206 protein-coding genes, 1 tRNA gene and 3 pseudogenes (2 of these 210 running past the window's edge) are annotated in these 229,789 nt (G+C 70.3%); 124 read left to right on the top strand and 86 right to left on the bottom strand.

Going from position 1 to position 229,789, the window contains the following annotated elements:
* The 10 genes from P3T35_RS02135 to P3T35_RS02180 all read left to right on the top strand — a co-directional run.
* Positions 1 to 311 carry the final stretch of a hypothetical protein gene (locus P3T35_RS02135; RefSeq protein WP_101381106.1) on the top strand. It extends 1,504 nt beyond the left edge of the window, so 311 of the gene's 1,815 nt are visible here — the last part of the coding sequence; its start codon lies off the left edge, out of view; the stop codon is at positions 309 to 311.
* A complete protein-coding gene (locus P3T35_RS02140) occupies positions 308 to 1,849 on the top strand; it encodes an SCO6880 family protein (RefSeq protein ID WP_101381107.1) in 1,542 nt (513 codons plus the stop codon). Before P3T35_RS02135 ends, P3T35_RS02140 begins: the two co-directional genes overlap by 4 nt.
* A gap of 167 nt (positions 1,850 to 2,016) precedes the next feature.
* The gene (locus P3T35_RS02145) at positions 2,017 to 3,336 is read left to right on the top strand and encodes a type VI secretion protein (protein ID WP_280703979.1); all 1,320 of its coding nucleotides are present in this window, start codon (positions 2,017 to 2,019) and stop codon (positions 3,334 to 3,336) included.
* 1 nt (position 3,337) lies between these two features.
* Positions 3,338 to 5,149, top strand: coding sequence for a TraM recognition domain-containing protein (locus tag P3T35_RS02150; protein ID WP_101381109.1), 1,812 nt, complete (start codon positions 3,338 to 3,340; stop codon positions 5,147 to 5,149).
* Between the two features lie 149 nt (positions 5,150 to 5,298).
* Positions 5,299 to 5,931, top strand: a complete 633-nt coding sequence (locus P3T35_RS02155) for a DnaB-like helicase N-terminal domain-containing protein (RefSeq protein WP_180356505.1) — start codon at positions 5,299 to 5,301, stop codon at positions 5,929 to 5,931.
* Entirely contained in the window at positions 5,928 to 6,761 is an 834-nt protein-coding gene (locus tag P3T35_RS02160; protein WP_101381111.1) for a hypothetical protein, read from the top strand. Before P3T35_RS02155 ends, P3T35_RS02160 begins: the two co-directional genes overlap by 4 nt.
* Entirely contained in the window at positions 6,758 to 7,792 is a 1,035-nt protein-coding gene (locus P3T35_RS02165) for a DnaB-like helicase N-terminal domain-containing protein (RefSeq protein WP_101381112.1), read from the top strand. Before P3T35_RS02160 ends, P3T35_RS02165 begins: the two co-directional genes overlap by 4 nt.
* 11 nt (positions 7,793 to 7,803) lie before the next feature.
* Positions 7,804 to 8,055 carry a hypothetical protein gene (locus tag P3T35_RS02170; protein ID WP_101381113.1) on the top strand — a complete coding sequence of 84 codons (252 nt, stop codon included), beginning with the start codon at positions 7,804 to 7,806 and terminating at the stop codon, positions 8,053 to 8,055.
* 73 nt (positions 8,056 to 8,128) lie between these two features.
* Complete coding sequence (locus tag P3T35_RS02175; protein ID WP_280703980.1) at positions 8,129 to 9,622, top strand: gamma-glutamyltransferase; 1,494 nt, start codon at positions 8,129 to 8,131, stop codon at positions 9,620 to 9,622.
* Between the two features lie 184 nt (positions 9,623 to 9,806).
* The gene (locus P3T35_RS02180) at positions 9,807 to 12,125 is read left to right on the top strand and encodes a DUF262 domain-containing HNH endonuclease family protein (RefSeq protein ID WP_101381115.1); all 2,319 of its coding nucleotides are present in this window, start codon (positions 9,807 to 9,809) and stop codon (positions 12,123 to 12,125) included.
* Positions 12,126 to 12,201: 76 nt separating this feature from the next.
* On the opposite strand, the gene P3T35_RS02185 is transcribed toward P3T35_RS02180, so the two are convergent.
* The 4 genes from P3T35_RS02185 to P3T35_RS02200 all read right to left on the bottom strand — a co-directional run bounded on the left by P3T35_RS02185 (position 12,202) and on the right by P3T35_RS02200 (position 18,869).
* Entirely contained in the window at positions 12,202 to 13,038 is an 837-nt protein-coding gene (locus tag P3T35_RS02185) for a phosphoadenosine phosphosulfate reductase family protein (RefSeq protein ID WP_101381116.1), read from the bottom strand.
* A 2-nt stretch (positions 13,039 to 13,040) separates the two neighbouring features.
* Positions 13,041 to 16,610 (bottom strand): hypothetical protein, encoded by a 3,570-nt coding sequence (locus tag P3T35_RS02190; RefSeq protein WP_101381117.1) that lies wholly within the window; start codon positions 16,608 to 16,610, stop codon positions 13,041 to 13,043.
* A complete protein-coding gene (locus tag P3T35_RS02195; protein WP_101381118.1) occupies positions 16,607 to 17,713 on the bottom strand; it encodes a DUF4007 family protein in 1,107 nt (368 codons plus the stop codon). The genes P3T35_RS02190 and P3T35_RS02195 overlap by 4 nt, the downstream gene beginning before the upstream one ends.
* A 61-nt stretch (positions 17,714 to 17,774) precedes the next feature.
* Positions 17,775 to 18,869 carry a cysteine desulfurase family protein gene (locus P3T35_RS02200; protein ID WP_280703981.1) on the bottom strand — a complete coding sequence of 365 codons (1,095 nt, stop codon included), beginning with the start codon at positions 18,867 to 18,869 and terminating at the stop codon, positions 17,775 to 17,777.
* Positions 18,870 to 19,468: 599 nt separating this feature from the next.
* Here P3T35_RS02200 and P3T35_RS02205 point away from each other — a divergent pair.
* The 5 genes from P3T35_RS02205 (at position 19,469) to P3T35_RS02225 (ending at position 26,116) form a co-directional block, all read left to right on the top strand.
* The gene (locus tag P3T35_RS02205; RefSeq protein ID WP_280703982.1) at positions 19,469 to 21,031 is read left to right on the top strand and encodes a DEAD/DEAH box helicase family protein; all 1,563 of its coding nucleotides are present in this window, start codon (positions 19,469 to 19,471) and stop codon (positions 21,029 to 21,031) included.
* Positions 21,028 to 22,887 (top strand): ATP-binding protein, encoded by a 1,860-nt coding sequence (locus P3T35_RS02210; RefSeq protein WP_101385110.1) that lies wholly within the window; start codon positions 21,028 to 21,030, stop codon positions 22,885 to 22,887. The genes P3T35_RS02205 and P3T35_RS02210 overlap by 4 nt, the downstream gene beginning before the upstream one ends.
* The gene (locus P3T35_RS02215; RefSeq protein WP_101381121.1) at positions 22,884 to 23,795 is read left to right on the top strand and encodes a phospholipase D family protein; all 912 of its coding nucleotides are present in this window, start codon (positions 22,884 to 22,886) and stop codon (positions 23,793 to 23,795) included. Before P3T35_RS02210 ends, P3T35_RS02215 begins: the two co-directional genes overlap by 4 nt.
* Before the next feature lie 1,186 nt (positions 23,796 to 24,981).
* Positions 24,982 to 25,782, top strand: coding sequence for a phosphoadenosine phosphosulfate reductase (locus P3T35_RS02220; protein ID WP_101381122.1), 801 nt, complete (start codon positions 24,982 to 24,984; stop codon positions 25,780 to 25,782).
* A gap of 205 nt (positions 25,783 to 25,987) precedes the next feature.
* Positions 25,988 to 26,116, top strand: a complete 129-nt coding sequence (locus tag P3T35_RS02225) for a hypothetical protein (protein WP_280703983.1) — start codon at positions 25,988 to 25,990, stop codon at positions 26,114 to 26,116.
* 101 nt (positions 26,117 to 26,217) lie between these two features.
* Here the strand turns inward: P3T35_RS02225 and P3T35_RS02230 are convergent.
* Positions 26,218 to 26,349 (bottom strand): annotated as a pseudogene (locus tag P3T35_RS02230) (haloacid dehalogenase); the annotation flags it as partial.
* A 165-nt stretch (positions 26,350 to 26,514) separates the two neighbouring features.
* Between P3T35_RS02230 and P3T35_RS02235 the strand changes: the two are divergent.
* The gene (locus P3T35_RS02235; protein WP_101381123.1) at positions 26,515 to 26,988 is read left to right on the top strand and encodes an NUDIX domain-containing protein; all 474 of its coding nucleotides are present in this window, start codon (positions 26,515 to 26,517) and stop codon (positions 26,986 to 26,988) included.
* On the opposite strand, the gene P3T35_RS02240 is transcribed toward P3T35_RS02235, so the two are convergent.
* Positions 26,976 to 27,371 (bottom strand): metal-dependent phosphohydrolase, encoded by a 396-nt coding sequence (locus tag P3T35_RS02240; protein WP_348533391.1) that lies wholly within the window; start codon positions 27,369 to 27,371, stop codon positions 26,976 to 26,978. The two genes, P3T35_RS02235 and P3T35_RS02240, sit on opposite strands and share 13 nt — an antisense overlap.
* A gap of 10 nt (positions 27,372 to 27,381) precedes the next feature.
* Here P3T35_RS02240 and P3T35_RS02245 point away from each other — a divergent pair, with 10 nt between their 5' ends.
* Entirely contained in the window at positions 27,382 to 28,146 is a 765-nt protein-coding gene (locus P3T35_RS02245; RefSeq protein WP_101381125.1) for a class I SAM-dependent methyltransferase, read from the top strand.
* Between the two features lie 79 nt (positions 28,147 to 28,225).
* Here P3T35_RS02245 and alaS read toward each other — a convergent pair whose 3' ends face one another.
* Positions 28,226 to 30,892: an alanine--tRNA ligase gene (gene alaS / locus P3T35_RS02250; RefSeq protein ID WP_101381126.1), complete on the bottom strand. Its 2,667-nt coding sequence runs from the start codon at positions 30,890 to 30,892 to the stop codon at positions 28,226 to 28,228.
* Between the two features lie 740 nt (positions 30,893 to 31,632).
* On the opposite strand from alaS, the gene P3T35_RS02255 reads away from it, so the two are divergent.
* Complete coding sequence (locus P3T35_RS02255; protein ID WP_101381127.1) at positions 31,633 to 33,027, top strand: condensation domain-containing protein; 1,395 nt, start codon at positions 31,633 to 31,635, stop codon at positions 33,025 to 33,027.
* Here P3T35_RS02255 and P3T35_RS02260 read toward each other — a convergent pair whose 3' ends face one another.
* A complete protein-coding gene (locus P3T35_RS02260) occupies positions 33,028 to 34,026 on the bottom strand; it encodes a hypothetical protein (protein WP_143676846.1) in 999 nt (332 codons plus the stop codon).
* 184 nt (positions 34,027 to 34,210) lie between these two features.
* Complete coding sequence (locus P3T35_RS02265; RefSeq protein ID WP_101381129.1) at positions 34,211 to 35,002, bottom strand: protein kinase; 792 nt, start codon at positions 35,000 to 35,002, stop codon at positions 34,211 to 34,213.
* Between the two features lie 39 nt (positions 35,003 to 35,041).
* Between P3T35_RS02265 and P3T35_RS02270 the strand changes: the two genes are divergently transcribed.
* Positions 35,042 to 36,265 (top strand): glycosyltransferase family 4 protein, encoded by a 1,224-nt coding sequence (locus P3T35_RS02270; RefSeq protein ID WP_101381130.1) that lies wholly within the window; start codon positions 35,042 to 35,044, stop codon positions 36,263 to 36,265.
* Between the two features lie 14 nt (positions 36,266 to 36,279).
* Here the strand turns inward: P3T35_RS02270 and P3T35_RS02275 are convergent, their stop codons facing one another.
* From P3T35_RS02275 to P3T35_RS02310, 8 genes are all read right to left on the bottom strand, one after another.
* Positions 36,280 to 37,536 carry a DegT/DnrJ/EryC1/StrS family aminotransferase gene (locus tag P3T35_RS02275; protein ID WP_101381131.1) on the bottom strand — a complete coding sequence of 419 codons (1,257 nt, stop codon included), beginning with the start codon at positions 37,534 to 37,536 and terminating at the stop codon, positions 36,280 to 36,282.
* 32 nt (positions 37,537 to 37,568) lie between these two features.
* Positions 37,569 to 38,720 (bottom strand): Gfo/Idh/MocA family oxidoreductase, encoded by a 1,152-nt coding sequence (locus P3T35_RS02280; protein ID WP_348533392.1) that lies wholly within the window; start codon positions 38,718 to 38,720, stop codon positions 37,569 to 37,571.
* Entirely contained in the window at positions 38,669 to 39,514 is an 846-nt protein-coding gene (locus P3T35_RS02285; protein WP_180356506.1) for a Stf0 family sulfotransferase, read from the bottom strand. Before P3T35_RS02285 ends, P3T35_RS02280 begins: the two co-directional genes overlap by 52 nt.
* 53 nt (positions 39,515 to 39,567) lie before the next feature.
* Entirely contained in the window at positions 39,568 to 41,391 is a 1,824-nt protein-coding gene (locus P3T35_RS02290) for a non-ribosomal peptide synthetase (RefSeq protein WP_180356507.1), read from the bottom strand.
* Between the two features lie 81 nt (positions 41,392 to 41,472).
* Positions 41,473 to 42,510, bottom strand: coding sequence for a MupA/Atu3671 family FMN-dependent luciferase-like monooxygenase (locus P3T35_RS02295; protein ID WP_101381135.1), 1,038 nt, complete (start codon positions 42,508 to 42,510; stop codon positions 41,473 to 41,475).
* Positions 42,510 to 43,343 (bottom strand): TauD/TfdA family dioxygenase, encoded by an 834-nt coding sequence (locus P3T35_RS02300; RefSeq protein WP_101381136.1) that lies wholly within the window; start codon positions 43,341 to 43,343, stop codon positions 42,510 to 42,512. The genes P3T35_RS02295 and P3T35_RS02300 overlap by 1 nt, the downstream gene beginning before the upstream one ends.
* Before the next feature lie 134 nt (positions 43,344 to 43,477).
* Complete coding sequence (locus P3T35_RS02305; protein ID WP_101381137.1) at positions 43,478 to 44,077, bottom strand: histidine phosphatase family protein; 600 nt, start codon at positions 44,075 to 44,077, stop codon at positions 43,478 to 43,480.
* A 79-nt stretch (positions 44,078 to 44,156) separates the two neighbouring features.
* Complete coding sequence (locus tag P3T35_RS02310; protein WP_101381138.1) at positions 44,157 to 45,329, bottom strand: methionine adenosyltransferase; 1,173 nt, start codon at positions 45,327 to 45,329, stop codon at positions 44,157 to 44,159.
* Between the two features lie 1,177 nt (positions 45,330 to 46,506).
* On the opposite strand from P3T35_RS02310, the gene P3T35_RS02315 reads away from it, so the two are divergent.
* The 3 genes from P3T35_RS02315 to P3T35_RS02325 all read left to right on the top strand — a co-directional run bounded on the left by P3T35_RS02315 (position 46,507) and on the right by P3T35_RS02325 (position 50,713).
* Entirely contained in the window at positions 46,507 to 47,892 is a 1,386-nt protein-coding gene (locus P3T35_RS02315; RefSeq protein ID WP_101381139.1) for a helix-turn-helix transcriptional regulator, read from the top strand.
* On the top strand, positions 47,889 to 48,773 hold the full coding sequence (locus P3T35_RS02320) for an aminoglycoside phosphotransferase family protein (RefSeq protein WP_101381140.1): 885 nt from the start codon (positions 47,889 to 47,891) through the stop codon (positions 48,771 to 48,773). The genes P3T35_RS02315 and P3T35_RS02320 overlap by 4 nt, the downstream gene beginning before the upstream one ends.
* A 140-nt stretch (positions 48,774 to 48,913) precedes the next feature.
* Positions 48,914 to 50,713, top strand: coding sequence for a prolyl oligopeptidase family serine peptidase (locus P3T35_RS02325; RefSeq protein WP_101381141.1), 1,800 nt, complete (start codon positions 48,914 to 48,916; stop codon positions 50,711 to 50,713).
* Here the strand turns inward: P3T35_RS02325 and P3T35_RS02330 are convergent.
* Positions 50,688 to 52,037 carry a helix-turn-helix transcriptional regulator gene (locus P3T35_RS02330; RefSeq protein WP_101381142.1) on the bottom strand — a complete coding sequence of 450 codons (1,350 nt, stop codon included), beginning with the start codon at positions 52,035 to 52,037 and terminating at the stop codon, positions 50,688 to 50,690. The two genes, P3T35_RS02325 and P3T35_RS02330, sit on opposite strands and share 26 nt — an antisense overlap.
* Positions 52,038 to 52,413: 376 nt before the next feature.
* Here P3T35_RS02330 and P3T35_RS02335 point away from each other — a divergent pair, with 376 nt between their 5' ends.
* On the top strand, positions 52,414 to 53,325 hold the full coding sequence (locus P3T35_RS02335) for an SAM-dependent methyltransferase (RefSeq protein ID WP_280703984.1): 912 nt from the start codon (positions 52,414 to 52,416) through the stop codon (positions 53,323 to 53,325).
* Between the two features lie 115 nt (positions 53,326 to 53,440).
* Here P3T35_RS02335 and P3T35_RS02340 read toward each other — a convergent pair whose 3' ends face one another.
* Positions 53,441 to 53,662 (bottom strand): hypothetical protein, encoded by a 222-nt coding sequence (locus P3T35_RS02340; protein ID WP_143676847.1) that lies wholly within the window; start codon positions 53,660 to 53,662, stop codon positions 53,441 to 53,443.
* A 169-nt stretch (positions 53,663 to 53,831) separates the two neighbouring features.
* On the opposite strand from P3T35_RS02340, the gene P3T35_RS02345 reads away from it, so the two are divergent.
* The 16 genes from P3T35_RS02345 to P3T35_RS02420 all read left to right on the top strand — a co-directional run bounded on the left by P3T35_RS02345 (position 53,832) and on the right by P3T35_RS02420 (position 70,892).
* A complete protein-coding gene (locus P3T35_RS02345; protein ID WP_101381144.1) occupies positions 53,832 to 54,824 on the top strand; it encodes a hypothetical protein in 993 nt (330 codons plus the stop codon).
* 69 nt (positions 54,825 to 54,893) lie between these two features.
* Complete coding sequence (locus P3T35_RS02350) at positions 54,894 to 56,396, top strand: amino acid permease (RefSeq protein ID WP_101381145.1); 1,503 nt, start codon at positions 54,894 to 54,896, stop codon at positions 56,394 to 56,396.
* Positions 56,396 to 57,793: a glutamine synthetase family protein gene (locus P3T35_RS02355; protein WP_101381146.1), complete on the top strand. Its 1,398-nt coding sequence runs from the start codon at positions 56,396 to 56,398 to the stop codon at positions 57,791 to 57,793. Before P3T35_RS02350 ends, P3T35_RS02355 begins: the two co-directional genes overlap by 1 nt.
* A 113-nt stretch (positions 57,794 to 57,906) precedes the next feature.
* Positions 57,907 to 58,530 (top strand): hypothetical protein, encoded by a 624-nt coding sequence (locus P3T35_RS02360; protein ID WP_180356508.1) that lies wholly within the window; start codon positions 57,907 to 57,909, stop codon positions 58,528 to 58,530.
* A gap of 5 nt (positions 58,531 to 58,535) precedes the next feature.
* Positions 58,536 to 59,987: a Mur ligase domain-containing protein gene (locus P3T35_RS02365; RefSeq protein WP_180356509.1), complete on the top strand. Its 1,452-nt coding sequence runs from the start codon at positions 58,536 to 58,538 to the stop codon at positions 59,985 to 59,987.
* A gap of 26 nt (positions 59,988 to 60,013) precedes the next feature.
* On the top strand, positions 60,014 to 60,541 hold the full coding sequence (locus P3T35_RS02370; RefSeq protein WP_101381149.1) for a LuxR C-terminal-related transcriptional regulator: 528 nt from the start codon (positions 60,014 to 60,016) through the stop codon (positions 60,539 to 60,541).
* A gap of 17 nt (positions 60,542 to 60,558) precedes the next feature.
* The gene (locus P3T35_RS02375; RefSeq protein WP_101381150.1) at positions 60,559 to 61,167 is read left to right on the top strand and encodes a DUF5753 domain-containing protein; all 609 of its coding nucleotides are present in this window, start codon (positions 60,559 to 60,561) and stop codon (positions 61,165 to 61,167) included.
* A 172-nt stretch (positions 61,168 to 61,339) separates the two neighbouring features.
* Positions 61,340 to 63,289, top strand: a complete 1,950-nt coding sequence (locus P3T35_RS02380) for an ABC transporter ATP-binding protein (RefSeq protein ID WP_280703985.1) — start codon at positions 61,340 to 61,342, stop codon at positions 63,287 to 63,289.
* Positions 63,290 to 63,323: 34 nt separating this feature from the next.
* Entirely contained in the window at positions 63,324 to 63,800 is a 477-nt protein-coding gene (locus tag P3T35_RS02385) for an NUDIX domain-containing protein (protein ID WP_280704103.1), read from the top strand.
* The gene (locus P3T35_RS02390; RefSeq protein WP_180356510.1) at positions 63,797 to 64,864 is read left to right on the top strand and encodes a phosphotransferase; all 1,068 of its coding nucleotides are present in this window, start codon (positions 63,797 to 63,799) and stop codon (positions 64,862 to 64,864) included. Before P3T35_RS02385 ends, P3T35_RS02390 begins: the two co-directional genes overlap by 4 nt.
* Positions 64,864 to 65,475: a 2'-5' RNA ligase family protein gene (locus P3T35_RS02395; RefSeq protein ID WP_101381154.1), complete on the top strand. Its 612-nt coding sequence runs from the start codon at positions 64,864 to 64,866 to the stop codon at positions 65,473 to 65,475. The genes P3T35_RS02390 and P3T35_RS02395 overlap by 1 nt, the downstream gene beginning before the upstream one ends.
* Before the next feature lie 160 nt (positions 65,476 to 65,635).
* A complete protein-coding gene (locus P3T35_RS02400; protein ID WP_180356511.1) occupies positions 65,636 to 66,517 on the top strand; it encodes an NUDIX hydrolase in 882 nt (293 codons plus the stop codon).
* 228 nt (positions 66,518 to 66,745) lie between these two features.
* Positions 66,746 to 67,591: a protein phosphatase 2C domain-containing protein gene (locus P3T35_RS02405; protein WP_101381156.1), complete on the top strand. Its 846-nt coding sequence runs from the start codon at positions 66,746 to 66,748 to the stop codon at positions 67,589 to 67,591.
* 87 nt (positions 67,592 to 67,678) lie between these two features.
* Entirely contained in the window at positions 67,679 to 68,593 is a 915-nt protein-coding gene (locus tag P3T35_RS02410; protein WP_101381157.1) for a hypothetical protein, read from the top strand.
* Positions 68,590 to 69,741, top strand: coding sequence for an NUDIX hydrolase (locus tag P3T35_RS02415; RefSeq protein WP_101381158.1), 1,152 nt, complete (start codon positions 68,590 to 68,592; stop codon positions 69,739 to 69,741). The genes P3T35_RS02410 and P3T35_RS02415 overlap by 4 nt, the downstream gene beginning before the upstream one ends.
* A gap of 248 nt (positions 69,742 to 69,989) precedes the next feature.
* Entirely contained in the window at positions 69,990 to 70,892 is a 903-nt protein-coding gene (locus P3T35_RS02420; protein ID WP_280703990.1) for an FkbM family methyltransferase, read from the top strand.
* A gap of 346 nt (positions 70,893 to 71,238) precedes the next feature.
* Here the strand turns inward: P3T35_RS02420 and P3T35_RS02425 are convergent, their stop codons facing one another.
* A complete protein-coding gene (locus P3T35_RS02425; protein ID WP_101381160.1) occupies positions 71,239 to 72,192 on the bottom strand; it encodes a hypothetical protein in 954 nt (317 codons plus the stop codon).
* Positions 72,193 to 72,371: 179 nt separating this feature from the next.
* The gene (locus P3T35_RS02430; RefSeq protein WP_101381161.1) at positions 72,372 to 72,758 is read right to left on the bottom strand and encodes a hypothetical protein; all 387 of its coding nucleotides are present in this window, start codon (positions 72,756 to 72,758) and stop codon (positions 72,372 to 72,374) included.
* Positions 72,759 to 73,156: 398 nt separating this feature from the next.
* Between P3T35_RS02430 and P3T35_RS02435 the strand changes: the two genes are divergently transcribed.
* On the top strand, positions 73,157 to 74,113 hold the full coding sequence (locus P3T35_RS02435; RefSeq protein ID WP_101381162.1) for a hypothetical protein: 957 nt from the start codon (positions 73,157 to 73,159) through the stop codon (positions 74,111 to 74,113).
* A 79-nt stretch (positions 74,114 to 74,192) separates the two neighbouring features.
* On the top strand, positions 74,193 to 74,978 hold the full coding sequence (locus P3T35_RS02440) for a hypothetical protein (protein WP_101381163.1): 786 nt from the start codon (positions 74,193 to 74,195) through the stop codon (positions 74,976 to 74,978).
* On the opposite strand, the gene P3T35_RS02445 is transcribed toward P3T35_RS02440, so the two are convergent.
* Entirely contained in the window at positions 74,972 to 76,060 is a 1,089-nt protein-coding gene (locus P3T35_RS02445; RefSeq protein ID WP_101381164.1) for a hypothetical protein, read from the bottom strand. The two genes, P3T35_RS02440 and P3T35_RS02445, sit on opposite strands and share 7 nt — an antisense overlap.
* 35 nt (positions 76,061 to 76,095) lie before the next feature.
* Positions 76,096 to 78,276, bottom strand: coding sequence for a hypothetical protein (locus tag P3T35_RS02450; RefSeq protein WP_101381165.1), 2,181 nt, complete (start codon positions 78,274 to 78,276; stop codon positions 76,096 to 76,098).
* Between the two features lie 351 nt (positions 78,277 to 78,627).
* Between P3T35_RS02450 and P3T35_RS02455 the strand changes: the two genes are divergently transcribed.
* Together P3T35_RS02455 and P3T35_RS02460 are read left to right on the top strand one after the other, a co-directional pair.
* Positions 78,628 to 78,900, top strand: a complete 273-nt coding sequence (locus P3T35_RS02455; RefSeq protein WP_101381166.1) for a hypothetical protein — start codon at positions 78,628 to 78,630, stop codon at positions 78,898 to 78,900.
* 200 nt (positions 78,901 to 79,100) lie between these two features.
* Positions 79,101 to 80,834: a hypothetical protein gene (locus tag P3T35_RS02460; RefSeq protein WP_101381167.1), complete on the top strand. Its 1,734-nt coding sequence runs from the start codon at positions 79,101 to 79,103 to the stop codon at positions 80,832 to 80,834.
* Between the two features lie 107 nt (positions 80,835 to 80,941).
* On the opposite strand, the gene P3T35_RS02465 is transcribed toward P3T35_RS02460, so the two are convergent.
* Positions 80,942 to 81,082, bottom strand: coding sequence for a hypothetical protein (locus P3T35_RS02465; RefSeq protein WP_180356512.1), 141 nt, complete (start codon positions 81,080 to 81,082; stop codon positions 80,942 to 80,944).
* A gap of 681 nt (positions 81,083 to 81,763) precedes the next feature.
* On the opposite strand from P3T35_RS02465, the gene P3T35_RS02470 reads away from it, so the two are divergent.
* The 5 genes from P3T35_RS02470 to P3T35_RS02490 all read left to right on the top strand — a co-directional run bounded on the left by P3T35_RS02470 (position 81,764) and on the right by P3T35_RS02490 (position 85,875).
* On the top strand, positions 81,764 to 83,437 hold the full coding sequence (locus P3T35_RS02470; protein WP_180356513.1) for a ParB/RepB/Spo0J family partition protein: 1,674 nt from the start codon (positions 81,764 to 81,766) through the stop codon (positions 83,435 to 83,437).
* 106 nt (positions 83,438 to 83,543) lie between these two features.
* A complete protein-coding gene (locus P3T35_RS02475; protein ID WP_101381169.1) occupies positions 83,544 to 84,095 on the top strand; it encodes a hypothetical protein in 552 nt (183 codons plus the stop codon).
* A complete protein-coding gene (locus tag P3T35_RS02480; RefSeq protein ID WP_101381170.1) occupies positions 84,092 to 84,769 on the top strand; it encodes a hypothetical protein in 678 nt (225 codons plus the stop codon). Before P3T35_RS02475 ends, P3T35_RS02480 begins: the two co-directional genes overlap by 4 nt.
* 213 nt (positions 84,770 to 84,982) lie before the next feature.
* A complete protein-coding gene (locus P3T35_RS02485) occupies positions 84,983 to 85,186 on the top strand; it encodes an antitoxin VbhA family protein (protein ID WP_101381171.1) in 204 nt (67 codons plus the stop codon).
* Between the two features lie 2 nt (positions 85,187 to 85,188).
* Positions 85,189 to 85,875: a Fic family protein gene (locus tag P3T35_RS02490; RefSeq protein WP_101381172.1), complete on the top strand. Its 687-nt coding sequence runs from the start codon at positions 85,189 to 85,191 to the stop codon at positions 85,873 to 85,875.
* A gap of 152 nt (positions 85,876 to 86,027) precedes the next feature.
* Here P3T35_RS02490 and P3T35_RS02495 read toward each other — a convergent pair whose 3' ends face one another.
* On the bottom strand, positions 86,028 to 86,192 hold the full coding sequence (locus P3T35_RS02495) for a hypothetical protein (RefSeq protein ID WP_180356514.1): 165 nt from the start codon (positions 86,190 to 86,192) through the stop codon (positions 86,028 to 86,030).
* A 585-nt stretch (positions 86,193 to 86,777) separates the two neighbouring features.
* Between P3T35_RS02495 and P3T35_RS02500 the strand changes: the two genes are divergently transcribed.
* The 17 genes from P3T35_RS02500 (at position 86,778) to P3T35_RS02580 (ending at position 99,310) form a co-directional block, all read left to right on the top strand.
* Positions 86,778 to 87,062 (top strand): hypothetical protein, encoded by a 285-nt coding sequence (locus tag P3T35_RS02500; protein ID WP_180356515.1) that lies wholly within the window; start codon positions 86,778 to 86,780, stop codon positions 87,060 to 87,062.
* Positions 87,063 to 87,075: 13 nt separating this feature from the next.
* Complete coding sequence (gene ssb, locus P3T35_RS02505; RefSeq protein WP_180356516.1) at positions 87,076 to 87,585, top strand: single-stranded DNA-binding protein; 510 nt, start codon at positions 87,076 to 87,078, stop codon at positions 87,583 to 87,585.
* Between the two features lie 70 nt (positions 87,586 to 87,655).
* Positions 87,656 to 87,931, top strand: a complete 276-nt coding sequence (locus P3T35_RS02510) for a hypothetical protein (protein WP_101381174.1) — start codon at positions 87,656 to 87,658, stop codon at positions 87,929 to 87,931.
* Positions 87,932 to 87,986: 55 nt separating this feature from the next.
* A complete protein-coding gene (locus tag P3T35_RS02515; RefSeq protein WP_101381175.1) occupies positions 87,987 to 88,901 on the top strand; it encodes a hypothetical protein in 915 nt (304 codons plus the stop codon).
* Between the two features lie 433 nt (positions 88,902 to 89,334).
* Positions 89,335 to 89,757 (top strand): DUF2958 domain-containing protein, encoded by a 423-nt coding sequence (locus P3T35_RS02520; protein ID WP_101381177.1) that lies wholly within the window; start codon positions 89,335 to 89,337, stop codon positions 89,755 to 89,757.
* Between the two features lie 49 nt (positions 89,758 to 89,806).
* Positions 89,807 to 90,085, top strand: a complete 279-nt coding sequence (locus tag P3T35_RS02525) for a hypothetical protein (RefSeq protein ID WP_101381178.1) — start codon at positions 89,807 to 89,809, stop codon at positions 90,083 to 90,085.
* A 419-nt stretch (positions 90,086 to 90,504) separates the two neighbouring features.
* A complete protein-coding gene (locus P3T35_RS02530; protein ID WP_143676848.1) occupies positions 90,505 to 90,813 on the top strand; it encodes a hypothetical protein in 309 nt (102 codons plus the stop codon).
* Between the two features lie 92 nt (positions 90,814 to 90,905).
* Positions 90,906 to 91,361: a hypothetical protein gene (locus P3T35_RS02535; protein WP_143676849.1), complete on the top strand. Its 456-nt coding sequence runs from the start codon at positions 90,906 to 90,908 to the stop codon at positions 91,359 to 91,361.
* Positions 91,362 to 91,430: 69 nt separating this feature from the next.
* Entirely contained in the window at positions 91,431 to 91,955 is a 525-nt protein-coding gene (locus P3T35_RS02540; protein WP_101381181.1) for a hypothetical protein, read from the top strand.
* A 130-nt stretch (positions 91,956 to 92,085) separates the two neighbouring features.
* Complete coding sequence (locus P3T35_RS02545) at positions 92,086 to 93,225, top strand: DUF932 domain-containing protein (protein WP_101381182.1); 1,140 nt, start codon at positions 92,086 to 92,088, stop codon at positions 93,223 to 93,225.
* A gap of 87 nt (positions 93,226 to 93,312) precedes the next feature.
* Complete coding sequence (locus P3T35_RS02550; RefSeq protein WP_101381183.1) at positions 93,313 to 93,567, top strand: hypothetical protein; 255 nt, start codon at positions 93,313 to 93,315, stop codon at positions 93,565 to 93,567.
* Positions 93,568 to 93,860: 293 nt separating this feature from the next.
* The gene (locus tag P3T35_RS02555) at positions 93,861 to 94,376 is read left to right on the top strand and encodes a hypothetical protein (RefSeq protein WP_101381184.1); all 516 of its coding nucleotides are present in this window, start codon (positions 93,861 to 93,863) and stop codon (positions 94,374 to 94,376) included.
* A gap of 93 nt (positions 94,377 to 94,469) precedes the next feature.
* Positions 94,470 to 94,949: a hypothetical protein gene (locus P3T35_RS02560; protein WP_280704005.1), complete on the top strand. Its 480-nt coding sequence runs from the start codon at positions 94,470 to 94,472 to the stop codon at positions 94,947 to 94,949.
* Positions 94,906 to 96,078 (top strand): DUF2637 domain-containing protein, encoded by a 1,173-nt coding sequence (locus P3T35_RS02565; protein ID WP_143676850.1) that lies wholly within the window; start codon positions 94,906 to 94,908, stop codon positions 96,076 to 96,078. Before P3T35_RS02560 ends, P3T35_RS02565 begins: the two co-directional genes overlap by 44 nt.
* A complete protein-coding gene (locus P3T35_RS02570) occupies positions 96,041 to 96,889 on the top strand; it encodes a phosphoadenosine phosphosulfate reductase family protein (RefSeq protein ID WP_180356518.1) in 849 nt (282 codons plus the stop codon). Before P3T35_RS02565 ends, P3T35_RS02570 begins: the two co-directional genes overlap by 38 nt.
* Positions 96,886 to 98,091 carry a hypothetical protein gene (locus P3T35_RS02575; protein ID WP_101381186.1) on the top strand — a complete coding sequence of 402 codons (1,206 nt, stop codon included), beginning with the start codon at positions 96,886 to 96,888 and terminating at the stop codon, positions 98,089 to 98,091. The genes P3T35_RS02570 and P3T35_RS02575 overlap by 4 nt, the downstream gene beginning before the upstream one ends.
* A 190-nt stretch (positions 98,092 to 98,281) precedes the next feature.
* Positions 98,282 to 99,310 (top strand): hypothetical protein, encoded by a 1,029-nt coding sequence (locus P3T35_RS02580; protein WP_101381187.1) that lies wholly within the window; start codon positions 98,282 to 98,284, stop codon positions 99,308 to 99,310.
* Positions 99,311 to 99,419: 109 nt separating this feature from the next.
* Here the strand turns inward: P3T35_RS02580 and P3T35_RS02585 are convergent, their stop codons facing one another.
* Positions 99,420 to 99,974 (bottom strand): hypothetical protein, encoded by a 555-nt coding sequence (locus tag P3T35_RS02585; RefSeq protein WP_101381188.1) that lies wholly within the window; start codon positions 99,972 to 99,974, stop codon positions 99,420 to 99,422.
* 334 nt (positions 99,975 to 100,308) lie between these two features.
* Here P3T35_RS02585 and mobF point away from each other — a divergent pair, with 334 nt between their 5' ends.
* The gene (gene mobF / locus P3T35_RS02590; protein ID WP_143676851.1) at positions 100,309 to 105,336 is read left to right on the top strand and encodes a MobF family relaxase; all 5,028 of its coding nucleotides are present in this window, start codon (positions 100,309 to 100,311) and stop codon (positions 105,334 to 105,336) included.
* A gap of 21 nt (positions 105,337 to 105,357) precedes the next feature.
* On the opposite strand, the gene P3T35_RS02595 is transcribed toward mobF, so the two are convergent.
* Both P3T35_RS02595 and P3T35_RS02600 read right to left on the bottom strand, forming a co-directional pair.
* Complete coding sequence (locus tag P3T35_RS02595; protein ID WP_101381190.1) at positions 105,358 to 105,786, bottom strand: hypothetical protein; 429 nt, start codon at positions 105,784 to 105,786, stop codon at positions 105,358 to 105,360.
* 141 nt (positions 105,787 to 105,927) lie between these two features.
* The gene (locus tag P3T35_RS02600; protein ID WP_101381191.1) at positions 105,928 to 106,185 is read right to left on the bottom strand and encodes a hypothetical protein; all 258 of its coding nucleotides are present in this window, start codon (positions 106,183 to 106,185) and stop codon (positions 105,928 to 105,930) included.
* 87 nt (positions 106,186 to 106,272) lie between these two features.
* On the opposite strand from P3T35_RS02600, the gene P3T35_RS02605 reads away from it, so the two are divergent.
* Complete coding sequence (locus P3T35_RS02605; protein ID WP_101381192.1) at positions 106,273 to 107,160, top strand: hypothetical protein; 888 nt, start codon at positions 106,273 to 106,275, stop codon at positions 107,158 to 107,160.
* Between the two features lie 115 nt (positions 107,161 to 107,275).
* On the opposite strand, the gene P3T35_RS02610 is transcribed toward P3T35_RS02605, so the two are convergent.
* The 5 genes from P3T35_RS02610 to P3T35_RS02630 form a co-directional block, all read right to left on the bottom strand.
* A complete protein-coding gene (locus P3T35_RS02610; RefSeq protein WP_143676852.1) occupies positions 107,276 to 108,316 on the bottom strand; it encodes a restriction endonuclease in 1,041 nt (346 codons plus the stop codon).
* A gap of 139 nt (positions 108,317 to 108,455) precedes the next feature.
* Positions 108,456 to 108,529: transfer RNA gene (locus P3T35_RS02615), tRNA-Thr, on the bottom strand.
* A gap of 139 nt (positions 108,530 to 108,668) precedes the next feature.
* Entirely contained in the window at positions 108,669 to 109,553 is an 885-nt protein-coding gene (locus tag P3T35_RS02620; protein ID WP_143676853.1) for a hypothetical protein, read from the bottom strand.
* A gap of 141 nt (positions 109,554 to 109,694) precedes the next feature.
* Positions 109,695 to 110,474 carry a restriction endonuclease gene (locus P3T35_RS02625; RefSeq protein WP_180356519.1) on the bottom strand — a complete coding sequence of 260 codons (780 nt, stop codon included), beginning with the start codon at positions 110,472 to 110,474 and terminating at the stop codon, positions 109,695 to 109,697.
* Positions 110,475 to 111,436: 962 nt separating this feature from the next.
* Positions 111,437 to 112,159 (bottom strand): TetR/AcrR family transcriptional regulator, encoded by a 723-nt coding sequence (locus P3T35_RS02630; protein ID WP_280704012.1) that lies wholly within the window; start codon positions 112,157 to 112,159, stop codon positions 111,437 to 111,439.
* Between the two features lie 186 nt (positions 112,160 to 112,345).
* On the opposite strand from P3T35_RS02630, the gene P3T35_RS02635 reads away from it, so the two are divergent.
* Positions 112,346 to 113,908 (top strand): MFS transporter, encoded by a 1,563-nt coding sequence (locus tag P3T35_RS02635; protein WP_180356521.1) that lies wholly within the window; start codon positions 112,346 to 112,348, stop codon positions 113,906 to 113,908.
* An 89-nt stretch (positions 113,909 to 113,997) separates the two neighbouring features.
* On the opposite strand, the gene P3T35_RS02640 is transcribed toward P3T35_RS02635, so the two are convergent.
* Entirely contained in the window at positions 113,998 to 114,738 is a 741-nt protein-coding gene (locus P3T35_RS02640; protein ID WP_101381196.1) for an aquaporin, read from the bottom strand.
* Between the two features lie 250 nt (positions 114,739 to 114,988).
* The gene (locus P3T35_RS02645) at positions 114,989 to 115,762 is read right to left on the bottom strand and encodes a hypothetical protein (protein WP_143676854.1); all 774 of its coding nucleotides are present in this window, start codon (positions 115,760 to 115,762) and stop codon (positions 114,989 to 114,991) included.
* A gap of 150 nt (positions 115,763 to 115,912) precedes the next feature.
* On the opposite strand from P3T35_RS02645, the gene P3T35_RS02650 reads away from it, so the two are divergent.
* The 3 genes from P3T35_RS02650 (at position 115,913) to P3T35_RS02660 (ending at position 120,164) form a co-directional block, all read left to right on the top strand.
* Complete coding sequence (locus P3T35_RS02650) at positions 115,913 to 117,931, top strand: N-6 DNA methylase (RefSeq protein ID WP_101381199.1); 2,019 nt, start codon at positions 115,913 to 115,915, stop codon at positions 117,929 to 117,931.
* A gap of 83 nt (positions 117,932 to 118,014) precedes the next feature.
* The gene (locus tag P3T35_RS02655; RefSeq protein WP_101381200.1) at positions 118,015 to 118,575 is read left to right on the top strand and encodes a hypothetical protein; all 561 of its coding nucleotides are present in this window, start codon (positions 118,015 to 118,017) and stop codon (positions 118,573 to 118,575) included.
* Positions 118,572 to 120,164: a serine/threonine-protein kinase gene (locus P3T35_RS02660; RefSeq protein WP_101381201.1), complete on the top strand. Its 1,593-nt coding sequence runs from the start codon at positions 118,572 to 118,574 to the stop codon at positions 120,162 to 120,164. The genes P3T35_RS02655 and P3T35_RS02660 overlap by 4 nt, the downstream gene beginning before the upstream one ends.
* A gap of 101 nt (positions 120,165 to 120,265) precedes the next feature.
* Here P3T35_RS02660 and P3T35_RS02665 read toward each other — a convergent pair whose 3' ends face one another.
* Entirely contained in the window at positions 120,266 to 120,799 is a 534-nt protein-coding gene (locus P3T35_RS02665) for a nuclear transport factor 2 family protein (protein ID WP_101381202.1), read from the bottom strand.
* Positions 120,800 to 121,072: 273 nt separating this feature from the next.
* Between P3T35_RS02665 and P3T35_RS02670 the strand changes: the two genes are divergently transcribed.
* Positions 121,073 to 121,669 carry a TIGR03086 family metal-binding protein gene (locus tag P3T35_RS02670; protein ID WP_101381203.1) on the top strand — a complete coding sequence of 199 codons (597 nt, stop codon included), beginning with the start codon at positions 121,073 to 121,075 and terminating at the stop codon, positions 121,667 to 121,669.
* Between the two features lie 60 nt (positions 121,670 to 121,729).
* On the opposite strand, the gene P3T35_RS02675 is transcribed toward P3T35_RS02670, so the two are convergent.
* Complete coding sequence (locus P3T35_RS02675; protein WP_180356522.1) at positions 121,730 to 122,881, bottom strand: low temperature requirement protein A; 1,152 nt, start codon at positions 122,879 to 122,881, stop codon at positions 121,730 to 121,732.
* A 79-nt stretch (positions 122,882 to 122,960) separates the two neighbouring features.
* Entirely contained in the window at positions 122,961 to 123,290 is a 330-nt protein-coding gene (locus P3T35_RS02680) for an AraC family ligand binding domain-containing protein (RefSeq protein ID WP_280704017.1), read from the bottom strand.
* Between the two features lie 207 nt (positions 123,291 to 123,497).
* On the opposite strand from P3T35_RS02680, the gene P3T35_RS02685 reads away from it, so the two are divergent.
* Positions 123,498 to 125,264 carry a beta-galactosidase family protein gene (locus P3T35_RS02685; protein ID WP_101381206.1) on the top strand — a complete coding sequence of 589 codons (1,767 nt, stop codon included), beginning with the start codon at positions 123,498 to 123,500 and terminating at the stop codon, positions 125,262 to 125,264.
* Between the two features lie 7 nt (positions 125,265 to 125,271).
* On the opposite strand, the gene P3T35_RS02690 is transcribed toward P3T35_RS02685, so the two are convergent.
* A complete protein-coding gene (locus P3T35_RS02690; protein WP_101381207.1) occupies positions 125,272 to 126,051 on the bottom strand; it encodes an SDR family oxidoreductase in 780 nt (259 codons plus the stop codon).
* Between the two features lie 180 nt (positions 126,052 to 126,231).
* Between P3T35_RS02690 and P3T35_RS02695 the strand changes: the two genes are divergently transcribed.
* The 5 genes from P3T35_RS02695 to P3T35_RS02715 all read left to right on the top strand — a co-directional run bounded on the left by P3T35_RS02695 (position 126,232) and on the right by P3T35_RS02715 (position 131,475).
* The gene (locus tag P3T35_RS02695) at positions 126,232 to 127,089 is read left to right on the top strand and encodes a helix-turn-helix transcriptional regulator (RefSeq protein ID WP_101381208.1); all 858 of its coding nucleotides are present in this window, start codon (positions 126,232 to 126,234) and stop codon (positions 127,087 to 127,089) included.
* On the top strand, positions 127,086 to 127,649 hold the full coding sequence (locus P3T35_RS02700; RefSeq protein WP_101381209.1) for a methylated-DNA--[protein]-cysteine S-methyltransferase: 564 nt from the start codon (positions 127,086 to 127,088) through the stop codon (positions 127,647 to 127,649). Before P3T35_RS02695 ends, P3T35_RS02700 begins: the two co-directional genes overlap by 4 nt.
* 186 nt (positions 127,650 to 127,835) lie before the next feature.
* Entirely contained in the window at positions 127,836 to 129,263 is a 1,428-nt protein-coding gene (locus P3T35_RS02705) for a family 2B encapsulin nanocompartment shell protein (RefSeq protein ID WP_101381210.1), read from the top strand.
* Between the two features lie 97 nt (positions 129,264 to 129,360).
* Positions 129,361 to 130,470, top strand: coding sequence for a family 2 encapsulin nanocompartment cargo protein polyprenyl transferase (locus P3T35_RS02710; RefSeq protein ID WP_101381211.1), 1,110 nt, complete (start codon positions 129,361 to 129,363; stop codon positions 130,468 to 130,470).
* Positions 130,471 to 130,713: 243 nt separating this feature from the next.
* Positions 130,714 to 131,475 carry a DUF4239 domain-containing protein gene (locus P3T35_RS02715; RefSeq protein ID WP_101381212.1) on the top strand — a complete coding sequence of 254 codons (762 nt, stop codon included), beginning with the start codon at positions 130,714 to 130,716 and terminating at the stop codon, positions 131,473 to 131,475.
* Between the two features lie 51 nt (positions 131,476 to 131,526).
* On the opposite strand, the gene P3T35_RS02720 is transcribed toward P3T35_RS02715, so the two are convergent.
* Positions 131,527 to 132,540, bottom strand: coding sequence for an NAD-dependent epimerase/dehydratase family protein (locus P3T35_RS02720; protein ID WP_101385115.1), 1,014 nt, complete (start codon positions 132,538 to 132,540; stop codon positions 131,527 to 131,529).
* Between the two features lie 192 nt (positions 132,541 to 132,732).
* Positions 132,733 to 134,460, bottom strand: a complete 1,728-nt coding sequence (locus tag P3T35_RS02725) for a hypothetical protein (protein WP_101381213.1) — start codon at positions 134,458 to 134,460, stop codon at positions 132,733 to 132,735.
* Between the two features lie 198 nt (positions 134,461 to 134,658).
* Here P3T35_RS02725 and radA point away from each other — a divergent pair, with 198 nt between their 5' ends.
* Positions 134,659 to 136,164, top strand: coding sequence for a DNA repair protein RadA (gene radA / locus P3T35_RS02730; protein ID WP_101381214.1), 1,506 nt, complete (start codon positions 134,659 to 134,661; stop codon positions 136,162 to 136,164).
* 167 nt (positions 136,165 to 136,331) lie between these two features.
* A complete protein-coding gene (disA, locus tag P3T35_RS02735) occupies positions 136,332 to 137,390 on the top strand; it encodes a DNA integrity scanning diadenylate cyclase DisA (protein ID WP_180356879.1) in 1,059 nt (352 codons plus the stop codon).
* 156 nt (positions 137,391 to 137,546) lie between these two features.
* Here disA and P3T35_RS02740 read toward each other — a convergent pair whose 3' ends face one another.
* Positions 137,547 to 138,329 carry a hypothetical protein gene (locus tag P3T35_RS02740; protein WP_101381216.1) on the bottom strand — a complete coding sequence of 261 codons (783 nt, stop codon included), beginning with the start codon at positions 138,327 to 138,329 and terminating at the stop codon, positions 137,547 to 137,549.
* 200 nt (positions 138,330 to 138,529) lie between these two features.
* Here P3T35_RS02740 and P3T35_RS02745 point away from each other — a divergent pair, with 200 nt between their 5' ends.
* Positions 138,530 to 139,453: an A/G-specific adenine glycosylase gene (locus P3T35_RS02745; protein WP_101381217.1), complete on the top strand. Its 924-nt coding sequence runs from the start codon at positions 138,530 to 138,532 to the stop codon at positions 139,451 to 139,453.
* Positions 139,454 to 139,537: 84 nt separating this feature from the next.
* Here P3T35_RS02745 and P3T35_RS02750 read toward each other — a convergent pair whose 3' ends face one another.
* A complete protein-coding gene (locus P3T35_RS02750) occupies positions 139,538 to 141,010 on the bottom strand; it encodes an MDR family MFS transporter (protein WP_280704106.1) in 1,473 nt (490 codons plus the stop codon).
* Between the two features lie 274 nt (positions 141,011 to 141,284).
* Between P3T35_RS02750 and P3T35_RS02755 the strand changes: the two genes are divergently transcribed.
* Positions 141,285 to 141,902 (top strand): TetR/AcrR family transcriptional regulator, encoded by a 618-nt coding sequence (locus P3T35_RS02755; protein WP_101381219.1) that lies wholly within the window; start codon positions 141,285 to 141,287, stop codon positions 141,900 to 141,902.
* Between the two features lie 6 nt (positions 141,903 to 141,908).
* Here P3T35_RS02755 and P3T35_RS02760 read toward each other — a convergent pair whose 3' ends face one another.
* Positions 141,909 to 142,724, bottom strand: coding sequence for a M23 family metallopeptidase (locus P3T35_RS02760; RefSeq protein ID WP_280704026.1), 816 nt, complete (start codon positions 142,722 to 142,724; stop codon positions 141,909 to 141,911).
* A gap of 679 nt (positions 142,725 to 143,403) precedes the next feature.
* On the opposite strand from P3T35_RS02760, the gene P3T35_RS02765 reads away from it, so the two are divergent.
* From P3T35_RS02765 to P3T35_RS02775, 3 genes are all read left to right on the top strand, one after another.
* Complete coding sequence (locus P3T35_RS02765) at positions 143,404 to 144,654, top strand: beta-eliminating lyase-related protein (protein ID WP_101381220.1); 1,251 nt, start codon at positions 143,404 to 143,406, stop codon at positions 144,652 to 144,654.
* A gap of 108 nt (positions 144,655 to 144,762) precedes the next feature.
* Positions 144,763 to 145,089: a trypco2 family protein gene (locus P3T35_RS02770; RefSeq protein ID WP_101381221.1), complete on the top strand. Its 327-nt coding sequence runs from the start codon at positions 144,763 to 144,765 to the stop codon at positions 145,087 to 145,089.
* Between the two features lie 5 nt (positions 145,090 to 145,094).
* Positions 145,095 to 148,754, top strand: coding sequence for a tetratricopeptide repeat protein (locus tag P3T35_RS02775; protein ID WP_180356523.1), 3,660 nt, complete (start codon positions 145,095 to 145,097; stop codon positions 148,752 to 148,754).
* Here the strand turns inward: P3T35_RS02775 and P3T35_RS02780 are convergent.
* Complete coding sequence (locus tag P3T35_RS02780) at positions 148,730 to 149,134, bottom strand: helix-turn-helix domain-containing protein (protein ID WP_101381223.1); 405 nt, start codon at positions 149,132 to 149,134, stop codon at positions 148,730 to 148,732. The genes P3T35_RS02775 and P3T35_RS02780 overlap by 25 nt on opposite strands.
* 111 nt (positions 149,135 to 149,245) lie before the next feature.
* Between P3T35_RS02780 and P3T35_RS02785 the strand changes: the two genes are divergently transcribed.
* Positions 149,246 to 150,190 (top strand): NADP-dependent oxidoreductase, encoded by a 945-nt coding sequence (locus P3T35_RS02785; RefSeq protein WP_101381224.1) that lies wholly within the window; start codon positions 149,246 to 149,248, stop codon positions 150,188 to 150,190.
* 116 nt (positions 150,191 to 150,306) lie between these two features.
* A complete protein-coding gene (locus P3T35_RS02790) occupies positions 150,307 to 151,680 on the top strand; it encodes a solute carrier family 23 protein (RefSeq protein WP_101381225.1) in 1,374 nt (457 codons plus the stop codon).
* Positions 151,681 to 151,770: 90 nt separating this feature from the next.
* On the opposite strand, the gene P3T35_RS02795 is transcribed toward P3T35_RS02790, so the two are convergent.
* The 3 genes from P3T35_RS02795 to P3T35_RS02805 form a co-directional block, all read right to left on the bottom strand.
* Positions 151,771 to 152,631: an NAD(P)H-binding protein gene (locus P3T35_RS02795; protein ID WP_180356524.1), complete on the bottom strand. Its 861-nt coding sequence runs from the start codon at positions 152,629 to 152,631 to the stop codon at positions 151,771 to 151,773.
* Positions 152,632 to 152,842: 211 nt separating this feature from the next.
* The gene (locus P3T35_RS02800) at positions 152,843 to 154,066 is read right to left on the bottom strand and encodes an Ig-like domain-containing protein (protein ID WP_101381227.1); all 1,224 of its coding nucleotides are present in this window, start codon (positions 154,064 to 154,066) and stop codon (positions 152,843 to 152,845) included.
* A 102-nt stretch (positions 154,067 to 154,168) separates the two neighbouring features.
* Positions 154,169 to 155,623: a hypothetical protein gene (locus tag P3T35_RS02805; RefSeq protein WP_101381228.1), complete on the bottom strand. Its 1,455-nt coding sequence runs from the start codon at positions 155,621 to 155,623 to the stop codon at positions 154,169 to 154,171.
* A 313-nt stretch (positions 155,624 to 155,936) separates the two neighbouring features.
* Between P3T35_RS02805 and P3T35_RS02810 the strand changes: the two genes are divergently transcribed.
* A complete protein-coding gene (locus P3T35_RS02810; protein ID WP_101381229.1) occupies positions 155,937 to 156,176 on the top strand; it encodes a DUF6087 family protein in 240 nt (79 codons plus the stop codon).
* A gap of 54 nt (positions 156,177 to 156,230) precedes the next feature.
* A complete protein-coding gene (locus P3T35_RS02815; protein ID WP_101385117.1) occupies positions 156,231 to 157,205 on the top strand; it encodes a sigma-70 family RNA polymerase sigma factor in 975 nt (324 codons plus the stop codon).
* Here the strand turns inward: P3T35_RS02815 and P3T35_RS02820 are convergent.
* Positions 157,164 to 157,481: an STAS domain-containing protein gene (locus P3T35_RS02820; RefSeq protein ID WP_101381230.1), complete on the bottom strand. Its 318-nt coding sequence runs from the start codon at positions 157,479 to 157,481 to the stop codon at positions 157,164 to 157,166. The genes P3T35_RS02815 and P3T35_RS02820 overlap by 42 nt on opposite strands.
* A 339-nt stretch (positions 157,482 to 157,820) precedes the next feature.
* On the opposite strand from P3T35_RS02820, the gene P3T35_RS02825 reads away from it, so the two are divergent.
* On the top strand, positions 157,821 to 158,030 hold the full coding sequence (locus P3T35_RS02825; RefSeq protein ID WP_101381232.1) for a DUF4287 domain-containing protein: 210 nt from the start codon (positions 157,821 to 157,823) through the stop codon (positions 158,028 to 158,030).
* 17 nt (positions 158,031 to 158,047) lie between these two features.
* Here the strand turns inward: P3T35_RS02825 and P3T35_RS02830 are convergent, their stop codons facing one another.
* The 3 genes from P3T35_RS02830 to P3T35_RS02840 are packed head-to-tail and all read right to left on the bottom strand — an operon-like array spanning position 158,048 to position 159,950.
* Positions 158,048 to 158,341: a hypothetical protein gene (locus P3T35_RS02830; protein WP_143676855.1), complete on the bottom strand. Its 294-nt coding sequence runs from the start codon at positions 158,339 to 158,341 to the stop codon at positions 158,048 to 158,050.
* A gap of 47 nt (positions 158,342 to 158,388) precedes the next feature.
* The gene (locus P3T35_RS02835; protein ID WP_101381234.1) at positions 158,389 to 159,534 is read right to left on the bottom strand and encodes a DUF6596 domain-containing protein; all 1,146 of its coding nucleotides are present in this window, start codon (positions 159,532 to 159,534) and stop codon (positions 158,389 to 158,391) included.
* A gap of 8 nt (positions 159,535 to 159,542) precedes the next feature.
* Complete coding sequence (locus P3T35_RS02840; RefSeq protein WP_101381235.1) at positions 159,543 to 159,950, bottom strand: YciI family protein; 408 nt, start codon at positions 159,948 to 159,950, stop codon at positions 159,543 to 159,545.
* A gap of 197 nt (positions 159,951 to 160,147) precedes the next feature.
* Here P3T35_RS02840 and P3T35_RS02845 point away from each other — a divergent pair, with 197 nt between their 5' ends.
* The gene (locus P3T35_RS02845) at positions 160,148 to 160,783 is read left to right on the top strand and encodes a GNAT family N-acetyltransferase (RefSeq protein ID WP_101381236.1); all 636 of its coding nucleotides are present in this window, start codon (positions 160,148 to 160,150) and stop codon (positions 160,781 to 160,783) included.
* 62 nt (positions 160,784 to 160,845) lie between these two features.
* Here P3T35_RS02845 and P3T35_RS02850 read toward each other — a convergent pair whose 3' ends face one another.
* On the bottom strand, positions 160,846 to 161,826 hold the full coding sequence (locus P3T35_RS02850; protein ID WP_101381237.1) for a hypothetical protein: 981 nt from the start codon (positions 161,824 to 161,826) through the stop codon (positions 160,846 to 160,848).
* A 331-nt stretch (positions 161,827 to 162,157) separates the two neighbouring features.
* Between P3T35_RS02850 and P3T35_RS02855 the strand changes: the two genes are divergently transcribed.
* From P3T35_RS02855 to P3T35_RS02860, 3 genes and pseudogenes are all read left to right on the top strand, one after another.
* Entirely contained in the window at positions 162,158 to 163,201 is a 1,044-nt protein-coding gene (locus tag P3T35_RS02855; RefSeq protein WP_143676856.1) for a hypothetical protein, read from the top strand.
* Between the two features lie 102 nt (positions 163,202 to 163,303).
* A pseudogene (locus tag P3T35_RS40355) lies at positions 163,304 to 163,484 on the top strand (transposase); the annotation flags it as partial.
* Positions 163,485 to 163,726: 242 nt separating this feature from the next.
* On the top strand, positions 163,727 to 164,698 hold the full coding sequence (locus P3T35_RS02860; protein WP_101385118.1) for a zinc-binding dehydrogenase: 972 nt from the start codon (positions 163,727 to 163,729) through the stop codon (positions 164,696 to 164,698).
* Between the two features lie 84 nt (positions 164,699 to 164,782).
* Here the strand turns inward: P3T35_RS02860 and P3T35_RS02865 are convergent, their stop codons facing one another.
* The 5 genes and pseudogenes from P3T35_RS02865 to P3T35_RS02885 form a co-directional block, all read right to left on the bottom strand.
* The gene (locus P3T35_RS02865) at positions 164,783 to 165,355 is read right to left on the bottom strand and encodes a GNAT family protein (RefSeq protein WP_180356880.1); all 573 of its coding nucleotides are present in this window, start codon (positions 165,353 to 165,355) and stop codon (positions 164,783 to 164,785) included.
* Between the two features lie 105 nt (positions 165,356 to 165,460).
* Positions 165,461 to 165,577, bottom strand: a pseudogene (locus tag P3T35_RS40360) (IS5/IS1182 family transposase); the annotation flags it as partial.
* Between the two features lie 128 nt (positions 165,578 to 165,705).
* A complete protein-coding gene (locus tag P3T35_RS02875) occupies positions 165,706 to 165,918 on the bottom strand; it encodes a DUF397 domain-containing protein (RefSeq protein WP_101381240.1) in 213 nt (70 codons plus the stop codon).
* Between the two features lie 20 nt (positions 165,919 to 165,938).
* Positions 165,939 to 166,157 (bottom strand): DUF397 domain-containing protein, encoded by a 219-nt coding sequence (locus P3T35_RS02880; protein WP_101381241.1) that lies wholly within the window; start codon positions 166,155 to 166,157, stop codon positions 165,939 to 165,941.
* Positions 166,147 to 167,037 carry a helix-turn-helix transcriptional regulator gene (locus P3T35_RS02885; protein ID WP_101381242.1) on the bottom strand — a complete coding sequence of 297 codons (891 nt, stop codon included), beginning with the start codon at positions 167,035 to 167,037 and terminating at the stop codon, positions 166,147 to 166,149. Before P3T35_RS02885 ends, P3T35_RS02880 begins: the two co-directional genes overlap by 11 nt.
* A gap of 118 nt (positions 167,038 to 167,155) precedes the next feature.
* Between P3T35_RS02885 and P3T35_RS02890 the strand changes: the two genes are divergently transcribed.
* Positions 167,156 to 167,533: an ATP-binding protein gene (locus P3T35_RS02890; RefSeq protein WP_280704038.1), complete on the top strand. Its 378-nt coding sequence runs from the start codon at positions 167,156 to 167,158 to the stop codon at positions 167,531 to 167,533.
* 61 nt (positions 167,534 to 167,594) lie between these two features.
* Here the strand turns inward: P3T35_RS02890 and P3T35_RS02895 are convergent, their stop codons facing one another.
* The 15 genes from P3T35_RS02895 to P3T35_RS02965 form a co-directional block, all read right to left on the bottom strand.
* The gene (locus P3T35_RS02895) at positions 167,595 to 170,117 is read right to left on the bottom strand and encodes an ATP-dependent Clp protease ATP-binding subunit (RefSeq protein WP_101381244.1); all 2,523 of its coding nucleotides are present in this window, start codon (positions 170,115 to 170,117) and stop codon (positions 167,595 to 167,597) included.
* A 627-nt stretch (positions 170,118 to 170,744) separates the two neighbouring features.
* The gene (locus P3T35_RS02900) at positions 170,745 to 171,101 is read right to left on the bottom strand and encodes an Lsr2 family protein (protein ID WP_101381245.1); all 357 of its coding nucleotides are present in this window, start codon (positions 171,099 to 171,101) and stop codon (positions 170,745 to 170,747) included.
* Between the two features lie 127 nt (positions 171,102 to 171,228).
* The gene (locus tag P3T35_RS02905; protein ID WP_101381246.1) at positions 171,229 to 171,756 is read right to left on the bottom strand and encodes an amino-acid N-acetyltransferase; all 528 of its coding nucleotides are present in this window, start codon (positions 171,754 to 171,756) and stop codon (positions 171,229 to 171,231) included.
* A 9-nt stretch (positions 171,757 to 171,765) separates the two neighbouring features.
* Entirely contained in the window at positions 171,766 to 172,146 is a 381-nt protein-coding gene (locus P3T35_RS02910; protein ID WP_101381247.1) for a BlaI/MecI/CopY family transcriptional regulator, read from the bottom strand.
* A 112-nt stretch (positions 172,147 to 172,258) separates the two neighbouring features.
* Positions 172,259 to 172,420, bottom strand: coding sequence for a hypothetical protein (locus P3T35_RS02915; protein ID WP_180356525.1), 162 nt, complete (start codon positions 172,418 to 172,420; stop codon positions 172,259 to 172,261).
* Between the two features lie 4 nt (positions 172,421 to 172,424).
* A complete protein-coding gene (lysX, locus tag P3T35_RS02920; protein WP_101381248.1) occupies positions 172,425 to 173,990 on the bottom strand; it encodes a bifunctional lysylphosphatidylglycerol synthetase/lysine--tRNA ligase LysX in 1,566 nt (521 codons plus the stop codon).
* A 98-nt stretch (positions 173,991 to 174,088) separates the two neighbouring features.
* Complete coding sequence (locus P3T35_RS02925) at positions 174,089 to 174,787, bottom strand: hypothetical protein (RefSeq protein ID WP_101381249.1); 699 nt, start codon at positions 174,785 to 174,787, stop codon at positions 174,089 to 174,091.
* Between the two features lie 75 nt (positions 174,788 to 174,862).
* Positions 174,863 to 175,642, bottom strand: a complete 780-nt coding sequence (locus P3T35_RS02930; RefSeq protein WP_101381250.1) for a type III pantothenate kinase — start codon at positions 175,640 to 175,642, stop codon at positions 174,863 to 174,865.
* A gap of 50 nt (positions 175,643 to 175,692) precedes the next feature.
* Complete coding sequence (gene nadC, locus P3T35_RS02935; RefSeq protein WP_101381251.1) at positions 175,693 to 176,658, bottom strand: carboxylating nicotinate-nucleotide diphosphorylase; 966 nt, start codon at positions 176,656 to 176,658, stop codon at positions 175,693 to 175,695.
* Positions 176,659 to 176,661: 3 nt separating this feature from the next.
* On the bottom strand, positions 176,662 to 178,347 hold the full coding sequence (locus P3T35_RS02940) for an L-aspartate oxidase (RefSeq protein ID WP_101381252.1): 1,686 nt from the start codon (positions 178,345 to 178,347) through the stop codon (positions 176,662 to 176,664).
* Positions 178,348 to 178,357: 10 nt separating this feature from the next.
* The gene (panD, locus tag P3T35_RS02945) at positions 178,358 to 178,777 is read right to left on the bottom strand and encodes an aspartate 1-decarboxylase (protein WP_101381253.1); all 420 of its coding nucleotides are present in this window, start codon (positions 178,775 to 178,777) and stop codon (positions 178,358 to 178,360) included.
* A 71-nt stretch (positions 178,778 to 178,848) separates the two neighbouring features.
* Positions 178,849 to 179,736 carry a pantoate--beta-alanine ligase gene (gene panC, locus P3T35_RS02950; RefSeq protein WP_101381254.1) on the bottom strand — a complete coding sequence of 296 codons (888 nt, stop codon included), beginning with the start codon at positions 179,734 to 179,736 and terminating at the stop codon, positions 178,849 to 178,851.
* On the bottom strand, positions 179,736 to 180,686 hold the full coding sequence (locus tag P3T35_RS02955) for a DUF2520 domain-containing protein (RefSeq protein WP_280704048.1): 951 nt from the start codon (positions 180,684 to 180,686) through the stop codon (positions 179,736 to 179,738). The genes panC and P3T35_RS02955 overlap by 1 nt, the downstream gene beginning before the upstream one ends.
* Before the next feature lie 65 nt (positions 180,687 to 180,751).
* Positions 180,752 to 181,447 carry a response regulator transcription factor gene (locus P3T35_RS02960; RefSeq protein WP_101381255.1) on the bottom strand — a complete coding sequence of 232 codons (696 nt, stop codon included), beginning with the start codon at positions 181,445 to 181,447 and terminating at the stop codon, positions 180,752 to 180,754.
* Positions 181,448 to 181,467: 20 nt separating this feature from the next.
* Positions 181,468 to 182,673: a sensor histidine kinase gene (locus P3T35_RS02965; RefSeq protein WP_101381256.1), complete on the bottom strand. Its 1,206-nt coding sequence runs from the start codon at positions 182,671 to 182,673 to the stop codon at positions 181,468 to 181,470.
* Positions 182,674 to 182,768: 95 nt separating this feature from the next.
* Between P3T35_RS02965 and P3T35_RS02970 the strand changes: the two genes are divergently transcribed.
* Complete coding sequence (locus P3T35_RS02970) at positions 182,769 to 183,761, top strand: SAM-dependent methyltransferase (RefSeq protein ID WP_101381257.1); 993 nt, start codon at positions 182,769 to 182,771, stop codon at positions 183,759 to 183,761.
* Positions 183,758 to 184,915 carry an NADH-quinone oxidoreductase subunit D gene (locus P3T35_RS02975; RefSeq protein ID WP_101381258.1) on the top strand — a complete coding sequence of 386 codons (1,158 nt, stop codon included), beginning with the start codon at positions 183,758 to 183,760 and terminating at the stop codon, positions 184,913 to 184,915. Before P3T35_RS02970 ends, P3T35_RS02975 begins: the two co-directional genes overlap by 4 nt.
* Before the next feature lie 38 nt (positions 184,916 to 184,953).
* Here P3T35_RS02975 and P3T35_RS02980 read toward each other — a convergent pair whose 3' ends face one another.
* Complete coding sequence (locus P3T35_RS02980) at positions 184,954 to 185,799, bottom strand: hypothetical protein (RefSeq protein ID WP_101381259.1); 846 nt, start codon at positions 185,797 to 185,799, stop codon at positions 184,954 to 184,956.
* Positions 185,800 to 185,848: 49 nt separating this feature from the next.
* A complete protein-coding gene (locus tag P3T35_RS02985; protein WP_101381260.1) occupies positions 185,849 to 186,604 on the bottom strand; it encodes an alpha/beta hydrolase in 756 nt (251 codons plus the stop codon).
* Positions 186,605 to 186,722: 118 nt separating this feature from the next.
* Between P3T35_RS02985 and P3T35_RS02990 the strand changes: the two genes are divergently transcribed.
* The 5 genes from P3T35_RS02990 (at position 186,723) to P3T35_RS03010 (ending at position 191,869) form a co-directional block, all read left to right on the top strand.
* Positions 186,723 to 187,664 carry a Ppx/GppA phosphatase family protein gene (locus tag P3T35_RS02990; protein ID WP_101381261.1) on the top strand — a complete coding sequence of 314 codons (942 nt, stop codon included), beginning with the start codon at positions 186,723 to 186,725 and terminating at the stop codon, positions 187,662 to 187,664.
* A gap of 119 nt (positions 187,665 to 187,783) precedes the next feature.
* A complete protein-coding gene (locus P3T35_RS02995) occupies positions 187,784 to 188,611 on the top strand; it encodes a sugar phosphate isomerase/epimerase (RefSeq protein ID WP_280704109.1) in 828 nt (275 codons plus the stop codon).
* A gap of 32 nt (positions 188,612 to 188,643) precedes the next feature.
* Entirely contained in the window at positions 188,644 to 189,408 is a 765-nt protein-coding gene (locus tag P3T35_RS03000; RefSeq protein WP_101381263.1) for a class I SAM-dependent methyltransferase, read from the top strand.
* A 94-nt stretch (positions 189,409 to 189,502) separates the two neighbouring features.
* On the top strand, positions 189,503 to 191,347 hold the full coding sequence (gene ilvD / locus P3T35_RS03005) for a dihydroxy-acid dehydratase (RefSeq protein WP_101381264.1): 1,845 nt from the start codon (positions 189,503 to 189,505) through the stop codon (positions 191,345 to 191,347).
* Between the two features lie 36 nt (positions 191,348 to 191,383).
* A complete protein-coding gene (locus tag P3T35_RS03010) occupies positions 191,384 to 191,869 on the top strand; it encodes a hypothetical protein (RefSeq protein WP_101381265.1) in 486 nt (161 codons plus the stop codon).
* Positions 191,870 to 191,872: 3 nt separating this feature from the next.
* Here P3T35_RS03010 and P3T35_RS03015 read toward each other — a convergent pair whose 3' ends face one another.
* The 3 genes from P3T35_RS03015 to P3T35_RS03025 all read right to left on the bottom strand — a co-directional run bounded on the left by P3T35_RS03015 (position 191,873) and on the right by P3T35_RS03025 (position 194,238).
* Positions 191,873 to 193,141: a hypothetical protein gene (locus tag P3T35_RS03015; protein WP_143676857.1), complete on the bottom strand. Its 1,269-nt coding sequence runs from the start codon at positions 193,139 to 193,141 to the stop codon at positions 191,873 to 191,875.
* A 104-nt stretch (positions 193,142 to 193,245) separates the two neighbouring features.
* A complete protein-coding gene (locus P3T35_RS03020) occupies positions 193,246 to 193,692 on the bottom strand; it encodes a hypothetical protein (RefSeq protein WP_101381267.1) in 447 nt (148 codons plus the stop codon).
* A 75-nt stretch (positions 193,693 to 193,767) separates the two neighbouring features.
* A complete protein-coding gene (locus tag P3T35_RS03025; RefSeq protein WP_101381268.1) occupies positions 193,768 to 194,238 on the bottom strand; it encodes a hypothetical protein in 471 nt (156 codons plus the stop codon).
* A 443-nt stretch (positions 194,239 to 194,681) separates the two neighbouring features.
* On the opposite strand from P3T35_RS03025, the gene P3T35_RS03030 reads away from it, so the two are divergent.
* The 5 genes from P3T35_RS03030 to P3T35_RS03050 all read left to right on the top strand — a co-directional run bounded on the left by P3T35_RS03030 (position 194,682) and on the right by P3T35_RS03050 (position 202,700).
* Positions 194,682 to 196,010: an NDP-sugar synthase gene (locus P3T35_RS03030; RefSeq protein WP_101381269.1), complete on the top strand. Its 1,329-nt coding sequence runs from the start codon at positions 194,682 to 194,684 to the stop codon at positions 196,008 to 196,010.
* Positions 196,011 to 196,048: 38 nt separating this feature from the next.
* Entirely contained in the window at positions 196,049 to 196,747 is a 699-nt protein-coding gene (locus P3T35_RS03035; RefSeq protein ID WP_101381270.1) for an NAD(P)H-binding protein, read from the top strand.
* 157 nt (positions 196,748 to 196,904) lie between these two features.
* Complete coding sequence (glgX, locus tag P3T35_RS03040) at positions 196,905 to 199,052, top strand: glycogen debranching protein GlgX (protein ID WP_101381271.1); 2,148 nt, start codon at positions 196,905 to 196,907, stop codon at positions 199,050 to 199,052.
* Complete coding sequence (locus P3T35_RS03045) at positions 199,049 to 201,211, top strand: AGE family epimerase/isomerase (RefSeq protein ID WP_101381272.1); 2,163 nt, start codon at positions 199,049 to 199,051, stop codon at positions 201,209 to 201,211. Before glgX ends, P3T35_RS03045 begins: the two co-directional genes overlap by 4 nt.
* Positions 201,212 to 201,320: 109 nt before the next feature.
* A complete protein-coding gene (locus tag P3T35_RS03050; protein ID WP_280704061.1) occupies positions 201,321 to 202,700 on the top strand; it encodes an IS701 family transposase in 1,380 nt (459 codons plus the stop codon).
* Between the two features lie 112 nt (positions 202,701 to 202,812).
* Here P3T35_RS03050 and P3T35_RS03055 read toward each other — a convergent pair whose 3' ends face one another.
* From P3T35_RS03055 to P3T35_RS03080, 6 genes are all read right to left on the bottom strand, one after another.
* Entirely contained in the window at positions 202,813 to 203,802 is a 990-nt protein-coding gene (locus P3T35_RS03055) for a TMEM175 family protein (RefSeq protein ID WP_101381273.1), read from the bottom strand.
* Positions 203,803 to 203,893: 91 nt separating this feature from the next.
* A complete protein-coding gene (locus P3T35_RS03060; RefSeq protein WP_101381274.1) occupies positions 203,894 to 204,580 on the bottom strand; it encodes an EthD family reductase in 687 nt (228 codons plus the stop codon).
* A 32-nt stretch (positions 204,581 to 204,612) separates the two neighbouring features.
* On the bottom strand, positions 204,613 to 204,921 hold the full coding sequence (locus P3T35_RS03065; protein ID WP_101381275.1) for a muconolactone Delta-isomerase family protein: 309 nt from the start codon (positions 204,919 to 204,921) through the stop codon (positions 204,613 to 204,615).
* 26 nt (positions 204,922 to 204,947) lie between these two features.
* The gene (locus tag P3T35_RS03070; protein ID WP_101381276.1) at positions 204,948 to 206,429 is read right to left on the bottom strand and encodes an ankyrin repeat domain-containing protein; all 1,482 of its coding nucleotides are present in this window, start codon (positions 206,427 to 206,429) and stop codon (positions 204,948 to 204,950) included.
* Between the two features lie 47 nt (positions 206,430 to 206,476).
* Complete coding sequence (locus P3T35_RS03075; RefSeq protein ID WP_101381277.1) at positions 206,477 to 206,908, bottom strand: VOC family protein; 432 nt, start codon at positions 206,906 to 206,908, stop codon at positions 206,477 to 206,479.
* On the bottom strand, positions 206,905 to 207,594 hold the full coding sequence (locus tag P3T35_RS03080) for an NAD(P)H-binding protein (protein ID WP_101381278.1): 690 nt from the start codon (positions 207,592 to 207,594) through the stop codon (positions 206,905 to 206,907). The genes P3T35_RS03075 and P3T35_RS03080 overlap by 4 nt, the downstream gene beginning before the upstream one ends.
* A 341-nt stretch (positions 207,595 to 207,935) precedes the next feature.
* On the opposite strand from P3T35_RS03080, the gene P3T35_RS03085 reads away from it, so the two are divergent.
* The 8 genes from P3T35_RS03085 to glgB all read left to right on the top strand — a co-directional run bounded on the left by P3T35_RS03085 (position 207,936) and on the right by glgB (position 219,184).
* A complete protein-coding gene (locus P3T35_RS03085) occupies positions 207,936 to 209,426 on the top strand; it encodes an MFS transporter (protein WP_180356526.1) in 1,491 nt (496 codons plus the stop codon).
* A gap of 73 nt (positions 209,427 to 209,499) precedes the next feature.
* On the top strand, positions 209,500 to 209,967 hold the full coding sequence (locus P3T35_RS03090; protein WP_101381280.1) for a nuclear transport factor 2 family protein: 468 nt from the start codon (positions 209,500 to 209,502) through the stop codon (positions 209,965 to 209,967).
* 159 nt (positions 209,968 to 210,126) lie between these two features.
* A complete protein-coding gene (locus tag P3T35_RS03095) occupies positions 210,127 to 210,966 on the top strand; it encodes a type 1 glutamine amidotransferase domain-containing protein (RefSeq protein ID WP_101381281.1) in 840 nt (279 codons plus the stop codon).
* A 121-nt stretch (positions 210,967 to 211,087) separates the two neighbouring features.
* The gene (locus tag P3T35_RS03100; protein ID WP_101381282.1) at positions 211,088 to 212,764 is read left to right on the top strand and encodes a thiamine pyrophosphate-binding protein; all 1,677 of its coding nucleotides are present in this window, start codon (positions 211,088 to 211,090) and stop codon (positions 212,762 to 212,764) included.
* A gap of 47 nt (positions 212,765 to 212,811) precedes the next feature.
* Complete coding sequence (locus tag P3T35_RS03105) at positions 212,812 to 213,408, top strand: DJ-1/PfpI family protein (protein ID WP_101381283.1); 597 nt, start codon at positions 212,812 to 212,814, stop codon at positions 213,406 to 213,408.
* On the top strand, positions 213,405 to 215,381 hold the full coding sequence (locus P3T35_RS03110; RefSeq protein WP_101381284.1) for an alpha-1,4-glucan--maltose-1-phosphate maltosyltransferase: 1,977 nt from the start codon (positions 213,405 to 213,407) through the stop codon (positions 215,379 to 215,381). Before P3T35_RS03105 ends, P3T35_RS03110 begins: the two co-directional genes overlap by 4 nt.
* Before the next feature lies 1 nt (position 215,382).
* Entirely contained in the window at positions 215,383 to 216,891 is a 1,509-nt protein-coding gene (locus tag P3T35_RS03115) for a phosphotransferase (protein ID WP_101381285.1), read from the top strand.
* A 43-nt stretch (positions 216,892 to 216,934) separates the two neighbouring features.
* Positions 216,935 to 219,184, top strand: coding sequence for a 1,4-alpha-glucan branching protein GlgB (gene glgB / locus P3T35_RS03120; RefSeq protein ID WP_280704111.1), 2,250 nt, complete (start codon positions 216,935 to 216,937; stop codon positions 219,182 to 219,184).
* Positions 219,185 to 219,311: 127 nt separating this feature from the next.
* Here the strand turns inward: glgB and P3T35_RS03125 are convergent, their stop codons facing one another.
* Positions 219,312 to 220,658: a helix-turn-helix domain-containing protein gene (locus P3T35_RS03125; RefSeq protein ID WP_101381287.1), complete on the bottom strand. Its 1,347-nt coding sequence runs from the start codon at positions 220,656 to 220,658 to the stop codon at positions 219,312 to 219,314.
* Between the two features lie 194 nt (positions 220,659 to 220,852).
* Here P3T35_RS03125 and P3T35_RS03130 point away from each other — a divergent pair, with 194 nt between their 5' ends.
* The 9 genes from P3T35_RS03130 to P3T35_RS03170 all read left to right on the top strand — a co-directional run bounded on the left by P3T35_RS03130 (position 220,853) and on the right by P3T35_RS03170 (position 228,742).
* A complete protein-coding gene (locus P3T35_RS03130) occupies positions 220,853 to 221,116 on the top strand; it encodes a hypothetical protein (RefSeq protein ID WP_143676858.1) in 264 nt (87 codons plus the stop codon).
* 38 nt (positions 221,117 to 221,154) lie between these two features.
* Positions 221,155 to 222,339, top strand: coding sequence for a glycogen synthase (glgA, locus tag P3T35_RS03135; RefSeq protein WP_101381289.1), 1,185 nt, complete (start codon positions 221,155 to 221,157; stop codon positions 222,337 to 222,339).
* A 164-nt stretch (positions 222,340 to 222,503) separates the two neighbouring features.
* Positions 222,504 to 223,331: a pyrroline-5-carboxylate reductase gene (gene proC, locus P3T35_RS03140; protein ID WP_101381290.1), complete on the top strand. Its 828-nt coding sequence runs from the start codon at positions 222,504 to 222,506 to the stop codon at positions 223,329 to 223,331.
* Between the two features lie 130 nt (positions 223,332 to 223,461).
* Positions 223,462 to 224,655, top strand: a complete 1,194-nt coding sequence (locus P3T35_RS03145) for an MFS transporter (protein ID WP_348533393.1) — start codon at positions 223,462 to 223,464, stop codon at positions 224,653 to 224,655.
* Entirely contained in the window at positions 224,636 to 225,835 is a 1,200-nt protein-coding gene (locus tag P3T35_RS03150; RefSeq protein ID WP_101381291.1) for an acetoin utilization protein AcuC, read from the top strand. Before P3T35_RS03145 ends, P3T35_RS03150 begins: the two co-directional genes overlap by 20 nt.
* A gap of 212 nt (positions 225,836 to 226,047) precedes the next feature.
* On the top strand, positions 226,048 to 226,257 hold the full coding sequence (locus P3T35_RS03155) for a helix-turn-helix domain-containing protein (protein WP_101381292.1): 210 nt from the start codon (positions 226,048 to 226,050) through the stop codon (positions 226,255 to 226,257).
* Positions 226,258 to 226,379: 122 nt separating this feature from the next.
* A complete protein-coding gene (locus P3T35_RS03160; RefSeq protein ID WP_003948845.1) occupies positions 226,380 to 226,478 on the top strand; it encodes an AURKAIP1/COX24 domain-containing protein in 99 nt (32 codons plus the stop codon).
* A 133-nt stretch (positions 226,479 to 226,611) separates the two neighbouring features.
* Entirely contained in the window at positions 226,612 to 227,706 is a 1,095-nt protein-coding gene (locus tag P3T35_RS03165; RefSeq protein WP_101381293.1) for an NAD-dependent epimerase/dehydratase family protein, read from the top strand.
* Positions 227,707 to 227,713: 7 nt separating this feature from the next.
* Positions 227,714 to 228,742 (top strand): lysophospholipid acyltransferase family protein, encoded by a 1,029-nt coding sequence (locus tag P3T35_RS03170; RefSeq protein ID WP_180356527.1) that lies wholly within the window; start codon positions 227,714 to 227,716, stop codon positions 228,740 to 228,742.
* A gap of 108 nt (positions 228,743 to 228,850) precedes the next feature.
* Here the strand turns inward: P3T35_RS03170 and P3T35_RS03175 are convergent, their stop codons facing one another.
* A protein-coding gene (locus P3T35_RS03175; RefSeq protein ID WP_143676859.1) for a DUF5667 domain-containing protein crosses the window boundary here: on the bottom strand, positions 228,851 to 229,789 show its 3' portion. It continues 303 nt past the right edge of the window; the window shows 939 of its 1,242 coding nt (coding positions 304-1,242); the start codon falls outside the window, past its right edge; it ends in the stop codon at positions 228,851 to 228,853.

Below are 229,789 nucleotides of genomic sequence, written 5' to 3' on the forward strand. Positions count from 1 at the left end.
GGACACCCCAGCCAGCCACCGCGGGTACCGCACCCGGCGGGTCCGGTCCGGTGACGTCCGCACCGGCGCAGCCACCAGCCCCCACGGCCAGGCCGACCTCCGGTGCAGCTCCGCTCAACGCGACGCGGCCAGCGCCCAGTTCGCGACCCGTAGCCGCCCAGGAACAGGTGGCACCCACCCCAGCAACCGCCCCGGTCGACCGCGCCCGTCCGGCACAGCCCGACGCGGCTCCGGCCGAGCGCCCCACCGCGCCGCCCGCCCCGCCCGCCATCACCAACCCTGACCAGCCCGAAGGAGGCGACAAGTCGTGACTAGCCAGACAGCCCCCGCTCGCACGTACTTCGGGTGGCAACCGGAGAAGGTCGCCTTCCTCTTCGGCCTCAGCGTCCAGCGAGCCGCCATGCTCGGCGGCGCCGTCCTCGCGGCAATCTGGCCGTTCGCCATCTCGTACGTCCGGGCCGGCATCGTGACCTGGCCCCTGTCCCTTCTCCTCTTCCTACTCGCGTACGTCCGGATCGCCGGCCGCACAGTTGATGAATGGGCGGTCGCCTTCGTGTCGTTCGAAATCCTCCGCTTCCGCGGGCAGAATCGTTTCCTCTCCGGCGCCTTCGCACCACGCAACGCCGCTACGGACGAGCCGAAGATGGACCTGCCCGGCATCCTCGCCCCGCTGGCGATTCTCGAAGCAGACAGCGGTAACGGCGACCCGGTCGCCGTGATCCACCACCAGCTCGACCGCACGTTCACGGCGGTTGCCAAGGTGCGCTTCCCCGGCATCGGCCTGGTCGACTCCCACCGGCGCGACCAGCGAGTGGCCAACTGGGGCGAGCTGCTCAACAGCCAGTGCACCGAAGGAAATCCGATCATCCGGATCCAGGCACTCCAGCGCCTCGTCCCGGAGTCCGGCGCCGCGCTCCAGCGCTGGCACACCGACCACGTCACCACCGACGCGCCCAACGTCGCGGTGGACATCACCAAGTCGCTGCTCTCCACAGCCACCTTGGCCACCAGCCAGCGCGAGGCATACCTCGCGATCACGATGGACGCCACCCGCGCAGCCGGCCCCATCAAGGCGGCCGGTGGCGGCAACGCAGGAGCCGCCGCTGTTCTGATCCGCCACCTGCGGGCCCTGACGTCCTCGATAGCCTCCGCGGACCTTCAGGTCGAGAGCTGGCTCAACCCCCGCGAACTCGCCGAGGTCCTGCGCACCGCCTTCGACCCCCACAGCAGCCGGATGCTCGCAGAGCGGAAGGCGGCGGCCACCGCCGCGGAGTTCCGCGGACACGAGGTTCCCTTCGAAGCAGGGGTCGACCCGGCAGCGGCGGGCCCGTCCGCCGCTGAGAGCTGGCGCGGCCGTTACGAGCACGACGGTGCCGTGTCCGTCACCTACAGCGTCCTCAACTGGCCCAAGAACAAGGTGTATTCGACCGCGCTCGCCCCGCTGCTGGGCGAAGGCAAGTACCGTCGCTGCCTCAACATGCACATCGAGCCTCGCGGTCCCCGCGCTGCCGAACGCGAGGTGATGCAGGAACGCACCGCCCGCGAGGTCGCAGTCAGCATGCGCCACAAGACCGGTCAGATCATCCCGGAGGCCGAGAAGCAGGCCCTGCGCCACGCTGAGGCCCAGGACCAGGAACGTGCTGCCGGCCACGGCCTGGTGCGCTACACCGCCTACTGCACCGTCACCGTCACCGACCGCGCCGACCTCGAAGACGCCTGCGCGGCCCTGGAAGCCGACGCCAACCAAGGCCGGATCGAACTCCAGCGGATGTGGCTCGCCCAGGACGTGGGCTTCGCCGTCGGCGCGCTGCCGGTCGGCATGGGCCTGCCCAAGAAGCGGGTGGCCTGATGTTCCGCCGACGCAACACCGACCTCCCCGTTCTCGACCTGACCGACGTGCTCGGCCGCCCAGCCCCTACCCACAAGCCCGCGGCGACGCAGAGGCCAAAGCAGCGCCGGGAACCGGTCGCACCCCGACGCGGTTACGCCCGCCCGTACGCCGGGCGTGCGCCCCGGATGCCGAACGCCCCCGTGTTCCGAGGCAGCACCGGCCAGGTCCAGGGGCTGTATCCCTGGCTGTACGGGGCCTCCATGCCTCCGGCCGGCGCCTACATCGGCGTGGACTGCCTGGCGGGCGGCGCCTTCTCCTGCCATCCGATCGAGTGGCTGCACCGTGGGCTGATCACCAACCCGAACCTGCTGATCACCGGCGTTCCGGGCACGGGCAAGAGCGCGACCACAAAGGCCCTGGTGACCCGCCTGGCCGCCTACGGCGTTCGGGCGTTCATCCTCGGAGACATCAAGAACGAGTACGCCGGGCTGGCCAGAGCGTTCGGCGTCGAGCCCGTCGAGCTCGGACCCGGGCTCCGCAATCGGCTCAACCCGCTGGACGCCGGACCGCTCGGCAGTAACCTGCCCACCGACCCCGAGGAACTGCGCGAGCGCCTGGACGAAGTCCACCGTCGCCGGATCACCTTGCTCTCCTCCTTGCTGGTCATGCGTCTGGGCAGGAACCTGACGCCCACGGAGGAAGCTGCTCTCTCCCTGGCCATCAAGCACGCCTCCGGCCAGGCGACCGGCGCCAGCTACCTCACTGACCCGACGATCCCCCAGGTCTGGGCCCTACTGCGGGACCCCCTGCCCGAGATGGCTGAGGATCTGCGTGTCCGCCACGCCGACGTCACCGAACTTCGGGAGATGATCCGTCCGGCCGCCGACGCGCTCGGCAACATGGTTCGCGGCTCCCTCAGCGGGCTGTTCGACGGAAGCACCACCGTCCGACCCGACTTCGCGGCGCCCATTCAGACCGTCGACCTGTCCCGGATCGACGGCCGCGGCGACGAGACCGTGGCCATGACCCTTGCCTGCGTGTCGAGTTGGGGTCAGGCCGCGATCGACGAGCCCGGCGGCCCCGTGCGGCTGGTGGTACGCGACGAGCTGTGGCGAGCGATGCGAGTGCCGGCCATGATTCGCAAGCTCGACTCGGACCTCCGACTCTCCCGCGCCCAGGGCACCATCCAGGTGCTCAGCACCCACAGGTTGTCGGACTTCGAAGCCGTCGGCGCTCAGGGCAGCGAAGAGGTCAGCATCGCCCGGAACTTGATCGCCAGCTGCGACGTGCGGATCTGCCTGCGCCAGGACACTGCACCGCTCGCGATGACCCGCGATGCGATCGGCCTGACCGACACGGAGTGCGCGCACATCGCCAGCTGGTCGGGTGAGCAGATCGGTCGGGCGATCTGGAAGATCGGCAGGTCCTCCAGCCACGTGGTCCAGACCATCCTCAGCCCGATCGAGCGCCAGCTGTACTACACCAACGAGCGGATGGCTGTGTGAGATGGCCTCCGCCTCTAACGCAACCGTCGCCCGGCGGCCGGTGCTGGACGGCCCAGCGGACTACCTCATTGTCCTGCTGGTCCTCCTGTTCGTCACCATCACCGCGGGCACCTGGGCCACCGGCCAGATCGCTGGCCTGATCACCCACGCTGCTTGGCCGGGCGTCCCGTTCGGCGAAGCCTTCGCCGTCGCCAAGCAGATCCCCCACCACCTGGACGACCCCAAGCAGGCTTGGCCCAAGGAAGTCCGCACCAACCTCCCCGGCCCGGTCGGCTTCGCGGTCGCCGCGACCATCGTGGTCTGCGCGATGTGCGCCGCCGCCGGCGTCGCGATCCGCCGCCTACGCCGCAACCGGTCGGTGAGGGGGTTCGCGTCCCCGGCACAGCTCGCGAAGACGCTGTCGACCAAGGCGGTGACCAAGCGCGGGACCATCGTGCGGCCCTCCCTGAAGGGCCACCGGTTCACCGCCGACGACGTCGCGGTGCGGCTCGGCTGGACCATGGCGGGAATGCTGCTGTGGGTCTGCGTCGAGAACTCGGTGCTGATGTTGGCGGCCCCCCGACAGGGCAAGACATCCCAGGTGATCATCCCGTGGATCAAGGCGTGGGGCGGGCCGATGCTGGTCACCAGCGTCCGCGGCGACGTGCTCGACGCGACCGCGCTGATCCGGCGGGGGCTCGGCCCGACCTTGGCGATGGCGCCGACCGGCATGGTCGACTGGCCGGACCAGGTGCAGTGGTCACCGGCGTCCGGCTGCGAGGACTTCGGCAAGGCGATGCAGCGGGCCGACCTCATGGTCAAGATCGGCAAGAGCGAGACCACCGACAGCTCCGGCGCTGGCTTTTTTGGCGCGACTGCTACTTCGTTGTTGGCCGGTTGGCTGCACGCAGCGGCGATCACCGGCCGCAGCATGGAGGACGTCCTCCGCTGGGGCTTCAACGCCCACATCGAGGAACCGATCAAGCTGCTCGCCGAGTCACGCCGCGCGGAGCCCGGCGTCGCCGAAATGCTCGACGGCCTCTACCGGAACCCGGGTGACACGCGCGCGAACCTGTTTGCCACCGTCCAGACCGCTCTCACCCCGCTGTTCTCGCCGCTGGCCCGAGCGACCTTCGTCCCCAAGACGGGCAACGGCATCGACATCGAGGACTGGCTGCGGAGCAACGGCACCATCTACCTGCTGGTGGACAAGGAGGAGGCCACCGCTCTCTCCCCGCTGATCGCCGCCTTCGTCTCCGAAGTCACGGCCACCGCCAAGCGCCTCGCCGATCGCTCGCCCGGAGGCCGGCTCGACCCGCCGCTGGGGATGCTGTTGGACGAGGTAGCCAACGTCACCCCGCTGCCCACGCTGCCCGATTTGATGTCCTTCGCCGGTGGGTCAGGCATCTATGTTCTCGCAGTGCTCCAGAACATGGCTCAGGCCAGGAAGACGTGGGGGAGAGAAGGGGCGGAGATGCTCTGGGGCAGCTCCACCGTCAAGGTCGCACTCGGCGGCCTGGGCGGCGACGAGCTCGAAGAGTTCTCCAAGCTGGCTGGCATCTATCGCGAATCCCTGACGACCTACCAGAGTGGTAGCCACGGCACCACGATGCAGACAACCCTCCAGGACCGCAAGACCGTTACCCCGGACGAGATCCGCACCCTGGACGAGGAGCGCCGCGAGGCCCTGGTGATCCACGCCACGACACCCATCACCAAGCTCCGCATGCAGCGTCACTACGAAGGCCCGGACCGTAAGGCGTACGAGGAGAGCATCGAGTGGTCGCGGCGCTACCGCGCAGGCGAACTCGATCCCCACGAGGCCGCCGCGTGACCCCCCGACCCGCATGGAGTGGGCGCCACCCCGAGTCGCTCACCGACGCCGACCGCCGATGGGAATCCCGGTTCGACCGGCGCCACCACCAGGGCCTGCTCCGTCGACCCGAGCCCCCGATCGACTGCACCCTGCGATGGAGCGGTCCGGTGCGCGGAATCGACGGTGCGCTCTACCACGCAGGCGAGGACCACGCCGGCGCCCCGGTTGTCGTCGTGTTCAGCCCCGGCTACCAGGAGACCATCCCGGCGCTGTGGCCGACGGACGACTGGGCGCACCACCGCACCCTCACCGAGGGCCGGTTCCTCGCGGTGAGCACCTGGCGGCCTTCGCGGGCTGACCACGAGGACCTGGTGCTGGCCTACCTCCTTCAGCGCCCGCGTGAACTGGCGGACCTTGGCGGGTGGGTGCCGGTGGACACGTTCACCACCCACGTGCGCTACGGCATCTACGAGGCGATGCTGGCGCTGCATACCGAAGGGGAACCCGTAATCCCCTCTGCCATCAAGGACCGCGTCCGCCACAGCACCGACGAACTGTCTCCTCACCTCGCGAAGCTGGTCGCCAGCACCACGGACACCGCCGCCTACCTACGACGGCTCATGCTCACACCGAGCACCTCGATCGAAGCACTCGAAGCCGCCGTGAGCCTCGTGATGGCCGATTGGCGAGCCGCGTCCGACGCCAGCCAGACGGACCTCCGACACCAGCCACCCGCGCGGGCGGACAACCTCACCGAGGCCATCCCGATCCCACCCGCCCTGCTCCAGGACCAGATATGACCGAGTCCGCGATCACACCGATCGGCCGAGTCAAGCACCGCCCGCACGCTCGGATCCGACGCCTACGCGGACGCGGCGACAGCACCGCCCCAGCCGCCGGCACCCCCTCGGCCGCCACCGAAGCGAACCCTCGCACCCGGCTGGTCGAGTGGCACACCATGACCGGTCCGGAGCGGATCGCAGCGTGGGGTGGCCTCTGCGACTGGGTGACCTGGCTCCACGACCGCTACGAGCTCGCCGTGGAGTCGAGGCTGCCACAGTGCTGGGCGGAGCACCCCGGGCTGATCGAGGAACTTTGGGCGCTCAAGGTCTGGCGTGAGGAGATCTACGGAGCTGCCCCCGAGCAGCAGGTCGGCCAGGCCGCCCGCTACTGGCACGCCGAGCTGCGCACGGTGGTCGCCAACGCGACCGCCGTCTACGCGACCGCCTGCCGCACCGGGCACCGCGCGCCCGAGTTCCGGGCCGCTGAGTCCCCTGAACTTCTACGGCGATGGACCGACGCCGACCCCTGGACCGGGATTCCCAGCCGACTGCTGGCCGCCCACGCGGACACCGCCGAAGCTGGCAGCCCGGACCGCCTCACCGCTGCCCAGATGGACGACGCCCGGGCCCGCGGCCTCGCCACGCCGATCAGCCCCGGCATCCCCGAGTACGTGAGGTTCGCCGACACCTGGTGGGCCATCGAGATCGGCGGTGACTGGCTGCGCATCGTCAACGAGGAGCTGCTGGAGCGGCTCGAAGACGCGGCTACCCGGATGGCCGCCGCTGATGACGCCGCCCGCCGCTACAGGGAAGCCACCACCGGATCGAAGTCGAGGACGAACCGATGACCCACCCCGATCTCGTGCTCCGCGCCGAGCAGGCCGTCATCGGCGAGGCACTACGCGACCGCCAGCGCCTGGACGACATCGCCTACCTCACCCCGGACCGCCTGGCTCACCCCACCCACCGTGCTCTCCTCACCGCCCTGATCGAGTCACGCACGAGCGAGCCGGCCATCGCTGCTGACCGCGTACCCGAGCTGATCGCCGAGCGAGCGGCCATCCGTGGCGTCGATGCCGACTACCTGCGCCAGCTCGCAGACGCGTCGCCCCGATCGGGGAACATCGCGACCTACGCCCGCATGGTCCAGGAGGCCGCCGTCCGTAGGGACCTCAGCCTCCACGTCGACCGCGCGCGGGCGGTCGGCGCCGGAGTGCGCGGCCCGGACCCGTTGCTGGACCGCGTCGCAGCGGTCATGCGCCGCAACGAGCTGGCGACTCCTGTGGCCCGGCTCGATGAGCCGGCCCCCGCGCCGTTCGAGCCCCGTGCGGCCCAGACCACTGAGCACGCGGTCCGGGTCGAGGTCCGCCTTGAGAAGCAGGACGCAGTGCTGGCCGACCTTCTCCAACACCCGGAGCAGATCCGGGAGGTCAGCAGCTGGCTGTACCCCGAGGTGTTCGATGAGGGCCCGCGGCGGGAGGTCTATGAGGCCATCGTGGTTGTCGAAGAACGTGGTGAACCCGTTGAGCAGTTGACGGTCGAGTGGGAGATCTACCGGCAGGACCCGCAGACCTACACGGTGGAGGTCGAGGTGAGCGTCGAGGAACGTCCCGACTACCTCGCTCGACTCGCCGCTACGGCTGTGGTTGTCGGCGCCGCGGTGGAGATCTCGGGCGAGCTGCTGGCCGAGGACATCCGAGCTTCGCTCACGGCAGACTTCAGCAAGATCGACGTCGCCACCCGCCCTGCCGGCGTCGAGTCGAAGGTGGACGTGGATATCAGGGCGGGTGCCCCGGCTCCCCGGGTGGAGCCGGCACCACTCCTGCAACCCCCGCCGGTCCAGCAGATCCCCACGATCCAGCCGACCATCCGGCCGTGAGGGGAAGCACCATGACCAACTCCACGGAAGCGGGTGTGCTGGCTGACCTCAGCCACGCCACGATGGACGCTGCGCTGGCTGACGGCACCGCCAGGTACCTCAGCGAGACGATCCGTGACTTCGTTCGCCTCCGGTCGAGCTGGTGGATGCTCGACCGGTCCGGATGGTTCGAGGTCACGAGACCTGATGTTGCTGCTGGCCTGGACCTGATGGCAGAGAACATGCGACTTGCCGATCAAGCCGTGCAGCGAAGTGGCAGATGAGCACACTGACCGCTGAATGGCCGGAGCGCCCCAGCGTAGTTGGCCAGCAGGCTGCCCTGGCAGAGTGACGTCCATGATCCCCGAGAATGCAGCCGACGCTTCACCGATCTCGTACGCCGACGCCGTGGATATCCCTGTCCTCTTCCGTGATGAACCGGCACGTCGGCCGTGGAGGCAGTGGAGCAAAGCGCAGGAGCCATGGCCAACCCTTGCCGCATTCCCGAAGAACAACGGCTGGTACCTGGCCAGCACGACCTGGAGGGAGATCCTCAAGGCGGCGACCGAAGTCGGGCGGGACGTAACCCCGTGGCTGGTCCAGACCCCACAGCTAGCCCGCGCCGAACTCGTGGCTCGCGTAGCCCCGCTGTACGCCTACCTGACGCTGGAGAACTTCCCGGGCCCGCACCCTCACAACTCCGGCCGTCGCCTGGCGACCAACCTGGTCTACGAGCACGGCACCGAGAAGAGCGCACGAGCCGCCTTCGGGTACCGCTTCGGAATGACCATGGCCGAATGGGTCTGCCGCGCCATGATGGGCCTGAGTCCCACCCAGCACATCGAGGATGGAGGCCCCGAGAACCTCAAGGGGTTCACCGACGAGAACGAGCCGCGCCCTGATCTCTGGGGCGTGCACGCCACCGGGCCGCGATACTGGCTCATCGAGGCCAAAGGCGGGGAGGTTCCACTCAAGGCGCTACGTCGAGGAGCGGCACAGCTTCGTGAGGCGAGCAAGCTCATGAAGGGTCTCGAACACCGGCTGGTGCTGTGTGGCGCATCGTACAAGGACGGCGATCACGTCTTCCTGACCGTTGATCACGAACACATCCCTGGTCTTCCGCCAATCTCCCCACCCGACCTCATAGCCGGTGGGCCAGCTGGTGCACCCGGCGTCGGAGACGGTCACCTCGGCGACGACGACGAGGCTCTTGTCGGAGCGGCCCGCGCGCAGATGCTCACCTACCTGGCCCTGCGCTTCGGTGACCCGGCCAGCCTGCGGATCGTGCCTATGGGAGCAGGCCGCTCTCGTGCACACACGGGGCTTGTGAAACCCTTGGAAGACGACCCCAGCACGGTGGAAGCCCGACGCTGGGTGCGTAGCCATGGGCCTGCCGACTACTGGGAGACCCAGCAGCTCCTTCGGGCCGCTGGCATGGATGACTTCATCACCGGGCGAGTCGCTGGGACCGACGTGCGCCTGGGCATGTCCCGACGGCTTTTCGCGGCCTGCGACACGTTGTACCGGGAGGACGCTCGCGTCGCTGAACGAACGCCGGGCCTTCGAGCTGAGGACCAGCGCGAGGCGACACTCGATGACGCGGAGCAACAACAGCGCAGGCACCGGCAGCGCCTCGAGTTCCGCGAGCGCCAATATGACGCGCGAACCGAGACTCGCCGGGTGGTCGGCGAGGCCTTCCGGCGCGGGGCCGACATCGACTGGAGCGACCTGCTGGGTGGGGGATCGCCCGGGACCGAGCTGGGCGATGGCCAGCTGTTGGAGGGAGCAACCGCCGAGACGTACGTCGCGATCCGGGTGACGGACCCCGTCCTTTCCTCCGCTTCTCGCTGAATCCAAGGCAGGTCACCGGCCGATCGCTGCCATAGGGCGGAGCGTAGCGCTCCGGTAGGGGCGCTGAGCCTCCCTCAGCTGAGGTGATGTGAGTGGATCTCCTCTCACGGCCAGTCAGATTGTGGGAGGATGATAGCCCGTCAGGATGGGTGAGAACGCGCAAGTGAGTAGATGAGCGGAGAATATGGAAACTCGCGAGATCTTTGATGCCGCACCTCTCTCGATTTCTCAGTTCTTGAGCGAGACCGGCCAGGGCCTCTATATTCCGCCTTACCAGAGGGCCTATAGTTGGGAATCCTCAAAGATCAAGAGACTGCTGAGCGACGTCGCGCACGGTCTCGATCAGCTTGACGAGTTCCAAGATTCGATCTGCTTCCTCGGGACGGTTATCGCTCTCCGGGATATGAACTATACGACGGTTGAGCCCATGTTTAGGGCTCAGGTCCCCTCGAAGGTTATGACCATCATTGATGGTCAGCAGAGGATGACCACGCTTCTCCTTCTCACGACCGTCCTCCATGAAGAGATCCGAGTAAGGGCTGAGAAGCTCGATCGTGACGACGCGGAATCCGTATGGTGCTACAACCAGGCTCTGGACTCAACGGGACGCCTTGCGGACTGTTTTGAAGAGGACATGCGTTACGGCGAGCACCGCTACTACCCGCGCCTGATTCGCTCATACTATGACGTATGGTCCAGGAACAAGGGCGAAGCACGATATCGCTCACCTATCGGGTACTACCTGAACTCGTATGGAACATACGGTCGGAGTGAGGATGCCGGTAAGCCGTACAAGCACGAGTCCATCCATGCCGAAAAGGCGGATGGCGTAGACATCGAGGCGTATCGACACCTCGACCGTATGCGCGATCAGATGAGGCTCATGCTGCGGAAGGCCGTGAGCGGTGCCGCCATTAAGGAGGACGACATCATCCTCCCGAGCGGGGCCGAGATAGGAGAGTCCCCCAATCTTCAGCTGGCCTTGTTTAACAGTGAATTCCCGCCAGCGGTCGTCGCGAGACTCGCTGAAGACCTTAAGGTCGCGGCACTTACACGACTCATCGTGTTCGCAAATTACCTCCTGCACCGTGTTACCGTAGCCGTCGTTACTGCCAAGCGCGAAGACTACGGCTTCGATATGTTCGAGGCTCTGAATACCACCGGTCAGCCTCTGACTGCCATCGAGACCTTCAAGCCGCGCGCGATCCAGGCCGAAGGCCTCAACTCCTGGGAGAAGTCGGAGTCGAAGCAGCATTTCGATGTAGTCGAGGCGTACCTGGATCGCGAGGGTAGCTCGTCGGCTGATAAGAGGCAGACGGTCACCAGCAGCATCCTTCTGCCGTTTGCGCTGTTCCAGGATGGAACGAAGCTGACAAAGCGACTCAACGATCAACGCCGCTACCTGCGTGGCGTGTACGACAAGGACGGCGATCTTGCCGCCCAGCGCAAGGTGCTGGCTGGGCTCGCTCAGATTGTCCGCTTCTATGAGGGGCCCTGGGCGAACCCGCCAAAGTTGCCGGCGCTGCATGATGAGGAACTAGCCAAGCAGGCTGGCCTGTCCCTCTCGGCGTTGCGTGATGGCGGGCACGATATCGTAGTGGCTCTCCTGGCGCGGTATTTCGCTGCGCACCGGCTGGCTGCTCCCGAGCACGTTGAGTCAACTGGCCGGGACTTCCTGCTCGCTGCGCGATCCTGTGGCGCCTTCTATGCGCTCTGGCGGGGAGCATTTGGGAGTACGTCCGGTATCGATGCGGTATATCGATCTCTGATGAAGGACTATAAATCCGAGAGCACTGACGTGCGCTTTGGCCGATTCGCGGCCGAGTTGACGGACGTGCCCTCGATCGACGTGCTCCAGGAATATCTGCAGGAGAGGCTTCGCGAACAGGGCATCGTAGTCAAGGAGCAGTGGGTCGCACGTGCGTCCAACACTCCGGTGTACACCGCTTCCAAGCCGCTCACCAGGCTCCTTCTGCTTGCTGCGTCGAGGAACTCGGCGCCGGACAGTTCCGCTCCTGGCCTTGTGGTGCGCGGGAAGAGTGGGCTCCTGGAGACGCTCGACCTTGACCGTTGGGACGATACGGCATACGCGACTATCGAGCATGTCGCGCCGCAGACCCCTCAGGGAAACGGCTCTTGGAGTTCCTCGCTGTATGAAGACCCGGAGACGATCAACAGGCTCGGGAACCTCACCCTCCTGCCGACGGTTGAGAATTCGTCTGTGAGCAACCGATCTTGGAGCCTCAAGAAGATCATGTTCTCTGCCCTCTCGGCCGCTACGGTTGAGGAGGCAGAGAAGCTGCTCGCTGACGCCGAGTCGCAGGGGCTGAGGCTGGGGCGTGGGGCCGAGGACATTGTCCTCAAGGCGCGGCATCTTCCGATGGTTGCGGCGTTGGCGGAGCGGCAGGAGGAGTGGACTGCGGACTTCGTCCAGATCCGCTCGCAGCGACTGAGCACGTTGGCCTGGGGCTCACTCGCGCCTTGGCTGGGTCTCGAGGCATAAGTATCGGAGGGTTCATGCGAGCGGGCTCGGCGCTTTGGCCGCCGAGCCCGCTGGGTGCAGCTAGAGGTAGATCCGGCTACAGGTGACAGACGGAGCAGCCGGCCTCGTCGTCATCTGCGTCGAGCGCGTCCGACAGGACCTCGAGCAGCGGCCGGTTGGGCTTGATTCGCTTGGCGGCTCGCTCGAGGTTGACCTCGTGTTTGGCCTGGATCTCTTCCCGACGTGCTATCAGCTGATGCAGGGACTCACCCTGGGACCAGGTGTAGTCGCGGCCCTGCATGGCGGTGTCCTGGTGTCGGACCTTCTCTTCGTAGGCCACAGCCTTGTCGAAGAGTTCGGGGTGGCGGTCCTTGAGCCCGACCCACTCGTGCTTGCGCTGGAAGAAGCAGAAGTAGCAGCCGGATCGGGTGCGCCACTCGTAGTAGCCGGGCAGACCGGTGCCGGCCTCGTCGAGGATGCGGCCGACGCCCTCGCGGTCGATGCCGTCCTCACGGAACGGGAAGACCGCGGTGATGTTGGGCTTGGTGCTCACGTATCCGAGCCGGTTCTCGTCGGCGCGGATAGCCACGTAGGAGATGACCTCGTCGTCGCCGACCCACTCCTCAAGCGGCTTGATCTTCAAGTTCTTGGTGCACCAGCGCATCTGGGGGCTTGGCAGCGTGCCCTGGTAGACCTCGAGCCAGTGGTCGAAGTCCCGGTCAGTATTCAACCGCGTGATGGGCTTGCCAACGGCGGCTTCGAGCTTGTTGAGGTACTCGTACGTCTCCGGCAGCTCGGCGCCGGTGTCGCAGAAGAAGTACTCCATCTCCGGCACGCGGTCGCGCATGTAGATGGCGAGGGCGGAGGAGTCCTTCCCGCCGGACAGGCCCAGGACGTGCCGGACCCTCTTTACTGGGGCGGTTGTCTCGCTCATGGTCACTCCGTCCTCTCGAGTGCAGTAGTGGCAGCAGGCTCGGTCACGCGCTGGGCGAGGGCCGCAAGCAAGATCCGCGCGCCGTCAGGGCCGAGCATCTTCTCAGCTTGCTCCAGGACACTGACAGCGAGGCTCTCGGCCTCCTGGCGCGACTGTTCTGGGACGTAGATGAGGGTCCGCTGTTCGACGCCGTCCTTGTCAGTCAGGGTGAGCAGTCGAGCTTCAAGGTCTTCATCCTGGGCTGGCGCTTGTTCGCGCTGCTGATAGAGATGGCTGACCCGGTCAAGAGCGGCGGCCATCTCGCGGACCTTGCGCGGGAAAACAGCCGCGTCCTTGTCAGACCAGTCGCCGATGGCTGAGTTCGACAGCCGGACGATCAGCGGGTCAAGCCAGTCCTCATCGGCCAGCATCTCGTTGAGAGCTATGGCGACGAAGCCGCGGAGCTCCAAGCTCAGCGCGACGTCCGCGAAGCCGCGAAGTCGCGCAGCGAGAGCGCGGCGGAGCTCCGGCAGCGAAGCCGGCAGACGGAACTCCCGGCTGACGGTCTCGATCACCTCGGCACGCAGCGCCTTGTCAGCGCCAGAGATCTCATCGGCGGCGTCGGCCAACCGCTGGGCGTAGCCCTTGTTGCTACTGCTGCTGTTCCGGGCGTCAGGACTGATCGGGGACAGCCCGAGCGCTCGCGGAAGGGCGTGGAACAGCAGGTCGTCGGGGTCTTGAGCGATGAGCAGCGCGGATCGCACAGCGATCGCATCGTCACCGATCCGCCGCGTCCGACGGGCATAGGGGGTGAGGACCATCACCCGCTCCAGCAATGCCCGGGTCACTGCGAGCAGAGCCGGGTTGCGCAGCGCCTGCGAGCGAGGCGTCTCAACCTTCAGAGCCACCGAGAGATTCTTCACGATGGTTTGGCGAAGACCATCCCCGAGGGGAGTGGACTTCACTGAGAACCTCTTGGGTGCCTTCAGCATGCGCTCGACGATGTCGGGTGTGAGCCGAGGAAGGTAGGAGCCCTCCTCGAAGAGCGCGACATCCTGGCTGCGCACGATGAGTGCCGTAACGACCAGCAGCGGCACGACACCAGACTTCACGCCGTAGGGCGGCAGCATCAGCGTGCGCCAGATCTCGTCCAGATCCGTGCGGTTCGAAGCCCCTGTCAGGGCCGTCTCCAGCGCCTCCCAGACGGCATGAGTGTACGGACTATCTGCACCCGGACGGGAGAAGCCGTAGGGGAGCAGTGAGTCAGAGTCAGCGTCGGTGTGGCTCGCGGTGTTCTCCCGGTGCAGCCCCATGTACTCCAGCGCACCGCTGTACATGGCACGTTCAGCGGGGTAACCCTTGATGCCCAGGTGGCGGTTTCCGGACTGGAGCAGCATGGCGGTCAGCAGCTCGCGACGGGCCTTCGCACCTTGGCTAGTCAGTTCATGCCGGCCGAGCATCTCGTTGCGAATGCGCGGGGATGCCGAGAACACCCGATCACAGGCGATCGAGGCCAGCGCGCTGAGGCTACGGCCCTCGATAACTTCGCCATCGCCGTCCCCGGTCGAGATCCCCGAGCACCACAGCCGCCAGGTGACCTGCGGGGTCGGGGGGTAGAACGCCGCGTTGAGCAGCTCCAGCAGTTCCCCCTTGGCTTCGGTGGCGCGCTCCTTGACCTCGCGCTGAGCCACGGAGTCGAGGCTCTTGTCCAAGAGCAGCTCCTGGAGGGCCACGAAGTAGGTCGCAGCGCGCAGAACCTCAGCCGGGTCCTCCGTCACGCCGAGGACAACGGGTACGGAGGAGTCCACCACCGGGCGGTCCGCGAGGGTGCCCAGATGGAAGACAATCAGACCGTTCGCATGGTCTGTCAGCGCATCAGGGCCCTTGATGTGCCCGGTCTCAGGGCCTGTGACGCTGGTGGAGAAGAGGCGAAGCATTCCGGTGACCTGGCTGTGTCGACCAGCAGCCACGGCATTGGGAAGATGCTCACCGAGTTTGTGGACGACGGAGTGCCGGTCCAGGTGATCTGTGATCTCCTTGACGCGCCCATCGATGTCGACGTCTGTCCCGCGCCATACTCGGTACTCGCCGTTGAAGTGGCGGTGAACGAGGAAGCCCCGGGTCACCAGATCCTGCAGTTGACCTTCGAGGGCTGCAAATGCCTTCGCGTCGGCTGCGTCGGACGGCTCGTGCAGCGCGAAGTAGACCATAGCGGCGGAGGCGCGCAGGGCGCCGTCCGAGTCGATCAGGTTCAACATACCGACGGTGCGCAGCACCGTCTGGTCCGAGGTGGAGAGGCCGTTGGCTTCGCTGACCCGTGATTCGATCTCGATCCAGCGGCTCGCATTACTAGAGGCAAGCAGCGAGGTGCGCCCGGACTCGAGGAAGAAGTCATAGAGCTGCGGAAGTTGGATCGTGCTGGCCCGCCGAGGCTTCTCGGAGGAGTGCAACTCGAGCGAGCGTCGTACCGTGTTCGGCTCGTCGTTGTTGAGGAAGCCCGACAGACTCCGATCGTGTTGCCCGATCTGTGCTGCGAGGAACGGGGCGGCGATCGCGGTAAGCGGGTGCAGCGGGTAGAGGTCAGTGAAGTCCTGCGCCTTGAGGTCCACCACGACGTTCAGCCCGTGCTCGTTCCAGGCGACCTCAGCAGCCTGAGCCTGCGCCTCGACCAGCTTCAGGCCCGAGCTGGAGACACCCGAGTGCTCCAGCTGGCGACGCATCAGCTGGACGGCATCGCTGAGGTTCGGAGCGAAGGTGACGTCTTCGAATCGGCCCTGGATCTTGGCCCACTCGCGGGTCTGCAGATCGGTCGAGCGCGCGGCGTAGTCCATGAACGACATGTGCTGAAGGGTCATCATGAACAGCGGGAAGCCCTGCTGGCCGGCGCTGCGCTCGGCAAGCTCCTGCAGTAGGAATAGGTCGTCCCGGGCGCTGGCAAACTCGCTGTTGCGGACCAGATGTTCGAGCGTCTTGCCGAACTCGTCGATGACTAGCAGGATCGGCTGCTGCGCACAGAGCGCAGCCACGCTGTCCAGGATGTCCTTGGGTGTGGCGGTGGCCGGATCGGCACACGCGGCCAGGACTGTCGCGACTGCCTTCGGCGGCCGGCTCTTCCAACGACGCTTAACCGCGGTGGTCAGGGCCCGCGAGAGGGTGGCCACTAGCGGTTCACGGCGTGCGGTAGCGACCGCTCCAAGGAACCCGTTTGGCGCGAGCTCATCACGGTGCGACGAGAGGCGCTGTACGAGGCTGGTGCTCGTCTCGCCCAGGACCGACTCTGCCTCGGCCCGGCGCTCGGCATCGTGCCCGAGGAGAGCATCGATCAAGTTGGCAAGAGTGGACTTGCCCGAGCCATACGGGCCGGTGAAGGACCACGAACGCGTGCGCTGGAGGTCACCAAGAGCACTGGTGACCCGGTCGAGTACGTCAACAGCCCGCGCCCCGACATAGGGCGCGTGCAACGCGCCCTGGACGTCGCGCTCCAGATGGGTAGAGCGCATCTGCGAGCCGACCAGGGCGATGCCCTTCGGGAACTGGGGCGTGGCAGGGCTCTTGCGGTCGCCGCGCGGCCGCGTGGGGGTCGCGGTGGTCACTCGTTCTCCTCGGTCAGGGCGAGCTGCGGCTCGACGAAGTCCTGCTGCTTGAGCTCGCGCTTCTCAGCCTCGGCGAGCTTCGGGTACTTCTGTGACCACTCGTCCCTGGTAGGGAAGCCTGGCCGGTTGCGGACACCGTCGTACTGCTCGTCGAGGACATCCCAAGCCAGCTCGAAGGGGTCGGTGGCGAACGCCAGGCTGCGCTGGCCAACCGCCTCCACGATCTGAAGGCCAGGGCGCGAACCGACAACCTTCTCCAGAGCCGCGGCGATGTCTGGTTCACGGACGCGGAACGCGCGCCCGGGGGAGCCGGGCTCGTTCGCAAGGCGCGCCAGGGAGATAGAGCCTGTGGTGCGCGTGGACCGAGCCGCATAGTCAAGGCAGGCGTAAGCCAGAATCCGGGGGGGCAAGGAAGTGCGCGCGCCGCTGGTGAATTCCCACTCGGCCTTGCGCTGCTGGCCTCCACTCTGGACCTGGTCGAGGAGGCCCAGCTCCCGGAACGGCCCGGCGAGCAGGTCCTCGAATGATCCCGGCGAGTTACCGCTGGATCGCTTGGCGGGGCCGTACATCTGGGTAATGCAGGTGACATCCTTCGCGATCGACGCTTCGACCGGTCCCTCAGGGAAGGAGAGGTTCACATACCGCACGATCAGCTGCGTCAGATCCTGGGCAGTAAAGCGGGCGAAGGGTGTGAGATGAAAGGCGACGTACCACGCGGGCGCCCAGCTCTTGGCACCCGGCCGCGAGCACAACAGCCACCAATGCAGCAGCCAGAGACTGCCGGTCTCTTCGAGGTAGGGGTCCGCGCCGTCTTCATCCAGCAGCCACCGCGCCTCCCACGTCGGGTAGGACAGCATGGCCCGAGAGCTGGCCTCCTCGCCGTAGGTCTCTCGGGTCAGCTTGAAGGCCCGCGACCAGTAGCGCATGGAGTACACCATGTTCTTGCCGACACCGAGAAGCACCGGGGCATCTTCGGCAAGGAACGTCTCCGGGTTCTCCTTCACCTGCATGTACGCCTTATGCAGCCACCCGAAGCGCGGCGCAAAGGTCTCATGGCGCGCGAAGGACGAGTGGGCGGCTTCCGCGAGCCGGCTGTCTGACATGCGAGGTTCTCTCCGAGTCGGTGCTGGGCTTCGATGATCTACGGATGTTGTTTCTTGTGGTTCAGCTCGGTGCTGCCATGGCGGACCGCACATGCCGTACGGCCTGGATGGTGCGGGCAGCCGCCCGCTCGATGTCGGCCGTGGTGGTGGCGTACCCAAGGGAGAACCGCACCGTGGCGTCGGCCTCTTCCCTGCTGCGTCCCATCGCAAGGAGCACGTGGCTGGGCGTGGGGGCGCCGGACGAGCACGCGCTGCCCTCAGAGGCAGCGACATCCGGCATCGCGGCGAGCACCGCATCCGCTGGCGCACCGCGGAAGGTGATGCTGGTCACGCCCGGAAGCCGCTGCCCGATCGCACCGTTGACCCGACAATCGACTACCTGCTCAACGAGCGTGGCCTCGAGCGCGTTACGTAGCTGCTCGATGCGCCCAATCTCGTTGGCAAGACCTAGGCGGGCAGCTTCCGCAGCTGCGCCTGCAGCGGAGATGCCAGGAACGTTAAGTGTGCCGGCCCGCCAACCGCGCTCCTGACCGCCACCGAAGATCAGTGGACGGTACGGAAACGGCGCACCTCGTCGTACGAACAGGGCCCCCACGCCTTGAGGCCCGCCGAACTTGTGCGCTGATAGTGACAGCAGGTCAATGTCAGTTGCCTCAAGGTCAATCGGCAGCCGCCCGACCATTTGCGTCGCGTCGGTGTGGACAAGGGCTCCAGCCTCGTGCGCCGCCTTCGCGATAGGGCCCAGATCGGTCAGCACACCGGTCTCATTGTTCGCGGCCATCAGCGAGACGATCGAAACCGACCCGGTCGCCAGAGCCAGATGCAGCCCGTCCAGATCCACCAGGCCGTCCTCGTCCACCGAAAGTAGGACCAGAGAGGCAGGCGAGCCGGCGGTCAATGCCTTGGCTGTTTCCAGCACCGCGGGATGCTCAAGCGGGCTAGTCACCAGCGTTCCACCATCACTGAATGCTGCGCGCAGTGCGAGGTTGTTGGCCTCGGTCGCGCCAGAGGTGAAGACGATCTCGCCAGGGGAGCAGTTCAGCAGGTCAGATATCTGACGGCGCGCCAGATCAACGCGGTGAGCGGCGTCACGTCCGGGGCCATGCGTGCTCGAGGCGTTACCGACCGTGCGCATCGCATCGAGGGCGGCCTCCAATGCCTCGGGGCGTGTCGGGGTCGTGGCGTTGTAGTCGAGGTATGCCAGACCGGGGTCGGGTGACCGCCCTGCCATAGTTCGCCCCACTCTGCTCGGTTATGGACGTCAATCTTCGGCTGGTGGAAGCTCGCGTCGGCCTCGACAGCTTCCACCAGTAGTACACCGAGATCCTAGCCGCGCGGCGGGGCTCGCGTGACGATGGCGCGGGGTCCTGCAGTCTCGAGCGGTAGACCTAGCTCGACCATGGGAACAGATGTTCCCATGGTCGTTGGCTGATTTCCACTGGGCAACCGCGTTGCAAAACATGGGAGTTCAGGTCTTTTGAGTGGCTTCGTCACATGCGAGCTTTATGTTGATCGTCAATATCCGAGAGTGCCCTTCGCGTGTCAGTGCGGAGGGCTAGGGTTTGATCACACGTTGCGCACAGTCCACGCAACGTGACTCAGGCGTGAGCGCACGTGGTCAGGGTCGAGGGGTTCCAGGTTGCCAGTCGCGGGGATGCACACTGCTCATGTGGTCGCAGCGCTGCGAGGCCAGCGGTGATCGGATCCCCAGGTATCTCCTTTCAGTCCGTCCTCGGCACGGCCCCTCTGCCCTACGTGCGCAGGCTCCTGGGTGAGCATGCATGCGAGCTGCTGGACCTGCTGCATGACGGATCCGGGGCCGAGGAGACGCTGCGAACGGTCGCAGCAACAGCTGTGTCGCCAGAACGCTTGATCGCAGACCCCACGGAGCGACAGGACTTCCTTCAGCTGCTTCCGGACGAGAAGCAAGAGGAACTTGCAGTCCGACTGGGGCGTGGGGAGAACGTCACGGCGGGTGGCTACCTCGGTGCCGTCGAGTGGACGGCGGAGCAGCGGCGAACACTCCTCGGATTCCTCGGACTGGTCGTCGACCGCGCTCCGGAGGTCCCGGTCGCGTTCCGCAGTTCCACCGCGCCGGCATACGGAATGTTTCAGCACCAGCGTCTCGCGGCCAGCAAAGTGCGCCGCCTCCTCTACTCCGGCGAGCGCAAGGCAGTACTGCACCTTCCTACCGGCGTTGGCAAGACCCGGACCGGCATGAACCTCATCTGTGATCACCTTCGCCAGAACGAACCGTCCGTCGTGGTGTGGCTTGCCCGGGGCCGCGAGCTGTTGGAGCAGGCAGCAGGGGAGTTCGAGCGCGCATGGGAGAGCCTTGGGAACCGCAAGGTCGACGTAGTCCGTATGTGGGGAGATGCCCCGACCGATCTGGACGGGCTCACTGACGGCATCGTGGTACTGGGCCTCGATAAGGCCACGGCCGCGAACAAGGCCGACCCGACCTTTCTCGACCGTCTCGCGATCCGCGCAACCCTCACTGTGTTCGACGAGGCACATCAGGCAATCGCGCCGACCTACCGTCGCGTCGTGGACGCGCTCACCCTGAGAAACGACGCAAGCCTGCTGGGCCTGACTGCCACCCCCGGGCGGACCTGGGCGAACGTCTCCGAAGACGAGAAGCTCTCCGACTTCTTCGCCCGGCAGAAGGTCATGCTGGAACTCGAAGGCTATGACAATCCGGTCACGGCGCTCATCGACCAAGGCTATCTGGCTCGTCCGGCCTTCCGGACTGTTGCCGCGGACTCGGGGCTGAAGCTCAGCGCCCGTGACAAGCAGGCGCTGGCGGCCTCGTTCGATATCCCCGACAGCCTGCTGGCGCGATTCGGCGACAACGTGCAGTGGAACCTGCAAGTCGTCCGTACCGTCCTCGATTTGGGCAAGCAGCACAGAAGGATCCTGCTGTTCGCCGGCTCGGTTCAACACAGCCGGCTCCTTACCGCCATCCTGAGCGTCTTCGGCCTCGATGCTGACCAGGTGACCGCGGAGTCCTCAACCCGCCACCGTGACCGGGCGATTGCCCGCTTCAAGAGCCCAGCCTCCCGGCCGATGGTCTTGTCCAACTACGGAGTGCTCACCACCGGCTTCGACGCTCCTGCGGCGAGCGCGGCCGTCATCGCCCGACCCACCCGCTCCCTGGTCCTCTACAGCCAGATGGTCGGGCGAGTTATCCGCGGCCCCAAGGCTGGCGGCACCCCAACCTGCGACATTGTCACGGTTACCGACCCTGCCCTTCCCGGCTTCGGAGATGTGGCGGAAGCATTCACCAACTGGGAAGACGTATGGAAGGCCGCCCCATGAGTTCCAAGTACTCGATCGTGACGCCCGACCTCACCGTCACGGCGCTTCAAGCCAGCGGCTACAAGTCCACGGCGCACGCCATCGCCGAGCTAATCGACAACTCCATTGAGGAGGACGCAGAACTCGTCGAGCTGTTCGCCCTGGAGGCCCTCGACAGGCCTGGTCAGAAGGCCCGACACCGCGTCGAGAAAATCGCAGTGCTGGACAACGGAAACGGCATGGACCCCGAAACGCTCCGGCACTCGCTACGTATCGGTGCCGGCACCCGCCAAAGCCGTAAGGGGATCGGACGCTTCGGCGTAGGCCTGCCCAATTCCAGCATCTCTCAGTGCAACCGGGTCGATGTCTGGTCCTGGACCAACGGGCCGGACAACGCCCTGCACACCTACCTTGACCTCAACGAGATTGCTCAGGGGCTCGACGAGGTTCCCGAACCCAAGCACGACCCGATCCCGGACGAGTGGCATCTGCTCTCCGAGGGTCTTGGCCACACCGGAACGCTTGTCCAGTGGAGTGACCTTGAGCGTGTGCAGTGGCGCGGCGCCGAGACCACGCTCGCCAACACGGAAGCCTTGATCGGGCGCATCTACCGACGCATGATCGCCCAAGGACGGCGCATCAAGCTCGTCCCCGCCCGCGGCTTTGCCCCGCTCTCTGGAGCCCGCGACGCCAGGGCCAACGACCCGCTCTACCTGATGACTCCGAGCTCCACCCCAGCCCCCTTCGACAAGAAGCCCATGTTCCGCCCGGCCGGCGGAGGGAGCACTGGAGAGATAGGCGTCGAACGGTTCATGGTGCGAGCCAGGGACGGCAAGGAGTACCCCGTCTTCGTCCGTTCCTCCGTTGCCGTGGATGCCGCACGCCGCCCCGACATCGAGGGTTCCGCGTGGCCCACCAACGTCTCGTCGAGCGCCAACCCTGGCGACACGCCCTGGGGCAGGCACGCGGGCAAGAACCTGGGTATCTCGCTGATCCGCGCGGACCGCGAGCTCGACCTCGATACCGGTTGGGTGAACTCCTACGACCCCACTGAGCGCTGGTGGGGAATCGAGATCGACTTCCCTCCGGCCCTCGACGAGGTGTTCGGGGTCACCAACAACAAGCAGGCCGCCGACAATTTCTCCAACCTGGCGAACTTCAGGTGGAAAGAAGAGGCTGCCGGGCTTTCATGGGAGGAGTTCCGCGAGCAACTCCGCGAAGAGGGCAATCCGCGCCTCCCGCTGATTGAGATCGTCTATCACATCCGTGAGAAGCTCATCGGTAAGCTCCGAGCGGACCTAGAGGTCCAGACACAGGGCACAAGGACGAGTCGTAAGCGACACGAGGACGTGGAAACGAAGGTAGAGGAAGCCGTCAAACGTCGCAGCCAGGAGACACAACCGACTCTCACAGCCAAGCTGTTCGAGGAGACCACGCCGGAAGAGAGCGAGCAGATCCAGCTCGAGAGCCTGGTCCAAACGCACCGCTACACACCGGTCGACGCCCAGCGCATCATCGAAGAGACGATGTCGCAGGGCAAGCACGTGCGCCTCCTGACGAGCCGCAGCCCGGAATCGCCGTCGTTTTTCAACGTTGAGTACATCCCCGGTGTCCTCCAGGTGGCCCTGAACATGGACCATGCGGTCTACGACCACCTGATCGCTGTGCTCGACGGGGACATCGAAGGCGCAACCCGCGAGCAACTCGCCGAGCGACTCGCCAGCGCGGCCAGCGCCTTCAAGCTGCTGCTCTTCTCGTGGGCACGCTTCGAGGACGAGCAGCCCGAAGTCCCCCGCAAGCGCGCGAAGCAGATGCGGCAGGACTGGGGACGGATCGCCAGCGAGTTCCTCGGCGCCAGTGATGAGGACGAGGAGTGACCCAGGACCATGTCTGGCGCCAGATCGAGCAACTGCTTTCCAGCGCCGGGGAGAAGGTCGTTCTGGTTGCACCGTTCATCAAGAAGGAGGTATTCCAGGCGGCTCTTGCTGCCATCCCTGCTTGTGTTCGGGACATCACGTGCGTCACACGCTGGTCGGTGGCCGAGGTAGCAGCTGGCGTTTCCGATCCCGAGATTGCGGAGCTTGCCGCAGCCGACGGACGCGTCACCATCTCGCTGTGCCACAACCTGCATGCGAAGCTGTACTCGGCTGATGACCGATGCATGGTCGGATCCGCCAACCTCACGGGGAAGGCCACCGGTCGTGTTCCCGCCCCGAACATCGAGCTTCTCCTGGAGATCCCGATGGATCACCCAGAGGTACAGCGGATGTTCACCGCGATCGATGCCACTGCGGTACCCGGGACGGTAGACCTCGCGCGAAAGATCCGCGAGCAAGCGGACTTGCTGCAGGCAGACGAAGACCGCCCCCGTGTGTTGGTTGCAGGGCAGGACGAGCAGCTCGAAGACTGGGTGCCAGAGACGAGGAACCCTGAGCGGCTCTACCGCGTGTACAACGGGCGGCATCGCAATGTAGGCAGTGACGTCCTGGCTGGCGTACTCCGTGACCTGGCTTGCCTGGATATCGCGCCGGGGCTTGAGGAGCGAGCTTTTGGCGCGGCAGTTCTGATCCGTCTTCGGGCAATGCCTGAAGTCCGTCGGCTGGTTGAGGCCGGCCGACTGAACATGGATGACTTGCAACGCGAGCTCTTGGTCGGCGGGGAGCGCTCGACAGAGCAGGCTAAGAGAGCAGCCGAGACCGTCGCGGAGTGGCTTCGGTACTTCGACGAGGTCCACCTGGTCCCCGTCGGGCCTTGGGAGATCAGGCAGGGCAGAGAGCTCAGCTGACTGCCGCACTGGCCGGTAGCTCCCAGCAGCAGGGGGTTGCGCGTAGACCTGTTGATGCGACCTCCCGATGCTGACGGCCCGCCAGCGCGAGCTGGCCTCGGAGCGCTATCTTTGGGGAGCCTCCACCTGGTGAGGCTCTTTAGCGATCGGCACTGACGCTGGGCAGGTAGAGGGAATGGCAGCAGGACGGATCCCGTATCTGCTTGGCCACGGCGAGATCGCCATGCTCTACGAGGTGAAGAATCAGACCTCTCAGGCGTGGAAGACCCGCGGGGTGCTCGGGGAGCCCGATGTGCTTGCGTCTGGGAATCCGTATTGGTTGCTGGGCACCGTTCTTGATCGCCTGGGCGCTGCTGGGCGGGCGGTCTCTGCGGAGAGACTCGCAGAATACGAGGCGAGTATCCCTGATGGCTACCAAGCCGATGAGCCTTCTCAACTGCCAATTATCGTAGGTATCAAGGAGGTGGCTCGACTCCTTGATGTGACACCCCTGACGGTGGGCCGGTGGCGAGACCGCGGACGTATTGCTGACGAGGATCTGAACCTGTCCAAGTCTCCGTTGTGGCTGCTTGACACGATCCTGGCTGACGCCACGCGACGTGAGCGAGACGTCGTAGCCGGCGAAGTTGAACGTCTCCGCGAGGGGGAGCGGGAGCCCCAGAGGCCGCGCGGGCGACGGGGTGCCCCGCCGTCAGATCAGCCGGAGACATAGGGCGTATCCGCCTGAGTCTCACTACGGCGAGGCGACGAGCTTGCTTGCCCCGACACGGCGAGGGCCACCCGCCAGTGTGAACCGTGCGACGGGGCCGCCGTGCCTGTGCAGGTGGACAAGCGCCTGCTGGGCGCGGTTGATTTTACGGGAGTGTGGCGCCCCCCGTTCAGCTGGCCGCAGATGCGCAGCAATCACATCAAGTCAGGTCATATGTAGAGCTTTTGATGCTACGTGAGTTAATCCTATGACCCCAGCGCAGTACTTGCTTTGGGTGCTCGAGGTGGATGTCTGCCGGGGTGTTCGCATGCCACGGGTGAGATAAACACTTGACGGCCAGGTGGGTCATCAATAGATTATCTCAGGCTTGGTTCGCCTGACTCAGGGAGCTTCAATGCCTCATGGCCGAAACGAATCCATCTTGTCCGCGTGCGTCGGCACGTGGTCGCCTCGCGACTGCGGAGCAGGAGGCTCCGCATGAAGGTCATCTCATACGGTGGTGGTGTCCAGTCCACCGCCTTGCTCGTCCTTGCGGCGCAGGGGCACATTGACTTCCGGACGTTCCTGTTCGCGAACGTCGGTGATGACAGTGAGCACCCTGCAACCCTCGCCTACATCGCCGAACATGCAGCGGCGTATGCCGCTCGCGCAGGCATCGACCTTGTCCAGCTCCACCGCACGCGGCGAGATGGCTCAACGGAGACCCTCTGGCAGCGACTGACCAAGCCGGACGTGAGGTCGATACCGATCCCCGTGCGCATGGCCAACGGGGCGCCTGGGCGCCGTTCCTGCACCGCTGACTTCAAGATTAAGGTAGTCGGTCGGTGGCTTCGTAATCACGGAGCCACTGCCCTCGAGCCGGCCACCGTAGGCATAGGCATCTCGCTTGACGAGATACATCGTGCGAACAAGCGCCGTCGTGAGGATCACGAGGTGATCGAGTATCCCCTACTTGACCTGGGGCTCCGTCGGACCGACTGCATCCAGATCATCGAGGATGCAGGACTTCCCGTGCCACCCAAGAGCTCGTGCTTCTTCTGCCCATTCCGCACCGTCGGGGCGTGGAGGGAGCAGCGGCGAGAAGAACCTCAACTCTTCGCCAAGTCCGTCTACCTGGAGAGGGTCATCAACGACCGGCGGGCGGCGATTGGTCGTGATGCCGCGTACCTCACGAGATATGGACGTCCGCTTGAGGAAGCCATCACTGGTGCCGCCAGCGCGGGACCATCATCCGGTGAGGGGGATGGCAGCTGCGACTCGGGGTGGTGCATGACCTGACCAACCGAGTGCCCGCCTCAGGCCGAGTATGGCTGTGTCGGCAACGGGTGAATTTCAGCCGTTGCCGACAGGCTGCGGGCCAATCGATGCCCGATTCTGCCGGAGCGACTCGAACGCGGCGGGTTCCGCCGCTGGAGCCATGCTGTGCGGGACTTGGGGTGCGGCTACGAGGAGAGAACCCGCTCATGACCACTGGAGCGGCCGAGTGCCTCGGCGACAGCGCTTCACCTACCCAGGCAGCCGCCGCACCGTCACCCAGCTGCTCCACACGCCGGCCAACGGAGCACCCCGCCCGGATTTCGACGCCCTGCGCCAGGCGCTCGACAGGGAGTAGGACGGTACCGAACCCCAGCCACAACGCGGCCCGCTCAGTGACCCCTGCGATCCTGAAGCGGGCCGCTGTGCTGCGCGGACCCGAAATAAGCGGACTGTGCGTCAGCCACGGTCGGTTGCGAGGCGCTTGAAGTGCATCATCAGAGCGGCGGTGTTGGTCAGATCCGGCAGTACCACGTCGGCGCCAGCGCCGCGAAGTTCTGCGGCGGAGTTGACCCCGGTGGCGACCGCGACGATCTGAGCCATGCACGGCCTGGGCCATCCGGCGTCCGCCAAAGCCCTGCCGCACCTCCAGAAGGACGCGGGGGCTGGACTGGTGCGACAGCTACGCTACGAGCTTCGACGCGGTCTGGAACGCCGCTCGCGCGTGGACAGACGAAGCAGAGGGGGCCCACTCTCATGCCTGCCAGGACTGAGTACTACGACGATCCGGCCGCTCCGGAAGCCAACTCGCTCGTGCCCGCCAGCAACCTCCTCGTCGAGGACGACACCGGCGCCATCCTCCTGCAACGCAGGCGTGACACCGGCCAGTGGGCACTGCCAGGCGGCAAGCAGGACATCGGAGAGTCGGCCGCCGCCTGCGCCATCCGCGAGTGCCTGGAGGAGACCGGCATCGTCGCCGAGATTACTGGCCTCCTCGGGGTCTACTCCAACCCGGCGCACATCGTGGCGTACAGCAGCAACGGTGAGATCCGCCAGCAGTTCGAGGTCGCCTACATCGGCCGGCCCACCGGCGGTACCCCCACGATCAACGACGAGGCCGACGGCGTGCGCTGGGTCCACCCCCGCGACCTGGACGACTACGACATCCACCCGAGCATGCGCCAGCAGATCGGCGACTACCTCAGCGGCAAGTACCCCTACCTGGGCTGAACCCCCGCTGCGGCGACGCGCTCTTCTGTGCGAGCCCCCGCGACGTGTATCCCAGCCGCGGCACGCCGGATGAACCGCCCTACGAGGCTGTTGTCGTTGCCGTACCGGCCGACGATTTCCGCGACCCGCTGCCGCGAGCTGGTCGGCTCCCCGTCGGGCGTCGTGGCCATGTCGCAGTAGACCAACGCGTCCGTCAGCACCTGGTCCTCCGGCAGCGGGAACTCCATCTCCAGGAGGGGCCGGAGCCCGCGCTCCTCAGCCTCCAGCAGTGCGAACGAGTGGTTGCCGACCAGACGGATCAGGCGCCAGCCCGCGCCGTGGGAGTCGCGAAGGAATCGGGCACGGTTTCGTGTGGCTGTTGAGGTGCCGTGGTCTGCTGACATCCTTGCGTCCATGGACACAGATCTGGACCCGAACCTGGACGCGCGACAACCTCATATCGGTGACGCGTGGGGCCGTGTCCTGGCCCGCTGTTGGGATGCTGGCGCCGCTCCGTGGTCGGGGGTGGAGGTGATCGAGCGCGACGACGGCATGATCGAAGCCCATGACGCGTCGCGGTACTTCGCCGAGCCGCAGGATTGGTCGGAGCTGGAGCGCTGGGGCTGGGAACAGGCTGCCGGCCGGATCCTGGACGTGGGGTGCGGCGGTGGGCGACACGCTGTCCCGTGGTTGGCTCTGGGCCGTGAGGTAGTGGGGTTGGAGCCGTCGCCCGAGGCGGTGCGCGTCTCGCGTGAGCGAGGGGTTGAGGCGGTGATCGGCTCGGTGCCGACCCTGCCTGAGGGGCTCGGGGTGTTCGACACGATCGCCCTGTTCGGCAACAACCTCGGCCTCCTGGGCGGCCCGGCACAGGCGCCCGAGGTCCTGGCGGCGCTCGCCTCGGTGGCCCGTCCCGGCGCACGGCTGATCGGCAAGGGCATGGACCCCGTCGAGGGCGGCGGCGCCCACGCCGAGTACCACGCCTGGAACCTCCGCCGCGGGCGGGCCCGCGGGCAGCTGCGCATCCGGGTGCGGGACCGCGCGACGACGACGCCGTGGTTCGACTATTGGCTCGCTTCGCCGGACGAAATCGCCGCCGTCGTCGCCGAGTCGGTGTGGACCCTGGAGGCCCTGGAGCGCGACCCGGCCAGCCCCGGCTACATCGCCTGCCTGCGCTACTGAATACCTGTGCCTGGACGCAGGTCCAGTGGTGGGTGGGCACGATCGGTGCTCACCCACCACTGGGTTGGGTCAAGGGTGACTACCGCTGCGCGACCGCCCGCTCGACCTGAGCGATCGCCTCGTTGATCGCGAGCGGGTTACTGCCGCCGCCCTGCGCCACGTCATCCTTGCCACCGCCACCGCCACCGAGAGCCTTGGCAGCCGTCCGCACCAGCTCGCCCGCCTTTACGCCCCGCTCGCGGGCAGCCTCGTTGGTGGCCACGACAACGAGCGGCCGGTTGTTCGACACGGCGAACACCGCCACTACGGCCGGCCCACGGCCGGTAATCCGGCTGCGAACATCCAGAACGAGCTTGCGCAGGTCGTCCGCAGAGGGGTCGTCCGAAACGCGAGCCAGGACCACCGCGACGCCGTTGATGTCCTTGGCCTCTTCAGCAAGGCCCGCCGCGGCCTCGAGGACCTTCTGAGCGCGGAACCGGTCAATCTCCCGCTCGGCCTCCTTGAGCTTGAGCAGGACGCCGGAGATACGCTCCGGAAGCTCCTCCGGGCGGGCGTTGACGATCTCGGAGAGCTGGGAGACCACAGTGTGCTCGCGGGCCAGGAAGTTGTAGGCGTCCACACCCACCAGCGCTTCGACACGGCGCACGCCCGAGCCGATCGACGACTCGCCGAGGAGCTTGACCAGGCCAAGCTGAGCTGTGTTGCCGACGTGCGTCCCGCCGCACAGCTCCTTCGAGAAGTCGCCGATGGTGACCACGCGCACCTCGGAGCCGTACTTCTCGCCGAACTCGGCGATCGCACCCTGCTTGCGGGCCTCGTCCATGCTCATGACCTCCGCGCGCACGTCGAGCTCGCGGGCAAGGACCTCGTTGATCTTCTGCTCGACATCGAGGAGGACCGTGCCTGGCACCGCAGTGGGGGAGCCGAAGTCGAAGCGGAAGCGACCAGGGGCGTTCTCCGAACCTGCCTGGGCGGCGGTCGGGCCGAGCGCGTCGCGCAGCGCCTGGTGGGTGAGGTGGGTGGCGCTGTGGGCGCGCGCGATGGCTCGGCGCCGGACAAGGTCGATCTGGGCGAACGCGTTGGCGCCGAGCGTCACCTCGCCGACCTTCACAATGCCCTCGTGAACGCTGACGCCGGGTACCGGCTGCTGGACGTCGCGGACCTCGATGATGGCGCCAGTCTCAAGCCTGATCCTGCCAGTGTCGGCGAGCTGGCCGCCGCCCTCAGCGTAGAACGGAGTTCGGTCAAGGATGACCTCGACCTCATCGCCCTCGTGCGCGGCAGGGGACGGGACGCCGTCGACCAGCAGGCCGAGGATGGTTGCCTCGCCCTCGTTGGCCGTGTATCCGGTGAACGTGGTTCGGCCGGCGGAGTCAGCGACCTGTCGGTATGCGGACAGGTCAGCGTGGCCCATCTTCTTGGCCTTAGCGTCTGCCTTGGCCCGGTCGCGCTGCTCCTTCATGAGGCGGCGGAAGCCTTCCTCATCTACCGACAGGCCCTGCTCGGCTGCCATCTCCAGGGTCAGGTCGATCGGGAAGCCGTACGTGTCGTGGAGTTGGAATGCCTTCCCACCCGGCAGCTTCGAGTTGCCGGCGGACTTGCTCTCCTCGACAGCCATATCGAAGATCTTCATGCCACTGGTGAGCGTGCTGAGGAAGGTGTTCTCCTCGGCCTGCATGATCGTCGAGATCCGCTGGAAGCCCTTGGCCAGTTCGGGATACGACGGAGTCATCATGTCGCGGACAACGGTGGCGAATTCTCCCAGCACCGGTTCCTTGACCCCGAGCAGCCGCGTGGACCGAACGATGCGGCGGAGCAGCCGGCGCAGTACGTAGCCCCGGGCCTCATTGCCAGGTGTGACGCCGTCGGCGATCAGCATGACCCCGCTGCGAGCGTGGTCGGCGATGATGCGAAACAGGACGTCAGCCTCGTGGGAGGAGCCGTACTTACGGCCGATGAGCTCCTCCGCCTTGGTGATCACAGGGCGCAGAAGGTCGGTCTCGTAGACGTTCGGGACGTCCTGCAGCACGACGGACGTGCGCTCCAGGCCCATGCCGGTATCGATGTTCCTGGCCGGCAGCGAGCCGAGGATCGGGAAGGCACCCTTGCCGGTGCCAGCGCCTCGTTCGCTCTCCATGAAGACGAGGTTCCAGATTTCCAGGAAGCGTTCGGTGTCGACGGCCGGACCGCCGTCCGGGCCGAATGCGGGTCCCCGGTCGTAGAAGATCTCCGAGCACGGACCGCACGGACCGGGCACGCCCATTGACCAGAAATTGTGCTCCATGCCGAGCCGCTGAATGCGCTCCAAAGGCAGGCCCGCAATTTTCTGCCAAAGCCGGACGGCCTCGTCGTCCTCTTCGTATACGGTGACCCAAATGCGATTGGGATCCAATCCGAGACCGCCGTCGGACTGCGATGTAGTGACTAGATCCCAGGCCCAGGTGATGGCCTCTTCTCGGAAGTAATCCCCGAAAGAGAAGTTGCCTGCCATTTGGAAGAAGGTGTTGTAGCGAGTGGCCTTGCCAACCTCATCGATATCGCCGGTGCGGACACACTTCTGGACGCTCGTGACCCGCGAGCTGAGGGGTGTTACTTCCCCCAGAAAATAAGGCTTGAAGGGCACCATTCCCGCATTGACGAACAGCAAGTTCGGGTCGTCGAGGATGAGGGGTGCGCTAGGGACGAATACGTGCCCGCGGGCCGTGAAGTAGTTCTGGAAACGCTGGCTGAGCTCGTGGGTCTGCACGGTCAATTACCTCGAAACGGTGTTCGGCGCAACCGCGGCGCGGCGGCGAGGCCTTGTCTGGTCGGGCGTGGTCTCTTGACGGCAAGCAGCACGATAGGGACCGGCCCCGATGTCGCGAACAGCACCTCACAGACTACCGCGCGCGACCTGTCGCCTGTCTCCCCAATTGCCTGACCTGCCGACGGGGCCTCCGTGCTGGCGTCAGCCCGCTGATGGCGGCGCCTGCATCCGTCGAGCAATGCCGCCCACCATAAAGTTGATCATGGAAGGGTGAATCGATCATACGGACGCCTGACCTGCTCATATGTGTCCGATATGGACAGCATCGAGCTGCACCTGCTTCTTCGTGCCGCGCCGGTCGCCAGCTCGCCGCGGCTTGGTGAGGTCGGCCCTGACCGGCTCGTTGGCCTGGCGGGCGGACCTGGTCCAGCACAGCGGTGACGTGAGATCCCATGCATGAACGGGCTCCCAGTGCCCGCCTTGCCGCTCGAAGGACTGGGCCGAGGCTGACGACGCGCTCGTCGCAGCTGACCCTTTCAGTTAATGATCTTTGTGTCCTGAGCTGAGCGATCTTGGCAGCAAACCAGTGACTACAAGCGATTTCTGGCCAGATATTCGCCGTATCCCGAGCACGGTGCCACAAGTCCTGTCATCTTTGAAGGCCAGGTCCTAACAGCTCCGGAGTTGACCGCCCTGCGTCGGCTCCCCGAGGGCGATGCTCTGAGAGCAGAGGAGTCCACATGCTTCCGGCAAGGCCGCGCATTCGTTCCGAGGCGAAGGGAGACGAGTACCCGGTCTCGCGCTTTCAGGAGCGCCAAGTCCTCCTCGAACGACAGGAGAGGAAGGAGGGCAGGCCCCGTGCGGACAATCTCTACCTGGCCTACAGGGTGAGCGGGCACCTTGACGAGCAGATCATGCGGCGCAGCCTGGACGTCATAACGCGACGGCACGAGCCGCTGCGGACCGTCTTTCCCCCGGAGGGACACGAGCCCCCCTTGGCTCGTGTCCTCGCCCAGTCCGCGACCCAGTTGGTCGTCGGGTCGTCATTGCCGGCGGAAGGAAAAGTTGAAGCGGTCGAGGAGGCCGCGCTGAGAAGCTGTCTCGCCACTCCGTTCGACATCCAGAGTGGACCCGTCTTCCGTGCCTCACTGGTACCGATCGGCCGCGACCAGCAACTTCTGATGCTGTGCCTGGACCATATCGTCGCGGATGGCGTGGGCTCACTGAACATCCTTGGGCGCGAGCTGGCCGCCGTCTACTGCGCTCTGGCGTCGGGAGGAGAGCCGGCTCTGCCCCCACTGCCTTTCGAGTACAGCGACTTCGCTGTCACACATCGCTCCTGGCTGACAGAGGGCGTGCGCTCGGAGATCCTCGGTCACTGGAAAGCCCGCCTCCCCCCGCGTGTCCCAGAACCGCCCTTGGACCTTCCGCCGTTGCTCCCAGGTAGCGAGCGGGCACTCGGTCGGACCGGCGTGGTAGAGCGTGCCGTACCCGGAGGCCTGTTCTTGCGTCTCCCTGAGCTGCGCGCACGTTTTCGAGCCACGACCTTTGTCGTCTTCTACACCGCCCTGCTCGCGGCGCTACGCGTGCACTCTGACCACGAGACGGTTGGGGCGATGTTCCCGATCGACTTTCGCAGCGGCTACCGCGCTCAGCCACTCATCGGAAGATTCTCCAACCTGTCCGTCCTGTGGATGCCCGTCGCTCGCACCCGACGGCTGGACGAATTGCTTCTCGAGGTACGGACTCGCACCCACTCTGCAATGCAGCACGCGGACCTGCCCTTTGGTGAGATCGTCCGCGAGCTGTACCCCGACTGGTACGGCAACATCGACACCCCGCCCTACGTGTTCTTCGGTGTCCAGTCGGCCAGTCCCCAGGCATGGCGGACCGCTGATCTGACGGCGCAGCCCGTGCAGATCGCCCCAGTGCTCAGGTCGCAGCTGCACCCCGGGGTCAAGGTTCAGGTGCACGCCGGCCCTGAGGCCGTCAGTCTCTCCTGCCAGTACGCGGTAGAGGCGTACCACCACGATGCGATGGCGGGCCTGTTGGACGCCATGGTGCGGTCCGTGGAGTTGCTGGCGGAGCGGCCCGAGGCGTCCGTCGCCGACCTCGCTGCCCTGCTCTCTGCCTGATCACTGCGTTCGGAGGGCCTCTCGGAGTGTGATGAGGTCGACCTTGCGGGAATGCAGCAGTTCTTCGAGGAACGTCTCGCGGTCCTTGCCGAGCTGTGCGCCCGGCAGAGCAAGCCCCAACCGCCGGGCCAGGGCAGCGTTCACGTTCCGTCCAACCTCTTCGACGACGGTGCGGGTGCACCTTGCCAAGTCCACGCGTGGAGGGACAAGCGCTGCCCAGGAGTCGAAGGAGTGCTGGACAATCTCTTCGAGGGGCGCTCCGATGGCCGGCTGTTCAAGGGCCGCGAGCTGTCCGAGACGACGTAGGACGTGCCCCTTTCCCTTGTTGGCGGGAGTCAGACCCGCCCCCGCCAGCAAGGTCATCGTCCGCAAGAAGTCGACGAGGCGGTACTCGCCGGTGAGGGCGATTCGTAGCGGACCGATGAGAGAGAAGTAGGAGTCTGCTTCGTTGGCTGCCCAGACGATGCGTTCGAAGCCGAACCCGAAGTCGATGATGGTTCGGACCGGGGCCTGCTCCTCGATGGCGTACAGGAAGATCGCCTCACCGAGCTCGAAGCCGAAGTACATGACGTTGACTGTCCGGAACGCCATGCCACCGCGCTGCTTGGCCTGAGGCTCCAGGACCAGGACGACACCGTCCGCGTCGAGACCCAGGGCGAGCAAGACCGCGATCCATCCCTCCAAGTGCCGTAGGTAGTCGCTCATCGACCCGTTGGCCTGCTCCGTGCACAGGTTCACGAACGAGCTGGAGATGCCCTCCTGCAGCCCGACCTTGTGTAGTGACTTCAGCCGAATGCAGGGCTGCGCGACCAGGAAGGACCCCTGCTTCACGGGGCCCCCGTGGTGCAGTTCATCGTCGAAGAGTTGCACACCGGCGATCACGAAGAAGGTGTCTCCCCCGGTCGGCACCAGGTCAGTGATGGTGTTCTCCTCGAACCCGCGTGCATGAAACTCCCTTCGCATGGTGGCGAGCACGTCCAACGCCGGCTGGTGCTTCACGCCCCCGCGCCTGCCCACGAAGCGGTAAGGCTCACCGCACTGCGAACGGGCGTCTCCGCAGCTCTCTTGGCGACGGTGTGCGAAAAATCGGCGTCCGCAGCCTTCGCAGTGCGCCGCGACCCACCCCGCCTCGGCCAGCCCGGCGTGCAGGCTGGCCTCAAAATCGGCTGGAAGGAGCGATCCATCAGCCTTCCCCACGGAAACCACCCCCTGTGTAGTCGTTGTCCCGCAGCACGTACTCGAACGCGCCGCCCATCTCTGCCGCCGTGGCAAAACGGTCTGCGGGGTCATCCGCAGTGGCCCGTTGGATCACGTCGACCAGGACTTCCGGCATCCGATCCTGGCCAGTGGCAAAGCAGTGGCGCAGCAGCATGCCCAGCCCGTACACATCGCTCGCCGCCGTCGGCTCAGCACCGGCCGATACCTCAGGCGCCCAGTAGGAGCTGTGGAAATCGCCTGTACCGCTAAGCCGCGGCCCGGCGCCCTCTCGGTCGGCCGTGGCGAATCCCAGATCGCTTGCCTTGGGCCGGCCAAGTCCGTCAAGCCGGACGACCCCGGGATGCAGGCCGCCGTGGACCAAGCCGTTCTTGTGAACCAGCGTCAGCGCGTCGATCAGCTGTCCCGTGATCCACTGTGCCTGGACCGCCCCGACCCTGTCCTCGTTCAGCCAGGCGAGCAGACTGCGCCCCTCCACATGTTCTTGGATGCTCCAAATCCGGCCATTGGTATGCCTGGTGGCCAGGACCTCCACTAGGTTCGGATGCCGGAGCACGGCTGCCGAGTCCAGCGCGCTGAGCAGTCGTGCGGTGAAGCCGGGATCTAGAGTGAGCTCCTCGTGGAAGACCTTGGCGACCACGGGAACCGAGCGGTGCGTGTCAACCGCCTGGTACGTGGCGCACCACGTTCCGGAGCCTAAGAGTCGCCCCAAACGGTAGCGGCGATCCCTCGACACCAGTTCAGATACCCCTGTGAGCATCGTGATCCTCTCAACCGACCATCAGAATTAAGGAGAGGGATGGCAGCCCCCGCCACCAACCGCCCGGCGCCCTCCGCACGCCTGCGACTTGCCGTCGTCTGCCCTACCAACTTGAGTGAGGGGCGCGGGGCGGAGAACGTCCTCGCGGGCGTACTACCCGCGCTGGCCGCCCGCGCGGACGTACTCGTGCTCTCCCTGGGCGCGACGAACGGGGAGTTCAAAGCGATCGCGGACAACTGCGGTGTCACCTTATTGGAGTTGGAGCACAACACCCGCGGCTGGTTCGTGCTCAACGCCAGGGAGACGGCGACCCGGGTCGCCCAGGAAGCCGGCGCCTGGGATGCCGACCTGGTCGTCTTGTACTGGGAGATATGGGACCTGGTCCGCGCCCTCCCGCCGGTGCTCGAGGCCGCCGGCCTCCCCGTCGCAGTTCTGCTCCACGCCATTCCGTTCGCTTACGCCCCCGCCCGACCGACGTCCTTCTACTGGGACGGGATCAAGCGGGTCCTCCGGGACCGCGATCCGATCAGCGCCCAGTACACGCTGCGGCACATGCACGGCGTCGGAAAGACCCTGCGCTCCGTGCCGGTGATCTCCGCGAACGAGACGGTCAGCTACTACCTGCGCGCCTACTTCCCATCGCTGGAGTTCGCCGAGGCGCTCCCGTGCAGCGCAATTGCCGTCCCGCCCACGCTCGAACCCACAACAGCCGAGTATGACTGCGTGTTCATGGCCAAACTCATTCCAGGCAAGGGGATCTTCCAACTTCCCACCATCCTGGGCCGGATAGCCGCCCGGCGTCCCGGCACACGCCTGCTGGTCCTGGGCACCTTCGAGACCGAGGCAGACGAGCGCCGATTCCGCGCGATGTTGGGCCGATCGGGCACGGCCGAGCGGGTAGACCTGGCTGGCTGGGTCCGCGGAGAGAGTAAGTACTCGCTGCTCGCCAAGGGACGGGTCTTCCTCTACCCCTCCTTCGCTGCCGACACTTTCGCCATCTCCCTCCTGGAGTCGCTCGCCTGCGGTATCCCGGCGGTCACCTACGATGTCCCCTTCGCCCGCGCGGTCTACGACACCCCGGCCGTCCACCGGACGCCGGTCGGCGACCTCTCGGCCTTCGCCGATGCGGCCCTCAGGGTGCTCGAGTCGGATGACTATGCCCAGCTGTCGGCACAGGCCATCGAGTTCGCCGACCGCTACTCCTCCTGGGACCGAGTGGCCAAGAGCCAGGAGGAGGCGTTTCACTGGGCGTTGACCCGCTGAGGGACGAGGAGAGGTCACAGCACGTGCGCAGCAACTTTGCGCACAGCGGTGACCACGTCCTCAGCATCCTGATCGGTCATCAGAGGACTCACACCAATGATGACCGACCGGCCGAAGATGTCCTCGCTGCGCGGGCACAGGCCGCGGTAGTAGTGCTGTGTCGTTGGGTGCTGCTTGCAGGAGAACGGGCAGCCGTCCTCCCACACAGTCCGCTGTTCAAGGAGCGCCCGGTTGAAGTAGACCGGTTCCCCGTCGTACATCTGGCCGGCGGGGATACCCTCCGCGGCGAGCGCGGCCCCAAAGCGGACAGCCAACTTCGCGTCCTCCACGAAGAAGATGAGGCTGCCGCCCTCCCCATCCGGGTCAGGCATGCGCCTCCAGGACAGCGGAAGGTCCGACAGCTCAGCTCGAATGGCCTGGGCGCGCGACCGGCAGGTCGACACGATGTCGCCCAGGCGGTCGAGCTGGGCCGACAACACCGCTGCGGCTAGCTCAGTCATCCGCAGATTCATGCCGATGAAGGGGGCCCCGGAATTGTGCTCCCGGCGCCCGGTGAAGGTGGTGAACTGACCGCCCTGGTCGTGGAAGCGCAGCGCCCTGTCGTGCACGTCCCAGTTGGAGGTCAGCAGGGCACCGCCCTCACCGCACGTGATGTTCTTGCCCTGCTGGAAGCTGAGGGCGGCTGCGTTTCCGAAACTGCCAACAGGCTTGCCGCGATAGCGGACACCGGCGGCCTGGGCGGCGTCCTCAAGAACAAGCAGATCGTGGCGCACAGCCACCTCCGACAGCGCTCCCATGTCGGCGGCCACGTTGTCCAGGTGGACGGGGATGACAGTGCGGGTACGTTCCGTGATGTTGGCCTCGACCGATTCGGGGTCGAGAGTGAGTGACTCGTCGACCTCGGCGAAGACAGGTACCGCCCTGGCCATGACCACGGCCCCTACCGTGGCGGTGAAGGTGACGGCGGGCACGATGACCTCGTCGCCCTCACCGACCCCCAAGGCCAGCAGCCCCGAGTACAGAGCCGCTGTGCCGGAGCTGAGGGCGAGGGCGTGCGAGGTGCCGAAGCTCTTGCTCAGCCCGCCCTCCACGGCCGTTACATGCCCCTGGCTGGTAAATCCGTAGCGGAACAGGGCCCGCGCTTCCAGCACCCCGGTCGCACGGCGGATCTCCTCGTCACCCAGGAGCTCGATTCCGCGGCCCCGTGGATACGAGTTCTCGCGGACCGGGGTACCTCCGTCGATGGCGAGCCGATCAGCAGCTACGTTCATTCTTCTCACTCCTGTGGGTTGCTGAACCGCTGTCACGGAACGTCGATGACGCCGCCGGCACCGACCTGGTCAGGCCGGATGCAGGAGCTCTCGACGTTGATATGGGTGCCGCGCTGTCCGGACTCAAGGACGGACAGCAGCGTGTCCAGCACGTGGTAAGCCAGGGCACCGCCGGCGCGGGGCGTACGGTCGCCGTGCAACGCCGCCGCGAGGTCGGCGAGGCCGATGCCCCGGCCGGCGGTGTACTGGGGCCCGGGAACTTCCCGCCACGCCGTCCAGCCGGCCTGGTGCAACCTGACCTGGCCCTCGTAGCCGTCCGGATCAGGGATGCTCAGCGAACCTTCCGTTCCATAGATCTCGATCCGCGGAAGGTTCGCCGCCCACACGTCGAAACTGGTCATCAAGGAGCACACGGTGCCGCTCTCGAACTCGAGGTTCGCGGAGACGTGTGTCGGCACCTGCACCGGGACAAGACTGCCGCGCTGTGGCCCCGACATCACAAGCCGCTCCGACTCGCCGCTGGTCGATGCGGCGGAGACCCGGCGGACCGGCCCGAGGACATTGACCAGCGCGGTGACGTAGTACGGACCCATGTCCAGCAGCGGGCCCGCGCCTTGCTGGTAGAAGAAGGCCGGATCTGGGTGCCGCAGCTCCGGCCCACGCGTGGCGAAGAAGGCGACGGCACCTACCGGAGTACCGATCGCTCCCTGGTCCAACAGGCTCCGGCAGGTCTGAAGGACCGGGCTGAGAAAGGTATCGGGAGAGCAGGCCACCTCGACCCCGTGGGATCGTGCCAGTTCCAGGAGCTCAGCCGCCTGCTCTCGGTCGACCGCGAGCGGTTTCTCGACATACACCGACTTCCCGGCACGCACCGCAGCCGTGCTCACCTGGTGGTGCACTGCCGGCGGGGTCAGGTTCACCACCACATCGACATCCGGCATGGCGATGAGGGAGTCCACATCACAGGCGATCGGGACACCGAACTGCTGCGCACGCTTCTCTGCCCTGGTCACGTCGAGATCAGAGCAGGCAACGACACGGAGGTTGGGGAACCGTCCTGGTGCCGTCAGATAGGCAGGACTGATTCGCCCACAGCCCACCACCCCGACCCTCGTAACGACCTCACGGGCGCTCACCAGTCCGCCCCGCCCATGGCCGACAGCCGGCGGGCCTCGTGCAACCACTCATCGCCGGCGGTGGCGGACTGGCGACGGACCCGTGGCTGGGGGATGCTCTGCCCTGCGGGCAGAGCAAGACCCGCGTGATCGAGGACTTTGCGGATGCTGCCCTCATAGTCTTCGACCAGGTCCTCGTACCAGAGGTGTAGCGGCTTGACCGGCGAAGCGTCGAACAGCCGCTGCCACTGCTCCTCCTGCTCCAGCACCTCTGCATGGAGCTTCCGGATGAGATCCAGGTCGAAAGAACGCCCGTCCTTCGCCTCGCCGCCGTCGTCCTCGGCGCCAACTGCCCACGTTCCGCTGCTGATCGCGCGCGCATGGGAAACAGCCTGCGCCAGCGTGTCACGCCGGCTCAGCCAGACGTAGCTCGGATCGGGGAAGACCTGGGGGAGCAACTCTGCCGGGCCGAGGCTGTCATACCGCGGGACACCCCGAACCCGGTCAAGAAGATGCCCGATGTGCCCCCACATCACCTTCGCCGAGAAGACTCCGTTCGGTGAGGTCCCCTCCAGCTTCATCGCGTCCAGGAACTCGGGATATCCACTGACGTTCCACAGGGCGGACCAGTCACCTTCATCCCAGGGAATGAGGTACTCGCTCGGATACCCCGCGACCGACGTCTGCGCGAGCGCGGTGCACAGCATCCAACTGCCCGTCCTGGGGTTGGTGCAGATGATCAACGAACGGGATGGCCGGACCGGTTGGGAGAGCTGGGCGGCGCGCATCCGGCGTATCTCCAGGCGCGGGCTGTACCTGGCCGGGTCTTCGCCGGAGAACAGCTCAGCGGCGGTTGTGGACATTGTTCCTCCAAACATCAGTTGGACCAGGCTCGGCAGGTTGACGCCTCCTGCGGTCAGCGACTGGAAGCACGCTGCTCCCGTATCAGATGGGCCATGCCCGCGATGGTGTTCGCCTTGTCGTACATGGCGAAGGGATCCAGCTCGATGCCGAACACGTCGAAGACCATCGCCAGCACTTGGGCCCCGGTGAGCGAGTCACCGCCGAGGAAGAAGAAGTCGTCGTCGAGGCCGATCTCGGGCAGGGCCAGGACCTCCTTCCAGATCCCTCGCACTGCAGACTCGACCCCACCGGCCGGGGCCGCGGGCATCGTCTCGTTGTGCGTATCTGACACGGACACTCCTATCTGTGCGGCTAGCCCGTCCCTGCGGATCTTGCCGCCTGGTGCGGTGCGCGGGATGGCTTCGACGAACCTGATATGGCGTGGCACCTTGTGCGGAGCCAGCCGGGATGAGGCGAACCGGCGAAGCTCGACCTCGTCCAGTCGCGCGTCGGGATCCAGGACCACTGCCGCCCCGACAGCCTCCTGAAGCGTGGGGTCGGGAACCGGGAACGTGACCGCCTCCACGACGGACGGGTGCTCAAGCAGCGCCTCGTCCACCTCGTGGGGTGAGATCTTCTCGCCGCCGCGATTGATGATTTCCTTGAGCCGGCCGCGCAGCACCAAGTAGCCGGCCTCATCAAGCAGGCCGAGGTCCCCAGTCCGAAACCACCCGTCCACGAAGCATTCGCGATTGGCCTGGGGGTCGTCCACGTATCCGTCTACGACGTTCGCTCCCCGGATGACGACCTCGCCCAACTCGCCTGGGGAGCCGAATCCGCCACCGTTCGGGAGCAAGATGGCGATCGCCGACCCCGTGGGCGGGCCTACAGCCCCCGCCCGGTGCCGACGGCGGTCGAGCGGTGTCGACGCGATCTGGTGCGCCTCGGTCATCCCGTACGACTCCACTACGGGCAGGAGGAACGCATCCTCGATCTGGGATCGCTGGGTCTGCGGCAGAGCCGACGAACCGACTCGGGTGAACCGCAGACCCGCACTGCCCAGTTCGGCCAGACCGCCCGCTCCGGACCGGAGGATCTCCTGGTACATGGTGGGGGTAGCCGAGAACCAGGTCGCGCCCCACTCCCGGACCCACTCGGGTACCCGCCGAGCTTCGAACCCCGGGGTACACACGATGCTGCCGTGCGCGACCAAGGAGGCGGTAACGGAGCCGACAAGCCCTTGCACGTGGTACAGCGGCATGAAGTTGAGGCGACGATCGCACTCGTCGATCTCATAGGCGCGCACTGTGGCCGTCGCCGCGGCCAGGACGTTTCGATGCGTCAGCGGAACGAGCTTCGGTCGCGCCGTGGTCCCCGAGGTCGCCAGCAGGAACGCGATGTCCTCCTCCTCCGGTCGCTCCGCGGAGCGTGCTGATGCCAGCCGGTTGGAGACCAGACCGGACGCAGCCGTCAACCGGCCGGCGGGCTCACCTCGACCGGCCAGACGGAAAAGGCTGGCGCCCACTTCCGCCGCCGCCCCTGCCGCGGGCGAGCCCGGCGAGGCGACTACGGCGCTCGGCTGCAATCGGCGGAACAACGCCCGGAGCTCGAGGCCGCGCAGGGTCGGGTTGATCGGGACGCACACTGCGTTTGCTGCGACAGTCATCGCACAGGCGGCCGTGTCGTAGCCGTCCGGGAGTACGACGGCGACTCGGTCCGCGTGGCCAATTCCTCTCTCCCGAAGCACTTGGTGCTGCTCTTGGGCCAGCTGGTACAAGGCACCGTAGCTAAGGGCCTGCCGCCCAGGCGCGAGGATGGCGGGTCGGTCCGGAGCAGTTCTCGCCCGCTCAGCAAGCAGGGCGGACAAGGTGGGTAAGGTGGCGGCATCGCCGTTCATGGAGAGACAACCTTCGCTGATCGGACCCGGTCTGGTGGCTCGGGGCTGCATGGGAGACAAGGGTTCGCTGGCCGCAGACAGTCACCGTCCCGATGTCTGCTGCGCCAACTCACATAGCCGGCCTACGCTCTTCAGCGTTGCGTCGTGATCCGTGCCGAAGTCCACCAGGCAGGCGAGTTCGTCCACGCCCTGCTCGGCGAAGTAGGCGACCTTCTTGTGGAGAGCGATCGGCCCTCCGATGAGCCCCGCCCAGTCGAGGATCCGGTCCACACCCCTCTCGACGATGGCATCCACCGCACTTGCCGAGAGCGGAGGCCCGCCGCTTCCCTTGCCCACCGCGAACTGGGCACGCAGTTCAAGGTTGGCGCGTAGATAGCGCCGCAGCGGATCAGCCGTAGCGGTGCGAGCCTCGCCGTCGGTGTCGGCCACGAAAGTGTGAAGCATGAGGGCGAGTTGGGCACGGTGCCTGTCCGGCGACGAGCGCACGAGTTGGCGATAGGCATGGGCGTTGGTGGTGAGGCTTTCCGGCGAATTGAAGTTGAGATTGGTCAGTACTGGATAGCCGGCCGCTCCTGCAGTGGCGAACGTATCCGGCGACTGGGCGGTCAGCCACACCGGCAGCTCTGGCTGCACCGGCCGAGGAAAGACCGCCGTGTCATGGACCCGGCCTGCACCATTACGGCGCGGCAGGCACTCGCCGCGCCACAGGCGCTGGACCGCGTCGATCTGCTCCCACATTGACTCTCGCCGGCGCTCGAACGCATCTGGGGCCAGGACGAAGTCGTTGACGTTCCACCCAGATCCGAATGAGACCTCGGCTCGTCCACGCGAGAGGTTGTCAACTACGGACCACTCCTCGGCAACCCGCAGCGGGTCTTGAAGCGGGAGGATCACGCTGCCGGCACGGATCTTCAGCCGCTTGGTCACCGTGGCTGCTGCTGCTCCGAGCAGCGCCGGGTTGGGGTAGGGCCCGCCGAAGCGGGCGAAGTGGCGCTCCGGTATCCAGACAGCCGTCAGGCCGCCTTCATCGGCGAGCCTGACCGCGTCCAGGAACAGCGCGTACAGGTCGTCCTGCGCCGCGCCGTCGTCTGCCGCGAAGAACATCAGACTGAATCGCATCAGGTGCCCTTCTGCACGGAATCGTCGGTGCGGCCGGCCCGAAGCCAGACCCTCAGTAAGAGACGCCGTCGTTCACGCTCGGGCCAGTCCACGAAGGCCGTGCGGCTATGCAACATCCGGGAGTTGTCGATGAACAGCGCGTCACCGGGGCGCATCCGGGTTCGTACGGCGTGTTCTGGGCTGCTGAGCACCCCATCGAGGACCTCAAGCGCTCGGCTCTGCGCCTCAGTCAGCGGAATACCCTCGTGTCGGTGCCCCCGGTGGATGCGTGCTCTGTTGTAAAGCACACGCACCCCTTCACCGTGGCCAAGAAACACCGGGTGACGGATTACTGCCGACTGGTCTGGTCCGACGTCTCCTGTACGGTCGAAGCAGAACTCCTCTCGCAGGACTGCGGCTGCCGCCGGCTCCTGGGCCTCCACCACCGCGGCAACCGTCCGTCCGTCCGCCAGCAGCGACTCGCCTCCCGACTTTGCCTGGCGGACCGCGAGCAGCCCGAAGGCGTCTGGGGTCGCGTTGGCAAAGTCGGAGTGGAAGGGGAGCTCACGGTTGCTCTTGGCTCCGCGAACCGTCGTGCGCTCCTCATTCTGTACCAGGTCGATCCGGGCGCCCTCCTTGTTCTGCAGGAGGGGGGCGCCGATCGCGGATGCCGCCCACCAGAAGGCCATCGACGCTTCTTCAAGGCCGAGCTGGGCCACGGGAAATCCACTCACCAGGGCTGTGCCTCGGTGCTGCAAATGCCGCCGAACCCGCTCACCCCAGCCCGCACAGGCATCGGAGGCGGGGAACTCCGCCAGATCGAGAGAGTTGAGACTGTGACCGGAGGCTCGCATCCGGTCAGTAACCCGGATGATCTCTTGAACTTCGAGGGGGGAGAGGGGAACAGTCGGAGTAGCCAGTTGATCGGCACCGCTGGGTCGCCCCGCAGCCCCTTGATTTGGCGGCCAGGTGGGCCTACCCGGTGATGTCACTGCCACTTCGCTCCTCGGATTTCGTTGAGCAACAGCGTCGCCATAGAACCGAGTTCGGCGTCCGTGACAGCGAGTGGCCGCAGGTAGGGAGCCTCTGGGAAGAGCGGTGGCATGACTGGCTCCTCGGTTCGGGAAAGCTGCCAGCTGAGCACGGAAATCAGCAGTCCATGGCCGACGATCAGCCGCGGCCCGGGAAGTTCCAGGCAGGCTTGCACTCCGCGCAGCATCCTGCTGATGCCCTCAAGCTGCGACTCCTGGCCTCCGTCGGGCCGCCGTGACGCCCCGCTCTCGCGCAGCCAGGCGCCGTACTCCAGGAACGGCCGGCCCTCGAAGGCTCCGTAGTCGAGCTCGTTGAGTCGGGCATCGACGACCAGCGGTGTGACCGCTTTGCCCAGAAGCAGCCGCGCGGTCTGGGCCGTGCGCGGGAAGGCGCTGACCACGCAACTACGTAAGTCCGCGATGGGAAGCTCGCGGTGCGCTCGGCGGCAGGCCGCCACGCCTTCGCTATCGAGCGCCACGCCAATGCGCGGGTCGCCGTTGACGCGGTACTCGGCGCTGTAGGAGGTCCTGCCGTGCCGCAGGAGGTAAGTGGTCATGGCTGAGCCTCACTTGTTCCCGAGCGCACTGTGCGTGCGCTCCCGTCGATGAGCTCGAAATCGATCGATTCGGCGCGGATCACGCCAGCAGGATGCCGTCCTCGATGAGTTCATCGGTCAGAGCCGGGAACGCATTCAGCGAGTCCATGATGATGGACTGCACCTTGTCAGCCTGAACGCCGCCATCGGCAAGCCGGACCAGCACACGCCATGGCCGGTCGAGACGCTGTCCGGTAGCACTGACTAGGTGGACCTCGGCGTAGGAGCCGGTCTCCTCGGAAAGCCGCTGAGCGAGCCTGGCGGCGCCGAGGTTGTACAACTTGCCGACGTGATACACCGGGTTCTTTCCGCTCGCGCCTTCCATGTTCATCGGGCGCAGCGGGGTGATGAGACCGTTCACGCGGTTCCCCCGACCGACCACGCCTTCGTCGCCGGATTCGATCGAGCTGCCGGTGTACGTCAGGTACAGCTCGTCCTTCTCCGGGATATCGCGGGCGTTGAGGCGGAACCTCACGGGTGCGTCCGACAGCAGCCGACCGGCAAGCCGCCGGCACTCGGCCAGGATGACCTCCTTGTTGGCGAGGTACTCCTCCCGGCTAGCTACATAGACCGACTTCTGTGGAACACACAGGACGACGTCCACCTGCTCGCCGTCTGCGTACCCCATCAGCTTGACGTCCGACCCGCACCACGGGTTGGCGCGGGTGAACTCGCTGTCCCCAGAGAGGTGGTCCACCAGTTCACGGACGAACGACTCGAACGGATTGACGGGCGCCCACCCTGTGCCGAGCGAGGTGTCATTTGACAGCACCGTCCGGCGTTCCCGGAGGTCCTCGATGGAGCTTGGGGCGAACCATCGGGTGCGCTCACCAGTGCTTTCCTCGGTGACGACGGCACCTGGGCTCGAGTTGCTGGTGATGTTGAACTCGATGCTCAGATGCTTCTCAAGCTCGGGGAGGCGTTCCAGGAAGAAGGCCCGCACGGTTTCGTCGACAAGGTCGTGGACGGGGATAGCCGCGCCGCCACAGACGAAGGCGGCGCGCCCGTTGACCAGGACGCGGACCGGACTCCGCATCTCGCCACTCCCGTAACGGACCTCGCTGGATCCGCCGAGCAGGGCGAGCTTGTCGAAGTTGTGATGGAGTACAGCGCCGAACTGCTGCCGGCTGTAGCGGCTATAGACCTGCGACAGGCGCTCGGCCAGATGGTCCGAGAGCGTGTCGGGGTGGCCCAGCCCTTTGCGCTCGACCATGGAGACACTGTCGGGTGTACAGCCTCCCAGTTCAATGACCACGTTGCTGCCATCTATGTGGTTCGTGACGCGTCGCAAAGTACACTTCCCCCAATGTTGCTGTCTTGACGGATAGTTGCTTAGGTGGCGCCGGCCATGAGCTCAAAGGCAACTCGCGAGTCGGTCAATGCGATCAGACAGATCTCGTCATCGATTGGCCCACGGTCATCAGGTTGTTCCTGTGCCGCCTACTAGGTCGGTCTCGCTACATCGAGGACGGCGTCCTTCGACATTCCGGTGGCAAGGGGTAGCCTCAGGTTGATGCAACGGAGCAGCTCCTGCCCGGCTGGCGCGTCAGCCTGGCGCAGCATCAGGTAGTCGTCTGTCGTGCGTTGCAAGGGCGGTTCTCCTATCTCGGAGCGACGCACGGCGGCCTAAGGGGTGCGTAACGCAAGGTAGTCGATGATGCAACCAGGGTGATCATAGGTCGAACGCGGTTCGTGCGCAGGCGGTTTGAATCATGTCGAGCATCGAAGCTCCAGATCGCTGTCCCGCGCAGCGTTGGCCTGCAGTAGCTCGCGGAGTGGCAGCGGCATGGTCATCTCTGTTCTGCAGGCGGGAAGATGACCCCATCGGCCCGACTGAAGCCATCATTTGCCCCGTTGAGTCGGGGGCCCGGCTGCGGCTCGGATTGGTCCGGGATAGCCGAAGCCGGCACGTTGGGCTGGTCGTTCAGGCTCTGCACTATCGCTCCCCTCGATGCTGACCGGCCAGATGTGGAAGGCGTGACGTCGCTTCAGGACGTTCCGCAGACCTTTCGGAACGCTCCGTAACCGTCGGTGACAGTGAGGTGCCCCGGCCCTTTGGAGAGCCACAGGGCCCTGCGTGCGGGCGCCGCGCGAAGTCCGTTGGTTAAGGGTGGAGGGGCCCGGCGCCAGATGCCAGAACGCTGATGCGGACACGGGAATTGTCCGCATCAGCGGCCACGGGCCTGGGTACAGCGGCATCTTGCGGGTTGACGTCCTTGAGTTGGACGCACCGGCCGCTTCTTAGTGCACTCGCCACTCCCGTGACCGTCGCGGCCTGTGCTGGTGGTGCAACACTGTGAAACGATCTGTATAGCCGGGGGCTTTCGCGGGCTTGCGCCAACGACGGGAGAGCCCAGGTTGTCCACATCGGAGTGCCGAGGGGGTAACTGATGCCGCAGCGACCGCGGGATCTCCATCCAGAACGGTCCGCCCGCGAGCGGCTGGGTGCTGAGATCAGGCGCTGGCGAGTCTTACGCCGCCTGAGCCAGGACCAGCTCGGTGCTCGGGTGCACATCAGTGGTGACCTGATCAGCAAACTGGAGAAAGGTCAACGAGTATGCAAGCAGCAGTATGCGGCGGACATGGACGCCGTTCTTGAGACCGGCGGTGCCATCTCCGCACTCCTGAGCCCGCTTCAGGCTGATGTGGACAAGCCCCCGCGTGATGTGGACAACTCCCTGATCTCGAGCGTGGGTACTCCCCTCGGAGCGTGGATGGGGGGCACTCTGGAAGTGCCCCGGTCTACCTTCGACTGGAACGAGTTCAGCACCATGCTCCGACGCAACTTCCTCGCCGCAGCAAGCGCTGCCACCGGCGCACTCCTCCCCCTTGCGAGCGCCAGCTCGGTCACTGCCGTGCCGGCGACGGTACGCTCGGCTGACATCGACCAGATCAACACTGCGGCCACCACCTTGCGCAGCTGGGACAACCTCTACGGTGGCGCTGGTGCCGTCCGAGACACCGCACGCGTCCAAGTCCAGTGGGCCGCAAACCTCCTGGGCGCCGACTGCCCGCCCCCGCTCAGGGGCGGCCTGTTCACGGCCGTCAGCGGCCTGGCCGCCGCTGTCGGCTCCTCGGCATTTGACGCGTTCGCCCACGATGACGCGCAGCGCTACTTCGCCTTCGCCACCCTTTGTGCCGAGGAAGCAGACAACTGGCCATCGCGTGCCGTCTCCTACAACCTGCGCTCGCGGCACGCCACGTGGCGCGGTGACCCCGATACCGGACTCACCCTCGCCGAGCTCGGTCTCATCCGCGCGGACCGTCTCTCCCCCGCTGAGCGCTCGATGCTCCACAACGCGCGTGCGCGGGCACTCGCCAAGATGGGCAAGACGCAGCAGGCGCTCGCTGCGATCGGAGAGTCGGACGATTCCTTCGCCGGGCTCGTGCCGGCCAACGAGGGTCCTTGGATGGCCTATTACGACAGCGCCCAGCACCACGGAGACACAGGACATGCCCTGTTCGACCTCGCCCTCCTGGGCCATCCCCCGCGCTCGGCGCTGCTGCGCCTGCAGACCGCTGTCGACACCCACACTGCCGGCTATGCGCGGTCCCGGACCTTCTCCCGTACGAAGTTGGCCTCCCTCCGGATGGCCACCGGCGACCCGGCTGAGGCTGTGGCCGATGGTCGTATCGCGCTTGCCGAAGCAGCCCAGCTCCGCTCGCTGCGAGCCAAGCACGAACTGGATGAGCTTCGCGGTCTCGCGCAGCGCCATCCCGAGCTTCCGGACGCCCGGGACCTGCGAGAGCAGATCAGCTCGATGGTGACAGCATGACCACAGCGACCCTCTCCCACGCCGTACTGCTCAAGGCGTGCGCAGAAGCCGGACTGGCCGCAGACGGGGCCGAGCCGCTGCGCATCGGCGAGAACGCCCTGTGGAGGCTTCCGCACCAGGTCGTAGCTCGTATCGCTCGCCCGGGTCAGTGGGCCGCCGCGGTCCGCGAGCTCGCGGTCGCCCGCTGGCTGCACGACTGCGAGGTCCCCGCAGTACGGCCGCTCGACGCCCTGGCGGAGCCTGTCGAGGTCTACGGCCACCCAGTGACCTTCTGGCACGAGCTCCCGCGTCACCGTGCCGGCACCGCAGCTGACATTGCCCCGCTCCTTCGGCGCCTCCACCAACTGCCCGTGCCCGACTTCCAGCTGGGACGGCTGGACCCATTCGTTCGACTCGCCTCCCGGATCAGCGAGGCGACGACCCTCGACGACGAACAGCGGCGGTGGCTCTGGGCTCGTCTCGCCACTCTCCAGACTGCGTGGGCCGGCCTCCCTGCGGGCAGTCCTGAGAGCGTCATCCACGGCGACGCCTGGGGCGGCAACGTTGCCGTCACCGCGAGCACTTCGTACCTCCTGGACTTTGAGCGCTCCTCCCTCGGGCCGCCCGAATGGGACCTCGCCTCTACGGCCGTCGGTCACGGCACATTCGGCACCGTGTCGGACGACCAGTACACGGCGTTCTGCGATGCCTACGGCACGGACGTGACCGCCTGGGCGGGCTACCCAATTCTCCGCGACGTTCGTGAACTTCGAGTTACCTGCTTCGCTCTCCAAGCCGCGGCACGCGACCCCGAGCGCTATCGCGACCAAGCCCACTACCGACTGGCCTGCCTCCAAGGCGAACACGGTCCGCGGCCGTGGGGATGGACCGCCGTCGAGTAGCGCCGCGGCAGCCCCGGCCGAGCAGGTGCCAGCCGTGGCCGAGAGGGCGCGTGACAAGCGGCGGACCGGGCTCAGCTGCAAGGCCGCAGGCCCGGTACCGTCGGTGATCGGTAGCACCCTCCAGGGGGCGAGAGGATCGGATGATCGGCAAGACCAGCGAACCACTCGACGCCGAGTGGGTGGCCCGCAAGCACGCTACATACGATGAACTCACCTCGGTGGACGGCGAACTGTGGTGGATCCAGTCGGATCCGGAACTAGGGGGAGCTCGCCGGCTGATGCGGGCCGGGCCGCAGGGCGAGGCCCGGCCGCAGACTTCGCCGGACCTGTCGCTCGGAGGCTGGCTGCATGCGTACGGCGGCGGGTCGTACGCCGTCACCACTGACCGTCAGTGGATCGTCAGTGCCGAGGACAGCAAGATCTACGAACTGGCTGATGCCCGTGCTCCTGGCCCGATTGTGCCGGTGGATGACCACTTCCTCTACGGTGACCTGCACTTCGCGGACGGCATCCTGCTGGCCGTACGGGGGGACGACCACGGCGACGAGATCGTCAAGGCCCCCATCGACGGCCAGGGCGTGCAGGTACTGGTGACTTCATCGGGCTTCCTCGCAGCGCCGCGCTACTGCGGCGGCCTGCTCGCCTACCTCGAGTGGGATGACGACCGGATGCCCTGGGACTCCGCCCGGCTCCAAGTGGCAGAGGTTCCGGCCCATGGGCTGGCGCACTCGCCCAGGCTGGTTGCCGGTGGCGAAGAGGAATCCGTGGTGCAGCCGGCATGGGGGCTCGACGGAATGCTGTACTTCCTCTCCGACCGCACAGGATGGTGGAACCTGTACCGCTGGGACGGCCTGCGGGTCCGCGCGGTAGCTCCCCTGGATGCCGATTGCGCACCAGCTCCGTGGGAAGGCGGATACCAGTCGTTCGGCTTCCTGCCAGGGGGCGAGATCGTGCTGACGGTCTCCGACGGGCTCCGCACACGCCTGATCACCGTAGACCGGGACGGCCACCGCCGCGAACCGGCGGCTGACCTGACCTCGGTGAAGCCCTACGTCGCGGTGCTCGGCCAGCAGGTGGCGCTGATCGCCTCCACCCCAACCAGTACACCGTCGATCCGGCTCTTCGACCTTGCCAGCCCGATTCCCACCCGGCGGTGGGAGCCTCCAACCCCCAAGGACGAGCAGCCGCAGTACTCCTGCGCGGCTCCGTCCATCCGCGAACTACGGTCCGGCAGCACAACGATCCGCTACCTGCTGCACCGTCCCCTCGTGGACGGGCCTGTGCCGCTGCTCGTCCGCGCACACCCGGGACCAACTGACGATGTGCCGATGCGCCTTGACTGGACCGCGCAGTACTTCCTTGCCCGCGGCTTTGCCGTCGCCGACGTCGCCTACCGAGGGAGCACGGGGCGAGGGCGGGCATTCCGACAGGCCCTTCACGGCCACTGGGGGGAGTACGACGTCGAAGACTGCGCGGCTGTTGCCCAACAGCTCCTGGCTGACGGCACAGCGCGTCCGAGCGCGGTGTTCATCAGCGGTGCCAGTGCCGGCGGATACACCGCACTCCAAGCCGCCTGCCTGACCGGCCCTTTCACCGGGGCGACAGCCACGTCCGCCATCATTGACCCGAAGCGATGGGCGACCACGGCACCTCGGTTTCAGCGCCCGCACGCCGCGATCCTCGCTGGTGCGGCGGGTGCGGTGCGCGCCGAAGCCATCCGTGTGCCGGTGCTGCTGATCCACGGAACCGACGACGACATCGCCCCGGTGGCCGACGCACAAAGTCTTGCCGCTGGCCTGCGGGCGCTCGGTGCCGAACACGAGACGCTCATCCTCGAACGCGTTGGCCATTACCTGTCGGCCCCGGCAAGCCGCCGAGCGGCGCTGGAAACGGAGTTCCGCTTCTACCAGAGGATCACGTCCGCAGCGGCACTGCCGTAGCGCGTCTGGCGGCAGCGGCTGGGAGAACGTGGCGTACGTACTCATCGAGGTCCACGACCGCCTGCTGATCCGCATGGGGCGCGAGGTTGGCGAGGAGACGCGCGATGCGGTCGATACACCGCCCGGAGGAGGTCCGCGCGGCGTATCCGGCGGCTTCGTAACCCGCGGCGCAAGCCTGTTCGATGTCGCCCGATCGAAGCCAGGCTGAGGCCATCAGAGCGGCATCAATGGCCCGCCGGCGAACGCGATCACGCCCGACCCCGAGGAGCGCGTCAGTTACCTGTGCACGGGCCTCCGGGGCCCTGCCGAGATCGAGGAAGCAGTGCGCCATCTCGTCGGCAAGGTACGCCCGATTGAAGTACGCGATCCATGGCGGCTCGTCCTCGGCCGTCGAGGTGTCCAGTAGGCTCTCCGCCTGGAGGAGCATGGCCGTTGCCTCGCGCTCGTCGCCCAAGCGGGCGTGAGCACGAGCACCGACAGCCGTTATCGCGGCCCGTACAGCCGGACTCGCGGAGCTTCCTGCCCCCGCGCTCGCCGCCTGGGACCAGCGGAGAGCGGTCTGCGGCTGATCGCAGTGCAGTGCCAAGTGCCCAAGGTTCACCGCTACCAGGTAGCCGCCGTACGCGTCGTCGGCCACTCTCCGGGTCAGGTCCAGGGCCTGCTTGTAGTACGACTGCGCCCACCCTGGTCGTCCCGCGTCCACCGCTTGGTAGCCGGCCAGTTCGAGGAAACCCGCCGCGATTCGGGCCCGTGAGCGATCGACGTCCGCGCTCGCCGCCGAGCGGGAGAGCAGCGAGCTCAGTTCCGTCTCGACGTAGGTGCGGAGCTGGGGTGCGAACTGCCCTGCACCGTGGGCGTGGTCCAACTGCCGGAACATGGTGAGCATCCCGCTCGCCACGTCAACGTCTGCCTCGGTGACCCAGAGCTTGCTGACCAGTTCACTGGTGTTCGCGGCCTCTCTCCCGGTCGACACCACCCAGTCCGCGACCACAAGCTCGGATGCCTTCGGATCGAACCGGGCCGGTGGCTCACTCCTGCGCACCGCCCCGGCCGATGGCGTGCGACGACGCTCTTCGTCCGCGGCCGGCCAGAGATCTACGAGCGCACCATCCGCTTCAAGGGCCTGATCGCAGGCCTCAATGAACTCAAACGATGGGAACCTCTCGCTCGCTTCGACCCTACGGACCAAGTCGGCACTGCTGTGGACCGCGACCCCCAATTTGGCCTGACTCCAACCCCGGGCGGTCCGTAGTTCGCGCAGCGTCGCCCCGAGCTTGGCCAGTGCCGATCCAGACGGAACAAGCTCCCTTGCCCTGGCGGCCATCGCACCCCCTGCTGAGCCGAGACCCCGAGAGTTGAGTCAACGACGGTCCGTCACATTCTGTTCCACGCCGTGCCGTCTGTGTAGACGAATCGGTGTAGCCGGTCATGTGGACGGACGACACGTTCCCGCAGCTCGGATGCGGACACCCATCATGTCCGCATCCAGCCACTCGTGTTCCGTTAATCGGCCAGCCAATCTGGGGATTGCTGACCCTCCAGCGGTGGCGTCTCGGAGGGCGTTACTGCCGAGTCCTAACCCGGTCCGCACTGTCGCGCACCCATGACCGCCCGTTCGGTACGGCACCCCCCTTCCGTACCGAGCGGGCACCACCTAGCACTGCACGATCCGCGCTTGAATCTTGAACAGCCGAGGAGACATGGCCAGGACCCAGGACCGCCACCCGGAGTCGGACAGGGCGTTGCTCGGTGCCGGCACTCATTCGATCGAGATGATCCCCACCTCCGCGGGAGGCAGTCCCGGGTCAAGTTCCGCCGATGCGCCGTCCGTTGATCCACTGACCGCTCAGCCGCAACCGGCCCGCCTGTACGACTTCTACCTCGGCGGCAAGGACAACTTCCGGGCAGACCGGGAGATGGGCGAGACCCTGCTGAAGGTGGCACCCATGCTGCCGACCGTGGCGCGCGAGAACAAGCGCTTCCTCGAGCGTGCCGTCCGGCACCTCGCTCAGTCGGGGATCACCCAGTTCCTGGACATCGGCACTGGGATGCCCAGCAGCCCCAACACTCACGAGATCGCTCAGGCCGAGGCCCCGGCCTCTCGGGTCGTCTATGTCGACAACGACCCGATGGTGCTGGCTCACGCGCGGGCCCTGCTCAACAGCCGGCCGGAGGGGCGGACCGCATTCATCAAGGCCGATCTGCGCGACCCGCAGGAGATCCTCGCTGGTGCCCGCGCGGTGCTGGACTTCGAGCAGCCGATCGCTCTGATGCTGTTTGCGGTCCTGCACTTCATCGAGGACGCGGACAATCCGCAGGGCCTGCTCGCCGAGCTGGTGGAGGCCCTGCCGAGCGGCAGCTGTGTGGCGTTGTCCCACGTCACCGGCGACTTCGACCCTGCGGCCTGGAAGAGCGTCGTGGGGCTCTACCGCAAGGCCGGTATCCCCGCCCAGGCCCGGTCCCGAACGGCGGTCGAGGCGTTCACTGCCGGTCTGGAAGTCGTACCGCCGGGACTGCAGCTGGTCTCCCGCTGGCGGCCGGACGGTCCGGTTGACCCGTCGCTGACCGACGCCCGGCTCTCCTGCTACGGCGTCGTCGCACACAAGCCCTGATCGAAGGGCCGCTCGGCGAACCGAGCAGCAGCTCATCATCCACTCCTGCCACCTCATTGAGGATCTGATGACACATCAGGTACCGAGCCCAGCCGTAGGCGGCATGGTCATCTGCTCACTGATCGCGCTGCTCGTGGCGGCCTACTCGCAGCGGGTCGCCACGGCGGCTCGCCGACGGGCCGCCGGCCTGGAACAGGCACTGAAGGCCGCGAACGCGCCACGCACGGCCGGGCCCGATCCCGCTGAGTACCTGGTGGCCCTGGTTGCCGGTGTTGAGGTGGGTGCGGTCCAGCACGCGCTGCTGCAGGCGCTCGCGGCTATCCGTGCTGAGCGCCACCGGGTGGACGAGCTGGTCGCCAGCTTCGCGGCCACCGCAATGGCGGCAGCCCGGACCGACGCGCGGCCGTGGAGTCCCGAGTGCCGGACCGGGCAAACCGCTGGCGCCGGTGCTGGCCGTGGTTCCCCGGCCGCCCCGTGGCAGCGCCCCGTGGCTGGAGGTGGGGCAGATGCGCGCCGGTGAGGCGGCCGGTACAGCCCGGGTGGTGTTCCACCCTGCCGGTCTCGACGAGGAGCTGCGGACAGTCGTGGAAGAGGTGCAGGCGGGGCGGTGGATGGCTATGCGCGACCTGCTGGCACGCAGCGGGCCAACATCGGGATTGCGTACAGCGCGGACGCAGGTCCTGGCGGCGGTGGCGGCGGGCTCGGACGTGGTCGAGACGTGGTGCGGGGAGGAGCCGCAGAGCCCGGACGCCTTGGTGATGCGGGCGAGAGTGGCGGTAGAGCGCGCGCTGCGGGCAAGCCGCCAGCACGGGGCGTGGGCCGGCGTGCTGGCCGCCGAGGCACGTGAGGTGTGTTGGTCGGCAGTGCGTGTTTCGCCCGCCGACCCGGTGCCGTGGGTGTGTCTGATTGCTCTGGCCCAACTGGACCAGCGCCTCGCGGTTCGGGAGCACCAAGCCGGCGCCCCGTACGGCAGTTTCCTGCCGCCGGGCCCGTGGGGGCTGCTGCACGAGGCGTACCAGCGTGACCCGGTTGGCCGGGAGGCGCATGTGCGGATGCTGCAGTTCTGGCTGTCCCGACCGCGGCCGATGGAGTTGGTCTGGAACTTCACTAGCTGGGTGGAAGGTTGGGCGCCGGTCGGGTCGCCGCTGCACGTGTTGCCGCTCCTGGCCGGTGTTGAGAAGTACCGCCTGCTGCAGGCCGCAGGCCCGCTGCGCACGGAGGACAAGGGCCAGTGGCGGCTGGAAAACACTGTCGTCAAGCGCACCGCACGGGCCTGGTCGTACTGGTTCGAGGCCGAGCCGCTGGAGCCTCGGTCGGCGAACGACCTGAATGTGCTGGCGCACGCGCTGTGGGCCGGTGCCCGCCGCGCAGAGGCGGCGCGGGTCTTTGAGGCGATCGGCCCGTACGCGAGCCGGATGCCGTGGGCTTACGTCGCCTCCGAACCGGGGCGCGCGGAGCAGGAGTTCGTGCAAGCGCGCTCGCAGTGCCGCAAGGCGTGAGCGTGGTCAGCCAGTCGGCGCAGGACGGCGCGCTCTGTTCTGTTCTTATTCGATCTTGGAGGTTGTTCGATGTCGCACGCGCACAGCTCTGCCGTCGTTCGTGACGAGCAGTTACTGCGCCAGCTGGGCTACCAGCCCCAGCTGGTGCGCCGGATGGGTCCGTTCGGGAATTTCGCGGTCAGCTTCTCGGTGATCAGCGTGCTGTCCGGGTGCATGACGCTGTACGGGTTCGGGCTGGTGACCGGCGGCCCAGCGGTGATGATGTGGGGCTGGGTAGGCGTCGGGGCGATGGTGATGATGGTCGGCGCGGCGCTGGCAGAAGTCACCTCTGCCTATCCGACCAGCGGCGCGCTGTACTTCATGGCGGATCGCCTGGGCGGGCGCGGCTGGGGCTGGTACACGGGCTGGCTGAACCTGCTCGGTCTGCTGGGCGGGATCGCGGGGATCGACTACGGGGCGGCCACGTTCACCGGGGCCCTGCTGAACATGCAGTTCGGCTTCACCCCGACACCGGGCTCCCTGATGGTGATCTACACGGTAATCCTCCTGGTGCACGCCGTTTTGAACCTGGCGGGGGTGCGGCTGGTCAGCGTGTTGAACAGCATCTCGGTGTGGTGGCACATCGGTGGGGTGCTGGTGATCGTCGGCGCGCTGGTCCTGGTACCGACCCACCACCAGTCGGTGGGCTTCGTCTTCGGGCACTGGTCCAACGGGACCGGCTGGTCGAGCCCGCTGTACGTCGTGATGATCGGCCTGCTGCTGGCGCAGTACACCTTCTCGGGCTACGACGCTTCCGCGCATCTGTCGGAAGAGACGACCGGGGCCGCAATGTCGGCACCGCGCGGGATCGTGCGCTCGATCTGGACTTCGTGGATCGCCGGCTTCGTGCTGCTGTTCGGTCTCAGCTTCGCGATCAAGGACTACGCGGGAACGGTGGGCACCTCAACAGGGGTGCCGCCGGCGCAAATCTTCCTCGATGCCCTCGGGACGGGCGGGGCGAAGGCCCTGCTGCTCGTGGTGATCGTGGCCCAGTTGTTCTGCGGCAACGCGGAGACGGCGGCTGCCTCGCGCATGGTGTTCGCGTTCTCCCGCGACGGGGCTCTGCCGGGCAGCGGCTGGTGGCGGCGTACCTCACCGCGGACCGGTACACCGGTGGCGGCGGTGTGGCTGTCGGTCGTGGTGGCCTTCCTGTTGGCCCTGCCGGCACTGTGGTCGGTCACCGCGTACAACGCGGTGGTCGCCATCAACGTGCTCGGGATCACCCCGGCCTACGCGCTGCCGATCTTCCTGCGGCTGCGCGCCGGCAGCCGCTTCACCCCCGGCCCGTGGAACCTGGGCCGCTGGAGCCGCCCGATCGGGATCGCGGCGGTGGCCTGGGTCGTGCTGGTCACGGTGCTGTTCTGCCTGCCCCAGTCGAGCCCCATCACCTCCGACACGTTCAACTACGCGCCGATCGCGCTCGCCTGCGCCCTCGTGCTGGCCACCGTGTGGCGGTGGATCGCCGGGCGCTCCTACACCCCGCCCGCCGTCGGGAGCGCGCGGATGGCCGAGCTGGCCGAGGAGATCGTGTGATGACCCACCAGAACACCACGCGCCGCACCGTGCCGCCCAGCCGCCTGGCGCTGGAGGACCTGCGCACGGCGATCGCCGACGGCCGCATCCAGACGGTCCTGCTCGCGGTAGTCGACGCCCAGGGCCGCGCCAAGGGCAAGGCGTACAACGCGCGGTTCTTCCTGGACCAGCTCGTCGACGGCGACGCGGCGGGGGAGATGTGCGCGTACATCTTCGCCACCGACATGGAAATGACGCCGCTGCCCGGCTTCGAGCTGACCGGCTGGCAGGCCGGCTACGGGGACGTGCGCCTGGTCCCGGACCTCGGCTCGGCGCGGCTGCTGCCGTGGCTGCCGCGCACCGCCCTGGTCTTCGCCGACGCCCTGGGCGCGGACGAGCAGCCGGTGCCCGTCGCCCCGGCCACGATCCTGCGCCGGCAGATCGAGGCCCTGGCCGGGCTCGGTCTGACGGTGAAGACCGGGCTGGAAGCCGAGTTCATCCTGTACCAGGGAACCCTTGCCCAGGCCGCAGCCGCCGGATTCCGGGGACTGCGGCCGGTGACGGCCGACAACCGCGACTACGCGCTGGACTACCCGGCCGAGCTGGTGCGCTACACGACCCGGCTCACCGCAGCGCTGGCCGGGGCCGGCCACCCGGTGGAAGCGGTAAAGGGCGAAGGAGCGCCCGGTCAGGTGGAGGTGACGTTCCCGTACGGGGACCCGGTGGCCGCGTGCGAGCAGCACGTGCTCCTCAAGCACGCCGCCCGTGCGATCGGCGAACGCCAGCGCCTGGTGCCGACGTTCATGGCCGCGCCCGCCGACCGCGTCGCCTCGGGCCTGCACCTTCACGTCTCGCTCTGGCGGGGCGAGGAGCCGGTGCTCGCCGACCGGGAGCGGCCCGGCGAGCTGTCCGAGCTCGGGCGGCAGGTCGTCGCGGGGCTACTCGAGGGCCTGCCCGAGCTGGCGCCCCTGTATGCGCCGAACGCCAACTCGTACAAGCGGTACCGCCCTCACTCCTTCGCGCCGACCTCGTACACGTGGGGGCGGGACAACAGATCCTGCGCGGTGCGAGTGGTCGGCCACGGTCGTGGGCTGCACCTGGAGATCCGCCTGCCCGGGGCCGACGCCAGCCCCCATCTCGCGCTGGCCGCCACGTTGGCCGCCGCCCGGTGCGGCATCGAAGGCAGCCTCAAGCCGCCGGCCGCGACCACCGGCGACGGCTACCGCGACCATGCCGACGCCGCAGTGCCGACCAGCCTGCGCGAGGCTCTGCGCCTGTTCGAGGCGAGCACCCTGGCCGGCGACCTGCTCGGGCCGGACGTGGTCGCCCACTACGCGAACCTGGCCCAGGCCGAACTGCGGGTTCACGACGCACGGGTGACCGATGTCGAGCTGGCCCGCGGCTTCGCCCAGACCTGACATCCCATCGGACGGCCCCGGGCACGACCTGCGCCCATGCTCGGGGTCCCGCCGTCCACCCGGACCACCCTCCCCACCCCTCACTCCCTTCGCCGAACGGAACGGAGGCAGCCATGCCACCCCGACCCGCTCCCGCCGAGGCGGCGGCCTCCGCACTGGCTGACGCGCCGGAGCCCCTGAAGATCCTCATTACCGGTGCCGACCACGGCGCCGTGCTCGCCCTGCTGACCGCGCTCAGCGACAGCCCCCCTGGCCGTGTGGAGGAACTCCTCAGCGTCGCCGACCCGCACCACCGCGGGGACCCGGGCACCACCGTCACCGTGGAGTTCGGCCGGATCGCCCTGGATACCGCCACCGTCATGCTCTTCACCACGCCGCCGCAGCTGTCGTCCTGGTCGCGCTGGGAGGACCTGCTCGACGACACGGTCGGCGCCTTCGTCGTCGCCGACCGCGAACGGCTGACCGGTGATCTCACAACGCTCGACCTGTTGGAGCAGCACGGCATCCCGCACCTGGTCGTCCTCCCCGCGCACCCGGGCGCCCAGCCCCCGCTGGAGGCATGGGTGCGCGACCAGCTGCACCGGATCGGTATCCGCCACGCCGCCCCGCAGACGCCAGTCGTGACGATCGACGCACGCGACCGCGCAGCGGCACGGCTCGCCCTCATCACGCTCATGGAACAGGTGATGACCGCCACGTCCGCCCCCGACACCACGCCCGCCGGCATCAGGAGCTGACCCGCATGACGAACGACACGCCTGCTTACAGCGGTCCGCCCCGCCTGGCCGCACCCCACCTGGTCGGCATCGACACGGCCGGCTCCGGCCTGCCGGGCCTGGCTCAGCTGCTGCTGGAGCGCGGAGCCCGGGTCAGCGGCTCCACCCTGAATGACAGCGACACCACCGCCGAGCTCGCCAAACACGGCGTCCGGATCACGCACGACCACGGCCCGCACCTGGTGCGCGCCGACATGTCTTGCCTGGTCTGGTCCGGCCGCACCACGCCGACCCAGCGCACCGAACTGGAGCGCGCCGAGCAGATGCGCGTCCCCACCCACCACTACCCCGAGGCTCTCGCGCAGCTCTTCCATGCCACCAACACGACCGTGGCGGTGGCCGGCAGCCACAGCACCGCGAGCGTCGCCGGGATGCTCACCTCGGCGCTGGGCCACCTCAATCCCGCCTGGGTGCTGAGAACACCGCTGGTCAGGCACGGGGTGGGGCACCACAGCGGTGGGGACCTGCTGATCGCAGACCTCGGCGAGGACGGCGACCTGGAAGAGCACGCCACGGTCAGCGTCGTCACCGCCATCGCCGGCGCCCAGCCGCAGCACCTGGGCTACGAGACGCTGGAGGAGCTGGAGGGCCTGGCCCGCCGCAGCGAGACCGTCGTCCTGCCCACCTGGGACCGCGGCACCGCCGAGCTGGCCGCCCGCCTGGCCGAGGCCCCCGGCCCGCGCGTCGTCACCGTCGGGCAGGTCGCCGACGCGACGATCCGCGTGCTGTGCACCCGTTGGGACGGCAGGACCACCCGCCTGCTGCTGCTCGACCTCGACGGCAATGAACACCTGCTGGCCGTGCCCCTGCGCGGCAGACACAACGCCATGGCGGCCGCGCTCGCGTTCGCAGTCGGGCGGGTCCTGGGTGGCGGTCCTGTTGACCTGGCCGAAGGAATCGCGGAGTTCCCCGGCGTGGAACGCTCGTTGACCGTCCTTGGCCGCCAGGGCGGCGTGACGGTGGTCGACTCCATCGCCCACCACCCGGCCGAGCTAGCGGGTGACCTGAAGGCCGCCCGGACGCTGGCCGGTCCGCGCGGGAGGCTGATCGCGGTGCTGGAGCCGACCGGGTGGTCGGACTCCGTCGCCTACGGCAACGAGCTCGGCCGGCAGCTCGCCGTCGCTGACGAGGCCGTCCTGCTGCCGGTTCACGACCTGGTCGGCCCTGCCCACCCCGGCGCCGATGCCGGGACCGACGCGATCGCGCGCTCGGCGGCTGCCGGGGGCCTGGCCGGACACCTCACGACCGTCGATGCCCGAAGCGACCTGCTCAACGGGACGGTCGAGCAGCAGATTGCCGCTGTGGCCCGGCCAGGCGACGTGATCGCGGTCATTGGCAGCGGTCACGCCGCGCGCCTCGGCGCCCGGCTTCTGTTCGCCATCGGTGCCCCCGCAGCCTCGATCCCCACCGACCTGTGATCGCCGACCGCCAGGACGACTGACCCGTGACCGCACCAACCGTCCACCCGTTCCCCAGTGCTCCGGAGCTCACCGAGCAGCAGGTCCGGCTGCTGAAGTGGCGTGCCGCCGGCCGCACCCGCACTCAGATAGCACGCGCCACCTACACCTCCGAGGGCCGCGTCACCGCCTACACGGCCGAGCTCCAGGCCGCCCTCGGCGCCAGCTCGCGCACCCAAGTGATCGCCCTCGGGCTGATCCACCAGTTCCTGGCCCCCGAGGACGTCATCACCTGCCCCGTCGTGCAGCCCGTGCACCTGTCCCCGCGCCAACTGCAGGTCCTGCGGACGTATGCCTGCGGCGAAGGCGATCCGGACGCCGCGCTGGAACTCGGTGTCACCTACGGGACGGTGCGCGGCTACGGCAGCACACTGCTGCAGATCCTGCGGGCGCGCGACCGCCCCCAGGCTGTCGCCCTCGGCCTGGTCTACGAACTCCTGCTGCTGCGCGACATCGATGACCGTCTGCCCGCCATCGCCCTCCATGCCCACACCGGCCAACCGGCCGCCACGTGAAGACCCTTGGAGCACCCATGACCTCCACAACCGCCACGCGGGCCTGGGCACACGTCCTGGCACACGGCACCGCACCGGCCCAGGACGAGGTGCTGGACCTCGTGCGGGCCAGCCGGGCGATCACCGCCTACAGCCCGCTCGCCGTCTTCGGCGCCTTGCAGACCCCCGACTACGCGCGAGCGATGCTGACCCTCGTTGCGCAGGTGCACCAGCTGAGCGCCAACGACATCGACCAGGCGGTCGCCAGCCGCACCGCCCGCGCCCGCTACCTCGGGCGCCCCGGCACCACCTGGCACGTCCTGCTCACCGAACAGGCCCTGCGCACCAACATCGCCGGAAGCGAGGTGATGGACCGGCAACTGGGCAGACTCGCGGACGCACTGGACGAGGACGGCATGATCCTCGGCGTCATCCCCGCAAGCGCCCCTCTCACGGCCTACCTCGCGGGCGGCTTCACCATCTACGACAACCACCGGGTCGAGACCGAGGACTACCACGGCGCCACCACGCTCACCGGCCAGGCCACCGTAGTCGACCACCAGCGCATCCACGGCATGCTGCGCGAGAGCGCCCGCTACGGCTACGAGGCCCGCGAACTCATCACCGAGATCCTGCGCGCCATCTGACCGGCCGCAACCACCGGCAACGCACACATCTCGTACTCACGTTCGCACGATCGGGTGACGTGGCGCTGCTTCGGCCGCCGAAGCAGCAGCGGCGCTGCCAGGATCGTCCCCCAAGCCCGAGACGGCTCCAACGCTCGGGTCCATGTCCGGTACCAGCAAGGGAGTTGCGCCGATGGCGAGCGCCACGCACCAGGACGACGGCCAGCAGCAGGAGGAGGAGCTGTCCTGGCAGATGCCCGGCGACCAGCGGCAGGCGAGAGTGGCCGCGCTGACGACGGGGGCGATGGTGCGCCGTCTGCCGTCACTGATGCGTCGTGCGCTCGCGCTGGGCTGGCAGGTGGACCGGCGGGCCCTGGTGGTACTGCTGGTCTGCCAGGTGCTCTCCGGTGCCCTGGCCGCCTTCGGGCTGCTGGCCACAACGCGCACCCTGGCCGCGCTCGTCGCCTCGGGCCACATCGGTGAGCGCCTGCACCAGGCCGCCCCTTCGCTCGTCGTGCTGGCGGCAGCGGCCGGTGCGCGCGGTGTGCTGGGCATCGCGGTCTCCACGCTCACCCAGCGCATCGCCCCGAAGATCTCCCGGCAGGCCGAGCTGATGATGCTGGACGCGGGCACGAACGCGGAGTTGGCGGCCTACGACCACCCAGGCTTCAACGACCGCTTCGATGCGGCCGACCGAGGCGCGGACATGGCCCGCGAGCTGCTGACCACCACCCAGAACCTGACGGCCTCCGCGCTGTCCCTGCTGGCGTCCACGCTGGTCCTGGTCGCGCTTCACCCGCTCCTCGTCGCCCTGCTGGTATTCGGTGCGATCCCCCGGGCCCTGGCCTCCGCCCGCTCGGCGCGAATCAACTACCTTGCCATGATGGCCTCCTACGACGACCGGAGGCTCCTGAACCTGCTGCGCTGGTATCTGCTCGACAAGACGTCCGCCGACCAGGTCCGTTCCGACACCATCGCCCCGTACATGCTGCGCCGCTACCGTGCCGCCGGGGAGCGCATCGACGCCACCAGCGACAAGGCTTCCTGGCACTCGGCCCGCATCGCCCTGGCCGGGGCCGGCGCATCCGCCCTGGGAGCGGGGGTGCTGTGGGGAGCGCTGATCTGGCTGCTCGCCACCGGCCGGATCACGGTCGCCTCCGCCGGCACCGCGGTCATCGCCCTGACCTCCAGCTCCCAGGCTCTACAGGGGATCGTCGGCTACGGCACCGACGTGTACCGCATGGGCCTGTACCTGGACGACTGGTCGGAATTCGTTGACGAGGCGGCCGGGATGCGCCTGGCACGCGGCACGACCGTCCCCGCCGCACCGCAGGTGATCGAGCTGCGCAAGGCCACCTTCACCTACCCCGAGGGTGAGGAGCCGATCCTGCACGAGATCGACCTGACGGTGCGCCGTGGGGAGATCGTGGCAGTCATCGGGGAGAACGGCGCCGGCAAGTCCACGTTGCTCAAGCTGCTGTGCGGGCTGAACCTGGCCAGCGGCGGTGAAGTTCTGTGGGACGGCGTCGACATGAGGGACTTGGACCCGCAGGCGGTGTGGCGGCATGCCGCCGTGGTGCCGCAGAGCTTCGCCCGATGGCCTGACAGTGCCCGGCAGAACATCCAGCTCGGCCAGCCCACCGCGCGCGGCGATGAGGCGGTGTGGGAGGCGGCCCGCGCGGCTGGCGCCGACGATGTGGTCGGCACTCTGCGCTCGGGCCTGGACACCCTGCTGGCGCGCGAGTGGTGGGGCGGCGTTGCCTTGTCCGGCGGACAGTGGCAGCGCATCGCGGTCGCCCGCGCGTTCCACCGCCTGGGCGGGCTGTTGGTGCTGGATGAGCCGACCAGCGACCTCGACGCCCGTGGCGAGCGCAGGATCTTCGACGGTCTGCGCCAGGCCGCTGCCGACCGCGCGATCGTGCTGGTGACCCACAACCTCGCCAACACGATCGTCGCCGACCGGATCGTTGTCCTCGAAGGTGGCCGGATCACGCAGCAGGGGACCTTCCATGAACTCGTGCAGCAAAAGGGCCTGTTCGGCGAGTTGTGGCAGCTGTCGCAGGACCGGCGCCCCGTCCCGGCGCCCCGCACCACCTCGGACGCCTCGGGCGCCATGACCGTCGACGCCAGCGCCGATCACTGACCATCCACCCGCAGCAGGGAGCGCACCGCTGATGATGACCAGCAGGCTGGCCGTCTCCGTGATCGTCCACGACCTGGCAACCGGCCTGATCGTCACCGTGAGGTACGGCAGACGCGCGTGGAACCCCGAGCCCGTGTTCACCATCCCCGGCGGCAAGGTAGACCCGGGAGAGAGTGCCGACGAGGCTGGGGTGCGCGAACTGCGCGAAGAGACCGGCCTCGTGGTCGAGCGCGCGGACCTGCGCCTGGTGCACGTCGCCCATGTCGCCCAAGGCTGGGACAAGGAAGGTGAGTTCCTGCTGCTAGCGTTCGCCGCCATCCGGTGGAGCGGCCAGCCGGTGAACGCCGAACCCAAGAAGCATCTGGCAGTCGGGTGGGCTCCCCTGACCGACCTGCCCGAGCCGATGTTCCCGACCAGCCGCGCCGCAATCACCGCGTACCGCGACGGCGGCCCGCGGTTCGCCGCCACCGGCTGGCCCGGCGCCGACCACGCCGCCGAGACGCCGGCGTGAGGCGCAAGGAGCAGCTCGCCGCGCTGCTCGCCACCCACCACGACCTTCCAGTCACCCAGGTCCGGCCCGGGCCGCTGGGCACAGAGACCGACAACTACCAGGCAACCGACGGTGGGAGGCGCTGGTTCGTCAAGGTCTACCGTGACACTGACCTGGCCGAGACGGACGCGCGCCTTGAGGCGTCTCTCCTCGCCCACCGGGACGGCAGCCCGATCGCCGCCCCGCGCCCGGACCGGCACGGCCACCTGCTGACCGTTGCTGGCGACTGGGTGTTCAGCGTCTGGGAATGGATCGACGCGACCCCGCTTACCACCCCTTACACTCCAGCCGACGGTGAGCGGATCGGCGCCATGCTGGCCCAGCTGCACCGCAACCTGGCCGCTTACCCGCACCCCGAACGGTTTCGGGCAACCAGCGAACCCTGGTGGCAGCAGGACACCGCGCGCGTCGTTGAGCGTGGCCACCGGATCCTGGCCGCCATCGATGCTCTGCCCGAGCCGAGCGAGGGCGCCCTGCTCCACCGCGAGCAGACCCGGCAGCGCCTGGCCGACGTCCAGGTGGTGCCCGCCCTCCAAGCCGGCCTGCCGCGCGGGCTGGCGACGCAGCTGGTGCACAGCGACTTCACCCGCCCCAACCTCCTGTTCAATCCGGCGGGCGAGCTGACCGCCGTGGTGGATCTGCGCGGGCGCGTCCTGCACCCCGCATGGGAGGTCGGCCGGATCGCCTACGACCCGCTCACCGCCGCCACCTCACCCACCTGGCGCACCTACGCCCGAGCCGTGATCGGCGCCTACGCCGAACACGCACCGCCGGCAGCCCGCCAGCAGCTCGTCTACACCGCACGGTTGACCCTGCTCTACGTCCTGCAGACCTGGTACGGCCTGGCCGACACCTACCTGGAGCCCACCACCGGCGGCGACCCGGCAGACCTGATCCGCTACTGGCACCACCGCCACACCATGAGCCGGCAACTGCTCGGCCTGCTGCCTGAACTCGAGGCGGAGCTCACCGAATTGCTCGATCAACCCGCATCGCACCCGCTGAACGACCAGGAAGGACCCTGATGGACAGCTTTTTCGACCGTGTCCGCCACCGCTGGCCCGCCGGCCGCGAAGACCTGCACCTGCACATACTGCCTCCGCCCGAGATCAGCACAGCCCTGGTAGCGCACTACCGGGAACTGACTCACCGCGAGCCCCTCGTACCGGTCAAGCCCGAGTGGTTCCACGTCACCCTGCTGCACTCCGGACCGATGGACCAGCTGCGCTTCGGCGAGGTCGAGGCCATCACCGACCGGCTGCACCAGCGATTCGCCCAGACTGATCCGTTCACCCTGACCCTGCACTGGCCGAACGTCGGCAACGTGGCACTGGAGTGCCCAGGCACGCCCGGCGAGCCGAGCCGGCGCCTGTGGCAGGCGTGCGCGGAGGAGGTTGGCGCCGTCACCGCAGGCCGCTTCCCTCTCGTCCCCACGGTGCACTATCCCCACGCGACGATCGCCTACAGCACCGGGCCGGTGCCGGACCGGGCCGAGCTGAAAGCATGGCTGTCGGACCACGGCGCCGAGCCGGTCACCTTCACCGCCGAACGGATCGCTGTGGTCGCCCAGTCGCACGACGAGCGGGAGATCACCTGGCGTCCACTGGCCGAGGTCAAGCTCGGCACCGCCGCGTGAGCGGGCTCGAACGCCGCGCACCGACGACGGGGCGCCGATAGCCTGCCCGCACCAGCCGACCATGGGGGACACGATGACCCAGAACAGCAACACCTCCCCAGCGAGGGAACGAGCGTGGGACGCGTGCGTGGAACTGACCACTCGCCCTCCACTTGCCCCCATGACCGAGGCCGCCGACACGCCCGGCCAGGCGCTACTCGACGCCGAGAGCATCGACAAGGCACTGGCAGCCATCCCCAGCACCGGACTGCCTGCTGGTGTCGCCGCCGCGGTGGACCAAGCCCGACAAGAGCTGGAGGCCGTGCTGGGCTGGCGCGCGCCCTTCGAGCAGTGGCGCAGCGAGAACGGCACGGCGGCGGTCGGTGCCGGTGAGCGGCAATGGCCACCGTACGCCGAACTCGTCACCGCGCTGGACAATGCCCGGCCCGCACTGGAACTCGCCTCCATGGCCCTGGAAGCGTTCCTCAACTCCAGCCTCGGCAATCACAGTCCTCGGGGCTGGGTGACACTCAACAGCCAGGTGATCCACCAGGGCCCGCACGTCACCCTGCGCCGCGACGATGTCATCCAGCCCGATGGGCAAGAGGGCGCCTACGAGTACATCGAGGTCCCGGCCACCGTGCGGGTGCTGGCCATCAACGCGGCCGGCGAGGTCGCCCTGGTGGAGGACCACTTCTATCTCCTACCTCGGCGCCCGGTGCTGCACCTGCCCGGCGGGGCCGTCGAAGGCAGCGAGGGGGTGGAACTGGCTGCGGCGCGCGAGCTGGAGCAGGAGACCGGCTGGCGCGCCGAGAAGCTGCGGGTGATCGGCAGAATCGACCCGCTGCCGGGCGCGGCCCACACGACCACGCACCTCCTGCTGGCCACCGACCTGACCCCCGGGCAGATCCAGCGAGACGCCACCGAGGAGTGGATGACGGTGCGCTGGGTGCCGGCGGCTGAGGCCGTGCGCTTGGCCCGCAGCGGCGGCATCCGAGAAGCGGGAAGCCTCGCAGCAATCCTCCTGGCCGAACCCCAGCTGCTCTTGGACGAGATGCCGTGACCGTAGGACCGGCCCACGCCTGGGCGGCACGCCTGACCAGGCCCCGCAGTCCTACATCCGCGCCGACGTCAGCGCGGCCATCCGCTTCCACACCCGTGAGTTGGACCAACTCCTCACCGAGCGGGCGCGAACCCTTGCCGGCGGGTACCGGCCGCTTCTGACCCTGCTGGACGCCGTCGACGCGGCCCCGCCCCTGCCCGACCCGCTCACCGGACCAGGAGGTCCAGCATGACCGGTACCACCCCACTGCCCCACACCGGCGAACTCCCCGGCAACCCGGCGCGCCCCAGCGAGGACCGGATCGTCATCCTGCCCAACGCGGTCATCGTCCTGGACGGCGTCTCCACCCTCCACGACGGGCAGCCGCGCGGCGGCTGGTACGCCGCAGAGCTCGGCGTCCGGATCGCCGACCAGCTGACCAAGGAACCCGACGGCGACCTGCGGGAGCTGCTTGAGAAAGCCATCACCGACATGGTGCGCGACCACAGCCTGGTCGCGGGCGCTTCCCCCGCAGCGACCGTCTCGATCGTGCGCCGACTGGCCGATCGGCTCGATGCCCTGGTGCTCGGCGACAGCCCCATCGTCCGCATCGGCCCGGACACCGCGGTCGAAGTGCTGCGCGACGACCGGCTCGCCCACCTGGTCGAGGTCCAGCCCGCGGCGGGCGAGTACCGCCGGCTCCTGCGGGCGGGCCACGGCTTCGGTGAGGAGCACCGAGAGCTGCTGCGCACCCTGCGCGCAGTGCAGGACCGGCACGTCAACAACGGCTCGCAGCGGGGGTACTGGATCGCGGAAGCCGTACCGCAGGCGGCCCGCCACGCCGTCCTGGCCTCCTGGCTGCTCGCCGAGTGCGCCGAGGTCCTGGTGATGACCGACGGGGTCTCGTGCGCGGTGGAGGAATGCGAGCTGTACTCCTGGCTGGAGATGGCACGCGAGTGCCGCACCGCGGGCCCGCAGGCCGTGGTGGAGGCCGTCAGCCGCGCCGAGGAGCACGACCCCGACGCCCAGATGTGGCCCCGCTACAAGCCGTCGGACGACAAGGCGCTGGTCTGGTGGCCCCTTGCCGGTTTCTGACATCGCACCGGCGCACCCACCCGTGACCATCCCGGCAGCCGGCCGAACATCAACCGGCTGCGGCCCCACGATGAGGAGGACTTGCTGATGCTCACCTTTGGCACCTACAACCTGTGGAATCTCGACCTGCCGCGGACCGCGGTGCAGAAAGAGCGCTACGGCCTGTTGGTGGAGGTGATCCGCAGCCTGGACGTGGACGTGCTGGCGGTCCAAGAGATCCTCGGGGACACCCCGCGATCCGCCGAAGCGGTGCTGCGTCGGCTCGCCGACGACACGGGCATGGACTGCGCCGCCGTCCGCCCCTACGCCTACGACAGTGCCCCCATCCCGGCGCTGGCGTCCAGTCAGCACACCTTCCACACGGCGCTGATGTGGCGGCAGGGCATCGAACCGGTCACCGGCGGCTGGCGTGCCTACCATGGAGGTCCCGATTTCTGGCATTCGATGGCCACCGTCATCCTGGACGTCGGCGCCGCCCGGCCGGTCAAGTTCTGCTCGTTCCACGGTGACCCGTTCATTCCCCAGCGCCGGCTGTGGGAGAACTACAGGGTGAGGTCGGTCTTCCGCACTGGGGAGGCCGGCATGATCGGCGCGGACTGGAACCAGATCAGCGCCGACCGGCGCCCCGACGGCAGCTTCTACGACCCCGACCCTTACACCGCCCAGGACCACGACGACCTGCTGTACCAGGTCAAGTGGAACCCTGACCCGGACGCGACCCCGGTCGCTGACCGCGATCCCGCAGAGGTCCTGCGCTGGCGCGGCACGCTGACCGACACGGCTGCCGCCCTCGACGTGTCGTGGGAGCCCTCTTGCGGGCACATGCCGGACAACTGGGGTGAGCGGCGCATCGACACAGTCCGCGTCACGCGGCACCTCCTGCCCTCGCTACGAGCCCACCGGACCGTCCGCACTCCCGCCACTCTCGCGGCCTCCGACCACCTGCCCGCGCTGGTCGACTTCGAACCGGTCGCCATTACCCACCTGGGCGAGCAGCGGTGAACCAGCAAGGTGATGCTCCCGCCACTCTGGCGGAGCCGTCGAGCACCCCGCTCGACCACGCTGATGCCGAGCGCTACGGAGTGTGGGCGGCGGCCGGTGTCCTGCTGCCTGACGAGCACGGGCGCATCCTGCTGGTCCGCCTCTCCTATAACCCCGAGCATCCGATCGCGGTGCCCGGCGGCGGGATCGAGATCGGCGAGAGCCCGCGCCAGGCTGCGGTGCGCGAAGTCCGAGAAGAACTCGGTATCACGATCGAGCTGACCGGGCTCGCGTGCATCGACTGGTCCCTGGACCACAGCCGACCACCGCTTGCCGCCCACCTCTACTGGGCGCGCCCGCTGACTGCCAGTCAGCACGCGGCGATCCGCCTGCAGGAGTCGGAGATCACCGGCTTTGCCCTGCTCGACCCGGACCAGGCGCGGGCCGCCTTGCCCCCACGTCTGTCGCGCCGCGTCGCAGCCTGCCTCGCCGCTGGTCCGGAACGGCCGGTTGAACTGGAGGACAGCCGGCCCGTCGGCCACACCCTCGACCAGCTCACCTCCGACGACGTCCAGCAACCGCACGACGGCTGGCGCCAAGCACAAGCCCTGGTCCCGGACACGGGCGCCCGACACGAACTCCCGCTCGACCCGGCCGCCTACGCCGCCGCCCGCCCCCGGATCATGGCCTCCGCCCGCATGCTGTTCACCGACCCCGAGGGGCGTGTCCTGCTGGCACGCTCGGCCGGACCGGACGACGACTACTGGATGCTGCCCGGAGGCAAGGTCGAGCCGGCCAGCGAGACGCCCCGCCGGGCGGCGCGCCGCGAGACCGCCGAAGAACTCGGCTGGCCCGACCGCCATCCCGGCTCGCTGCTCGCCCTCGACTGGGCCCATCGCGCCGGCCAGCTGCCGCGCCTGGCCTACATCTTCGACGGCGGCACCGTCACCGCGGATGACCTCGCCCAAGTCCAGCTGCAGGAGGAAGAACTCGCTGAATGGCGCATGTCCACCCTCCAAGAGGCCGCCGAACTGCTTTCCGCCCACTCCTACTCCCGGCTGTGCGCCTGTCTGGAGGCCCGCGCAGGCGGCACGGGTCCCGTCGAGCTCCTCGATGGCCGCCCCATCTGCGAGAGCAGCGCCACGCCACCGCCCCGCAGGCCGCGTTGACTGCGCACCCGGAGGTCCCCGCACCTGCGGCACCGACCGATCACCGGCCCCGGATCCGCAGACGCGCCAACGGAGTTGACATGCCCTACCTGCTGCGTCACCCGCTGCTCGCACTCGGTCGCTGGTACGTCCGGTACTTACCGGGCACCTTCGGCCACGTCGCCCTCGTCAACCGGCTCCTGCACAAGGGGCTGTGGCGGCACCCGTACATCGGCCGGACCCGGATACGGACCGGCGAGCGATTCCACGTGGACACCACCGACCTCATCCAGCAGTACCTGCACGCTTTCGGGGTGTGGGAACCGCACCTGGCCGGCTACCTGCGGGGCCGCCTGGGTCCGGACGACGTGTTCGTCGACATCGGTGCCAACTGCGGCGCGGTGGCCATACCGGCAGCCGGCCTGGTCGGCCCCCTCGGCCGTGTCGTCGCGATCGAGGCATCGCCCGACTTCTGCCTCGCCCTGATGGCGAACGCCGAGCTCAACGGCTTGGCGAACATCCGGACCGTCAACGTCGCGGTGTCCGACCGCGCGCAGGAACTGACGCTCTATCTCAAGACCTCGGGCAATCTGGGCGCCACCAGCATCATCCGACCCGAGTCAGTCGAACGAGAGTTCCGTGTCCCAGCGCGGCCGTTGGCCGAGTTGCTCACCGAGCAGGAGATCGCCGCCGTGCGCGTCATCAAAGTGGATGTTGAGGGCGCTGAGGGCAAGGTTTTGGCCGGGCTGCTGCCGCTCCTTCCGTGCATGCGGGACGACGTGGAGATCGTCATCGAGATCAGCCCCGACCGCCTGGCTGCCCAGGGCCAGTCCGTCGCGGTCATCGACCCGCTGCTCGCCACGGGCTTCCACCCCTACCGGCTCGTCAACGACTGCAGGGCGCAGAGCTATCCGGCCGCCGTCCGCAGCCAGCCGGCCCCGCCGATGCGCTGGCGGCAGCCGACGGCCGAGCTGACCGAGCAGTGCGATCTGGTCTTCTCCAGGATCGACGCCGATTTCCTTACTCCGGCTGGCGCGGGCGCATCGGTCCGGGCGGGCCATCCGAGCCGTTCCATTCCTCCGGCACGCGCAGCAGCGGTGCCCCATCGCCGCTCGGAGCCGCGCGAAGAAGGCGCCGCACCGCCAGGACCGCCAGGACCGCGAACGGGATGAGCATGACCTGCCCGACGCCCAGCACGATCAGCCGCCCGGCCAAGGAGAGCTGCCCGGCCAGTGCGATGCGCACCACGATCACCTCGAAGAGCGCACCGAGCGCGATCGGTACGCACGCGGCCACCGCAGGCAGTGCGGGGCCAACCCGCCGAGGCCGCCCTTCCAGCCTGCTCGTACCCATCGCGCCACCCGCCCCTTCCCCACCGTCCGCTCAGCACCGTACCCCCTGCGCTTCCCGTCCGGCGCCGCCCAGCACGCCCAACAACTGGCGGGGCGGGTAGCCGGCGTTCCCCGAGGCGGCATGCGGTTGCTGCGACAGGTGCTCGCCCGCAGGATAGGTCGGCGCCTACGAGAACAGCGGCTGGTTGGTGTGCTCGATCCAGGCGGCGTACTGCCCACGGACGTAGGGCGCGAGGTCGTCTTCGGGACCGAAGTCTCCCCAGCCCCCGGTGCCCGTCTCGTGCTCGGTGTCCCAGTTCAAGAGCGCGGCAGCGAACACGTGGGCCTGGTCGACGCGCTGCTGCGGTCGGTCATCGGCACCCCAAAGGAGGAGCCAGCGGTCCGCCAGGGCCGCCCGCTGGAGCAGCCGATTGCGTTGCCAGTCCTTCTCCGGCGGTTCGCCCTGGAGCTGAGCCAGGTCGTGTGTCGCATCCAGGTTGGCTACCGCGAGGAGGTGCTGGCTGTACGAGAGCGCCCCCGCGTACAGCCCCTGCGCGGGTGGCTCGGCGTCGAAGGCGATGTCCATCGCGGAGGACCTGACCATGGCGGGGAGTCGGTCCTCAAGGGTCCGGCCGGCGTCCGCGTGGTCCTGCAGTACCTGTCGCGCGACCCCGATGAAGTGCAGTACCCGGACCTTGATCTCCGTGTTGCCGTGCTCCAACTGGTAGGGGACCGAGGCCAGGATCGGTGCCAGGGCCTCCACGAGGTCGGCCGGTAGCGGGCGCGCGGTGCGCACGGCGCGGACCTGGGCGCTGGTGATCGTATCGACGGCAGTCCGGGCGTCCGTCAGGAGCGCCGCGGCGTCGGCCAGCACGGTGGCCAGCAGCGGCGCGTGGGGCTCGAGTGGTCCGTCCGGCGGCAGCGGAACGTCCTTGACGCCGGCGTGGTGGAGTGCGCACGCGATGATGGCCTCCACCCAGGTGACGGCCTCCTCCTGGAAGGTCCCCGCGATGCCGGCCCAGCTGTCCGGATGGGTGTGAACGTGCCAGGACACCAGTCCCTTCGTCCAGGTGCCCGCCTCGACCCAACGGTTTGGGAAGCGGGCGGTACGAAGGGCTTCGAGGAGTTCGGCGTCGTCCATCCTCACAAAATACGTCGAGGTGCCCTCGCCCGGTGTGCAATCGCGTCGATCGGCTTCCAGCGCCGAACCGGAGTTCCTGGCCCGCCGTCACTAGCCGCTCGGCCTCACGCTGCCGGACAACGGCCTGTCTCCGGTGCCGTAGCGGCGATCAGAGCTGGTAGGGACTGGCAGAGTTCCGCCTACGCTTCAGTGGGGCGGCAGGTAACCCAGACCGACCGGTCCTGGCTGTCCTGAACGCGCACGGCAGCCAGGTCGAGGTAGTGCTGCGCCCACCTCTTGAAGATCCAGCCTGCCATCCGCTCGAGCGACATGTTCTCGATCCTCATCACGCCGTTGAGGTCCTGGCGGTTCAGAAAGCGGTCAGCCCAGGTCTGCAGGGCAGTTCCGAACTCGGCGCGCTTCAGGTCCAGGTCGTGTTCAGTGTGATCGGGCGAGGGGTGCAGTTCGAGCACGGCGCGGACGGTGATGCCGTGGACGTGGTGAGCGTAGTGCCACCCCGGTAGCGCCGGATTGGAGCACGTGCCGGTGAACTCGCACTCGATCTCCAGAGCGACGGTGGTCGTCACATGTGCCTCCAGCCCTCGACGGTATGCCCGACAGTAGTCCAGCGGCAGACGCCAGGGAGGTGGGAACCGTCGTTTCGGCTTCGGCCGCTGTGCCGTGACCTGAGCCGGGATCCCACGGACCGCGTCCCCCTTGGCCCGGCTCCTGTTTGAGCATCAGCCGCCGTTGCTGCAAAGGAATTTGGTGGGCAACGTGGTGTCCTGGTAGCCGCCGGCGGCGGGCGCGGGGCGGGCGCCCGCTTGGGTGCTACCTGATCTCGCCTTGTTTCCAGGCGAGAGCGGACAACGCCCCGCCGAACTCCTCGATGGCCACATCGCTGGCTGCCGCGAACCGTCGGCGTTCGGGCCCGGCCTGCGCCGAGGGCCGGTAGGGTGCCGAGCAGCCCAGGAGGGGGAGGACCGTGCAGGACGCGTATCAGGTGGCCACCGTGCTGGCCGCGCAGGCCGGATGGGCCGGTGACGTCCGTCTGCAGTCCTTCGGCGCCCGTCAGGTGCGCATCGCGAACAGCGGTGCCGGCTGGTGGATCGGCCTCACCCTCCCGCACCCCGGCAGCTCCGGGGTGGCCGACCTCGCCGCTGGCCTCATCACGGAGGGCCGGTTCGGGGCGCCGCTGGTCCGCAGCGGGCCTCTACCCCACGACTCGGAGACCGCGTTCCTCCTGGTGGCCAAGGCCCTGGTCCGGCACCTGGTCACCGGATCGACGCCAGGCGCACAAACGGGCGTGGCGGAAGGCTCCAGCCGGATCGACATCCTGCCAGACGTGAAGCAACTACGGGCCGCAGTCGGCATGCTGCGCGTGGCAGCCGTGGTGACGGACCCGGGAGGCGGCGCGGTGCCGCTGGTGCGGCTGACGGTGGTGCCCGACCCGGAGCCCGAGAGCCTGCACATCCCCGCGGATGCCGTGATGATCTCCACTCTGGTCGCCGGCGCCGATTCGACGGCAGACGCAGCACGCCAGTTGGCCGACCTCGTCACCCTCCCGGCCGCAGGCGCTGTGACCGGTGACAGCTGGATCAGCGAGGCCAAGGCTCGATTCCGCAACGCCGGCGCGCTGGTGAGGCCGACGCCCGACGGCTGCGAGGTGCTGATCACGCTGGCCTTGCGGCGCCCAGGCGTCCACACCGATCTCGACCGCGACCGGGACGACCTGCTCGTCACGCTGATCGGCGAGGGCGTGCCGCAGTGGGTCGCCATGGCGCTGTTCGCGTGGACCGGTGAGGAGCTCCAGCGCCAGCGCCGGGCCGGGCCGGGTCTCCTGGATCTGATCCTTCCGGCCGCCGGCGCGATCGAGTTCGTCACCCCGGGCGGCGTACGCTCACGCGTCACCATCGGCGAGACCCGCGTGGCTCCACGCTGAGCTTGGCATCGGCAGTGCGAACAGGCTGCTCTGGCCGCTGCCGCAGTCTGGGCGAGGGCCCGTCAGAAGGGAAGCAGCGGTGACCTGGACATTCACCACGAGCCACATCGGCCACGACGGTGCTGGCGGGCTGCGGCTGGAGGTGTGCCATCACCGGGCCGACTACGGCAGCTCGTTCGGCGGGGTGTTCTGGCTCAGCGGCCCGCCGCTGGGTGCGCCCGAGCTGGACGTGTCCTGCCCGAGCTGCGCGGCGGACCGCGGACTGCGCGTGTCGGGCGTATGGGGCGGCCCCGCCGAACTGGCCTGCCTGTGCGGGCACGCCTGGACGCCCCGTCTGCCGGGCCTGGCGCCCGAGCAGTTCCTACGCCAGGCCGTGCGCCTGGCGCTCGACCCCGCCGGGGCCCACCTGCCCTACCGCCGGATCCGCCTCAACCCCGACACCACGCCGCCCAGCCCGCTGCGAACCGCGGTGCGCCCACTCGTGGTCGAGGCCAGCCACGCACTTCAGCGCCGAGAGTGGGCCTTCGACGACTACGAGACCGTCGTGGCGAACGACTTGCTCATCCGGTCCGGACGCGGCTACGACGCGACCACCGACGAGGAACTCAGCGACGAGTCACGACTGCGGTGGGTCCACGACAGCCTGAGCGTCCTGCGGGAGTACGCCCAGCTCACCGCTGGCCGGCTCGGAGATTTCCTCACCGCATGCACCGGCGCTCTCGCACCAGCTGGCGCCCTGTCCCTGGATGACTGCGAGCCCGGCCCGGCCCCTTACGACCCATGGCCGCTGTGGGACGCCTGCCTCGCGCTCAGCGGCGTCCACACCGTCCTAACCGCCGGGGCTAGCGGCGATGTCGACTATTGATCCGGCGCGCCGGCCCCGGGCCGTTCCCACGGGTGACGCCGCCACGCCGGGGGCTCCCAGTCGACCAGCCTCGCGGCGGTGATCCGCACAGTGGAACAGGTGCCGTCCGGCGCGACGACCTGCAGGGCGCCCGCCCGCGGCAGGGCCGCATCCGGCAGGAATCGCACCCGTGCGCGGCCGTCAGCCGGGTTGACCAGGTCCATGTGGCGCTGCCGCGCCCACGCCGTCCACGCCAACAGGGCGGGCCCGGCCCACACCGACTGCCCGGGATCCGTAGCGAGTTCGGTGAGCAGGGGCTGCCACGACCTATCGGGCCGCCGCGCGCCGTGCTCCGCCAGGACGGCGCAGCGCGTGGGGGAGATGACGCCGATGACGTCGTCGACCAGCAGCGTGTGGAGCAGCCGGCCGAGCGGTAGTTCAGCGGGGATGGCGTCCAGGCCGGGCAGGGCGGCGAGCAGCGTGCCGTAGGCAACCCCCTGGTGCAGGCTGTCCGTGCCGCCCGGGCCAACCGCAGTCATCCCGAATTCGACGACGGCGTCGTCCGCCAGGTCCGGTCCGCGGGCGATGGGAGGGGCCTGGTGGCTGTCGGGGTGCAGGGTGAGGTGGATGGTCGGGGCTACTGACGGCCCGTGGCCGACAACCACTGCCGTCACCCACGTGTGGGCCCGCCCCTTCAGTAGGCCGCTGCCGGCCAGCGCCGCCGGCACCGCCCGCTCCGGTCGCGCTCGCAGCATCTGCTCCAGCGCGTGCCGGCGCGCCTCGACCGCCGGGCTCGCGCCCGCGGGCACGGCCTGGCGGTGGCAGGCCAGAACACGACCCACCCGCCGCGCGCCCTCACCGCTGGCACCGACGGCGGCCGCCACCTCGTCCAGCGAGGCCCTGATGCGCAGTCCGCGGCCAGGCAGGGGCGCCACGAACCGCAGCAGGCCCTCGGCGAGCAGCCCCACCACCTCCTCACGGCCGGGCACCGCACCGACGTGCTGTTCCGCCCAGGCCGTCAGGTGCTCCGCCCACTCCCCGCACAGCGCCCGCCCGCCGTCCGTGGTGGCCAGCTCGGCGAACAGTGAACCGTGTGCGTCCATGCCGCCCTCACCGGGCGGTGCCGAGAGGCCGGATCTCACAGGGGCAGGTAGAAGCTGTGGGCGTCGAACACCGTGTCCAGGCCGGCCAGAAGGGCCGGCCCAGGACTGCCGGCGCCGGTCGACCGCGCGCCGGAGGATTCGGTTCGCAGGTGCTGCCACAGGCGGGCGACGGGATCGTCCACGCTGCCCGGGTGGTGGCCCAGGGCGGTCAGGCGCTGCTCCCACCGGGCCAGCACGCCGTCGCCGTCCTCACCCTCAGGACGTGCAGCGAACTCGCGCAGCTCCTCGACGCTCACCTCCTCGGGCCTGGTGCCCTGCTCGCGGGCCAGGACGTAGAGCGCCACCGTCACCGCGGCGCACCCGTCCCGCAGAGCCCCGTGGCGGTTCGAGGCATGGCCGACGCGCGCACCGACCAGGGCGAGGGTCTGCTGCCAGGCGGCCTGCCACGCCTCCGGGCCACCTTCGCGCTGCCAGCCGGTCAGGTAGTCGATGACCAGGCGCCGGGACGGCTCGAACCGCTTGCTCTGGGTGCGCAAGTGGACGAGCACGGCGCGGATCGTCTCGGCCAAGGCGCGTCCGTCGGCGCTGTCGACGGCAGCCGGGTCGGCCAGCGCGAGCACGCTGCGGACCAGCAGGAGTTCGAAGTCGCCGCCGGGGTGACGATCCGGCAGGCGGGGTGCGAGCGTGGCGGCCAGGGCGGCGGCGAGGTCCGTGTCGGCAGGGTCGGTGGCCTCGGCGATCCTCATCTGCTCGGTCGACGGCCCGTTGTACCAGGCTCGTGCGGCGCTCTCCTCCGCCTCACGCAGGTAGGCGCGCAGGAGATGGTCCACACGACGGGCCGGGTAGGCCGCGTCCGCCTCGGCGAGGATGAGGTGCTGGAGCAGACGCACGCCGAACTCCGGGGCCGCCGCGGTGGCCGGCCAGGTAGTCGAAGTGCCGCAGGAGCAGTGCAGCAGCAACGGATCCCCCCACGCGCCCTCGGCCAGGAAATGGTCGGTGGCCGCGCACCAGGAGCAGGCCAGGACCTCCAACCCGGCCGCAGACTCATACCGCGGGGTGCCCAGCGACGAGTCCTCGGACTGGATGTCGTTCCACCGCTCCACATCGGCGTCGAAGCGGCGCAGCACGATGCGCCCCGGCGGGAAGAGCCACCGGTGATCCGCACTGGTACCGGCCGGCGGACCTCCGACAGGCGGCTCGACCGAGAATCCGATGCTCGGTAGGTGCGCTGTGCGCTGGCTCGGCGGCAGCTGAGCCTCCCAATGCGGCGCATCGTGCGGGGCCGTAAGGAAGCCGGCAACGTCCGCCAGGGTGCAGCGGTGGTACTTTCGGCCGTCGCTGCAGTAGGCGAAGTGGGCGCCGACGACCTGTCGGGCTGATACCGCGAGGAGGGAGAGCAGGTCGTCGTTCCCCTCCGCCCGCAGCGCCTGGCGCAGGCGGGAGACGTGCTCCGTCACGCCAAGGGGCCAGGCGAACTCGGCGATCACGCGGGCGCAGTCGGCTGGGTCGGACAGCGTCGGCAGGGTGTCGGCGTAACGCAGGTCCGGCAGGGTGGCTCCAGTGATCTCCTGGCGCACGCCCTGCGCGTGCAGGACAGCGCCCAGGAACAGGGAGAGTGCGTCGCCCCCTGCCAGCCGCGCGGCGTCCGGGTCCGCTTGGCCGCTGCTGGCTTCGGCCGACTCCCAGCGACGCCGCAGCCGTTCGGCGTGCCGGGGCGCCGTCTGCGCCCACCACGTGGTCATCAGCGAGGCCGTGGCCACCATCGCCTCCGGCAGGGACTGGCCGCTGCCGATGCCGTCTTCGACGTTCGCGACGAGCAGGTCCCCGGCGATGTACTCCAGCGCGGTGGCCGCCACGGTGCGCCGCTGATCGTCCGTCATCTCCGTGCAGGCATCGTGGATGTCGCCGCCCGCGTGCAACAGTGCGGCGAGCGTGCGGAACTCGGCCGCTCCGGGGCCGGTGTGGTCGTCCTGGTGCATGTGGGGGGCCAGGTCTCCATCGCGCATCCGTAGTGCGAGCAGGCACGCGGTCTCGACCAGCCGGACCACCACCACAGCGTCCCGGCAGGCGGAGTCCAGGAGCCGGTCGCGGCAGCCGCGGCAGCCCTGCAGGGTCGCCGCCGTCAACTCACCGATCAGCAAAAGGTTGACCGCGCGCCCGGAGGAGTCGACCTCGCCGCCGGGCAGCTCGTGCAGTCCGTGCCAGTGACCCTCCACCGGTCCCCTCCTCGCCGTGGACGACTGCTTCCACCGGCTCCAGGTGCCCGCGGTACTGATGCCATCCCGTTCGTCGCAGATTACCGCCCAGCCAGGCCCGCCGGACGGTAAACGGCCAGGCCGGAGTTCGGCCACGCCTCTCCGCCACCGGTCCTCGGCCCGGACGGCCCCTCCCCTCGGGGCGTCGGACGCCCCACCGCCAAAGGTTCGTGCGCCGCCTGCGCGATCGTCGGTGCGGCGCTCGTCGCCACGGCGCAGGCCGAGGGGCTGGACACCCCCGAGGACGGTTCGGCCGTCCACCGGACGCCCATCACGCCGGCCTCCGACCGCCTCTCGCATGACATAGACCGCTTGTACGAGGTGAAGAAGCTGCTGTTGGGCATCGAGCTCCCCGACAGGCAGCACAGCGATCTCCTCGATACCCCGCGCACCGTGTTCGACATCTCGTATGTCACTACCCGGGTGAGCAACTGGGTCTTGGAGACGGCCAAGGCGGTGCCGACCCGGCACGCCGCCTTCATCCGGCCACCGTTCGGTGTCAGCGTCAAGGAGCTGTTGGTTCTCATGGAGAGCGGGGAAGCTCCGGGCAACCCTTGCCGATCGGGTCGAGGACCTGGTAACTGACGCTCTGGCACGCCAACACCGCGCAGGGCGACCATCGTTCGGGAAGTAGCCTGCGCGCCTCGGCCTGCCCGGTGTCAGGGGAAGGTCCCGGATCTGGTGCACTGTCTATGGCCGCGGACGTGGTTGGGCATCACGGTGCCTGCGGCTCCGCCCGCTGTACCTGCGATTTCGTATCCGATGTGAGGGGACAACCAGTAAGCATGTTGATCCAACAGCCGCGCTTCGCGGCCGTCCGGACGGCGACCGATGCGCTCCTGCAGGCCCTCGACGCGGAGAACGAGGGCGCCCTGCGGACGGTCTTCACGGCACTGCGCGTTGGCCGGCAGCTGGACCAGGGGTTGATGGTCTGGGCAAACCTCGCGGCGGCGGGCTTCGGCACAGCGAAAGCGCTGTTCACCGTTGCCCCGGTGGACTCCGCGCCGTGGCGCGAATTGGGTGAGCGCCTGCTCGATGCCGCGTGCCGCGGCGACCTGGAGGACCTGGAGAAGGCTGCGGGCCTGTGCGCCGAGCTGGAGACCGCCCAGGCATGGGAGCTGTCCGTGCACGTGCTGCGGCTGGCGCACAGCTGCGCCACCATGGCGCGCGGCCTGGACACCTGGATCGGCATCGATGCCCTGCAACGCGTCTGCGCCGAGAACCTGGGCGATGCGGCGTGGATGGATGCCGCCGCGTGGATCGTCGCCCGTCTGGGGACCGGCCAGCGCCACGAAGCTCAGATGCGTTTCGCGCGGCTCGCGGTTGAAGAGAACAAGTTGAACGAGGTCCGCCGGCTCTGGCTCGCCGTAGCCAAGCACGTGGTGGCCTCCGACAAGCTGCGGAGCGCTGAGGCGCGGGAAGACGGCGATGTGCCAGGCGTTCCCGCCTACCAGCAGACGCGTCAAGCCGTGCTGATCATGCAGGCCGACGGGCCGCAGGCGCTCGAACAAGCCGAAGCGCTCCTGAGTGAGGGTGGCGAACGCAGCGCCCTGTGGGTGTGGGACATCGCCATCGCCATCAGCCACAGCCTCGTTCTGCCGGCCCAGGAACCTGAAGCCTCCCCGACCCGGTCGATCCGGGACGAGCTGATCTCCGCGACGCCGCCACCGATGCTAGAGCGGATGGGCCGGATGACCGCCTGGGCCCACCAGCTCGTGCTGTCCTTCATCGACGCCGACCCGGCGGCGCTGGCCCAGACCATGCTGCTGATCGCCGACTTCGATGACGCCCCCGGCCGGGAGCCCTACCCGCTGCCGCGCTTCGACTTCGTGGTCAAGCGGGTCGTCGAGCTCGTGAACCTCTACTTCGCGGTCCACGACGAGGCCGGCGGCGTGAGCGACGCCGACACGGCCGCCGGCGCCAAGGTCCTGGTCGAGCAGTACGCTCCGCCCGAGCACCGCCAAGCCGCCCTTGCCCGCCTGGCCGCCCTGCCCGGCGGCACCGGGGACGTTGATGTGACCGAGGGCGGCGCACCGGACGAGGGTCTGCTGCTGGCGATGGCTGCCTCAGCAGCGTGGCTCGCCACCCGCGAGGACGTCATCCCGGTACAACAGGATGTCCGGCTGACGCTGCTGGCCGTGATCCGGGACTCGGAAGCGGCAGCGATGGGCGTGCCCGAGCGCGAGACCGTCGCCACCATCTCCGACCGCGACGCCCGCGCGTTCTTGGACCAGCTCTTCGACAGCGACCTGGGACCCTTCCCGATGTCTGAAAACCCCGCGGAGTGGGCGTCGGGCGAACGGGCGGTCATCGGCATCCTCAAGGAGCACCTTCTGACTATCCCGGCCACCGCTACCACCCCGGAGCAGGCCCGCGAGATCAAGCTTCGGATCATCGCCTCGCTGCAGCGAACCCTTGCTCCGCTGGACGCCACGCGCCGCCGTAGTGCGCAGCGGCCGGACCGCAGCGGCGTCGTCCGAAACCAGCCCAAGCGTAAGAAGCCCAAGGGCAAGCGATAGAACACCTCATAGCGGGAGCCGGCTGCCACCGCTGTGACCGACAAGTTCACCAGGGCGCGGCTCACGACGGTCCCATCGGGCGGAGAACCCGTCCGATGGGGCGGCTGTCATAGGACGAGCTGTCCGAACTCCGCGTAGCCGAGACAGGCCAGCAGCCAGAGGCCGACGGCCAGGGCCGCGAAGTGCCGGCGCATCGACGGGTCCAGGGCGAGTACCGGCGGCTCGTCCGGCGCTTGCAGGAGCGGCACCACCACTTTGGCACTGCTCAGGACCCGAAAGTGGCTGGCGTGTTCGCGCACCAGGCGATTGCGGCACTCCCGGGACGCCGAGGACGGGGATCCGGCGCTCGATCGCCGGCCACCCCCTGGCTTTCGGCCGCGAACAGGTAAAGCTGCGAATCCGGGACTACGACGTGCTGATCGACCGGGTAGAGCGCGAGCCGAACCTCCAGACAGCGCCCGCCGTCGCCCACCACGCGGATGGCGACCCTGGCGCCCGGAACGGGCGTCCCGGGATACCGGGAGGCCATCGGATGCTCCGTCGCCACGATCACGACCGTAGTCGCGAGATGCCCCGATGCGGGTTCCCCCGTCCCCCTTCCGCGGCCCCAGTTTCCGGGGCCGGCCGCCCGCTTCAAGGGCGCTCCCTTCGGTCGCGTGGCTGCGCCACCGGCCTTCGGCCGGCCCTTGACCCGGGCGGCCTCTTTGCCCCGGACCCCAGGCAGCTATCAGGGGGACGGGGGAGGTGTGTATGGGCTGTTCAGCCGCGCCGCCGTACCTCCCGCACGCCCTCTAAACGATCATGGAACCGGCCGCGCGGCAGCCTGCAAAGAGTTGACTCTAAGCCCTCTCTGATATACTATTGTTCTTGTTGAGAGGGGATGGCACCCCCGATCAACGGACAGAGACCACGCGCCTGTTGGAGGATATGTGACTACCGTTGTTGCCCCTGCGAAGCAGCTGATCGAAGACTTCGACCCGAACGATCTGATCTTCACGCGCAACGTCCGCCCGGTGGAGCTGGACACTGAGTTCGTCGGCTCGATCAAGGAGAACGGGCTCTTCCAGCCGATCATCGCCGCGCCGCACGAGAACGGGTATGCGATCATCCTCGGCAACCGGCGGGCGAAGGGCTCGATCGAGGCCGAGCGGAACGTCGATCTCATCGTCCGCAACGATCTGTCCGCCGAAGAGGCGCGCATCGTAGGACAGTTGGTCGAGAACCTTCACCGCATGGACATGCGGGAGAGTGAGATCGCCGACGCCTTCGCACAGCTGTCCATCGAACTCGGTCTCGACGCCGACCAGATCGCAACCCGGGTCGCTCAGGATCCCAAGAAGGTCCGGGCCTCGATCGCGCTGGCCGCGATGCCGAAGGCCGCCAGGAACGCCGTGGACAAGGGCGCGATGACGCTGGAGGCCGCCGAAGCGATTGCGGAGTTTGAGAGCGACCCGAAGGCGTACAAGCGTCTGCTCGAAACGGTCGAGAAGAGCGGAAGTCTGAGCTGGGCCCTCAAGAACGAGCGGCGCAAGGCGGAACGGGCTGTGCTCCGCCAGGAGGCCACGCAGACGCTCAAGGCTGCCGGTGTCACCATGATTGGCGAGCCGCGCGAGCTGAGCTGGGGCGGCTCCAAGGAGGTCCGGCTGTCGCGTCTGGCCGACGCCGACGGAGTGGAGCTGACTCCGGAGAACCACAAGTCGTGCCCCGGAAACGTCGCCTACTTCAACGAGAACGCGCAGGGCGATCTCAAGGCCACATTCCTGTGCCGCGACCCCCACAAGTACGGGCACCAGGTGCCTTCCTCGTACCGGTTCCTCAGCGCAGCGCAGGAGGCCGCCAAGGAAGCAGCGGAGCAGGCGGCCCGCGAGCGTCGGGAGGCGCTGGAGATGGCCGCCGAGGTGCGGTGTGAGTTCATCCAGGAGCTGTGTCGCTCGAAGAAGGTGCCGAAGGGGATGACCCGGAAGGTCCTCGCGATGCTCTACAAGCGCGGAGGTGACGAGAACTGCCCCGAGGCGCTGGAGTTCCTCGGAGCACCGGGCGACGACGACCGCGCCGCACGGTTCGGGCGATTCATCGGACGTATGGCCGAGGCACGGCTGCCGCTTGCGCTCCTTGCCACCGTCGCGGTCCGCGCTGAGCGTGACCTGCGACAGGCCGTCTTCGGCTATGGCGACAAGTGGGCAGCCGTTGAGTGGCTGGAGTTCCTCATGGCCTACGGCTACGAGCTCACCGAGCCGGAGGCGGAAGTGCTTGCCGCACTTCGCGCCAAGATCGCCGAGGCCGAAGCGCGGGCGGCTGCCAAGGCAGCGGCGGAGGACGAAGAGAACGAGGACGAGGACTACGAGGAGGGCCTGGACCAGGAGGACGAAAGCGAGAGTACCGGTCCGGAGCTGGTGAACGACAAGGACGCGGAGACCGCCCAGGAAGAGGACGACCCCGACGCCGACGGAGCCGACGAACACCCGATCGCCGAGCTGATCGGGCACCTGGAAGCCGTGGCGGACGACGAGCCGGATGAGCTGAACGACGACGAGGAATCGGGGGAGTCCGTGGACGACTGGGAGTCCCGATACCCGGAGATCAACGAGCCGATCGCGGCCTAGTCCAAGGGCGGGAGGGGCGATGCCCCTCCCACCCAACGCCGGGGGTGTCCGATGGCACCGGACACCCCCGGCCTCACGACCACGTCACCCAGACCGGGAGTTCCGCGTGCACCTGTACCTCGCGACCACTGACCACCGACCGCCCACCGTCCGGACCGACCTCGCCGTTCACCTCGCTGGCCGCCACGAGGCCCACGCCGTCCTGATCGCCCGGACGATCCTGCTGACCATGCCTTCCGCCCGCGTCCGGATCGCTCACCCGCAGCCCGTCTACGAGGCGTACACCGCGTGGTCCGCCGCCGCTGACCGAGCCGCCGCCCTGTTCGCGGGTGTCGAGGCCGGGATGATCCCGGAGCCCGAAGGCCAGGTGTCGGGGCACGTCCGCCTGGACAGCCCCGTGCGACCGGCGGCGGTGGACGCGCTCACCGGCAAGGCCAGCCCGACCGGCGCGCCGCAGCTGCGCGTCATCCTCGGCGGCCTGCTGACCGTCGTCACCGACCTGCCCGCATTCACCAGCCAGCTCAACCTCTGGGCCACCGCCTACAAGCACGCCGCCGCGCAGTGGAGCAACCTGCCCGCCGTCGAGGACCTCGCCGCCGGAGCCCTGCCCCACTTCGAGGACATCGCGGTTCCGGCGATCACGAAGGCGGCGGCGTGAGCGACAACCGACCGACCGCCCCGCAGTACGTCACCCTCACCACCCCGGGCGGCTACCGCATGCACGCCACGATCACGCTGGACTGGGAGCAGGGAGCCGCCCTGTACCGGCTCGCCGAGCTGAAGGGCACCATCACGGTGGGGTGGCAGTCAGGCCACTACCACCATGACTGCTGCGACGAGGACGCCATGGAGATCACGTACGGCAAGCCCGAACGGAGTCCGTTCAGCCACCAATTCGAGGATGCGCCGACCGTCTTCGGCGTCCAACTCGCCGACCGGGCCAACTTCCACGCCGAAGCGATGAAGCCCACCAGCCACTGGTGGCTGGGGGTCCGGCGTGATAACGGCGGCACCTATGCACCCGAGGCGCCCGAGGGCACGCGGCGCAGGACCGCCGCCATCGTCTACACGATTACCCGGCACATGCTGTCCCGGCCTTGGTCAGCCGAACTCCGCCGGGCCCACGATCAGGAGCATGCCCCCGCGCGACACCGCCACCACCAAGAGGCCATCCGGGAGCTGGAGCGCGAGGCGGCGGCGCTTCAGGAGAAGCTGAGCCGTGAACGTGGCCGGGCCGCCGCACAGGCTGCGCTCATTGGCGCCCGTAGTACGTTGGCCAGCGTCACGCCGCTGGCCGATCCGGTGGACCGGCACCAGCTGCTCGCTGCCTGATCCTGCCGCCCGCCCGGGCGGCGCGCGGCACCGCGGGGGAGGGGGCATCGAGCCCCCTCCCCCGCGCCCGCGACCGCCGAGCGGGCCGACCACCTGCCGCGCCCGCCTGGCCGTGCGCACCGCCGGCCCCGAGCACAGGGCGCTCGCCACCGCGCGCCACGTAAGCTGATGTGAACGACCGCGCCGCCAGGCGCGAACCGAGGAGCACCGACGATGCACGACCCGACCGCCCCCGAGGACCGCCGCCGAGCGGCCACCTCCGCAGCCGCCTCCGTGCGAGCCGAGGGCCTCAGCACCACCGCGTCCTACGACGATGACGCCGCGGCCTACGTCGCCGGCCGGATCTCCGCCGACGAACTCGTGGCTCGCGCCGAGGCCCGCCACCGGGTTCCGGACGACCAGCAGCCGGCCGACTGACCATGGCCGACCCCTACGCTGACCCGGCGAGCGGAGTCCTGCGCAACCGGCTCGGGATCGCCGACCCCCAGGCCCTGGCCGCCGCCGAAGCCGACATCACCGCAGCCAGGCTCACCCGGCTCGCCGAGAAGCCGATCCCCGGCAGCTACGACCTCGCCCACCTCCAGGCGTTCCACCGCGAGATCTTCGGCAGCATCTACCCGTGGGCCGGACAGACCCGGTCCATCGAAATCGCCAAGGACAACACGCGGTTCTGCCTCGTCCGGATGATCCCGGACTTCGCCGCCGACACCTTCGGCCGCCTCGCCCGGCGCCAGAACCACCTCCGCGGCCTTGACCGCGACACCTTCCTCACCGGCCTCGCCGACCTCTACGGCGACGTCAACGCCCTGCATCCGTTCCGCGAAGGCAACGGCCGCACTCAGCGCGCGTTCCTCGGCCAGCTCGCGGCCGACGCCGGTCACCCGATCGACTGGACCCGGCTCGACCCCGACCGCAACACCCTCGCGTCGATCGCCTCGTTCAACGGCAACGCCGGACCGCTGCGCGCCATGCTGGCCGACCTCACCGAGCAGCAGCCTGCCCAGCCGACGAATTCGGCCGTCAGGCCCACGGTGCAGACGCCAGCACCGCTGATCCAGCCCCCGCGGTCGGTCCAGCCGATCAGCCGGCCGACCATCCGCCCCTGACCGCAGACACGCAGAAGGCCGGTGGACACACCCGCGAGCGGGTACCCCAAGGGGCGTTGGCACGTATCCACCGGCCAGAGACCACGGCACCCCCGCGAACGGAGGAGCAGCGGACCTCCAGGGTAGGGGACGGCAGGCCCCACCGTGCAACATCACGCAGTGCCACCACTGCCGCCGCCTCTGAAGGACTCGCGGAGCTTCCGGAGCGCGTCCACCAGCTCGGGTAGTTGCTTAGCCAACGTGATCAGCTGCGTGGTCACCAAGCTGATGGTGCCGAAGGTGGCCAGCAGGAACAGGGTTACGGCATTCCAGTCCACGACGTTCGATGGCCTATCTGGCGATCGAACCGACGGCAGGCAGCCTCAGCCCGACCACCCGTAGAAGTGGTCTCACCAAGGACTGCCAGTGCGAACGAGTCCCAGCGCAGGAAGAGGTTTCCCTCTTCGGACTGCGCTGGGGCCCGTTCGCACTGTGCGCCCAACTCTGGATCTTACATTGGGGTTTGGGTGGTGGTGCCGCCGCCGGGGGCGGCGGGGAAGCGGGCGCGCCTTCGGCGCGGCTGTCTCTTTTTCGGGCGCCCCGCTGCGCGGTTCCCCCGGCCCCCTCGCGCCCTCATTCTCCGGGGCCGGCCGCCCGCCTCAAGGGCGCTGCGCGTGGCTGCGCCACCGGCCTTCGGCCGGCCCTTGACCCGGGCGGCCTCTTTGCCCCGGACCCCGGGCGACTATGAGGGGGACGGGGGAGGTAGGCCCCGAGAACTGACGGTCAGTCAGTCAGCCTTCCCGAGTGAGGGAGTGCTGCCTACAGACTTGCCTATAAACCCCAGATGCTATAGTATTGTTCTTGTTGGGAGGGGATGGCACCCCCGACCGGCGAACGGAGACCACGGCACACCGGAGGCGGACATGGCGAACCCCCGCTACATCGCGTACTTCACCACTCCCTTCTCCAGCAGCACCGGCCCCGAGGCCGTCACGTCGATCCGCCAGGCGGCAGATCGGCTGCGGACCCGGGCGCGTGACCCCTACAGCGGCTGCAATGAGCAGTCCTGGGCCGACCTCTACGCGATCACCGACGAGTGCATGCTCGCCGATGCGGAAGAGATGGCCGGTGCGGGTGGGCCGTTCGACGGCGGTCCTGATGTCCGGATCGCCCTGGGCCCGCGCGGCGGCGCCCACATCGAGCGCTAAGAGGAGAAGCAACATGGCAGGCGAGACCAAGATCACCATCACGGGCAACCTCGCGGACGACCCCGTGCTCAAGTACACGGACAGCGGCGCGCCGGTGGTCAACTTCACCGTCATCGCGAACGAGAAGACCTACGACGCCGCGAACCGGCGCTGGCGCGACGGTGACACCCTCTACATGCCGTGCGTCGCGTGGCGACAGTACGCCGAGCACATCGCAGCTTCCCTCTCCAAGGGCACGCGGGTGATCGCCTCCGGCGCACTCAAGCAGCGCGTCCACCAGCCGACCGACGGACCCCGCCGCGTCTACACCGAGCTGCTGATCGACGAGGTCGGCCCCACCCTCCGGTTCGCTTCGGCCACGATCGCCAAGCCCGTTGGCCGCGCCGCCACCCAGCCAACCGAGGCGCCCGCTCAGCCGTGGTCGCCGCCCGCCCAGGCCGCAGCACCCGCGCAGCAGTGGCCGCCCATGCCGACCACCCCGCCCGCCGTGAACGCCTGGTCGATCCCGGCCACGGCAGGATGATCCACCCGGGCGGGGTGCGACCGCACCCCGCCCGGCTCCCGCCGAACCCCCATCAATGAAAGGTCCAACCGTGAGCGACGCGCCGACGCCCCCCAAGGCCGGTCTCACCGCCACCATCAACACGATCCAGCGCGCACTGTTCGCCGCCGTCCTCGCCCTCACGGCCATCGGGGCGACGTGCGCTGTCCGAGACCAGCTGCTGACCGTCTATCTCCTGCTCGCGGTCGTCGGCGGACTGCTGTGGCTCCAGACCGTCGTGCTGCGCCTGCCGACGCTGATCAACAAGGTTGCCGAGCAGCACGGCATCCCGCCCGTCCTGCCAATCGCGCCCGCCGCCCGCCGCTGACCGCGACCCCGAGCCGGCCGGGCCACCCGAGCCCAGCCGGCCACCCGGAGAACCCTTGATCACCACTCACACCGCCTCCCGCCTGCTCCTGCGCTACGAAGTCGAGTACGGGCAGACCGGCCACACCTACTACACCGTCCGCGCTCCGCACGTGACCGGCACCATCACCCTGCACCCCGAGGCCGCCCCCGGCGAGCGCGACGACCCCGACGCCTACACCCGACTGCGCCTCACCTCCGGCCGCTACGACCTGACCGAGAGCCCCAGCGCCTACACCGATCGCCTCGCCGTCCACAACTCGTGGATCTACGACGGCATCACCATCCCGCCCCCCGGCACGACCGGACACCGCGACCCCTGGAATCAGCTCCACCGAAACACCTACGAACTCGCCACCGAGGCGGTCCGCTTCCGCGCTCGCGACGTCGGACAAACGATCATCACCAACCACCGGGCCGACCCCCAGCGTCACACCCAGCACGCCCGCTACCTGCGATCCGTCGCCCCCGACCGACTCTCGATGATCACCCGCGAAGCCGACCACCTGCGCCCCGCCGTCAGACGGCTGTCCGCGCTGGAAACCCAACTCGACCGATGGGCCCGGCTGCATGCGCCCGAGGCCAGCCCCACCGCGAGCGTTGAGGTCGGCGGTTACCTGGCTGACTGGCTCAGCGGGCGACTCGCCGGGCACCAGCCACTCACCCCCGGCGACCAAGAGGTCTACCGGGCATGGTCGGCCGCCCGCCGTCTCGGCGACCCGGCAGCCGTCTTCCAGCCCCGCCGGATCACCCTGCGCACCACGGCAGCGCTCGCCGCCTTCACCGAGTACCTCGGCCAGGCCGCCCGCGACTCGCCCAGCCGGACCGCCCGCGCCGACGCCCGCAGCCGCCTGCGGCGAATCGCCGTCACCCATCCGTCGCTCACCGTGGAGATACCCGCAGAAGAGGAGGCGGCTCCGGCCGCAGCCTGACGTCACCCGGCCGCCATCACCGGAGCGAGGGCCCGGTGGTGGTGCCGCCGCCGGGGGCGGCGGGGGGAGCGGGCGCGCCTTCGGCGCGGCTGTCTCTTTTTCGGGCGCCCCGCTGCGCGGTTCCCCCGGCCCCCTCGCGCCCTCATTCTCCGGGGCCGGCCGCCCGCCTCAAGGGCGCTGCGCGTGGCTGCGCCACCGGCCTTCGGCCGGCCCTTGACCCGGGCGGCCTCTTTGCCCCGGACCCCGGGCGACTATGAGGGGGACGGGGGAGGTAGGCCCCGAGAACTGACGGTCAGTCAGTCAGCCTTCCCGAGTGGGGGAGTGCTGCCTATAGACTTGCCTATAAACCCCCTTTGATATAGACTGATGTCATCGGGTCGGCGGGAGGGCAACCCGCCGCCTGGCCCACGAATACCGCGTCGAGAGGCAGCACGTGACCGACCTGAACAGCACGAATATCGAACCCGGCACCTGGTCGTGGGGCGCGATGCCCGAGCAGAACCGCCACGTCCGAGGCCACGAGTTCTATCCGCCGTTCGCCGAACTCGCCAAGATCCCCGAGCTGTACGCGACCGACGGCCAGCCGTTCGAGGACAAGATCTGCCACATCCACTACTTCACCGGCGGCTCGGACTGGTACATCGCCGAGGTGGACCCGTCCACCGGGCTCGCGTTCGGGTGGGCGCGGGTCAACTATCCCACTGGTGAATGGGGTTACATCCATCTGGTCGAGCTGGAGGAGCTCTGTCTAACGCCGTCGGTACGTCCGGGCGAGGTGGCGATCCCGATCATCGTGGAGCGTGATCTCCACTTCACCCCCACGTCCGCCGCCAGTATCCCCGCTCTGGCCGAGTAGCTCACGCTCCCCAACTTCCGAAGCCAGTCGAGCGATCACGGAGATCCACGTGACAACCCTTGTTCCCGCGCGCACCGTCGACGAGTGCGCCGACGCTGCCCTGGTGGCGGTCCACGCCTTCCTCTCCTTCGCGCCGGGCAGCTGCCAGGCGGAGCCCGCCGAGCCGGAGGGCGCGGCGGTGATCATCCGCGACGTGATCACCTCGCTGCTCCACCTCGCCGACGGCCTCAAGGTTCCCGGCGACCGGGAGGCGCTAACCCACTCGGCTTACTGCCGCTACCGCGAGGAAGCCGCCTACGAGCGACTCGCCGAGGCCGAAGCGCTCTGACGGGTGGTGTTCCCGGTGGCGGTGGTGGTGGTGCCGCCGCCGGGGGCGGCGGGGGGGAGCGGGCGCGCCTTCGGCGCGGCTGTCTCTTTTTCGGGCGCCCCGCTGCGCGGTTCCCCCGGCCCCCTCGCGCCCTCATTCTCCGGGGCCGGCCGCCCGCCTCAAGGGCGCTGCGCGTGGCTGCGCCACCGGCCTTCGGCCGGCCCTTGACCCGGGCGGCCTCTTTGCCCCGGACCCCGGGCGACTATGAGGGGGACGGGGGAGGTAGGCCCCGAGAACTGACGGTCAGTCAGTCGGCTTTCCCGAGTGGGGGAGTGCTGCCTATAGACTTGCCTATAAACCCCCTTTGATATAGACTGATGTCATCAGGTCGGCGGGAGGGCAACCCGCGGCCTGGCCCACGAATACCACTGGAGGTCCCCATGCTCCCTCGCGGATGGAACTGGCTGGGATGCGGCTGCATCGTCTTCGCGTCCGGTGTCGATTTCGTTGGAAATGTGCGACGGGAGGATCGCTGTCCGGTTGCATTGGAGATTGACGCTCGGCTGGCCGAGATCGTCGAGCTGATCTCGTGTGGCGCCGCTCGCCCCGAGTGGCTGGAACTCATGGCGCACTGGGGGGTCTCGCGCGAAGCCCAGGCCGCCCAGTTCCCCGCAACTTCCGTGCGTCCCGAGGATGTTGCCGCGAGAGTCGCGCTCGGTTACGACGGGTGCAGGGTGGCCATTGATTGACTTAAAACCCTTATTGATATATCATTGGTCTTGTTGGTCGGGGAGGGCAACCCCGGCCGCCACCCGCGAAGAACCCGAATGGAAGGCGCTCAATGACTACGCCGACTCTCGACATGGCCCGCCTCCAGGAGATCAACGACGACAAGCGGGCCGAGTGCGGCCACGGCGACGGGCCCGGATGCGCTTGGTGCTGGCTCACTCCCGAGGCGGTCGCCGAACTCCCCTACGCCGACCGCCTGGCCGTCGCACTCGATCTCGACCACCGGCTCACCGATCTCGGCATCCCCCGCGCGCCCCGGCTGATCGTGATCGTCCACGAAGCCCGGACGTGGGCGGTCCAGATCATGTGCAGCGAGCTCGGCACCTGGGAGCTGCGCATCCCCGCCCCCGGCGAGGACTACGCCCTGTATCACGGGCCGATCTACGCCGAACCCGCTGCTCAGAGCCGCTGCCAGGGTGCGCCGACGTGGACGCGCGACCGTGACGCCCCTGCTGCCGTCGCCCGCAGCTTCGCGGGCCTGCTGCGGACCGCCGGCCTGCCCCGCTGACTCGCCGACCGGCCCGGCGGCCCCGCCGGGCCGGTCCCGCCCGCCATCTCGCAACCGCAAGGAATTCACTTGAAGATCATCGACGTTCAGCATGTCCTCACCTGCGACCAGCCCGCCCGCTCTCGACGGGTCCTGTCCGTCCTGGCGGACGTCGGCACGCGGTTCGACCGCGCTGCCGAAGCGGTCCGCGAGGTCGCTCCCAGGGAGCTGGCCGCCCTCCCTGCCGTCCAGTCCCTGGCTGTGGGTGACTGGGGCTGCGCGTGCCGCGCGCTGGTCGCGCTTGACGCCTTCCTGGCCGCAGGTCACGCCGAGGTCAGTGCAGGGCTCGCGGACCGCACGCTCACCATGCAGGCCCAGCTTCGCTGGTCGTTCGTCGCTGCGCTCCACACCATGGGCTCGATATGGCATGACATCTACCTGTCCGGAAGCCACTACGTGATCAGCCCGGACCTCCCGATTCGCCCCGGGGTGACCGCCGGGGCCCACTGGTCGGCACGCGCCGCAGCGTCCGCCGCCAGCGCCCACCGCTGGGCGGACCTGGTCACCGTGTCCCACTTCCGCGAGATGTCCGAGCTTGCGGCGATGAAGGGCTGACCGTTGTTCTCTGGGGTGACCCATCTCCAGAGAGTTGACGTAAAACCCTTATTGATATATCATTGGTCTTGTTGGTCGGGGAGGGCAACCCCGGCCAGCACCCACGGAAGACACTGCGAAGGGAATCACCTTGACCATCTCCCTGACGACCCCGACCCGACATGCTGGCCTGCGCGAGATCGCCGACGTCCTGCGGGACGAGCAGAAGCGCAAGCTCGACGTGGTCGCCCCGGCTTCCGGCATTCGCGCCGAGGGTGGCCGCCTGGTGATCGACGACACCGAGCACGAGCTGACCCCCGACGGGGTCACCAGCACGCCGGGCGCCTTCCGGCCGACCGGCGTTGCCGAGGCCGGGCTGGCCGAGAAGCTCGGCATCCCGACCGGCTACCTGCGCAAGACCCGCATTGAGGCCCCCGAGCTCTGGGACAGCAACGTCAACGGCTGGCTTGCCCGGCGCACCGACAAGTCGTTCATGGTCCGCACCCTGCGCCCCGGCAACGGCGAGGACGGCAACGTCGCCCGAGCCTTCCTCAGCAACGGATACCGGATCATCGACAACCTCGACGTGCTCACCGCCGCGCTCGAAGGCATCACCAGTGCCGGGGTGGCCGTCCGGATCGACAGCTGCGACCTGACCGACCGCAAGATGTACGTCCGGGTAGTCGCCGACGAAATCCGTGCCTACGCACCCGAGTTGCTGCGCAACTACCGCAGCCCGTTCAACGGCGCGACCGGCGCGGACAACCCGACCGTCTTCGCCGGATTCGAGATCAGCAACAGTGAGACCGGCTGCGGTGCGTTCCGCATCGTGCCCCGACTGGTCGTCCAGGTCTGCAACAACGGTATGACGATCACCCGGGACGCCATGAAGTCGGTCCACGTCGGCGGGCGCCAGGACGACGGGGTAATCCAGTGGAGCGACCAGACCCAGACCCGCACGCTTGAGCTCGTCACCTCCCAGACCGCCGACGCGGTCCGATGCTTCCTTGACCGCAACTACATCACCCGGCACCTGCGGTCTATCGAGGAGAAGTCGACCACCCGGATCACCGACCCCGAAGCCACGATCACCAACGTGAGCCAGAAGCTGAAGTTCACCGAGGACCGCCGTCGCGACATCTTCGCCCACTTCATCCAGGGCGCGGACCTGTCTGCCGGAGGCGTCATGCACGCCGTCACCTCCGTTGCCCAGACCCTCCCCGACGCTGACGAAGCCGCCGAACTGGAATCGCTCGGCATCCGCGCGATGGAGCTGGCCGCCTCCCTGTGACCGCCCCGCTGCCCGGCCCCGTGGCCGGGCAGCGGCCCCGGCACCGACCAGCCGCCCACCCCACCGCGATCCCGGGAGACCCCCACCATGAACACCATCGCTGACCGCCTGCGCGATCTCGTCGCCGAGGTCACAACCTTCGAAGAGAACTGGGAGGACAAGCTCAGCGCGGCCCTGCCCAGTTACGACCCCTGCCGCGAGGGCTTCCCCGTCGAACCGTATGACGAAGTCCGCTACTTCGCGTTGTGCGACGACCGCGCGGCCGAGGCCCGCGACCAGCTCCAGAAGACCACCATCGGCATCGAGAAGGTCATCACCGAACTCACGCCGCAGCCGTTCTGACCAGCCCAGCGAGCCGAACCACCGGCCGCCCAGTGCGAAGCTGGGCGGCCCGCCGGTCGGGAGCGCCGAGCTGCGGGGATCGACCCCGCACCACGGCCACACCCCGCCCGCCGCTCTCCCACCGCAGCAGTGAGCCGCCGCACCGGCCGCCGGCCCTACCGGCCCCCAGGCGGGCGGCCCGCCGCCCGGGAGCGCCGAGCCGCGGGGATCGACCCCGCACCACGGCCCAGACCCGCGCGCCGCTCCGCCGCTGCCCACCCGCACCCCTTCACGCACCACCAGGAGATCCACCCGTGCACACCCTGCCCCACACCGGGCTCCAGACCCCCGACCAGCCCCGCTACGAGGTCACCAGCTGCCGGGAACTGAAGCTTCGCCGGGGAACCCCGTTCCAGGCCACCCTCAGCCTCGAAGGCCGCACGATCGGCGCCGCCGAGAACTACGGCGACGGAGACGCCACCGAGTTCGTGCCCCACGGGGACTTTCCGCCAGCCGACTTCGCCCAGTTCGCCGACGCCTGCCGTCTGGACCGTCAGCCGGTCAGCCTCTCCCTGCTGCTGGACCTGCTGATCGAGGAGTTCAACATCAGCCGTTCGCTGCGCGCACAGGCGCTCCACGGCCGCACCCTGCTGCGTGAAGTCGCCCCGGACGGCGCCACCACCATCAGCGGCACCATCACGATGCCCACCAACCTGGACGACCGCCGGCGTGTGCGCGAAGTCCTCGGACTACCGCTCACCCCGGGCGCCGCGACCCAGTTCTGGAACGGCAGCCACTGGGAGCACCTGGCCGGCGGCGCCGAGCACTGACCCGCCCCGGTGCGGCCCGGACACCCTCCGGACCGTGCCGAGGCCCAGTCAGACACCAGGCCCCCAACCCCGAGCGCCGCAGGAGACAGCAGCATGCCGAAGTACCTCGTTCCCATCGACGTCATCACCGTGCACTTGGTGCCCGTTCTGGCCCCCACCCGCGAGGCGGCACAGGCCGAGGCCGAGCGCATCGTCACGGGCGACTGGGAGACCTGGTTCGACCACGCCGAGCCCCTGGTGGTCGGCGACGCCCAGACCGAAGCGGAGTGGGACACCGAGCAGGAAGCGATCAGTCGCACTGGCAACAGCGGTATGCCGGGGCCCCTCCGCGCTCGGCGGCCGAAGGCCACCCATGCACCCCGGTTCATCGCGCCCCGCACCGACCACCACGGCGACGGCACCCCGTGCCCGCCCGAGCACAAGCACACCAGCAGCGGCAGGCCCCTCGCTGAGGGGTGTTCCGGCCGCGCGTACTCCGAGGCCGTGTGCACCTGCGGCGGGTGGTCGATCAAGAGCTCTGGCAAGGGCCATGTGGACGAGGAGCGCCGCCGCCACCTGCGCACCGCCCACTGACTGGGCACCACCCCGACTCACGATCAGGTACGGCCCGGAGGGCAACCGGGCCGCACCTCCCACGAACCCGAGAGATCACGTGACCCCGTCCGCGACCAACCTCAGCACATCACCCCCGCGCGGGACCGCGACGGCGACACCGCCACCACGCTCCCGCCAGCCCCGCGACGCTGACGCCGTCACGGCCAACCTTGTGGTCGGCGTCCTCGGCATAGCCGCCTTCGCAGTGAGCTTCACCCACGTTGTGCAGACCTCCACCCGGGCCGGCCAGACCGGCTGGGTCGCCTTCGCCATCGCGGTCAGCGTCGAGCTGATGGCCCTCGGCTCCGTCTCCGAGATCCGTCGACGTAGGCGATACCGCCAGCCCGACCTCTGGCCGCGTTGCGTCCTGGCCCTCGGCATCGTCATGAGCCTCGCTGCCAACCTCGCCGTCGCACAATCCACACCCTGGGGATATGTCATGGCCGCCTGGCCCAGCCTCGCCTTCGGCGCGGCAGCCGGCATCATCGAGAGCCGCCCAGCCTCCCCGTCCAACGCGGTGCCCGAGCCTCCCGGCGCGGACCCTGAGCACGAATACCCACAACTCGGCACCGCGGAAGTCGAAGCCCTCGTCACCGAGTCGGACGACGATACCGAACCAGTCGAGCCCGAGCCCGAGAGCGAACCTGACGCCGAAGGCGGCGCGGGGCCCGACGCCGATCCTGCCGACCAGGGAGCCGAACCCGAGGACGAGGAGGACGAGCAGGACGAGCCGGCTGAGCCGGCTGAGCTCCCGTCCCCGCAGGACCGGCCCAGCCGGGCGCGCGTCTTGACCGAGCTGCTCGCCGAGATGCGCGCAGACCCCGCCTGGGCCCCCGACTACCCCGAGCTGCAACGTACGACCGGCTACAGCCGGTCGTGGTGCGAGAAGCGCGTATCCGAGGCCCGCACGCTCTGCCGCCGTCCCGACCCCGCCGCAGCCGAACCGCCCGCCGACCGTGCGGGCACCCAGCCCAACCTCACCGCGATCCACACACCCCGCGACCCCGACGACGACCAGCCCGTACCGCCCAACGCCCAGCCCGCACCCAACCCGTACGAGGAACCCGCACGTGAGCACCACCCTCCACATACCGCCGCAGCTGCGTAACGCCGACGCCTACGTGTGGAACAACAGCGGCGGCAAGGACAGCGCCGCGAGCCTCCACCTCTGGGCCGCCACAGCCACCGAGGAGATGCTGGAGCGCACCGTCGTGCTGCACCTGGACCTCGGCGACGCCGAGTGGGACGGCGTCCCGGCCCTCGCCGCCGAGCAGGCCGCCGCCTACGGACTGCCCTTCGAGGTCCGCCGCCGTGAACGCGGCGGCCTGCTCGACCTGGTTCGGACCCGCGGCCGTTGGCCCGGTCCGAGTACCCCGTTCTGCCGCTCGTACCTGAAGCGCGACGTGGCCAGGAAGTTCTACACCGAGCTGACCAACCGACTCGCCATCCCTGGCCGGCCCGCGCACATCGTCACCGCACTCGGCCTGCGCGCCGCCGAGAGCCCCGTTCGGCGGCGGCGCCCCGCCGTCGCCGTGGACCGCGGGGCCAGCTCCGGCCGACGCCAGATCACCACCTGGCTGCCCATCCACCAACTCAGCACCGACGACGTGTGGAAGACCGTACGGGCCAGCGGCATCCCCCCACACCCCGCCTACCAGCACCTACCCCGCCTGAGCTGCCGCCTGTGCCCGTTCGCCGGACGCGCCCACCTCATCACCGCCGCACGGATGGCACTGGACACCGCACTCGACTACGCCCTGGTCGAGGACGAGATCGGACAGCCCTTCCGCCGCGACCTCTCGATGGCACAGATCATCGAAGCCGCCGAGCGTACGGACGACGACCCCGTACGGGCCCTGCGGCCATGCGGACCCGGAGCCCGTACAGGGCCGCACCGTACGGAGGGCTGCGCAGCATGATCCACAGCAACCCCGTACGCCCGGACGCCGAGCTTCCCATCGTGATGAGCTACGGCATGGGCCTGGACAGCGCGTCCATACTGACCCGCTGGCTCACCGAGCCGGCCAGCCGGAACTTCCCGCTGTCCCGGCTGACCGTCCTCACCGCGATGACCGGCGACGAACCGGACGTCACCCGGCGACTCAACGAGGACCACCTGCTCCCCCTGCTGCGCCGCACCGGCACGCGCTTCGTCCAAGTCGGCCGCACCAGCCAGCAGGGCGGTCACACCGTGCTGGACGACTCCCGCGACCCCAAGAAGCTGATCATGCGGGGACCGTGGCGGCTCTCCGACGAACTGCGCGCCAGCGGCACCGTGCCGCAGATCGCGGCCAAGCGCAGGCTGTGCAGCTGGCGAGCGAAAGGCGAGGTGCTCGACGGGTGGCTGGCCGACGAGTTCAGCGGCCAGCCGTTCCGGCACGTCCTCGGCTTCGCCGCAGAGGAGGTGAGACGGGCCGAACGCGACGAGGGCTTCACCGCGACCGGCCGCCTGCCCGAGTACCCGCTGATTGACGACTGGGGCTGGGACCGCCACCGGTGCGACCAGTACCTGCTCGACCAGTTCGGCGAGCGGTGGTCGAGAAGCGCGTGCGGATACTGCCCGTTCTCCGCCGGCCGCCGCGGACGCGCGGACCTCATCGAGCGCTGGCGGGCCGAGCCCGCCGTCGGCGCCCAGGCCCTGGCGCTGGAGTTCACCGCTCTCGCGCTCAACCCGCGCTCCAAGCTGTACGGCACCGTCTCTGCCCAGGACCTCGCCCGAACCCACGGGCTGACCGAGGTCCTCGCCGAGTTCGAGCAGCACCTTCGACGCCAGCGGTGGAGCGTCTACGAGGTCCGCAGGATCATCCACCCCCGCCGCAACGACCCCACAGCCAAGGGCGCGGCCTGGCGCAGCGTGCGCACCGAGTTCACCGGCCACCACGACGACGCCCGGTTCATCCTCAACACGCTGGCGCACGGGCGCGCTGCCACCGACGAGCACGGTGTCACCCGGGCCGAGATCATCCCCCGCACCGGCGGATACCCCGCGATCGAGATGGCCCTCGCCCTCGCTCCGGCCGGAGTCCAGCCCAAGGAACGCCCGGCGTTCGGTTCCTGGTGGGATCGGCTGCACCACCAGATCGCCCCCAACCACCTGGGCACGGTCACGCTCGCGGCCTGACCATATGGAAGTCGGGGACCGGCAGCACGGTCGAAACCGTGCCGACCTCGATGGATCGGCTGGGCAAGCCGCCGGCCCCCTCCCACGAAAGAACCGGTCCCGAAAGACGGCCATCTCGCGCAGGTAGATTAGTCCATGTCGGAATGGGGAGGCAGCCACTCCCTCCGGCCTCACCCGAAGGAGACCACCGATGCCCCCCGCTCCGGCCCCGACGCTCGCGGAGCGCCTGGCCGCCGCTCCGACCGACATCCTCAGCGTTGCCGACATCGTCAGCGTCACCGGGCTGTCCGAGGCCACCGTCCGTCGCCTCACCAAGCTCCCGGACTGGCCGGACGCCGGCACCCCCGGGGCGAACGGCGAGCAGAGGTTCCCGCGCGACGCCTGCGCCACGTGGATGAAGGACAACCAGGCCGCCCGTATCGACGTCTCGGAACTGCCGGGCGACGACGACGACCGGGTCACCATGGCCGAGATCTCGAACCGCACCGGCATCAAGCGCAACAGTCTCAGCGCGTACCCCTCGCTCTACAAGAACAGCCGCAGGCCCTTTCCCGCCGCCGACTCCCTCGGCACCCGCCGGTGGGGCGACGTGAAGGTGTGGCTGAGCGAACGAGCCGGGCGCTCCGGCCCGCGCGGCACCGTCGAGCCGTCCGCTCCGGTCGAAGCTCCTGCCGCCGTGCCGGTGGTCGAGGTGCTCACCACCGCCGCCATCGAGAAGCTGACCGGCAAGGGCAAGGAAGCCGTCAAGTCACTGGTCCGCCGCCCCGAGATCGCCGAGCTCAGCAGCGGCAAGGTCGGCCGGGCCAGGGTGTGGCCCGCGGAGGCGCTCCTGCCCGCGCTCTGGGAACTCGGCTACCTGCCCAAGAGCGGACCGCTCAACGACGACCAGCGAGCGGTCCTCGTTGACCTCGGCTACCTCCCCGCCACCGGCAAGCCCACCGCTGAGCAGAACGCCAGGCTCCGCGAGTGCGGCTACGACCCCAACGGCACCGTGGAACACCGCGTGTGGCTCGCCGGCCCCCTGCGCTCCGTCACCGAGCTGGCCGCCTACTACAAGGTCACCGTCAGCGCCATCACCCACCGCCTTGGCCGCGCTGAGGATGCCGCCGACCCCGACCGGCCGGTACCGCCCCCGATCGACACCGAGGACGGCAAGCGCTACGACCCCAAGGTCTTCGACACCTTCTGGAACCGCCCCGCAACCACGCGCAGCAAGTAGCCGCAGTCCCACCACGACGAAAGCGCCGCCACCTCGGAGTTGAGATGGCGGCGCTTTGGCAGCTCTGAACACGCCGGCCGCCGCTGAGAGCGCCAGCCGGATTCCAGCCTCACGTGGTCGGCGCCGACGGCTCCGAGGTGACATGAGCTGAGGCAGGCGAACCCGCGGTCTCACGCGGCCGTTCGGTCGGCGCCGCGGCACTGCGCGCCGGCGACTCGGGCGCGTCGTCCACCACGCGAGTCTGCTCGCCCGCCTCAGCCTCGCGGGACCCAGCCACCTCACCCGGCGACTCCGCCGGAACCGAGTCACCGCAGTCCGCCACCGGCTGCCCGGAACCGACGGCTGCGGCCTCCGCCAGAGCCGCCCTCACCTCCGCCAGGGCCAGGCCCGTCAGCTCCGCGATCTGATCGCGAGTCTCGCCGAGATCCTGAAGCGCCGCGACAGCTGCACGTGCCTGCCGTTCCGGCTCCTGTGCAGCGGCCTCAGCGTCCGCCACGATCTTCGCCGCCCGAACGCTCGCGGCCGACCGGAGCAGCTCAGCACGCCCCCTCTGCTCGTAGAAGTCGGCCAACGCCGACTCCACCTTCTTCTCGCGGCGGAGACGCTCCGCGTCCCGCCGCGCCTTCGCATCCTGTGCCGCCCGGACCGCAGCGGCCCGCGACATCGAAATTCGTCCACTCATGCCTGAACAATAACCCGAAAACCCCAGGTGACAAGCCCTCGAAAACCTGCGATGAGAGACATTGATAAACATCGAGAAGCGTAGAGAGAAATATCGAGACAGAAATCACTGAGCGCGCCATGAGAGTGCCTCTGACCTGGCAATATGCCAGCCAGGACAAGCGATCCAGACACCTCTTGCAGATATTCTGAGCATGGTCCGCTGCGCGGGGCTAAAGTGCTCGCATGGCATTTGATGGGGCAGGTGAATCGGCGGCTCGAATAGCTGTCGCACCTAGCCTTATCCAGGTTCGGGAAAGCTGGGGGTGGTCGCGTTGATGACCATCCACAAGCTGACCTCCGGCACCGGCTACACCTACCTGACGCGCCAGGTCGCGGGCGGCGACGTACAGCGTCAGCGGGGACAGTCGGCGGCCGAGTACTACACCCAGAAGGGCAACCCGCCGGGCATCTGGCTCGGGCGGGGTGCGCCCCTTCTCGGACTCGACGGCGCCACCGTCACCGAGGAGCAGATGAGGCTGCTGTACGGCCTGGGACAGCACCCCGAGGCCGAGCGGATCATCGCCGAGCACCTGGCCGCCAACGTGCGCGCCGACATGAACGACAAGCAGCTCAAGGCCACCCGCGCAGCCGCGATCAAGGCTGCGACCCTGGGCCGCGCCTTCCCCGAGTACAAGGCCCTCGACCCCTTCGCCGAGCGCGTCGAGAAGCGCCTGGCCGTCATCGAGAAGCAGGCCCACCGCGAGCCCACCCGGGCCGAGATCAAGAAGATCCAGCGCGAGGAGTCCACCCGCCAGCGGGCCGCGGTCGCGGGCTTCGATGCCGTCTTCGCCCCGGTGAAGTCCGCAGCCGTGCTGTGGGCGCTGGACGAGCGCGAGGAAGTCCGCGCCGCCGTGCGCGAGGCCCACGAGGCCGCCCGCGACGCCGCGTTCGCGATGCTCGAAGAGCACGCCGCGTTCACCCGCACCGGCAGCACCGGACAGGCCCAGATCGAGACCAAGGGCCTGATCGCGGTGGCCTTCGACCACTTCGACTCCCGGGCCGGCGACCCCAACCTCCACACCCACGTCGCCATCTCCAACAAGATCCAGGGCACCGACGGGAAGTGGCGCTCGCTGGACGCCCGCGCCCTCTACTCCATGACCGTGGCGGCCTCCGAGTTCTACAACTCCCGCTTCGAGACCGAGCTGTCCGCGCGCCTGGGCGTCACCTTCGAGGCCCGCGAGGACGCCGTCACCAAGCGGCAGCCGGTGCGCGAGATCGTCGGCATCCCCATCGAGGCGATCACCCACTTCAGTGCACGCCGGACCGAGATCGAAGCCCGCTACGAGCAGCTGCTGCGCGAGTACCGCCGCGACCACGGGCACGACCCCTCCCGGGGCATGACCCACCAGCTCGCCCGCCAGGCCAACCTCGATACCCGCGAGGGGAAGAAGGCCGCCCGCTCCCTTCAGGAGATGCGCGCCGACTGGACCGAGACCGTCACCGCCGCCCACGGCGAGGACATCATCGAGCGCGTCATGGCGGCCGTCCCCGCCGCCGGAAGTGCCCTCACTACCGCCGAGGACGGTGAGCAGAAGCCGGTCGAGATCCCGACCCTGGCCGCTGCCGTGATCACCGCTGTCGCCGAAGAGCGGGCGGTGTGGACGGTGTGGAACCTGCGCGCCCACGCCGAGCGCCTGGCCCGCTCCGAGCACCCCACCACCGACGCCGCCGAGCAGCAGGCGCTGGTCGAGGCGATCGTCACCGAAGCCGCCTCCCCGGTCCACAGCATCCGCGTCGACGCCCCCGCACTGCTGACCGAACCCGAGGAACTGCGCCGCTCCAACGGCGACAGCGTGTTCGTCCAGCACGCCTCCGCCCGGTACACCAGCCGCGACATCATCGACGCCGAGAACCGGCTCGTCACCGCCGCCACCACCCCCACCACCGCCGGGCTGTCCAGCGGTTTCGTCGGCGCCGCCATCGACGGCTTCGAGGCCCAGGGCCGCCCCCTGGACGAGGGCCAGCGCGCTCTCGTCACGGCGTTCGCCACCGACAACCGCCTGCTCGCCGTCGGCCTCGGCCCGGCCGGCTCCGGCAAGACCACCGCGATGCACGCGTACGTCCACGTCGCCGCCCAAGCCGGCCAGCGCGTGGTCCCGCTCGCCACCTCCGCCGCAGCCGCCGCCGTCCTCGCCAACGACCTCAACCAGCCCGCCGAGAACCTCCACAAGTTCCTCTGGGAGTACATGGGCGGCAAGTACGCCGCCCAGCTCCAGAGCGGCCAGAACGTGCCCGCCAACCGGGCTTCATTCGCCCTGCGTCCCGGTGACGTCGTCCTGGTGGACGAGGCCGGTATGGCGGGCACCTTCAACCTGGACAACCTCACCCGGATCGCCGCCGACCGCGGCGCGACCGTGCGCCTGCTCGGCGACTACCGTCAGCTCAGCTCCGTCGAATCCGGCGGCGCGCTGCGCCTGATCGCCGCCGAAGCCGGCGCCGTCGAGCTCACCCAGCTCCACCGGTTCAGCAACAAGGCCGAGGCCGACGCCACGCTCAAGATCCGCGTGGGCGACGGCAGCGGCCTGGACTTCTACCTCGCCAACAACCGGGTCGTCGGCGGCTCCCGCACCGCCATGATCGAGGCCGCCTACGAGGGCTGGAAGGCCGACATGCTCGCGGGCAAGACCACGCTGATCAGCGCCGCCTCCGCAGCCGACGTCACCGCCCTGTCGGCCCGCGCCCGCGATGAGCGCGTGGCCGCCCGACAGGTCGAGGCCGACGGCGTCCTGCTGCGCGACGGCAACCGCGCGGGCAAGGGCGACTGGATCGTCACCCGCGAGAACAACCGCAAGCTCACCACCGCCCGCGGACGCGACTTCGTCAAGAACGGCGACGCCTGGCAGGTCCTCAAGCGCCACCAGGACGGCTCACTCAAGGTCCGCCACATGGGCCACCGAGGCCGCCTCACCCTGCCCGCCGAGTACGTCACCGCCCACGTCCAGCTGCTGTACGCCTCCACCGTCATGCGCTCCCAGGGCGGCACCGTGGACACCGCCCACCCGCTGGTCACCGAGGACATGAGCCGCGAAGACCTGTACGTCCAGCTCACCCGCGCCCGCCACAAGACCACCATCTACACCGCCACCCACGACCTGCTGCCGTTCGACAACGACGACCAGCTCGACCAGACCAAGCACGACCCCGACACCTTCGCCGCCCGCGAGGTGCTGGAGCGCGTGCTGAACCGCGAGGGCGCCCAGCTCTCCGCCACCGACACCATCCGCAACTCCCAGGAGGACGCCGTCTCCCTGGCCACCCTGGCGCCCCGCCACCAGCACGCCACCGAGACCCTGACCACCCCCTACTACCAGCAGCTCGTCCACCGACTGCTCGGCCCCGCCCTCGCCGAGCAGATCACCGCCGACGAAGCCTTCACCGCCGTCGCCCGCGCCCTGCGAGGCGCCGAAGCCGACGGCTGGCAGCCCGAGCGACTGCTGGCCGCCGCCACCTGGCGCGGCGACCTGCACGCCGCCGACTCCCCGGCCCAGGCCCTCGCCTGGCGCCTGAACACCATCACCGAAGACCGCCCCGCCCCCGCCCACCTCAACGCCCCCACCACCGCGGACACCACCCGCTACGCCACCCTCGTCGCACAGCTCACCAACCTGCCCGCCCACCGCTTCGACCCCGAGACCGCGACCACCGAACCGGCCGCCCTGCACGTGGCACCCGCCGCCGCCCAGGCCCCCGACGCGCACCCGCACGTCTCCACCGACACCCTCAACCGCTACGCCACCGCCGCCGCCACCGCACTCAGCACCACCACCGACAAGGTCACCGCCCACCCGCAGTGGCCCCACCTCGCCGGAGCCCTGGCCGCTGCCGAACGCACCGGCCGCGACACCACCGCCCTGCTCACCACCGCCGCCACCCAGGCCACCAACGCCAGCGACCCGGTCACCGCCCTGACCCGCGCCGCCCGCACCACCCTGGCCACCGACGGCACCCCCGAAGCCCACCAGAACACCCCTGCCGCCCTGCGCCACCAGGCCCTCGCTGCCGATGTCCTCGGCGACGAACACGCCACCCGAGCCCGCAACGAGAACACCTGGCCCGCCCTCACCGCCGCCCTGCGCCGCGCCGAGAACGCCGGCCACGAACCCGCCGCCCTGCTGCGGCAGGTGGCCGAGAGCCGCCCGCTCACCGGCGCCGACAGCCTCAGCCAGGTCCTCGCCTGGCGCATCGGCCGCCACCTCGCCACCAACGCCCCGGCCACCACCGCCCAGGGGAGCGACCGCGCCGAGACCGAGCTGTGGCGCACCCTCGCCTGGACCCTCAAGACCATCGAGAACACCGGCAATACCGCGGAGACCGCCCTCTCCGAGGTGACTGGCCGCACCGCGCTGCCCGAACTGCTCCAACTCGCCCAGCAGCAGGCACTCGCCCACACCCGCGCCGCCTCCGGCAAGGCCGACCTCCCGGCCTGGATCAGCGCCGTACCGCGCTCCACCGCGGCCAACCCACTCCACCACGAGTACCTCACCGACAGCGCCGCGCTGATCGCCAACCGCTTGACGGTGCTCGCCGAACGCGCGGCGGAAAACCGCCCGGAGTGGAGCCAGACCCTCGGCGAAGCCCCGCAGGACCCCACCCAGCGCGCCCAGTGGCAGCACCAGCTCGCCGTCGTCGCCGCCTACCGAGACCAGTACAAGGTCACCGACGACAAGGCTGCCCAGCCCGCCGGCCCCTACATCGAGGAAGGCCGCACCGGTCACCTCGCCTACTGGCAGGCCGCCGAAGCCGCCGTCACCGCCCGGCGCATCGCCACCGCGCCAGCCGCCCCGGCGGTCACCACCGTGAACCCTGACCAGCAGGCCCGCCGCCAGCTCGCCGCCGACGTCTACCGGGCCCTGCCCGAGGCAGACCAGGCCGAGATCGTGCGCACCGTCGCCACCCGGACCGGAGCCACCTGGCTCGCCAGCCTCCCGCGTCTGGACGACGCCGCGCTGTCCCAGCAGCACCTCGCGGACCAGGTCAGCACGGTGCTCGCCGAGCGCCGCCAGCTCACCGCCGAGGCCACCCAGCCCCAGCAGCCGCAGGCCGAGGAACGGCACCAGCCCACCCTCGCCGAGCGCCGCCGAGCCGGCCGCCAGGCCGAGCGCCAGGCTCACCGCGAACAGCTCCAGCAGCGCGGCGGACAGCCCACACGCGCCGCTCGGACTGCGCCGACCCGCCGGATCGAGCCCGCCGACCAGCGCCAGAACCAGGCCCCGGCCCAGCGCCCGGCCGCCCTACAACCGGCGGTCCAGCCGCTTCCGCCGCAGACCCGTCAGGACCAGCAGAGCCCGCGCATCCGTTGAGGTTCTGTGGCCTGGGCGGCCCTAGCCTGCAAGGGTGAGATCGTTCTCCGCATCTCGTCTGTCGTCGGCGTCTGCTGCAAGTGCCGCAGAGGCAGCAGCGACCAGCCTTTCGAACTCGGGTCGGTCGAGGAGTACATGGAGGCCGTACAGGATGGCCCAAGCGACCTTGAGCTCCGGGCTCTCGTCCTCATGCTGCTTGAACAGAGCCAGCCCGATGTATTGGATCTGGACCTCTCGGCGGTTGAACCTTGCCCACTTCTCGATGCCTTCTTCGGCGCAGTTGATCAGCTCCGCGTACCGCTCATCGCCGATCAGGTTCCTCAGCTGGTCGAGTTGCGCGTAGGCCGCCTTGATCTGGATGGGCCACTCGCGGCAGGGCCCGAAGTGCGCTTGCAGCGCGTCGGTGAGATTGAGGCGACGGACCATCCGGTCCAACGGGTCGGTTCCCATGGCACAACTGTCGCGTGCGGATTCTCCGGCTCGTGCGAGGCACACGGGTTGTCGCCCGAAAGTGCCGCCAACTGGGTTCTAACCGCACTTCGGCTCGCCCACCTGGGCGGCCGGACAAGCCACCCAGCCCCAGCAGTTGCATCACATCCGTTTCAGCGCCCTTTCGCATTCCCGGCACCGTCGGTCCTCCAGCTCCGCTGGGTACCACGGCTCCCCGTACCCGGCCCGGTAGTGCGAGTGCACCAAGGGATCGGTGGAGATTCCGCAGAGCGTTGCAGGCAACGGGTCTTCCGGCACGTCAGGGTCGCTCGCGGCGGCGTGGACCGACCGGACGAAGGAGGGGTCCGTTTCGTCAGGGTCGAACCCCTTAACGACCTCCAGCAGCACCAGTACACCCATACCTCGACGGTGCACTCAGTGACTGGACCGCGCACGCTGAGACTTTCCAGCGCGCCCGCCCCGCCGAGGACGCCTAGCGTGACGGGTATGCCGTGGACAGACTTCGTGACGGACATCGCTCTTGAACGGGACACGCTGCTTCGCGCCATGCCACTCATGCCCGCCACGGCCACCGGTGACTCACGCGGCACACTCGATGTGGCCGCCGACCGAGCTCACGCCTTCGTGTCGGCCCACGATGCGTCAATGACACCCGAGGGCTGTGTCGCACTTCTCCGCATCCGCCCCCTGCTCTTCGGGATCGCCTGGAAGATCCTCGATCTCTTCCACGAGGAGGCGTTCGTCCAGGCCGGCGAGAAGCCGAAGGCGAAACGTGGATTCAGGATCGACGACAAGCGGGATTTGGCCCGGAATCTCGTCGGACAACCGGGGTTCCTGCCGGCCGAGGTCTGGAAGGCCGTAGCGCTCACCTACGACGGCACCGCCCTCACGCGTCACAGCATGGTGCACCAGCGCGTGTGGGTGGACAGCTCGGACGCCCTTGTCGGGACTGACAGCGGTGGCGGCAAACTCCGACCGGTCACGGCAGACGAGCAGGAGGCGCTGGTGCACGTCGCTCTTCGCCTGGTGGACGCGGCCGAGCTACAGGCGCTCGACACCCGGGGTGAAGGCGATCTGCGAGCTCAGCTGGACCGGCTCAAGGACATTCATAAGGTGCCCCTCACGGGAGCGGTAGCCCTGACCCGGGTTCCCGAGCTGACCGTCATCCTCGACCCTGAGCCTGCTGGGGGTGGCTACGTCTTCGACACGCCATACGTACGACGACGTTCCCCCTTCAGCGCGGCGCAGTACTGCGACCTCGTGGTGCACTTCCGCGACATGCCTGGCGTCAGCCTGCGCGGCCGTCTGGAAGATGCACCGGACCAACAGATGGTGTTGGACCCCGATCAGCCGCCGGACTGGTTGAGTCGATAGGGCCGCAGAAGCGTCCCCGTGCCGCAGAATCGAGTGGAAACCAGGTCAGCGCACTCGGGACGACGCTGGCTGCGGACAACGGCTGCCCGCGCTCCGCTCTGCCGGGGTTCCGTGGTCAGCTCGGGCTCGGTACCTCTGGGGCGGGGACGGCCAATACGTCATAGATGCTGTCACCCCACGTTGCCCAGCAGCGCAGCCCATGTCCGTCGATCAGGTGGATGCCCTGGCTACGGGCGTCGGCGGCAGCCTGAGCCGAGAACACGGCATTGGTGATCACCACTGCCACGTCGGCCCGGTGGATCTGGCGGGCGGTGCCGTTGGTCTCGTAGATGATCTTGGGGCCGACAGCCCCGCGTTGGCGGTACTTGCACTGGAAGACGAGACGGCGTCCGTCGGACGTCTCGGCGATTACGTCGGCGCCTTGGTCGCCCGATCCGCCAGCCGCGCGGATGACCGCCAGTCCATCGCGAGCCAGAAGCTGTGCTGTCAGCTGCTCGATCGTGGTCCCGTTGAGCTGAGCGAGGGCGTCGGCGGGGTAGCTGTCGGGGCTGGCAGCGAAGGCATGGCGTCGGCGCCCGACCACTTTCAGTCGGCGGAACTTCTGCTCGCTCACGCGCCAGCGGGCCTCGGCCTCCCAACCGGCTTGTACAGCCTGGTCCCACTCGGCGAAGACGAGCTCGGCCGGCGAGTCACGGCCGCTTCCCGCGCCGAATTCCGTGGTGGGGGCGGCACCGAACTGGTCGCGCAACTCCTCGAAGGCGCGCTGAGCGGCAGCCTGCGCGGAGCGCACCGTCGTCAGTGCGTCGGCGTACGCCCGCACGTCAGCTCTGCGCAGGCGATCAATCTCCTCCACGACGCACTGGGCGACCTCCGAGAGTTGACGGTCGTCGGCGAGCCAGTCCATGCAGGTCTGGATCGCCGAATCGAGCCACTCTTTCCACAAGTCCATGCTGTCGAGCGCCTCGCGGGCGGCCTGACCCTCGGCGATCCACAGGAACCCCGCCAGCAGCGTGTCGTCGCTGGCATGACCGACCAGGGTGCCGATCCTCCCCCGCAGATCCGCGTCGCGATAGCGGACGGGCCGCACCGAGTCCGGCCGGAGTATGGGGCCGCTTCTACGGCGCTGAGCTGGGAGAACGTTGTTCTGAATGAGCACCGGCGAATGGTACAGACGGCGGCTGACAGACCAGTGGCGAGTCCGCTGTGCCCCCAGCCCGCGCGGCACCGACACGGCAAGCCTGCTGTCCCGGGCCAAACGGAAGAGGTCCCGACCCAGCGGGTCGGGACCTCAGTTGAGCCCCTGGTCGGAATCGAACCGACGACCACCTGTTTACAAGACAGGTGCTCTGGCCAACTGAGCTACAGAGGCGGGCCTGGTGACACTCACCGTACTGTACCGCCCGCCGTCGCGGAGCAGATAGCGGTTCTGCTTCGTCCAGCACCCAGTCGTGCCTAAGCAGGGCGATACCAGGTGTGTCAGGCTGCCGGACCCAGCGGTGCACCGTCGATCAATCGGTCGCCCACTGGCCAGTCGGATCGAACCAGCCCTCGGCCAGGCTCCACACCAGGCAGCGCTCACCCAGCATTGCGGGCATGATCCACAAGTGCGTGATCTCCTCCGGCAGCTCCGGCGGTCGCGGTGGCATCCCCTTCACCTCCCAGCGGAGCGCGCGGTTGACCTCCCACGGGCTGTCGAAGGTGACGCCCACGAAGGCATGGCGCTCGTTACCGCCAGCCGCCGCGAGCTTCTTCCTGATCCCGACCGTGTTCTTGTCGTTGGCAAACAACGTCTCCCGGACCCACTCCATGAACGGCTCCCAGGGGACGTCGGCCGGACCGCCGATGCCCCACACTGAGAAGTCCACCCGCCCCTGCTCATCACCGACCACCGGGCGGGACGCCAGACCACGGATTCCGAGCCTCCGGGCCTGCTGGACGGTCGGGCTGGGATCGCGCTCCAGGTTCTCGGCCTCGGCGACGATCTCGAAGACTTTGCCCTCCGCCTCCAGCGCGGCGAGCAACTGCGGCAGCCACACCTCACGCTTCTTCAAGCGGAAATCGCCGTTGACGCGCACCGTCCAGACTCGGCTGGAGCCGGGAACAGCCATCGAAGACCGCTCGCCGGCAAGGCCGCCGGACACCTCGGCGTGGCGTCGGTCCACGTCCATCCAGCACTCGCCGAAGCCGACCCGGCCGTCCGCATACTCGATCCGGATATCCGGCATGCTGTGCGCGCTGCCGTCGTCCTGGATGACGACGTACTCACCGGTCAGCCGGGCCATCACCCGGCCCGCCATGTACTCGAAGTCCCAACCGATATGGTCGGCCGCAGCCTTGGTGCGCTGCTCGGCCGTGCGCCGGTCGTCGGGGTAGCCCCGCTGCCACTCGCTCATGGAGGACACTCTGCCGCTCGCTGAGTGAGGCGCGTACCGGGATTCCCGGAAGCATGATCAGGGAGACCGCAGACGGGGGACCGCAGGATTGGCCATGGGGCACGGGCTTCCGCTGAAAGGAGCACCTTCGGCACCAGTCGCCTACATCTCGGCTGCATGGTTCTCTGCGTCCGTGAGGACTTGACCGAACGGCTTCTGCCTCGCGGTCCACCGATACAGTGCATCCCGGTCGATCATTCGTATCCCGTGTTTGGCTCCGAAGCGCCATGCAGGCTCGGTGTAGTCGCCGTTGGTCAGGCAGACCGCGACATCGGCGTTGTGCTCCGGCTTGGCCGTCCCGTTGATCTCGTACATGACCGAGGCGCCGACATTGCGACGCCCACCGGTGAAGTGCTTGGCCTGCACCACCACCTTCTCTCCCGTCGGAGAAGTGGCGATCACGTCCGCCACGTGGTCGCCCGCACCACCATTGGACTGTACGACGGTGTAGAAGTCGCGGTCGAGCAGGGATGCGATCAGAGCTTCGAAGTCGGCATGATGCAGGTGATCGAGGACGGAGTAGCCGTAGTTGTCGCCCTCAACGGTCCCGTACTCTCCGGTCGGGATGTTGCGGAAGATCTCAGCGGTAACCCAGCCGGCCGCCGTGTCCAGTCGGCGATGCACAGCCCCGACAAGCTCAGCCACCGTGAGGAAGAACGGCAGCTTGGGAAGCCCACGGCGATGGATATCAGCCGTGTGCAGCTTTTCGACGAACTCCATGGCCGCCGTCTCGGCCCCGATCGGCTCGCCGCGATAGTCGATCGCCACGGTGTGCGGGGCAGTGAGAACCGGCAGCGTGATGCGCGGCCCGAAGGGGATCACGGTGTCCCCGTCCGCGGGGTGCTCACCCTCCTTGAGTAGGACGACCTGGTTCTTGGGCATCTTCGGGCTGGAGGGCAGGACTTCCCACCACGCTCCCTGGTACCAGATGAACTGGCCGGGCTCGGCCCGAAGCGGGGACTTCTCCTCGATCTGCCTCTCTGCCGCGCAACCTTCATCGGCGACATGCCACGCGTACAGGACGCGCCGGGCTCCTGGGACACGGAGTGCGTAGTCGTCGGCCCACTGTGCTTGGTCAACGCCCAAGAGGCCGAAAGCCCGAGCCTTCGTACGATCACGAATCGGTTCGTGGCACCGCAGGCAGCGGGCGTAAGGACGGAAGACGACGAAGCGAGACAAGAGACCCCCAGTGCCAGCAATCCCCACCAGGATGCCGCACGCTGCTGTCAGCGCTTGCGGGGCCACCGCCGAAGGCTGCCTTTGGTCACTTTCCGTGACCAAAGGCAGTAGATGAGGATTGGGTAGCGCCTGCGAGGGTGCGACCAGTTTCGACTCTGTCCGCTGCTCCAGGGGGGCCATGAGCCTGCGATACTGGTGTGGCCACCGAGGGCCCAGCAGGACTCCAGTTGGCGGAGGCCGCCAGGCTGGCGGACCGCGTCGCAGCACGGAATTGGCACACATGGGGCCGAGAAACGCGGAGAAGTCGCGAGAGTCCCAGAGAGGCATTCTCGCAGGCCAGAGGCCAACTGGTCAGCGTTTCCGCAGGTCAGAGACTTGGCCGGAGAAAACTTGTAAAGCGGGGGTCGTCGGTTCGAACCCGACAGGGGGCTCAGCGTCCCGGCCCAGGTCGGGGGCCTCGGAAACGCAGTAGGGCCCGGACCGAGATCGGTCCGGGCCCTACTGGCATCTCAAACGGACATCAGCGGGTGTGCTGCCCTGCGAGGCGGAGCGGCGGCCTGATGTCACCCGGCCTCGCGCGATTGGTGGGCCTGGGATCCGGCAGTTGCTGAGCCGCTGTTCACGTGGGCACGGGCTCAGGGCATCGCCGGGTATGAACTCCCTTCTTACTGTGGGGAGTTCGTCGAAACCTTCGGCTCGGGTGGGCGAACTCGGCCGTGTCGGGCGTCCACTTGGTCGGGGGCGCCGGTCAGTAGTCGGTCGAAGTAGCCGAGCAGCAGGCTCTTCAGTTGCTCCCTCAGCGCCGGGACCTGTTCCTCCTCCGCCTCCACCAGGAGCGGGAGTACGCCCTTGTACGCGGCGAGTGTGACGGCGGCGCCGAGCTGCAGGCGGGCCTCCGGTAGGTCGGGTGCGTAGAGCGTGAGCAGTGCCTGGATGCGTGCGTGCGTGCTGACCATCAGCGGCGCCTGAAGGTCCATCACGTGGCCGGGGGCGTTTCCGCCGATGAAGAGGACCAGGCAGGCCGGGTTCTTGCGGTGGAACGCGACGATCGGTTCCAGGGAGGCGCCGAGCGCCTGGTCCAGCGTGACGGAGGTCGGATCCACGACGGCGAACGGCGCGAGCAGTTCGTCGAGGCTGTCGGCGTAGTACTCGGCGAGGGCGGCGGCGATCGCGTCCTTGTTCGGGAAGTACTGGTACAGCGAGCCGGGGGAGACGCCCGCGCGGGCGGCGATGGCGTTCGTCGTGGTGGCCGCGTACCCGGACTCGGCGAAGACCTGGCCCGCCGCCTCCAGTAGCTGCGCGATCCGGCGCTCCCCGCGCGCCTGGCGCCGCTTGGGGCGCTCCTCGGTCACGGGCGGCTTGCTGGCGGGGGTGGTCTCGGCGGTCACCTTGTCGATGGTAGGGCTCGTTGACGAATGCGAGCAATGACTCGTAATCTCAGGGAGCGGGATATGCGAGCAAAGACTCGCATTCTCTTCCCGTGATCCGGCCTGCCGTTTTCTGCCTTCCGCATGCTTTCCGCACGCCTTCCGCACGCCTTCCGTTTCGCCAACCGAACGCTCAGGGGGACAGCCATGTCCGCATCCGTCGACACCGTCGGCGTACCCGCCGACCCAGCAACCGAGGCCGCAACCCGCGCGCCCGGCCGGGCATGGACGCTCGCGATCGTCTCGATCGCGACCTTCATGCTCATGCTCGACCTCACCGTCGTGAACGTAGCCCTGCCCGACCTGCGCAACGCCCTCAACGCCGACTTCTCCGGCCTCCAGTGGGTGCTCGACGCGTACGCCCTCACCCTTGCCGCCTTCCTGCTGACCGGCGGCTCGCTTGCCGACCGACTCGGACGCAAGCGGGTCTTCATCACCGGATTCGCCGTCTTCACCGCCGCCTCGCTGCTCTGCGGCGCGTCGACGGACGTGCTCACCCTCAATCTCGCCCGCGGCCTCCAAGGCGTCGGCGCGGCCGTCCTCTTCGCCGTCGGCCCGGCGTTGCTCGGCCAGGAGTTCCGCGGCAAGGACCGGGCGATGGCGTTCGGCGTCTTCGGGGGTGTCTCCGGCCTGGCCATCGCCTTCGGCCCGCTCATCGGCGGAGCCCTGACCAGTGGGGTCGGCTGGCGCTGGATCTTCCTCGTCAACGTCCCCATCGGTGTGGTCGCGATCGTCCTGAGCGCGCTGCGCATTCGCGAGTCGCGCGAGCCCAGCGCCCACGGCGTCGACTGGGCCGGCCTGGTCCTCTTCTCCGTCGCCCTCGGCGCGTTGGTGCTCGGGTTCCTGCGCGGCGAGGCGGAAGGCTGGACCAGCCCGCTCATCCTCTGCCTCTTCGCCGCGTCGGCGCTGCTGCTCGCCGTGTTCGTCCTGGTCGAGCGCCGTCTCGGCGGGGCCGGGATGCTCGACCTCTCGCTTTTCCGCAACCGCACCTTCAACGGGATCTCGGCGGCCACGCTGCTGGGCAACGCCGCCGGCATGGCGTCGATCTTCCTGGAGGTGTCCTACGTCCAGAACGTGCTCGGCGCGACGCCCTGGCAGGCGGGCCTGCGGTTCCTGCCGCTGACGCTGGTGCTGTTCGTCGTCGCCGCGGTGACCGGCAGCCTGACGGTTGCCGTACCGCCTCGGCTGCTCGTCGGCACGGCGATGGCGTTGATGGCCGGCGGCCTGCTGGCGATCCGGCTGATCGACGTGCACAGCGGCTGGACCGCGATGCTGCCGAGCATGCTGCTGACCGGCGCGGGGATGGGCATGTTCAACCCGCCGCGCGCGTCCGTCTCGATCGGGGTGGCCGAGCCGGCGCGGGCCGGCATGGCCGCCGGGATGGGCGAGACCTTCCAGCAGGTCGGCATCGCGATCGGCATCGCGGGCTTCGGCGCGCTCTTCCAGCACCGCGTGGGCGACGCGTTCGCGGCGGCGGTCCCGGGGTTCCCTCCGGGCGCGCGGCAGGAGGTGGCGGCAGGGGCGGGCGAGCAGGTGGCGCAGGGTGCGGGCGCGCTTCGCGCAACGGTGGCGGAGGCGGCCCGCGCAGCGTTCGTCCACGGGCTCAGCGACGTCCTGACCATCTGCGCGGCGGTCGCCGCCTTCGCGTCGGCCATCGCCTTCACGACCCTCCGCCGCAGCGACCTCCACGAGAGCGCGGTCGCGCACTGACTCAGCGGCGCGAGGCTCTGCTCAACTGGCTCCCCAGGTTGTTGCCTGTGCCCACGGTTGATCAAGCTGTCCGCGGGACGGTGGTGCCGTCACGCAGCCGCTGAGGCCGGCTCGACGGGCGGAGGGGCGGACTTCGGGAGAAGCAGTAGGTGAAGGCCGGCCGCCAGGGTGCCGCCCACGAGGGGGGCCACGATGAAGAGCCACACCTGGGTCAGGGCCGTACCGCCGACGATGAGGGCGGGGCCGAGACTGCGGGCGGGGTTCACCGATGTTCCGGTCACCGGGATCCCGATGAGGTGGCACACGGAGAGCGACAGCCCGATGGTCAGTCCTGCGGCCGTGGCATTCGCGGTCTTGCTTGTCGCGCCGAGGACGATCAAGACGAAGAGGGTGGTCAACACCGTCTCGATCAGGAAGGCGCCGCCTGCGTTGATGTGAATGGGGCTGGCGGCACCCCAGCCGTCGGCCCCGAGGCCGGTGGCCGAGCGGCTGTAGAGGGGCGAGCAGGCGAACGTGCCCCAAAGGAGCAATGCCCCGAGGATCCCGCCGATGAACTGCGCAGCCCAGTAGCCGGCCGCCTCGAGCGGCCGGATTCGGCCGGCGAACAAGGCTCCGATGGTGACGGCTGGATTGATGTGACAGCCGGAGACGGGCCCGAGAACGTACGCCAGGGCCAGTAGGACGAGGCCGAACGCGAGCGCGGTAGCGACCACGCCGGCGGCGTAGCTGCTCCCAGTCGTGCCGAAGCCGAACGACAGGGTTGCCACCCCGACGCCGACATAGACGAGCAGTCCTGTTCCCAGTAATTCTGCGGCCAGCTTTCGGATCATGTTGTCCCTCTCCCGGATGGCACCGACTGCTGCGGTCTGCGAAGTAGGTCCAGGGCTCGGTCCAGAGCCACTTGGATACGCAAGGTCACTAGACCATGGCGCAGAGTAGTCGGCAAGTGCTCTGCCGGGCGTCGGCTCCGTGGTTGACGGCAGGTCAGGCCCGGCGCTCCCCCTCGCAGCGCCGGGCCTGACGGTGTTTGCGGAGACGGGCCGGGCGGTCGCTCGTGGGGGCCCGGCCCGTGCAGCGCAGTCAGTGGGTGGCGGGGATGTTCTTGACCAGGGTCTCGGTGAGGGCCACGCCGGCGGTGCCGGTGTTGTTCTGGTCGTTGTCGTACGTCGTCGCCACGATGTTGCCGACGCGGGCGGCCGCCAGGGTGCTGCCGCCGGTGAAGCTCGGCGAGGTGATGACCGCCTGGAGAGCCTCGTCCCCGACGCCGGGGAGGGGCTTGAGGGTGATGGTCGCGGTGTAGCTCTGGCCGCTCTGGGTGACCGTGAAGGTGTGGCACTTGGTGATGGCCTGCTTCAGGTTGGCCATGGCCGTCGCCGCGTCGTTGCCGCGGAAGGCGTCGAGCTCCTGGGCGAACATGTCCTGCGCGTCGTCCATGTAGTCGTTCTGGGCGAAGGACGCGTAGCCGATGCCCGACGCGTTGATCCAGCCCGCGCCGTTGAGCATGTTGCAGACCTGGGAGGCCGGGGCGGCGGACGGGGAGGTCGGCGGGTTGAAGCCGTCTCCGGTGGTCTTGGAGCCGCTGGGGTCCAGTCGGAGCTTCTGCGGGACGGCGGTGGCCGGCAGCAGCATGCCGTTGAGCTTCGTGCCGGTGGGCAGGCCGTCCGTGCCCGCGGCGGGGCCGGGGATCGGCGTGCCGGAGGACGCACCGGCGGAGGACGCCGCGGAGGCGGACGTCGAGGCCGCGGATGCCGGGGCGGCGGAGGAGTTCGCGGCTCCCGAGGAGCAGGCGGTGAGACCGAGAAGCGCGGCGGTGCCGCAGGCGGCCAGGGCGGTCCGGCGGAGGTGCTGAGACATGACGAGGGTGTGCGCCTTTCGGGCAGGGAAGCTGTGTGAGCGGCGCGCCAATAAGACCATAGCCTGTGAACCGCGTCAACAAGGACTATTTCCGTGAGGTGGGTTGTAGGATCGTGTTGAGTCGTAGCGCTGCCGGAGGGGGCCGCATCAGTGCCGGAGAACAGGACGGACGTCACTGCCGCTGGGATCGCACGGTTGGCCGGGGTCGGCCGCGCCGCGGTCAGCAACTGGCGGCGCAGGCATGCCGACTTCCCCAAGCCCGTCGGCGGCACCGACACCAGTCCGGTCTTCGACCTGACCGAGGTCGAGCAGTGGCTGCGCGACCAGGGCAAGCTCGCCCAGGTGCCGTTGCGGGAACGGGTCTGGCAGCAGGTCGAGGCGGACCCGGCCGGGGCGGCCGCCGCGCTCCGGCTGGTCGGTGCCGTCCTGCTGCTGCGTGACCACCCCGCCCGGTGGCAGCAGCTGATCGACGCGGACGACCGCCGGCTGGGCCGCGAGCTGCCCGAAGCGCTCGCCGAGGTGCTCCGCACCCGGCTGGGCGAGGGCCACCCGGTCCTGGTGCCGAGTCGACCCGAGCTGGCCGAGCGGCTGGCGCTGCTGCGCGGCGGCATGGAGCTCGCCAACGAGCTCGGTGCCCGTGAGGCGTACGAGTTCCTGATGGGGCGTCACCTGGAGTCCGGGCCCCGCCAGTACACCCTGACGCCGGCGCCGCTGTCCGAGCTGATGGCCGAACTCGCCGGCCCGGCGGAGCTGGTGCTGGACCCCGCCTGCGGGTTCGGCGGCCTGCTGGTCGCGGCCGGTCCCGCCGCCGTGGCCGGCCAGGAGGCCGACCCGGACGTCGCCGCGCTGACCGCGCTGCGCCTCGCCCTGCACACCGAAGGACCGGTGCGGATCAGGGTGGGCGACAGCCTGCGTGCCGACGCGCACACCGAGCTGCGCGCGGACGTCGTGCTGTGCCACCCGCCGTTCAACGAGCGCACCTGGGGGCACGAGGAGCTCGCCTACGACACCCGGTGGGAGTACGGGCTGCCGCCGCGGACCGAGTCCGAGCTGGCCTGGGTGCAGCACGCCCTCGCCCACCTGCGGGAGGACGGCTGCGCCGTGCTGCTGATGCCGCCCGCGGTGGCGTCCCGCAAGTCGGGTCGGCGGATCCGGGCGGACCTGCTGCGGCGCGGCGCGCTGCGGGCGGTGGTCGCGCTGCCCGCCGGAGCGGCCCCGCCGTTCGGGATCCCGCTGCACCTGTGGGTGCTGCGGCGCCCCGCGGTGGACGCGGCACCGCACCAGAGCCTGCTGCTGGTGAACGCCGCCGAGCGGCCGGACGGCGGGGAGAAGCTGCCCTGGCAGGAGCTGCGCGACACGGTGCTGGAGGACTGGTGCGCCTTCGACCGCGACGGCGCGACACCGGAACGGCCCGGCGTCAGCCGTACCGTGCCGTTGGTCGATCTGCTGGACGACGACGTGGACGTGACCCCGGCCCGGCACCTGCCGGTGCGGGCGGCGGGCACCGGCGAGACGGGGCCGGGCGAGGTTCGCGGCCGTCTGGCCGAGGCCCTGCGCAGCACCGTGGAGCTGGTGCCGATGGCCGGTGTGCAGGGCGCGCCCGCCCGCTGGCCGATCACCAGTGTCGGCGAACTGGCCCGGAAGGGCGCCCTGTTGATGCGCACCGGCGGGGCCGGCGCCGGGTTCGGCGGACCGCCGGTGCTGACCGAGCACGACATCGTGTCGGGCGGCGCCCCCTCCGGCGTGCTGCCCGAGGGCGAGGCGGAGGAGCCGGTGCTCACCCGGGCCGGGGACGTGGTGATCCCGGTGCTCGGCCGGGATGCCACGACGCGCGTGATCGACGAGGCCACGGCCGGCGCCGCGCTGGGCCGCAACGTCCACCTGCTACGACCCGACCCGGCCGTGCTGGATCCGTGGTTCCTCGCCGGGTTCCTGCGGAGCACCGCGAACAACCGGCAGGCCAGCAGCTTCACCACGACCGCGACCCGGCTCGACGTGCGCCGGCTCCAGGTGCCCCGGCTGCCGCTAGCCGACCAGCGGCGCTACGGGGAGCGGTTCCGTGCCGTCACCGCATTCGAAGAGGCGTCACGACGGGCCGCCAGACTGGGGGAACTGCTCGTCCAGGGGTTGTACGACGGGCTGACGGACGGGAGCATCAGCCCTTCCTGACATGGGCGGACGGGTTCGGCGACGGGGTCGGTAGGCTGACCCCGGCAACCGCCGATCACCCTCCGCCGAGCAGGAGCTGGCCCATGTACGGCCCCGTCCCGACAGCGCCGCCGCGCGGGCGTGGTGTGTCAGCGTGGCGGGTGCTCCTGCGGGTGCTGCTCACCGCCGTTCCGGTGCTGTCCATCGGCATCCTGGCCTGGGTGTCGATGCTGTGGCTGGCCCTCGTCCACCGTCGCACCCGCGACTGGTTGATGCTCGCCCTGGCGACGGCGACGGCCATCGGCGGGCTGGCGTTGATCGGGCCCTCGGACGGGCAGGGCTGGCAGACCACCGCCGGGATGGTGCTGCTGCTCGGGACCGCGGTGTTCGTTCCGGCGTACTTCCTGGCCGTGGAGCTGCGGCCGCAGCGGACGGTCGGGTTGCGGCCGCAGCGGACTGCCGAGTTGTGGCCGCAGCAGTGGACGGTCGAGACGGTTCCCGGTCAGGGGATCCCCGTGACACCGCCCGCTCAGGGGAGCACCGTCGTGCTGCCGCCGATGCAGCCCGGCTACCCTCCGGTCCTGCCGCGCCAGGACCGGATCGGCGAAGTCAGGGCCGGGCTCGACGAACTGAGCGCCTACCTCCAGCGGCAGGACGGCTCGTGAAGGGTCGGATCGTCGCCGGGCGCTATGAGTTGGCGATGCTGATCGGGCAGGGCGGCATGGGCCAGGTGTGGCTGGCGCACGACCGCACCCTGGACCGGCGGGTGGCCGTCAAACTGCTCCGGCCCGACCGGGCGCCCGGGGCGGAGGAGTCCGACGAGATACGGCGGCGCTTCGCCCGGGAGTGCCGGGTCACCGCCCAGGTCGACCACCCGGGGCTGGTCACCGTGCACGACGCGGCGAGCGACGGCGACGACCTCTACCTGGTCATGCAGTACGTCCAGGGCGCGGACCTGGCCGACCACTTGGCCGAGCACGATCCCTACCCCTGGCCGTGGGCGGCCGCCGTGGCGGCGCAGCTCTGCCCGGTGCTGGCCGCCGTGCACGCGGTGCCGGCCGTGCACCGCGACCTCAAGCCGCGCAACATCATGATCCGGCCCGATGGCACCGCGGTCGTGCTCGACCTCGGCGTCGCCGCCGTCCTGACCGACGACACCACCCGGCTCACCCTGACCGGCTCGCCCATCGGCAGCCCGGTGTACATGGCGCCCGAGCAGGCGATGGGCGGCGAGGTCGGCCCGCGCACCGACCTCTACTCCCTCGGCGTGATCCTGCACGAACTGCTCAGCGGCACGGTCCCGTTCACCAGCCCCTCGCCGCTCGGCGTGCTGCACCAGCACGTCTACGAGCCGCCACCCCCGCTGCGCCGGCTCCGGCCGGACGTGCCGGAGGCGCTGGAGGCCCTGGTCCTGCGGTTGCTCGCCAAGGATCCGCGGGACCGGCCGGCCGACGCGGCGGCGGTCCACCGGGCGCTGGTCCCGCTGCTGCCCGCGCCGGATCCGACCCTCCCTCCTTGCCCGCCACCGGGCAGGAGGGGCCCAGGGGACGACGCCGGCGCGCCGATGGACCCGACCCGGCCGCTCCGACTGCCGTACGCACCCTGGCACGGCGGTCTGCCGCGCCAGGCGCCGCCGCCGACCGCGCCCGCCGCCGTCCCGCACCCTGTGCCTGCCGCCGTCCCGCACCCCGCGCCATCCGCACCGGCCGCGGGGAACACCGGTACCGCCGCCGCCGTGGAGGAGGCCAAGCGACTGCTGGACGCGGGCCGGCTCACCCAGGCCGCCGGCGTGCTCGGAAACGCGCTGTCCGCGGCCGCGCAGGCGCACGGCTGGCACGCGCCCGTCGTCCAGATGCTGCGCAAGCACTATGCCGCGACCCTGCTGGAGGACGGTCAGTTCCACGCCGCACTCCCGCAGTTGCGGCTGCTGAGCGAGCAGCGCGCCGCCGAGGCCGGCCCGGCCGACCCGCAGGCGCTGCGGTTCCGCGTCGAGGCGGCGCAGTGCCTGGAGCACCTCGGCGACCAGGCTTCGGCGCTCGCCGAGTACCAGTCCCTGCTCCCGCTGCTGGAGCGGCACGCGGACGGGGACCCGGCCCTCCTACTGGAGGTCGGCCGCCGCACGGCGCAGCTGCTCATGGCGACGGGTGACCACGTCGCGGCCCGTGCGGCCCTGCACCGGCTGCTCCTCGAAACCGAGCGGCGCTACGGCCCGCACCACCCGCTCGCCGCCGAGACCCGGCGGGCCCTCGGCTGATCGGCCGAGCTGATCGGCCGAGCTGATGGCCGAGTTGACGGCCGAGTCGACGGATGAGGGCCAGGTCGCAGTCGCCTGGCCCTCATCCGTCGGTCCGGGGCTCAGCGGCGGCCCCAGCCGGCGGGCGGGGCGATCTTGCCCGTCATGATGCGGGAGTACTCGATGTTGCGCGAGCAGAGCGTCGGCGTCGCGAAGTCGAGGATGTTGGTCTCGATCAGGGTGACCCAGCCCATGGTGCCGTCGGTGTCGGACGGGACCCGCATGGTCACCCAGATCTCGATGGCCGCCCGGTTGCCGGAGACGATGGGCGTGCCCTGGATGCCGGACATGCCGGTCTGCGGTGCGGTGACGCCGACCCAGTAGTCGTGGATCTGCCGGCTGCCGCGGAACATCTGGTCGGGCACGGACGGGACGGACTGGTACTCGGCGTCTGGGGTGAAGAGCCGGACGACGGCGTCCGCGTCCTTGGTCTGCCAGGCCTTGAGGTAGGCGGTCATCCAGCGGGTCACGTCACGCTCGCGCAGGGCGGGGGTGTGGGCGGCGGCGGGGACCGCCGTGGCTGCGACGACGGCCGCAGGCACCGCGGTCGCCAGGCCCACGCGGAGCATCGTGCGGCGGTCGGGGAGAGCGGGCATGGTGCGGTTCCTCCTGGGTCGGCGGACGGCTCGCGGTGGCACCGGGCGGCGAACGGCACGAGGGGAGGGTGCGGGGAGGGGAGGGTGTGCCGTCGGGGGGCTGCACGCCCGGTGCGCTGGATCAGGATAGGTCGGGCTCGGGTCAGGAGCGGCCGGTGGTGGTGAAAGTCCAGGTCACAGCGTTCAGTTGAGGAAGTGTCACGATATAGCCGCACGACCGTTCGTCCATGATGTAGCGTCAGTACATCGACGGTCGAAGAGAAGGGGAGCGCGATGGACATCCGGGCCCTGCACACCCGGGCGCTGGAGCTGGCCACGGGGGTGGTCGACCAGGTCACCGCCGACCAGCTGAGTCGGCCCACGCCGTGCGCCGACTGGCGGTTGGGGGAGCTGCTGGCGCACATGATCGGCCAGAACCACGGTTTCGCGGCCGCCGCCCGTGGTCTGGGGGACGATCTCCACCAGTGGCGCGACCGTCCCTTCCCGGGGGCGCCGGCGCGCAGTTGGGCGGCCTCGGTCGCGGATGTCGCCGAGGCCTTCGCCACGGCCGCGGCGCCGCTGCGGATCCCGGAGATCCGGCCCGGCATGGACATCCCCGCCGAGACCGCGATCTCCTTCCACTACCTGGACACCCTGGTGCACGGCTGGGATGCGGCCGTCACGCTCGGCCTGCCGTTCGAGCCGCCGCCGGAGCTGGTCCGGGCGGTCCTGGCGGTGGCCATCCGGGTGCCCGCCGGGCCGGACGACCGCCGGCCCGGCGCGGCGTTCCGCGGGGTGCTGACGCTCGACACCGGCGCGCCCGAGTTCCACCAGGTGCTGGCCCTGCTCGGCCGGGACCCCGGCTGGCGGCCCACCGGGCAGCGGGTGTGACGGCCGCTCAGCGGCGACTGGCGTGACGGTCGCTCACCCGGCCGCGGGCGTGACGGCCACTCAGCGGCGCAGCACGCCGTGGTCGGACAAGGCCGCCCAGCGGCGCAGTTCCTCGTAGCCGAACAGCCCGGCCAGCAGCACGGCGATGACGGCGGTCTGGACCGCCCCGCAGTACAGGTGGCCCAGCAGCGTGGTGGCCCCGGCCGCCGGGGCGGCCAGCAGCCGGGGCAGTCGGGGCGTCAGCTCCAGGGCCCGCCGGATCGCCGTGTTGGTGGCCAGGTAGAGCACCACCCCGCCGGCCAGCGCGCCGGCGAACGGCCAGGTCAGCGGCTCGGTCGGGGCGTCGAGCGCGACCCGGATGCCGGCCGTGAAGAGCAGCACCCCGAGCAGCAGCCCGTAGTGGCCGAGGTTGTAGACGCTGACCGCTATCCGGTTGCGCGCGTCGTCCGGCAGGCCTGCCAGGATCCGTTCGGCCTGCTCGTCGTCGTCATGCCCGAAGTACGCCCACCAGAGGGCGACGCAGACCGCCAGCGCGAGCAGCGCGGTGGTGAGCGGGCCGGCCGACAGGCTGCCGGCACCGGTGCCCAGGGCGATCACCGACTCACCGAAGGCGATGATGATCACCAGGCCGTGCCGCTCCACGAAATGGTCGGCGCGCAGCTGGAAGTTGGGCAGGTCGATCACCCGGGGGGTGACGAACTGCAGGGCGAAGGCCAGCGTCCAGACGCTGAGCTGCGCCGACCCGGTGAGGTAGCCGCCGAACACCACCACGCTGGCGTTCGCCGTGTTGAGCACGCCCATCCGCACCACCGTGTACCGGGCCACGCCGTGCACCGCGAACATCCCCGTGTGCAGCACCACCACGACCAGGTAGGCCCAGCCGAAGGCGATGCCCTCGCCCTCGAAGGCGTGCGGAATGGTCAGCGCGATCACCAGGAAGCTCACCATGGTGAGCAGCAGCAGCCCGCGCCTGGGGTGGGTGTGGGGCGGCATCGCGTTGGTGACCCAGGTGAACGCGTCGTACATCCACCAGATCACCGCCAGCATCACCACCACCCTCAGCAGGCCGGACACGCTGAGGTGGTGCACCAGACTGGAGCTCAGCTGGGTGATGGTGAAGACGAAGACGAGATCGAGGAAGAGCTCCAGCGGCGAGACCCTGAGCGTGTCCGGCTGAAGCGTGTCGGATTCGGAGGTCACTTCGGTGGTCACCACGGGAGTATCGGGCACGTGTTCGCCAACCGGACGAACGGGGTATCGGATGACGGCGCGTCAGACGGTCCGAGGGGTGTCAGTCGGGGTCGCCGGGCCTACTCGCGTCCGCCGGGCCGTCGAACAGCACCCAGCGCTCCGACCAGCCCACCTGGTCCGGTTGGTAGGCGTGGTAGAGCCCGGGGAAGACCACGAAGGCCGCGGGCGCCCGCACCGGCAGCCGGGGGCGCGGCGGGTCTCCCCACTCCAGCCAGCCGGCGCCCCGGGTGACCAGCATCAGGCCGTAGCGGTTCAGCACCCGGCCGTCGAACTCCATCCGCCGCACCTGCTGCCAGCCCACGCCCAGGCAGGCCAAGCCGAGCCGGCGGTGGTCCGCGGACGGGGTCGGATACTGCGCGAAGCTGCGCACGGATCCTCCTGGCGCGTCCTGGAAGGGGCTCCAGGATGCCGCCGGGAGTCTCGGAAAGTCCAAGGGATGGGCAACAGCCGTGGTCAGCGCGGTGCGGATGGCCGCAGAGAAGTCCATGGTCTGCTGGAGAAGAGTTCAACCGCGGTGACCCGCCGTCCGCGAGCATGGAGCCCGACCGGGAACACGACCACGAGGAGTCCGCTGCCGATGCCCAGCCTGACCTACGACCGGGACGGCTTCGCCCTGGACGGCGCGCCGCTGCGGATCCTCTCCGGCGGCCTGCACTACTTCCGGGTGCTGCCCGAGCAGTGGGACGACCGGCTCGCCCTGCTGCGCGCGATGGGCCTCAACACCGTTGAGACCTACGTGCCGTGGAACCTGCACGAGCCGAGCCCGGGGACGTACGACTTCACCGGCCGGCTCGACCTGGCGGCCTTCCTGCGGGCCGCCGAGCGCCAGGGCCTGCACGCACTGGTCCGGCCCGGCCCGTACATCTGCGCCGAATGGGAGTTCGGCGGGCTGCCGGCCTGGCTGCTGAAGGACCCGGGGATCCGGCTGCGCTGCGCCCACCCCGGCTACCTGGCCGCCGTGGACCGCTGGTTCGACGAGCTGCTGCCCCGGCTGCTCCCGCTGCTGGCCGAGGACGGCGGGCCGGTGCTGGCGCTCCAGGTGGAGAACGAGTACGGCTCGTACGGCACCGATGCCGACTACCTGCGCCACCTGGCCGACGGGCTGCGCCGGCGCGGCGCGCGGAGCCTGCTGTTCACCTCGGACGGCCCGGAGCACTCGATGCTGCAGGGCGGCATCCTGCCCGGCGTGCTGCCGACCGCCAACTTCGGCGACCGGGCGGCGGAGTCCTTCGCGGTGCTGCACGCGTACGCCCCGGACGCGCCGCCGGTCTGCATGGAGTTCTGGAACGGCTGGTTCGACCACTGGGGCGAGCGGCACCACACCAGGGACGCGGCGGACGCCGCCCGGGTGCTGGACGAGATGCTCGCGGCCGGCGCCTCCGTCAACCTCTACATGGCCCACGGCGGCACCAACTTCGGCCTGCTGAACGGCGCCAACCTCACCGACGGCCGTCTGGAGCCGACCGTCACCAGCTATGACTACGACGCCGCGATCAGCGAGGACGGCCGACCCACCGCCAAGTTCTGGGCGCTGCGTGAAGTGTTCGGCAAGTACACCGAGTTGCCGCCACCGCCCGTCGACACCGCGCCCCAGCGGCCGGCCCCGCGCACCCTGGCGCTGGGCGACCCGCGGCCGCTGCTCGACCTGGCCGCGGCGACCGTCGAGCCGGTGCGGGCGCCGTACCCGATGGGCATGGAGGAACTCGACCAGTCCTACGGCTTCGTGCTCTACCGCTGCTACGTCAGCGGGCCCCGGGAGCCGGAGGAGCTGGTGGTGGACGGTCTGGGCGACCGGGCCCAGGTGTTCCTGGACGGCCGCCCGGTCGGGGTGTTGGACCGCACCGGTCGCACCGGCGGCCCGATCGAGCTGGGGGTGCCGGCCGGCGGCGCCCGGCTCGACCTGCTGGTGGAGAACCTGGGCCGGGTCAACTACGGTCCCGGGCTGGCCGATCGCAAGGGCATCACCGGCGGGGTCCGGCTGGGGCGGCAGTTGCTGATGGGGTGGCAGATGTTCCCGCTGCCGCTCGACGACCCCGGGGCGTCCTGGAGCTCGGCGGCAGCCGTTCCGGTGGCCGGCCAACCGGTGCTGCGGCGCGCCGAGTTCGACGTCGAGGAGCCGGCCGACACCTTCGTCCACACGGCCGGCCACGGCAAGGGCCTGTGCTGGGTGAACGGCTTCCTGCTCGGCCGGTTCTGGGACATCGGCCCGCAGCAGACCCTCTACCTGCCCGCCCCGCTGCTGCGGCCGGGCCGCAACGAGCTGGTGCTGCTGGAGCTGGACGGCCCGCGCGGGGACGGCCTCGACCTGGTGGCCGAACCGGTGCTGGACCGGCTCGGGAGCTGATCGGCCGTCAGGCCTGCCTGGTCGGCAGCACGATCGCCTGGCGCAGGTTCACCGCGGCGCGGCGGCTGGTCGTCCAGGCGATCAGGTCGGCGATGTCCTCGGCGGTCAGCGTCGGGATCGCCTTGAACATGCCGGCCAGCTGGTCGGCGAGTTCGGGATTGGCGACACCGTCGGCCAGCTCGCTCTCGGTCAGGCCGGGCTCGACATTGGTCACCCTCACGTCCAGCGGGCCGAACTCGGTGCGCAGCACGGCGGACAGGTGGCTCAGCGCGGCCTTGGTGGCGCCGTACACCGCATAGCCGGGGAACGGCACGTGGGCGCCGATTGAGGAGACGTTCACCAAGTCGGCGGTGCGGCCCGCGGCGGCTGCCGCCACCAGGTCGGTGCGGAAGGCGTGGATCACCCGCAGCGCGCCGGTCAGATTGGTGTCGATCATCCGGGCCCAGTCTCCGTCGGGCTCGGAGCGCGGGTGCTCGGTGGCCACCGGGTTGGGCAGCATCACGCCGGCCGCGTTGACCACCAGGTCGACCTGGCCCCAGGCCTGGTGGACGGCGGCGGCGGCCTGGTCCACCGACTGCTGGTCGGTGACGTCCACCGGCACGGCCAGGGCCTGGCCGCCGGCCTCGGTGATCGCGGCGGCCAGCGCGTCGAGCCGGCCGGCCCGGCGGGCCAGCAGTGCCACCCGGGCGCCGTTGGCGGCGAGCAGCTTGGCGGTGGCCTCGCCCATGCCGGAGGCGGCTCCGGTGATCACGGCGGTGCGGTCGGCGAGCGCGGGGTAGTGGGACATGCGGGGCTCCGTATCGGAAGAAGTCGAGTGCGGTGCTGACGACTTCAATGCTGCGGTCAGGCGGCGCGGCGACCCAGGGTGGCGTTGTTCCTGGGTCTGCCAGACCCAGGATCCGCCGCCGCAGTCCCGGACCGCCGGAAGCCGGAACGGCTGTCGCCCGGGCGGCCTAATCTGGATCGCATGGAGAACACGCTGGGGGAGTTCCTGCGATCGCGTCGGGCCCGGATCCGGCCGGAGGATGTCGGCCTGCCGTCGTACGGGCGGCGCCGGGTGCCGGGGCTGCGCCGCGAGGAGGTCGCGCAGCTGGCCGGGGTCAGCGCGGACTACTACGTGCGACTGGAGCAGGGGCGCGGGCCGAGCGTCTCGGACGCGGTGCTGGACGCGGTGGCGCGGGTGCTGGGGCTGAACGGGGTGGAGCGCGAGCACCTGGGGCTGCTGGCTCGGCCGCCGCGCGACGGGGTGCGGCCGGCCGCGCCGGGCGGCGAGGCGGGGGTGCGGCCGGGGGTGCGGCTGCTGCTGCACCGGATGACGGAGGTGCCGGCGTTCGTGCTCGGCCGGCGGATGGACGTGATCGCCTGGAACGCGCTGGGGGACGCGGTGAACGGCTTCGCCGCGCTGCCGCCCGGGGAGCGCAACCAGGCCTGGCAGGCGTTCCGGAACCCGCGGGCCCGGGAGCTCTACCCGCAGTGGCCGACCGTGGCCGAGGAGACCGTCTCCTACCTGCGATTGGACGCCGGGCGGCACCCCGACGACCCCCGGCTGGCCGAGCTGGTCGACGAACTCTGCGAGCACAGCCCGGAGTTCCGCCGGCTCTGGGCCGACCATGAGGTGCGGGAGAAGAGTTGGGGGCGCAAGCTGCTGCGGCACCCGCTGGTCGGGGAGTTGGACTTCGGCTACGAGACGCTGGCGCTGCCGGGCGAGACGGAGCAGCGGCTGGTGGCCTACACCGCGGAGCCGGGCAGCCCGACCGCGCAACGGCTGGCGCTGCTGGCGAGTTGGGCGGCCGGATCTGCCGAGCAGCTGGAGGTGGACGCATGACCGGGCAGCGGGCCGACGGCCCGATCGAGTGGCTGACCGTGGCGAGTCCGCTGCCGAGCGGGCCGCTGGCGGTCGGGGTGACCGAACTCGGGGTGGCCGCAGTGCAGTTCCTGGCCGACACCCTGCCGTCCGGCCTGCCGCAGGCCCGCGACGGGCGCCGCACGGCGGCCGTGTGCGCCGCCTTCGAGGCCTACTTCGCAGGCCGCGCGCGCCGGTTCGAGCTGCCGCTGGACTGGCGGCTGACCGACGGGCCGCACCGCACCGTGCTGCAGACGCTGCACGGCACCGTGCCTTACGGCGAGACCGTGACGTATGGTCAACTGGCCCGGCGCAGCGAGGCGTTCCCCGATCTCACGGAGAGCCCGGGGCTGGCGGCGCGGGCGGTCGGCCAGATGATGGGCGCCAATCCGCTGCCGGTGCTGGTGCCCTGCCACCGGGTGGTGGCGGCGGACGGGCTGGGCGGGTTCGGCAGCGGGCGGGTCGGGCTGGACGTGAAGCGCTGGCTGCTGACCCTGGAGGGCTGGTTGGCCCCGACCCTGGACTGGGACGGGCCGAGCTGAGCGGTGGGGATTGTGGCCGGCCCCGAAACAGTAATGGGCGGCCGCCGAACACCAATCGAGCACGATAGCTAATCATACTAATTGCTCCAACCGATCAATCACTCGTACGAGTGATTGCGGCTCGGTGCGGCGTGGCGCGACCCTGGAATCAAGCAGTCCATATCTCGCTTGGGGGAGGGTTTTGTCATGACAACCGAAGCCACTGTTGGCATTCCGGCGCCCAGTGCCGAACCGTCAAATGCGCAGCAGAGCCTCGCGACGACGGCGGCTCGCAACCTTGCCACCACCACCAAGTCCGAACCGCAGATGCAGGGCATCAGCTCCCGCTGGCTGCTCCGGATGCTGCCCTGGGTCGAGGTCGGCGCCGGCACCTACCGGGTGAACCGCCGGCTGAGCTATGCGGTCGGCCGGGGGCGGGTGAGCTTCGTCAAGACCGGCGCCCGGGTGAAGGTCTGGGCGCCGTCGCTGCGCGAGGTCCCGGTGCTGCGCGGCTTCGAGGACGATGCCCTGCTCGCCCAACTGGCCGACCGGTTCACCCAGCGCGACTTCCGGGCCGGTGAGGTGCTGGTCGAGGCCGGCCAGCCGATCAACGAGGTCTTCCTGATCGCGCACGGCAAGGTCAACCGGATCGGCAGCAGCAAGTACGGCGACAGCGATTCCGTGGTGGGCGTGCTGGCCGACGGCGACCACATCGGCGACGAGGCGCTGAGCGTGGCCGACGGCCTGTGGCCCTACAGCATCACGGCGGCCACCGCCGGCACCGCGATGGCGCTCTCCTGGCCCGCCTTCCAGGAGCTCGCCGACCGCTCCGAGGCGCTGCGGGCCCACATCGCGCAGTTCCTCTCCGACGCCCAGCAGCCGCAGAGCAAGCACGGCGAGGCCGCGATCGAGCTGGCCGCCGGCCACGAGGGCGAGCACGAGCTGCCCGGCACCTTCGTGGACTACGAGCTGGAGCCCCGCGAGTACGAGTTGAGCGTGGCGCAGACGGTGCTGCGGGTGCACAGCCGGGTCGCCGACCTCTACAACGACCCGATGAACCAGGTCGAGCAGCAGTTGAAGCTCACCGTCGAGGCGCTGCGCGAGCGCCAGGAGCACGAGCTGATCAACAACCCGGAGTTCGGTCTGCTGCAGAACGCCGATTACGACCAGCGGATCCAGACCCACTCCGGTGCTCCCACCCCCGACGACATGGACGAGCTGCTCAGCCGCCGCCGCGGCACCCGGTTCTTCCTGGCGCACCCGAAGGCCATCGCCGCGTTCGGCCGGGAGTGCAGCGCCCGCGGCCTCTACCCGGACACCGTCGAGGTCGAGGGCCAGCGGGTGCCGGCCTGGCGCGGGGTGCCGATCCTGCGGTGCAACAAGATCCCGCTCGTGGACGGACACACCACCTCGATCCTGGCAATGCGCGTCGGCGAGGACAAGCAGGGCGTCATCGGCTTGCGCCAGACCGGAATCCCGGACGAGGTCGAGCCCGGCCTGAATGTCCGATTCATGGGAATCAATGAAAAGGCCATCATTTCCTACCTGGTGAGCGCCTACTATTCGGCGGCCATTCTGGTGCCCGATGCCATCGGCGTTCTGGAGAACGTCGAAGTCGCCCGTCCGCGCGACTGACTCCCGCATCGCGGTGCCGCCCCGGGGAGTTCCGCGGGGCGGCACCGCGACGGGGCTCGACCAAACCAATGACCGATTTTCTGGGGGGCCGGAACCCATGGGCATCGATACGCTCAACCGGGGTGAGAACCATCGAGAGGAGCACGCGGTCGGCCTGGGCAGCGCGGCGCCGCGTGACGACGACCAGGCCGCCGAACTGCTCGCCCGAGCCCGCGGCGCGGTCGACCCGGCGCTGAAGGCCGCGGTCGACACCATGCCGGAGTCCATGGCCCGGATCGCCGCCTACCACTTCGGCTGGCGCGAGGCCGATGGCTCGCCCGCCAGCGCCGACCCGGGCAAGGCCATCCGCCCGGCGCTGGTGCTGGCCGCCGCTCAGGCCTGCGCCGCCGCCGGCACCGCCGGGCCGCAGGCCGCCGCCGTCCCGGCCGCCGCAGCCGTCGAGCTGGTGCACAACTTCACGCTGCTCCACGACGATGTGATCGATCGCGACGAGACGCGCCGTCACCGACTCACCGCCTGGCGGGTGTTCGGCGCCACCGAAGCGATCCTGGCCGGCGACGCGCTGCACTCGCTGGCGCTGCGCACCCTGGCCGAGGACGGCCACCCGGCCGCCGGCCCCGCGATGCGCCGGCTGGCCGACTGCGTGGTCGAGCTCTGCGGCGGCCAGCAGGCGGACTGCGCCTTCGAGCAGCGCAGCGCGGTCTCGCTGGCGGAGTGCCTGGCCATGGCCGAGGCCAAGACCGGCGCCCTGCTCGGCAGCGCCTGTGCGATCGGCGCGCTCTACGGCGGGGCCGACGAGAAGGCCGCCGATGCGATGGACGCCTTCGGTCGGCAGATCGGCCTGGCCTTCCAGCTGATCGACGACCTGATCGGCATCTGGGGGGATCCGGCCGTCACCGGGAAGCCGGCCGGTGCCGATCTGCTGGTCCGCAAGAAGTCGCTGCCGGTGGTGGCCGCGCTCGGCTCCGGTACGCCCGCCGGGGCCGAACTCGCCGAGATCTACGCGCTGGACCGGCCGCTCACCCCGGCGGAGGTGCGCCGCGCCGCCGACGCGGTGGACAGGGCCGGCGGCCGTGCCTGGGCGCAGGGCGCCTCCTGCGAGCGGATGGCTGCCGCCATCGAGCACCTGGCTCTGGCGGTGCCCGAGCCGGCCGCCACCGACGACCTGCTGGCCCTCGCCGAGCTGGTCACCCGCCGCAACCGCTGACCGTTCCGCTACCGGCATCCGTCCAACACCGCTGACCGTCCTGCTACTGGCATCCGCTGCAACTGCTGACCGTCCTATCGCCGGGCATCCGCCCGCACCGCTGACCGTCCCACCACCGGGCATCCGCTGCGGGCGCTGACCCTCGCAGTTCCGGGCATCCCCCGTGCCCGTCCCCCGAGTTCACCGTCACCTGCCGCAGCCGGCCCTGGGTACCGCGCTGCCCTGACGCAGAAGGCTCACCCCATGAGTTCTGCCGACATCGGCATCACCGTCATCGTGCTGGCCCTGTTGGCCGTCGCCCTCAAGCTGCTGCAACGCTGGGTCCCGCACCACGTCCGGGAGACCCACAACGACGTGGCGGGATTCATCTTCGCCGCCGTCGGCGTGCTCTACGCGGTGCTGCTCGCCTTCGTGGTGGTCACCGTCTGGAACAACAACGACGCGGCCCGCCGGACCACCTTCCAGGAGGCCGACGCGCTGGCCGACATCTACTGGATCTCCCGTGAACTGCCCGCCCCGCTCGGCCCGCAGCTGGAGCAGCAGACCCTCGCCTACGCCCGGACCGTGGAGGACACCGAGTGGCCGATGATGGCCCATCACAAGAGTGACCCGGCGGCCACCGATCTGGTCTACCAGATCCGCGGCAGCGTCTTCTCGATCAAGCCCGACGGCGCCGCGCAGCAGGTCCTCTACGACCATGCGGTGAGCCACCTGGAGGACCTGGCCTCGCAGCGCCGCGAGCGGCTCAACCAGGTGGACGACGAAGTCCCGGCGCTGCTCTGGGTGGCGCTGATCGTGGGCGGGGTGCTCACGGTGGGCTTCACGTTCCTCTTCGGGCTCTCCAACACCCTGGCCCACACCCTGATGATCCTCTCGCTGGGCGCCCTGGTGGTGGTCTCGCTGCTGCTGATCAAGGAGATGAACTTCCCGTTCACCGGCGTCACGGCGGTGAAGCCGACCGCCTTCGACGTCTTCCTGCAACGGCTCCCACCGCCGCGCACCTGACCCAACCGACGGTGTGCCACCCGCAGTTCGGGTGGCACACCGTCGGTTGGGTCAGCCCTGGCGGGCGGCGAGGATCCGCTGCTCCTTCTCCGGGTCGATCCCGATCGGCTCGCTGCCCTGGGTGTAGGGGGTCTGGCGTGGTCCGCGCTCCTGGAGCCAGGCCCAGGTGGCTGCGACCGTCTCCTCGATCGGGCGGCAGCGCAGCCCGGCGGCCACCGCCTTGCCGCTGTCGGCCTGCCAGATGCCGGCGGCGTCGCCGTGTTCCGCTGCCCAGAGCGGGAGTTCGGACCACTCCTCGATGTCGGCAGCGGTCAGCTCCCGGTCCGGAACCCAGACCAACTCGGCGCCGGAGCCGGTCACTTCGACGCAGGCTGCCAGCATCTGCCCGTAGCTGCTGGAGCCGGGCAGCGCGGTGGTGATGAAGCTGCCGTGCTCGCCGCGCTCGGCCAGTCCCAGGCCGAAGTCCGCGAAGTCCGCCGCGTCGATCAGCTGGATCGGCAGGTCGGGCCGACCGGGCGCGAGCACCCGGCCGCCGCGGGCGATCCGCTCCAGCCACCAGGGCAGCCGGCCGACGTTCTCATGCGGCCCGACCAGCAGCCCGCAGTTGAGCAGCAGCGAGCGCTCGGCTCCGAACTCGGCCAGCACGGCCCGCTCGCAGCCCGCCTTCAAGCCGGTGCCGAACGGCAGGTCGGGCGGAGAGTCGGCCGAGCACTCGTGCAGCGGCGAGTCTTCGTCCACCGCCCGGGCCGGCCAGTCGGCGAAGGCGTGCACCGAGGAGACGAAGAGGTAGCGGTCCGCATGGTCCTTCAGCAGCGCGGCCGAGCGGCGCACGGTGTGCGGCTGCTGGCCGCTGGTGTCGATCACCAAGTCCCACCGCGGCTGCCCGGTGACCAGCGCCGCCAAGTCCGCCGCCACCGCCCGGTCGCCCCGGACGGCCTCCACCCCGGACAGATCCGGCCCGGACCGGCCGCGGTTGAAGGTGGTGACCTGGTGGCCGCGGGCCAGGGCTTCGACGGCGAAGGCGCGGCCGAGGAAGACCGAGCCGCCGAGAATCAGGATTCGCATGGACGAGAGCATGCCGGTCAATCGCTCACCGGAGGACGGGCGTTCGCGGGCGGCTCAGTGTGTTCGCCCGCGGCGAAGCGGCGCCGGGGGCCGCCCGAGATCGGATTGTCATCGGCTTCTCATCTGTTGGGTGCAACGTGAGGGCCGAACCGGGCAGTCCATAACAACGCGACGGGACAGTGCCGGGACTGTTCAGCGTGCGGGTGACGAGGGCGAGGGTGTGGACGTGGTGGAGTCGGGAGCGGACGCGCTGGTCGGACCGGCAGGCGTCGGCGCGACGGTCGGCTGGGGGGACGGCGTGATCGACGAGCCGGCGGCCGACGGGCTGGGCGACGTGGGAGACGGACTGGTCGGCGGTCCGGATGTCGGGCTGGCGCTCGGGCTGGCGCTGCTGCTCGGCGCGGTGCTGGCGCTGCTGCCCGCGCTCGCGCCGTCCGAGGGGATCGCGCTGGCGCTGCCGCTCGGGTTCGCGCTCGGGCTGGGCGTGAAGCCGCTCGGCGAGGAGGCCACCGGGGTCGGCACTCCGCGCAGGCCCGGCCCGCCCGTCAGCGTGACCACGACCTGGGAGGGCGGCAGCGAGATCTGCGCCGCCCAGTCGTCGACCGGTGCGTGCTGATCGTCCACCGTGACGATGACGGTGATGCGCTGGCCGGGCTCCAGGGTGCCGGAGTCCCGGCTCAGCCGGAGCCAGTCGCAGCTGACCACGGCGTGCCAGTCGAGCGCGGAGGTCCCGGTGTTGGTCAGGGTGAGCACGGTGCGTTTGCCGTAGCCCGCCGCCTCCACCCGCAGCGCGCTGGCGGCGGGGAGCGGGACGGGGTTCAGCAGCGGGCTGGAGAGCGGCACGGCGCCGGGAGCGGGCACCGGGACGGCGGCTCCCAGCAGCGGCGGCAGCAACGTTTCTGCACCGTTGGTGGTCGTCCCCACCAGGGCGGCCGGCACGCCGCGGATGGCGGTGCCCGGGGCAGGCATCGCCGGCGGTACGAGCGGCGCGGTGGTGTCGTCCTGCGGGCCCGGCGCCGGGGCCGCAGTGTCCACCCGGACCGAGGAGACCGCCGCGGCCCCCGTCGCCGCCGTGTCGTCCTGGTGCGCCATCCAGAGCGCGGTCAGCGGCGCCGCCAGCACCGCGGCCAACACGCCCGTGGTGAGCGCGCGTTGACGCATCAGCACCAGCCGCGCGGGCAGCTCGCAGCCGTGCCGCCGCAGCCTGCCGGGCGCGCGGTGGCGGGGGAAGCCGGCCGGGTCGAAGTGCACCTGGGGCAGCGGCGTGGCGGGGTCGAAGGCCTGGTGGAGATCGTCCGGCGCCGGGAGCAGCCGCGGCTCGGCGGCCGGCGCCTCGGCCCGGTCGGCGATCCCGCGGCAGGTCGGGCAGCCGGCCAGATGGCCCACCAGCTCACGCCGCAGGGCCGGCCCCAAGATCGGCGGGCGGCGCGGCCCGCCACCGGTGCCGCCGAGCCGGGCCAGCTCCGGGCAGCCGCCGCAAGCGAGCACCAGCAGCGCCCGGTGGGTGGCGGCCAGCTCGGCGCGGGCCGCGGTGAGCAACCGGGCCGCCTCGGCGGCGGGCAGGTCGAGGACGGCGGCGAGCTCGGCCTCGTCCAGCCCGTGACGCAGGGACAGCTCCAGGGCCTCGCGCTGCTCGGCCGGCAGCCCGGCCGCCTCCGGCCAGGCGAGCCCGGCCAGCTCGTCGGCCGCCGCGCCGCCCGCCTCGGACAGGCGCCGGACGCAGGCGTAGCGGGCGGCGGAGTAGAGCCAGGCGCGGTGCAGGGCGGGGTCGATGCGGCCCGCGCCGCCGCCGCGGGCCAGCTCGCGCACCTCCAGGACGGCGGCCACGGCTGCCGGGCGCTCGCAGAGCACCGACAGGCAGTAGGTGTAGAGGCCGTCCAGTCGGCGGCCGTAGCTGGTGAGCATCGTCTCGGAGGTCACGGATCGAACAGTAGGGAGTGGGCCCGCCAGGCCCTGGAGCATCGCCGCCCTTGTACTCCTTTCGGGTAGTAGCAGCGCGATGCCCGTGACGTCTCGGCCAGTCGGGCAGTGGGAGCGCGATCCCCGTGGCGCCGCGTTGTCGGCGCCACCCGCTACCGTGGCGCCGCGTTGTCGGTGCCACCCGCTACCGTGGCGCGCATGGCAGCCCGTACCTCGAAGACCACCGCCAAACCCCGTCCGGCCTACCGCTGCACGGAGTGCGGCAACCAACTGCCCAAGTGGGTCGGCCGGTGCCCGGAGTGCAACGCCTGGGGGACGGTGGAGGAGTACGGCGCGGTGCCGATCCGGACCACCGCCGCAGGTCCCGTCAGCTCCCCGGCCCGCCCGATCGGCCAGGTCGACGGCCAGGTGGCGACCGCCCGCTCCACCGGGGTGCCGGAGCTGGACCGGGTGCTGGGCGGTGGCCTGGTGCCGGGCGCGGTGGTGCTGCTGGCCGGCGAGCCCGGCGTCGGCAAGTCCACCCTGCTGCTGGACGTGGCCGCCAAGGCCGCCACCTCCCAGCACCGCACGCTCTATGTCACCGGTGAGGAGTCGGCCGGCCAGGTGCGGCTGCGGGCGGACCGGATCAACGCCCTCTCCGACCACCTCTACCTGGCCGCCGAACAGGATCTGGGTGCCGTGCTCGGCCACATCGACCAGGTGAGCCCGGGCCTGCTGATCCTGGACTCGGTGCAGACCATCGCCTCCGCCGAGCTGGACGGCGCGCCCGGCGGCCCGGCCCAGGTGCGCGAGGTGGCCGGGGCGCTGATCCGGGCGTCCAAGGAGCGCGGCATGGCCACCCTGCTGGTCGGCCACGTCACCAAGGACGGCCAGATCGCCGGCCCCCGCCTGCTGGAGCACCTGGTCGACGTGGTGCTCAGCTTCGAGGGCGACCGGCACGCCCGGCTGCGGATCATCCGCGGCGTCAAGAACCGGTACGGCGCCACCGACGAGGTCGGCTGCTTCGAGCTGCACGACGAGGGCATCGAGGGGCTGGCCGACCCGTCCGGCCTCTTCCTGACCCGCCGCGACAAGCCGGTGGCCGGCACCTGCCTGACCGTCACCCTGGAGGGCAAGCGCCCGCTGGTGGCCGAGGTGCAGGCACTGATGGTGGATTCGCAGATCCCCTCGCCGCGCCGCACCACCTCGGGCCTGGAGTCGCCGCGGATCGCGATGATCCTGGCCGTGGTCGAGCGGCACGGCGGCGTCAAGCTCGGCAAGCAGGACATCTACACCGCCACCGTCGGCGGGGTGAAGCTCACCGAGCCGTCGGCGGACTTGGCGGTGGCGCTCGCGGTGGCCAGTTCCTCCACCGACACCCCGCTGCCCAGCAACCTGGTGGCGATCGGCGAGGTCGGCCTGGCCGGCGAGGTGCGGCGGGTGACCGGGGTGCAGCGCCGGCTGGCCGAGGCGCACCGGTTGGGCTTCACCCACGCCCTGGTGCCGCCGGACCCGGGCAAGGTGCCGCCGGGCATGAAGGTGGTCGAGGTGGCCGATATCGGTGAGGCGCTGCGGGCCATTCCGGGCCGCCGCCGGTCCGCCGGGCGGTCCCGCGCCGAGCAGCGGCCGGCCCCCGAGCAGCCCCGTCCGGTGCCGCCACCGGCTGCCCACCCCGATGAGCTGATGGACGGCTGGGACCCGGTCGATTCGGACGAACTGGTCTGACCGAAGCACCGTCAGCGCCGCTGCACCGTAGACTTTGTCCTGTCCAGTACCAGATCGGACAGAAGCGAACGTGGGACCGGGGCTGAGATTCGGTCCGGATCGGGGCCGGAGGAGTCACCGTGGCAGCGAGCGACCGGGTGGAGAAGTCCCCCCGCGAGGAGGCCTTGCTGCGCTCCTCCCTGCAGGCCATCGCCCCGGGCACCCCGCTGCGGGACGGCCTGGAGCGGGTGCTGCGGGCCAACACCGGCGGGCTGGTCGTGCTGGGCCTCGACAAGACCGTCGAGTCGCTCTGCACCGGCGGCTTCGTGCTGGACGTGGAGTTCACCGCGACCAGGCTGCGCGAACTGTGCAAGCTGGACGGCGCGGTGGTGCTGGACAAGGACATCACCAAGATCGTCCGGGCCGGTGTCCACCTGATGCCGGACGCGGACATCCCGACCGACGAGACCGGCACCCGGCACCGCACCGCCGAACGGGTGAACAAGCAGACCGGTTTCCCGGTGGTCGCGGTGTCGCACTCGATGCGGCTGATCGCGATGTACGTCAACGGCGCCCGCCGGGTGCTGGAGGACTCCACCACCGTGCTCTCCCGCGCCAACCAGGCGCTGGCCACCCTGGAGCGCTACAAGCTGCGCCTGGACGAGGTGGCCGGCACCCTCTCCGCCCTGGAGATCGAGGACCTGGTCACCGTCCGGGACGTCACCGCGGTGGCGCAGCGGCTGGAGATGGTGCGGCTGATCGCCGCCGAGATCGCCGGCTACGTCCTGGAGCTCGGCACCGACGGCCGGCTGCTCTCGCTCCAGCTGGACGAGCTGATCGCCGGCGTCGAGCCGGAGCGCGAGCTGGTGGCCCGGGACTACTTCCCGGAGCGGGCCGCCAAGCGCGGCCGCACCGTCGCCGAGGTGCTGGCCGACCTGGAGACGCTCACCCATGCCGAGCTGCTCGATCTGCAGACGGTGGCCAAGACGATCGGCTACTCCGGCTCCCCGGAGTCGCTGGACTCGGCGGTCTCGCCGCGCGGCTACCGGCTGCTGGCCAAGATCCCGCGGCTGCCGAACACCGTGATCGAGCGTCTGGTGGAGCACTTCGGCGGGCTGCAGAAGCTGCTCGCCGCCAGCATCGACGATCTGCAGGCGGTCGAGGGGGTCGGCGAGACCCGGGCCCGCTCGGTGCGCGAGGGGCTCTCCCGGCTCGCCGAGTCCTCGATCCTGGAGCGCTACGTCTGAGCGTTTCAGCCCTGGAACGCCACGTCTGAACGTTTCAGCAGCCGTCCGACACGGCATCGCCCGTCCGACACGGCATCGTCCGTCCGACACGGCATCGCCCTCCGACGCGGCGTCAGGCCCGGAACCTCCCAATGAGGTCCCGGGCCTGACGCCTGCTCAGCTGCCGGTCACCAGCTGGATGGAGGTGCGGGCCACCACCGGCCCGCCGGCCGGGCCGGTGACGTCCGCCTGCACCAGGTAGGTGTCGGCCGGGGCCGGCGAGGTGTCGCCGGGCGTGGCGCACTGCGGCTTGCTGCGGCTGCGGTCCCAGCTGAAGGTCTCGGTCAGCCCGGCTGTCGGGGCCTGCACCCAGCGGCCCTGCTTGTCGGTGACGCAGTCGGCGGAGGACCAGATCCGGTCCTGCTTGGTCGAGACGGTGATCGAGGAGGCCGCCTGGCTCAGGTCGACCCGGCACTGCGGGCCGGAGACGGCGCGGATCCTCAGCACGAAGGTCGGCTTCTCCTGCAGCGAGTAGGTGCTGTGCGGGGTGGCGGCCAGCTCCAGGGTCAGCTGGGAGGCGGTGCAGACCGGCAGCGCCATCACCTCGGTGGTGTTGATCGGCGGGGCGCCGCTGCCGCCCGTCGAGGAGCCGCCGGTGCCGCTGCCGCCGGCGCCGGCGGTCGCCGACGGACTGGAGCCGCTGCCGCCGCTGCCGGCCCCGCCACTGCCGCCGGCAGCGCCGGTGGCACCGCTCGACGCGCCGCCGGTGGACCCGCCGCCGCTGCCGCCCGGGACGCTGGAGATCGCCGGGCCGGTCGGGGTGGCGCCCGGGGTGATCGAACCGGGCGCGCTGGGGGAGGCGGAGAGCGGGGCGGGCTGGGCGGCCTTCTGCTTGCCGCCGTCCTGACCGAGCGTCAGCCAGGCGAGCAGGGCGACCGCCACCAGGAGGGCGGCGAGCACAACTAGCCGCCGTCGCCAGTAGATCGAGGCGGGCAGTGGTCCGACGGGCTGTCGCAGTGAAGGCACGAGCAAAATCTATAAGAGGCGGAGTACCCGCTTGTGCACCAACACCGGTATCGGAAGCCGATCTTTCACATCATCCGGTATTTCGTCCCTCCGAGGGAGTGTCGCTGCTGGACTGTGCGAGGATCGAGAACGCCATGCAGACCATCTCCGCACCCCGCGCCGACGCCCGGACGCCGGTGGAAACGCCCGCGCCGCTGCTGCATTCGATCGTGCTCGACTGGTACCGGGAGAACGCCCGGGACCTGCCCTGGCGCACTCCCGAGGCCTCGCCGTGGGCGGTGATGGTCAGCGAGTTCATGCTCCAGCAGACCCCGGTGAAGCGGGTGCTGCCCGCCTACGCCGCCTGGCTGGAGCGCTGGCCCACCCCGGCCCGGCTTGCCGCCGACGCCCCCGGCGAGGCGGTCCGGATGTGGGGCCGGTTGGGCTATCCGCGGCGGGCGCTGCGACTGCACGCCGCGGCCACCGCGATCGTCGAGCGGCACGGCGGCCGGGTGCCGGACGACCACGCCGAGCTGCTGGCGCTGCCCGGGGTCGGCGAGTACACGGCGGCCGCCGTCGCCTCGTTCGCCTTCAAGCAGCGGCACGCGGTGCTGGACACCAATGTGCGCCGGGTCTTCGCCCGTGCCGTCACCGGAGTCGAGTACCCGGCCAACGCCACCACCGCCGCCGAGCGCCGGGTCGCCGCCGAACTGCTGCCGGACGCCTCCGAGGTCGCCGCCGAGTGGGCGGTGGCCGTGATGGAGCTGGGCGCGCTGGTCTGCACCGCCCGCTCGCCCGAGTGCGGCGGCTGCCCGCTGCGCGCCCAGTGTGCCTGGCAGCGGGCCGGCTGCCCGCCGCACCAGGGGCCGGCCCGGCGCGGCCAGAGCTACGAGGGCACCGACCGCCAGGTGCGCGGCAAGCTGCTCGCCGTGCTGCGGGCGCAGCACGGGCCGGTGGCGCGCGGGCAGCTGGACGTGGTCTGGCCGGACGACATCCAGCGGGACCGGGCGCTGGACGGCCTGGTGGCCGACGGCCTGGTCGAACCGCTCGCCGACGGGTACTTCCAGCTGCCGCAGTGACTCCGCGGACATGACGAGGCCCCCCGCTCGATCCCTGGAGCGGGGGGCCTCAGCACAAGGGGGCTCCGTGAGCCACGAGGGGGCTCAGTGAGCCGCTGCCTCCACGCTCGGCTTGCCGGCCCCGCGCAGCGGGGCGCCGCGCAGGAACAGCGAGGCCGCGATGGCGAGCACGCTGATCGCGGCGGCCCACAGGAAGACCGAGTGGATGCCGTTGGTGACGCCGTGGTGGATGACGTTCTGGACCTCGGGCTTCATCCCACGCAGCCGGGCCGGGGTCAGGTCCGCGGTGGAGCCGCCGCTGCTCGGCAGGTGGGCCTTGGCCAGGGTGTCCTTCATCCGGTTGGTGTAGATCGCGCCGAACAGCGCCACACCGAAGGAACCGCCGATGGTGCGGAACAGGGTGGCGGTGGAGCTGGCCACGCCCATGTCCTTGAGCTCCACGCTGTTCTGCGCGACCAGCATGGTGATCTGCATCAGGAAGCCCATGCCGGCGCCCAGCACCGCCATGTAGATGCCGGAGGTGAGGCGGGTGGTGTCGGTGCCCATGCCGGAGAGCAGGAACGAGCCGACGCCCATCACCACGGTGCCGATGATCGGGAAGATCCGGTACTTGCCGGTCTTGGTGACGACCTGGCCGACCACCAGCGAGACCACCAGCATGCCGAACATCATCGGCATCAGCAGCAGGCCGGAGTTGGTGGCCGAGGCGTTCTGCACGATCTGCTGGTACTGCGGCAGGAAGGTGACGCCGCCGAACATCTGGAAACCGACGATGAAGCCGATGATCGAGACCACCGTGAAGTCGCGGTTGCGGAACAGGCCGAGCGGCAGCATCGGCTCCGAGACCCGCTGCTCCACGTAGCAGAAGCCGATCAGCGAGGCCACGGCCAGCACCGCCAGGCCGATGATGTGCTTGGAGCCCCAGGCGTACTGGGTGCCGCCCCAGGTGGTGATCAGGACCAGCGAGGTGATGCCGACGGTGAGCAGCAGGGCGCCGAGGTAGTCGATCTTCGCGTTGGAGCGGGACTTCGGCAGGTGCAGGGTGATGGTCACCATGGCCAGCGCGATCGCACCCAGCGGGATGTTGATGTAGAAGATCCAGTGCCAGCTGAAGTGGTCGGTGATGAAGCCGCCGAGCAGCGGGCCGCCGATGGTGGCCAGCGCCATCACGGCCGCGAACAGGCCCTGGTACTTGCCGCGCTCGCGGGGCGAGACCAGCGCACCCATGATCGACATCACGCCGACCATCAGACCGCCGGCGCCCAGGCCCTGGAGGGCCCGGAAGGCGATCATCTCGTTCATGTTCTGGGACAGGCCGGCCAGCGCCGAGCCCGCCAGGAAGATGGTGATCGAGGTGAGGAAGGTGCCCTTGCGGCCGTAGAGGTCGCCGAGCTTGCCCCAGATCGGCGTCGCCGCGGCGGTCGCCAGGGTGTACGAAGTGACCACCCAGGACAGGTGGTTGGCGCCGCCGAGGTCGCCGACGATGGTCGGCATCGCGGTGCCGACGATGAGGTTGTCGAGCATTGCGAGCAGCATCGTGATGACCAGGCCGATCATCACCAGACGTATCTCGCGCGGCGATCGTTGCGGGCGCTCGTCCCCCCCAACGCCTGCGGGCGGGGTCTCCGCCGTCGCGTCGACCTGCTGTTGTGCCATGGTGTGCGTCTCCCGGATGCGCCTCTGCGGGCCCGCGCCTCGCGACCCCTCGTCGACCTTACTTGCCGACCGGCTAGTTTAGTAATCGTTGGCACGGTAAGGTCTGGGTAAGCCGGGAGTCAAGCCGAATACGGCCACCCCCAGAGTCCGCAGCGAGCTAGGCAGGCAGTCAGCCATGAGTACGACCCACGGTCCCCGCAGTGACACCCGTGCGCGGATCATCGCGGTGGCGCTGGAGTTGTTCTCCGAGCACGGGTACGAGAAGACCTCGCTGCGGGAGATCGCCGACCGACTGGGCGTCACCAAGGCCGCGCTGTACTACCACTTCAAGACCAAGGACGACATCGTCCACGGCATCGTCGAGACCATGGCCGCGCCGATCGACGAGGCGATCGCCTGGGGCGAGGAGCAGGACTGGTCGCCCGAGGTGCGCGACGAGCTGGTCCGCCGGTTCGCCGCCGGGATGGCCGAGCGGGCGCCGCTGCTGCGCTTCTTCCACGAGAACCAGCCGGCGCTGCGCGAGTCCCAGGCCGGGCTGGAGTTCCGCGATCGGATGATCCGGATGATCCGTCTGGTGCACGGCCCCGGCGCCTCGTTCGAGGACAAGCTGCGGGCGACCATGGCGCTCTTCTCGGTGAACTCGGCGTTCTTCCTGCTCAAGCACGACCGGCCGGACCTCGCCGCCGACTGCGCCATGGACGACGAGATCACGGTGGCCGAGGTGATGCGGGCGGCGACCACGGTCGGCCTGGAGATCGCCGCCCCGATCAAGCCCGTCGCCCACCAGGGCTGAGCGGGCTCAGAAGTTGCCCGCCCCGTGCCCCGAGAGGTACGCGATGGGGTCGATCACCGCGCCGTAGCGGTTGGCGGTGCGGATCTCGAAGTGCAGGTGCGGTCCGGTGGAGTTGCCGGTGCTGCCCGAGGCGCCGATCCGCTGACCGCCCGTCACCTGGTCGCCGGCCCGCACACCGAGCTCGGACAGGTGGGCGTACTGGGCGAACCTGCCGTCGGACAGCCGCAGCACCACCTCGTTGCCGTAGGCGCCGTCCCAGCCGGCCGAGACCACGGTGGCGTCGCCGACCGCGAGCAGCGGGGTGCCGCTGTCCACCGCGAAGTCCACACCCGTGTGGTAGCCCGCGGCGTACTCGCGGTCGGGCACGCCGAACGGGTTGGTCACCGGAGCACCCGGCGCGGGCGCTGACCAGACCGGGCCGGGCGGTGGTGCGGGGGCAGCCGGGGGCGTGGGCTGCGCGGCGGACGCGGGGGCGGGCGCGCCCGGTGCGTCGGCGGCGCCCGTTGCGGCCAGGTTGGCCGCCACCGCGACCGCCGCCCGGGAGGCGGCTGCCCCACCCGGCATCCGGTACGGGCTCGGCGCGGCCACCTGGACCACCGGCTCCGGCTCCGGCGCCGCAGCGAGTCGGGCGGCGGTGAAGGCGGAGGCGCCCGGGGTGGTCGGCCGGACCGTCTGCGCCACCGCGCTGCCGGGCACCGCGGCCAGCGCCATGCCGAGCAGCAGCGCGCCGGCCGCCGTCGTGGAGAAGGCGGTGTGCCGGTGCGGGCCGCGGAAGACCGCATACGGGTCCCGCCGCAGCTCGGTCACCCAGGGGGGCGGCACCGGTCGCGGGATGCCGGGCCGCGACGGCTGGGGCAGCTGGGGTCGCTGGGGTAGCCGCGACAGCTGGGGCAGCTGGGGCAGCCGCGATAGCCGCGACAGCTGGGGCAGCCGGGGCAGCCGGGGCAGCCACGATAGCTGGGGCAGCTGGGGTTGCTGGGGTAGCCGCGACAGCTGGGGCAGCCGCGACAGCCGCGATAGCCACGACAGCTGGGGCAACCACGACAGCCGCGACAGCTGGGACAGCTGCGGCAACCACGACAGCCGCGACAGCCGCGGTGACCTGGGCGGGCGCGGTCGGGCGTGCCGGCCGGATCCGCTGAGCAGCCGGGCGAACCCGGTGCGGCCGGGGTTGGGAGTGGGCATGCCGTGCTCGACCTCGCAGCGGTTCGGGCCAGCGGCTGGCGGCAGCGCACTGGGTGGGGGACCACACAGGTGTAACCGGCGGTGCGGAGGGAGCGAAATTCGCCCGGCTACTACGGCGCGTAGTGGCAGCCGCCTGCCGATTTCAGGCGATCGGCGGATCGCCCCCGCCGTCCGACCGCTCTCCCGGGCCCGGCGCGGTACTACCCCCGCTCGTACCGGCCGCGGCGGCTGTGATCAGTGCCACCCGCGGTGACGCCGGGCGGCCGGTCCACGCACGACCGTTCCCGCCGCCGCCGCCCGGGCGGACCATCGATGGATGACCGCAGAAAGCAAAGCCTCGCCGCAACGCAAAGCCTCGCCGCAACGCACCGCCGTGCCGGAAAGCAACGCCGCGCCGGACAGCACCGCTTCGCTGGTACGCGACGCCTCGCCCTACGCCGGCCCCGACGACCGCCGCTTCACCCTCTGGCGGGCCGCCGACCGGATCCTCTCCGGCCCGCGCCCGGTCACCCTGCACGAACGCCTGGCCGAACTCGGCGCCGACGCCCGGGCCTGCGTCGGCCCGGCCGAACGTCCTGACTTCTACGGCGACGGCGTCGTCGCCGACCTGGAGCAGCAGGTCGCCGAGCTGCTCGGCAAGCCCGCCGCGGCCTTCTTCCCGACCGGCACCATGGCCCAGCAGGTGGCGCTGCGCTGCTGGGCCCGGCAGTGCGGCACCAGCGTGGTGGCCAGTCACCCGCTGGCCCACATCGAGACCCACGAACGCCGCGCCTACCGCCGGCTCACCGGCCTGGACACCGTCTTCCCGACCACCGCGCCCCGGCTGCCCACCGCCGCCGAACTGCGCGCCGTGGACGAGCCCTACGGCGTGCTCCTGGCGGAACTGCCGCTGCGGGCGGCCGGCTTCGTGCTGCCCGACTGGGCCGAGCTGGTCGAACTGACCGCCGCCGCCCGGGCCGCCGACGCCGTGGTGCACCTGGACGGCGCCCGGCTCTGGGAGGCCGCCGCCCACTACGGGCGGCCCCCGCACCAGCTGGCCGACCTGGGCGACTCGGTCTACGTCTCGTTCTACAAGGCGCTCGGCGGGATCAGCGGTGCCGCGCTCGCCGGACCGGCCGAGCTGATCGCCGAGGCCAGGGTCTGGCGCCACCGCTACGGCGGCCAGCTCTACCAGCAGTGGCCCGCCGCCCTCTCGGCCCGCGCCGCGCTCGGCCGCGAGCTGCCCCGGCTGCCCGGCTACCTGGCCCAGGCCGGGGTGCTGGCCGACGGGCTGCGGCGGGCGATCCGCCCGGTGCCCGGCGCCCGGATCCACCCCGACCCGCCGCACACCCACCAGTTCCAGCTCTGGCTGCCGCACCCGCCGGAGCTGCTCACCGAGGCGGGACTGCGGCACTGCGCCCGCAGCGGCGACGGGCTCTTCGGCTCCTGGTGGGCCGGCCCGCTGCCGGGCCTGTCGATGACCGAACTGACCGCCCTGACGCCCGCCCTGGCCTGGACCGCCGACCAGGTGGCCGAGTCGGTCGCCGGCTTCCTGGACGAGGTCGACCGGCTGGCCGCCGCCGGGTAGCGCGAGCGGGGCCCGCTTGACGGGTCGAAGGTACATCGTCAACCCTGGTGATCCGTCGCCGGACCGTGGGTATCAAGCCAATTGACGCCGGGTCAGCAGGGGGAACGAGTGAGCGAGCAGCACCCGCAGATCGAACTCGCCGAGGCGGTCGAGGCCGTCCGCCGCGAGGTGGCCGTGGCCGCCGAACGGGCCGCCGGCGAGCGGTTCCAGTTCGAGGTCGGCACCGTGGAGCTGGAGTTCTCCGTCGAGTTGCGCCGGGAGGCGCGGGTCGACGGCAAGGTCCGCGCCTGGGTGGTGTCGGCCGGCGCGGAGGCCGGTACCGAGCACACCCGGGCGCACCGGGTGACCGTCACCCTCAATCCCGTAGACACCACCACTGGCGGGAACGTGCTGGTCGGCAATGACGACCTGGGCAGCCGTGAGGGCTTCCATTGAGCCTGGTGGCTCAGCGGATCGCGGCCGTGCGGGCCGCCGGACAGGGCAGCGGGGTGCTGCTCTCCGGCCGAGTGGTGCTGACCGCCGCCCATCTGCTGGCCCCCGCCTCGCTCGCGCCGGGCGTGATCGAGGCTGCCGTGCCGGGCGGACGCGGCTGGATGCGCTGCACCCCGCTGTGGCGCTCGGCCGAGGCCGACGTCGCCGTGCTGCTCGCCGCCGGCGACCTGGTCCGGCCCGAGATCGCCGCCGACTTCGACGAGCTGCGCTGGGGCCGGATCGACGACCTGGAGCCGGTGCCGCTCTGCCATGCGATCGGCTACCCGGCGGCCGGCCGGGAGGACGGCGGGGTGCTGCGCAGCCACCAACTGGTGGGCACCCTGGCCCCCGCCACCGGTCTGGGCGGCAACCGGCACGTGCTGGCCACCCAGCACCTGCCGCCCGGCCCGGTCGCGGGCGCCGACTCGCCGTGGTCCGGCATGTCGGGCGCCCCGGTGGTCTTCAACAACCTGCTGCTCGGCCTCGCCACCGCCGACGTGGCGCCGGGCGTCTGGCACCACTCGCAGCTCGGCCTGGTGCCGCTGGCCCCGCTGCTGGCCGACCCGGGCTTCGCCGCACTGCTGGCCCGCCGGCTGCCGGCCCCGATCCGGGTCCGGGGCATCGCCCAACGCGAGCGCCAGGACGCCGAGTTCGAGGAGGAGTACGCCCGCAGCATCCGCCGCGAGCACGGCCGCCTGAAGATCTTCGGGCTGCCGCAGTCGCTGCGTTGGGACCTCGGCACCGCCTACCTGAGCCTGCAGGCCCTGAAGGTGACGGAGCACCAGCCGCACGTCGAGCGCACCCCCGGCGCCGGCGAACTGCTGCTCGACCGCACCGGGCGGCGCGGCCGGGTGGAGAGTCTGCTCAAGGACCGCCGCCGGGTGCTGCTGCGCGGCCAGGCCGGCTCCGGCAAGACCACCCTGCTGCAGTGGCTGGCCGTCAACGCCGTCTCCGGCAGCCTGGTCGGCGAACTCGCCGAACTCAACTACCGGGTGCCGTTCCTGCTGCGGCTGCGCACCATGTTCCAGCTGCGCAACCTGCAGCCGCGCCCCGCCGAGTTCCTCGCCATGGACCGCAGCCCGGTCGCCGCCGACCAGCCCCCGGGCTGGGCCGACCGCCTGTTCGCCGCCGGGCGGGCCATCCTGCTGGTCGACGGACTGGACGAGATCCCGCAGGAGAACCGGGACGAGGCCGGCGAGTGGCTGGCCGACCTGCTGGAGCTCTACCCCAACTGCTTCACCCTGGTCACCGTGCGCCCCACCGGAGTTCCCGCCGACTGGCTGCACCGCCAGCGGTTCGAGGAGCTGATGCTCTGCCCGATGGACGAGTGGGACCGCAGCCGCTTCGTGGAGCGCTGGCACCAGGCCGCCCTCGCCGCCGAACGGGACGCCACCGACGACCCCACCCCCGCCGAACTCGCCGCCTTGGAAGGCCGGTTCCGCGAGATGGCGGACGCACTGCGGCGATCCCTGCGGCAGTCCCCGGAACTCGACCTGCTCACCGACAGCCCGCTGCTGTGCGCCATGATCTGCGCCCTGCACCGGGAGTGGGAGGGCGGGCTGCCCGAACGCAAGATGGAGGTCTACGAGTCGGCCCTCGACATGCTGCTGCTGCGCCGCGACAAGCAGCGCCGGATCGCCGCCCTGCCGGAGGGCCGCCAGCTCGGCCGCGAGGAGCAACTCGCCCTGCTGCAGCGGATGGCGGCCTGGCTGGTGCTCAACGGCCAGCACGAGGGCGACCACGAGGACGCGCTGCGGCAGATCGAGCAGGTGCTGCCCAGCCTGCCCGCGGCCCACGGCAGCCTCGGCGCCGAGCAGGTGCTGCGCCACCTGGTGGAACGCACCGGCCTGCTCACCGAAACCAGCGTCGCCACCTTCGAGTTCGTCCACCGCACCTTCCAGGACTACCTGGCGGCACGGGAGTTCATGGAGGACCGGGACTTCGGGCTGCTGGCCGGCCGGGCCGCCGACGAGCAGTGGGCCGACGTGGTCCGGATGGCCGTCGGCCACTGCTCGCACCGCGACCGCGCCGTGCTGCTGCGCCGCCTGCTGGCCGCCGCCAACGCCGGCCCGCAGGCCCGCACCGCCCGCTGGATCCGGCTGATCGCGGCCGGCTGCCTGCCCTATGCCTCGGTGCTGGACGAGGCCGTCCGGGCCGAGGTGCTGGCCCAACTGCGCCCGATGCTGCAGCTGTTCCCGCACGAGGAGGAGGCCGCCTACGAGCCGCGCGAATGGCAGGCGCTCTACGCGGTCGGCGAGGACCTGCTGCCGCTGCTCACCCCCGACACCGACCTGCCGCTCTGGCTGGTCGTCCGGCTGCTGGAGCGGATGGGCGGCCCGGAGGCGCTGGACCGGCTGGTCGCGATCAACACCAGGATCGCCGCCGAGCAGGGCGGACAGCCGGCACTGGCATCCCGGGAGGTTCTGGCCCGGGCCTACCAGCAGGCCGGCGACCTGGCGCAGGCGATTCCCGCGCTGGAACAACTGGTCGCGCTCTCAGAGCAGTTGATGGGTCAGGGGCACCCGGACACGTTCGACGCCCGGCTCCGCCTGGCCGACGCCTACCTGGAGTCCGGCGCGCTGGCCGGTGCGCTGCCCCGCTACGAGCAGCTGCTGGCCGACGCCGAGGCCCGGGCCGCCGCCGTCGACCTGCTGGAGATCCGCAGCCGGCTCGGCGCCGCCTACCTGGAGGCCGGCGCGCTCGGCCGGGCGCTACCGCTGTTCGAACGCCTGATCGCCGAGGCCGAGGAGCTCAGGGGCCGGGACAGCCCCGAGGCGCTGGCCGCCCGCGGCCGGCTCGGCGCCGCCCAGCGTGACGCCGGCCAACTGGCCAAGGCGATCACCAACTTCGAGTGGCTGCTGATGGACGCCGAGCGGGCCCTCGGCGAGGACCACCCGGACACCCTGGTGATAAGGACCGACGCCGCCGCCGCGCAGGCCGAGGCCGGCGACCTGACCCGGGCCATCTCGGCCCTGGAGCAGATCCAGGCGGACGCGGCCCGGGAGCTCGGCGAGCACTACCCGACCACGCTGACCGCCGCGCTGCGACTGGCCAACGCCTATGCCGAGGCGGGCGACCTGTTCAAGGCCGTGCCGATCCTGGAGGCGGTGGACCAGGCCCGCACCCGGGTGTTCGGCGAGGACCACCCGGCCACCTTCACCGCCCGCCGCCACCTCGCCGTCGCCTACCTCGGCCAGGGCGACCACGGATTGGCGCTGGGCCTGCTGGAGGCCACCCTGGCGCGCGCCCGCCAGGCGCTCGGCGAACGCCACCCGGAGCCGCTGTCGCTGCGGCACGAACTCGGCGTGGCGCAGCGGGTCGACGGCGAGCCGAGCCGGGCGGTCGACCTGCTCTCCCGGGTGCTGGGCGACCGCTGGGTGCTGCTCGGCGAGCGCCACCCCGACACCCTGCGCACCCGGCACCAACTGGCGCTGGCCTACTGGGCCGCCGAGGACTCCCGGCAGGCCACCGAACTGGCCGGGCGCACCCTGGCGTTGTGCGAGACCCATCTCAGCCCGGACCACCCCCTGACGGTGGCGGTGCGGGACAGCCTGGATCCGGCGAACCGGCAGGTCCAGCTGATCCGCCAGTTGCCGAGGAGCCGTCAGGTGCCGTTCGCCGAGTCGTAGTCGGAGCGGGCCGCGAGCACCTCGTCCATGTTGGCCTCGGCCCAGCTCTTGATCGCCCGCATCACCGGGAGCAGGCCCCGGCCGAGCGGGGTGAGCGCGTACTCCACCCGGACCGGCACCGCCAGGGTGACGGTCCGGGAGACCAGGCCGTCGCGCTCCAGGGCGCGCAGCGTCTGGGTGAGCATCTTCTGGCTGATCCCGGCGACCCGCCGGGACAGGTCGCCGTAGCGCTGCGGCTGCTCGGCGAGCGCGTTGATCAGCAGGCTGACCCACTTGTCGCTGATCCGGTCGAGAAGTTGGCGGGTCGGGCACTCGGCCACATAGGCGTCGTAGGCCAGTTTGGCGTCGGCGCGCTGCTGGGCGGCCGTTCTGGTGGCCATGCGGAGACTCCCCTCCGGGTGCGGTGCGCACCGTGAAGTGCGTTCTTCCCGGCAGAGCGTAACTCTCCCTAGGTTAGCGGCAACAGGGGCGACAGAGACGGGAGTTCGGTGATGCGTGCAGTGGTGGTACGGGAGTTCGGCGGGCCGGGGGCGCTGGCGGTGGTCCAGGTGCCGGTGCCGGTCCCCGGGGCGGGGCAGCTGCGGATCGAGGTGGCCGCGGCGGGGGTGAACCCGGTGGACGCGGTGACCAGGTCGGGGGTGCTGGCCGAGTTGGGGCTGCTGCCACGGCCGGCGGGGTCAACGGTCGGGATCGGCTGGGACGTTGCGGGAACGGTCGCCGAACTTGGCCCGGGCACGCGGGGATTCGCCGTCGGGGACCGGGTGATCGGGCTGCGCGACCGCCTGGACGTGCCGCTCGGCGCCTATGCGGAGCACCTCGTCCTGGACGCCTCGGCGGTGGCCCCGCTGCCCGACGCGCTGCCGGCGGTGGCGGCGGCCACCCTGCCGCTGAACGCGCTGACGGCCGACCAGGCCCTGGACCTGCTGGACCTGCCCGCGGGGGCGAGCCTGCTGGTCACCGGCGCGGCGGGCGGGGTGGGCGGCTTCGCGGTGGAACTGGCGGCCCGGCAGCGCGGTTTGCGGGTGGTCGCGGTGGCGGGTGCGGCGGACCACGACGCGCTGCGGGCGATGGGCGCGCGGTGGCTGGTGGACCGTGAGGTTCCCGATCTGGCAGCGGCGGTACGGGAGTTGGTGCCGGGCGGGGTGGACGGCGCGCTGGACGCCGCGCTGCTGGGGTTCCGGGCGATGGGCGCGGTGCGCAACCGGGGCGCTTTCGTCTCGGTGGCGGGGGACGTGCCGGTGGGGCTGCGCGGGATCCGGGTGCGGACGGTCTGGATCGCGGCGGACGGGCCGGCGCTGGGGCGGCTGGCGGAGCTGGCCGCACGCGGGGAGCTGACCCTGCGGGTGGCGGACACCCTGCCGCTGGCGCAGGCGGAGCAGGCGCACCGGCGGCTCGCGCGGGGCGGGCTGCGGGGGCGGTTGGTGCTGGTGCCCTGAACCCGGTGCTGGTGCCTTGAACCCGGTGCCGGTTCCGGTGCCCTGGGAGGCCCCCCACCAAGCGGAGAGAATGGCTCCGGACATCTTGTGACGTACAGAGAAAGCGAAGCCTCACCATGGATCTCGGCGTGCGCTGGAAGCTGCACGGTGACGGGCGCACGCCCGCGCCGGGGGCGGTCGTCCGCCCCGACGAACGGCTCTCCTGGCCCCGCACGGTAGGGCTCGGCGCCCAGCACGTGGTGGCCATGTTCGGGGCGAGCTTCGTGGCGCCGGTGCTGATGGGGCTCAACCCCAACCTCGCGATCATGATGTCGGGCGTCGCGACCGTGATCTTCCTGCTGGCGACCCGCGGCCGGGTGCCCAGCTACCTCGGCTGCTCGCTCTCCTTCGTGGGTGTCGCCGCGGTGATCCGGGCGCAGGGCGGCACCAGTGCGACGGTGACCGGTGCGGTGTTCGTGGTCGGCGTGGTGCTGTTCCTGGTGGGCGTCGCGGTCCAGCGGTTCGGGGCGCGCATCATCCACCTGGCGATGCCGCCGATCGTGACCGGCGCGGTGGTCATGCTGATCGGGTTCAACCTCGCGCCCGTGACCGCCTCCACCTACTGGCCGCAGGACCAGTGGACGGCGCTGCTGGTGATGCTCTTCACCGGGCTCGCCGTGGTGGCCCTGCGCGGCTTCTGGTCGCGCATCGCGATCTTCCTCGGCCTGCTCTTCGGCTACGGGATCTCCTGGGCGTTCGACCGGATCTTCGGGAAGATCCACTCGGTGGGCGCCGGCGGCACGGTCACCGACCACTGGCGCCTGGACCTGTCGGGCGTCGGCAAGGCGGACTGGATCGGCCTGCCGTCGTTCCACGGCCCGTCCTTCCAGTGGTCCGCGATCCTGGTGGCGCTTCCCGTGGTGATCGCGCTGGTCGCGGAGAACGCCGGGCACATCAAGGCGGTCGGCGAGATGACCGGCGTCCAGCTGGACGACAAGCTGGGCACGGCGATCTCCGCGGACGGCGTCGCCTCCATGCTCTCCACCGCGGTGGGCGGCCCGCCCAACACCACGTACTCCGAGAACATCGGCGTGATGGCCGCCACCCGGATCTACTCGACGGCCGCCTACTGGGCGGCGGCCGGCTTCGCGCTGCTCTTCGGCATCTGCCCGAAGTTCGGCGCGATCGTGGCCGCGATCCCCGGCGGGGTGCTCGGCGGCATCACCGTCATCCTGTACGGCATGATCGGCCTGCTCGGCGCGCAGATCTGGAGCAGGGCCAACGTGGACCTGCGCAATCCGCTCAACCTGGTGCCGGCCGCGGCGGGCATCATCATCGGCGTCGGCAACGTCACCCTGAAGTTCAGCAGCAACTTCAGCCTCAGCGGCATCGCGCTGGGCACGCTGGTCGTCATCACCGGCTACCACGCGCTGCGGCTGCTGGCCCCCGCGCACCTCAAGTCGCAGGAGCCCCTGCTGGACGAGGGCACTTCCTCCTACGACGAGGAGTAGGCGGGGAGTAGGCGCTCGCTCAGGGGCGGGTAGCCGCGGGTGGCCGCGGGTGGCCGACCAAGCGCTTGGTCAGCCACCCGCTCCTCGCCGTCAGCCCCCGAACACCGGCGCGTGGTCGGCCGCGAAGTCGGCGAAGGAGCGGGCCGGGTGGCCGGTCAGCTTCTCGACGTCGGGGCTGACCGCGCCCGCGCCGCCGCCCGCGTAGAAGGTGTAGAGCTCGATCAGGCCCTCGGCGCGCCACGCGTCCCAGCCGGCGCCCAGCATGCCGGCCAGCGCGGCCTGCGGGTCGGCGGCCTGGTACGCCACCTCGTGGCCGGCCACGGCGCCGAGCTGCTCGGCGATCTCCTCGTGGGTCAGCCCGGCCGGGCCGGTCAGCGTGTAGACCGCGCCCTCGTGCCCCTCGCCGGTCAGCACCGCGACGGCCGCGTCCGCGACGTCCCGCGCGTCCACCCAGGAGACCGGGGCGTGCCCGGCGGCAGCCGTGAGCCGGCCGGCCTTGACCGCGTCGGCCATGCCCAGGAAGTTCTGGTGGAAGCCGTTCGGCGCCAGCACCGTCCAGGGCAGCCCGCTGGCCTCCAGGTGCGCGTGGCCCGCCACATGGGCGGTGAGGAAGCGCACGCCCTCCGGCTTGTACTCCACCCCGGCGGCGGCGTGCAGCACGATCCGCGGCTGCCGCCCGGTGCGCACCGCGGCGTCGATGACGTTGATCTCGTGCTGCGCCATCTCTGGGTGCACCGCCACCAGCAGGTAGACCACGTCCGCGCCGGCCAGGGCGGCGTCCAGCGAGGCGGGGTCGGTGTAGTCGGCGGCCACCACCTCGACGCCCTCGTCCCACTCGGCGGGGCGCGACCCGGGGTTGCGCACCAGCGCGCGCACGCTCTCGCCGCGCTCGCGCAGCCCGCTGACAACCTTCGACCCCACGGTGCCGGTGGCACCGGTGACCACGATCACGAATGTCTCTCCCGTTCGTACCAGCGACTGATCTGATGATCAGTCATCCGGACTATGGCAGTGGGTCATTCGGTGATCAAGGCCTGATTCGCACTCGTTCGATCAGCCAGGCTCATCGATCCGGGTGCGGCCGAGTGAGTGGGGAAAGGCAGTGGCGGCGGCCGGAATCCCGACCGCCGCCACTCAGCCCGCAAAGCTGACGCCTTGCCAGTTACGACCACTGGGACCAGGGCAGGTTCCAGCCGCCCAGGCCGTTGTCCGGGGCAACCGGCTGACCGACCGAGTGTTGGACGATCACGACGTCACCGATGATCGAGTCGGCCCAGAACTTGCCGGCCACCGAGCCGTCCTCGCCCTGGTCGGTGTCCGGCAGGCCGATGCAGCCGTGGCTGATGTTCGCCTTGCCCGCCCAGTCGACGGCCTTGGGGTTGCCGTGGACGTAGGAGCCGGAGTCGGTGATCTTCAGGCCGTGCGGCTCGTAGACGTCGTAACCCGCACCCTTGATGTTGGTGGTCTTGGAGTCCATGTGGACCATCCGGTCCTTCTCGAAGACCACCATGGTGCCGTTCCAGGACGGGTTGTCGTCGGCGCCCGCGGTGATGGCGATGGTCTTCGTCGGGGCGCCGTCCTCGACCACGGTCATCTGGTGGGTGCCGGCGTCCGCCGTGCTGACCTTCGAGCGGCCGATGGTGAAGGTCTCGTCGGTGTCCGAGTCGCCGTAGACGCCGGGGGAGAGCTCGACGCCGGAGACCCGGCGGTGCACGGTCACCTTGGTGCCGGGCTTCCAGTAGTTCTCCGGGCGCAGGTCGAGGCGGTTGGGGCCGAACCAGTGGCCCTTGACGGTGGTGCCGTCCGTCGCCTCGACGGTGATCGCCTGCTCCGCCGCCTGCTGGTTGGTGACCGCCTTGTCGAAGGTGACGCTGATGATCATGCCGACGCCGTACGTCGCATTGCTGTCCAGGTTGTCCCGGACCTTCTCGGTCTTGCTCGGGGTGAGGGTGCTGAAGCTGCTGGTGGTCGTGGTCGCCACCCCGGAGGCGTCGACCGCGTTGGCGTTCACCTGGTACTTGGTGGACACGGCCAGTGCGGCCGTGGGCACCCAGCTCCCGTCCGGGCCGACCGTGCCGGCGACCGGCTTGCCGTCCGGGCCGGTCACCGTCACCTGGGTCAGCTTTCCGTCGGTCACCGACACCTTCACCGCACCGTTGGGCGCCACGTTCTGCGACCCGTCGGCGGGCAGCACGGCCAACGTGGCCGCGGACGGCTTCGCCTGGGCACCGCTGTGGCCGGCTGCGGCCGGAGCGGTGGCGGACCCCCCGGTGCCGCCGCCGGTCCCGCTGCTGCAGGCTGTGGTCAGCAGCAGCGCGCCGCCGAGCAGCAGTGCAGCAGCGGTACCCGGTATGCCCCTGGAGCGCATGGTTCGTTCCCCCCACATCGTGGTGTTCCTTATGCTTCTTTGACTCCCCATGGTGCCAAATGGATGCACGGTGAATGTGACTGTCACACAATCAGGACATTCCAGGGAGGTGGGCCCGGGCTAGGAGGCGAGCTTTGCGGCGATCAGGTTAACGGCGCTCTCGGGCTCATCCTTCATGCCGAGGTCGTCCCAGTCGAGCCCGAGGGCTTCGATGGTCCGGCGCGCCTCCGCGGTGCGGACCCGGTCGGCATCCGACCCGCCCTCGGCCATCCGGTAGAGCGCGGCGGCGTACTCCTCGCGTTTGCCCGGGCCGACCGGCTTCCAGAAGGCCAGAGTGCGGCCGAGCCGATCGAGTGCGGGCTTGGTCGGCTTGCCGTCGGCGTCGGGCTCGGCCGTCCGCTCCCAGCGCTGGGCGAAGAACTTCCACACCTTGTAGCCGGCCAGACCCAGGCCCGTGACCGCCGCGGCACCGGCGAGCGCCCAGCCGATGGGCGTTGCCAGCAGCACACTCGCGCCGGCGGCCGCGCCCGCCGCGACGGCGATCGAGGCGACCAGGGAGGCGACCGCACCCGCCGAGCCCAGAGCCCCGCCTGTGGCCGCGACGATCTTCTTGATCCGGCCGCGCTCGTTCTTCCGCACCGCGTAGGCCTGGATCATGCGCAGCGAGATCTGCTGTTCTGCGCCCGCCCGGTACTGCTTGACCTCCTCGGCGGCCTCCCCGAGCGCACGTTCCATCGCCGCCTTGGCAGCCGCGCGCTCCTGCTGTCTCGCCAGTGCCTGCTGAACGCCGAGGTCGGCCTGCTGGAGCTGCCGCTCCAACTCCTTGACCTCCAGCAGGGTCTCCTTCAGGTTCTCCAGGTCCGTGCCCAGCGGCCGGTCCGCCGGGGAGCGGCCCATCTCCTGGAGACGGGCCTCGTAGAGCGCGCTCTTGGACTGGTGCAACTCCCGCAGTGCGGCCACCAGTTCACGGCATGCGGCGACCTCCTGCTCCGCCGCCGCCAGCGCTCGCTTCGGCTGCGTCGCCTGCGAGTTCATCAGCTCGCGCAGCGCCTTGACCCGGGCATCCGCCTTGGCCGCCTTGCGGGCGTACCGTCCGGTCTGCACCAGCGACGCGGGCAGCGCGGCCATCCCGCCCGCCGACAGCACGGCGTTGTACACCGGGGTGGCCTGCCCGGCGTAGTTCATCGCGCCGCCCGCCCCGTTGAGCAGGTTGCCCACCAGGCTAGAGGCGGCCTGCCCGGTCTCGGCGCCGGCGCCGGCCACTTCGCGGGACGCCTCCCGGTGCGGGGCGCTGCCCGGTTGGGCCGCCGCCCGGTCCCGCCGCGCCTGCCGGAGCGCGGCGGCATTGGTGACGAGTCCGACGCCCGCCGCGACACCCGAGCCGAACGGTCCCTCCATGCCGCCCGCGTAGGAGGCGGGCGTGCTGACAGTGGGGTCCGTGTACTGCGCACCGATGGTGGTGGCGGTCGTCGCGCCGACGGTCTGCGAAGTGGTGTCGAGGGTGTCCTTGAGGGCCGCCACGACCGCGGCGTTTCCTATCGAGCGCTGCAGGGCCATCAGGTCCCGCGGTGCCATCCGGCGGGCCGCCGGTCGCCGGGGTGATCCCGAAGTCCGCTGCTCATTCTGGGAGTTGACTTGCTGTTGCGGCGACTCATGCCGCTCCACGCGTCCGTACAATGCAGCCCTCCTTGAAGACGCCACGTGCTGCACGAACCAGCCGCTCGATTCTGCTCTCGGGCTGTTGCCGCTTCAACGGAGTTGGGCCGCTGGGGCAATCAAGGATCTGCTAAATCGCACGCGCCCCATCCGGGTCCCCGGCGCCGAGGGGGCGGGGCGGCCGCGACGCCGTCGTCAACTCCGAGCCCGCAACGGGATCCACCTGCTTCTGGTGGGCGTCTGGCTGGCGCTGCTGGCCTACGACGTCAGCCAGGCCATGCACACCCGGCCCAAGGAGCCGCGGCTGATCCTCGTCTGGGACGGCGTGGAGTGGCAGGTCGACCGGGTCGCCGACGGCTACCTGGCCGCCCAGCGGATCGTGCACGGCATCGAGGGCGACGGCGTGGTGCGGGCGTACCGGTTGCTACCGGCGGCGGAGAAGCCCAGGGACCGGCACCGCAAGCCGCGTTGAGTGGATGATCTTGATGTCGGCTTCCGCCGCTAGGGTGGCGGCGTGTCTGTGACCATGGATCGTGACGACGTCGCCGAGCAGCTCGAACCGTATCGCCGGGAGCTGACGGCCTACTGCTACCGGATGCTCGGCTCCGCCTTCGAGGCCGAGGACGCCGTGCAGGAGACCATGGTGCGGGCGTGGTCCAAGTTCGAGGGGTTCCAAGGGCGTTCGGCGCTGCGGACCTGGCTGTACCGGATCGCCACCAACGTCTGCCTGGACATGGCCCCGGCCGCCCAGCGGCGGGCGCGGCCGATGGACCTGTCGTCGCCCACCCCGGCGGCCGCGCCCGACCTGGCGCAGTTGGAGGAGAGCATCTGGGTGGGCCCGGTCCCGGATGCGCGGGTGCTCGCGGGGGATCCCGCCGAGGTGGCGGTGGGGCGGGAGACGATCCGGCTGGCCTTCGTCGCGGCGCTGCAGAAGCTGCCCGCCCGCCAGCGCGCCGTGCTGATCCTGCGTGAGGTGCTGGCCTGGTCGGCGGCCGAGACCGCCGAGTTGCTGCAGACCTCCGTGGCGTCGGTGAACAGCGCCCTGCAGCGCGCCCGGGCCACGCTCGCCGACAACGGCGGTGTGCCCGAGTCCGACACCTTCAAGCCGCTGGACGAGACGCAGCGGGCCCTGCTGGCGCGCTATGTCCGGGCGTTCGAGGCGTTCGACATCGAGGCGTTGAAGAGCTTGCTGCACGAGGACGCCGTGCTCAACATGCCGCCGTACCGGATGTGGGTGCAGGGCGTGGTGGAGCTGGGCGAGTGGTGGTTGGGCGCGGGCTGCGGCTGCCGGGGGTCGCGGATGATCCCCGTCGAGGCGAACGGCACGCCCGCCTTCGCCCAGTACCGCCCGGCCGAGGACGGCAACGGGTGGACGCCGTGGGGCATCACCCTGCTGGAGATCACCGACGGCCGGATCAGCACCATGACCAACCACATGGACACCGAGCGGCTGTTCCCGCTATGGGGGCTCCCGATGCGGCTGACCAGCGCCGACGCCTGAGCAGCCGAACACCTGGGCCAGCCCGGTCAGTTCGAGCAGCAGCCGCAGCCGCGGCGGTACGCCGGCAAGGACCAGCTCCCGGCCGGCCCGCCGCGCGGTCAGCCGCAGCCGGGCGAGGTGGTCCAGGTCGGCCGGGGTGGGCCGCTCGACGGCGGACACCTCGCAGCGCACGACCACCGCGCTCGGGTGGTCCGCCAGCAGCGCGGCCAGCCGGCCGGTGAGGAACGGCCCGGCCCCGGGAGGGAGCGGGCCGACGGTGAACTCCACGGTCTCCATGCCAGGTGAGACCGCCGCGCGGGCCAGGTTTCATCGGTGATGCGGGCACCGGTCGGGCGGGCGGAGATTTTTTCTCCGGGAGCGATGAGTTTCACCGGGGTGCTCCGTCTGACCTGGTGAAGAGACCAGGACGTTCACTCGGGGGGATCCCATGACCCAGACCATCACCACTCCGGCCGCCTTCGGCGCGGTGCGCCGCCCCGGCACCCGGCCTTCACCGCCGGGGCCGGCCTCGGGCTGCTCTGGCTGACGGCGGTCTCCGCCTGTCTGGCCTCCCAGAACCAGTAGAACCAGACGACAACCAGGACCACTTCGACACCGAGAGACAGGACACCGCACATGAGCACCGCACCGGTGAAGGGCCCCGCCAGCTACTTCCCGTCCATCGAGAAGAAGTACGGTCGCCCGATCTCGGAGTGGCAGGACCTCATCCGCACCTCCCCGCTGACCAAGCACATGGAGCTGGTCGCCTGGCTGAAGACCGAGCACGGCCTCGGCCACGGCCACGCCAACGCGCTGGTCGCCGCCACGCTGGCCGAGGCCAAGTAGTCGAGAGCTTGGGGCGGTCAGGACGGACCGGCGGCCTGCTGGATGCGGGTGGCGAAGGTCCCGGCCAGTTGCTGGAGCGCCGCCGGGTCCGTGGCCCCGCGCTCCATGAACGTGGTGGCGACGACCGTGCCCAGGCACATCGTGAGGTACGCGCCGTCCAGGCCGCCCGCGCTCCGGTGGTACGCGTGGCTGCTCTTGGCGCCGGGGACCTGGCCGACGTCCGCCTTGGAGTGGTGTCGCTCCGATCGGTGGCCGGCCCCCGCGACCGGCCTTGACCCGCCCACTCGGTGTGCGGCGGCCGCTCTGGCCACGGGCGCGCGCCCGGTGCGGTGCCGCGGGGGAGTCCGAGCGCGGCCCGTCAGCGGCTTCGGGGGGCGTTGAGCCGGGCGGCCTGGCGCGTCAGGTGGTCGCGTTCCGCGAGGTTGGGTGCCGTGTGGGCCGCCTCGGCGTACAGCCGTGCCGCCGTCGCCAGGTCGCCGTCGCGCTCGTGGAGGTACGCCGCCACTGCGGCGTGGCGGGGCAGTGAGGCGTCCAGCGCCGCGAGCGCCGCCAGGCCGGCGCGCGGTCCGTCGGCCTCCCCGACGGCGACCGCGCGGTTGAGCCGGACGATGGGGCTGTCGGTCAGGCGCGTGAGCTCGTCGTACCACTCGACGATCTGCACCCAGTCGGTCTCCCCGGCGGTGGGCGCGTCGGCGTGGAGCGCCGCGATGGCGGCCTGGGCCTGGAACTCGCCCAGCCGGTCGCGGGCGAGGGCCGCCTGGAGGATCCCGACGCCCTCGGCGATCAACGCGGTGTCCCACCGGGCGCGGTTCTGCTCGGCGAGCGGCACCAGGCTGCCGTCGGAGGCGGTGCGGGCGGCACGCCGGGCGTGGTGGAGCAGCATGAGGGCGAGCAGCCCGGCCACCTCGGGGTGGTCGATGCGGGCCGCGAGCTGCCGGGTGAGCCGGATGGCCTCGGCGGCGAGGTCGACGTCGCCGGAGTAGCCCTCGTTGAAGACGAGGTAGAGGACGCGCAGCACGGTGGCCACGTCGCCGGGCCGGTCGAATCGCACGCCGGAGATGGTGCGCTTGGCCCGGCTGATCCGCTGCGCCATGGTCGCTTCGGGCACCAGGTAGGCCTCGGCGATCTGGCGGGTGGTCAGCCCGCCGACGGCGCGCAGCGTGAGCGCGACCGCCGATGCCGGGGTCAGTGACGGGTGGGCGCACAGGAAGTAGAGCTGGAGCGTGTCGTCCCCCGCGGGCGCCGGCCCGGGCACCGGCTCCTCCTCGACGCGGTCCTCACGCCGGCGGCGGGCGGCGTCGGCGCGCGTCGCGTCGAGGAACTTGCGCCAGGCCACGGTGACCAGCCAGCCCTTGGCATCCCGGGGCGCTTCGGCCGGCCAGACCCGGAGCGCCTCGACGAGCGCGTCCTGCACGGCGTCCTCGGCCGCCGCGAAGTCGGCTCCGCGGCGGACGAGGACGGTGAGCACGCTCGGTGTGAGGCTCCTGAGCAGGGCCTCGTCCATCGGTGACGTCACTCGGTGATGGTGGGCGGCGCGGCCAGGAACGGGCGCAGCTCCAGCCACTCGTGGATCGGCTTGCCGCCCGCGCCAGGGGCGGCCGACAGCTCGCCGGCCAGTTCGACGGCGCGCTCGTAGCTGTCGACGTCGATGACCATCCAGCCGGCGATGAGGTCCTTGGTCTCCGCGAACGGTCCGTCGGTGACCGGCGGGCGCCCGTCACCGTCGTAGCGGACCCACGCCCCCTCGGGGGCGAGTGCCAGGCCTTCGACGAACTCGCCCGTCTTCTCCAGCCGGGCCGCGAGGTCGTTCATGTACTGCACATGCGCCGAGATCTCCTCGGGGGTCCACTGGTCCATCGGTACGCAGTTGGCCGAAGCCGGGGCGCCCCGGTAGTGCTTCAACAGCAGGTACTTGGCCATCGTGGTTCTCCTCGCTGCTCGTGCGACCCATTGTGGTCGCGTTCACCCCTGGGACGGAGCCGGACGCGGCTTCTCGACATCGCCGTCCGAAACTTCTGGCTCTCGCCTCGCCCGGGGCTCGGGGTGCCCCTCTGGTAGGGAGCGCCACCGTTGCGTAAGCTGCAGTGACGGTAGTTGCCTCTTACTAGGGGGACTTGGTGATTCCGGAACTGGTCAGGACATGGGTAGCCGGCTGGGCCGTTTCGCGGCGCACTCCGCAGCCGGTCGAGCTGCCCTGGGGGTTGTACCTCGACATCGGCAGGCCGACGCAGCTGGGGCGCCATGTGCTGCCCGAGGCCGAGGAGTCGGCGGTGCGGGCGGCGGTCGAGGCGGTGACGGTGCCGCACACCTGGATCACGGTGCCGATGGAGCCGGGGGAGGTGGCGCCCTGGCTGCCCGGCGGCTGGGTGGCGGACGAGGAGGAGTCCGGGCACCTGATGGCCACCGACCTGCGGGTGACGAACCCGGCGGTGCCCGAGGGGTATGCGGCGTCGGAGGAGGTGTGGGACGGGGTCCTGTGCGTCCAGGTGCACGACGTGGGCGGCGAGTTGGCGGCGAAGGGGCAGATGGCGCTGCTGGGGGAGGTCGTGGTGGTCGACCGGGTGGTGACGGAGGTCGCGCACCGCCGGCGCGGCCTGGGCAACTTCGTGATGCGGACGCTGGCCGACCGCGCGGTGGCAAGGGGCGCCACGCTGGGGGTCCTCGGGGCGACGGACGAGGGCCGTGCGCTGTACGAGACGCTGGGGTGGAAGCGCTACTGCGCGCTGGCGGACTGCATCTACCGTCCCTGGTAGGGCGGTTGGGGCGAGGCTGGCAACGGGGGGCCCTTCGAGAATCCCCGTGACCATCGGCGGTGTCACCCACGAGCACCGGCCAGCCGCACGCGTTCCCGCCAGCCCACCCGCACCAGCGCAGGATCCGGGGGCCGCACTGGTGTCGCAGTACGGCATTCCGCGCAGCGGACCTCGTCCGCGACGACGCGGAAGCCGCGCCCGCAGTCGCCGCACATCGCCAGCTTCAGCGGCAGATCGTCGGCCTCGTGGTCGGGCATCTTCTCCGTCAAGCGGTACCGCAGCAGCGCGGCCGGGCACTTCAGCGGCACGGGCAGCCCGTGGCTCAGTGCATGCCGCAGGCCCCCCACGCTGATGCCTCTGGCCAGCCACTCGGCGGCCAGCGGCGCCAACCGGGCCGCCTCCCGTGACCCGAGCACCAGGCGCTCATCGAGCTTCCGCAGCGACAGCAGCACCCGCTCCGCCACCTCCAGTCGCCCGTCCGCATCCGGCGGGACCGGGAGGGGGGACGACGTGTTCTGCCCCAATGTTCCTACCGAAGGTAGGGCGGTGCCGGGTGACGAGATGTCGGCCCGTCCGATCTTTCGTGCTCCGGCACTCGGTTCACCGCCGCGTCCGCCTGCAGAGAGGACGGTGCCGGGTACCGAAACGTCGACCTGCCCGACCTTGCGTGCACTGGCGCAACCGATACCCCCACCCCCTCCAACTCCCCGCCGCTCGACGAAGATCTCCGCTGCCGCCTCCGCCCCCAACGGCACACTCGACACCAGCGACTCCGACCGCAGCTGCCCGGCCGCGTCACGCCACTTGGTGCTGTGCAGCAGCCCCTTCTTCCCCAACTGCCGCCGCGCCCGGTCCGCGGTGATCCGACCACCCGTCAACCCGGCGGCCAGCTCCGTCACCGTCGTCTTCCGCGCCGCCGCATCCGACATCGCCAACGCCCGAACCAGCAGGCGGAAGGCGGCATCTGAGAGATCGTCATCCCAGATGTGGGCGTTGGCAATCTGCGTGAAGTCGCGCGCGGGCGCGATAACATTCCTGAGCATCCTCAGTGGCCCTTTCCTGAGCCCACTTGGCGGATGAAGAGCCCGGCCAGGTGCTACAACACCCGCCGGGCTCGCCCCTTTTCCGTTCGGGGGCGACCCGCTCCACGGCGCACGCTACACCGCCCCCACCCCGCCAAACGGCTCTCCGTGCTCGCGACAGCACTCTGCGCAACCACTCGCGCGCCCCCGTGCGCCCCTGGGGGCAGCCCGGGTCGTGATCCACTGCACCCACAGAGAATCCACAAGGTTCCTTGCAATCCTCGCCGCAGTTTCGGCAGCGAGAGAGGGGGAGCACTTGATGTTCTCAAGGAAACGAGTCTGCTCGTTGGTGGTGGCGCTGATCGTGGGACTGACCGCCTCGGCGTGTGCGGGGAAGGGCAGCGTCGCAAGTAGCAGCACCAGCGCATCGCCGCCCTCCGCGACAGGGGGTTCGACGGCACCGGGCCCCGCGGCGACGGTTCCCATCACCATGGGCCACCAGGGCAGTTCGCCGTATCGCCCGATGGTGATGGTGTCGGTCGGCGGGGGGCCGGCGGTTCCCGTGCACCTGGACACCGGGTCCAGCGGCCTGGTGCTGGCGGCCACCGCCGCAGGTTCCGGGGCCCATGACACCGGGCGTACCTCCTCGGTGCACTACGGGAGTCTCGATGCGGGCAACACCCTGAACTACCGGGTAGCCGATGCGACTGTCAGCTTCCCCGGCACGGGAATCGCGACGCCGGTGCCGGTCGCGGTCGGCGTCATCGACCAGGATGCCGCCGATGCCAAGGCGTTCCAGGGCCAGAACGGCGACAGCGGCGCCCAGGGCACCCTCGGCATCGCGCTGGGCGGGCCCGCGCCGGACTGGAAAGAGTTGATGTCGGTGGTCACCCAGTTGGGTGCACCGTATTCCGACGGGTACACCGTGGCGCTCACTCCCACCGGAGGAACGCTGACGCTCGGTGCGCCGAAACCGACCGCGAGCAGTGTCGTGCTGCCGCTGACCAAGGCGGACCGGACATACGCGGACGGACGTCAGGCCTGGGAAAGGCTCCTGAACCTGTGCTGGCAGGCCGGTCAATCCCACAACTGCGGACCGACGACCCTCGATACCGGCGCCCCCGCGCAGAAGCTTTCCGTTCTTCACGCGCAAGGGGACGTTCCGCAGAACAACGGCGTGATCGCCCAAGGCACTCGGGTCACCCTGGCGGCCCCAGGCGGCGGTCCTGTGCTGGAGGACGTCACCAGTGGCTCCGGTCCAACACCGGACACGAACACAAGGGTGAACTCCCTTACGGATCAGTCCAACAGCGGGGTCCGGTTCTTCCTGGTCAACACCGTCGGCTTCAACCGCATCACCGGCCAGGCCGTCATCACACCCACCTCAGCGCGGTGACGGCCGACTGAGACTTCCTGTTGTCCGTTTTGGTGTCGCCTGCCCGTGTGACTGTGGGGCCTCCTGGCCGGTCGATGGGCCAGGCCGTGTCGGAGTGACGCGGTGAGCGACCGCAGGCCCTACAAGAGCGACTTGTCCGACGAGCGCTGGGCGCTGATCGAGCCGGTGACCACTGCGTGGAAGGCGAAGCACCCCTTCCGCCGGCGGCCACCAGGGCCGCTACGAGATGCGGGAGATCGTCAACGCGCCGCTGTACCAGTCCCGGTCCGGCTGCCAAGGTGCCGGGCCGCAAGCGGGGGTTGGCCGTAGTCGTCAGCGCCGAACTGATTCGTATCCGTCCCCGCACGATCTTCACCTGGGGCGTCGAACCCGACGCCGCTGGTGCGACGCGTCGATCCGCATGACTCGGGGCCAAGGGCCAGAACTGCGTGATGTGGGCCACAGGAACGTTGACCTCAACCTTGGTTGAGGTTGAAGAATCCGTGGCGTAGGAGTCGTAGTCACCTGGACAGGAGAGTGATCAGCGTGCGGACGGTGCAGGCGGTGCGTTTCGGGGGCCCGGAGGTTCTGGTTCCGGGCGAGGCACCAGAGCCGGTCGTCGGACCGGGACAGGTGATGGTCGAGGTGTCCGTTGTGGGCATCACGTTCGTCGAGACCCAGATCCGCCGTGGCGTCGACCAGTGGCACGTCAAACCCGACCTGCCGTACGTGCCGGGCGGCATGGTCGCCGGCCGGGTGAGCGCGATCGGGGAAGGGACGGATCCGAGCTGGATCGGTCGGCTCGTTCTGGCTGACGCCGGGGCGACGGGCGCCTTCGCCGAGCGGGTGGCGGCCGATGCGGAGAGCCTGATCCCGGTACCCGAAGGGCTGGGCTTGCGCGAGGCCGCCGCCTTGCACACAGACGGCAGCACCGCGACAGGCCTGGTCGAGGGGGCCCGGATCGTTTCCGGGGAGTGGGTGCTGGTCGAGGCGGCGGCCGGCGGTGTCGGCAACCTGCTGGTCCAGTTGGCGCGGGCAGCCGGGGCCCGGGTCATCGGGATTGCCCGCGGGACGCGGAAGCTCGACCTGATCCGTAGCCTGGGGGCCGAGGCCGCGGTCGACTACTCCGCACCGGACTGGACCGAGCAGGTCCTCCAGGCGACCGGCGGCGCGGGAGTCGACGTCGTGTTCGACGGCGTGGGCGGGGAGATCGGCCGGGCCGCGTTCGAGGTGACGGCCCGCCATGGCCGGTTCTCCGTGCACGGCGCCTCCAGCGGTCAGCTGACAGCGATCGAGCCTGTGGAAGCGCAAAGGCGCGGAGTCGAGGTGATCGGAATCGAGCAGTTGTACGGGTTTCGGCCGCGGATGCACCGGTGGGCCGAACAGGTGATGGCGGAGGCGGTCGCGGGCCGAGTTCGGCCGATCATCGGACAGACCTTCCCGCTGGAGCACGCCGCGGACGCGCACGCTGCGATCGAAAGCCGAAGCGCCCTGGGCAAGACCCTGCTCCTGATCTGACCACCCCCGCAGCGGGCGCGAGCGTGTTCACAACGCCACTGCACTGCTTGGTGACAAGACGACGGCGAATGTGACCCCTCTGTCTCAGTGGGCGGGAACCGGCTCCGACGACGGCCGCCACTCCCGCCTGATCAGCCCGTAGACCCACGAGTCAGAGACCTCGCCGTTGACGACGCAGTCCTCCCGCAGGGTCCCTTCACGCACGAAGCCGAGCTTCTCCAGCACGCGGGCAGAAGCCACGTTGCGCGTGTCGGCCTCAGCCTGGACGCGATTCAGGTCCAGCGTGTCGAATGCCCACCGCAGCAGAGCGCGCGCGGCCTCGGTCGCGTAGCCGTGGCCCCACGCCGCATCGTCGAAGACGTAGCCGAGCGACGCGCTGCGGTAGTCCGGATTCCACCTGCTCAGGCCGCACCAGCCGATGAACGCCCCGTCGGAGACACGATCCACGGCCAGCCGCGCCCCGGTGCCCTCCTGCGCCATCTGCCGGCAAGCCGTGATGAACTTCTCGGCGCGCACGTGTTCGCTCCACGGTGGCGAGTCCCAGTAGCGCAGCACGTAGGCGCTGCTGTGCAGTGCGAAGAGGTCGTTCGCATCCGCGTCTTCGAATGCGCGCAGTCGAAGACGAGCGGTGTGCAACGAGGGGGTGGGCAGCGACACACTCATGTTCCGTCCCTGATCGGTGGCCGATCAATCAGACAACCGACGCGGGTCACCTGCAATGGGTTTTCTCGGCGGGCTGGCAGAACGACGTGTCCGCCGATCGCCGGTGCGGCACTGGTACAGCAGGGCGTTGACGATCTCCCGCATGTCGAAGTTGCCCTGGTGGCCGGTGACGGAGGGGTGCCGGGCCTGCCACGAGGTGATCACGCGCTCGATCAGAGCCCAGCGCGTCGGACAAGCCGCCCTTCAGCGAGGCAGCCGCACTTGCCCGCCGCGAGGACTGCTGGGGTTACGGATGCGCAACCGCAGCCGTGCGCGACGTGCCCACGCCGGCCTTCGGTCCTGGTTCACAACTGGGTGCTTGTTGTGGACAGTTGTTCGCCGCTCGTGAGAGCGGCGAGGAAGGCTGACCAGGCGTCAGGGGTGAAGGTGAGCGCCGGGCCTGCGGGGTCCTTGGAGTCGCGGACTGGAAGGGCGCCGGTGAAGCCGTCGGCCACCTCGACGCAGCTGCCGTTGCTGGAACCGCTGTGGGTGGACTTGCGCCAGGAGTAAGGGGTCATTGCTCCACGGTAGTTGGCGCTCAGGTGGTGGGGAAGGCGTCGGCCTTGAGGGCGGAGAGGAAGGCCGACCAGGCGTCAGAAGCGAAAACGAGTGCCGGGCCACTGGGGTCCTTGGAGTCGCGCAGCGGAAGGACTCCCGTGAAGCCTTCAGCGATCTCGACGCAGCTGTTGTTGCCACTGCCGCCGCTGTAGCTGGACTTGCGCCAGGATGCAGCGCAGAGTTCGTGGTCAGTGCCCATGAGCGTATTCCTCTGCCGCTGACTTGATCAGTTTTAGCGACGCCACACGTGACAGTGCGTCTGCTTGGGCGAGATCGTAGTACATCTGCAACCTGGCAACAGTGCCTGGACCATCCAACAACTGCCCTGCGGCAGGGCCCTCCACGTAACCGACCGGCGGCTCGTCGGCGAAGGTCATGATTTGGAGCATGCCCTCAAGGAGGGAGTGCGCTCCTGCACTGAAGGGAAGCACTTGCACAATGATCTGGTTGTTCTCCGCGAGTTGAGCGATGCCGCCCAGCTGCTCAGCCATGACGGCGGGGCCGCCGACTGGCCGTCGGAGGATTGATTCATCGAGAATCGCCCAGAACTGGAGCGGGGTTGTTCGCTCAGGATCGGTGAGGATGCGTGCCCTCGCCATGCGGTTGGCAACCATATCGCTGATGGCCTGCTCGGGGATCAGCGGTTGCGCTGCACGGAACACGGCCCGTGCGTACGAGGGTGTTTGCAGCAGCCCAGGGACGAGCAAGGGGCTGTATTCGCAGATCGTTTGTGCGGTTGCTTCCAACTCGGCAGCCGTCGCAAAGTAGTCGTCATACGGCGAGTCGTTCTGCAGCTTCTCGCACATCCGCGCAAAGAGCCCGTTCGTCCCGAGCACCTGGTCGAACAGCTTGGCGAGCGGCAGCTGCGGCCGGCGCGTCGCGTTCTCGAACTGCCCGATGTAGGTGCCCGAACAGTGCACCTTGTCGCCCAACTGCTGCTGGGAGAGCCCCGCTGCCTCGCGGTGGAACTTCAACTCGTCGCCGAAGTACCGCCAATCGAACTTCACGTCGCTCACCGGGGCCGCCTTCGCCTGAACAACCTTACTGTTGGTGCTCGCCTGCTGGCGCAACGTCACCATCTCCCGCCATCGTGGAACGGCAAGCCCGCACTATCGGCCACCGTGCCACAGGGGAGGCCCTGCCATGCCCGAAACCGTTGCCAAATCACCCGCAGGAGGGGCGGAAGAAGAATGCTGGTTGCCGCGCAGCGACCGTTCCCCGGCCAGAGCCCGCGCCGCACTCCGCGACCTGCTCGCCCGCGTCAAGGGCGGTGAACGCTACGCCGATCGCGGCGAGTTGCTGCTCTCCGAACTCGTCACCAACGCCGTGGTGCACGGGAAGAACGACGGCACCCGGATCCACGTGAAGCTCGCCATCGCCGGCGACCTGCTCCGCATCGAGGTGCACGACCGCATCGAGGGCACCCCGCTGCCCCGGCAGACCACCGCTGACGACTCGTCGGGTCGCGGCCTGCACCTGGTCGACTCCCTCGCGCTCCGCTGGGGCTGCGGCCCGCGCGGGGACGGCTACCTCGGCAAGGCGGTCTGGTGCGAGACCGCCCCGGAGGAGGAGTGATAGCAACGGCGGAGGCCTCCGATCCATCAGGATCGGAGGCCTCCGCCGTTGGACTAGCGCCTTACTTGGTCAGGTCCGGCCCAGCCGCCGGAGCCGCCACCGCAGCCGGGGTGTCGGCCACAGCGGTCTTCTCCTCGCCGCGGAAGGTGAACTTGGCCTCCTTGCCCTCACCCTCCACGCCCACGACCACGATGTGGCCGGCGCGCAGCTCGCCGAAGAGGATCTTCTCGGAGAGGTGGTCCTCGATCTCGCGCTGGATCGTGCGCCGCAGCGGACGGGCACCCAGCAGCGGGTCGTAACCGCGCTTGGCCAGCAGCTTCTTGGCCTCGATGCTGAGCTCCAGGCCCATGTCGCGGTCCTTGAGGCGGGCATCCACCTTGTCGATCATCAGGTCGACGATCTGGATGATGTCTTCCTCGGACAGCTGGTGGAACACCACGATGTCGTCGACACGGTTGAGGAACTCGGGGCGGAAGTGCTGCTTGAGCTCCTCGCCGACCTTGGCCTTCATCCGCTCGTACCCGGACTGGGTGTCGCCCGAGGCCGCGAAGCCCAGGCCGAAGCCCTTGGAGATGTCCCGGGTGCCGAGGTTGGTGGTCATGATGATGACCGTGTTCTTGAAGTCCACGACCCGGCCCTGGGAGTCGGTCAGGCGACCGTCCTCCAGGATCTGCAGCAGCGAGTTGAAGATGTCCGGGTGGGCCTTCTCGACCTCGTCGAAGAGGACGACCGAGAACGGCTTGCGGCGCACCTTCTCGGTGAGCTGGCCGCCCTCCTCGTAGCCCACGTAGCCGGGCGGGGAGCCGAACAGCCGGGAGACGGTGTGCTTCTCGCTGAACTCCGACATGTCGAGGGAGATCAGCGCGTCCTCGTCGCCGAAGAGGAACTCGGCCAGCGTCTTGGACAGCTCGGTCTTACCGACACCGGACGGACCGGCGAAGATGAACGACCCACCGGGGCGCTTCGGGTCCTTGAGGCCCGCACGGGTACGCCGGATGGCCTGGGAGAGCGCCTTGATGGCGTCCTTCTGGCCGATGACGCGCTTGTGCAGCTCGTCCTCCATGCGCAGCAGGCGGGAGGACTCCTCCTCGGTCAGCTTGAAGACCGGGATGCCGGTGGCGGTGGCCAGGACCTCGGCGATGAGCTCCTCGTCGACCTCCGCGACGACATCCATGTCGCCGGCCTTCCACTCCTTCTCGCGCTTCGCCTTGGCGTTCAGGAGCTGCTTCTCGTCGTCACGCAGCGAGGCGGCCTTCTCGAAGTCCTGCGCGTCGATCGCGCTCTCCTTCTCGCGGCGCACCGCGGCGATCTTCTCGTCGAACTCGCGCAGGTCCGGCGGCGCGGTCATCCGGCGGATCCGCATCCGGGAGCCGGCTTCGTCGATCAGGTCGATCGCCTTGTCCGGCAGGAAGCGGTCCGAGATGTACCGGTCGGCCAGGGTGGCGGCGGCGACCAGGGCGGCGTCGGTGATGGAGACCCGGTGGTGGGCCTCGTACCGGTCGCGCAGACCCTTGAGGATCTCGATGGTGTGCGGCAGCGACGGCTCCGCGACCTGGATCGGCTGGAAGCGGCGCTCCAGCGCGGCGTCCTTCTCCAGGTGCTTGCGGTACTCGTCGAGCGTGGTGGCACCGATGGTCTGCAGCTCACCGCGGGCCAGCATCGGCTTCAGGATGCTGGCGGCGTCGATCGCGCCCTCCGCGGCGCCCGCGCCGACCAGGGTGTGCAGCTCGTCGATGAACAGGATGATGTCGCCGCGGGTGCGGATCTCCTTGAGCACCTTCTTCAGGCGCTCCTCGAAGTCACCGCGGTAGCGGGAACCGGCCACCAGGGCGCCCAGGTCCAGCGTGTAGAGCTGCTTGTCCTTGAGCGTCTCGGGGACCTCGCCCTTGACGATCGCCTGGGCCAGGCCCTCGACGACCGCGGTCTTGCCGACACCCGGCTCACCGATCAGGACGGGGTTGTTCTTGGTGCGGCGGGACAGCACCTGCATGACCCGCTCGATCTCCTTCTCGCGCCCGATGACCGGGTCGAGCTTGGTCTCGCGAGCGGCCTGCGTGAGGTTGCGGCCGAACTGGTCCAGGACCAGCGAGGTCGACGGGGTGCCCTCGGCGGGACCGCCGGCCGTCGCCGACTCCTTGCCGCCGCCCTGGTAACCGGAGAGCAGCTGGATGACCTGCTGCCGCACCCGGTTGAGGTCGGCGCCCAGCTTGACCAGGACCTGGGCGGCGACGCCCTCGCCCTCACGGATCAGGCCGAGCAGGATGTGCTCCGTGCCGATGTAGTTGTGGCCGAGCTGAAGGGCCTCGCGGAGCGACAGCTCCAGCACCTTCTTCGCCCGGGGGGTGAAGGGGATGTGGCCGGACGGGGCCTGCTGGCCCTGCCCGATGATCTCCTCGACCTGCTGGCGGACCGCCTCAAGAGAGATCCCGAGGCTCTCCAGGGCCTTAGCGGCGACACCCTCGCCCTCGTGGATCAAGCCCAGGAGGATGTGCTCGGTGCCGATGTAGTTGTGGTTGAGCATCCGGGCTTCTTCCTGAGCCAGGACGACAACCCGCCGCGCGCGGTCGGTGAACCTCTCGAACATCGTTAATCGCTCCTCAGAGCGGTCGGGCAGTTCGGGGACTGTCCCCGCCCTGTCCTTCCGCATGCTAGTCCCGCTCAGCGGCGCGGCCCACGTAGTTCCCCGCGGTGCACGGGGATATCCAAGCTGCGCGACCAGCCGACACCCTTCCCAACCTGATGCTGGGAGACGGTGTTCCCGCCAGTGCGGCCGATGCACGTGTTCCCGCTACGCCAATGGCGAACACGCTCCGGACCGGAGCCCCGCGAACCGCACTGATGGCCGTCCCACCTGCATTCATACCGGAAATTCCGGCGCTTCTCGTGCAGTTTCCCGGGTGGCGTTGTTCGCCAGGCGAGAAGTCCGCCCGGCCGGGCCCCGAGTGACAGGGGTTCAGCCGGAGGCGGGCCCGGGGTGGGGCGCCGGTGCCGCCGAACGGGGTCGGTCGGCGTGACCGTGCCGTTGATCCAGCGTTGCACAGTCCATGACTGATCACACGGCCACCGCGCCCGCCGCCGAGGGCCCCGGGGCCGCCGGCGGCCGCCGCTGCGGCGCTGCCCCCGGGCACGGCCACGGGGCGCGGAGGGAGGCCCTCCGCGCCCCGTCGTGGCGGCCGGGCCGCGCGGTCGCCGGTGCCGTGGCGCCGACGGATCAGGCGGCGCCGACCTGCGCCGCCTCGTAGGCCTCCCGCACGTTGCTCGGGACCCGGCCGCGGTCGTTCACGTTGTAGCCGTTGTCCTTCGCCCACGTGCGGATCTTGGCCGTGTCCGCACTGCCGGAGGCCGGACGGGCCGAGCCGCGGCCGCCGGTGCGGCGCGCGCTGGTGAGCCGGCCGCTCTGCTTGCGGCCCTTGTCGACGTACGGAGCGAGCAGGCTGCGCAGCTTCTCCGCGTTGTCCGACTTCAGGTCGATCTCGTAGGCAACGCCGTCGAGGGCGAACGTCACCGTCTCGTCCGCCGAACCGCCGTCGAGATCGTCTTCAAGAATGACCTGCACCCTCTGTGCCACGGGACTCCCTTTCCGCTTAACGATCCAATGCCTTAGGGAAAGGAAACCGCCTTTTCTCGGAAAACACAAACCCCGGGCTGTTCGGGGGACGGAGTCATGTGCGGTACGGCAAGTCCCCGGGGCCGGTTCACAGGTGCAGCAGCATGCGGGAGTTGCCCAGGGTGTTGGGCTTCACCCGCTCCAGGTCGAGGAACTCCGCCACTCCTTCGTCGTAGGACCGAAGGAGTTCTTCATACACTTCCGTAGCGATGACGGCGGGGTCTGTCGTACCATCATTGGTTTCCCCGATCTCCACGAAGCCGTGTTTCGCGAAGAACGCGACCTCGAACGTCAAGCAGAAAATCCGACGGACGCCCAGCCAGCGCGCGGTCTGCAGCAGCTTGTCCAACAGGATGTGCCCGATCCCGTGGCCGCGGCAGATCGGATCCACCGCCAGGGTGCGGACCTCGGCCAGGTCTTCCCACATCACGTGCAGCGCCCCGCACGCCACCACCCTGCCGTCCTCATCGCGTTCCGCGACCCAGAACTCCTGGATGGATTCGAACAGTGTGACGGTCGGCTTGTCGAGCAGAATACCGTCGCGCGAGTAGGCGTCGATGAGCCGGCGCACGGCCCGCACATCACTGGTCCGCGCCCGGCGGATGGTGACCTCCATGGCGGGACGTTATCGCGTCGGGCCTTCCGCCTCCGGACCGGCCACCCGGAGCGCGTCACCGAGGGCTTCCCGCTGCTCGGCCGACATCATGCCGAAGAAGTGCACCAGGGCCGCCGCGGGATTGTCACTGGTGGCCCAGGCGTCGTGCATCAGCGTTGCCGTGTACGCCTCGCGGGACGACACCGGCGCATATCGATAGGCCCGGCCGTCCCGCTCCCGGCGCAGCCAGCCCTTTCGATAGAGCTTGTCGAGCACGGTCATCACGGTGGTGTAGGCGATATCCCGTTCCGTGCGCAGATCGAGCAGCACCTCGCGAACCGTCACCGGGCGGTTCCACTCCCACACCCGGGTCATGACGGCGTTCTCCAGTTCGCCCAGTGGCCGGACCATATGACCACTTTAGGGATATTTGTCCGGAAAATGCGGAAGGCCGCTCCCTGGGCGGGGAGCGGCCTTGTGCGGGCGGGTGGCCCGCCGCACGTACTGGACGGCTACCGGGCGGCTACTGGACGGCGTCCTGCCGGGAGGCCCGCGCCAGGGCGTCGGCGGCGGCGTCCTCCTTGCCCTTCTGGGCGCCGCCCTGGCTGCGGATGATGGCCCGCACCAGGAACCCGAAACCGATCGCCATCACCAGCGGCGGCACGATCGCGCTCACGTACTGCATCGGATCACTCCTCTTCGGAATCGGCGTCATCGGCCTTGGCGGCCGCGGCACCCTTGGCTTCGGGCTTCACCAGCGGGAAGAGCACCGTCTCGCGGATGTTCTTGCCGGTGAGCAGCATGATCAGGCGGTCCACCCCGAGCCCGAGGCCGCCGGTGGGCGGCATCGCGTACTCCAGGGCGCGCAGGAAGTCCTCGTCCACCTGCATCGCCTCGACGTCGCCGCCGGCCGCCAGCAGCGACTGCGCGGTGAGCCGGGCGCGCTGCTCGACCGGGTCGATCAGCTCCGAGTAGGCGGTGCCGATCTCGGTACCGAAGATCACCAGATCCCACTTCTCGGCGACGCCCGGGATCGAGCGGTGCTGCCGGGTGAGCGGGGAGACCTCGGTCGGGTAGTCCTTGATGAAGGTCGGGCGGATCGCGTTCTCCTCCAGGAGCCGCTCGATCATCTCCAGGACGATCTGGCCGTGGCCCCACTCCTTCTCGTAGGGCACGCCGGCCGCGTCACAGAGCCCCCGCAGCTCCTCGACGCTGGTCTGCGGGGTGATCTCGGTGCCGATCCGCGCCGAGATGCCCGGGTAGACGCTGACCTCCTCCCACGGCTCGGCCAGGTCGATCTCGTGCTCCACGCCGTGCGGGTCGGTGCCGCGGACCACGGTGGTGCCCAGCGCGTCCTTGGCGGCGTTGATCACGATCGCCCGGATCAGCTCGGCCTGGGTGTCGTAGTCGCCGTACGCCTCGTACGACTCCAGCGCGGTGAACTCCGGGTTGTGGGTCGCGTCCGCGCCCTCGTTGCGGAAGTTCCGGTTGATCTCGAAGACCTTCTCGGCGCCGCCGACCACCAGCCGCTTGAGGTACAGCTCGGTGGCGATCCGCAGGTAGAGGTCGATGTCGTAGGCGTTGATGTGGGTGATGAACGGCCGGGCGTTGGCACCGCCGTGGATCGGCTGCAGCATCGGGGTCTCGACCTCGAGGTAGCCGCGGTCCTCGTAGGTGCGGCGGATCGAGCGGATCACCCGGGTGCGCAGCTGCAGCATCTCGCGCGCCTCGGGGTTGACGATCAGGTCGACGTACCGCTGGCGGACCCGGGCCTCCGGGTCGGTCAGGCCCTTGTGCTTGTCCGGCAGCGGGCGCAGGCACTTGGCGGTCAGCGCCCAGTCGTCCACCATGATGCTCAGCTCGCCGCGCCGCGAAGTGATCACCTCGCCCTCGACGCCCACCTGGTCGCCCAGGTCGATGTCGGTCTTCCAGGCGGCCAGCCGCTCCTCGCCGAGCTTGTCGAGCGAGAGCATCACCTGCAGGTCGCCGGAGCCGTCGCGCAGGGTGGCGAAGCAGAGCTTGCCGCCGGTGCGGGCCAGGATCACCCGGCCGGTGACGCCGACCCGCTCACCGGTCGCGATGTCCGGAGCCAGGTCGGGGTGCTTGGCGCGCAGGTCGGCGATGGTGGTGGTGCGCGGGAAGCCGACCGGGTACGGGTCGATGCCGGCGGCGCGCAGCCGCTCCAGCTTCTCGCGCCGCACGCGCATCTGCTCCGGAAGGTCGTCGGTCGCGGGAAGGCTGCTCTGATCGCTCACCTCACCAGAGTAGCGAGCGAAACTCAGTGCCCCGCCACCGGATAAACCGGGGTGACGGGGCACTGCGGGGTGCGCTCCCGGGAGCGGGTCGGGCGCGGTCAGCCGGTGCCGGTCGCCAGCTCCTGCGGCTCGTCCTCCTCGTGGTCTTCGGTCTGCTGCGGGGGCTCGCGGTGCTGGGGCGGGCGGGGGCGGCGGGCGAAGAGCTCGGCGGGGGTGGGGATGCGGGCCGGGGTCGGGGCCGGGGCGGGGGCCGGGCGGCGCGGTTCGGAGGTCATGCTGGTCCCTTCGGAGCGGTCGGGGCTGGGGACGGCCGTCAGATGGCGGGCCGGCGGCACGGTGGTGCGGGCCAGGCGCTCGCGGACGGCGGCCTCGGCCAGCGCGTGGCAGCGGCCGGCCAGTCGGGAGCGGCGGGTGCGCTCGCCGGGGCCGCAGGGCTGGCGGGTGAGGGTGCGCAGGGCTGACAGGTCGTCAGGTTCCGGGAGGTAGCCGTCGGCGACGGCCTCTTCCAGGCGCTCCAGGTAGCCGCGGGCGGTGCCGGGCAGGGCGGCTCGGTAGCGGGCCAGTTCGGCCAGCAGGAAGCCGCGCAGTCGGCCGCCTTCGAGGACGGCCTCGTCGATCGCCTCGGCCAGCCGGAGCGCCTCCTGGACGTCCTCCGCCCAGAGGACGGCCAGGTCGGCGCCGAGTGGCAGCTGGGCGGGGACGGTGGGGTGGAGGGCCTGGGCGAGGGCACGGCGCAGCACGCGCACTTCGTCGGCGCTGAAGGCCATGCCGCCGCGGGACCCGTGTGGCGTAGGCATGAGTTGACACTACGTGAGGAATATCCGATTTGTCGGAAACCTGGCGTCGTGTCAATCGCGGTTGGTCCGAGCGGGTCAGCTCGCCGGCTTGTTGCGTTCGAACACCAGGCGCAGCCCGATCAGGGTCAGCCAGGGCTCGTGCACGTCGATCGAGTCGGCCTCGCCGAGCACCAGCGGGGCCAGCCCGCCGGTCGCGATCACCTGGACGTCCTCCGGGTCCTTCGGGGAGAGCTCCTTGGACATCCGGTTGACCAGGCCGTCCACCTGCCCGGCGAAGCCGTAGAGCACCCCGGACTGCATGCCCTCCACGGTGTTCTTGCCGATCACGTTGCGCGGGCGGGCCAGCTCGATCTTGCGCAGCTGGGCGCCGCGCACCCCGAGCGCCTCCACCGAGATCTCGATCCCGGGGGCGATCGCCCCGCCCACGTAGTCGCCGCGCTCGTTGATCGCGTCGAAGGTGGTGGCGGTGCCGAAGTCCACCACGATGCACGGCCCCCCGTAGAGGTGGTTGGCGGCCAGCGCGTTGACGATCCGGTCGGCACCCACCTCCTTGGGGTTGTCCATCAGCACGTGCACCCCGGTCTTCACGCCGGGTGCCACCAGCACCGCGGGGACGTCGCCGTAGTAGCGGCGGGTCACCTCGCGGAGCTCGTGCAGCACGGCCGGAACCGAGGAGCAGATCGACAGCCCGTCCACCTGCTGGGCATGAGCCCCCATCAACCCGTTCATCAGCACGGCCAGTTCGTCGGCGGTGCGGCGCGGGTCGGTGGAGATCCGCCAGTGTTCGACGACCTCCCCGCCGTCGAACAGGCCGAGCGTGGTCTGGGTGTTGCCGACGTCGATGGTGAGGAGCATGGGCTGCCGTTCTCCAGGGTGACGGGGGCCGGTGGTGATCTGACGGAGCGTCAGGAGCGCAGGTCCAGGCCGATGTCCAGGACCGGCGCCGAGTGGGTCAGGGCGCCGACCGCCAGGTAGTCGACACCAGTCTCGCCAACCGCCCGCGCGGTGGCCAGGGTCAGGCCGCCGGAAGCCTCCAGCTTGGCCCGGCCGGCCACCAGCTGGACGGCCTCCTTCAGCTGCTCGACGGTGAAGTTGTCCAGCAGGATCAGCTCCGCCCCGGCGTCCAGCACCGGCGGGATCTGCTCCAGGTGGTCGACCTCGACCTCCACCGGCAGCTCCGGGTAGGCCGCCTTGACGGCCCGGAAGGCCTCGGCCACGCCGCCGGCGGCGACCACGTGGTTGTCCTTGATCAGCGCGGCGTCGGAGAGCGACATCCGGTGGTTCACGCCGCCGCCGCAGCGCACCGCGTACTTCTGCAGCGAGCGCAGGCCGGGGTGGGTCTTGCGGGTGTCCCGGACCACCGCGCCGGTGCCCTCCAGCCGGTCCGCCCACGCCCGGGTGGCGGTGGCGATGCCGGACAGGTGGCAGAGCAGGTTGAGCGCGGTGCGCTCGGCGGTCAGCAGGTCGCGGGTGCGGCTGCGCACCGAGAGCAGCACCTGGCCGGCCTCGACCCGGTCGCCGTCCTCGACGTGCCGCTCGACCTCGAACTCCTCCTCGCAGATCAGCGAGACCACGGCCTCGGCGATCCGCAGGCCGGCCACCGTGCCGGCCTCGCGGGCGGTGAAGTCGGCGGTGGCCACCGCGTCGGCCGGCACGGTCGCCACCGAGGTGACGTCCTCGCCGCCGGCCAGGTCCTCGGCCAGTGCCAGGGTGGCGATGTCCTCCACCTCGACCGGGTCCAGGCCGGCCTCCTCCAGCAGCTCGGCCAGCGCCGGGTCCAGGCCGGTCTCGTAGCCCTCGGCGTCGCCGCAGCCGCAGCTGTCGCCGCAGCCGCCCGGCTCCTCGGCCATCGGAAGGTGCTCGTGGGCCATGTGTCAGTGCTCCTCTGTGCTCTCGGCGAGCGTGCTGTCGGTCAGCCGGACGCCGGTGGTGTCCAGGGTGGTGATCAGGTGACGCTGCCAGCGGGCATCGTCGCGCTCCGGGTGGTCCTCGCGCCAGTGGCAGCCGCGGGTCTCGGTGCGAGCGCCGGCGGCGGTGACCAGCGCGGTGGCGACCAGCAGCAGGTTGGCCGCCTCCCAGGTCTCCACCCGGGGATCGGCCGGCTTCTGCTCGGCGGCGTCGGCCGCGGCGTCCCGGCTCAGCTCCGCGAGGCCGGCCGTGGTCTCGGCCAGCGACTCGGCCGAGCGCAGCACGCCGGCGCCGCGCGACATCAGGTGCTGGATCCGGGCCCGGGTCTCCGGCGCGGGCAGCGGGACGGGCTGCGCGGCCGCGGCGGCCGCCACGTCCACGGTGCGCTCCGGCAGCTCGCCGGCCCGGTGGCGCTCGGTCAGGTCGGCGGCGATCCGCTCGGCGAAGACCAGGCCCTCCAGGAGCGAGTTGGAGGCCAGCCGGTTGGCGCCGTGCACACCGGTGCAGGCCACCTCGCCGCAGGCGTACAGACCCGGCACCGAGGTGCGCCCGTGCAGGTCGGTGCGCACGCCGCCGGAGGCGAAGTGCGCGGCCGGGTAGATCGGGATCGGCTCGGTCACCGGGTCGATCCCGTGCGCGCGGCAGGACGCCAGGATGGTCGGGAACCGCTCGGCCCACATCTCGGCGCCGAAGTGCCGGCCGTCCAGGAACATGTGGTCGGCGTCCTGGGCCTGCATCCGGCGGGTGATCCCCTTGGCCACGATGTCGCGCGGGGCCAGCTCGGCCAGCTCGTGCTGCCCGACCATGAACCGGATGCCCGCCGCGTCCACCAGGTGGGCGCCCTCGCCGCGGACCGCCTCGGAGACCAGCGGCTGCTGGCCGTGCGCCTGCGGACCGAGCCAGAGCACCGTCGGGTGGAACTGGACGAACTCCAGGTCGGCCGCCTCGGCACCGGCCCGCAGGGCCAGCGCCACGCCGTCGCCGGTCGAGACCGCCGGGTTGGTGGTGGCCGAGAAGACCTGGCCCATGCCGCCGGTGGCCAGCACCACGGCCCGGGCCCGGATCGCGCCCACACCGTCCCGCGCGCCCTCGCCCATCACGTGCAGGGTGAGGCCGGCCGCGTGGCCCTCGGCGTCCTTGAGCAGGTCGAGGACCATGGCGTGCTCGACCAGCTCGATGTCGGGGGCGCGGCGGACGGCGGCGACCAGCGCCCGGGATATCTCGGCCCCGGAGGCGTCACCGCCGGCGTGCGCGATCCGGCGGCGGTGGTGGCCGCCCTCCCGGGTGAGCATCAGCTCGCCGTCCGGGTCGGTGTCGAAGGCGGCGCCCTGCTCGATCAACCGCCGTACCGCACCCGGGCCTTCGGTGACCAGGACCCGCACGGCCGGCTCGTCGCACAGCCCGGCGCCGGCCACCAGGGTGTCGTCCAGGTGCTGCTCGGGGCTGTCGCCCTCGCTCAGGGCGGCGGCGACGCCACCCTGGGCCCAGCGGGTGGAGCCGTCGTCGAGCATCGCCTTGCTGACGACCGTCACTCGCAGGCCGGCCTGGCGCGCTCCGAGCGCGGCGGTGAGCCCGGCCACGCCGGAACCGACCACCACCACGTCGGTGTCGGCGGTCCAGCCCGGGCGGGGGGCGGTGAGACGATGGGTCACGGCGGTGCTCCTAGCGGGTGTGCACGGCGTCGCCGCGCAGGGTGTCCGTGCCCGGCAGCGCCTCGGCGGCGTCCGACCCGGTGCCGGTGATCTTGTTCTCGGCGTCCACGAAGACCACGGTCGGCTCGAACTCCCTGGCCTCGGCGGTGTCCATCTGCGCGTAGGCGATCAGGATCACCAGGTCGCCGGGGTGGACCAGCCGGGCGGCGGCGCCGTTGATGCCTATCACGCCGGTGCCGCGCGGCCCGGCGATGGTGTAAGTCTCCAGCCTGGCGCCGTTGTTGATGTCGACGATGTGGACCAGCTCGCCGGGCAGGATGTCCGCCGCGTCGAGCAGGTCCTGGTCGATCGTCACCGAGCCCACGTAGTGCAGGTCGGCCTGGGTCACGGTGGCCCGGTGGATCTTGGACTTGAACATGGTGCGAAGCATGGTCACGCCTCCTCTGAGTGCATGCCTGGGGGTTGCTTGCCGGTGGTCGAACGTACCGGTGGTCTTGCCGGCTATCGAACGATGATGCGGATGTTGTCGATCAGGCGGGTGGCACCCACCTTCGCGGCGATCGCCAGCACCGCCTCGCCCTGGAAGTCGTCCGGCGCCTCGACGAAGTCGTGCGGGTCGATCAGGGCGAGGTAGTCCAACTCGACGCCGTCGGCGGCCTCCAGCACCTCGGCGGCGGCCGCGCGGACCGCCGCCGGGCCCTGCGCGCCCGCGTCGCGGCCGGCGAACAGCGCTCGCGAGAGCGCCAGCGCCTGCTCGCGCTCGGCCTCGGAGAGGTAGCGGTTGCGCGAGGAGAGCGCCAGGCCGTCCGGCTCGCGGACGGTCGGCACCCCGACGATCTCGACGTCGAAGTCCAGGTCGGCCACCATCCGCTGGATGACGGCCAGCTGCTGGGCGTCCTTCTCACCGAAGAACGCGTAGTCCGGGTCGGTGATGTGCAGCAGCTTGGCCACCACCGTCAGCATCCCGTCGAAGTGGCCGGGGCGGCTGGCGCCCTCGAACCGCTCGCCCATCGGCCCCGCGGTCAGCCGGACCAGCGGCTCGCCGTTCGGGTAGACCTCCTCGGGCAGCGGGGCGAAGACCACGTCGGCGCCGTTCTCCTCGGCGAGGCGCACATCGGCCGCCAGGGTGCGCGGGTAGCGGTCCAGGTCCTCGTTCGGGCCGAACTGCAGCGGGTTGACGAACACCGTCACGGCGACCCGGCCGTCCCGGCCGACCTGGCGGCGGGCGGCCCGGATCAGCGCCGCGTGACCCTCGTGCAGCGCGCCCATGGTCATCACCACGGCGTTGTCCACCGGGTGCTCGTCCGGCCAGAAGGCGGACTCGAAGTCCTCGACGGTGTGGGTGAGCCGGGTGCCGGCCGGCTTCGCGGCGGGCTTGGGGCGGGCCATCAGTGCATCTCCTCGTTGAGTACGTCCAGCAGCGAGGCCGCCGCTTCTTCGTTGAGCGTCCCGTGCGCCAAGGCGCGCTGGGCGGTGGCCCGCGCCATCGCCCGGTAGGCGGTCGGGATGTCCGGGGACACCGTAGTCAGCTGCGCCAGGTGGCGGCGCACGGTGCCGGCGTCGCCCCGGGCGACCGGGCCGGTCAGCGCGGCGTCGCCGGAGCGCAGGCTGTTGTCCAGGGCCGCGCCGAGCAGCGGGCCGAGCATCCGGCCCGGCTCGGCGACACCGGCGGCGCTCAGCAGCTCCATCGCCTGGGCCACCAGGGTCACCAGGTGGTTGGCGCCGTGCGCCAGGGCGGTGTGGTAGAGCGGGCGGACCTCCTCGGGCACCCACTCCGGCTCGCCGCCCATCTCCACCACCAGGGCCTCGGCCACCGGGCGCAGCTCCTCGGGGGCGGTCACCCCGAACGGGCAGCCGGCCAGCCGGGCCAGGTCGACCGAGGTGCCGGTGAAGGTCATCGCGGGGTGCAGCGCCAGCGGCAGCGCGCCGGCCCGGGTGGCCGGCTCCAGCACCGCGACGCCGTGCGCGCCGGAGGTGTGCACCAGCAGCTGGCCCGGACGGACCGCACCGGTGGCGGCCAGCCCGGCCACCAGGTCGGCGAGCGCGTCGTCGGGCACGGTGAGCAGCACCAGGTCGGCGGCGGCCAGCACCTGCGGGGGCGACACCAGGCGCACCCCGGGCAGCAGGGCCTCGGCGCGGCGGCGCGAGGCGGTGGACACCCCGGCGGCGGCCACCACCTGGTGGCCGGCCAGCTGCAGGGCGGCGCCCAGCGCGGGGCCGACCCGGCCGGTGCCGACCACGCCGACGGCGAGGCGCGCCGGGCGCTCCGCGGGGTCCTGAAGGTCCCCCCGGACGAAGTCCCAGGGAGGGCCGGCGGGGGAGTCGAACGAAGAGCTCACGGCGTTCCAGTCCTCTACGGGTACCAGACGGTCCGTCCCATCCTACGGCCCGGCCGAGAGTGGGCTCAGCGGCCGCCCGCCTTGAGCAGTCCGGCCTCGTAGGCGAGCACCACGGCCTGCACCCGGTCGCGCAGCCCCAGCTTGGCCAGGATCCGGCCGACATGGGTCTTCACGGTGGCCTCGGAGAGCGTCAGCCCGGCCGCGATCTCGCCGTTCGACCGGCCCTGGGCGACCAGCAGGAACACCTCCCGCTCGCGGTCGGTGAGCGGGGCCAGGGCGGTCGGCCCGGTCGGCGGCTGCGTGACGGGCAGCACCTCGGCGAACCGGTCGATCATCCGCCGGGTGGTGCTGGGGGCCACCACCGCGTCGCCCGCGTGCACCGCGCGGATCGCGCTGACCAGCTCCGGCGGCGGCACGTCCTTGAGCAGGAAGCCGCCGGCACCGGCCTTGAGCGCGGTGAAGGCGTACTCGTCGAGGTCGAAGGTGGTCAGGATGAGCACCTTCGGGGCGCCCGGCCGCGGCAGTCCGTCGTCGTCCAGGCAGATCCGGCGGGTCGCCTGCACGCCGTCCAGCCGGGGCATCCGGACGTCCATCAGGACGACGTCGACGGCGGCCCCGCCGGGCCCGGCGAGCACCTCCAGGGCGGCGGCGCCGTCGCCGGCCTCGGCGGTGATCTCGATGTCGGGCTGCGACTGGAGCACCATCCGGAATCCGGTGCGCAGCAGTTCCTGGTCGTCCACCAGCATCACGCGGATGGTCACGTGGGTCCTCTCCGTGGGGGTCATCGGGCGGCCTTGAGCGGGAGCACCGCGCGGATCCGGAAGCCGCCGCCGGGCCGCGGCCCGGCGTCCAGGCTGCCGCTGACCATGCCGATCCGCTCCCGCATGCCGATCAGGCCGTGGCCCTGGCCGTCGGCACCGCCGTTGGCCAGCTGCTCGTCGGTGCTGCCGCGTCCGTCGTCCTCGATCACCACGTTCAGGTCGCGGTCGCCGAAGTCCACCGCGACCCGGGCGCTGACGTTGGGCCCGCCGTGCTTGCGGACGTTGGTCAGGGCCTCCTGGACGATCCGGTAGACCGTCAGCTCCACCCCGCGGGGCAGCTCGCGCGGGGTGCCGGAGGTGGTGAACTCCACCGGCAGACCCGCGGTGCGGACCTGCTCCAGCAGCTCGGGCAGCTCCTGCACGCTGGGCTGCGGCACGTACTCGTCGGTGGTGTCGGCGGTGCGCAGCAGGCCCAGCAGCCGGCGCATCTCGACCAGCGCCTGGCGCCCGGTGGTGGCGATGGTGCCGAGCGCCTCCTTGGCCTGGGCCGGTGAGTTGTCCATCACATAGGCGGCGCCGTCGGCCTGAACGATCATCACCGAGACGTTGTGCGCCACCACGTCGTGCAGCTCCCGGGCGATCCGGGCCCGCTCGGCGGCCACCGCCACCTTGGCCTGGGCGTCGCGCTCCCGCTCCAGCCGCTCGGCCCGGTCCTCCAGCTCGGTGAAGTAGGCGCGGCGCACCCGGGTCAGCCGGCCCCAGGCCCAGCAGAGGATGAACGGGGTGGAGAGCAGGGCACCGACGAAGGCCCGTTGCAGCACGCCGCGTCCGGGGGGCGCCGAGTCGACGCTGCGCCAGTACTCCTCCAGCATGGCCAGCGGACCGGCCAGCAGGCCGCCGGTCAGGGCCAGCCGGGACACCCACTGGGCGCCGAACGCGGCCCCGGTGTAGGTGAAGACCAGGTAGCCGATCGAGGAGAACTGCGGCGGGACGGCCAGGGCCACCTGGAGCAGGCCGAGCCCGAGGCCGGCGGTGACCGCCAGCGCCGGCCAGCGCCGCCGGACCACCATCAGGCAGCCGATCAGCGTGGTGATGACGAAGTAGCCGGTCCGGTGCCAGGCGTCGTCGCTGAAGTGGGACACCAGCGACAGGAGGACCACCAGGACTGCCCAGGCACCGTCGACCACCATCGGGCGTCCGCGAAGCCAGGCATAGAGTCGATGCACATGACCAAGCCTAGGCAGGCGAAAGGGGCGTACCCGTCCACCGGGAGAGCGATCCGGGCATCGTCCGCAGGTCGGAGGCCGGTACCGTCACCGGCATGACGTGGATGCGCTGGCGCCCTGCCATGGAGCGGGCCCTGTACGCGGCCGAGGACGGCTTCTACCGCCGCCCGGAGGGCCCGGCCGGGCACTTCAGGACGTCCGTGCACGCCTCACCGCGGTACGCCGAGGCGGTCGGCCGCCTGCTCCTGGAGGTGGACGAGGCGCTCGGCCGTCCGGAGGGGATCGCCCTGATCGACGTCGGGGCCGGCCGCGGTGAGCTGGTGGGGCGGCTGGCGCGGCTGCTGCCGGGGCGGCTGCGGGCCTACGGGGTGGAGCTGGCCGCGCGGCCGGACGGGCTGCCGCCCGAGGTGCGCTGGCGCGAGACGGTGCCCGAGGGGGCGGTCGGGCTGCTGTTCGCCAACGAGTGGCTGGACAACGTGCCGCTGGACCTGGCCGAGCGGGACGACGCCGGGGTGCTGCGCTACGTGGAGGTGGACGAGAGCGGGGCGGAGCGGCTCGGCGGGCCGCTGGAGCCGGCGGACGCCGCGTGGGTGGCGCGCTGGTGGCCGGAGGGGGAGCGCTTCGAGATCGGCCGGCCGCGGGACGAGGCCTGGGCGGCGGCGGTCGGCGCGCTGGAGCGGGGGCTCGCGGTGGCGGTGGACTACGCGCACCGCCGCCAGGACCGGCCGCCGTTCGGCACCCTGACCGGCTTCCGGGCCGGCCGGGAGGTCGCCCCGGTGCCGGACGGCGGCTGCGACCTGACCGCCCATGTGGCGCTGGACGCGGTGGCCGTTCCCGGTTTCCACAGCCTGTGGACGACGCAGCGGGACGCCCTGCGGGCCCTCGGGGTCTCCGGGGTCCGCCCGCCGCTGGCCCTGGCGAGCAGCGACCCGGCCGGCTACCTGCGGGCGCTGGCCGGTGCCGGGGAGGCCGCGGAGCTCACCGCGAGCGCCGGCCTGGGCGGCTTCGGCTGGCTGCTCCAGGCCGTCCGGATGCCGATACCGCAGAGCCTGGCGGGGCTGCCGGGATGGCAGACTCTGGAAACATGAGCAACCTCAGGGAGACCACGGTCGGCGTCGGTGCGGGAGCGGAGACCACCGCCACCGACATGGTGCTGAACATCGGCCCGCAGCACCCGGCCACCCACGGGGTGCTGCGGCTGCGGCTGCTGCTCGACGGCGAACGCATCGTCGAGGCCGAACCGATCATCGGCTACATGCACCGCGGCGCCGAGAAGCTCTTCGAGGCCCGGGACTACCGGCAGATCATCATGCTGGCCAACCGGCACGACTGGCTCTCCGCCTTCGGCAACGAACTGGGCGTGGTGCTCGCCGTCGAGCGGATGCTCGGCATGGAGGTGCCGGTCCGCGCGGTCTGGACCCGCACCCTGCTGGCCGAGCTCAACCGGGTGCTCAACCACCTGATGTTCCTCGGCTCCTACCCGCTGGAGCTCGGCGGGATCACCCCGGTCTTCTACGCCTTCACCGCCCGCGAGGAGCTCCAGCACGTGCTGGAGGAGGCCAGCGGCGGGCGGATGCACTACATGTTCAACCGGGTCGGCGGCCTCAAGGAGGACCTGCCGGCCGGCTGGCTCGGCCGGGTGCGTACGGCAATCGCGGCGGTCCGAGCCCAACTGCCGGTCTTCGAGGACCTGGTGCTGGGCAACGAGATCTTCCGGGCCCGCACCGCCGGGGTCGGGGTGCTCTCCCCGGAGCACGTGCGCGCGTACGGCGTCACCGGCCCGATCGCCCGGGCCAGCGGCGTCGACTTCGACCTGCGCCGCGACGAGCCCTACCTGGCGTACGGCGAACTGCGGGACGTGCTCAGCGTGGCGCTCCGCGAGGAGGGCGACTGCCTGGCCCGCTTCGAATGCCTGCTGGAGCAGACCGCCAACTCCCTGGACCTGGCCGACGCCTGCCTCGACCGGCTGGCCCAGCTGCCCGCCGGCCCGGTCAACCTGCGGCTGCCCAAGGTGCTCAAGGCCCCCGAGGGCGAGACCTACGCGTGGACCGAGAACCCGCTCGGGGTCAACGGCTACTACCTGGTCTCGCGCGGCGACAAGACGCCGTGGCGGCTCAAGCTCCGCTCGGCGTCCTTCAACAACATCCAGGCGCTCACCGAGCTGCTGCCCGGCACCCTGGTGGCCGACATGGTCGCGATCCTCGGGTCGATGTTCTTCGTGGTCGGGGACATCGACAAGTAGGCGACGTCGCCACGTAGGCAACATCGCCAAGTGGCTTGCTACTCGGCCGACTTGGCCTTCTTGCCGCGCTTGCCGTCGGCAGGGTGAGGCGCCAGCTTGCGGTCGCCCTTGGCGGCGATCCGCTGCTCGCACAGCTCGGCCAGCACCGCGTACGCCTCGGCGCCCATCAGCTCGATCAGCTCCGGCCGGTAGCTGACGTACACCGGCTTCGAGGCCTGGTGCGCCTCCGGGCTGCTGGTGCACCACCAGTGCAGGTCGTGGCCGCCCGGACCCCAGCCGCGCCGGTCGTACTCGCCGATCGACACCTGGAGGTAGCGGGTGTCGTCGGGGCGGTCGATCCAGTCGTAGGTGCGCCGGATCGGCAGCTGCCAGCAGACGTCCGGCTTGGTCTCCAGCGGCTCCTTGCCCTCCTTGAGCGCCAGGGTGTGCAGCGCGCAGCCGGCGCCGCCGGCGAAGCCCGGGCGGTTGAGGAAGATGCAGGCGCCGTCCACCCGGCGGGTCTGGCGGTCGCCGTCCTCGTCCAGCATGGTGATGCCGCCGTCGAGCTTCAGCCGGCCCTTCTTGTCGGTGCCCTCGGCGAAGTACTGCCAGGTCTCGGGGGTGAGCCGGCGGGCGTGCCCGATCACCCGCTGCTCGTCGTCCTCGTCCGAGTAGTGCGCGCCCAGCGTGCAGCAGCCGTCGGACTCGCCGCGGCCGGGGCGGATGCCGTGGCAGCCCTGACCGAAGATGCAGCCCCAGCGGGAGGTCAGCCAGGTGAGGTCGCAGCGGAACACCTGGTCCTCGTCGGCGGGGTCGGCGAACTCGACCCAGGCGCGGGGGAAGTCCAGCCCGACCTCGGGGAGGGGCTTCTTGCTGGTGGGGGCGGGGATGTCGATGGCGGCCACCCGGCAAGGGTAGGGCAGCCGGGTGGTGTTCCGTGTCGGGGTGCGCGGCTCAGGCGGCCAGATAGTCCTCCAGCGCCTTGGCGAACGCCACCGGGATCTCGTACATCGGGTAGTGGCCGGAGTTCGCCAGCACCTCCAGCTCGGCGCCCGGATAGAGCGGCAGCCAGGTGCTCTCCATCAGCTCCCGGGTCAGCGCCAGGTCGTGCTCGCCGACGAAGACCTTCACCGGCAGCTCCAGCCCCGCCACCTTGGCGGCGAAGTCCTGCCCGGCCCAGTCCTGGAAGTAGGCGGCGAAGGCGTCCACCCGGGAGGTGGCGCTGGAGCGGGCGACCATCCGGTCCAGCCAGACGCCCTTGGCGCGCTGCCCGGTCACCAGGTCGAGGATGATCCGCCGGGCCGTGAAGTTCTGCGCCGCGGCCTCGAACAGCTCCCGCTCCTCGTCGCTCAGCCGGTAGGCGCCGGCCATCACCGGCGAGATGCCGACCAGCTTGCGCACCCGGTGCGGAGCCTCGGCCAGCACCAGCTGCGCCGCCTTGCCGCCCATCGAGTGCCCGACCAGCGAGAAGGTCTCCCAGCCCAACTCGTCGGCCAGCGCCAGGGTGTCGCGGGCGATCTCGGCCAGGCTGTAGTCACCGGGCTCGGCGACCCGGTCCCCGTAGCCGCGGTAGTCGAGCATCGCGTAGGAGAACGCCGACCTGTCCAGGTAGTCGAGGAACGGACCCCAGCCGGCGGTGGTGCCGAACCAGTCGTGCAGCACGATGACTTTGTGCTCGCCCGAACCGTGTCGGCGGTGACTGATCGTCATGTTCAGTTGGCTCCCGGGTAGGAGGGATCGTCGGTATCCCAGGCTGACGCCACGACGACTCGATCAGCAATCGAACACGCGGGATTTCCGCAGGTGCCGTGGCGTAGCGTGGTGAATTATGCGACTTGGTGTCCTCGACGTAGGTTCCAACACGGTGCACTTCCTGGTGGTGGACGCCCACCCGGGGGCCGCGCCGCTGCCCGCCTACTCGCACAAGGCGGAACTGCGACTGGCCGAGCTGCTGGACGAGCGGGGCGCGATCCGCGAGGACGGGATACACCGGCTGATCGACCACATCTCCTCCTCGCTGCGGGTCGCCGAGGACAAGGGCGTGGTGGACCTGCTGCCGTTCGCCACCTCGGCGGTGCGCGAGGCCGTCAACGGCGAGGCCGTGCTTCAGCGGGTGAAGGAGGAGACCGGCGTCGAGCTCCAGGTGCTCTCCGGGCAGGACGAGGCCCGGCTGACCTTCCTGGCGGTGCGCCGCTGGTTCGGCTGGTCCTCCGGCCGGCTGCTCGACCTGGACATCGGCGGCGGCTCGCTGGAGATCGCCTGCGGTATCGACGAGCAGCCCGACGCCGCCTTCTCACTGCCGCTCGGGGCCGGCCGGCTGACCGCCGTCATGCTGCCGGACGACCGCCCCGACCCGGCGGCGGTGCGCGAGCTGCGCCGGCACGTCCGGGCCCAGATCGCCACTGTGGTCGGCGAGATCTCCCGGCTCGGGCCGCTGGACCACGCGGTCGCCACCTCCAAGACCTTCAAGCAGCTGGCCCGGATGACCGGCGCGGCCCCCACCGAGGCCGGTGCCCGGGTGCCGCGCAAGCTGAGCCGCAGCGGGCTGGCCGCCTGGGTGCCGCGGCTGTCGACCATGACGCCGGCCGAGCGGGCCAAGATCCCCGGGGTCTCCGAGGGCCGGTCCAGACAGCTGCTGGCCGGCGCCCTGGTGGCGGACGCGGCGATGGACCTGTTCGGTCTGGACGAGCTGGACATCTGCCCGTGGGCGCTGCGCGAGGGCATCATCCTGCGGCGGCTCGACTCCATGGAGGGCACTGGCTCCCGCTGATCGAACGAGAAGCGCATAACCTGATGGGCGTGGAACAGGAGAGCGGCCGGCCGGGGCGCCGGGTGACCAGGCGGAGGGAGCAGCCGCGGCGGGACCCGCTGCTGCGCACCACCGACCGGCTGGTGCTGCCCCGCCACCCGGTGCTGCACGTCCCCGACAACAAGATCGTGCTGTCCACCGCATCGGTCTATCCCGACAACACCCGGATCGCCTTCGAGCTGGCCGCCAAGCTGGGCTACGACGGCATCGAGGTGATGGTCTGGAACGACCCGGTCAGCCAGAGCCTGCCCGCCCTGCGCGAGCTCTCCGAGCGCTATGCGATGCCGATCCTGGCGGTGCACGCGCCCTGCCTGCTGATCACCCAGCGGGTCTGGAGCACCGACCCGTGGACCAAGCTCAAGCGGGCCCGGGCGGCGGCCGAGAAGCTGGGCGCGGACACCGTGGTGGTGCACCCGCCGTTCCGCTGGCAGCGGCAGTACGCCAAGGAGTTCGTCCAGGGCATCGAGCGGATGGCGGGCGAGACGGCGGTGAAGTTCGCCGTGGAGAACATGTACCCGTGGCGCTACAAGGACCGCGAGATGCTCGCCTACGCGCCCGGCTGGGACGTCACCGAGGAGGCCTACCGGCACTTCACGGTGGACCTCTCACACGTCGCCACCTCCCGGATCGACGCCTTCGAGATGGTCGACCGGATGGGCGACCGGCTGGCCCACGTGCACCTGGCCGACGGCTCCGGCTCCGGCAAGGACGAGCACCTGATCCCGGGGCGCGGCAAGCAGCCGTGCGCCGAGGTGCTGGAGCGGCTGGCCCGCACCGGCTTCGAGGGCCACGTGGTGCTGGAGGTGAACACCCGCCGCTCCGGCTCGCCGGCCGAGCGGGAGGCGGACCTGGCTGAGGCGCTGGCCTTCACCCGGCTGCATCTGGCCACCGGGGCGCGCGTACTCTGACGGCAGGACGCGAACCGTTGGGGAGTGGGCAGATGACAGACCTTCAGCACCAGGCTCACGCAGGCTCCTTCGGCGCGGTGGCCGCCGAGTACGACAAGGCCCGGCCGTCCTACCCGCCGCGGCTGTTCGAGGAGATCGAGCGGCTGGCCGACCGCCCGCTGCGCGGGGCCGACGTGCTGGACGTGGGCGCCGGCACCGGGATCGCCACCCGGCTGCTGGCCGAGCGCGGTGCCCGGGTGATCGCCGTCGAGCCGAGCGGCGGGATGGCCGCCCAGCTGCACGCGGTCAGCCCCGGGATCCCGGTGGTCAAGGGCGTCGGCGACGAACTGCCCTGCCACGACGCGAGCGCCGACCTGATCACCTACGCCCAGGCGTTCCACTGGACCGACCCCGACAAGTCGATCCCCGAGGCGATCCGGGTGCTGCGTCCGGGCGGGGCGCTGGTGCTGTTCTGGAACCTCAAGGACCGCTCGGTGGACTGGCTGGGCGAGCAGGAGCGCCGGCACGCGGCGGCCCTGCCCTCGTACCACTACTACGGCACCATGAACGCCGTCACCGAGCCGCTCTCCCGCTACCCGCTGGACGTCTTCGGGGCCAAGGTGCGGTGGGAGCGGACCATCACGGTGGACGACGTGATCACCGACCTGCGCTCCAAGTCGTACTTCGCGGTGGCCGAGCCCGAGCTGCGCGAGTCGGTGCTGGCCGACGACCGGGCCTGGCTGCTCGGGCTGTTCCCGGACGGCCGGGTGGTGGAGCCGTACACCGTGGACCTGACGGTGGCCGTCAAGCCCCGTTGACGGGACTGACCGCGATGCGGACGGTGCGTCCGTTCCCCGGGACGGCGGCGTAGGCTCGGCAGACACCAGCCGCCCTAACGGAGTGGAGAAGGCAGTGCCCGAGCTGAGGTCCCGAACGGTCACCCACGGTCGCAACATGGCAGGCGCCCGCGCGCTTCTGCGGGCCGCCGGCGTAGCCCGCGAGGACTTCGGCAAGCCGATCATCGCGGTGGCCAACTCCTTCACCGAGTTCGTGCCGGGCCACACCCACCTGCAGCCGGTCGGCCGGATCGTCTCCGAGGCGATCAAGCAGGCCGGCGGCATCCCGCGCGAGTTCAACACCATCGCGGTGGACGACGGCATCGCGATGGGCCACGGCGGCATGCTCTACTCGCTGCCGTCCCGCGACCTGATCGCCGACAGCGTCGAGTACATGGTCAACGCGCACTGCGCGGACGCGCTGGTCTGCATCTCCAACTGCGACAAGATCACCCCTGGCATGCTGATGGCCGCGCTGCGCCTCAACATCCCGGTGGTGTTCGTCTCCGGTGGCCCGATGGAGGCCGGCCGGGCCACCCTGGTGGACGGCACGGTCCGCCGCCTCGACCTGGTCAACGCGATCTCCGACGCGGTCAACGAGTCGGTCTCCGACGCGGACATCGCGATCATCGAGGAGAACGCCTGCCCGACCTGCGGCTCCTGTTCCGGGATGTTCACCGCCAACTCGATGAACTGCCTGACCGAGGCGATCGGCCTGTCGCTGCCGGGCAACGGCTCGGTGCTGGCCACCCACACCGCCCGCAAGGCGCTCTACGAGCGGGCCGGGCGGACCGTGGTGGAGATCGCCACCCGCTACTACGAGCAGGACGACGAGGCGGTGCTGCCGCGCAACATCGCCACCCGCGCCGCGTTCGAGAACGCCATGGCGCTGGACATCGCGATGGGCGGCTCCACCAACACCATCCTGCACCTGCTGGCCGCCGCCCAGGAGGCCGAGCTCGACTTCGACATGCGGGCCATCGACGCCATCTCGCGCAAGGTCCCGTGCCTGTCCAAGGTCGCCCCGAACGGCAACTACTACATGGAGGACGTGCACCGGGCCGGCGGCATCCCCGCCATCCTGGGCGAGCTGCACCGCGGCGGGCTGCTCAACGAGGACGTGCACACGGTGCACGCCGACTCGCTGACCGAGTGGCTGAAGACCTGGGACATCCGGGGCGGCTCGCCGTCCCCCGAGGCGGTCGAGCTGTTCCACGCGGCCCCCGGCTGCGTGCGCAGCGCCGAGGCCTTCTCGCAGTCCGAGCGCTGGGAGTCGCTGGACACCGACGCGGCCGGCGGCTGCATCCGCAGCGTCGCCCACGCCTACTCGGTGGAGGGCGGCCTCGCGGTGCTCTACGGCAACCTGGCCGAGGACGGCTGCATCGTGAAGACCGCCGGGGTGGACGAGTCGATCTGGACCTTCTCCGGCCCGGCCGTGGTGGTGGAGTCGCAGGAGGACGCGGTGGACGCGATCCTCGCCAAGCGGGTCAAGGAGGGCGACGTGGTCGTCATCCGCTACGAGGGCCCCAAGGGCGGCCCCGGCATGCAGGAGATGCTCTACCCCACCTCGTTCCTCAAGGGCCGGGGCCTGGGCAAGGCCTGCGCGCTGATCACCGACGGCCGGTTCTCCGGCGGCACCTCGGGCCTGTCGATCGGCCACGCCTCCCCGGAGGCGGCCTCCGGCGGCACCATCGCGCTGGTCGAGGACGGCGACATCATCTCGATCGACATCCCGGCCCGCTCGGTCAGCCTGGAGGTCTCCTTCGAGGAACTGCACGAGCGCCGGATGCGGCTGGAGGAGAGCGGCGGCTACCGCCCGGCACACCGCGAGCGGCAGGTCAGCCAGGCGCTGAAGGCCTACGCGGCGATGGCGACCTCCGCCGACAAGGGCGCGGTGCGGGACGTCACCAAGCTCGGCTGATCCGGCCGGCCCGACCGGTCGGCATAATCGATTGATGTGAACGACGTGACCGCGCCCGCCCCCGAGCCCATCCGCTTCTTCGGCACCAGCTGGGTGGCCAGAGGCGCCGACTACTGGCTGCGGCGGGCGGCGGTCACACTCGGGGCCCTGGTCACGGTGGTGGCCGGGGCCCTGGTGCTGCGGTTCGCGGTCGCCGGGGTGGCGCTGTCCCAGTCGGGCGGCCTGGTGAACGGGCTGCTGCTGTTCGCCATCGCGCTCTGCACCTTCCTGGCCGGGGTGCGGATGTGGAAGATCCTCACCGACGGCCGGGACACGCTGACCGGCTGGATGGCCGAGGACCGGTCGCTCGGCGCGGTCTGGCTGATCGGCTGCGTCGGCTCGGCGGCCGCCTACTTCTTCCGCAGCCTGGTCGAGGCCCCGGGCGAGGCGGTCCAGCGGGCGGCCTGGGAACAGGCGAAGGCCCGGACCGCGAAGCGCGATGCGCGGCGGCCCGGGCGTCCGGGTGGGAAGAAGAAGCGGTAGGGGTCAGGAGCGGGTGATGGTGCCGCACTGGCCGTCGCCGGGGCCCGGCTTGGTCCGGTCGTACGGGTCGAAGCTCTGGCTGGGGTTCGGGCTCGGGTCCCCGCTGGGCCGGTGCTCGCCCCGGAACTCGGGTTCCAGATAGCCGTCGTGGGCCCCGCAGAAGTTGTTGCCCCGGTCGGCGAACCAGTGCTTCAGGTGCACCTTGCCGGCCTCGACGTCGAAGTGGTCCGGATCGTAGAACCGGAAGTCCACCGTGCGGTGGACGATCTCGCGGGTGACCTTTGCGGACGGGTCGAGTGCGACCAGGCTCACGGACTGGGCATTGCCACTGGCCGACGGCGCCGGCGCACTGGCCGACGGCGTCGGCTGGTAGCGCTCCGGGCCCGGTACCACGGCGTAGACGAAGATGTAGTCCGCGTGGACCAGGGACCCGTTCTCGCCATCGCCCTCGAAGGTCATCTGGCCCTGCACCCTGACCTCGTTCACAGCCGGAACGGCGGTACGGGGGTTGAACCGGCTGAACAGGAACGCGCCGTCGTGTCCCTCGCGGGGGTTGGCCAGGTCGTCCTGGACCGGCGTGAGGCTCTTCTGGTCGAGCATGTCCAGGGCCCGCTGCGGGGTGCCACCGGCCAGCGCGGCGGGGTCGAGGTTCGCGGCGACCATGAAGTCCTTCGCCTGCTGGAGCTGCTTCGCGACCTCGTCCTGGCCGAACACCCCGACCGGCTGCGCCTGCGGCAGCTGGATCCCGTCCGCACCGCTCGACCAGCTCACCGCCGGGGAGTTCGCCCACGGGTGCGCCACGGTCGGCGTCTTCGGGTCCTCGGTGGGCGGCGCGCTGGTGGGTGCGGTGGTCGCGGCGGCCTGCGGGCTCGGCGCGGTGCTCGCCGCGCTCGGGCCGCCCGGTGTGCCGAAGTTGTCCTGGTACCAGCCGTGCAGCCCGTTCACGTTCAGGGCCGCCGCCACCACCGCGATGGTGAGCAGCACGAAGATCGGGGTCTGCCAGTTGCGCTTGGTCCTGCGCTTGTTGCCCCAGGGGTCGACCCGCTTGGCCTTGCGGCCGAACCGGCTGCGGCGGATCTCGGCGGTCGGCGGGCGCCACGGTTCGGCGGGCTGCGGCGGCTCCTTCTTCCAGCGCGCGGCGAGCATCCGGGTGCGTCCGGACTGCTCCTTGACGGCGGCACCCTTGATGAACTCCTCGTCCAGAACGAGGTTCGCGAACGGATCAGGCTCTTCGCCGTGGGGACGCGGCTCGGGGTCTTCGGCTATCGGCACGCGGGTCAGTATGCAGACGCGCCACGGCACCCGGCGCACCGGGTGGTGCCCCGGTGATCACCCGGTGTGCGTTCTGCGGTGATTCCTCCTCAGGTGACCGCCGCTCAGCTCCGCCTGGCTCCCTTGACCGAGCCGACCACGCCGGCGACGAGCAGCAGCAGGCCGGCGGGCAGCAGCGAGGCGAAGACCGCGCCGATCACGCCCCAGTCGCCGAGGAAGGTCAGCGTCAGGGTGGTGAGTGCCCACAGTGCGACGGTGCCGGGCATCGCGGACTGCCAGGGGTGCTCCTCGGCCCAGCGGCGCAGTCGCCGGTCGCCGGTGTCCCGGCGCAGCCGGCCGCCGACGGTGCCGACCAGGAAGAAGAAAAAGAGGCCCCAGCCGACCGGGCCGGCCAGGATGGACGTCGACCAGTGGCCGGTGACCACGTCCACGCCCAGGGCGGCGCCGCCCACCACCGCACCCACGGCCGCGGCGGTGCGCCACGGTCCGGTGGTGGCGGAGGCGACGGCCAGGTGGCTGTTCTCGCGTCGCGACAGATCTCCGTGTCCCATGCCTCTACGGTGCTCCTCGCGAGGCCCCGGGGCCAGGGTCGACACCCCTGAGTTTTCCCCTACGGGGCGGTGGCGTCACGGGGTGTCGGGCGGGTGGCTGCTCGGTGCCGCCTCGACCAGCATCGGCCAGCCATGGCTGCAGGCGTGCTCGGAGAGCTCCGGGTCCGGGCCGACCACCCGGGGGTTGCCGACCACGCTGAGGGTGCGCAGGCCGTCGGTGTGGTCGACGTAGCCGAAGCAGCGGGAGGCGTCCAGGCCGAGCAGGATGATCGCCTCGACCACGGTGACCACGCCCGGGTCGTCCTCGGGGCAGGCCGGCTGCTCGGGCTCGGGGCGCACCACCAGGTCGGCGCCGATGCCGAGGGCCGCGATGCCGTGCTCCGCGGCGGCGTGCGGCTGTTCGAGGGTGTCCCGCGGGGCCACCAGGACCAGGAGGTCGCCGGCCGAGCGGTGGCGTTCCACGGCCTGCCGCAGCGCCCGGCGCGACCGGTGGCAGCGGTGCCTGTCCCGCAGATCGAAGAATGCGGCGCGCGTCGGCTCCACCATGATCCTGCCAATCCCCCCTCGGCCCCAGGCCTGCGTTACGAAGATATCCCGTCCTTTCGAGCGGCCAGGGGGTGGGCATGGACATTTTTTTCTATTCCTGACGCCTCGCCAATCGGGTTTCCGCCAATGGTCGGCAGACGACGTGACGGTGGGTCAGGGCGTTAATTCCAGGTGTCCGGATCACCCTGGATTGCACCTGTCTGGCGACTTGGCCCGGAATCGTCCCAGAGCGACGGAAACGCCCGGGGGGAGATTCGGGCATATAGGTCCGTTTTTTTTGTGTCATGATCACGACATCCCCCTCTGGGGTCTGATGCCGACATGACGATAAGGGGTACATTCCGCCACGCAGTTGACTCTCTCGTTGACACGCTGTGACTCCTGTTGTTGAGTCTTACTGGACGAAGTCGCCAACGTGGGGATGCGAGATGGGTGGCGCAGACATGGGGACCGTTGGGATCATCCTTGCCGGCGGACGAGGTGAGCGTGCCAAGCCGATCACCCTGGAGTCGGCCGACTACATCAGAAGCAAGGCGCTGATCCCGTTCGTCGGGCGCCGGCTGATCGAGTGGGTCGTCGATGCCTGCCGCGAGCAGGGCATCCGTCGTTTCTACGTGGTGGCGCAGGGGCTGGAGAACCGCAGCCAGATCATGCTGCTGCTGGGCCACGGCGAGCGGTACGGCGTCGAGGTCCGCTATTCCCGGCCGAGTTTCGACCGGTACAACGTGGGCTCCGGCGCGGCCACCCTGCACAACCTGGAGGAATGGGACCTGGTCGAACAGGCCCTGGTCCTGCCGGTCGACTCGGTGTTCGACTTCTCCCTGGCCGAGCTCACCGAGACCCACCGCAGCACCGGCGCCGTGGTCACCGTGGCCTCGGTCGCCCGCACTCCGCAGGAGGTGGCGGGCAAGTACGGCGCGATGCGGACCGATCCGCGCGGCCTGGTCTCCGGCTTCGTCGAGAAGCCCGACCTGGCGCGGATCGCGGACCTGTTCCCCGAGACCCGGAACGACGCCGAGGCGCTGATCCCCACCAACGCCGGCATGTACCTGGTCGACTGCGCCCGGCTGCGCCAGGCCGCCCGGGAGCCGGAGCTGATGCGCCAGGCGCAGCAGCGCCTGGACTGGGGCGGCGACCTGCTCCCCACCCTGGTGGGGCGGGGCCTGCCGGTGGCCACGCACCGGATCGCCCGGCTCGGCGACCTGGGCAACGTCGAGGACTACCTGATCACCCTGAAGGACGTACTGGCCGGCGACTATCCGCTGATGAACCAGCTGATGGACAAGCCGGACTCGGACACCGGCCGGTACTGGATCCACGAGACGTCACTGGCCACCCGGGACGAGATCACCGGCACCACGCTGGCCGACAAGATCGAGGACGGCAGCGTGGTGATCGGGCCCGGGGTCCGGATCGGCCGCCACGTGGCGGTCGGCAGGGACGTCCGCCTGGAGTACGCCGACGTCGGAGACGGCGTCGAGCTAAGGGCCGGAGCCCGGCTGAGTCGGAGCTCCTGCGGAGATGCGGCGGTGATAGGCCCATACGCCGACATCAGCGACACCTACGTCGGCCCCATGGTGGAGATCCAGTCGGACCGGGAGCACCCGGTCCGACTGGAGGGTTTCTCGGCCCTGGGAGACGGCGTGCAGCTCTGGCCGGGCTCGCGGCTGTCGGGGGTCAGCGTCTACCCCCGGCTGCGGGTACCGGCGATCGCGAACCTTCCTTCGGGCACCCGGCTGACCAGCTCGGACGACATCCTGCGCTGGATCTGACGGGGCCCGTGACGGCCGAGGCTTAAGGAGAGAAGGCGATGGACAATCCGGTGGTGGTGGTCGGTGGTTCCGGGCGGGTCGGCCGGATCATCGTGCAGCGCCTCCTGGAACGTCGGGAGAGTGTCTGTGCGATCGGGCGCAGCGGCCACCGGGCCCGTCGGCACCTGGCACCGGGGGCCGCGTTCAGCGAGGGCGACGTCAGGGCCCCGAAGACCCTGAAGGCGCCGCTGGCCGGGTGCTCGGCGGTGGTCTACTGCGTCGAGCCCGGGACCGAGAACCACGGTCCCGACCGGCCTGAGACCACGATGTACCAGGGGGTGCGCAACGTGCTGGCGGCCGCGACCGCCGGCGCCAACCGCCCCCACGTCGTGCTGGTCAGCCAGCTGCACGCGACCCACCAGGGGCATCCGCTGAACGCCTACGGGCGGCTGCTGTCCTGGCGGTTCGCGGGCGAGGACCTGCTGCGCGAGTCCGGACTGCCGTACACCGTGGTCCGGCCGGGCTGGCTGATCGACGACCGTGCGGCCGGCCATCGGGTCCGGCTGGACCAGGGCGACCAAGGCACCGGTCAAGTCACCCGGGACGACGTTGCCGAGTCCTGCGTCCAGGCGCTCTACACCCCGGCGGCCCGCGGGGTGACGTTCGAGATCTTCAACGAGCCCGGCACGCCGCTCCCGTCATGGGGAGCCGCGTTCGGTGCGCTGAGCTGGGACCGGACCCCGGTGGGTCTGACCTAGCGCCGGGGCCCCGGACCCGTCCGGGGCCAGTCTTCTCCGCCCGCACCCGTGCGCGCGTCTGTCGGCGGAGAGCGCGGCCGCTCATTCCCCGGAAGGCGGAAAGACGGCCGGAATCAACAATTCCGGGTGCAGTATGGGTAGGGAGTTGACAGCACATATGACTCAGGGTAAGACGGTACAGACGGAAGTCCCGAGGGATCTGATAGCGCGGGCACCGGTGACTACGGGCCGTCCGCAACCGCTGGGCGCAACGATCGACGCGACTGGCGTGAACTTCTCGCTCTTCTCGGAGCGGGCCTCTCGCGTCGAGCTGCTGCTGTTCGACAGCTATCACGCCCTGCAGCCGGCCCGGGTCGTCGAGCTCGACCTGGAACGGCATCACAGCTACCACTTCTGGCACTGCCACGTGGCCGGTCTGAAGGAAGGACAGGTGTACGCCTACCGAGTCGACGGTCCGCATGACACAAGGGACAGCGGCAGCCGGTTCAACCCGCGCAAGGTACTGCTGGACCCTTATTCACGCGCCAATATCAACATCCTCTGGGACCGCGCTAGGGCGGTGGGCCCGGAGGACAACTGCGCGTACGCCATGCGGAGCATGGTCGTCGATCTGGACGACTACGACTGGGAGGGCGACAAGCCCCTGCGCACCCCGATGGCCGACTCGGTCATCTACGAGATGCACGTCGGCGGGCTGACCGCTTCGCCGACCTCGCGGGTGGTGCACCCCGGCACCTTCAGCGGCGTGGTGGAGAAGATCCCGTACCTCAAGGAGCTCGGCGTCACCGCGGTCGAGCTGCTGCCGGTCTTCGACTTCGACGAGCGCGACGTGCTGCGGATCGGCCCGGACGGCCGGCCGCTGCGCGACTACTGGGGCTACAACCCGTACGGCTTCTTCGCCCCGCACAGCGCCTACTGCTCCGACCCGTGCGGCTGCCTGCATGTCATCGAGTTCCGCGACATGGTCAAGGAGCTGCACAAGGCCGGGATCGAGGTGATCCTGGACGTGGTGTTCAACCACACCTCGGAGGGCAACGAGCACGGCCCGATGATCAGCTTCCGGGGCCAGGCCAACGAGGTGTACTACCACCTCTGGCCGCAGGACCGCCGGCACTACATGGACTTCACCGGCTGCGGCAACGCGATCAACGCCAACCACCCGGCGGTGGCGAAGTTCATCATCGAGTGCCTGGAGTACTGGGTCACCGAGCACCACGTGGACGGCTTCCGGTTCGACCTGGCCTCCGAGCTGTCCCGCGGCGCCGAGGGCTACGAGATGGAGACCCCGCCGCTGCTGTGGGCGATCGAGCTGTCCGGGATCCTCGCCGAGACCAAGATCATCGCCGAGCCGTGGGACGGCGGCGGCCTCTACCAGGTCGGCCGGTTCCCGGGCCGCCGCTGGGCGCAGTGGAACGGCCCGTTCCGCGACGACGTGCGGCGCTTCGTGCGCGGTGACGCCGGCCTGGTCGGCACCCTGGCCACCCGGATCGGCGGCTCCCGCGACCTGTTCAGCAGGGCCGGCGAACTGCCCACCAACAGCGTCAACTTCCTCACCTGCCACGACGGGTTCACGCTCAACGACCTGGTCAGCTACAACGGCAAGCACAACCACGCCAACGGCGAGGCGAACGCGGACGGCAGCGACGAGAACTTCAGCTGGAACTGCGGCGTGGAGGGACCGAGCGACGACGAGTCCGTCGAGCGCCTGCGGGTCCGCCAGATCAAGAACATGGCCGCGATCCTGCTGCTCTCCCGCGGCGTGCCGATGATGCTGGCCGGTGACGAGTTCCGCAACGGCCAGGGCGGCAACAACAACGTCTACTGCCAGGACAACGAGATCTCCTGGCTGGACTGGGAGCAGGCGGAGAAGGAGACCGAGGTCCTGGACTTCTTCCGGGGCATGATCGCCTTCCGCAAGGAGCACGCCTCGCTGCGTCAGGCGCGGTTCTTCGACGACCGCCGCAACGAGCGCGACCTGCCCGAAGTCACCTGGCACGGAACCCGGTTGGAGCAGCCGGGCTGGGAGGACCAGGACGCCCGGGTGCTCTCGCTGACCCTCGCCGGGTTCGAGGGCGACCCGGATCTGCACGTGATCCTCAACATGTACCACCTCGGCCTGGACTTCGAGCTGCCGCACATCCCGGGCCACCACTGGGCGTTGGCCGTCGACACCGCGCGCGGCCCGGGGGAGGACGTCCGCCCGGCCGGCTCCCGCGTCCCGGTGGACGGTCGATCCTTCCACGCCCACGGCCGCAGCGTCGTCGTGCTGACCTCGCTGCCCAACGACGGAGGTTCCAACCGATGAGCACTCCCGACACCAGGCGCACCTACTCGGACAGCATCGCCGGCTACATCACCAGCTACGAGCCGACCAAGGAGCGCTTCGGCCTGCGCACCTCGGACGGCCGCGAGGTGGTCATCCACCTCGGCGAGTCGGTGAACTCGCAGATCGTCCGCAACCTCGGCGATCCGGCTCGCGACACCACCGGGGCCACCAGGGACATGCTCTCCGAGGGCCGCTACGTCTTCGTCTACGGGATCTTCTACCAGTGGGACGGCGGGCAGCGGATCGAGGCCCGGCAGATCACCTTCCCGGAGGAGAAGCGCGGCGCCTACGTCTTCGAGCACCCGAACTGGTGGGTCCAGCAGGCCGAGCAGATCGCCGACTTCTACCTGCGCGGGCACTTCCCCGACGGGGTCTACGACTGGCGCAACTTCCGCACCAAGCTGACCCTTTCGGGCACCCACCCGACGGAGACGGCGGGCGCCGAGGTGCGCCAGGAGACCGACACCATCTCCCGGCTGGTCTACGGCCTGGCCACCGCCTTCATGCTGACCGGTGAGGAGCGCTTCCTGCGCGCCGCCGAGTCCGGCACCGAGTACCTGCGCGAGCACATGCGGGTGGTCGACGAGGGCGAGAAGGTCGCCTACTGGTACCACGCCATCGACATCACCGAGGGCGCCCAACGCAAGGTCTTCGCCTCGGAGTTCGGCGACGACTACGACGCCATCCCGATGTACGAGCAGATCTACGCGCTGGCCGGTCCCACCCAGACCTACCGGATCACCGGCGACCCGCGGATCCTCAACGACATCGACCACACCGTGTCGCTGTTCGAGAAGTACTTCCGGGACACCGAGCGGGGCGGGTTCTTCTCGCACCTCGACCCGATCACCATGGACCCGCGCTCCGACTCGCTGGGCCGCAACCGGTCCCGGAAGAACTGGAACTCGGTCGGTGACCACGCCCCGGCGTACCTGATCAACGCCTACCTCGCCACCGGCCGGGCGGACTACGCCAAGCTGCTGGAGGAGACCGCCGACACCATCACCAAGTACTTCCCGGACGAGCCCAACAGCCCGTTCGTGCAGGAGCGGTTCCACGCCGACTGGAGCCCGGACCGCACCTGGGGCTGGCAGCAGGACCGCGCGGTGGTCGGCCACAACCTCAAGATCGCCTGGAACCTGACCCGGATCCGCAGCCTGGTCGACAAGGCCGAGTACACGGCGCTGGCCGAGCGGATCGCCGAGATCATGCCGCCGGTCGGCAGCGACCAGCAGCGCGGCGGCTGGTACGACGTGGTGGAGCGCCAGGCCGACCCGGCCACCGGCGGTCACCGGCTGGTCTGGCACGACCGCAAGGCCTGGTGGCAGCAGGAGCAGTCGATCCTCGCCTACCTGATCCTGGCCGGCGTCTCCGGCGACCCGGAGCACAAGCGGCTGGCCCGCGAGGCGGCGGCGTTCTACAACGCCTTCTTCCTCGACTACGACGACGGCGGCGTGTACTTCAACGTGCTGGCCAACGGCATCCCCTACCTGCTCGGCACCGAGCGGCTCAAGGGCAGCCACTCGATGGCCGGCTACCACGCGCTGGAGCTGTGCTACCTGGCCGCCACGTACACCGGCCTGCTGGTCAACTCCTCGCCGCTGACCCTGCACTTCCGGCCGCTGCCGGAGTCGTTCCCGGGCCGGGTGCTGCGGGTGGCGCCGGACCTGCTGCCGGTCGGCAGCATCCAGATCGACCAGGTCTGGATCGACGACCAGCCGTACGACGACTTCGACCCCAAGGGTCTGACCGTCAACCTGCCCGAGAGCGCCGAGCCGCTGCGGGTGCGGGTGGTGGTCGAACCGGTCGAGATGCGGATGCGGATCTCCAGCGAGTTCGACGGCAAGACCGCGCACATCAAGCTGGCCGGCGTGGTCGACAAGGACGAGCTGGACAAGTTCCGCCGCGGGCTGACCGAGGCGCTCTCGGTCCGGCCGCAGCCGCAGCGGGTCGAGTTCCACCTCTGCGAGGTGACCGAGATGACCCGTCCGGCGATCAACGAACTGCTGTTCCAGCGCACCAAGGCGGGCATGGACGTCGACTTCGTGGTCGTCGGCTGTGCCCTGCCGGAAGTGGCGCAGGCACTGGCGGCGACCGACGCCTTCCTGCTCGATCCCCGGGAAACGTGCGAGAGCTGACCTGCGGAGTTGAACACGTCTCTGTCCTTCTTACGCGCCCCCGACGCGGAGAAGGACAGGGCCATTTGGCGGGGCCGGTCCCCGTCATCGGAAAGCGAAGGAGCTAGCTGTGTCGACGATTTCGCACCGCCGCGAATCGTTCGCGGGGGAGCGGCAGGACGAAATCTCCGAGTTCTGCCAGGGCCTGTTCGCGCCCTTTGCCCGCTCTGACCAGCGGCGATGGGGCGAGGTGTACCTCCGCGGCCTGCTGCACGCACAGGGCCGCAAGACCCCTGCCAACATCTCCGAGCATGTGCTCGGCCGGCGGGCGGTCCAACCCATCCAGCAGTTCGTCAATCAGAGCACCTGGTCGTTCGAAGGGGTTCGACGCCATCTCGCGGAACGGCTCTGCGCCGTGACCACGCCGAAGGCCTGGTCCTTCGACGAGGTGGTGTTCCCCAAGAACGGCGCGCGCTCGGCCGCCGTGGGGCGGCAGTTCGTCGCCTCCGAGGGCCGGATGATGAACTGCCAACTCGCACTGGCGTCGTCGCTGGTGCACGAGAACGGCAGCGTGCCGGTGAACTGGCACCTGATGCTGCCCCGGCACTGGGATCAGGACGAGGAGCTGCGCGGCCACGCGCACATCCCCGAGGAGCAGCGGCACCGGCCTCGCTGGCGGTACCTGCTGGAGTCGGTGGACGAGATCCTGATCGACTGGGACGTGCCGGCGGCACCGGTCCTGGCTGACTGGAGTTTCGAGAACGACGTCGAGCCGTTGCTGCTCGGCCTGGAGGAGCGCGGCCTGGGCTACCTCGTTGAGGTGGCGCCGAGTGCCAAGCTGATGGTGCGCCGCCCGGTCGGACCGGGCGGGATGCAGTACTGGGCCGCCTCGGACGTGGCTCGCGACCTCGGCGAGCACGGTGAACGGGTGGTGCTGGCCTGGCAGGAGAAGCCGGACAACCGAGCCCGGCACTCGCAGTTCCTGGTCGGCCGGCTGCCGTCCGCGCAGCCGCCGGCCCGCCGGGTCGGACCGCACATCCCGGGGCACCGGCCGGCCGCCCGCCACCTGGTGGTGGAGTGGCCGTTCGGGCGTCCGCAGCCGCGCACCTACTGGGTCACCAGCCTGCCGGTCGCCCGGCTGCACGAGACGGTGGCGCTGGCCGAGCTGCGGCACCGGGCCGTCCACGGGTTCCAGAAGTTGCAGGACTTCGGTCTCGGCGACTTCGAGGGCCGGTCGTTCCGCGGCTGGCACCACCACGTCACGCTGGCCTCGGCCGCGGCCGGCTTCCACGCGCTGCGGGAGCTGAACGGACCGGACGACGAGTCGCAGGCCCTCGAGGTGACGGGTGCCGAGTCGGCGGGCGCCGAGTCGTCCGCCGACGCGGACGACGAGCTGACGCCTCGTGACGAGGAGCTCTACGAGGACGAGCTGCTGGACGAGGAGATCCTGGAGGCCGAGGAGGAGTTGGAGGACGAGATCCGCGACGAACTGCGGGCCGAGGTCCGCTGACGCGAGTCGTCCTTGCGCCGCCGCGCGGCACGACGGGCCGGCGCCCCCGCCAGGGGCGCCGGCCCGTCGGCCTACCGCACCGGGGCACGTCGCTCGGCCGGTGCCGGACCGGTCAGCGCTGCAGTGCCAGCACCTGGGCGGTGCGGCCGCAGGTGGGGCACGGCTGCTGCGCCGCCTTCGGTGGGCCGGGAGGCGGTGCGGCAGCCGGCCCGGCGCCGGGCACCGCGGTGTCGGCCGCCGGTGCGGCGGGGACGGCTGCTGCGGCGGGGACGGGCGGTGCGGCATGGACGGCCGGTGCGGTTGGTGCGGCATGGACGGCCGGTGCCGCGGCTTGCGGTGCGGGCGGCTGGTCGGTCGACGTCCCGACCTCGGCCGGCGGCTCCGCCAGCCCGGTCATCCGGTGCACCGGCGACCGCGAGTGCAGGTCGTGCTGCTGTTCGCTGGTGCTGCCCAGCACCTCGACCATGTAGAAGAGCAGCAGCACGCCGAAGATGGTCATGCTCGCCACCGCGCTGGCCAGGCCGACCAGGGTGGCCCCGAGGTACATGATCGGGCCCATCAGGAAGTGCTTGCGCATCACCGCGGCCTGCGCCGGGGTGATGTTGCGCCCCAGGTGCCGGTGGCCGACCGAGGCGTAGATCCAGACCGCGTTGAACGGGATGCCGCCCAGCGTCAGGGTCAGTCCGTAGAAGACCGCCGCGGTCTGTTCCCCGTGGCCCGTGCTCATCGCCTCGGCCAGCACATGGGTGGGGAACGGGATGAACGAGACGTTCATCAGCAGCAGAAGGTTGAACAGCATCAGCGGGCGGTCCACCCGGCGGATGTAGAACAGCATGGTGTGGTGGTTCATCCAGACCATGCCGATGATCAGGAAACTGATCACATAGGCACCCAGCGACGGCCACTGCTGGGTCAGCCGGTGCAGCAGGGTGCCGTCACCCTGCGGGACCTTGATGTCCAGGATCAGCAGGGTGATGGCGATCGCGAACACGCCGTCGCTGAACGCCTCCAGGCGGCCGGTGCTGATCTCGAAGTTCTCCGGTACGCCGGAGGCGTCGTGCTGCTGGTCGTGCTGGTGCTCGTGATGGTGAAACGGCCTCACTGTGGTCCTCCCCGTGGTACGGCGGCGGCCCGGGGACAGCCGGCGGGCTGTCCCCGGGCCGACCAGTGCCAGGGATGTGTCGGGAACGATGTCACTCGGTGCCGATGATCCAGTGCTCGACGGCCGCCACCTGGTGGATGTAGCGGGGCTCCACGAACTCCTTCAGATCGGCCAGCAGGGCGGCGAACTCCGCGGACTCGTAGGCGGCGGTCAGCGCCTCCTCGGTCTCGAAGTTGAACAGGTAGATGCCGTCCAGCAGGGTCTCGCCGAGGGTGTACCAGCCGTCACGGGCGAACTGCTGGCTGTACCGGACCAGGCCCGGCAGCTGCAGCGCGACCTTGCTGTGCTGCTCCAGGCTGCGGGTCCGGAACTCCTCGACGGTGGTGCCGTTGGTCCGCTTGACCAGCAGCAGCAGCTTGTACGGGTGCGCGTGCTCCGGGCCGGGGCCGGGCAGCACCACGTTGGCCTCGGTGTCCAGCACCACGGTGCGCCAGAACGCGGCCCAGTTGGGCTCGTCCAGCCGGGCGCCCTGCAGGAACTCCGGCGTCTGGAGCGAGGCGATCTGCTCCTCGTCGTTCTCCAGCCAGATCTCCGCGACGCCGCTCCACAGCGGGTCCGCCGGCTCCGGGCCGAGCGGGATCCGGGTGTCGATCGCGTACTTGCGGATCTGCGGGATCTTGCCCGCGAAGTTGGGCGCGTGCACCTCCAGCCAGTAGCGCTGGAACTCCTGCTCGCTCATCCCCGGCTTGGGGTGGGCGAAGATGAACTGGTGGATCATCGGTTCTCCTCGGTGGACGAGCTGGCGGCGGATCAGACCTGGTAGCGCTTCTTCACGTCCTCGGCGAAGCCGAGGTAGTCGCGCAGCGGCCAGACCTCCTCGAACTCCAGGTACTCGCGCATCGGCAGCCGGCCGAGCGCGGTGCGGTCGAGCTCCTCGGCATCCGGGGAGTCGATGATCGCGATCACCCGCTTCTGCGCCGCGACCTTCCAGATGCCCACGCAGAAACCGGAGTTGATGGTCTCGACGGCGTGCTCGGCCTCGGCCTGCTCGACCTCCCAGAGCTCCTCGAGGGAGATCCGGCCCTCGTGCTTCCACTTCATCTGGACGTAGAACAGCATGCTGTGCTCCTCTGTCTGAAGGTCGATCAGCTTGCGGTGCTGGTGAGTTCGGCGACCAGCGGGTGCTCGGCGCCGAAGGTGTCCACGGCGATGTCACGCGGCGTCTTGCCGTCGTGGCCCACCAGGTCGGTGCGGGCGCCGGCGGCCAGCAGGATCCGGGCGCAGTCCTCGTAGCCGTGCCAGAGCGCGTCGTGCAGCGGGCTGTAGCCGTTGGTGGCGCCCTGGAAGTCCAGGTTGATGCCGTCGGCGTTGACCAGCAGCGTGGTGATCTCGGCGTGGCCGTTGTAGACCGCCTTGTGCAGCGGCACCGCGCCGAAGCACGGCTCCACCGCGTTGACGTCGGCACCGGCCGCCAGCAGCTGCCGGACGATCCCGGTGTGGCCGTCGCGGGCCGCCACGTGCAGCGGCTGGTGGCCGTCGTTGAAGCCGTTGAGGCGCGGGAAGACCTCGTCGGTGCGGGCGCCGGCGGTCAGCAGCTCGGCCACCTTGGCGGCGTCGTCCGCGGTCACGGCGGCCATCAGCTGCTGCGCCTCGACGGCGGCGCTGTCCCCGGCCCGGCGGTCGTTCAGGTACTGCTCGGCGCGGAGCAGCAGGTCCTTGCCCCGGGTGTTGACGTTGAGCTCGTACTCGAAGTGCTGCTTCAGCGAGAACCCGTAGTGGGTGTAGACCTCCAGGCCGGCGCCCTGCTCCAGCAGGTACTCCACCAGCTCCGGGTACTTGAACCAGAGCGCGTCCATCAGCGGGGTGTGGCCGGTGGTCGGGGCCACCGCGTCCACGAAGGCGCCGGCCTCGACCAGCGCCCGGGCGACCGCCACGCTGCCGCCCTGGCAGGCCTTGTGCAGGGCGGTGGCGCCGGCCCGGCTGTCCGCGGTGAGCGGGTCGGCGCCGTGCGCCAGCAGCACCTTGACGGTCTCCGGGTCCGCCTGGCCGGCCGCGATCATCAGCGGGGTCAGGCCGCTCTCCGCGTCCCGGGTGTTGGCGTCCGCGCCCTGGGTGAGCAGGGCGGCCACCTTCGCGGTGTCCCGCGCCCAGACCGCGTCCAGCAGCGCCGGGCTGTCGTGCCGGCTGCGCGGGTCGTCGTCGCCGCGGATCGCCCGGATGATCTGGGACGGGTCGGTGTAGGACTTCCAGCGCACGATCTTGCCGTGGCGCACGGTGAGCCACTGGACGAACTCGATCTCGAAGGGCAGACCGGTCGCCTTGATGGTGGACTGCTCCTGGATCACGCCGGCCGCGAAGTCGCCGTCGACCGAGATGCGGACCAGCTCCTCCTTGTCCACCTGGGCCACGCCGGTGAAGACGCCGAGGCTGTCCAGCACCCCCTGGCGGCCGCGGACGGTGCCGATCCACGCCATGTCGTCGTTGTAGCCGGGCACCGGCGCGTAGTTGATCCACTCGACGTCCTCGGCCAGGCAGTCGAGGGCGGTCGGGAAGTCGCCGCTGGTGAGCGCGGTGAACCAGCGCTCGGCGACCGCGCGCGTCTGGGCGGTCTGCTCGGATTCGGTCATGTCGGTGCTCCTCCTCAGGGGGCCGTCGGGAACCGACGGCGTGCGGCTCAGAGCCAGTCGGCCTGGATGAACTCGATGTAGTGGCCCTCCGGGTCGCGCACGAAGAGGGCCTTGACGCCCAGCGCCGGCACATCGGCCACGTCGGTCACCAACTCGGCGCCGCGCGCCTTGAGTTCGGCGGCGGTATCGGCCAGGTCGGCGACGTAGAAGGCGAGTTGGCTGACCCCGCGAAGGGCGCCGTGGTTCGGCGGCAGCGGGCGGCGCTGGTCGATGCCGTTCGCCACCCGCATCAGCTCCACCACCTGGACGCCGTTGCCCAGATACGCCACCTCGGCGTCGAACTGCGGGAACTCCAGCCCGCGGATCAGGGTGAAGCCGAGCACGGTGCGGTACCACTCGGCCATCGCCGGCAGGTCCGCCACCGAGAGGCAGGCGGACAGCCCGAGCACCGGCAGCGGGGCCCGGGCCGGCGCGGTCATCGGGCCACCGCCGCCGAGTCGTGGCGCAGTGCGCCGAACAGCCGGGGCCAGTCGCTCGCGGCGCCGCCGGACTCGTTGTAGATCTCGAAGGTGAGGCCGTTGCCCTCGGGCAGGTAGAGCGCGTTGACCAGGGCCTCGGCCACGTCGTCCCGGCAGATCTTGCCTTCGCCGGTGTCGCCCTGCTCCAACCTGACCTGGCTGCCCGCCGCATGGCGGTCCGTCAGCCAGCTGGGGCGGACCACCGTGTAGGGCAGGCCGCTCCCGCGCACCGCGTCCTCGCCGGCCAGGCGCCAGTCCAGCAGCCGGCCGTAGGAGTTCATCGAGTGGCTCTTGCGGGTCACGTAGATCTGGCTGACCAGCGCGACGTGCGGCCGGGAGCCGTCCGCCGTGGCGGCCGCCAGGGCGCTCAGCACGCCCCGGTGCATGGTGGCCTCGGGGCTGTCCGGGCCGGAGTCGGAGGTGCCCGGCTCGACCGAGAAGACCAGCGCCGACAGTCCGGCCAGCGGCGCCGCCAGGGTGCCCGGGTCGCGCACGTCGGCCCGGAAGTACTCCACCTCGCCGGCGCGCCGCGCGGCATGCGATCCGCGACCCAGCACGCGCACCCGCTCGCCGCGGTCCAGCAGCTTGTCGACGACCAGTCGGCCGATTCGGCCGTTGCCGCCGATGACCGCGATCGGACTGTCCATGGTGCTCCCTCCAGAGCCGCTCAGAGCTTGCTGTCACTATCGCAACGACTCCGGGTCAAACCGCTCGTCGAGGGACAACTGGCCTGCCATTACGTTCATTCAAGGCGCAGGCCGCGTCACTGTGGACCCGACGTGACGATGCACTCACGGATGGCTTGACTGCGGTGTCAATGGGACCGCTACCCTCGCTGCGTGCCGTGCCCGGCCCTCTCCGTGCTGCCCTGACGGCGGCTCAACCACTCCACGTCCACTCAGGAACGATGGCCGGCAAGCCGCCTCGCCGACCCCGCTGGGCACGTGACCTCTCCCCCTCCCACGGAACCGCGAGGAGCCTGACAACCATGAGTGACGTGCAAAGACCCGCTACGGTCGACGCCGACCCGTCCGCCAGACGCAAGACGATTTCCCTGCTGATCCTGTGTGCCGCGGTCTTCCTCGACTCGCTGGACAACTCCGTGCTCGGTGTCTCGCTGCCGAGCATCAAGCACGCCCTGAGCCTCTCCGACGGCGCGCTGCAGTGGCTGGTCTCCGGCTACACCGTCGGCTACGGCGGCTTCCTGCTGCTCGGCGGCCGGGCCGCCGACCTGTTCGGCCGCAAGCGGACCTTCATCGCCGCCACCGTGGTCTTCATCATCGCCAGCCTGCTCGGTGGTGTGTTCACCGACGGTTCGCTGCTGGTCGGCACCCGGGTGCTCAAGGGCATCGCGGCCGGCTTCACCGCGCCCGCGGCGATGTCGTTGATCACCACGACCTTCAAGGAGGGCGCCGAGCGCAACCGGGCGCTGGGCATCTTCGCGATGACCGGGGCCGGCGGCTACAGCTTCGGCCTGGTGCTCTCCGGTGTGCTGACCGAGATCAACTGGCGCCTGGTCTTCTTCGTGCCGGCCCTGATCGCCTTCGGCGTGCTGCTCGCCAGCCCGATGATCATCGGTGACAAGTCCGGCAGCGCCGCACGGCGCCGCGGCAGCTTCGACCTGGGCGGCGCGATCAGCGCCACCGCCGGTGTGATGCTGCTGGTCTACGGCCTGGTGCAGGCGCCGGCCTGGGGCTGGGGCTCGGCCGCCGCGCTGGGCACCCTGGCCGGCGCGGTGGTGCTGCTGGTCGCCTTCGTGCTGATCGAGGCCCGGCACCGGGCGCCGCTGGTGCCGCTCTCCATCTTCCGCTCCTCGACCCTGAGCAGCGCCAACCTGGTCAGCGTGGTCTGGGCCTGCTCGACCATCGGCTGGCAGTTCGTCGCCAGCCTCTACCTGCAAGAGACGCTGCACTACAGCGCGCTGCAGACGGCGTTCGCCTTCCTGCCGCTGGGCGTGGTGATCGTGATCACCGCGAAGTTCGCCTCCGGCCCGCTGGTCAGCCGGTTCGGCGTCCGGACCGTGGCCACCGCCGGCATGCTGATCCAGGGCGTCGGCGTGGTGCTGTTCCTGCGGATCGGCCACCAGGCCGACTTCGCCACGGTGCTGCTGCCGGCCATCCTGATCCACGGCATCGGCAACGGCCTGGTCTACCCGACGGTCAACATCGCGGGCGTCAGCGGCGTGGCCGACGAACGCCAGGGCGTGGCCTCCGGCCTGATCACCGCGGCCTACCAGATCGGCGCCGGCGTCGGCGTCGCGGTGCTCGCCGCGGTGCTGACCGCCACCGCCACCACCGGGTCGGGCGCCGGCGTGGTCAACTACCGCTGGGCGTTCCTGGTGGCCGCCGTGTTCTCGGCGGCCGGCGTGCTGATCGCGCTGTTCGGCATCCGCCCCAAGGCCGCCGCCTCCACCCCGGTGGCCGGCGCGCTGGCCGACGAGCCCGCCACGGCGGACACCCGCACCACGACGGCCGGCTGAACCGCCGCCCCGCCGCACCAGGCACCGGCCGGGGTCCCGGCCGGTGCCTGTCCTCTGACGGAGGGCCAACTCCATGACCAGACGACGCTGGTGGGGCCTGGCACTCGGCCTCGCCGTGCTGCTCGCCGCGGCAGCGGTGACGCTGAGCCTGGACCCGGTCCGGGCCACCGTGATCGAGGCGGTCCGCAGCGATCCCACCGCCGGCAGCCCGCAGACCCTCGACCAACTCCCGCCCGCCGCCCGGGCCTACGTGGACGCGGTGGCGGCGAAGAACCTGGACGGCCTGGTGGCCGCGTTCGCCCCGGACGGGGTGGTGGTCGACGTCGGGCGGCAGATCCGCGGCCGCGACGCGATCCGGCAGTGGGCCGGCAACGAGGTGATCGGCGGGCGGCTCACCGTGCTGCGCGCCACCGCGCGCCCGGGCGGCACCACGATGCTGGTGGTCTTCGCGCCCGGCGGCTCCGGGGGGTTCCGGGCCGACTACGCCTTCGACCTCAGCGGCGGCCTGATCAGCCGGGCCGAACTGACCTACGCCGACTGATCCGCGGGTGACTCCGCACAGTACCCGGACGGATCTGACGCCAGCCCAGGCCGCCGAATGCAGCCCTCGAACCCGTCTCCGGGCGCTGCTACACCTGGATGGGACGTCCTGAGCCCCGCACGCGTCCCACCGAAAACCTCCACCTAAGGAGCCTCGCAGATGGCGAAGAAACGAATCCTCATCGTGCTCTCCGAGTACGGCTACTGGGGCGAGGAGCTGATCGGCCCGCTGGAGACCTTCGACAAGGCCGGTTACGAGGTCACCTTCGCGACCCCGACCGGCAAGCGCCCGGTGGCACTGCCGCCGAGCTACGACCCGGAGTACATCGACCCGCCGCTCGGCAAGTCGGTCACCACCGGGGAGATCGCCGACAAGGTGAAGGCGCTGGAGGCGTCCGACCGCCTGGACAACCCGCTGGACATCTCCTCCTGGCTGCCCGACCGCCCGTACCGCAGCCGCCCGGACTTCCTGCGCGCCTTCGAGACCTACCACACCCGGCGCGACCACGTGAAGGCGCAGATCGGCGAGCGCTACGACGGGCTGCTGATCGTCGGCGGCTCCGGCCCGATCGTCGACCTGGCCAACAACTGGCGGGTGCACGACCTGATCCTGGCCTTCCGCGACCTCGGCCTGGTGGTCGCCGCCGAGTGCTACGGCGTGGCCTGCCTGGCCTTCGCCCGGGAGATGGACGACCGGGTCAGCATCATCAAGAACAAGCACGTGACCGGCCACTGCATCGAGTACGACTACAAGGACGGCACCGGCTTCATGGGCACCGACTTCGTGATCGGCCCGCCGCCGTACCCGCTGGAGTACATCCTGCGGGACGCGACCGCCCCGAACGGTGCCTACCACGGCAACTTCGGCCACGAGACCTCGGTGATCGTGGACTTCCCGTTCGTCACCGGCCGTTCCACGCCGGACTCCTACCTCACCGGCCAGAAGGTGGTCGAGGTGCTGGAGCACGGCCTGCGCCAGTGGGGCTTCAACGCCGGCTGAGCCACGGCCCCCGGACCGGGCGGGCGGTCGCATCCGGCGCGCACCGCGCGGCCGCCCGTCCGCTTCTCGATCGACCGCAGCACCACAGCTCCAGATCCGACCTTGCAGAGATGAGGCTGAGATGGCCGGCAGCAGGCCCGCCCGAGTGGCGATCCACGAACAGTTCAGGGCCGACGGCGTGCAGTACATGTTCGGCAATCCCGGCACCGTGGAGCAGGGATTCCTGGACGAGCTGCGCGACTTCCCCGACCTGCAGTACGTGCTCGCCCTGCAGGAGGCCGTGGTGGTCGGCATCGCCGACGGCTACGCCCGGGCCACCCGCAAGCCCGCCCTGCTCCAACTGCACTCCGGGGTGGGCCTGGGCAACGGCATCGGCATGCTCTACCAGGCGATGCGCGGCCACGCGCCGCTGGTCTGCATCGTCGGCGAGTCGGGCCTGGCCTACGACAGCATGGACGCCCAGATGGCCGCCGACCTGGTCGGGATGGCCAAGCCGGTGACCAAGTGGGCCACCCGGGTGGTGGATCCGCAGTCCACCCTGCGGGTGCTGCGCCGGGCCTTCAAGGTCGCGGGCACCCCGCCCTACGGGCCGGTGCTGGTGGTCCTGCCCGCCGATGTGATGGACCAGGAGACCACCGAGGACGCGGTCCCCACCTCCTACCCGACCACCACCAGCGTGCCGGACGCCGCCTGGGTCGAGCAGGCCGCCGCGCTGCTCGCCCCCGCCCGCCACCCGCTGATCCTGGCCGGCGACGGCGTCCACTTCTCGGGCGCCCAGGGCGAGTTGGCGGAGTTCGCGGAGGCCTGGGGCGCCACCGTCTGGGGCGCGGACTGGGCCGAGGTCAACCTGCCGGCCTCGCACCCGCTGTTCGGCGGCCAGCTTGGCCACATGTTCGGCGAGGCCAGCGCCAAGGTCATCAACCCGGCGGACGGGGTGCTGATCGTCGGCACCTACACCCTCAACGAGGTCTACCCGCTGCTCGACGGCGTCTTCGCCCCGGACGCCAAGGTGGTCCACGTCGACCTGGACAGCGGGGCGATCGCCAAGAACTTCCCGGTGGACCTCGGTCTGCTGGCCGACCCCAAGGCCACCCTGCCCCGGCTCACCGAGGCGCTGCGCCGCCGCCAGACCGGTGAGCAGAAGGCGGACGCGGCGGGCCGGCTCACCAACGCCACCCAGCAGCGCAAGATCGCCGAGCTGGAGAAGGCCGCGCTGGACATCGCCGGGGTCGGCCACGACCCGCTCTGCGCCGAGCTGTTCGGCTGGGAGCTGGCCAAGCACCTGCCCACCGACGCGGTGCTCTTCGACGAGGCGCTGACCAGCTCGCCCGGCCTGTTCCGCCACCTGCCGGCCGATGTGCCCGGGCAGTGGCACCAGACCCGCGGCGGCTCGCTGGGTGTCGGCATCCCCGGGGCGGTCGGCGCCAAGCTGGCCCACCCGGAGCGCGAGGTGATCGGCTTCACCGGCGACGGCGGCAGCATGTACACCGTGCAGGCGCTCTGGACCGCCGCCCGCTACGGCATCGCCGCCAAGTTCGTGATCTGCAACAACGGCCGCTACAAGCTGCTCGATCTGAACATCGAGGAGTACTGGAAGACGGTCCACGTCGAGCACCACGAGTTCCCCGGCCCGTTCGACCTCGACCACCCCGCGATCGACTTCGTCAAGCTCGCCGAGTCGCTGGCGGTGCCGGCGGTGCGGGTGGAGAAGCCCGAGCAGGTGGCGCCGGCGATCACCCGGATGCTGGCCCACAACGGCCCGTTCCTGATCGACCTCGTCATCGGCCGCACCGCCTGACCCGATCGGCCCCGACCGAGCCAACGTCTGCGAAGGGAGAGCGCGCCGTGGCGCTGAACGGCCAGAAGATCGCCGTCCTGATGGAGAGCGACTTCTACGAACCGGAGATCCTCTACTACCAGCGCCGGTTCGCCGAGGAGGGTGCCGAGGTGCACTTCCTCACTCGGCTCTGGGGCAGCGAGCGACTGGTCTTCCGGGGTCACGAGCACCGGATGCCGTTCGAGGTCTCGGAGTCCTTCGAGGACCTGGACGAGTACGCGCTCAAGGAGTTCGCGGCGCTGATCGTGCCCTCGGGCATCGTCGCCGACCGGCTGCGCTACACCGAGGACGTCAACCAACTGCCGCCGGCCGCCGCGCTGCTGCGCCGGGCCTTCGCCGATCCGGCGATCATCAAGGGGATCATCTGCCACGGCATGTGGCTGGCCGCCCCGATCCCCGCGGTGATCCGCGGCCGCCGCGCGGTGGTGCACAACAACCTGCTGGGCGACCTGCGCAACATGGGCGGCGTCTACGTGGACGAGGACGTGGTGGTCGACGAGGACCTGGTCACCGCCCGCACCGGCAACCACTGCCACCTGTTCGCCCGGCAGATCATCGAGGAGCTCGGCAAGCGCGCCGCGCGCCGCGTCGGGAGCCTGGCATGACCGATCTGGCCGCGCGGCCCCAGCAGACCCCGAGCGGTGAACTGCCGCCGCTGGCCGGGCGGATACCCGTGATCGACGTCAGCCCGGTGGTGGCCCAGGGGCGGCGCCCGGCCAAGGCCGTGGTCGGCGAGAGCTTCCTGATCAGCGCGACCGTGTTCCGCGAGGGCCACGGCCGGCTCGGCGCCAACGTGGTGCTGCGCGACCCGGACGGCCGCCCCGGACCGTGGGTTGCGATGCGGGAGCTGGCGCCCGGCACCGACCGCTGGGGCGCCGAGGTCACCGCGGACGCCATCGGCCGGTGGAGCTTCACGGTGGAGGCCTGGAGCGACCCGGTGGCCAGCTGGCTGGACCGGGCCGGCGTCAAGATCCCGGCCGGGCAGGACCTCGAACTCACCCTGGAGGAGGGCGCGCTGCTCCTTGAGCGGGTGGCCGCCGGGGTGCCCGAGGGCGGCGGCCGGACCGCCGTGCGCACCGCCGTGGCCGGGCTGCGCGACCGCGGCCGGACGCCGCTCGCCCGGCTGGCGGCGGCACTGCTGCCGCGGGTCGCGGCGGTGCTGGAGCGCTATCCGCTGCGGGAGTTGGTGACCTCCTCGGCGCCCCTGCCGCTGCAGGTGGAGCGGCGGCGGGCGCTGTACGGGTCGTGGTACGAGTTCTTCCCGCGGTCCGAGGGCGCCACCTTGAACCCCCCGCGCTCGGGCACCTTCCAGACCGCTGCCGAGCGGCTGCCGGCGGTCGCCGCGATGGGCTTCGACGTGGTCTACCTGCCGCCGATCCACCCGATCGGGCAGGCCTACCGCAAGGGCCCCGACAACACCCTGACCCCGGGCCCCGACGACGTCGGCTCGCCGTGGGCGATCGGCTCCCCCGAGGGCGGCCACGACGCGATCCACCCGGACCTGGGCACCATCGAGGACTTCGACGCCTTCGTCGCCCGCGCCGGCGAACTCGGCCTGGAGATCGCCCTGGACTTCGCCCTCCAGGCCTCCCCCGACCACCCCTGGGTCAACAAGCACCCCGAGTGGTTCAGCCACCGCATCGACGGCACCATCGCCTACGCCGAGAACCCGCCCAAGAAGTACCAGGACATCTACCCGATCAACTTCGACCAGGACTTCGACGGCCTGGTGGCCGAGACCCTGCGGCTGCTGCGCCACTGGATGGGCCACGGCGTGCGGATCTTCCGGGTCGACAACCCGCACACCAAGCCCGTCCACTTCTGGGAGAAGGTGATCGGCGAGATCAACCGCACCGACCCCGACATCATCTTCCTGGCCGAGGCCTTCACCCGGCCCGCGATGCTCCAGACGCTGGCGAAGGTCGGCTTCCAGCAGTCGTACACCTACTTCACCTGGCGCACCACCAAGCAGGAACTCACCGAGTACCTCACCGAGTTGACCGAAGAGACCGGTGCCTTCCTGCGCCCCAACTTCTTCGCCAGCACCCCGGACATCCTGCCCCGCCAGCTGCAGCACGCGGGACCTGCGGCATTCGCGATCCGCGCCGTGCTCGCCGCCACCCTGTCGCCCAGCTACGGCATCTACGCCGGCTACGAGCTGTACGAGAGCGCCCCGTTGGGCGACGGCGAGGAGTACCTGGACTCGGAGAAGTACCAGCTGCGCCCGCGCGACTGGGCCCGCACCGACACCCTGGCCCCGCTGCTCACCCGGCTCAACGAGCTGCGCCGGGCCCACCCGGCACTGCAGGACCTGCGCAACCTGGAGTTCCTGGAGACCGACAACGACCAGGTGATCGCCTACACCAAGCGCACCGGCGACGACCGGGTGATCGTGGTGGTCAATCTGGACCCGGAGCAGGTGCAGGAGGCCATCGTCACCGTGCCCGAGGAGCTCGCACCCGCCAAGGTGCGCTGCGAGTTCAACGGCGAGGAGTACCGGTGGCACCGGCACAACTACGTCCGGCTCGACCCGTCCCGCAGCCCGGCCCATCTACTGACGGTCCGTCAGGAGCCCTGAGATGCCCGCGACCCTGTGCGCCACCTGCCTGAACGCCCAGCACGGCGACGACCTCCAGGCCGACGGCCTGCTCCGCCCGCTGCTGCCGGCCCTGCTGCCCTGGCTGGTCACCCGCCGCTGGTTCACCCATGAGCAGGGGCACCTGGAGGAGCTGCGCCCGGTCAGCGCCAGCGTGCTGGACGGCGAGCAGGGCGGCGACCGCACCCCGGTGCTGCTGCACTCGCTGCTGGACGCCCGGCACGGCGCCGACGTGTCGCACCACTACCAGCTGCTGGTCGGGCTGCGCCCCGAGCTGCCCGAAGGGCTGGGCCGGGCGGTGATCGGCCGGGCCCAGGGCGGCCGCTGGGACGGCTGGACGCTCTACGAGGCCACCGAGGACCACGAGTTGATGGAGCGCCTGCTGGAGCGCACGGTCGGACCGGGCGGCGAGGGGGGCCTGCGGATGTCGCTCACCGGCGCCCCGGCGGTGCCCACCGGGCTGAGCGCCCGGGCGCTGGCGGTGGAGCAGAGCAACAGCACGGTGGTCTTCGGCGACCAACTGCTCTTCAAGCTGTTCCGGCAGCCCGAACCGGGCCCGCACCCGGAGACCGACGCGCTGCGCGGGCTCACCCAGGTGCACTGCCGCCGGATCCCGGGCCTGGCCGGCTGGCTGCACACGGACGGCGGCGAGCCGGTGGTGCTCGGCATCCTGGAGGAGTTCCTCCCGGCGCGCGGCGACGGCTGGCAGCTGGCCGTCGAGCAGGCCGCCGAGTCGATCAACTGCTCGCTGCGGAGCGTCCCGGTGCTGGACTGCTTCACCGAGGACTCCCGGGCCCTCGGCGCGGCCGTGGCCGAGGTGCACGCCTCCCTCGCGCAGGCCTTCGGGCAGGTCACCCTGACCCCCGATGACGTCGCCGCCCAAGTCGACCAGCTCCGCCGGGAGCTGCGCGCCGCGGTCCAGGTCGTCCCCCAACTGGAGCCCTACGCCGGCCGGCTGGGCGGCCTCTACGAGGACTGGGGCAGACTCGCCGGGCGCGGCCTGCGGTACACCGCGCAGCGGATCCACGGCGACCTGCACCTGGGACAGGTGCTGAGCACCGAGGACGGCTGGAAGGTGATCGACTTCGAGGGGGAGCCGGCCCGCCCGGTGGCCGAGCGCTACCAGCCGCAGCCGGTGCTGCGCGATGTGGCGGGCATGCTGCGCTCCTTCGACTACGCCGGCCAGCAGGCGCTGGCCGCGCTGCCGGAGTCGGCCGCGGTGGCGGACGGCCCGCTCGCCGAGTCCGCCGAGCAGGCCGCCGCGCGGATGCGCCGCAGCCGCCGGGCCTACGCCTGGTCGGTGCGCAACCGGCGGGCCTTCACCGCCGGCTACGCCGCGGCCGGCGGCATGGACCCGTACTGCCAGCCGGTGGCGCTGCGTGCCTTCGAGGCGGAGAAGGCCGTCTACGAGGCGGTCTACGAGGCCCAGCACCGCCCCGACTGGCTGCCCATCCCGATGGCCGCGATCCAGCGCCTGGTCTTCGGCCGCTGATCCCGCCCACCCTACGGACGTTAAGGACCGCGCTCCCGTGACTTTGCGCCTGACCCTAGAACTGGATCCCCCGGTCCTGCAGCTCGCCCCGGCCCGACCCGCCCCGGAGCAGACCGAACGGCTGCTGTCCGGCCGGCACCACGACCCGCACTCCGTGCTCGGCGCCCACCTGGTGCGCGACGGGGTGGCGGTGCGGGTGCTGCGCCCCGGCGCCCGCCAGGTGGTGCTGGAGACCGAGGTCGGCCCGATGGCGCTGGCCCCGGCCGACGACGGCCTGTTCACCGGCCTGCTGCCGATCAGCTGGCAGGCCCGCTACCTGCTGCGGACGTCCTACGACACGGAGCTGGGCGAGCCCGAGCCGGACGGCTACCAGTTCGCGCCCACCCTCGGCCAGTTGGACCTGCACCTGATCCGGGAGGGCCGGCACGAGGAGCTGTGGCGGGTGCTGGGCGCCCAGCCGCGCACCGTGAACGGCGCCCAGGGGACGGCCTTCGCGGTGTGGGCGCCGAACGCCGAAGGGGTGCGCCTGGTCGGCGACTTCAACCTCTGGAACGGCGCCGGGCACCCGATGCGCTCGCTGGGCGGCAGCGGGGTCTGGGAGCTGTTCGTGCCCGGGGTGGGCGAGGGCGCCCGCTACAAGTTCGAGATCGCCACCCGGGACGGGCGCCTGGTGCAGAAGGCCGACCCGTTGGCCCGCGCCGCCGAGGTGCCGCCCGCCAACGCCTCGGTGGTGCACGGCTCGCACTACGCCTGGGGCGACACCGGGTGGATGCGGCGCCGCGCCGAGGGGTCGTACCTGGATCGCGCCATGACGATCTACGAGGTGCATCTGCCGTCCTGGCGGCCCGGCCTGACATATCGTCAACTCGCCGTCGAACTTCCGGCATACCTGCGGGAGTTGAACTTCACGCATGTGGAGTTCATGCCGTTGATGGAGCATCCGTTCGGCGGGTCGTGGGGCTATCAGGTGTCGGGGTTCTACGCGCCGACGTCGCGGCTGGGCTCGCCCGACGACTTCCGCCACCTGGTGGACGCGCTGCACCAGGCCGGGATCGGCGTGATCATGGACTGGGTGCCGGCCCACTTCCCCAAGGACGGCTTCGCGCTGGCCCGGTTCGACGGCGAGCCGCTCTACGAGCCGGCCGACCCGCGCCGTGCCGAGCACCCGGACTGGGGCACCCTGACCTTCGACTACGGCCGCGCCGAGGTGCGCAACTTCCTGGTCGCCAACGCGGTCTACTGGTGCGAGGAGTTCCACATCGACGGCCTGCGGGTCGACGCCGTCGCCTCGATGCTCTACCTCGACTACTCCCGCCCCGACGGCCAGTGGCTGCCGAACGCCGACGGCGGGCGGGAGAACCTGGACGCGGTGCGGTTCCTCCAGGAGATGAACGCCACCGCCTACCGCCGCTGCAGCGGCGTGGTGACCATCGCCGAGGAGTCCACCGCCTGGGACGGCGTCACCCGCCCCACCGACAGCGGCGGTCTGGGCTTCGGCCTGAAGTGGAACATGGGCTGGATGCACGACTCGCTGCGGTACTTCTCCCGTGAGCCGGTCCACCGTCAGTACCACCACCACGAGTTGACCTTCTCCATGGTCTACGCGTACTCGGAGAACTACGTGCTGCCGATCTCGCACGACGAGGTGGTGCACGGCAAGGGCGCGCTGGTCGGCAAGATGCCCGGCGACTGGTGGCAGCAGCGCGCCAACCAGCGCGCCTATCTGGGCTTCATGTGGGCCCACCCGGGCAAGCAACTGCTGTTCATGGGTCAGGAGTTCGCGCAGGGCGCGGAGTTCCAGCACGACGACGGCCCGCAGTGGTGGCTGCTGGACGGCGACTGGCCGGCCGCGGCCGAGCACCGCGGGGTGCAGCGGCTGGTCTCCGAGCTCAACCGGATCTACCAGGACTACCCGCCGCTGTGGCAGCAGGACTCCGCGCCGGGCGGCTTCTGCTGGCTGGACGCGGACGCCGCGCAGGACAACGTCTACTCCTTCGTCCGCTGGGACGCGGCCGGGCGGGCCCTGGTGGCAGTCAGCAACCTGTCGCCGGCGGTCCGCACCGACTACCGGATCGGGCTGCCGGCCGGCGGCACCTGGTACCCGGTGCTGGACACCGACGAGGCGCGGTTCGGCGGCAGCGGCGCGGGCAGCCGGGAGGCCCACCAGGCGGGCGAACAGGCCTGGCAGGGGCAGCCGTTCAGTGTCGAGCTGACGCTGCCGCCGCTGGCCACCGTGTGGCTCTGCCCGGCCGGGCCCGACCTGCCGCTGGCACCGGCCCGCCGGGCCGAGTGAGCCGACGGGCCGGCCGATGAGACCGAGACCCACCGGGCTCATGGCGCACACCGGTCAGACGGTGTGCGTCATAGGCCCGGTGCCGTTCGGGCGGGCGCGGGGCACGCCCGAACGGGGTGGGGGAGGGTCAGACGGTGGGCACCGGGGTGCGGGTGAGCTTGTCCAGGGACTGCAGGCCGGCTTCCCCCAGCGCGCGGTCGTAGGCGGCCAGCGCTTCACTGGCATGGCCCAGTTGCCGCCACAGGTCACCCACCTGCCGCCAGACGACGGCGATGTGTCGGTTGGTGGCGACCCGCCCGAGCTGGCGCACGAGAGCGTGCAGCGTCTCCACGGCCGCCTCCGAATCGCCCCGCTCGTACTGTGCTTGGGCGAGGTAGACCCTGATCTGGCCGGCCGCATAGGTGGACTCGTTGCGCAGCAGCCCCAGGGCTCGACTTGCCAGGTCGACAGCGCGATCGGGGTTGGCCTGGTGCAGCGCCAGCCGGGCCTGCTGACCCTCGACATGGACCTGGTCCGTGGTGTTACCGCATTCCAGCAGGGCTTCACGCGCCTCGTCGAACAGCTGCTGGACTCGGCCGAGGTCGGTCGTACCGGTGTCGAGCAGGTAGTTGCCGCAGTTGAGCTTGAGAATGCCGACATGGCGGACGTTGTCGGACTCCGCCATCAGGGCCAGAGCCCGCTCGGCCATCGCCAGCGACTCCTGGAACTTGCCCCGGGTGTTTGCCACGACGGCGGCGTTCCAGTAGACCGCGCCGCGAGCGGTCCGCGAGCCGTTCTCGTCGGCGACCCTGGTGAGCCGGTTGATCAGCAGCTGAGCCTGGGTCAGATCGCCGCGCTGCTGGTAGCAGCTGATCAGGGTCGAACCCAGCTGGATGTGGTCGTCGGTGTAGTCCAGGCCGAGCCCGTCGAGCGTCTTCATCGCCCGCTCGCCGATCTCGACGGAGAGGGTGTAGTCGCCGGCGTCGCGATAGCTGCGGCAGAGCGAGACCGCCAGCTGGGCCCACTCGGCCGAGCCCGGTACGACGGCCGGGTCATCGAAGAGCGTGGTGTAGAGCTGGATCGCGGCCTCCATTCGACCCAGCTTCTCAAAGGCGGTGGCCTGGCCCAACCGCGCTCGTCGCACCGCCGCCTCGCCGAGCAGCGGGGCGTGTGCGAGGGCCTCGCTGAAGGACTGGAGCGCCTCGCCGTTGGCGCCGTTGCGCAGCGCCATGTCGCCGAACGCGATCTTGAGCTCCAGCTCCTTGACACGCTTGTCATCCCGGCCGCTGCGCAGGTAGTCGACCGAGCAGCCGACCCGCTCGGCCAGCGTCTTGAGCACCGCCTCGGACGGGATCCGCTTGCCGGTCTCGATCAGGGAGACATAGCTGACCGAGATGTCCGCGGAAGCCAGGTCCTGCTGGTTCAGGCCGCGCTTCTGGCGCAGCTCGCGCAGCCGCTGCCCGATCCCGTTCGTGCCGCTCTGTGATTGGTCCATGGTTCTCCGGTCAACGGGGAGGGCGGCCGCTCGGACCGCACCCCGGGGGTGCCCATTTGACTCCATCTTTTACATCACCTGGTGACTCTGGCCAAGGTTAACGCTCGGCCGCGAGGACGCTCAATCGGCTGAACACCCTTGCTTTCCTTACTCTTCCCCGCCATCCCATGGTCACTCTCCGTCGACTCTGACTGGTGCAGAAGTTGATGATTGACAGCTTCGGTCAACTTAGATTGACTCTGCTTGTCAACAACTTCGACCGGCGAAAGGTACAGACCGTCATGCGCAAGACCCTTCCGCTCCTTGTTGCCGCCCTCGTGCTGGGCCTCGGCGGAGGCCTGGTCGCTACCAGCGGTGGCGCCGCTGCCGTGCCGGTGAGCCGGCAGTCGGACGTCACCGGTGTCATGCCGGCGGCCACCGCCACGCCGATGATGGGAAGCGGTGGCAACTGCTGCTGACCTCGCTCCCCATCCACCTCAGAAGGGACCCTCAACCCATGCGGATCGACCTCCTGACCAGGGAGTACCCGCCGGAGGTCTACGGCGGGGCCGGTGTCCACGCGGCCGAACTGACCCGGGCACTGCGCCGACTGGCCGAGGTGCGGGTCCGCTGCCTGGGGGCCGAGCGGAGCGAGCCGGACACCACCGCCTACCAGCCGCCCGCCGACCTGGCCGCGAGCAACCCGGCCCTGCAGTTCCTCGGCGCCGACCTGCGGATGGCGGCCGACGCGGTCGGGGCCGACGTCGTGCACAGCCACACCTGGTACGCCAACGCCGCGGGCCACCTGGCCGGCCTGCTGCACGGCATCCCGCACGTGATGACCATGCACAGCCTGGAGCCGCTGCGCCCCTGGAAGGCGGAGCAGCTCGGCGGCGGCTACGCGCTCTCCGGTTGGATGGAGCGCACCGCGGCCGAGGCCGCCGACGCGCTGATCGCGGTCTCCGGCGCGATGCGGGAGGACATCCTGCGCGCCTATCCGGCGATCGACCCGGAGAAGGTGCACGTCATCCACAACGGCATCGACACCGAGCAGTACCAGCCCGATCCGCGCCCGGACGCGCTGCGCCGGTTCGGCATCGACGAGCAGCGCCCGATCGTGCTCTTCGTCGGCCGGGTCACCCGGCAGAAGGGCCTGCCGCACCTGCTGCGGGCCGCGTTCCGGCTGCGCCCCGAGGCCCAACTGGTGCTCTGCTGCGGGCAGCCGGACACCCCGGAGATCGGCGCCGAGGTGGCCGGCCTGGTCGACGAGCTCGGCCGCCGGCGGGACGGCGTGGTCCGGATCGACGGCATGCTCGACGCCCGCTCGGTGCGTCAACTGCTCACCCGTGCTCGGGTGTTCGTCTGCCCGTCGCTCTACGAGCCGATGGGCATCGTCAACCTGGAGGCGATGGCCTGCGGCACGGCGGTGGTGGCCACCGCGGTCGGCGGGATCCCCGAGGTGGTCGAGGACGGCGCCACCGGCCTGCTGGTGCCGTACACCGCGACGGCGGACGCCACCGGCGAGCCGGTGGACCCGGAGCAGCTCGCCGACGGCCTGGCCGCGGCCGTCAACCGGCTGCTGGACGACGCCGAGCTGGCCGAGCGCTTCGGTGCGGCGGGTCGGCAGCGGGCGGTCGAGCAGTTCTCCTGGGCCGGTGTCGCCGAGCGCACGCTGCGTGTTTACGAGAAGTTGGCCAGCTGAGTGAAGAGATCTGACTCAGCATTTGACTCCCGGTGATATTCCTGTTCATAGGAACCTGAGTGACAGCTGTGACATCTGTCCACTCGCCGGACGGATTCACGGGGTCGCGAGCTCCCGGTGCGAGGATGACCGCAGTACCGTCGCGGTGATCAAGGAGCCAGGCCATGAGCAGCAGCGCCGTCCATCCCCAGCGGATCGCCTTCCTCGGCACCGGCAAGATCGGTGAGGCCCTGCTCTCCGGCCTGCTGCGGGCCGGCAAGCGGCCGGCCGACGTGCTGGTCACCGCGCGCCGCCCGGAGCGGGCCGCCGAACTGAGCGAGCGCTACGGGGTGACGGCCTGCTCCAACCAGGAGGCCGCCAAGCTCGCCGACACCCTGATCCTGGCGGTCAAGCCGCAGGACATGGGCGCCCTGATGGACGAGCTGGCCTCGGAGCCGGCGCCGGGCCGGCTGGTCATCTCGGCCGCGGCCGGCATCCCGACCGGCTGGTTCGAGGCCCGGCTGCCGGAGGGCACCCCGGTGGTCCGGGTGATGCCCAACACTCCGGTCCTGGTGGACGAGGGCATGAGCGTGATCTCCGGCGGCTCGCACGCCACCGAGGAGCACCTGCGCCGGGCCGAGGAGATCTTCGAATCGGTCGGCAAGGTGCTGCGGCTGCCCGAGGCCCAGCAGGACGCGGCCACCGCGCTCTCCGGCTCCGGGCCGGCCTACTTCTACTACCTGGTCGAGGCGATGACCGACGCCGGGATCCTGCTCGGCCTGCCCCGGCAGGTGGCGCACGACCTGATCGTGCAGTCGGCAATCGGCGCCTCGGTGATGCTGCGCGACTCCGGCGAGCACCCGGTCAAGCTGCGCGAGGCGGTCACCTCGCCGGCCGGCACCACCATCGCGGCCATCCGCGAGTTGGAGAACCACGGGGTGCGGGCCGCGCTGCTCGGGGCGCTGGAGGCGGCCCGGGACCGCTCCCGGGAGCTGGCCTCCGGCGGAAAGTAAGGCGAAAAGTAGCAGGCAGGTAAAGCAACGCCTCCCGACCCCTCCCCAAACACCGCGCCGCCCCCTACGCTCGCGCCAATATCTTCGTACCGGCCGGTAGTTGCCGACCGGTGGTGGGGGAGGTGCCCAAGTGGCGGTGGACGAGCGACTGCGCCGGGCCAGGCTGGCGCTGCTGGTCAGCTTCCTGCTGCAAGGCATCACCTTCGCGCTGCTGGTCACCCGGATCCCGGGCATCCAGCGCCAGTACCACCTGGGCGACGGCGCCCTGACGGTGCTGCTGGCCGCGGTGCCGATCCTGGCCGGGGTCGGATCGATCACCTCCGAACAACTCGTCAAGCGCACCTCGGCCCGGGCCGTGCTGCGGGTGGTGCAGCCCACCCTCTGCGTCACCCTGGTCGCGGTCGGCCTCGGCAGCCGGCTGTGGAGCCTGGTGCTGGCGCTGGCCGCCTTCGGGCTGCTGGTCGGCGCGCTGGACGCCTCGATGAACATGCTCGGCGTCGGCCTGCAGCACCGCTACGGCCGGTCGATCATGATCGGCTTCCATGCCGCGTTCAGCCTCGGCGGCATCGTGGGCGCGTCGCTGGCCGGTGCCGGGGCGCACGTCCGCCTGCTACTCCTGTTCGGCGTCACCATGGCGGTGCTGGTCCCGGCCGCGCTGGTGGTCGGCCGGTTCCTGGCCGGCCCCGAAGAGTTGGGCAGCGCCGTCCAGGAGGCCGCCGCGGCCGCCGCCCGCTCCATCCCGTGGCGCCCGCTGCTGCCGCTCTGCGCCGCCATGGCCTTCAGCTACATCGCCGACTCCTCGGTCTCCAACTGGAGCGCCAAGTACCTCACCGAGACCCTGAAGAGCGGCGACGGCCTGGGCGCCTTCGGCTACGGCGGCTACATGGTCGCGATGCTGCTCGGCCGCACCGTCGGCGACCGCGGGGTGCAGCGGTTCGGCGCGGCGGCGGTGGTGCGCTGCGGTGCCGTGGTGTCCGCGCTGGGCTTCGTGATCGCCGCGCTGGCCCCGACGCCCTGGGTCGGCATCGCCGGCTTCACGGTGCTGGGGGCCGGGATCAGCGCGATCGTCCCGCAGGTGTTCGCGGCCGGCGGCCGGCTCTTCCCGGCCGACTCGGACGCCGCCGTGGCCCGGCTCAACCTCTTCAACTACGTGGGTTTCCTGGTCGGTTCACCGCTGGTCGGCGCGATCAGCGGGGCGGCCGGCTACCGCTGGGCGCTCTGCGCGCCGCTGCTGCTGGTGCTGGCGGTGCTGCCGCTCGGTGGGCACTTCGCGCCCGCTCGGCACCAGCAAGTAGCGTTGGATCATGCCGCGAGCCGAGTCTGACCAGTCCTGCGCGCTTCGCCTGTTCTGGGACGAAGCCGAAACCGCCTACAAGTTCAGCGACCGGCACCCGATGGACCCGGTCCGCCTGGCGCTCACCATGCGCCTGGTGGAGTCCTTCGGCCTGACTGCCGCATCCAGCGTCACGGTGACCGCGGCGCCGCCGGCCGGCGACTCCACCCTCGCCCTGGTGCACCGCCCCGACTACCTGGCCGCCGTGCGCCGGGCCGCCGCCGACCCGGCCACCGCGGACGAGGCGTACGGCCTGGGCACCGAGGACAACCCGGTCTTCCCCGCCATCCACACCGCCTCCGCGCTGATCGCCGGCCAGTCGGTGGCCGCCGCCGAGGCGGTCTGGCAGGGCACCGCCCGGCACGCCGTCAACTTCGCCGGCGGCCTGCACCACGCGATGCCCGGCCGGGCGTCCGGCTTCTGCGTGTACAACGACGCCGCCCTGGCCGTCGCCCGGCTGCTGGAGCTCGGCGCCGAGCGGGTCGCCTACGTGGACACCGACGTGCACCACGGCGACGGCGTGCAGCAGGCCTTCTGGGACGACCCGCGGGTGCTCACCATCTCGCTGCACGAGCACCCCGGCACGCTCTTCCCGCAGACCGGCTGGGCCACCGAGACCGGCGGCGGGGACGCGCCGGGCCTGGCGGCCAACCTGCCGCTGCCGGCCGGCACCGCCGACGCGGGCTGGCTGCGCGCCTTCCACGCCTTCGTGCCCGAGCTGCTGGCCGCCTTCAAGCCGCAGGTGATCGTCAGCCAGCACGGCGCCGACACCCACCTGGAGGACCCGCTGGCCCATCTGCTGGTCACCGTGGACGCCCAGCGGGTGGTCGCCCAGAGCCTGCACGACCTGGCCCACCGGCACTGCGACGGCCGCTGGGTGGCGCTCGGCGGCGGCGGTTACGCGGTGGTGGACGTGGTGCCCAGAGCCTGGACCCAGTTGGTCGCGATCGCCGCCGGCCGCCCGATCGACCCCAAGGCCGAGACCCCCGAGGAGTGGCGCGCCGAGGTCTACCGGCAAACCCGCGGCCCGGCCCCCTTGCGGATGACGGACGGGGCCACCGGGGACTACCGGGACTTCGCCGAGGGCGGCTACGACCCCGCGGACCGCATCGACCAGGCGATCCTGGCCGCCCGCCGGGCGGTCTTCCCGCACCACGGCTTGCTGGCCTAGTCTTCGGACGGGGCACGGAGCGCAGCCGGAGTGCTACAGAGAGCCGATGCGCTACCTACTGCAACGGGCGCATCTCTGACCGTACAAGCAGTCGCCTTCTCCCCCTTCCCACTGGTACCACGCGCAACTACTCTGGGGATACGCGTGTGTCGGTCGAGTCACCGGAGGGGAAGCCGGTGCCTTGCACACGGACAAGAGGGTCGGGTGAGGTCATGAGTTCAGGCGAACGCCCCCTGCAAGAGGTCAACTTTCTGACCGTGGCGGAAGTCGCCTCGGTCATGAGGGTGTCCAAGATGACGGTCTACCGGTTGGTGCACAGCCAGGAGCTGCCCGCCATCCGGGTCGGCCGCTCCTTCCGAGTGCCCGAACAGGCGGTCCACGACTACCTCAAGGACTCCTATGTCGGGAGGCAGAGCGCCTGATCGCCACGACTGGTTGGCCCCGATTTAATCCGGGGCCTCGCCAGACGGTAGGCTAGGCCCTCCGTCAGTCGTATGGACTCCGTCTCTCACGGGCGGGAGTCTCAGTGAGCGAGGGTTGTTCCGTGGGCTCTGTCATCAAGAAGCGTCGCAAGCGTATGGCCAAGAAGAAGCACCGCAAGCTTCTGAAGCGGACCCGCGTTCAGCGTCGCAACAAGAAGTAACACCTGCGGAGCTCGCTCCAGGTGCCCGCTGCCCGTCCCGGCCTACCGCCGGGGCGGGCAGCGCTCGTTTCGCCACCTCGACGCGGTACGGTGCAACCACGGGCGGCGGCGAGGCAGAGGGGCGGCGGACAGGGTGGGCAAGGTGGTGCTGGTCACCGGTGTGGCCCGGCAGCTCGGCGCCCGGTTCGCCGAGCGGATCCGCCGCGAGCCCGGGGTCGACCTGGTGGTCGGCGTGGACGTGCTGCCCTCGGACCTCGCGGCCGAGCCCGCGCCCGCCGACGCGCCGCTCGCGCCCTACGTCTTCAGCCGGGTCGACCTGCGCCGCCCGGCGATCGCCCAGGTGCTGGCCGAGCACGCCGTGGACACCGTGGTCCACCTCAACGTCAGCGGCACCAACCCCAGTGCGGTCGGCCGGGCCACGGTCAAGGAGATCAACGTCATCGGCAGCATGCAGCTGCTCGCCGCCTGCCAGCAGTCCGCGCTGGTCCGCCGCCTGGCGGTGAAGTCCACCACCGCGGTCTACGGCGCCACCTCCCGCGACCCCGCGGTCTTCGCCGAACGGACCCAGCCCAAGACCCTGCCGACCGGCGGCTTCGCCAAGGACGCCGCCGAAGTCGAGGGCTACGTGCGCTCCTTCGCCCGCCGCCGCCCCGACGTGGCGGTCACCGTGCTGCGGTTCGCCAACCTGGTCGGCCCGGGCGCCGACACCCCGCTCGCCGAGTACTTCACGCTGCCGGTGCTGCCGACCGTGCTCGGCCGCGACCCCCGGCTGCAGTTCGTGCACATGGACGACGCGGTGGAGGTGCTGCGGCTGGCCGCGCTGGAGCCCGCCCCCGGCTCGCCGGACCAGCCGGTCGACCGGCGCGGCACCTTCAACGTGGCCGGCGACGGGGTGCTGCTGCTCACCCAGTGCGCCCGCCGGCTCGGCCGCCCCACCCTGCCGATGCTCCGCCCGGCGCTCGGCTGGGCGGCGGCGCTGGCCCGGCAGGCCCGGCTGGTCGACTTCGCCCCCGAGCAACTGGAGCTGCTGACGCACGGCCGGGTGGTGGACACCACCGCGCTGCACGAAGTCTTCGGCTACCGCCCCGCGTTCAGCACCCCCGAGGCCTTCGCCGACTTCGTCGCCGGCCGCCCCCAGGGACCGCTGCCGCCGGAGCGGCTGGCGGGGCTCGCCGACCGGCTCGGCGGCCTTTTGACCCGTGACCGCCTTGTGGACGACAGGAGCTGAGGTTGCCATGACCGCCGCCCGCGATGAGCAGAGCAGCACGGGAACCGGGGCCCGGGTCATCCCGATCGAGTCCGCGCCGAGTTGGACCGGCTCGGCCGGTCCCGACCAGGGCCAGGGCCTGGCCGACCGCCTGGCCGGCTCGCTGGGCTCCCTGCTGGCCGGCCGGACCGGCGCCGCCGCCGACTCGCTGCTCGGCAAGGGCTGGGAGGAGCGCGCCGCGGCCGGGCTCGGCTTCCTGCGCCGCCGGATCACCGGCGACTACGAGGTGGACGAGTTCGGCTTCGACCGGGAGCTGACCGAGGAGGTGTTCCTCGGCGCGCTGCGCCCGCTGGCCGAGAAGTACTTCCGGATCGAGGTGCGCGGGACCGAGCACCTCCCGGCCGAGGGCGGTGCTCTGGTGGTGGCCAACCACTCCGGGGTGCTGCCGCTGGACGCGCTGATGACCCAGGTGGCGATCCACGACCACACCCCGGGGCGGCGGCACCTGCGGATGCTCGCCGCCGACCTGGTCTTCATGCTGCCGGTGGTCGGCGAGCTGGCCCGCAAGGCCGGGCACACCCTGGCCTGCAACGAGGACGCCCAGGCGCTGCTGGAGCGCGGCGAGGTGGTCGGAGTCTGGCCGGAGGGCTTCAAGGGCATCGGCAAGCCGTTCAGCGAGCGGTACAAGCTGCAGCGGTTCGGCCGCGGCGGCTTCGTGGCCTCGGCACTGCGGGCCCAGGTGCCGATCGTGCCCTGCTCCATCGTCGGGGCCGAGGAGACCTATCCGATGCTGGGCAACGCCAAGACGCTGGCCCGGCTGCTCGGCCTGCCGTACCTGCCGATCACCCCGACCTTCCCGTGGCTGGGACCGCTGGGCGCGATCCCGCTGCCCACCAAGTGGACGATCCAGTTCGGCGAGCCGATCCCGACCGACCGCTACGCCCCCGAGGCGGCCGAGGATCCGATGCTGGTCTTCAACCTCACCGACGAAGTCCGGGAGACCATCCAGCACACCCTCTACCGGCTGCTGGTGGAGCGCCGGTCGGTCTTTTTCTAGCTTTTTCTAGCACTGGAGCCTTCTAGCGCTGGAGCCTTCCGACCTTGCTTCCGATGCCGGTGGGCCGCCGCCAAGCGGCGCGACGGCCCACCAACTGCCAAGCAGGGCTCAGCCCTTGTCGCCCAGCCCCAGGCCGGGCAGCAGGCCCGGGATCAGCGGCGGCAGGTTGAGCGCCTGGCCGACCCCGGCCGGGCTGCCGCTGGCGGCCGGCGAGGCCGCCGGCGTGTCGGTCGGGCCGGCCTGGCCGCTCTGGTCGCTCGGGGCCTCGCCGCCGGCGGGCGCCGGCGAGGCGGCAGGGGAGGCGTTGGCGCCGGTCAACGTGCCGGTCAGCCCGCTGACCAGGCCGCTGACCGAGTTGCCGCCCTGACCGCCCGAGGAGGACAGCAGGCCCTGGCCGGCCGCCGCGGAGCCGCCGCCGGGCCGGGTGGCACCGGCCGACTGGCCCGGGCCGCTGCCCTGGGACGGGTCGTCCTGGCGGGTGCCGGCAGCCGGGCTGCCGGGGGTGGTCGAGCTCGCGCTGCCGCCGGTGCCGGGCGCGACCGGGTGCCCGGTGGCCGAGTCGTGCTGCAGCGGGCCGACCTCCTGGTTGAGATCGCCGAAGAGCTGGTCCATCTGACCGGCCACCGGGGTCAGTTGGGTGGGCAGATGGGACTGCAGGGCGTTCCAGTGGTCGTCCTGCGTCTGGGTGAAGGCGGCCAGCTTGCGCAGCGGGTCGAGCGAGCCGTTCGCCCGGTAGACCGAGCGGAGCAGGTCGCGGCCCTTGGCGGCCTCCGCGTGCATGTCCCGCAGCGCGGAGTTGAGCCGGTTGACCGTGTCGGGGCTCAGGCCGTCGACGGGGGTGCGGCCGACCAGGCCGCGGGCCTCGGCCAGCCGGGTGGAGGCCTGGTCGAGCAGCAGGGCGCCGCGCTCGGCGTCATTGTCGGCCAAGTCCAGGCGCAGGCCCTCCAGATGGCGCTTCATGCCGTACAGCGGATCGCCCGGGAGCGCGTCGGAGCTGGCGGCGGCCACCCCCGCGAGGCTGCCCACCGTCACCCCCGCGATCATCCC

The sequence above is a fragment of the Kitasatospora sp. GP30 genome, from assembly GCF_029892145.1.
Lineage (GTDB): Bacteria > Actinomycetota > Actinomycetes > Streptomycetales > Streptomycetaceae > Kitasatospora > Kitasatospora acidiphila.

Bases quoted from the DNA above. Each gene is read 5' to 3' on its own strand.
- P3T35_RS02145 (WP_280703979.1), top strand. From the start codon at position 2,017: ATGCCGAACGCCCCCGTGTTCCGAGGCAGCACCGGCCAGGTCCAGGGG.
- P3T35_RS02150 (WP_101381109.1), top strand. From the start codon at position 3,338: ATGGCCTCCGCCTCTAACGCAACCGTCGCCCGGCGGCCGGTGCTGGAC.
- P3T35_RS02160 (WP_101381111.1), top strand. From the start codon at position 5,928: ATGACCGAGTCCGCGATCACACCGATCGGCCGAGTCAAGCACCGCCCG.
- P3T35_RS02165 (WP_101381112.1), top strand. From the start codon at position 6,758: ATGACCCACCCCGATCTCGTGCTCCGCGCCGAGCAGGCCGTCATCGGC.
- P3T35_RS02170 (WP_101381113.1), top strand. From the start codon at position 7,804: ATGACCAACTCCACGGAAGCGGGTGTGCTGGCTGACCTCAGCCACGCC.
- P3T35_RS02175 (WP_280703980.1), top strand. From the start codon at position 8,129: ATGATCCCCGAGAATGCAGCCGACGCTTCACCGATCTCGTACGCCGAC.
- P3T35_RS02180 (WP_101381115.1), top strand. From the start codon at position 9,807: ATGGAAACTCGCGAGATCTTTGATGCCGCACCTCTCTCGATTTCTCAG.
- P3T35_RS02185 (WP_101381116.1), bottom strand. From the start codon at position 13,038: ATGAGCGAGACAACCGCCCCAGTAAAGAGGGTCCGGCACGTCCTGGGC.
- P3T35_RS02195 (WP_101381118.1), bottom strand. From the start codon at position 17,713: ATGTCAGACAGCCGGCTCGCGGAAGCCGCCCACTCGTCCTTCGCGCGC.
- P3T35_RS02210 (WP_101385110.1), top strand. From the start codon at position 21,028: ATGAGTTCCAAGTACTCGATCGTGACGCCCGACCTCACCGTCACGGCG.
- P3T35_RS02220 (WP_101381122.1), top strand. From the start codon at position 24,982: ATGAAGGTCATCTCATACGGTGGTGGTGTCCAGTCCACCGCCTTGCTC.
- P3T35_RS02235 (WP_101381123.1), top strand. From the start codon at position 26,515: ATGCCTGCCAGGACTGAGTACTACGACGATCCGGCCGCTCCGGAAGCC.
- P3T35_RS02240 (WP_348533391.1), bottom strand. From the start codon at position 27,371: ATGTCAGCAGACCACGGCACCTCAACAGCCACACGAAACCGTGCCCGA.
- P3T35_RS02245 (WP_101381125.1), top strand. From the start codon at position 27,382: ATGGACACAGATCTGGACCCGAACCTGGACGCGCGACAACCTCATATC.
- P3T35_RS02255 (WP_101381127.1), top strand. From the start codon at position 31,633: ATGCTTCCGGCAAGGCCGCGCATTCGTTCCGAGGCGAAGGGAGACGAG.
- P3T35_RS02265 (WP_101381129.1), bottom strand. From the start codon at position 35,002: ATGCTCACAGGGGTATCTGAACTGGTGTCGAGGGATCGCCGCTACCGT.
- P3T35_RS02270 (WP_101381130.1), top strand. From the start codon at position 35,042: ATGGCAGCCCCCGCCACCAACCGCCCGGCGCCCTCCGCACGCCTGCGA.
- P3T35_RS02275 (WP_101381131.1), bottom strand. From the start codon at position 37,536: ATGAACGTAGCTGCTGATCGGCTCGCCATCGACGGAGGTACCCCGGTC.
- P3T35_RS02285 (WP_180356506.1), bottom strand. From the start codon at position 39,514: ATGTCCACAACCGCCGCTGAGCTGTTCTCCGGCGAAGACCCGGCCAGG.
- P3T35_RS02290 (WP_180356507.1), bottom strand. From the start codon at position 41,391: ATGAACGGCGATGCCGCCACCTTACCCACCTTGTCCGCCCTGCTTGCT.
- P3T35_RS02295 (WP_101381135.1), bottom strand. From the start codon at position 42,510: ATGCGATTCAGTCTGATGTTCTTCGCGGCAGACGACGGCGCGGCGCAG.
- P3T35_RS02300 (WP_101381136.1), bottom strand. From the start codon at position 43,343: ATGCGAGCCTCCGGTCACAGTCTCAACTCTCTCGATCTGGCGGAGTTC.
- P3T35_RS02305 (WP_101381137.1), bottom strand. From the start codon at position 44,077: ATGACCACTTACCTCCTGCGGCACGGCAGGACCTCCTACAGCGCCGAG.
- P3T35_RS02310 (WP_101381138.1), bottom strand. From the start codon at position 45,329: ATGGTCGAGCGCAAAGGGCTGGGCCACCCCGACACGCTCTCGGACCAT.
- P3T35_RS02315 (WP_101381139.1), top strand. From the start codon at position 46,507: ATGCCGCAGCGACCGCGGGATCTCCATCCAGAACGGTCCGCCCGCGAG.
- P3T35_RS02320 (WP_101381140.1), top strand. From the start codon at position 47,889: ATGACCACAGCGACCCTCTCCCACGCCGTACTGCTCAAGGCGTGCGCA.
- P3T35_RS02325 (WP_101381141.1), top strand. From the start codon at position 48,914: ATGATCGGCAAGACCAGCGAACCACTCGACGCCGAGTGGGTGGCCCGC.
- P3T35_RS02330 (WP_101381142.1), bottom strand. From the start codon at position 52,037: ATGGCCGCCAGGGCAAGGGAGCTTGTTCCGTCTGGATCGGCACTGGCC.
- P3T35_RS02335 (WP_280703984.1), top strand. From the start codon at position 52,414: ATGGCCAGGACCCAGGACCGCCACCCGGAGTCGGACAGGGCGTTGCTC.
- P3T35_RS02345 (WP_101381144.1), top strand. From the start codon at position 53,832: ATGCGCGCCGGTGAGGCGGCCGGTACAGCCCGGGTGGTGTTCCACCCT.
- P3T35_RS02350 (WP_101381145.1), top strand. From the start codon at position 54,894: ATGTCGCACGCGCACAGCTCTGCCGTCGTTCGTGACGAGCAGTTACTG.
- P3T35_RS02355 (WP_101381146.1), top strand. From the start codon at position 56,396: ATGACCCACCAGAACACCACGCGCCGCACCGTGCCGCCCAGCCGCCTG.
- P3T35_RS02360 (WP_180356508.1), top strand. From the start codon at position 57,907: ATGCCACCCCGACCCGCTCCCGCCGAGGCGGCGGCCTCCGCACTGGCT.
- P3T35_RS02365 (WP_180356509.1), top strand. From the start codon at position 58,536: ATGACGAACGACACGCCTGCTTACAGCGGTCCGCCCCGCCTGGCCGCA.
- P3T35_RS02375 (WP_101381150.1), top strand. From the start codon at position 60,559: ATGACCTCCACAACCGCCACGCGGGCCTGGGCACACGTCCTGGCACAC.
- P3T35_RS02380 (WP_280703985.1), top strand. From the start codon at position 61,340: ATGGCGAGCGCCACGCACCAGGACGACGGCCAGCAGCAGGAGGAGGAG.
- P3T35_RS02385 (WP_280704103.1), top strand. From the start codon at position 63,324: ATGACCAGCAGGCTGGCCGTCTCCGTGATCGTCCACGACCTGGCAACC.
- P3T35_RS02395 (WP_101381154.1), top strand. From the start codon at position 64,864: ATGGACAGCTTTTTCGACCGTGTCCGCCACCGCTGGCCCGCCGGCCGC.
- P3T35_RS02400 (WP_180356511.1), top strand. From the start codon at position 65,636: ATGACCGAGGCCGCCGACACGCCCGGCCAGGCGCTACTCGACGCCGAG.
- P3T35_RS02405 (WP_101381156.1), top strand. From the start codon at position 66,746: ATGACCGGTACCACCCCACTGCCCCACACCGGCGAACTCCCCGGCAAC.
- P3T35_RS02410 (WP_101381157.1), top strand. From the start codon at position 67,679: ATGCTCACCTTTGGCACCTACAACCTGTGGAATCTCGACCTGCCGCGG.
- P3T35_RS02425 (WP_101381160.1), bottom strand. From the start codon at position 72,192: ATGGACGACGCCGAACTCCTCGAAGCCCTTCGTACCGCCCGCTTCCCA.
- P3T35_RS02445 (WP_101381164.1), bottom strand. From the start codon at position 76,060: ATGGACGCACACGGTTCACTGTTCGCCGAGCTGGCCACCACGGACGGC.
- P3T35_RS02460 (WP_101381167.1), top strand. From the start codon at position 79,101: ATGTTGATCCAACAGCCGCGCTTCGCGGCCGTCCGGACGGCGACCGAT.
- P3T35_RS02485 (WP_101381171.1), top strand. From the start codon at position 84,983: ATGCACGACCCGACCGCCCCCGAGGACCGCCGCCGAGCGGCCACCTCC.
- P3T35_RS02490 (WP_101381172.1), top strand. From the start codon at position 85,189: ATGGCCGACCCCTACGCTGACCCGGCGAGCGGAGTCCTGCGCAACCGG.
- P3T35_RS02500 (WP_180356515.1), top strand. From the start codon at position 86,778: ATGGCGAACCCCCGCTACATCGCGTACTTCACCACTCCCTTCTCCAGC.
- ssb (WP_180356516.1), top strand. From the start codon at position 87,076: ATGGCAGGCGAGACCAAGATCACCATCACGGGCAACCTCGCGGACGAC.
- P3T35_RS02530 (WP_143676848.1), top strand. From the start codon at position 90,505: ATGCTCCCTCGCGGATGGAACTGGCTGGGATGCGGCTGCATCGTCTTC.
- P3T35_RS02535 (WP_143676849.1), top strand. From the start codon at position 90,906: ATGACTACGCCGACTCTCGACATGGCCCGCCTCCAGGAGATCAACGAC.
- P3T35_RS02550 (WP_101381183.1), top strand. From the start codon at position 93,313: ATGAACACCATCGCTGACCGCCTGCGCGATCTCGTCGCCGAGGTCACA.
- P3T35_RS02560 (WP_280704005.1), top strand. From the start codon at position 94,470: ATGCCGAAGTACCTCGTTCCCATCGACGTCATCACCGTGCACTTGGTG.
- P3T35_RS02565 (WP_143676850.1), top strand. From the start codon at position 94,906: ATGTGGACGAGGAGCGCCGCCGCCACCTGCGCACCGCCCACTGACTGG.
- P3T35_RS02575 (WP_101381186.1), top strand. From the start codon at position 96,886: ATGATCCACAGCAACCCCGTACGCCCGGACGCCGAGCTTCCCATCGTG.
- P3T35_RS02580 (WP_101381187.1), top strand. From the start codon at position 98,282: ATGCCCCCCGCTCCGGCCCCGACGCTCGCGGAGCGCCTGGCCGCCGCT.
- P3T35_RS02585 (WP_101381188.1), bottom strand. From the start codon at position 99,974: ATGTCGCGGGCCGCTGCGGTCCGGGCGGCACAGGATGCGAAGGCGCGG.
- mobF (WP_143676851.1), top strand. From the start codon at position 100,309: ATGACCATCCACAAGCTGACCTCCGGCACCGGCTACACCTACCTGACG.
- P3T35_RS02595 (WP_101381190.1), bottom strand. From the start codon at position 105,786: ATGGGAACCGACCCGTTGGACCGGATGGTCCGTCGCCTCAATCTCACC.
- P3T35_RS02600 (WP_101381191.1), bottom strand. From the start codon at position 106,185: ATGGGTGTACTGGTGCTGCTGGAGGTCGTTAAGGGGTTCGACCCTGAC.
- P3T35_RS02605 (WP_101381192.1), top strand. From the start codon at position 106,273: ATGCCGTGGACAGACTTCGTGACGGACATCGCTCTTGAACGGGACACG.
- P3T35_RS02620 (WP_143676853.1), bottom strand. From the start codon at position 109,553: ATGAGCGAGTGGCAGCGGGGCTACCCCGACGACCGGCGCACGGCCGAG.
- P3T35_RS02625 (WP_180356519.1), bottom strand. From the start codon at position 110,474: ATGCCCAAGAACCAGGTCGTCCTACTCAAGGAGGGTGAGCACCCCGCG.
- P3T35_RS02635 (WP_180356521.1), top strand. From the start codon at position 112,346: ATGTCCGCATCCGTCGACACCGTCGGCGTACCCGCCGACCCAGCAACC.
- P3T35_RS02640 (WP_101381196.1), bottom strand. From the start codon at position 114,738: ATGATCCGAAAGCTGGCCGCAGAATTACTGGGAACAGGACTGCTCGTC.
- P3T35_RS02645 (WP_143676854.1), bottom strand. From the start codon at position 115,762: ATGTCTCAGCACCTCCGCCGGACCGCCCTGGCCGCCTGCGGCACCGCC.
- P3T35_RS02655 (WP_101381200.1), top strand. From the start codon at position 118,015: ATGTACGGCCCCGTCCCGACAGCGCCGCCGCGCGGGCGTGGTGTGTCA.
- P3T35_RS02665 (WP_101381202.1), bottom strand. From the start codon at position 120,799: ATGCCCGCTCTCCCCGACCGCCGCACGATGCTCCGCGTGGGCCTGGCG.
- P3T35_RS02670 (WP_101381203.1), top strand. From the start codon at position 121,073: ATGGACATCCGGGCCCTGCACACCCGGGCGCTGGAGCTGGCCACGGGG.
- P3T35_RS02685 (WP_101381206.1), top strand. From the start codon at position 123,498: ATGCCCAGCCTGACCTACGACCGGGACGGCTTCGCCCTGGACGGCGCG.
- P3T35_RS02690 (WP_101381207.1), bottom strand. From the start codon at position 126,051: ATGTCCCACTACCCCGCGCTCGCCGACCGCACCGCCGTGATCACCGGA.
- P3T35_RS02695 (WP_101381208.1), top strand. From the start codon at position 126,232: ATGGAGAACACGCTGGGGGAGTTCCTGCGATCGCGTCGGGCCCGGATC.
- P3T35_RS02700 (WP_101381209.1), top strand. From the start codon at position 127,086: ATGACCGGGCAGCGGGCCGACGGCCCGATCGAGTGGCTGACCGTGGCG.
- P3T35_RS02705 (WP_101381210.1), top strand. From the start codon at position 127,836: ATGACAACCGAAGCCACTGTTGGCATTCCGGCGCCCAGTGCCGAACCG.
- P3T35_RS02710 (WP_101381211.1), top strand. From the start codon at position 129,361: ATGGGCATCGATACGCTCAACCGGGGTGAGAACCATCGAGAGGAGCAC.
- P3T35_RS02715 (WP_101381212.1), top strand. From the start codon at position 130,714: ATGAGTTCTGCCGACATCGGCATCACCGTCATCGTGCTGGCCCTGTTG.
- P3T35_RS02720 (WP_101385115.1), bottom strand. From the start codon at position 132,540: ATGCGAATCCTGATTCTCGGCGGCTCGGTCTTCCTCGGCCGCGCCTTC.
- radA (WP_101381214.1), top strand. From the start codon at position 134,659: ATGGCAGCCCGTACCTCGAAGACCACCGCCAAACCCCGTCCGGCCTAC.
- P3T35_RS02745 (WP_101381217.1), top strand. From the start codon at position 138,530: ATGCAGACCATCTCCGCACCCCGCGCCGACGCCCGGACGCCGGTGGAA.
- P3T35_RS02750 (WP_280704106.1), bottom strand. From the start codon at position 141,010: ATGATCGGCCTGGTCATCACGATGCTGCTCGCAATGCTCGACAACCTC.
- P3T35_RS02755 (WP_101381219.1), top strand. From the start codon at position 141,285: ATGAGTACGACCCACGGTCCCCGCAGTGACACCCGTGCGCGGATCATC.
- P3T35_RS02765 (WP_101381220.1), top strand. From the start codon at position 143,404: ATGACCGCAGAAAGCAAAGCCTCGCCGCAACGCAAAGCCTCGCCGCAA.
- P3T35_RS02780 (WP_101381223.1), bottom strand. From the start codon at position 149,134: ATGGCCACCAGAACGGCCGCCCAGCAGCGCGCCGACGCCAAACTGGCC.
- P3T35_RS02785 (WP_101381224.1), top strand. From the start codon at position 149,246: ATGCGTGCAGTGGTGGTACGGGAGTTCGGCGGGCCGGGGGCGCTGGCG.
- P3T35_RS02790 (WP_101381225.1), top strand. From the start codon at position 150,307: ATGGATCTCGGCGTGCGCTGGAAGCTGCACGGTGACGGGCGCACGCCC.
- P3T35_RS02800 (WP_101381227.1), bottom strand. From the start codon at position 154,066: ATGTGGGGGGAACGAACCATGCGCTCCAGGGGCATACCGGGTACCGCT.
- P3T35_RS02805 (WP_101381228.1), bottom strand. From the start codon at position 155,623: ATGGCACCGCGGGACCTGATGGCCCTGCAGCGCTCGATAGGAAACGCC.
- P3T35_RS02815 (WP_101385117.1), top strand. From the start codon at position 156,231: ATGGATCGTGACGACGTCGCCGAGCAGCTCGAACCGTATCGCCGGGAG.
- P3T35_RS02820 (WP_101381230.1), bottom strand. From the start codon at position 157,481: ATGGAGACCGTGGAGTTCACCGTCGGCCCGCTCCCTCCCGGGGCCGGG.
- P3T35_RS02825 (WP_101381232.1), top strand. From the start codon at position 157,821: ATGAGCACCGCACCGGTGAAGGGCCCCGCCAGCTACTTCCCGTCCATC.
- P3T35_RS02835 (WP_101381234.1), bottom strand. From the start codon at position 159,534: ATGGACGAGGCCCTGCTCAGGAGCCTCACACCGAGCGTGCTCACCGTC.
- P3T35_RS02840 (WP_101381235.1), bottom strand. From the start codon at position 159,950: ATGGCCAAGTACCTGCTGTTGAAGCACTACCGGGGCGCCCCGGCTTCG.
- P3T35_RS02850 (WP_101381237.1), bottom strand. From the start codon at position 161,826: ATGCTCAGGAATGTTATCGCGCCCGCGCGCGACTTCACGCAGATTGCC.
- P3T35_RS02875 (WP_101381240.1), bottom strand. From the start codon at position 165,918: ATGACCCCTTACTCCTGGCGCAAGTCCACCCACAGCGGTTCCAGCAAC.
- P3T35_RS02880 (WP_101381241.1), bottom strand. From the start codon at position 166,157: ATGGGCACTGACCACGAACTCTGCGCTGCATCCTGGCGCAAGTCCAGC.
- P3T35_RS02885 (WP_101381242.1), bottom strand. From the start codon at position 167,037: ATGGTGACGTTGCGCCAGCAGGCGAGCACCAACAGTAAGGTTGTTCAG.
- P3T35_RS02895 (WP_101381244.1), bottom strand. From the start codon at position 170,117: ATGTTCGAGAGGTTCACCGACCGCGCGCGGCGGGTTGTCGTCCTGGCT.
- P3T35_RS02905 (WP_101381246.1), bottom strand. From the start codon at position 171,756: ATGGAGGTCACCATCCGCCGGGCGCGGACCAGTGATGTGCGGGCCGTG.
- P3T35_RS02910 (WP_101381247.1), bottom strand. From the start codon at position 172,146: ATGGTCCGGCCACTGGGCGAACTGGAGAACGCCGTCATGACCCGGGTG.
- P3T35_RS02915 (WP_180356525.1), bottom strand. From the start codon at position 172,420: ATGCAGTACGTGAGCGCGATCGTGCCGCCGCTGGTGATGGCGATCGGT.
- P3T35_RS02925 (WP_101381249.1), bottom strand. From the start codon at position 174,787: ATGCCTACGCCACACGGGTCCCGCGGCGGCATGGCCTTCAGCGCCGAC.
- P3T35_RS02930 (WP_101381250.1), bottom strand. From the start codon at position 175,642: ATGCTCCTCACCATCGACGTCGGCAACACCCAGACCACGCTCGGCCTG.
- nadC (WP_101381251.1), bottom strand. From the start codon at position 176,658: ATGGCCCACGAGCACCTTCCGATGGCCGAGGAGCCGGGCGGCTGCGGC.
- panD (WP_101381253.1), bottom strand. From the start codon at position 178,777: ATGCTTCGCACCATGTTCAAGTCCAAGATCCACCGGGCCACCGTGACC.
- panC (WP_101381254.1), bottom strand. From the start codon at position 179,736: ATGGCCCGCCCCAAGCCCGCCGCGAAGCCGGCCGGCACCCGGCTCACC.
- P3T35_RS02970 (WP_101381257.1), top strand. From the start codon at position 182,769: ATGACGTGGATGCGCTGGCGCCCTGCCATGGAGCGGGCCCTGTACGCG.
- P3T35_RS02975 (WP_101381258.1), top strand. From the start codon at position 183,758: ATGAGCAACCTCAGGGAGACCACGGTCGGCGTCGGTGCGGGAGCGGAG.
- P3T35_RS02985 (WP_101381260.1), bottom strand. From the start codon at position 186,604: ATGACGATCAGTCACCGCCGACACGGTTCGGGCGAGCACAAAGTCATC.
- P3T35_RS02990 (WP_101381261.1), top strand. From the start codon at position 186,723: ATGCGACTTGGTGTCCTCGACGTAGGTTCCAACACGGTGCACTTCCTG.
- P3T35_RS03000 (WP_101381263.1), top strand. From the start codon at position 188,644: ATGACAGACCTTCAGCACCAGGCTCACGCAGGCTCCTTCGGCGCGGTG.
- P3T35_RS03020 (WP_101381267.1), bottom strand. From the start codon at position 193,692: ATGGGACACGGAGATCTGTCGCGACGCGAGAACAGCCACCTGGCCGTC.
- P3T35_RS03025 (WP_101381268.1), bottom strand. From the start codon at position 194,238: ATGGTGGAGCCGACGCGCGCCGCATTCTTCGATCTGCGGGACAGGCAC.
- P3T35_RS03030 (WP_101381269.1), top strand. From the start codon at position 194,682: ATGGGGACCGTTGGGATCATCCTTGCCGGCGGACGAGGTGAGCGTGCC.
- P3T35_RS03035 (WP_101381270.1), top strand. From the start codon at position 196,049: ATGGACAATCCGGTGGTGGTGGTCGGTGGTTCCGGGCGGGTCGGCCGG.
- glgX (WP_101381271.1), top strand. From the start codon at position 196,905: ATGACTCAGGGTAAGACGGTACAGACGGAAGTCCCGAGGGATCTGATA.
- P3T35_RS03045 (WP_101381272.1), top strand. From the start codon at position 199,049: ATGAGCACTCCCGACACCAGGCGCACCTACTCGGACAGCATCGCCGGC.
- P3T35_RS03060 (WP_101381274.1), bottom strand. From the start codon at position 204,580: ATGATCCACCAGTTCATCTTCGCCCACCCCAAGCCGGGGATGAGCGAG.
- P3T35_RS03065 (WP_101381275.1), bottom strand. From the start codon at position 204,921: ATGCTGTTCTACGTCCAGATGAAGTGGAAGCACGAGGGCCGGATCTCC.
- P3T35_RS03070 (WP_101381276.1), bottom strand. From the start codon at position 206,429: ATGACCGAATCCGAGCAGACCGCCCAGACGCGCGCGGTCGCCGAGCGC.
- P3T35_RS03075 (WP_101381277.1), bottom strand. From the start codon at position 206,908: ATGACCGCGCCGGCCCGGGCCCCGCTGCCGGTGCTCGGGCTGTCCGCC.
- P3T35_RS03080 (WP_101381278.1), bottom strand. From the start codon at position 207,594: ATGGACAGTCCGATCGCGGTCATCGGCGGCAACGGCCGAATCGGCCGA.
- P3T35_RS03085 (WP_180356526.1), top strand. From the start codon at position 207,936: ATGAGTGACGTGCAAAGACCCGCTACGGTCGACGCCGACCCGTCCGCC.
- P3T35_RS03090 (WP_101381280.1), top strand. From the start codon at position 209,500: ATGACCAGACGACGCTGGTGGGGCCTGGCACTCGGCCTCGCCGTGCTG.
- P3T35_RS03095 (WP_101381281.1), top strand. From the start codon at position 210,127: ATGGCGAAGAAACGAATCCTCATCGTGCTCTCCGAGTACGGCTACTGG.
- P3T35_RS03100 (WP_101381282.1), top strand. From the start codon at position 211,088: ATGGCCGGCAGCAGGCCCGCCCGAGTGGCGATCCACGAACAGTTCAGG.
- P3T35_RS03110 (WP_101381284.1), top strand. From the start codon at position 213,405: ATGACCGATCTGGCCGCGCGGCCCCAGCAGACCCCGAGCGGTGAACTG.
- P3T35_RS03115 (WP_101381285.1), top strand. From the start codon at position 215,383: ATGCCCGCGACCCTGTGCGCCACCTGCCTGAACGCCCAGCACGGCGAC.
- P3T35_RS03125 (WP_101381287.1), bottom strand. From the start codon at position 220,658: ATGGACCAATCACAGAGCGGCACGAACGGGATCGGGCAGCGGCTGCGC.
- glgA (WP_101381289.1), top strand. From the start codon at position 221,155: ATGCGGATCGACCTCCTGACCAGGGAGTACCCGCCGGAGGTCTACGGC.
- proC (WP_101381290.1), top strand. From the start codon at position 222,504: ATGAGCAGCAGCGCCGTCCATCCCCAGCGGATCGCCTTCCTCGGCACC.
- P3T35_RS03150 (WP_101381291.1), top strand. From the start codon at position 224,636: ATGCCGCGAGCCGAGTCTGACCAGTCCTGCGCGCTTCGCCTGTTCTGG.
- P3T35_RS03155 (WP_101381292.1), top strand. From the start codon at position 226,048: ATGAGTTCAGGCGAACGCCCCCTGCAAGAGGTCAACTTTCTGACCGTG.
- P3T35_RS03170 (WP_180356527.1), top strand. From the start codon at position 227,714: ATGACCGCCGCCCGCGATGAGCAGAGCAGCACGGGAACCGGGGCCCGG.